The following is a 227,587-nucleotide window of genomic DNA, read 5'->3' as shown; positions in this document are numbered from 1 at the left end:
CTACCTCGACCTCCCGCAGCGCGGTCTGCGGGCGGTCATCGAGCGCTCCTTCGACGAGGACGCGCTGCGGATCGACCAGGGCCGCTCCCCGGAGGACGGCGGACGGCGTCCCCAGGTCGCCCGCGCGATCGTGGGGCGCCCGGACGTGGTCGGCATCGACTTCGCCCTCGCCTGCGTTCAATGGAGCCTGTCCGACACCCTCCGCCTCGACACCGGGCACATCCGGCCGCACGACCCGCTCAAGGTGCTGGACGCCGCCGAGCTCAGGCAGGTGGCGGAGCAGGCCGCCGGCGCGGGCGATGGGCTGTCGCGTAACCCGCACGGCCTGTACACCGTCATCGCCGCCATGCTCCGCCATCCCTCGCGTCCGGTCTCGGTGCTCATCCCGGGCGGCGGCCGGACACCAGGCGACGTGGAGGCCTATCTGCGCGGGCTGCGGCACACGGCCATGATGCTGCTCGCCCGGGCCGGCACCCCCTGGCGGCCGTCCTTCTCCACCTTCGAACCGCCCACCGGGCGGGCCACGGGATCCATGCCGCACCTGGTCTTCCGGGACATCGACCAGGTCGGGAGCGCGTCGGCCCCGGTCGAGACGCGCCAGGAGACCAAGGTCGCCCCGTACGACGCGGACCCCGGCGGTGGTCCGGAGGTGGACCTGTACGACCGGCTGGGCCTGTGCCTGGCCAGGGCGTACGCCGAGAGGGGCAAAGAGTGGGTCACCGCGGTCCTGAAGCCGATCGCCCAGCGCGTCTCCTCGTTCGACCAGCGGCTGAACGCCGTGCTGGATGACGAGAACCTCGCCGATTTCCTTCCCCGGTCGCCGGCGATGCCCAGGCCCGCGCACCGGGCCGACGACCTGCCGCCCGGTCCGGTGGAGCGCGTCGCGCCCGGCCACCCGGGCGGCACTCCGCCCGTACCGGTGCGCCACATCCCGCCCGCATCCGTACGCGAGACCGCGCCGTCCTCGCCGACGAGCGCGGCGAGGTCCGGGCCCGCCGTTCCGCTCACCGGCCCGCCTCCGCCGGCGACGGCTCCCGACGCGCGACGGCCGGTGCCGCAGGAGGTGCGCGCGGCCCTGGCCCAGCTCTACGGCCACTTGCACACCCGGCGTGGCAGGGACGACTTCTTCGAGGTCCTGGAGCTGATCAGCGCGCAGGCCGAGCACGGGATCACCCTGTCCACGAGGGACTCCGACGACGCGATCGACCGCCTGGTGCAGCACCGCTGGTACGTCCCGGAGCTGGAGGAGCGGTACGCCGCGCAGGCCGCGAGGCGGCTGTCCAGGCTGATGTTCCCGCTGTTCGCGGACCGACTCGATGACGCCGAGTTCCGAACCTGGCTGCACCAGGGGGTCGCCGATCCTACGACACCGGCGACGTGGGCCCGCGCGATCACGTCGCTGTACGCCGAGCTGGGGAACCATCCGGGCGCCGACGTGCTCGGTGCCGTGCTCCCCGCCGCGCTGATCGCGCGGTCGCGCGCGGACGAGCGTACATCGACGGACGGTTGGCCGCCCCGCGAATCGGCCCGGTCCGGGCAGGAGGAGGACACCGGCCGGTCATGGTTCAGCGCCTGGGCGCTCTCCCCCGTACCCGTCCCGGCCTTCGTGCTGGGCGCCGTCGCGGTCGTCGTCATCGTCCTGCTCGTCCTCGTCAGGGGCTGAGCCGTGGAGCCACGCAACGAGCGCAGGCTGGTCCTGGCGGTGCGAATCCACGAGTTCGACGCGCGCACGGTCCGGATGCAGGACCAGATGCGGCAGGGGATGGCCGAGGTTCTGGACCGGGCGGCCGCCCATTCCGGCCTGGACCGGGCGTCGTGGAGTCTCGTCCCGGGCGACGGCGGTGAGCTGGCCATCCTGCCGCCGGCCGAGCCCGAGGTGCGCGTCGCCGACTCCTTCGTGCGGCGGCTGGCCGCCGGCCTCATCGAGTACGACCGCCTCGTCGCGACCGAGGCGCGGCTCCGGCTGCGACTGGCGATCCACTTCGGCCCGGCGAACGTCGAGAAGCACGGCTTCTCCGGGCGCGCCCCGAGGGTCGCCCGGCGGCTGTGCGACAGCGTCGCGGCGGGACGCGTGCTGGCCGAGACGGCCGCCCACCTGGTGGTGGTCGTCTCCGCGCAGATCTTCGAGGACACGATCGCCGAGCAGCTCACCTCGCTGGAGGCCGACCATCTCCGGAAGGTCGACGTGCGCGGCGAGAGCGCGTGGGTCTGGGCGCCGGACCACCGGCTGGACGGCATCGACCTCGAACGCGACGAGCCGGGTGAGCGCGCCGATCCGAGCGGGCGCGAAGAGCGGAGCGGGCGGAGGCACCCGGACGGGGCCGGGCCGGTCCCCGGGGCGTTCCACGGGGCCCACGTCGAGATCCACGGCAACGGTTACCTCGCCGCCCGTGACATGGAGATCCACTACGACGGAGGGTCGGAATGAGCGAGGACAAGATCCCCCGGGAGCAGGAGAAGCTCGGCGACACCGGCTCCGACAAGCCCCAGGACGGTGACCAGGGGCTCGGCGAGCGCAGCCCGAAGGACCTCGGTCGGGAGTTCTCCGCACGGGCCGGGCGCCCCGGCACCGCGCAGGAGCGGCTCGGCACCGAGAACGACGCGATCTCCAGCTTCACCGGCGCCCACGTCGAGGGCGAGCACGTCGCCGGCGGCGACATGAACATCGTCTACCAGACCGTCCCCGACGCCAAGGAGACGGTTCGCTTCGCACAGATTCCGCGGGCCGCGCTCGACGAGGTCGTCGAGCTGTTCGTGCGGCCCGCCGGCTACGCCGCGCTGGCGGAGGCCGTGGCGAGCCGGCGCCTGCTCTTCCTGCGCGCCGACGCCGACCGCGGCAAGTTCATGACGGCCAAGCACCTGCTTCTCGGCTGCGCGGGCGTCTACCGGCTGCACCCGCGTACGAGGCTCGGCGCCCTCACCGGCAAGGCGCTCGAGAAGGACTGCGGATACGTCCTGGTCGACCTGCCGTCCTCGGCGGCGCGGGAGCTCACCGCGTACGACCTGACGAACCTGTACGGGCTCCTGGAGAAGCGGAACGCCCGGCTGATCGTGACCGTCCCCACCGGACGCCGCTTCCGGGACGCCGAGGTCACCGCCGCCGTCACGGACCTGGGCGAGGTCGCCGACCGGATGGAGGTGCTGCTGCGGCACCTGGAACGCCGCCTCGGCGACCAGGCCACCGACGACATCACCGACGACCAGGCGTTCATGGCGCTGGCCGGCGAGGAGCTGGCCAAGAATCCCTCGTGCGCCCATGCCGCGCTGCTCGCCGGGTACGCCTCCGACGCCTACGAGAACAAGGAGCCGCTCGCCGACACGGTGCGCGACCGGCTCGGGGCGCTCGGCGAGGCGGCGTTCACGAGGTGGGCCGAAGGCCTGCCCGACCTGCCCACCCAGAGCATGGCACTGGCCGTCGCGGTGCTCGCCGGCGAGGCGTACGAGACGGTCTCGGCCGCGGCCGACCTGCTGCAGCGTCGGCCGGAGGCGAAGAAGCCGCTGCCGAGCACGGAGGCGGCCCGCGGCACCGGCCCGTACGTCGCCCGGAAGAACGCCCGGCTGCGGGAACTGCGCGCGCACGTCGTGCCGTCCACCATCCGGAGCAGGCACGGCGGCACACTCGTGGACGTCGTACGGTTCCGCGATCCGGACTTCCAGGAGAAGTACCTGCGGTACTTCTGGGACGAGTACGACGACGCGCGGCCGACACTGCTGGCGTGGCTGCGCCGCTGCGCCCGCCACGAGCTCGAGTCGGTGCGGGTCCGTACGGCGGTGGCCACGGGAGTGCTCGCCGCCCAGTCCTTCGACCACGTGTGCTCGCTGGTGATCGAACCCTGGGCGCGGTCGGACGACGCACGCCTGCGGGACGCCGCCGCGATCTCGCTGCGCAGCGCGGCGACGACCAAGCCGGCCCTGCTGCCGCCGATCCGGAACATGGTCCGCACGTGGTCGCTGGAGGAGTCGCCGCGGCTACGGGCCACGGCGGCGCGGTCGTGGCGGATCGAGCGCGACGGGGGCGGCGCCGACGCGGCCCTCCGGCTCCTGGAGGAGCTCAGCACCTCCGATGACCTGCACGTGATCGACGCGATCTGCGACAGCGTCAGCGAGATGTGGCAGATCGAGGCCGAGCGCGTCGACGCGGCGGCGATGCTGCTGCGCTGGCTGCGGAATCCGGCGCGCAAGGAGACGGCGCGGCTGGCGTTCCTGCTCGCCGCGGCCGACCTGGTGCGCCGGGAGGGCGACGTGACCTGGCCCGCGCTGCTCTACCTCAGCGCGACGGACCCCCTACGGCACCGGCAGATCGCCGCGCTCTGGCAGGACGCGTTGACCGCGCCCTGGCTGCACCCGGCCGCCAAGGAGATCCTCGCCGAATGGGCCCGCACCGCGGAGAAGGAGCGCCTGGTGCGCATGTCGTTCGCCCGGCTCATGGCCTCCGCCGCAGAGGGGCGCAGCGCTTCGATCATCGTCCACGAGGCCGCCAAGTGGGCCTCCGGCGCAGGCGGTGCGGCGACCACCTCGGCCGCGGTCCGCGAAGCAGTCAGCACAGGAAGGCGTTGACCCGTGAACCAGCCGATTCCCGACCAGCCCGTGCCGTTCCCGGCCGGTCTCCCCCAACCCGGCCACGGCGCTCCGGGCCCCGCCCAGGCCGACCTCCCCCCGGGCGCGCCGCCTCAGCCCGCCCCACCGCCCTCGGGGCCGCCGGTACCCCTGCCCCCGCCTCAGCCCGTCGAGCCGGCGGACAACTGGGGCCAGTTGCCGCCGCCGCCCGTACCGCTGATCCTCAGCGAGCAGCGGGTCGGCGCCGGCGGCGGAGCGGTCGTCCGGCCCGGCCGGGCGCTGCTGTTCTCCCACCGTGACGGCCGGATCGTGCAGTTCCCCAAGGCGCCCAGGCTGGCGGCCCTGCGAAGGTTCTACTGGCAGTACGAGGTCGACGTGTCCGACCACTACTCCGTCTTCTACCTGCTGATCCCCAGTAGGTCGAAGGCGGCGAAGTTCCGGCTGACCGTCCAGGCCGGGTGGCGGGTCATCGACCCGGCCCGAATCGTCAGCTCCCGGGTCACGGACGGCAACGCGATCGTGGCCTCCCGCATCACCGACGCGTTGCTGCCCATCTGCCGCAGCTATGCCATCGAGGACGACGCGCGGCTCGAGCGGAACCTGGCCGAGACCCTGGGCGGCGAGCGCCCGCACCGGTATCCGGAGGGCATCGCGCTGTTCCGCTTCTCCGCGCAGGTCGACCACGACCGTAAGTCCGCCGGGCGCATCGAGGACTGGGTGGACGCCTCGCACCAGGCGGAGCTGAGACGGGACGGCATGGACCGGCTGCGCGGACACGTCAGGACCCCGGTCGACCTGTATCTGCTGCAGCTCCAGCAGAACCCCGACCAGGTGCACCAGGTCATCGCCGACATCCAGAAGAACCGGGAGATGAGCGCCCAGGCCCGGCTCGACCTCTTCAACAAGATGGTGGAGAACGACCTCATCCAGGAGGCCGACCTCGAGTCGTTCCGCCGGCAGATCGTCGCGCCGATCGGCGAGATCGTCACCTCCAGCGACACGATCTTCGGCCCGCAGGACCTGGGGCAGTCGGCGCCGCCGGCCATCGTCCCCCCGCAGCACACCGACGGGAACCCGCCGGACGAGGAGGAGGACGTCATGCCCGGCCAGGTCATCGGCGGATCGGTGGACGGCGTGACCGAATGGCGACCGCTGCCCTGGCGGCGGAACGACGGGGAACAGGACGGCGCCTGATGCCCTGGCCCTTCCGAAAGGACACCGGGACGGCCGCCGCGGCGGTGATGGAGTTCCCCACGCCGCTCGGCGGCGTCCCGGGAGCCGCCCGCCTGCCCTGGCGGCTGCCGGACGAGCCCTCCCTGTCCGGGATAGCCGCCGACGCGGCGAGCGTCGGCGGCCTGACCGTACGAGCCGCGTCGCTGGTCGGCCCGGGCCACCGGTGCGAGGAACCGGCGACGCCCCGACAGGACGCCTACCGGCTGGGCCGGGACACCGCCAAGCGCCACCTGATCGTGGCGATCGCCGACGGGATGTCCGACAGCCGCCGCGCCCACCTGGGCGCCAACGTCGCGGCCACCGCGATCGTCGGCCGAATCCGCGCCGACCTCGACCGCGACGCGCCCCTCGTGGCCTCCGAGATCTTCCTCGACGCGGCCCGGCAGATGGCCGGGGCCGCCGAGCGCGACGGCGTGACCGAACACGACGTGCGGGCGGCGGCGCTGGCCGCCGTGATACCGGTCCACGCCGGCGAGTCCGGTCGGCGCGCGGTCTGGCTGGCCGCGCTGGCCGACGTCAGCGGGTGGCTCCGGCAGCCCGGCGGCTGGACGCGGCTGACCGGCGTGGCCAAGGCGGCGCTCGACGCCGGGCGGCTGGAGGAGTTCCTGCCGTTCCACCCCGACCAGGTCCAGGACGCCACCATCGCTCTGGGACCGGACTCGGTACTGGCCCTGACCACCGACGGGGTCGGTGACGTGCTGGCTCCCGGCGAGGCGCTCGCACCCTGGTTCGCGGACCGCTGGCGGCAGCCGCCGCACATCGCCGCGTTCCTCGAGGACGTCGGCTTCGAGGCGGCCGGGCGGCTCGACGACCGCACCGCCGTCGTGGTCTGGTGCGCGCCATGAGGGCGTGGTCCGAGAGCCCGTACGAACGGGTCACCCCGCTGCGGGAGGTCACGGCGCGCGGCACCGTCCTCGCCACGGAGAACGGCGAGTCGGAGGTCCTCTACGAGATCGCCGACCAGCCCGGCTGGATCGTCAAGCGCTACCGGCCCGGCTTCCCCCGCGATCCCGTCGACGTGCTCGACCGGCTGATCGCGCTGCCCTCCGGGATGCCACCGACCGACCTGGCGCTGGTCGACTCCAGCACCTCCTGGCCGGTCTCCCGGGTCGTGGACGGAGACCGGACCGTCGGCGTCATCCTCGCCAGGGCGCCGGCCGCGTTCTCGGTGCCGATACGGCTGATCTCCGGGACGACCCAGGCACGGCTGCTCGAGGTCGACCAGCTCGTGCAGACGGATCCGGACTTCTTCACCCGGCGCGGTTGGGAACCGCCGACCGTCACCGAACGACTCGCCGTGGCGCGCGGGCTCGCGGCCGTGGGCGCGGTCTTCGAGCGGCACGACGTCGTCTACGGCGACTGGTCGTACGCGAACGCGTTCTGGACGCGCGGCGACGGGCGGGTCTTCGTGATCGACGTGGACTCGTGCGGCATCGCCGACCGGCCGTGGGCCGAGTCCAAGTCCTGGGACGATCCGAGCTTCGCGCCCGGCACCCGGCTGACCACCCTGACCGACCGGTACAAGCTCGCCGTCCTGGTGCTCCGGTGTCTCTCCGGCGTCCGGGGCATGGACTTCCAGGCCGCCCACGCCGCGCTGCCGCCGCCGATCCGCGGTGGACCGTTGGGTACGGCGTTGCGGACGGCCCTGACCGCCGATCCGGAGCGACGCCCGGCGATGTCGGAGCTGCTCGCCCTGCTCGACTCCGCGGTCACCGACCTGCCCGGCACAGCCTCCGCCCGGTCCAGCACGACGTCCGATCGGTCCAGCGCGCCCCCGGATCGACCCGGACCGCGCACTGCCGACCGGTCCGGGGCGCGCGTCGCCGACCGGCGCCCGGATGCCGTACGGGCACCCTCTTCCCGGTCGGGGTCCCCCGAACCGTCGAGTCCGGCGGTCCTGAAGGCCCGCGCGTCCGATGCGACGGATCCGGCGGCCCCGGAGCGCGTGGTGTCGCTGATCGTCATGCTCTGCTTCGTGCTCCTGGCGGTACTCGCCGTCGCGGGCCTCGTCACCCTGTTCGTCCCCTGAGACCTGGAGTCAGCGTGAACGTTCCCGACGGCACGAGCGAACCCACCGGCCCCCGCCCGGACACCCGTTCACAGGGATTGCCGACCTACCTCGTGCTCGACGTGTCCAAGTCGATGAAGGTCCACGAACAGTTGCTGAACGAGACCCTCGTGCACATTCTCAACACGCTGTACGAGGCCCCGCGGATCTCCGAGTTCGTCCAGCTGTCGATCGTCACGTTCGCGACCCGGCCGCACCTGGTGCTGGGGATGACGGAGATCTCCAAGCTGACGGGCCTGCCGAAGGTCGAGTGCCGAGGCTCCACCTACTTCGCGCCGCTCTTCGAGCTGCTGCACGACCAGATCGAGCTGGACCTGCCACGGCTGATCGCACGCGGCGTACGCCCGCTGCGGCCGGTGGTCTTCCTCCTGACCGACGGCGCGCCGGCCGATTGTCCGCCCGAACGCTGGGAGAACGCCTTCGAAGCGCTCACCGACCGGAGCTGGCGGCCCCATCCGCATGTGATCACGTACGGGTTCGGGGAGGCGGTCGAAACGGTGCTCAAGCGGATCGCGACCGCCGCGGCGTTCATCGCCGATCCGCATCAGGGCACCGATACGACCGCCCTCACGGCGGCGTTGAGCAACATGCTCAACTCGCTGGTCGCCACCGCTCAGGCGCAGACGCTGCAGGTGCCGCAAGAGGTGAGCGGGTACCGGTCGCTGCCCCTCGACTACATCGAATACTGAGGCCGATCGCGGATCAGCGGGAGGTGTGGGGTGAGCGGCCTCTGTCTGACCGTGAGCGTCGACGACCGACATCGCTGGGGGATACCCGAACGGATCCTCCTCCGGTCCGTTCTGAACCAGGCCGTCGAGATCGCCTGCCGGCGCAGCGGGTTCGCCGGCCGGGCCGGCCACCGCCTCCACACCGTGGACGGCATCTGCCAGGTGCTCCCCGGCGATCCCGACGCGGGCTGGGTGGCGAGCGTGCCCGCCCTGCTGCGCGAGTTCACCGCGGCGATCGCGAACGCGGGCCGGCAGGTGACGGCGGACCCGCCGGTTCGGCCCCGGCTCGTCCTCAGTAGTGCTCCGGTGCTGCCGCCCGGGCTCGCTGGACGGGCCGTCGCCGAGGGACTTCGGCTGGCGACGAGCGAGCGGGTGGGCGCGGTGCTGCATGCTCTTCCCGACACGGATCCGGCCGTCGTCCTGTCGAACGGCTGCTACCGGGAGACGGTGGAACGGAACATGTCGCCCCTGCGCGCGGAGGAGTTCCTCCGGATCGACATGGGTCCGGGCTTCCCGTCGACCGCCTGGCTGCACGCCCCGAACGCGCCGCGGCGATCCGCGGCCGAGCAGGCGGCCGGACGGGCGGTCTCCCCTGCGGACGGCCTCCTCGTCCGCGCCCGTCGGCAGGTCGAGGCCGGCGATCCCGGCCGGGCGGTGCCCGCCCTGGAGAAGGCACTGCGGCTGCCCGAGGGGCTGGACGGCGGGCACAGCGAGAGTGCGCTCCTCCTGCTCGGCGACTGCCGGCTGCACCTGGGCGACCTGGAGGCGGCGGCACAGACCTGGCTGTTCCTGCTGCTGCGGCATCCGCTGAACCTGACGGCCTGGCACCGGCTGGGCCGGGTCGCGGCGCGCCAGGGCCGGACGCGCCTCGCCATGGCCTACCTCGGCGAGGGACTGCGGCTGCTCCAGGCGGATCCCCGCCTTTCCCCGGCGCCCGACCGGGCCGCCTGCGGCCTGTTACTGGATCTGGCGCGTCTCGAAGAGGCACTCGGGAACCCGGCGGCCGCGGACGAACGTCTCAATCAGGCGGCCGACGCGGATCCGTCGAATCCGTCACCGCTGGTGTCCCTCGCCTATCAGGCCGCCAGGTACGGAGACACGGACGCCGCTCGCCGGCTGTTCGACACGGCGATCGCCCGTGTCCCACCAACGGCCAGAAAGGAGTTTCTTAAGCAACAGTCAGCAAATATCACGGAAGAAGCGGATGGCAGCGCCATAATGGAACTGCTGCTGGAAAACGACCTCGATCCAGCAGTGGATCATTCGATGCCCGGCACCGGCCACCCTTCATCAGCGTTATCCGGGGAACCCTCTTATGGCACACGAACTGTGGCCGAAAGCGTCCTACCTCGCCGCCCTGACGAAGCCGACCCGGGATGAGTTGCTCCAGCTCGGCCGGGCGCGGACGTACGGGCCCGGGGAGAACCTGTTCCTCCAGGGCGACCCGGGAGGGGTCGTCTTCATCCTTCTGACCGGCCGGGTCAACGTGATCGCCAACGTGGAGAACGGAACCGAGTCGCTGCTCGCCATCCGTCATCCCGGCGACGTGCTCGGCGAGATGGCGGTCTTCGGCGAGATGCCGCGCACCGCCACCGTCACCGCCCGGCTCCGGAGCACCGCGCTCCTGATCTCCGGCGATCAGTTCAAGCGCTTCGTGGCGACCCATCCCGACGCGGGATTCGCCCTCACGGCCACGACCTCGGGCCGGCTCCGCCAGGCCAACATCTATCGCGCGGACGCCGCCGGATACGAAGTCGAGCAGCGCATCGCGCGCACTCTGCTGTACCAGGCGCAACGCTCGGCACGGAAGGCCGGTGAACACTGGTCGGTGGATCTGATGCAGGCCGAGTTGGCCATGCTCATCGGCGCGAAGGAGGGAACCGTCCAAAAGGCGTTCCGGAATATGAAGGATCTGGTGAGCAGCCGGCGCGGCCGCGTCTTGATCCACAATATCGAGAAACTGGCCGAGCTCGCCGAGATCGAGCCGCCCAATCAGTTACTGGGCGAAGGATGACCGTCCTTCGTTCCGAATCGACGTCGGGCCGCCCGCAGTTCGCCTCGCGCGCGCGAGGCGAGCGAGTCGCCCGGACTCGCACCAATGATCATTTCCGCCTGCTCCACCCGCGCCATCAAGTGCTCGGCGTCTCCGGGTGCATCGCGCTCCGCCAGCACGGCGACCAGGCGAAGCAGCGACTCGACGCGCTCCCCTCGGGTGAGGCCGATCCGGTCGACGACCTGGACCAAGGCGATGACCGCGGCGTCCCGCCCCGCCGCGTCGGTCGCGAGGTCGGCCCGGGCCAGAGCGGCGGCGGCGGTCAGCCGCGCCGCCTGGGGGTGGTTCGTGGCCGCCGCCTCCGCCGCGGCGATCACCATCTCGCATCCTCGGCGCAGGTCACCGGCGCGGCCGAGGAGTTCCCCCCGCAGCCGCCACGACCTGCCCAGCAGATGGAGCACGCGCGGCGTCCACGGATCCGCCGCCGACAGCCGGTTGAGTTCGGACTCCAGGGTCACGATCGCTCGATCGACGAGGACCGGATTCCGTTCCAGCCGGGCCCGGGCCAGTGTGACCCGCACCCGTTGGATGCGAAAAGGGCCTCCTGCCACGCCGGCGGGTGTTCCGTCCCCGTCCAGCATCCGCTCAGCGATCTCCAGGCAGTCGTCCGCCGTCGCCAGGTCGGTCCGGTCACCCGTCGTCTCGGCACAGCGCGCCAGCCCGATTCCGGCGACCGCCAGCACCACCGGGTACAGCGGATGTCCGGCGCCGAGGACGGCCGCCACCTCGCGCAGCCCGCGCGGGACGGCGGGATCGGCGAGCCCGGCCGGATCTGCTCCGCCGGGCCGCTCGGTGTGCCCGCTTCGATCCGCGGACGCCACGGGGTCGACCGGATCCCCGCCTCCGCCCGAACCGACCGGATCCCCGAGCCCGGCCGGGTCGGCCGGGTCGGCGGGACCGGCCGCGTAGGTGGCGCGCATGGTCAGTGCGACGCCCCGTACGGCCGCGGCGAGCACCGGGCGCACCGGGTCGGCCTTCGTCTGCACCGACTCGATCACCTCGTCGAGGTGCCCGGCCGGCGATCCGGCGACGAACAGCCCGAACAGCGTCCAGGCGATGGACACCAGTAACTCCGCGCGGAGCGGATGGTCGCCGCCGACCGTACGCAGCGCGCGGACGAGCGCGACCTCGGCCTCTCCGCCGGTGATCCTGCCGCGCTCGGCGAGCAGCCCGTGGGCCAGTCCCAGTCCCGCCATGGCCGTCGCACGCGCCGGGTCGCCGGGGCGCAGTGCCTCGTACTCCCGGAGCAGCGCAGCGCGATCGGGATCCCGCCCCCTGAGCCGCCACTCTCGCAGCCGCTCCAGGACGCCGTCCGCGGACGGCGCCACGGAATCCGTTCGCCCGGCCGTACCGGAGGTGGTGGCCGCCGACGCGACCGGCTCGGCGGACGAGGCCGTCCGGGCGGGCGCGCCCTCGGCGACGTCCGGCGCGCCCGCCCGGTCCGGCGCCGGCCGCTCGGGGGTGAAGCAGCGGATCGCGGCCAGCCACCGGCCCGCCCGCAGCGACTCCTCGGTCGACAGTTCCCCGGACGCCGCCGAACGGGCCAACTGGTGCATCGCCTCGTCGAGGTCCCGCCGGCCGTCCGCGCCGGACAGCCGCGCCGCGATCCGCAGCACCGTACCCAGGTCGTGCACGGCGTCCGGGGACGTGGGTACGCCGAGCGCCCTGGTCACCAGCAGTTGCCCGAGCAGGAGCCGCCGGCGGCCCGCCGCGTCGTCGGGGCCCAGGCCGACCCGCAGGTCGTGGATGAGCCGGTCGACCTCCGCGTCCGCCTCGGCCGTATCCGTACGGGCGGGAGGCGGCGGCAGGGATTCGAAGCGCATGGGTTCCTCTCCGGGCGTCGGTGCCCGGCCCGCAAGCCCCCGGGTCGCGGGCCGGACGTCCCCATCGTCGCCGCGTGCGCCGTTCCGCTGCCCGCACCAGTACGGGTGGCCCGCTTTCGTTACGCCGAACAATGTCCTTCCAACGACGATGAGCTGGGGGTTCTCATGGCGCTTCCCCGACGGGCGCTCTGCGGAGCGGTCGACATCAAGGGCTGGAGCGGGCGTCCGGTGCCCGAGCAGATCAGGGCTCAGCACAGTCTGGTGACCGTGGTTCACGAGGCCTGCCGGGAGGCGGGTCTCCCCGAGGAGATCGTGCAGAGCAGCGGGGACGGAGTCCTGATCATGCCGCCCAGCGACATCGACGAGACGACCGTGCTCCCCGACCTGGTGCGTGGCATGACCACGGCGCTGCGGCAGGAGAACCGGATGCTGAGCGACGCGGCCCGGATCCGGGTACGGCTGGCGCTGACGAACGGGATCGTCGCCACCGGACCCGCCGGGTTCAGCGGGCCCGCGGTGATCGAATGCTTCCGGCTGCTGGACAGCCCGCCGGCCAAGGCCGCCCTCGTCGACTTCCCGCGAGCCGAGCTGGCCTTGATCGTTTCGGACTACCTCTACCAGGACGTCATCCGCCACGGCTTCGCCGACCTGCGTCCCGAGGACTTCTCGAACGTGCAGAGCACGCTTCCCGAGAAGAGCTTCACGGCGAACGCCTGGGTGTGGGTGTCGGACCGCACGGACGGCCGCCGGGCACCGACGACCGCGCCGGCCGAGCCCGAGGGGACGCGGCCCGCCCTGCCGCACGAGGTCGCCGAGGCCCGGACTCTGGCCGCCACGGGTCATGCCAGAGACGCCCTGCGGCTGCTGAGCGCGTTCCAGCCCGCGGACGAGACCGAGGTCCTGGCCCTGTTGGACGTCAGAGCGGACGCGTACCTCGCGCTGGGCCGACCCGAAGGGGCGGTGAAGGACCTGGAGGAGATCCTCCGCGTGCGCAAGGAGCCGTCGCCGACCGCGCTGCTGCGACTCGCCCGGGCCTACGCGCAGGCGGGTGACGCCGAGATGGCCAGGCAGACCTTCGGTTATCTGCTCGACCACGACCCGATGGCGTTCGAGGCCCACCTGGAGCTCGGCCGCCTCGAACGACAGGCCGACCGCTACGCCGTCGCCAAGGATCACCTCACCGAAGCGGCCCGGCTCCTGGAACCCCAAGGCCCCCTGGCCGTACTGATCGAGGAACTCCTCGAACTCCCGCTGCCCGAGCGATGACGTATACGAATTCAGGATTCACCTTGGCCTGATCCCGAACACGCGAAACCGCGCGGCCGGGCCCGGCGGCGTGACCCGCATGCGGGTCCACAGCCCCACAGAGTCAGGACTCGGCAGGGGGTTCGGTGGAACGCTCGATCCTCAGGTCGCGGCCCGCGACGTAGGCGTCTCGGCCGGCGTGGACGTTCTGGATCGCCGTTCCCGCCGCCTGGTAGGCACGCGCCCAGCCCGCGAGCTCCCCCGCGAACTCCTCGTCGCGCTCCCCGTACCAGGTCAGGGCCTCGGCGAACGCGCGGACGCGGGGGGCGTCCGGCGTCGCGCACGCCTGTTCCAGGGCGTCGAGCGACCGCGCGTCCCCGTGGAACACCGAACGAACGCGGGCGCGGACACGGGTCACGATGTCCCGTGCCGCGTCCTCCGCGAGGCCCTGAATCCCGCCCGTGGCCGCCATCAGCGCCACGGCCTCGGAGATCTCCACCAGGTCCATCCCAGACCACCACCCGTCCCCTGCCCCGCGCCGGAAAGTCCTCCGGAGACGAGCGTACGGCGCACCCCGTGCCGATGTACGTCCGCGCGCGAACCGCAGATGCGAGCGGCTCGCGCGCGGAGGTCGTGCGTCAGTTGTCGATCTCGGCCGGCCGGCGGTCGGCCACCGTGTCGGGGGCCGCCTGCCCAGGACCGGCGGCGCGGGCGGCCGGGATGGCGGCGGCGACGAGCGCGGCCACGAGGGCGACGCAACCACCGATCGCCAGGCCGCCACGGAACCCGTGACTACCACCTCAGCCGATACGCCGCCTGCCTCGTCGCGATTAACGGCGACCCGAACAAGCTCGGCGCTGGGCTCAGGTCGGTACGCCGACTCGAATTGCGAACGCGCGCAGGCCAGGAAGGGCTCCGCGCCGATCGGCGCGGAGCAGATCGACGGTCATGCGGCGGACAGGCGGCCGGTAGCGGACCTCGGCAGGTGCGGCACGTTCGGCGGCCCGCAGCGCGCGGTAGCAGGCTTCGATCTTCCCCCATTGATGGCAGGCGCGGGCGACGTCGACCCAGTACCGGCCCCTGCGCTCGGCAGTGGGAATCGCAGCGGGGTTCAGGGTCTTGGCATGGGCGATCGCGGTGCCGTTGTCGCCCAGCACCTGAGCGATGCTGACCTGATACAGAGCGACGTTGGTCGGCCCGAAGGCGGTATGGCGATGGTTCGCATCGCGGCCGAGCCTGGTCGCGGCGGTCTTGGCCGTACCGATCAGGTCGTGGGCTTCGGCCCGGTCGCCGTCGACGGCGGCGGTGTAGGCCGCGGTCTGCAGCAAGGTCCCGTACATCGACAGCTGTTCGGGGGTGACGTCGCGTCCTGGAGCGATGTCTTCGGCGGTGTCGATGAGCAGGGCGCGGGCGCGGCTCGGCCGGCCGGTGCGGCGCATGACCGTGGCGACGCTGCGGCGGGCATCAGCGAGGGTGAGCGCGTCACCGGAGGCTTCGGCGGCCTGGGCCGCGCGGTCCGCAGTCGCCCAAGCCAGTTGGTCGTCATTCAGCTTGACCATGAAGCCGGAGGCGACGATGTAGGCGTCGGCGAGTAGCGCGTCGGCGGCCAGGCGCTCCTCGTCGTCGGCGTGATCGCGGGTGGCGGTCGCGCTGGCGATCAATCGCGGGAGCTCGGTCGTGAGCTGGTCATAGCGGGCCGCCTGGAACAGCGCCCGGGCCCGGCCGGTCGCGGTGCGCAGCGTCGACAGGGGAACCGGTTCGGTGCCGTCGAGTCCGTGACCGTACAGGAGGTTCTCCAGGCCGCCGGTCGGGTCCGCGGTCCGGGATGCTCGGGCCGTGCCGGGCAAGCCGAGCACGCCGACGGCTGCCAGGCCGACGGCACCGGTAAGGAGCTCACGACGTCGCACCGGGTCGTCACCGTCCTCCCATGGGGCATCGGCGACCACAGTAGGCGCATAGGCATCGCAGGTCACGCTTTCGCTGGTATCAGGCAGCAGACCGAATGCCTGCGGGGGCAAGGCCAGGGCGGTGGCGAAGCGGTGTAACACCGTGGTGTCGGTCAGCGGCGCCAGGCCCCGCTCGTACGGGAGACCTGCGAGGCCGAGTATCCGGTCCGGCGGCCGAGCTCGGCGAGAGTCAGGCCTTGGGCGTGTCGAGTGCTCCGCACGATCGCGCCGGTATCACGGCGGCCATGTGGGTTCATCGGCTGCTCCGCGCGCATAGTCCCCGGGCCACGGTAACCGCGACGAACATCATCAGCCAGACCCGTTTGCACGGCACGCAAACCGTTGCCGTGATCTGCAAGAACACCTCCCGCGTCGCTCTGCCAGGGCGTGTCATGGACCCACACCCCCCGATCACGAGGGAGATCCTCATGGCGACCACAGCCCCGAACCAGACCGTCGAGAAGTCCGGCACCAAGCGGGACCCGCGGTCCTTTGTCACCTCGGAGGTCTGGGACCGGCAGATCGCGCTCCTCGTTCGCGACCACCCCTTCGACAAGATCATGGCCGAGCGCCTGTTCGGCCAGGCCATCGCCTACCTCATCACCGCGATCGAGAAGTTCGGCCAGCACCTGGAGGTCGGGTGCGGCGAGCTGGTCGACACCGCGGTGCACGCCTTCATCCTCGACACCGTCAACTACCGGCAGTTCTGCCACAAGTACTTCGACGGGAAGTTCCTCGAGCACGTCCCGGAGATCAACCGTAAGTACGACGGCTCGGTCGAGCGCACCGCCCACGTCATCGCGAACAACGGCTTCGAGGTCGACTGGCCGCTCTGGGAGGCCGACTTCAGCAAGTGCACGCCCTGCTACCCGGGCAGCGACTGCCACTGACTCAACCCCGCGCGGATAGGGCCGAAGCCGGAAGGCTCCGGCCCTTCCCGCATTGATGAACGAGTCGCGAAACCCCGGTCGGCGGTCAGGGAGAGCCGCTACCGTGGCGCGGGTCCTCGTCACCGATGTCACAGGGCTCCCATGGTCACCATCAACGACTGCGCCGGCTACTGGGACCGCTACGCCGCCGGCGTCACCACGCAAGACCCCGAAGAAGCACTGAAGTATGCGTTCGGCTGGACCCAGTACGAAGGGCACGGCCCCGGCGACGAACTGCTTGGCGACCCGGCCACCGCGTTGGAACTCGGCTCCGGCCGTGGCAACGCCGTCGCGGCCCTGGCCACCAAAGGCGTCGACGCGACCGGTATCGACATCTCATCCATCCAGCGCGAACAGGCAGAACGCCGCTGGGGTCACCTGCCCGATGCCCACTACACCCACGGCGACGTCGTCGACTACCTCACCGGTACCGACCGGCGATGGGACGCGATCTACTCGATCTGGGGCGCCGTCTGGTTCACCGACCCCGAACGGCTGTTTCCCCTCATCCGTGATCGACTGACGCCGCGTGGCCGTTTCGTTTTCTCCCACGCGCCGGCCGTACCGGGCAGCTACGGCGTCCAGGGCATTTACGCGGCTGGATTCACCGGCCGCCAGGTCTGGGCGTACCGCTGGGCGTACGAACCCGGCGGCTGGGCGGAGATTCTGCGCCGACACGGCTTCGGCGGCGTCCGCGCCTGGGTCGAGCCCGCACCTGATCCGGACCACGTCGGTACCCTCATCGTCGAGGCCGAACCGTCGTGACGAGCGTACGGCGCACCCCGTGCCGATGTACGTCCGCGCGCGAACCGCAGATGCGAGCGGGTCGCGCGCGGAGGTCGTGCGTCAGTTGTCGATCTCGGCCGGGCGGCGGTCGGCCACCGTGTCGGGGGCCGCCTGCCCAGGACCGGCGGGGCGGGCGGCCGGGATGGCGGCGGCGACGAGCGCGGCCACGAGGGCGACGCAACCACCGATCGCCAGGCCGCCACGGAACCCGTTCTCGGAGGTGAAGGTGTAGCCGCCCATGGTGACGGTCAGCTGGGAGAGGACCACGCCCATCACGGCGGCGCCGACCGAGGTGCCCAGTGACCGCATGAGGGTGTTGAAGCCGTTGGCCGCGGCGGTCTCGTTGAGCGGGACCGAGCTCATGATCAGGGCGGGCATCGCGCCGTACGCGAGGCCCACACCGCTGTTGATGATCATCATGGCGAGCATGAGGCTCCAGGCCGAGCCCATCAGCAGCAGCGACACGCCGTACCCGATGGCCAGCACGAGGACGCCGCTGATCAGGGTGAACTTGGGGCCACGGGCGTTCGTGAGCTTCCCGCCCAGCGGGGACACGATCATCATCATGATGCCGCCGGGCGCCAGCCACAGACCGGCCGCGAGCATCGACTGGCCCAGACCGTAGCCGGTGGCCTTCGGGAACTGCAGCAACTGCGGCACGACCAGCATCGAGGCGTACATGCCGAAGCCGACGAAGATCGAGGCCAGGTTCGTGAGCAGGACCCGGGGGCGGGCCGTCGTGCGCAGGTCGACGAGCGGCTCCCGGCTGCGCACCTCCCACACCCCCCAGGCGAGCAGGACCACGACGGCGGCGGCGAACAGGCCGAGCGTGGTGCCGGACGTCCAGCCCCAGTCGGCGCCCTTGGAGACCGCCAGCAGCAGGCAGACCAGCCCGATGCCGAGTCCGATGGCGCCGGGGGCGTCGAAGTGCTGGCCCTTGGCGCCGGCCGGCACGTTCGGGATCAGGAACCAGATCAGGACCGCGACGAGCGCGGCCAGCGCGGCCGAGGCCCAGAACAGCACGCGCCAGCTGGTGTACTCGGCGACGGCCGCGGCGATCGGCAGGCCCAGACCGCCGCCGATCCCCATGGACGCGCTGACCAGCGCGATGGAGGAGCTGAGCTTCTCGCGCGGGACCACGTCGCGGAGCAGCGCGATGCCGAGCGGCACCATGCCCATGCCCATGCCCTGCAGGCCGCGCCCGACGATCATCGGGACGACCGAGGAGGACAGCGCGCACACCACCGAGCCCGCGATCAGCGGCACCGCGCACACCAGGAGCATCGGGCGCTTGCCCACCAGGTCGCCCAGGCGACCGAAGACCGGCACGCAGACGGCCCCCGCCAGCAGGGTGACGGTGATCACCCATGCGGCGTTCGAGGAGGTGGTGTGCAGGATCTTCGGCAGGTCCTGGATGAGCGGCGTGACCAGCGTCTGCATGATCGCTGCCGTGATGCCGGCCAGGGCCAGCGTGGTGACCACGCCGCCCGCGTGGGCCGCGTGGTCCGTGGAATCGACCGCGGGGCGGCCCGCGGGCTGGGAGGCGTCCAAAGAGGGGCTCCTGGGAGTTCGGTCGTCGTCGATATGTGCATCATGCACATCGCTTGCATGATACACATCATGTGTATGACGCAAGTCACTGTGAGAGGATGGTTACGGGCCGCTCTCCGGAGGTGGCGCGCCGAGCGGCCGGAACATGGACCAGGAGGCGGAGGCAGATGAGCAGGCCCACATACGACGTCGAGTACGAGCAGATGCTGCTCAGCCGGCACGGGCTCCGCCAGCACCGCGCCGGCGCGCTGGACCGCAGCGCCTACGTCCTGCTCAGCCGCATCCGTGTGCAGGGGCCGATGTCGATCAGCGAGCTGAGCGACGCCTTCGGGCTCGACTTCTCGACGCTGCAACGACAGACCACCGCGGCCATGCGCGCCGGTCTGGTGGAACGCATCCCCGACCCCGAAGGCGGCATGGCCCGCAAGTTCCGCATCACCGACAAGGGCGAGCAGATGCTCAACGAGGAGCGCGAGAGTCTCGTCGGCGGCCTGGACAAGGTCATGTCCGACTGGTCGGACGAGGACATCGCCGCCTTCGCCGCGTACCTCCGCCGCTTCAACACCGGCATCGAACGCCTCAGCGGCCGCCCCTGGCCCCGCCCCTGAACCGGGCTCGCCGAGGAAATGCCGGACCGGCCGCCGGGAGTCCGGCGGCCGGTCCGTTCACCGCATGAGTCAGCCGACGCGGCCGAGGCGGACGCCCACCTGCGCGTCCTTGCCGCCCACTCCGAGGGTCGAGGCCCCGATGGTCGCCGAGCCCGTTCCGGTGACACCGTTCGCGGTGCCCTTCAGCAGGCTCACCGCGCCGTCGGTGCCGTTCTCCTTGGGCGCGCCGGCGATCAGGTCGGCGTAGCCGTCGGTGTTGACGTTCAGCATGGTGACCGTCCAGCCGAACGCGTCGTTCTTCTCCGCGGCGCCGGGCACGCCGGGGAAGCTCTGCGACACGGCCTGAGCGCCGGTGCCGGTGAGCCCGGACGCGGAGCCGTACAGCACGACCGCCTCGCCGGCGTGCGCCTGGGAGCTGACGGTGCGGTACGGCACGCCGACCGCGAGGTCGTACTTGCCGTCCTTGTTCACGTCACCCGCCGACAGCGAGTAGCCGAACCGGTCGCCGGCCACCGCCGCGCCCGGCACGCCCGACGTGTCCTGTGTGATCGTCTTGCCGGTCGTCAGGCCGACGTTCGCGTCGCCGCTGAAGACGGTGACGTGACCGCCCTTGCCGCCGCTCTCGTCGGCGCCGCCCGTGGCGATGTCCGCGTAGCCGTCGCCGTCGAAGTCGGCCACGGCGAGGCTGTCCACCCGGGTGGTGGCCGAGCCGAGGACCGAGGCGTCCGTCGGCGTGAAGTTCCACACGTCGAAGCCGGACGTCGGGGCGGCGGTGGCGATCCAGCCGAGGACCAGGTCGGCCTTGTTGTCGCCGTTGACGTCGCCGATGGCCGGGATCAGCGCGGTGAAGCTGCGCGCCGCCGCCGCGGAGACGGCGCTCGTCTTCCTCACCTGAACCCGGTGCGGCCGGCCGGCCGGACCGAAGCGCTGCGCCTTGACCTGCGCGGTCGTCGGGGCGGAGCTGTAGGTCCAGAAGTAGCCGTCGCCGGGCGTCGTGTCGACCCAGTCGGTGTAGCCGTCGCCGTCGAGGTCGCCCGCCGCCAGCGCGTACCCGAAGCGGTGATTCGCGCCGGCGTACCCCGACGGCTCGGAGATCGCGTCCGAGCCCGAGCCGGTCAGCCCGGACTTCGAGCCCCAGAGGATCGTCTCCGAGCCGGCGTTCGCGCCCGCGGAGGTGTCCTCGTCGGGCGCGCCGACGAGGAGGTCGGCGTAGCCGTCGTGGTCGAAGTCCAGCGACGTGACCGAGTAGCCGAAGTGGTCGCCGGCCTCGGCGGCGCCGGGCACTCCGCTGCTGTTCTGGCTGAAGACCTGCTTCTTGCCCGTGTTCAGACCGGACGAGGAGCCGTACACGATGGTGACGAAGCCGGCGCCGGCGTGGCCGCTGACCGTGCCGTACGGGTTGCCGAGCGCGAGATCGGGATAGCCGTCGCCGTTGAAATCGTACGGCCGGACGACCTTGAGGGGCGCTGCCGCCCTGGGGAGGGGAGACGCGTGGGCGACGCCGGCCAGCCCGGCTCCGATCGCCGTGATGGCGGACACCGCCAGGGCACGCGTGACACCAGTTCTCAAAGAGCCTCCTAAGAACCGCCGCGCCGGAGGAAACGCGCGACAGAGAAGGGACGCTTTGAGTTAAGAACCGGTTTACCTTGTGGCGTACGCGACTAGTGGCCGTACTGCGGGTAGCCGTAGCCGACGACGGAGTCCTCGCTGCGGGTGCGGATCTTCACGGCGTCGTCGGTGTTGCCCTCGACGGTCTGGATCGTGCCGTCGTGATCGTCCTTGATGACGAGGCCGACGTGGTCGATGCTGCCGATGTCCTTGCCGCCGTTCCAGGAGAAGAACACGACGGCTCCGGGCTTGGGAACGTCGCCCCAGCGGCCCTGCTCCTTGAACCACCTGGCGTGCGCGGGAGTGAAGGCGTCACCGCCGATGCCCTTGACGCCCGCCTTGACGCCGACCCACGTGACGAACATGTCGCACCAGGACGCATTGGCGTAGTCGCCGATCGACCCGCCGTCGCGCTCCACCCCGGCCTTGGCGTACGGCGAGGCCATGAACCACTGGTTGAACTTGCTGCTGCCGGCGGCGTCCTCGGTGGTGCCGACCTGGGACAGCGCGACCTTCAGCGCGTCGTCGGCGGTGGCCGACCTGTGCAGGCGGAGGCCGATCAGGACCGCCGCGAGCAGAATGATCACGGCCATGGCGACCGCCGCGACGCCTGCGAGAGGGTTGACGAGACGTCCTCGGAAGGGGATGCGTCCGCATCGAGGGGCTGGGGACACGGGAGACTCCTTGCGGCTTCCACCTCAGGCGACACGCTTCGTCCGTCCGCGGGCGCCTTGGCCGACAATGGCGCGCCGCATCCGGCGCACCAAAACGCATATTGCAAGGTAGCAAGCGTGCCCGCGATAACGGTGTCCCGTGTTTCGCCCCATGGCAAAGAGAAAAAAGAGCACTGTTTTATCTCATGTGACTCCTGAGGCCGGGCCGGCCATGGAACCGGGCACTGAGCCGCGCCTCATCCCGTGCGCGGCCGGCCGGCCTCCGGGGCGTTGAGCCGGGACAGGAGCGCGTTGTACGCCTGGAGGGCCGCGTCGTCCTCGTCGACGTCCGCGCTGGTCCGCAAGCGGGCGCGGTCGGCCTCGCCCGTACCGGGCGCGGCCTCGTCCCCGGTGGCGGCGAGGGTGGCCTGCCGGACGGACTCGAAGAACCGGCCCGCCTTGGCCGCCTCCGGGGACCGGTCGAACAGCCAGCGGAGCATCACGATGATCGTCATGACGAACATCAGGCCGTCGCCGCCGATCCACATGGCCGCGCCGCCACCGTGGATGTCGGCGAGCGGGCCCGGTCCCCAGGAGGGGTGCATCCGGGCGTACGCGGGGAAGGGCGGTTCGGTCGCCTGCAACAGGACGATGCCGACGATCGTGTCGGCCGACATGCCCATGAACAGGGCGAACAGCCGCAGCGGGTAGGACAGCTCGCGGGGCGGCGCGTCCTGGGTCAGCAGCTGGGAGAAGTAGAGGTACCCGCCGCCGACGTACAGCACGTGCTCGAGCGCCATCAGGGCCGGGGAGCCCATCATCGCGTCCATGAACCCCGACAGGTGCACGCCGAACAGCACGCCCGCGTAGACGACGAGGCCGGTGAGCGGTGAGGTCAGGAACGCCGCGGCCTTCGACTCGCGGATCCGCTCGACGCGCTCGTGGGCGCGGCCACGGGTGGCCGCCCGCAGCAGGCTCAGCGGGTGCCCCAGGCACAGCAGCCACGGCACGACCATGATCAGCATGAGGTGCTGGATCATGTGCACCCAGAACAGTCCCCCGTCGCCGTACACGGCGGGACTGCCCATGAGGGCGGCGACGGCCACGGCCAGGCCGGCGGCGAACGCCGCGGTACGGGCGACGGGCCACGTCCTGCCGTTCCGCCGCGCCGCGAGGATCCCGGCGAGATAGAGGAGCAGGGCCACCGCCACGAGTGCGGCGGTTACCGGCGCGAACCGCCAGCTGGTCAGGGCTCGCGCCCATGTGAGGGGCGCCAGCATGTCGTGCATGCCGTGCATGTCGTGCATCAGAGTGACTCCATGAGGTCCTGGCCGAGGTGGCGCCCCGGCCGGCAGCCGCGCGGGACCGCGAACAGGGCGCTGGAGGTGTGCCGGATGAACCGGCTGAGGTCGTCGGCGAGCGCGAGGCGCTGCTGGATCCGGGTGAAGCCCGAGCCGGGGTCGGACTGGAACGCCATGAACAGGAGGCCCGCGTCCGGACGCCCGTCCGGCAGCACACCGTCGAAGTAGGAGAACCCCTTGCGCAGGATGACGGCGCCCTCGTTCGACTCCGGAGCCGCCTGCCGTACGTGGGCGCCGGGCCCGATGACGAGCCCGCCGTCGGGGTGCTGCGCGGCCAGGTCGAGCGGCGTGAACTCCGACCCGCCCGACAGGGGTGCCCCGGTGTCCTTCCGCCGCCCGACGATCTGCTCCTGCCGGCTCCGGGAGAGCGTGTCCCACTCGTCGAGCAGCATGCGGATGCGGCGGAAGACCAGGTAGGTGCCGCCGCGCATCCACGCCGGATCGCCGGCCGGCCCCACGACGATGTTCCGGTCGAACCCGGCGTCGCCCGGCCGGGGGTTCCCGCTGCCGTCGAGCTGGCCCATGAGGTTGCGGGGGGTGGCGTCCCGGCCGGTCACCGCGCCGTCGCTCGTGCTGAACCCGCTCATCTGCCAGCGGACGTGCGCGGCCCCCCGTGCCAGCCGGGTGAAGGTCCGCAGGGCGTGCGCGACGACGATCGCGTCGTCGGCGGTGAAGAGGACGCCGAGGTCACCGCCGCTGCGTCCCTCGTCGATCTCGTCCCGGGGGAACGACGGCAGCGGGGCGAGCGCGGCGGGCACCGGCGCGCCGAGGTGGCGAAGCAGGGACGCGCCGAACCCGACCGTGACGGTCAGCGAGGCGGGTCCGTAGCCGGTCGTCATCGCGTCGTCGCCGGGAGCCGGCCGGCCGGCGGTCAGCCGCCTCGCCGCGTCGGTCCACGCCCGCAGCAAGGAGGTCAGGCCGGCCGCGCGCACCTTCGGCTCGACGTCGAAGGCGGCGAACCAGCCGTGCGCCGCGTACGGGGCGAGGACGCCGGCCTGGTGGTCGCCGTCGAACGGGATCCGGCGCTCGCCCCGTTCCCGGGCGGACTCCCCCGCGACCGCCGAGGCGGCGCCGGCGCCCGCGGTGGCCGCGGCGGCGGCGCCGACCAGCGAGGTCACCGCGAGCAGCCGGCGCCGGCTCACCGTACGGTCCGCGCCGGCGTTCCCCGGCCGGTCGGGAGAGCCCGTCACCGCGCCGCCTCCGGGCCGTGGCCCATCGGCTCGACCGGAGCCTCGACGGTGATCGACGAGGACCGGCGGAACCGCAGCGTGAGCCGTACGTGATCGCCCTCCCGCAGCGTCCGCACCGGGTGCTCGAGCATCACGTGGTACCCGCCGGGCGCGAACGTCAGGCGTCCGTGGGCGGGGACGGGCACCCGGTCGACCATCCGCATCATGTGCCCGGTGCTCTGGTGCATCATCGCCTCGGCGGAGACGTCCGCGGTGACGCCGGTGAGCTCGTCGCCCGTGTCCCCGGAGTCGGTGACGGTGAAGTACGCGGCGGCGACGTCCGGCGAGGCGGGCCGGGGCACGTACGCGCCGGTGACCTTCAGCCGGGGCCCGCCGGCCCCGGACGAGCAGGCGGCCACCGTGACGGCCGTCAGCAGCAGGGCCGCCGCGGCGCGCGGACGGGCGGTCACGCCCCGCCGCCCTGGGTGGTCGCGGCCGGCATGCGGGCCAGCAGCTTGGTCAGGTCCGCGGCGAAGTCACGGGAGGACACGCCCGCCGTCCAGACGACGTGGGCGAGGTGGTCGGTCCCGAACGGCAGCACCTCCGCGCCGTGACCGACCTCGTAGTCCGCGCCGGTCCGCTTCGGCTGTTCGATGGCGATCCCCACCGACTTCGCCGCCGCCTGGATCTTGGCGTAGTCGCCGGTCAGGCCGATGAAGGACGAGTTGAAGGAGGCCAGCCAGGACCGCAGCACCTTCGGGGTGTCCCGCCACGGGTCCGTGCTGATGAACACGACGGCGATGCGGGCCTGCTGCGCGGGGGTGAGGAGCCGCAGCGCGCCGGCGAGGTCGGCCATCGTGGTCGGGCACACGTCGGGGCAGTGGGTGTAGCCGAAGTACACCAAGGTCAGCTTGCCCTTGGTGGCCTCCTTCAGATTCACGGGCGCCCCGGAGACGCCGGTGAGGGTCACGTCGGGCTCGCGCAGCGCGGTGCCGAGCGTCGCGGCGTGCAGGTCGGAGGCGGGCGTGGAGATCCGGACCGGCGGTGACGACCGGTCGCCCGACTCCCCGGCGCACCCGGTGGCCGCCGAGGCCAGGACGAGGGACGCGGCGATCAGCCGGGAGGGACGGGCGAAGCGCCGGGTACGGGCGTGGGCGCGGCGCGGTCGCGTACCGCGCCGCGTGAAGGCAGAAAACGGCATGACAGGTCCTCAGGAAGGGCAGACGAGATCGGCTCTCAGACCACGGCGGACCCGGAACGCCGCTCAGGCGTCCGGATCGGCGGGTTAGATCCCCGGCCTCGGCCGATGTCGGCTGCGCGTTCCGCCTCCGAGCGATCTCCAGGCCGGCGTCAACCCGCCGCGGTCACAGCGAGACGGGTGGGTTCACGACGCTCGGACGCGGGCGGACCCCGGCGCACCACGGTGTGACGCAGGGCGCCGATCTGCGGCCGCGGGCCCGTTCGAGAGCCGCCGCCGGCCTGCGCTCCGCCGGGCCGCGGGGTGATCGAGACGCCCAGGAGCAGGGCGAGCACCCGCAGGGCGGGGGCGAGCAGCAGCCGGGTCACCGCGGTGAGCGCGCGCCACGCGGCCCGCTCACCGGCCGACAGCCAGACCGCGACCAGTACACCGGCCAAGAGGTGCGCGATCAGCATTCCCCAGCCGCCGTGAGCCGTGGCCGGATGGCCGGGTCCGGGAGCGAGGTGGTGCATGCCCGGCATGTGCGTCCGCGCGGTGTCCCGCTCCACGGCGGGTCCGGCCGAGACCGCGCTGAACCACAGGTGCAGGCCGCCCTGGACGACCTCGACCGCGAGCAGGAGCCACCACACCGATCGCCGCCGGTCGGCCAGGAGGAACCCGACGCCGGTCAGCGCCGCGAAGGCGCCTGGGCCGGCGTACGCGGGCAGCGGCCGCGGATGCATCACGCCGTGCGCCGCCACGGACAGCATGACGCACACCGCGGCGAAGACCCCGGCGCGCATCAGACGGAACCATGCTGGAGGGCGCACGACTTCACAATAACTACAAGCCGTAGTACATCGACCGCGCCCTCGGCCGTCCGCCCGGCCTTTGGCATGGTGGGGGTATGGGCAGCCCCAGTTCGCCGGGGGTGCCGTCGCGACGACTACCCCCTCGGCCGGAAAGCGCCGCGGTGGCCCGACGATTCGTACGGTCGGCGCTGCAGGGTGTCGCGCCGGATCTGGTGGACACCGCGCAACTGCTGGTCAGCGAGCTGGTGACCAACGTGGTCATGCACGCGCGGACCGAGATCGAGGTGCGGGCCCAGAGCATCGCGGGCCGGGTCCAGGTGTGGGTCAGCGATCACCGGCCGAGCCGCGGGCTGGTGCCGCACCAGCGCCATTCGTACGCCGGCACCGGATGGGGCCTGGCACTGGTCGAGAGCCTGGCCTCCAGTCACGGCGTGCAGATCGGAGAGGACCGCAAGACGGTCTGGTTCGAGCTGTGGCCCGAGACCCCGCCACCACCGAGCTCCGGATGGGACACCACGTCGTGCTCCGGCCCGACGGTGACCGTGCGGCTGATCGACCTGCCGTACGCGCTGTACTCGGCGGGGCGGCAGCACCGGGACGCGCTCCTGCGCGAGCTGCTGCTCATGAGCTCCGCCGGAGATCGGATCGGGATGCCCGTACGGCCGGAGGACCTTCTCGCCGCGCACGACATGAGCAACGCGATCAGTGCGGGCATGGGCGCCGCGATGGGCAGGAGGTTCTCCGACGCCGACACGATCTCCCTCCTCGTGGCGATCCCGGCGGACTCCGCCGGGGATCTGGCCGCCTTGCGCCGAGTGCTCGAGATCGCCGACGGCGCGGCCCAGCAGGAGAGCCTGCTCACGCTCCCGGCTCTTCCGCAGATCCGCGCCTTCCGGCGGTGGCTGCTCGATCAGATCGCCGACCAGGTCGCGGGTGAGCACCCCACCGCGTGGACGCTGGCCCCCGGCACGCCGAGCGCCAGGCCTCTCGAGCTGGCTCCGTGGGACGTGAGCGACCTGCAGACCAGCGCCGTCCCGACGATCGCGGCCGACGACGGGAACCGGATCATCGCGGTCAACGGTCCCGCGGCGGACCTGCTGGGCTGGCAGGCGGACGACCTCGTCGGGCGGCGGATCACCGCGCTGATCCCCGAGCACCTGCGGGAGCGCCATATCCGGGCGTTCAGTTCGCTGCTGCTCACCGGCCAGCCCCGCGTCCTGGGCCATTCCATACCGCTTCCGGCGCTGCACCACGACGGCCGGCTGATCCCCGTCCGCGTCAACATCCAGACCCAGGAGGCGGTCGACGGCCGCACCGTGTTCGTCGCCCAGCTCACCCCGAGGACGGCCGTACCGGCCGCGCCACGCGCTCGGAGGGAACACCGGCACACGGCGCGACCGGAGTTCGGCGCACGGTACGTGTCGGCCGGTCCGAAGCGGGCGGACCGAACAGGCGATGACGAGACGGGCAGAGCGGCGATGGAGCGCCTGTCCCTGCTGGCCGACACCGGAAGCGCGCTGACCAGCACCCTGAATCTCAAGGAGGGGCTGCTCCGGGTGTGCGAGGTCCTGGCTCAGCGGCTGGCCGACTGGTGCGTGGTGGACCTGCTGGCCGAGCACGGCCACGTGGACCGCGTGTGCGTCGTCCACCACGACCCCACGGTGCTGGCCTCCGGGGTGTACATGGGCCGCCTCCCGCCGGTGTCCGAAGCCTCGCGGGGCCCCCTCCCCCGGGTGCTGCGCGGCGCGGGTCCGCTGCTGCTCACCGACTTCCCCCCGCCGAGCCGGGCGGCGAGTCCCCTGGACGCCCGCAAACTGGAGCTGTTCGAGCAACTGGGCGGGAACAGCGCCATCATCGCGCCGCTGCGGGCCCGCCGGGAGGTCCTCGGGGCCCTGACCGTGGTCCGTACCGATGCCGAGCACCCCTTCACCGAAGCGGACCTCCCCCTGATCTCCGACCTGGTCCGCGGCATCGCGCTGGGCGTGGACAACGCTCGCCTGTACCAGGAGACCCGGCACACCGCCGAACGCCTCCAGCGCTCTTTGCTGCCGGACCTGCCGCGCATCGAGCACCTTCAGCTGGCCGCCCGCTACGCGCCCTCCACCACCACCGCTCAGGTCGGCGGGGACTGGTACGACGCGTTCGTCCTGCCGGGCGGCGACACCGTGCTGGTGATCGGCGACGTCACCGGCCACGACCTGCGGTCGGCCGTCGCCATGAGCGCGCTGCGGAACATGCTCCGCGGTATCGCCGTCGACCGCCGGCAACCGCCCGGGGACGTTCTGCGCCGCCTGGATCTGGCGAGTCAGACCCTGTACCGGCGGGCCACCGCCACCTGCATCTACGCCCTGGTCAAGGGACCCGCAGGCGGCCCGTGGCACCTGCACCACGCGTCCGCCGGGCACCTGCCGCCGCTGCTGACCACCGCCGACGGCGACACCCGCTACCTCGAGGAAGGCGCCGGGCTACTGATCGGCATGGATCCCGACCTGCCGCGCCCATCCGCATGCGATCCGCTGCCGGCCCACTCCACCCTGCTGCTGTTCACCGACGGCCTGATCGAACGCCGCGGACAGTCCCTTGACGACTCTCTGGCCGTGCTCCGGCAGCACACCGCCGCGCTGGCGCGCGCCCCCCTCGACGTCTTCTGCGACGACCTGCTCCTCGGACTCGGCGCCCACGGCGCCGACGACGTCGCCCTGCTCGCCGTCCGCACCGTCCCACCGGCCTGACCCGCCGCCGCGCACCTCATCGGGCCGCCTCCGCGTCCACGACGACGACCAGCTTGCCGCGGGTATGGGAGCCCGCCAGGTCCCGGTAGGCGCGCACCGCGCCGCTCAGCGGATACGCGCGGGTCACCGGGTCGGGCAGCGTGCCGTCGAGGGCGTGTTCGGCGAGCGTGGCCAACGTGTCGGGCTTCAGGTTGGTGGTGCCCATCACCGTGGTCACCGCCGGGTGGCTCGGCGTGCCCGGCGTGGTGCTGAGCAGACGCCCGCCGGGACGCAGCGCCCTGGTCGCCGCGACCACGTCCTCCCCCTTCAGCGCCAGGTTCACCACCGCGTCCACACCCTGGGGATGACGGCGCAGGACCTCCTCGACCAGATCCGTCCGCAGGTGATCGACCACCTCCGCGGCGCCCATGCCCCGCACGTACTCGCGATCGCCCGTGGTTCCGGTGGCGATCACCGTGGACCGCCGGGCCAGCAGCGGAACGACGACGCTGCCGATACCGCCCGGCGCGCCGATCACCAGGACCGTCTCGTCCGGCTGGAACCGGCCGAGCTCGAGCACCGCGAGGCCGGTCATGCCCGTGCTCGGCAGGGCGGCCGCCACGGTCGGGCTCAGCTTCGGCGGCCGCTTCGCCAGGTACGGGCCGGCCTGGAGGACCGCGTATTCGGCCATCGTTCCGGAGGCGGCGGCGGGGATCCCCACGCCCGAGGCGAATGACGGGGGCGCGCCGAACCCGAACACCTCGTCGCCCACCTCGAACCCCTCCGTGCCCGGCCCGAGACCGGTCACGGTGCCGGCGACGTCGGTGCCCGGCACGAACGGGAAGTCGAGCGGGACCATCTCCCGGATCGTTCCCGCGGTCATCAGCAGGTCGGCCGGGTTGAGCGAGGCGGCCGTCACCCGGACCTGGAGTTGTCCGGGACCGGGTTCGGGAGTCGGCAGGTCTTCGATGGCGAAGGAGTCGGGAGCGCCGTACGCGCGAACGACCAGGGCTTTCATGACCATCCCTTTCAGTGAGACACTTTGTCTTGGAACACACATGCTGTCTGGGACGGCGCCGAGTGACCAGTCTCAGCCTCGTTGTTCTGTCTCATGCTGGACAAGGAGCCGAAAATGTCTCAGGAGAACGTCCGGGTCCGGCGCACGCGCACCCTGCTCCGGCAGGCGCTGGTCGAACTCATCGAGGAGCGCGGGTTCGACCGGATAACGGTCGGGCAGATCACCGAACGGGCGATGGTGAGCAGGGCGGCCTTCTACCGCAACTACCGCGACAAGTACCAGCTCGTGGAGCAGATCTTCGAGGAGGCCCTGGCCGAGTTGCTCGGCACCGTGGCCGACGGCCCGGACACGCCGGTTCTCGAGCGGTGGACCGGGTTCTTCGAGCACTTCGATCGTTACCATCGCCTCTACGGCGCACTGCTGGGCGGGAACGGCAGCAGTTGGTTCGCCGCCCGGATGCGGTCCGCCCTCGCCGACATGGCCGCCGAGCACCTGCCGCAGGCTCCCGGCGACCTGATCCCCACGCTCCTGGCGGGGATGCACCTCCAGGCCATCACCTGGTGGCTGGGCACCGGCCGGTCGATACCGGCCCGCGAGATCGCCGTCCGGACGGCGAAGCTCGCCTCCGCCCTCATCACCGAGGCCAACGCCCACGAGGGAGTGGCCCGGATCTCGGATTGACGGCGGGCGGCGGTAGAAGTCGCCGGAGAGTCATTCGTCGTCCACACGAACGCGTCCGCCGGGCGCCGTGAGACCGGAGTGAGCGATGCCGCACGAGAACGCCCGGCGAAACGCCGTCATCTTCCATGGGACGGGGGCCCGTCCCGAGGTCTGCTGGTATCCCTGGCTCGGCCGGCGGCTGACCGAACGCGGGTACGCCGTCGAGATACCGCACTACCCGGGCCTCAACGTGGAGCCGATCGCCGCCTTCCTGCCGAAGGTGCTGGCGAACCACAAGTTCGACGAGCACACGGTGCTCATCGGGCACTCGGGAGGCGCCGCACTGCTCCTCGCGCTCCTGGAGCGCATCGACGTGACGGTGGCGCAGGCGTTCCTCGTCGCCGGATACTCCACGAAGCCCAACACCGGCGAGGAGCCCGTCCTCCAGGAGACCTACGACTGGGCCGCGATCAAGGCCCACGTCCGCGACCCGTACTTCATCAACTCCCGCGTCGACCCCTATGGCTGCGACGACCGGCAGGGCCGGGCGATGTTCGACCGGCTCGGCGGTACGCAGATCGTCCGCGACGACGGGCACTTCGGCGACCACGACCAGCCGTACGACACCTTCGAACTGCTCGACCGGCTCATCGGCTGAGAACGCTCAGTTCAGGCCGTCCAGGAGCAGGTCGAGGGCGTCGAAGACGGCGATGGCGAGTGCCCGCAGCCCGGCGCGGGCGCCGTCCGCGGGCTCCAGGGCCGCGGTGAGGGCGTGGCCGAGCACCTGATCGGCGGCCTCACGCTCGCCCGCGTCCTGCACGTCCACGGCATCCCGGCCACCGTCTACGAGGCGGAGCCCACCCCGACGGCGCGCGCCCAGGGCGGGATGCTCGACATCCGCGATCACAACGGCCAACCGGCTCTTCAGGCGGCGGACCTGATCGAGGAGTTCCGCGGCCTCGTCCTGGAGGGCCGCCAGGCGGCACGGGCCCTCGCCCCGGACGGAACCGTTCTGCTCGACGAACCCGACGACGGCACGGGTGGACGCCCCGAGGTGATGCGCGGCGAGCTGCGCCGGATGCTCCTCGACTCGCTCCCGGCCGGGGCCGTCCGGTGGGGCCACAAGGTCAGCGGCGCTCGCGCCCTCGGCGACGGCCGCCACGAGGTGACCTTCGCCGACGGCACCTCCGTCGTCACGAGCCTGCTGGTCGGCGCGGACGGCGCGTGGTCACGGGTCCGGCCGCTGCTCTCCGACGCCACCCCCGAGTACGTCGGCATGTCGTTCATCGAGACCTACCTGTTCGACGCCGACACCCGGCACGCGGCCACCGCCAAAGCCGTCGGCGTCGGGGCGATGTACGCGCTCGCGCCGGGGAAGGCGATCCAGGCTCACCGGGAGACCGGCGGGACCCTCCACGCCTACGTGGCGCTCCGCAAACCACAGGACTGGTTCGCCGGCATCGATTTCACCGATTCACCCGCAGCCACCGCACGGATCGCGCAGGAGTTCGACGGCTGGGCGACGGAGCTCACCGTACTGATCACCGACTGCGACATCGCACCGGTCCTGCGCCCCCTCAACACCCTGCCCGCCGCGCACCGGTGGGATCGGGTGCCGGGGGTGACCCTGCTCGGCGACGCCGCCCACCTCATGCCCCCGTCCGGCGAAGGCGCCAACCTGGCCATGTACGACGGCGCGGAACTCGGCAAGGCCATCGCCGCGCACCCCGATGACATCGAGGCCGCGCTCGCCGAGTACGAGCAGGCCCTGTTCCCCCGCAGCGCCGCGGAGGCCGCCGACGCCGCCCACCTCCACGAGCTCATGTTCGGCGACAACGCCCCGCACGGCCTGCTCGAATTCTTCGCGGGCGGTGAGCAGGCCTAGGACCCCGAGGGGCGTCGCCGGAATACCCGCCGCCCCACCGCATCCGCCGGCGCCACGGCAAAAGGTTCAGGGCCGTCAGACCTGGTGGTCCGACGGCCCTGTTCGACCGGTTCATGGTCAGGCCTTGTTGAAGGTGTTCCTGGCCCAGAGGTAGGAGACGGCCGCGATGCCGACGCACCAGGCGGTGGCGATGGCGGCGCTGTTGCCGATCGGGGTGCCCAGCAGGAGGCCGCGGATCGTCTCCATGATCGGGGTGAAGGGCTGGTATTCGGCGAACCAGCGCAGGACGGTGGGCATGGAGTCGGTGGGGACGAAGCCGCTGCCGAGAAAGGGCAGCACGATCAGGGGCATCGGGGCGTTGCTGGCGGCCTCGGGAGTCGAGGACTTCAGGCCGAGTGCGACCGCCAGCCAGGTGATGGCCAGGACGAACAGGGTGAGCAGGCCGGCGGCGGCGACCCATTCGATGGCGGTGGCGTTGGGGCGGAAGCCGATCGCGAGGGCGATGCCGATCAGGACGGCCATGCCGAGGAGTTGCTGGATGACGCTGCCGACCACGTGGCCGGTCAGCACGGAGGCGCGGGAGATCCGCATGGTGCGGAAGCGGGCGATGATGCCTTCGGTCATGTCGGTGGCGACCATGACGGCGGTTCCGGTGGCGGCGGTGGCGGCGGCCATGAGCAGGATGCCGGGGAGGACGTAGTTGACGTAGACGTCGCGGCCGCCGCCGAGCCCCTTGCCGAGGGTGCCGCCGAAGACGTAGACGAACAGCAGCAGCAGGATGACGGGCGTGATGATCAGCTGGATGGTCATGGAGGGGTAGCGGATCAGGCGTTTGAGCTGGCGGCGGACCATGGTGGACGAGTCGCGGGCGGCGAGGGCGAGGGTGCTCATCGGACGGTCTCTTTCTGCTGGCTGGTGAGGGTGAGGAAGACGTCGTCGAGGTCGGGGGTGTGCACCGACATTTCGGCGACGTCGATGGAGCGTTCGTCCAGGAGGGTGAGCAGTTCGCGGACGGCGCGGACGCTGCCGTCGCTGGGGACCTGCAGGGTGAGCGCCTCGGGGGCGGCGACTCCGGCCTCGATGAGGTGACGGGCCGCCTCGAGCAGGTGCGTCTCGGCGAACGTGAGCTCGATGTGGCCGCCGGGGATGAGCCGTTTGAGTTCTTCGGCGGTGCCTTCGGCGATCAGACGTCCGTGGTCGAGCAGGGCGATGCGGTCGGCGAGCTCGTCGGCCTCCTCCAGGTACTGGGTGGTGAGGAAGATCGTGACGCCGCTCGCCACCAGTTCGCGGACGATGCCCCACATGGAGCGGCGGCTGCGGGGGTCCAGGCCGGTGGTGGGCTCGTCCAGGAAGATCAGGCGCGGTTCGCCGACCAGGGTCATCGCCAGATCCAGCCGGCGCTGCATCCCGCCGGAGTAGGTGCCGGCGGGCTTGCGCGCGGCCTCGACGAGATCGAAGCGCTCCAGCAACTCCTTGGCCTTCTGCTTGCCGTCCCTGCGGGACAGGTGCTTCAGGTCGGCCATGAGGAGCAGGTTCTCCTCGCCTGTCAGCAGCTTGTCGACCGCGGAGTACTGCCCGGTCACCCCGATCGCGCCGCGCACGTCGTCGGCCTGACGGTCCAGGTCGTACCCGGCGACCTGAACGGTGCCGCCGTCCGCGCGGATCAGGGTGGACAGGATCTGCACGGTGGTGGTCTTGCCGGCGCCGTTCGGGCCGAGCAGAGAGAAGATCGTTCCCTCGGGGACGGTCAGGTCGACGCCGTCGAGCACGACCTTCTCACCGTTCTTGTCGCGGTAGGACTTACGCAGCCCGGTCGCCGCGATGGCCAGATTCGTCACGGTTCTGCTCCTTTAGAGGTTGTGGGTCAGAGGCTGCGGGCGGTGATGTCGCCGTTGGAGGTGGTCGCGGTGATGGTCAGGTCGGCGGTGCCGTCGTTCTTGAGGGCGTTGGTGATCCGGCCGTGGGAGGTGCCGGCGTCCAGGGACGCGGAGACGCCGGCGGCGGCGCCGACCGAGATGTCACCGGACTGGGTGGTCAGCGCGACCTTTCCGCCCGTGGCCTCGGCGATCCGGATGTCGCCCCGTGCGGTGCTGATCTCGGCGGGACCGCCCAGCCGGCCGACCTCGACGTCGCCGTCGACCGCGGTGAGCCGGAGGCTCGCCGCCTCGTCGATCTTGATCTGGCGGTAGGCGCCGTCGAAGACGACGTCACCGAGGCGGCCGACGCCGCGCAGCTCGCAACTGGCGGTCTTGGCCTCGATCCCGGAGCCGGCGGGCAGCTGGACGGTGACGTCGATGGATCCGGACGGGCCGAAGTAGTCGTTCTTGGCCGGGACCTCGATCCGCAGGACGCCGTCGGCGTAGGCGACCGTGGTCTGCTCCGCTGCCTTCACATCGCGGCCCTTGGAGGCGTTCGCGGGCAGGACCTCGACCGTGGTGTCGGCCCGGTCGGTGGCGATGAACTGAACGCGTCCGGCGGGGATGTTCAGGACGGCGGCGATCGGGGCGGGGGTGTCGAACTTCTGCATCGTTCTCTCCTTGCGGCTCGTTGTTTCGAACAACGCAAACGCTACGTTGCTTTCCATATTTCTTCAACAAGCCCGTTGCGAGTTAGCAGCATTGGCGCAGCTCATCGCCATGAAATCGTTGCAACAGATCTGAATCTAACGCAACATTGAGGAGGGCGCTCGTTGCGATGGGTTGCCTGTGAACGCTATGGTGGGGGGCCTCAGGGAGCGCCAAGGAGGTCGCGATGCCGGGAGGCCGGCTCACTCAGCAGGACCGCCAGCAGATCGCATCGGGGCTGGCGGACGGGCTCGCCTATGCGGAGATAGCCAGACGCCTCGACCGTCCGACCTCGACGATCACGCGTGAGGTGATGCGGAACGGCGGCCCCACCGGCTACCGCGCCGAGTTGGCCCACCGCGCCACCGAACGCCGTGCCCACCGGCGCAGGGCGGCCTCCTCCCGAGGGGCGGAGGCGCGCCCGCAGCCACACGGACGCGACGCCGAGGCAGTGCGTGAGTACGAAGAAACGCTCACCACCGTCTTCATGGCGTCAGGCACGCCCAAGATGATGGCCCGGGTGATGGCCTGCCTCTGCACCGACGACGCGGGCAGCCTCACCGCGTCCGAGCTCGTCCAGCGCCTTCAGGTCAGCCCGGCGTCCATCTCCAAGGCGATCACGTTCCTGGAGAGCCAGGGCATGGTCCGCCGGGCACGCGACGAGCGCCGCCGGGAGCGCTACGTCGTCGACGACGACGTCTGGTACCAATCGATGATCGCCAGCGCCCGTGGCACCGCCCTGGTCGCCGAGACCGCGCGACAGGGCGTCGGCGTCCTCGGCCCCGGCACCCCGGCCGCCGCCCGCCTCGAGAACATCGCCCGCTTCCTCGACTTCATCACCGAGAGCATCACCCGCGCCGCGAACCAGGCCCGCGAGGTGCTCTACACCAAACCCGAACCGACCTCGAGCGACACCTCGCCCCGCTGACTGTGCCGTGGGTCGCACGCGGGTGTGCTGATCGGCGCGGGTCAGTCGGCCAGGGCGGCCCAGGTCTTGGGACCCACCTCGCCGTCGGCCGACAGGTGCGCGCCCTTCTGGAAGGCGGTGACCGCGGCGGCCGTCGCCGGGCCGTAGTAGGAGTCGACGGTCACCGGGTGCTTGTGCGCGCCGAGCCGCTGCTGGATCCACTTGACGTGCGCGTCGTGCATCATCGCGCCCGCGACGTACCGGTAGATCACGCCGGGGTACCGGCTCGGGTCGGAGGCGGCCAGGCCCGGCTTCACGAAGCCGTACACGTCGCTCCAGTGCCTCGTGCGGGTGGCGACCTGGTCGTTTCCGGTGTTGCCCTCGATCGACTCGAATGTCGTACGCCCCGAGTCCAGCCACGTGACGAAGAACCCGACGTGCTCCGGCTCGCCACTGCGGTTGAAATCGAAGGTGACCGGGTCGCCCCTGGCGATCAGCTTCCGGTCGGTGTGCCATTTCGACCCCACGCGGCTTTTCAGGCTCGGCACGTAAGCGATCTTTCCGCCCAGCAGGTGCAGCGCGCCGAAGTGATTGAAGCACCAGCACACGAAGATCAGGCACCAGGACGCGGCGGTGTTGTCGCCGTAGTACCACTGCGTGAAGTCGTTGACGTTCTCACGGACGCGGCCTCGTGCCGTGCCGCGCAGGGTCATCGCGTACGCGACCAACTGCTCGCCCGTCGGCGCCGCGGCGGCGCTGTGCACCGTGATGGGCGCCGCCGGATCGACGTAGATCCGGCCGTCGTCGGGCGGGTCCGGGAGGCGCGGGGCGGCGGCGTCGCTCGGGCCGGGTGCCGGAATCGGCTCGCCGGGGGGCGGCGGGGTGAATGCGTCGGGCATGAATTACCTCCTCGATGGCCGGAACTCGGATCGGTGGAAGCCCCCGGACGATCACCGTCCCGTCCGCGTTACCCGTCCTCAGCCGGGCCATGCGACGTCAGTACGCAAAGGGCATTAATCGCGGCGCAAGCGACTATCCCCTGCAAACGGTGTTTCTCGCCCCAGCGTCCCGCCGGCATCGGTCGCCTCGCAGGCGAACGGCGAAATCGGACTAAAACCGGTTTCACTTCACGTAACGACCACGCCACTCGCGTCGAATAGGCGCGCCCAAAACGGCCGAACCAGGCCAGAACGGTTTTCCGCCACCACGCAGGCAAGTGACGGTGACGACTCTCGCCGACCGCTACCTGCGCTGGGGGCGCAGCGTCAGGGTGTGCGCGGCCTCGCGGCGTACGGTGTCCGGAGCGGACCGCATCGGGATCGTGTCGCCGTGCGCCCACAGCCGCGCCTGGTCCCAGTAATGGTCCGCGAAGGCGTGGCCGGACGCGCCGGTGAGGTTGATCCAGCGAGAGCGGTCCAGGTCGGCGAGGTCGGCGATCATGCGCATCGACGGCACCCAGTCGACCTGGTACCCCTCCTGCGGATTCCAGCCGGTCGCGTCGACGAGCGAGTCGCCGCCGGACAGCTTCAACGGCCCCCGGTTGAACAGCCACTCGATCGGCCCGATGCCGGAGGTGCCGAACGTCTGGTTGGTGATCGTGAGCGTGTGCAGGTCGCCCCAGCGCCACTTCTTCGGGTCGTCGCCGAGGCGGTCGCGCAGCTCGTGGTCGGCGTCCTTCACCGCGAGGCGGAGCATGTCGTCGCGGGTCTCCCTGGCCGGCGTGCGCACGTCGTCCCACCAGGGGTCGTCCGGGCGATTCAGGAGGTTCCGCAGCACCTCGAACCAGCGGTCGCCGCCGTCGGGGCGGGCGCCGTCGGGCAGTTCGTCGTTGAACGTCCGCAGCAGGAGGTGGCGGTAGACCGCGTTGTAGAAGGCCGCCGGTGCCGAGCCGGCGGGCTGGGTGAAGTCCCAGCCGCGCAGCAGCGCCACGGCGGGCCCGGAGCCGACGCGCAGCAGGTGCGGCACCAGCGTCGGCGCGAAGCCGTTGCGGTCGTCCAACTGGATCCGCCCCATCGTCGCCGCGTCAATCTTCGGCGCCCGCTGGACCAGCTCGGCGATGCGGGCCGCGCGGTAGCCGTACGCCCAGTCGCGGGTCAGCATCCTCGGGTAGCCGGGCCCGACGGCCGCGTTGTTGGCGGTGACGATGTAGCCCTGCGGCGGGTCGTACGTACGGGGCAGGTCGTCGAACGGGATGTAGCCCGTCCACTCCTCCTTGCCGGTCCAGCCCTGCGCGGGCCAGCGCCCGTCGCCGCTCGACCGGATCGGGATGCGGCCGGGCGCCTGGTAGCCGATGTGCCCGTCGACGTCGGCGTACACGAGGTTCTGCGCGGGCACCTCGAAGAGCCGGGCCGCGTCGCGGAACCGCTGCCAGTCGCCGGCGGTGTCCAGCGACACGATGGCGTCGGCGGTCCGGCCCGGGTCGAGCGCGGTCCACCGCAGCGCGACCGCCGTGCCGTTCCCGGCCGTGCGGACCGTGTCCATCACGTCGGACAGCAGCGGCCCGTGCCGTGTCGCCCGTACGGTGAGGGTGACGGGCTTGCCGCCGGCCACCTTGATCTGTTCGGTCCGGACGGTGAGGGGCTCCTGACGCCCCTTGTACTCGTACGTCGCGCCGGTGACCCGTTCCAGGAACAGGTCGGTGACGTCCGGGCCGAGGTTCGTGAAGCCCCAGGCGATCCGGGCGTTGTGCCCGATGATCACTCCGGGGACGCCGGAGAACGTGAACCCGGTGACGTCGAAGGGGCAGGCGGCCGACGGGGTGCGGCAGTGCAGTCCGGCCTGGTACCAGAGCGACGGCATCTGCGGCGCGAGGTGCGGGTCGTTGGCGAGCAGCGGCCTGCCGGTGTTCGTCCGCGCGCCCGACACGACCCAGGAGTTGGAGCCCAGGCCCGGGGCGCCGTTGCCGAGCATGGTCGGCATGGCGTGGATGGCGGCGGCGACGCGGGTCAGCGCCGGCGACAGCGCGCGGGCCCGCGGCGCCGGGCCCGTACGCCCGCCGGAGTTTCCGTCACCGGGGACGATCACCGGGTTCCGGTCGTACGGATAGTCGGGGTACAGCTGGTCGACGCGAGCGGGGGACACCTTGGTCGCGGCGATCGCGCGGCCCAGCTCCTCGTCCATGTTGCTGCGCAGGTCCCAGGCCATCGCCTTCAACCAGGACAGCGAGTCGACGGCGGTCCACGGCTCGGGGTGGTAGCCGCCGCGCTGCAGGCCCAGCACCGAGTACTCCAGGCTCTGCGTGGCGGTGTTCCGGTGCCCGGCCAGCCAGGCGTTCACGCCCTGGGCGTACGCGTCGAGGTAACGCCGGGTGTCGGGCCGCAGCAGCGGCAGCTCCTGCTCGGCGACCCGCCGCCAGCCGAGCGTACGGACGACCTTGTCGGTGTCGAGGGTGGTCTTGCCGAACAGTTCCGACAGCCGTCCGGCCGTGATGTGCCGCCGGAAGTCCATCTCCCAGAACCGGTCCTGCGCGTGCACGTACCCCTGCGCCCGCATCAGGTCCTCGGCGTTGTCGGCGTAGATCTGCGGAACGCCCCACCGATCCCGGAACACGGTGACGTCCGCGCCCAGGCCGGGGACGGTGACGCGCCCGCCGACCTGCGGGTACGACCGCCGGACCGTCCACCACCCGTACAGCGTGAGCACGAGCGCGAGGGCCAGGAGCACGGCCAGGATGCGGACCGCCCAGCGGGCCGGACGCGGCAGCCGGGCAAGCGGCGCAAAACGGGCCATTGACCTTCCTCACGCCAGAACCGGGATGATCGCGTCAGTAAACCATCCGGGCATGCCGGCCGCCCACGCCCCGAACCAGCGGATTCGGCGCGCGGGCGGCGGGTGGGACGGGTTTCCGGCTACTGGGCGTACTCGGGGTAGCCGTAGCCGACGACGGAGTCCTTGCTGCGGGTCCGGACCTTCACGGCGTCGTCGGTGTTGCCCTCGACGGTCTGGATCGTTCCATCGCCGTTGTCCTTGATGACCAGGCCGACGTGGTCGATGCTGTCGATGTCCTTGCCGCCGTTCCAGGAGAAGAACACGACCGCTCCCGGCTTCGGCACACTGCCCCAGCGACCCTGGTCGTGGAACCACTGGGCGTGCGCGGGAGTGAAGGCGTCACCGCCGAGTCCCTTGATTCCCGCCTGGGCGCCGACCCAGGTGACGAACATGTCGCACCAGGACGCGTCGGCGTAGTCGCTGATCGACCCGCCGTCGCGCGCGACTCCGATCTTCGCGTACGGCGAGGCCATGAACCACTGGTTGAACTTGCTGCCGCCGGCGGCGTTCTCGGTGGTGCCGACCTGGGACAGGGCGACCTTCAGCGCCTCGGCCGCGGTCGGCACCTGCTGCCGGCCCTTGTCCGAGCCCTGGGGATCGGCGTCCAGCCCTCTGCCGGTAACCTGTGTCACCTGACGTCCCTGGGTGGACGGCGCACCCACGGGCGCGCGACCGGCCTGCGCGGGGAGCGAGGACGCCTCGGCCGGGTCGGCGGCGAAGATGAACGCGGCCAGACCGGCCGCCGCGATGCCCGACAGGGCTGCGGTGATGCGTGCTCCGGATCGTTCGAGTCGAGGGGCAGCGGACACGGGGGTACTCCTTGCTTCCATGCCGCTTACCGGGTTAGCTGACGGGTTCGGGCGTGGAAGCTGCCCTACGGCACGAGCGGAGTGCCGATTCACCCCAGTAATACATTTGGGTCCCCGGTTCCACAGTGGTGTGGATTCAGCGGATCGCCCGAATTCGGGCGGCTTATACAAGAGACTGCCGGGCGGTCGCCATCGCGATGGCGGTGGATGGGGTCAGGGGATGGGCGCGGGCAAGGTTCTACTCCTTACTTCCAGACGCCTACCGGGTTAGCTGACGGGTTCGAGCGTGGAAGTCGCCCTACGGCACGGGGGATGTGCCGATTCACCCCGATGATGCGGTGGGTCCCCGGCTCCGTGAGGTCACGGACTCGGCGTTGCCGCTCTCGCGTACGCACTCCGCGGAGCGCTCGGCGGTAGCAGCGCGATTTGGATATGAACCGGCCGGGTCGGGCCCCGCTCGGGCAGGCGTCTTGTGAACGCCCTATCGCCTGGGTCGGCAGGCCGGCCGTGGCCGACGGATATGCGGGCGACGCGTGGGGAGCGCCGCGAGAGTTATTGGAACATAGCAGGACAAAACACTCACTTAAAGATGAGTTTACGTGATGTGGGTCACTTGCCGCACGCAATACCAGAGGTCGGGACTGCGAGCTGTATACGCCCGTGATTGCAGTGGCCATTGTTATTGATGTGACTGGTGTTACTCGTTTCGAGGGACCATCGCCTCTGGCCCGCACCGGTGTCCCGGTGAATCGTGGAAGCGAGGGGGAAGAGCCATGGCCTTCATTCACCGATTCGACGATGACTGCCCGCGCGAGGAAGAGGTCGAGATACAGGCCGGACCGGTCCGGCTGGCCGGCACCCTGGTCGTCCCCGAACCACCGCTCGGGTTCGTCATGTTCGCCCACGGCAGTGGCAGCAGCCGCCGGAGCCCACGCAACCGCTTCGTGGCCACCGCGTTGAACCAGGTGGGGCTCGGGACGTTGCTGTTCGATCTGCTCACCGCGGCAGAGGAGGCCGACCGCGCCAACGTGTTCGACATCGAGCTGCTGGCCCGGCGCCTGATCGACACCACCGCCTGGCTGTGCGCCCGCCCCGAGGCGAGCGGGCGGCGCGTCGGCTACTTCGGCGCCAGCACCGGAGCGGCCGCCGCGCTGTGGGCCGCCGCCGAGCCCCGGTCGGACGTCGCCGCGGTCGTCTCCCGTGGCGGCCGGCCCGACCTCGCCGCACCCCGCCTCCGGCAGGTGACCGCACCCACGCTGCTGATCGTCGGAGGCCGGGACGAGGTCGTAATCGAGCTGAACCGCCAGGCCCAGGCCCTCATGCGCTGCGAGATCCGGCTCGAGATCGTTCCGGGCGCCACCCATCTGTTCGAGGAGCCCGGTGCCCTCGAGGCGGTCGCGGAGTTGGCACGGGAGTGGTTCCTCGACCACCTCGCGCCGATCGGGCAACGCCCGCGAGGGGCCTGAACGGGCCTCACCACCCCCGGCGGCCGCCCATTCGCTGCGAGATCCTGCAGATCCTGTGCTTCTTCCGGCAGAAGGCCACTTGAGTATTGGTCCGTCCGCTCACGTTGGTATTCGACACCTGCTGCAGGCCGCGATTGACGGTGGGGCTGAGCACGGTCGTGTAGTTCTTGTTGAACTTCCCATTCCCGACGTGCATGGCGACGCGCACCCATTTGCCATGGCCGTCGCCTCGGGGCAGGGCGCCCATCCGCTCGAGCCGCCCGATCGCCACCTGGCTCGCGCGCGCCTGCGGCGGCGCGAGCACCCAGGAAACGCCGCATATGAGGACGGCGAGTGCGAGGGCGCGCCCGTTTCCGGACGGCCGGGCAATGGACCTCTCATCACGGCGACGAACCATTCGTGGAACACCTGGCTTCTCGCGCCCTTCGCTGGGCGCGGCTCGGTGGACATCCGGGACGTCGGCTTCTATACCCCGCGCACGACATGATCCCGTCACCGGCCCCCGACGCGGTCAGAACATTACCCGCCCTTTCACCGCCCATGCCGCAGCGATCCGGCGTGCGGGCATCGGCAAGAGGACGCTAAGCGGCCTTCAAATCTTTCTCATCCCGACAATGAACCGTTGACTTCCGAAGTCACTGTGATGTCATCTGAAATCGGGACATACATCTAAATGTTCTCAAATGACGCGCGTGGCTGCCGAATCGTCGCGCGCGAGCCGTACCGAAGGAGGTATCTTCCATGGGTATTTCGCGCCGGATGGGAGTAGCGATCTCTGGCCTGGCCTTCGCGGGAGCAACGGTCGCGACGCTCGGCGCAGCCGGGCCGGCAAGCGCGCAGACGGCGACGATCACCCCGCAGCACTCCGTCACCGCGAGTTACTCCCGCGTCACTCGGCACCGGCACGGGCGCGCGTTCCTGCGACACAGGCGCGCACACCTGCGGTACGGGCGCGCGCCCCTGCGGCGCTGGCGGACGACGAGCGGCACGACGAGTAGTTACTCGTACTCCTACTACAAGCGCACGTCCTACTGGTACTGGTGGGGCGGGTGCGGCTGCTGCTGCTAGCGAGGTGAACGGCGGAACGGCAGTGCTACCGGTCTGATTCCTCGTGACGGCCCGCCCCGGGCTCCCCCGGGGCGGGCCGTGCCGGACGTGTCATCGCGGCCGGTTCGGTTACTCCTGAGGCCGCCCCGCCCCGGCGCATGACCCCCTGGGCGGTGGTAGGGCTAGAGGTACCTTCGAAGTACCGCCGGCAGGATCGATCCGTCACCTGCCCCGTACGTAACGTGACCGCCATGAGCGATCATCGTTTCGGTAACCGCAGGCGTCTCACCACCATCGTCGCGCTGACCTGCCTCGGCATCCTCGGCGCCGCCGCCGCGCCGAGCGGCGCGCTCGCCGCGCGCACCGGCCGGACCGGAGGCGTCGTCCAGCAGCGGCTGAACCACCTCGTACGCGACGACGGATTCCCCGCCGCCCGAACTACACGTCCCTCTTCGCGAACGGCTTCCTGCCCTACCAGCACCGCTACTTCGAGCCCCGTGAACTGCTCGACCTGGCTCTCGCCAAGAAGGCGGACTTCCCTCCGGCACGAAGTGGGAGTACAGCAACACCAACTACGTCGTCGCCGGGCTGCTGGTCGAGAAGATCACCGGGCGCCCGATGGCCGAGCAGATCACCGATCGCGTCATCACGCGCATCGGCCTACGGCACACCGACTTCCCGGGCGTCGGCGACCAGACGATCCGCCGGCCCCACCCGGAGGGGTACGCCAAGGACGATCCGAAGGCGCCGCTCACCGACGTGACCGAGTCGGATCCGTCCATGGGCTGGGCGGCCGGCCAGCTGATCTCCACCCCGAGCGACGTGGACCGCTTCTTCACCGCGCTCCTCGCCGGTCGGCTGCTCGCGCCGGCACAGCTCAAGGAGATGCGCACGACCGTCGCCGCGCCGGAGATGGGGAAGGGCGTCCGATACGGGCTCGGCCTCATGAGCACACCGCTGAGCTGCGGTGGCGTCGCCTGGGGCCACGGGGGCGACATCCCCGGGTACTCCACGAGCAACGCCGCCACCGAGGACGGCCGCGCCGTCACCATCGCCGTCACCGAGCTGCCCACGGACCTGGCCCAGATCGGCCACCTGAACGCGGCCGTCGACGCCGCCCTGTGCGAGTAGCAGGCGGCATTCGCCTGTGGGCCGGTGGTAGGAAGCCTCTGAGGAACTCGCGAGGAGGGTCACTGATGATCGAGACGTCGTACCTCACGGTGGACGGCCTGAACGCCTACCTGGCGCGCCCGGAGGGTGGTTCCGCCGCCGGCATGCTCCTGCTTCCCATGCTCACAGGGATCGGCGAGCAGGTCCGGGAGTTCGCCGACGACCTCGCCCGGGCCGGCGTGACCGCGCTGAGCTGGGACCCGTGGCACGGGGTGAGCAGCGACAACACTCCGATCGGTGAGCTGCGGGCGCAGATGGACCGGCTCGACGACGAGGTCGTGCTGACGGAACAGCGGCGGCTGCTCGACCATCTGCTGGGCGAACTCGGTTGCGGCAGGGCCGGCGTGATCGGCTGGTGCCTGGGCGGCCGGTTCGCCCTGATCCTCGGCGGCCGCGACGAGCGGCTCGCCAACGTGGTCGCCTACCACCCGACCGTCCCGGGCACTCCGGCCCCGAACCACACCGTCGACGCGGTCGAGCACACCGCCCGGATCAAGGCGCCGGTCATGATGCTCTATCCGGGCGCGGACGCCCTGGTTCCCCTCCGCAGCTTCCAGCGCCTGCAGTCCGCCCTGCAGTCGCGCGAATCCGGCGCGAGCATCGTGCACGTCTACCCGAACGCCGCGCACGGGTTCAGCGCCCGCAGTCGCCGAGACGATCCGATCAACGCCGAGGCGTTCGACATCTCCTGGCCCCAGGTGCTCGACTTCGTCCGGGTGACCACGGCCGGGTGACCGGCACCGGCTGACCGGCACTGGGTGATCACGGCCGAGTGAACACGGCCGGGTGACGGAGCGCCTGGACGCCCGGGGCGGCGCCCTACTGTTCCCGTCTCGCCGGTCCCGCCGTGTCCAGGGCGACGCCGGCCTGGTCGGCGAGGGTGACGGCGACCAGACGGGCCTGAAGCGACGGTCGCTCCCCCGGCACGGGACTCAGCATGAACCGGCCCTGGAAGTGACCGTTGCCGAAGGCCCGCAGCTCGACGTCCGCCTCCGGCCAGCCACGCCGTTCCACCTCCCAGCGCCGGCGGCCGACGATCAGGCCGCCGTCCTGCTCCAGCCGCGGCGGATGGCCGAGCAGCGAGCCGTACTCGAACCGGCACGCACGCAGGTGCAGCAGGTCGCCGAGCTCTCTCCGGACGTGGTCGACGACCGCGTCGGCGGAGGTCGCCCCCTGCGCCAGCCGGGCGGTGTCATGGATCCGGGCGAGGTAGCCGGCGTCCGTGACGGTGATCACCTTGAGGCGCCGGGCGCGGGCGGCAAGTTGGGAGACCGCGAGGCCGACCGCCAGCAGCAGCACCGCGGTCTGGACGTCGGCGGCCCGGTGGATGAGGAGACTCTGGTAGGGCGGGGTGAGGAAGAAGTCGAACCACACGGCGGCCGACAGGGCGGCGAGCGCGCCGGCCGGCCGGTTGCCGAGGGCGGCGACCGCCACGACGACCACCACCAGGATCAGGGCCAGGTTGGTCCTCGACACGCCGGTACGGAACGGCAGCAGGACGAGCGCGACCAGCAGCGGACCGGCCAGCGCGGCCGCCACGGCGATGACGTCGCGATACCGGTGTCCGATCATGCCGCACCTCCCGCCTGTCCGGACGCCTTGGGCGGCGACCCGCGCGCTGGGCGGAAGCCGGTCGCGCCCGAGGCTGCGACGGCGTGGACCGGCGCGCCGATCGTCCCCTAACGAGGAGTACCCGCGGGCCGCCACCGACTACCGGCCCCGCAGGCGAGGCAGGGCCTCCGCGCCGTCGCTCCGCCCGGGAACCTCGCCGCCGAGGAGAACACTCCGGCCCGCATATCGCTCATTATTAGGTTATCCGCGCCGGAAAACCGCGCCGACAGTGGCGCTATTCACACGCTCGGTAATTGCTCTGTATCGTATTACTCACGTCATTAGTTGATAGTTCACCTAATGGCGGCCTCGTCGGCGTCGAGTGCCGAATGGCCGGCCGGAGGCGTGCCCCAGGCGACCGGCAGCCGGTCCACGCCGTACACCGCCGAGCGCTCACGGGTCGGCACCTCGGCCGCCGGGACGGCGAGGCACAGGTCGGGGAAGCGGTCGAACAGCGTGGTCAGCGCGATGCGCAGCTCGGCCCGCGCGAGGTGCTGCCCGAGGCACTGGTGGATGCCGTGGCCGAACGCGAGGTGCCCGGTGGCGGATCGCCCCAGGTCGAGGTCGTCCGGATGGGGGAAGCGCTCGGGGTCCCGGTTCGCGACCGGCAGCGCGAGCACGACCGTCTCACCGGCCGCGATGACCTGGCCGTCGATCTCGACGTCGGCGAGCGCGGTGCGTCGTACGTCGAACTGCAGGATCGACAGGTAGCGCAGCAGCTCCTCGACCGCACGCTCGGCGACGTCGGCGTCCTGGCTCAGTCGGGCACGCTGGGTATCGTCCGTGAGCAGCACGAACGTCCCGAGGGCGAGCATGCTCGACGTCGGCAGGTGCCCGGTGGCCAGCAGCACCATGCCGAGGTTGGTGAGCTCCTCGTCGGTCAGGTCGCCGGTTGCGGCGGCGTGCGCCAGCAGCCCTTCCTCGTCCGGACCGCCCGCGCCCGTGCGCAGCCGCGCGATGAGGCCGCGCACCGTCCCGGTGATCGACATCACCGCCTCGACGGCCCGCTCCGGGGTGGAGTCCAGGTCGTTCATCACCGCGGTCGCCGCCTGGATCGCGTGGCGGTCCTCCGCCGGCACGCCCAGGAGTTCGCAGATGACCAGGGCCGGGACCGGCACGGCGAACGACGTGACGAGATCGACGGGCGACCCGCCGGCCGCCATCGCGTCGAGGGCCTGTTCGGTGTACCGCCGGATCGCCGGGGTCAGCTCCGCGACGCGCCGCGGACCGAAGTGGCGGCTGAGCAGGCGGCGGTACCGCGTGTGCTCGGGCGGGTCCATGTGCGGGAAGATGCCCGGCTCGGCGGGGGCCGGCCGCTCGTGCGCGCGTTCGCGGCCCACCGGCTGATGGAGCAGCTCACGCCTGGTGCTGAAGCGCGGATCGGCGAGGACGGCCCGGGTCACGGCGTATCCGGTGGCCACCCAGCCGAGGTGCCCGTCCGGGTAGGCCAGCCGGCTGAGCGGGGGGCGTCGCCGCAGCTCGGCGGGCGGGTCGAAGGGGGTGGGCCGATCGGTCTCCAGCGGACGGGCCGTCCGGCCATCGGTCATCCGACCACCTCCCGGCCGGCTCCGGGCAGTCGTCGGCCCGGAGCATGATCATCAGCGCCGCTGATTATGCATGACAAGTCCGAAAAAACACACCACTAGTCATTTCCGGACCGTCCGATTAGCATCGGCGCTGACCGAACGGATCACATCTTCTAACACGTCGGGCGAACGGGCCGTCGCAAATATCGCAGGTCCGTGATCGGTGACCCGGCGTCTCCTTCCTCACGCTCACTGTCATCCCCATAGAGGTGTCAATGGCGGTTCGGCATGCTCACGTCGCGGTCGTCGGCGGTGGACCGGTGGGGCTCATGCTCGCCTGCGAGGTGGCCCTCCACGACGTGCCGGTGGTCGTGCTCGAACGACTGCCCGAGATCGAATGGCGCCCCAAGGCCGAGGGGATCACCGGCCGGGCCGTCGACATCATGGACCGCCGCGGCCTGATGCTCGGGGTGACCGAGACCCCCACGGCGCCGCCGACGGCCGAGCAGCAGGCCCGCGTCGCCGCAGGTGAGCGACGGCCGGACAGCCTGCTGCCCAAGGAGTTCCCCGGCGCGCGGCACTTCGCCAGCATGTTCCTGCTCCGCCCCGAGTCGCCGGACCTGCTGGTGCCGCAGCAGTTGCTGGAGGAGGACCTGGCGCGGCGCGCGACGGAGCTGGGCGTCGAGGTACGGCGCGGTCACACGGTCACCGGGTTCACCCAGGACGACGACGGCGTACGTCTCGAGGTCGACGGTCCGGACGGACCGTACGAGCTGGCGGCGGAGTGGCTGGCCGGCTGCGACGGCGGCCGCAGCACGATCCGCAAGCTGTCCGGGATCGCGTTCCCGGGCACGGACGGGGTCACGACCGGGTACCGCGCCTTCGCCGACATCGACGACCCCGACTTCCACCTGCCCGGCTGGTTCCGCAAGGACCGCGGGCTCCTGGTGTACGAGGAGGGGCCGCCCCGATTCATCACGCTGGAGTTCGACGGACCACCGGTGAACCGGGACGCGCCGATCACGCTGGAGGAGTTCCAGGGCTCGCTGCGCCGGATCAGCGGCACCAAGGTGACGGTCACCGGGATCACGAAGATCACCCGGTTCACCGACAACGCGCGGCAGGCGGAGACCTACCGCAGCGGGCGGGTGCTGCTGGTGGGCGACGCGGCGCACGTCCACTCGCATTGGAGCGGTCCAGGGCTGCGGCTCGGGCTGGGCGACGCCGTCAACGTCGGCTGGAAACTCGCCGCCGTCGCGCGCGGCTGGTGCGACGAGGACCTGCTCGACACCTACACCTCCGAGCGGCATCCGATCGGCGCGCAGACGCTGGAGATCCAACGGGCCTCGATCGCGCTGATGCGGCCCGGCCCGCACGTCGACGCGCTGCGCCGCCTACTCCGGGAGCTGCTGCTGCGCGACGAGGCGAACCGGCAGCTCACCGCCCTGGTCGACGACCTGCACATCTCCTACGACATGGGCGACCCGGCCGCCGCGAGTCCGCTGGTCGGCCGGTACAGCCCCGATCTGCGCCTGCGGGGCGCCGACGGGACGGTACGGGTCGCGGAGCTGCAGCGGAACGGCCGGGCGCTGCTGCTCGACCTGCGCTCCGACCAGGAACTGCGCGCCCTCGCCGAACCCTGGTCCGACCGGGTCGACGTGGTGACCGCCGAATGCGCCGAGCCTCCGGCGGACGCCCTGCTGATCCGCCCGGACGGCTTCGTCGCCTGGAGCACCCCCGCCGACCCGGCGACGCTGCCGGGCACCCTCGCCCGATGGTTCGGCCCGCCCGCCACGGTCGCCTGACGCGCGCCCCGAACCCCTGACAGAGACAGCCGCCGCCCCTGATCGGAGGCCGGAGTGAGCGATTCCAGGCTGACCACACTGCCCGCGTCGACCTCGGTCGCCAAGGCGATCGAGGTGGTCGACCGTGACGGAGCAGTGATCATCGAGGACTTCCTGGACGCAGAGACGCTCCGCGGGCTGTGGGCCGACCTCGGACCGGCCCTCGAACGCCAGGCGGACGGCGACGGGCGGCTCGTGGGCGAGAAGACCCGCATCCTCCCCGGCCTGGTCCGCCGGACCCGGCACTCGGCGACCGTCATGCGGCAGCCGCACTTCCTCGGCCTCGCGCGGCACTTCCTGCAGCGCCCGGTCAAGGCGTGGCTCGGCGAGCAGCGGGTCGAGTTCGTCCCGACGATCCAGCTCGGCATCTCCCGGGCGATCCAGACCTCGCCCGGCGTACCGATCCAGGCGCTGCACCGGGACGACACCGCCCACCTGCGCACCCACCCGGGCCCGGAGAGCCGGGTGCAGGTCATGGTGGCCGCGAGCGAGTTCACCGCGCGCACGGGCGCGACCCGGGTGATCCCCGGCAGCCACCGCTGGAACGACGAGCGGGCGCCCCGCGACGACGAGGCGGTGCCCGCCGAGATGCGGGCCGGCTCCGCGCTGCTGTGGCTCGGCAGCACCTACCACGGGGCCGGGGTGAACACCTCCGACGCGCCCCGGACCGGCCTGTCGTACGCCTACGACCTCGGCAACCTCCGTCAGGAGGAGAACCAGTACCTGTCCGTGCCGCTGGACCTGGTCCGCGGCTACCCCGAGGACATCCAGCGGCTCCTCGGCTACGAGGCGTGCCCGCCGATGTGCGGGCTCTACGAGCTGAGCGATCCGATGCTGCTGCTCCGCGACGGGGCGGCGGCCCCCGCCTCGGCGCCCGATCCCCGGTGAGGCCCGGCGGTCTCCGCACCCACTCCGCCCGTGCCGCGGCGGACCCGCGCGCTGAAGGAGGGACAGATGCGCACACCCGACACGTACCTGCGCAGCATCGGCGTCCATCTGCCACCGGTCGTCACCATCGAGACGGCCGTCGCCGAGGGCCGCTACCCGGCCGACGAGGTGGAGTACTTCCGGCTCGGCGGGGCCGCGGTGGCCGGTGACGTGCCGGCCCCGGAACTGGCGCTGCGCGCCGCCCGCCACGCGTTCGAGCGCTCCGGCGGGCTCTCCCCGCGCGACCTGGACCTCATGCTGTACTCCGACGTCTGGCACCAGGGGCCGGAGGGCTGGGAGCCGCAGTACTACCTGCAGCAGCACCTGGTGGGCGGCGACGTCCTCGCCGTGGAGATGCGGCACGGGTGCTGCGGGATGTTCAGCGCGCTGCAGCTCACCGCCGGGTACCTGCGGCCGGACGGCGGCACCGCGCTGCTGGTCGGCGCCGACAACCACGGCACCCCGCTGGTCGACCGGTGGCGGATGATCGAGGGCACCGTGATGGGCGACGCCGGGTGCGCGCTGCTGGTCACGACCGAGGGCGGGTTCGCCGAGCTGCGGTCGGTGAACGTGGTCGTGCTGCCGGAGGCCGAGGCGGTCAACGACGGCGGCGTGCCGATGTTCCCGCCGGACGCGACCGTGGGACGGCCGCTGGACTTCGCCGCGCGCAACCGGGAGTTCCGCAAGCGGCTGATCGGCGGGAACGGCGCCGACGTCATGCTCGCGATCCAGAAGACGCTGCTGGAGCTGGTCGACCGGACCCTCCAGGAGGCGGACGTCACGCTCGACGAGGTGGCGCGCGTGGCCTTCCCCCACGGGCGCTGGGACGACCTCGAGCACCGGGGCGTCAACTGGCTCGGGCTCACGCTGGCCGACACCACCTGGGACTACGGGGCCCGGATCGGGCACCTGGGGGTCGGCGACCAGTTCGTGGCACTCGACCACCTCCTGGCGACCGGGGCGCTGGCCGCCGGCGACCACGTGCTGCTCGTCGGGCTCGGCGCCGGAACCACCATGGCCTGCGCCGTGCTGCGGATCCTCGACATCCCGCCGGAGTACCGGTCCGGCGAGACGGCCTGAACGCCGGACGACGGCACCGGCGAGGCGGCCTGAGCACCGGAAGACCACACCGAGACGACGGGGGATGACGGGGAGGCGGCATGGAGACGGCGGACATGTACATCAGCGGGGTCGGGTCGTACGTCCCCGCGACGGTGAGCGTCGACGACGCCGTGGCGGCGGGCCGGTACACCGCCGAGGAGGTCGAGCTGCACGGGCTCGCCTCGGTCGCGGTGGCCGGCGACGTCCCGGCGCCGGAGATGGCGCTGCGCGCGGCGCGGAGCGCGGTGGCCCGCAGCGGGCGGTCCCCAACCGACCTCGACCTGCTGCTGTACACCTCCACCTGGCACCAGGGCCCGGAGGGCTGGCCGCCGCAGGCGTACGTGCAACGCCATCTCGTCGGCGACGGGGTGCTGGCCACCCAGCTCAAGCAGGGCTGCAACGGCATGCTCACCGCCTTCGAACTGGCCGCCTGCCACCTGCGGGCGGTGCCCGGCCGCCGGGCCGCGCTGCTGGTCGCCGCCGACAACTACGGCACCCCGCTGGTGGACCGGTGGCGGATGCTGCCCGGGGCGGTCGCCGGGGACGCGGGCAGCGCCGTGGTGCTCGACACCGAGCCGGGGTTCGCCCGGCTGGCGTCGGTGTGCTCGGTGTCGGTGTCGCAGGCCGAGGAGATGCACCGCTGCGCCGAGCCGCTGTTCCCGCCCGGCATCCTCGGGGGCCGTACGGTCGACTTCGCCGCGCACAACGACGAGTTCCGCAGGCGAGCCGTGGTCGAGGGCGACGGCACGCGCGTGCTGGTCACGCTCGACGAGCGGATGGCCGAGGTGATCGACCAGGCGCTGGCGGAGGCCGGCATCAAACCGGACGACGTGACACGGGTGTCGTGCATGAACACCTCCCGGGAGATCGCCGACCAGGTCTGTGAGATGCGGCTGGGCGTGCCCGCGTCCCGCTCTGCCTGGGAGTTCGGCCGGACCATCGGCCACTGCGGGGCCAGCGACCAGGTCCTCGCGCTGGAGCACCTGGTCCGCACCGGCGGCCTGGGCCCCGGCGACCACCTGCTGATGTTCGGCTTCGGACCCGGCGTGACCATCTCGGCCGCCGTCGTGGAGGTACTCGAGTCGCCCGTCTGGGCGCGGACACGGGGAGGCGATGCCTGATGGACCGACCGGTCGAGGCGATCGCGGTGATCGGGATCGGCTGCCGTCTGCCCGGCGGCGCCGGCTCGCCGGACGCGTACTGGGAACTGCTGCGCGAGGGACGGGACGCCAGCGGGCCCGCGCCCGCGGACCGCTGGCAGGACTACGCCGACCGCGGCCCGTCGTACGCGGCGGCGGTCCGCCGCACCGTCCCGCGCGGCAGTTTCCTGGAGGGGGCCGCGGACTTCGACGCGGAGTTCTTCGGGCTCTCGCCGCGTGAGGCGGAGCTGATGGACCCGCAGCAGCGGCTCGTGATGGAGACCGCGTGGGAGGCCCTCGAACACGCGGGCGTGTCGCCGGACGCGCTGGCCGGCACGGACGCGGGCGTGTACGTCGGCGTCTGCACCGGCGACTACGGGCACCGGCTGCTGGAGGACCTGCCCGACATCGAGGCGTGGACCGGGATCGGCGCGGCCACGTGCGCGGTGGCCAACCGCGTGTCGTACGCCCTGGACCTGCGCGGCCCGAGCCTGGCGGTGGACACCGCGTGCTCGGCGTCGCTGGTCGCGGTGCACCTGGCCGTGCAGGCGCTGCGCGCCGGGGAGACGGACGTGGCGCTGGCCGGTGGGGTCAACCTCATCCTGTCCCCCGGCGAGACGCTCACCCTGGACGCCGCGGGCACGCTCGCGCCGGACGGGCGCAGCAAGTCCTTCGACGCCGCCGCCGACGGCTACGGACGCGGTGAGGGCGCGGCCGTGGTGGTGCTCAAACGGCTCTCCGACGCCATGGCGGACGGGGACCGGATCCTCGCCGTCGTCCGCGGCAGCGCGGTCAACCAGGACGGCCGCACCGTCGGCATCATGGCGCCGTGCGGCCAGGCACAGGAGCACGTCATGCGCCGGGCGCTGCGACAGGCGGGCATCGAGCCGGGCACGGTCGGCTACGTGGAGGCGCACGGCACCGGCACCGCGGTCGGCGACCCCCTGGAAGCCGCCGCGCTGGGCGCCGTGTACGGGGCCGGCCGCCCGGCGGACCGGCCGTGCCTGATCGGCTCGGCCAAGTCGAACATCGGCCACCTCGAGGGCGCCGCCGGCATCGCCGGCCTGGTCAAGGCCGTCCTGGCCCTGGAGCGCGGCGAGCTCCCGCCGAGCCGGCTCGACACGCCCACCCCGGCCGTCGACTGGGCCGGCGCCGGGTTGCGCGTGGTCGGCGCGCCGACACCGTGGCCGGACTCCGCGCACCCGCGCCGGGCCGCGGTCTCCGCCTTCGGCTACGGCGGGACCGTCGCCCACGTGGTCCTCGAAGAGGCGCCACCGGCCTCGCCGGCCGACGAGGGGACGGCGGGCCGGCTGTTCCCGGTGTCCGCCGCGTCGCGGACGGCGCTGCGGCAGGCCGCCGGAAGGCTGGCCGACGCCGCCGGTGACCGCCCGGCGGCCGGTGTCGGGCACACGCTCGCGCTGCGCCGGGCGCACCTGGCGGAACGCGCGGTGGTCGCGGCGGACGACGCCGCCGCGCTGACCGGCGGGCTGCGCGCCCTGGCCGCCGGCACCCCGCACGCCGCCGTCACCACCGGGCGGGTGCTCACCGACCCCGGTCCCGGGCCCGTGTTCGTGTTCTCCGGCCACGGCTCGCAGTGGGCCGGCATGGGCCGGGAGCTGCTGGCGACCGAACCGGCGTTCGCCGCGGTGATCGACGAGCTGGAGCCGGTGTTCGCCGCCGAGATCGGCTTCTCCCCACGGGAGGTGCTGACGGACGGTGGGCTCACCGAGGTCGACCGGGTCCAGACCATGATCTTCGCGATGCAGCTCGGACTGGTCGAGCTGTGGCGCGGGTACGGCGTGCGCCCGCACGCGGTGATCGGCCACTCCGTCGGCGAGATCGCCGCGGCCGTGACGGCCGGGGCGCTGAGCCGCCTGGACGGCGCCCGGCTGATCTGCCGGCGGTCCCGGCTGCTGCGGCGGGTCGCCGGTCGCGGCGCGATGGCCATGGTGCAGCTTCCGTTCGCCGACGCGGCCGCGCGGCTGGCGGGCCGCGCCGACGTCGTCGCCGCGATCGCGTCCTCCCCCGGTTCGACGGTCGTCTCCGGCGAGCCGGACGCCGTGGCCGAGGTGCTCTCCGGCTGGCTCGAGGAGGGCACCCCGGGACGCCGGGTCGCCTCGGACGTGGCGTTCCACGGGCCGCAGATGGACCCGCTGCTGGCCGAGCTGACCGCCGCCGCGGCCGACCTGACGCCCCGAGTCCCGGACCTGCGGGTCTACTCGACGGCGCTGGACGACCCGCGTGCGGCACCGGGCTTCGACGGCGCGTACTGGGCGACCAACCTGCGCCGGCCGGTGCGCCTGGCCGACGCGGTGAGCGCGGCGGCCGCCGACGGCTACCGGGCGTTCGTGGAGATCTCCCCGCACCCGGTGGTCACCCACTCCGTACTGGAGACGCTGAGCGTGACCGGGCACGAGGACGTCTTCGTCGGCGCGTCGCTGCGCCGGAACCGCCCGGCCCGCGACACCCTCCTGACGGGCGTGGCCGCCGCGCACTGCGCCGGCCTGGACGTCGACTGGCGGCGACTGCAGCCGGCCGGCGGGCCCGTCGCACTCCCCACCTACCCGTGGCAGCACCGCAGGCACTGGCGCGCGCCGTCGGCTCCCGACGCCGGCGGCCGGGGCCACGACCCGGACGCGCACACGCTGCTCGGCGACGGCGTCGAACCGGCGGGGACCGACGTCCGGCTCTGGCGAACCGCCCTGGACGACCACACCCGGCCCTACCCCGGCAGCCACGCCATCGAGGGCGTGGAGATCGTGCCGGCCGCGGTGCTGGCGGTGACGTTCTTCGCCGCCTCGGGCGGCCAGGCGCTCGGCGAGGTGACGATGTCCGCACCGCTGCTGACCGCCGACCGCCGCGAGGTCCAGGTCGTACGGCAGGGCGCGGAGTTGCGGCTGGCCGCCCGCACGGCCGGCGAACCGGACGCCCCCTGGCAGCTGATCGTCTCCGCCACAGGCACCGCCACCGCTACGGCTACGGCTACGGCTACGGACAACGCCACGGCCGCCGCCGAACCGGGAGACGGGCCGACCCCGCCGGATCGGCCGCTCGCCCCGGCCGATCCGAGCTCGGTGACGCAGCGGCTCGCCGCCGTCGGCGTACCCGGCACCGGGTTCGACTGGACCGTCGAGGAACTCCTGCGCGGCGACGGCGTACTGCGCGCCCGCGTCCGGTGCGGGCCGTCCGACACCTGGGCGCCCGTCCTGGACGCGGCGATGTCGGTGGCGCCGAGCGCGTTCCCCGGCGACCCGCTGTTGCGGATGGTGACGCACGTCGACCGGCTCGTCGCGGTCGGGAAGCCGCCGGACACGGTGCACATCGAGGTCTGGCTCGACCCGGATCGCGCCGACACGGTGCAGGTACGGATGACCGACCCCGCCGGCGCCGTCGTCGGCCGGCTGGACGGGCTGCGGTACCCGGTGATCGACGCGCCGGCCGCACGGGAGAACGGCGCCGACGGGGCGGGACCGGCCGAGTCGTTCGCCGAGCTGGGACCAGAGGATCTGCGCGCCTTCCTGATCCAGGAGGTCGGCGCGCAGATCGCCAAGGAGATGCGGCTCGACCCCGCCGACCTGTCGCCGCACCGCCCACTGGTCGAACAGGGCCTGGACTCGGTGCTGACGGTCGTCGTCCGCCGCCGGCTGGAGAAGCGGTTCCGCTGCTCGCTGCCGACCACCCTGCTGTGGCGGCAGCCGACCATCGTCGCGGTCTCCGACTACATCGCCGGGCTGGTGTCCGCCCCGAACGGGAGCGCCGATGCGGGGTGAGCGAACGGTCGCCGGCCCGGCCGAACGAGCCGACGTGACCCGGGCCGAACGGGCCGATGCGGCGCGGGCCGAACGGGCCGATGCGGCGGGCGCCGACGCGGCGCGGATCGCGCGGCTCTCGACCCGTTGCCGGCTCGTCCTGCTGGAGATGATCCACCGGGCGGGATCCGGGCACGCCGGATCGTCGCTGTCCTGTACGGACATCATCGGCGTGCTGAAGTTCGACCAGATGGACCGGCGCGCGGACCGGTCGACGGGCGACGTGTTCGTCCTGTCGAAGGGCCACGCGGCACCGGCGTGGTACGCAGCGCTGATCGTCGACGGCGACCTGCCCGCCGAGGAGGTCGGCACGCTGCGGGCCCTGGACAGCCGGTTGCAGGGGCACCCGGACCGTACGCGGCTCGGGCTGGTGGACGTCAGCACCGGCGCGCTCGGCCAGGGCCTGTCGGTGGCGGTCGGCCGGGCGCTGGCCCGGCGGCTGCACGGCCGGGACTCCACCGTGTACTGCCTGCTCGGCGACGGCGAGTGCCAGGAGGGCCAGGTGTGGGAGGCGTTCCTGTACGCCGGCGCGCACCGGGTGCCCGGCCTAGTGGCGATCATCGACCACAACGGCGGCCAGAGTGACGGCGCGGTCGCCGACATCCTGCCGTTGTACTCGCTGCCGGAGAAGCTGCGCGCGTTCGGCTGGCACGTCGACGAGGTGGACGGCCACGACCACGGCGCGCTGCGCGACGTGCTCCGCCGGCGCGACCGCGACCGGCCCTCGGTGATCATCGCGCACACCCGCAAGGGCCGACTCGGCCCCGACCGCGTCCTGCTCCGCGGCAGCCACAGCGACCTTCCGTCGGCGGCGGAGTACGCGGCCGCGGTCGACTACCTGGAAACCCTCCTGGAGCAGGACCTATGACCGAGCGAAGCGGGGGAGCCAAAGGGCACAGCACGTCGACACGGGACTGGTTCGGGACCGCGCTGGTCGAGATCGCCCGTGAGTACGACCACGTCGTGGTGGTGAACTGCGACCTCGCCAAGGCCACCCGGACGCTGCCGTTCAAGGAGGAGTTCCCGGACCGGTTCTTCGAGTGCGGCATCGCGGAGGCCAACGCCATCGGCGTGGCCGCGGGGCTGGCGCAGGAGGGGTTCCGGCCGTTCGTCGCGAGCTTCGGCCACTTCCTGACCGGGAAGTTCCTGGAGATCTTCCAGACGGTCGGGCTCAACGACGCGGGCGTCGTCCTGGTCGGCACCCACGCCGGGCTGGCGATCGGGCGGGACGGCCCGACCCAGATGGGGCTGCGGGACCTGGCGCTGATGCGCACCCTGCCGAACGTCGGCGTGTTCCAGCCCGCCGACGGCGTCGAGACCTGGCAGATGACGGCCCACCTGGCGACCGACCGGCGCCCGAGCTACCTGCGGCTGTGCCGGCAGTCGCTGCCGGAGGTGCACGCCGACGGGTACCGGTTCCGGTTCGGGATCCCGCACGTGGTCCGCGCGGGCGCCGACGTGGTCGTCTTCGCGATGGGCGGCACGGTGCCGGTCGCGGTCGAGGCGGCCGGCCGGCTCGCCGCGCGCGGGATCGCGCCGACCGTGGTGAACGTGTCGTCGCTGCCGGTGGATCGGGCGACGGTCGAGCGCCTCGTCGGCGGGCACCGGCAGGTGCTCGTCGTCGAGGACCACTACGCCGTGGGCGGGCTCGCCGACGAGCTGGGCCGGATCGTGCTGGGCCTCCCCGACCAGCCCCGCTATGACGTACTGGCCGTACCCGACTACGGGCAGGCCGGCCCGCCCGAGGACCTCTACCGCCGGTACCGCCTGGACGCGCCGGGGATCGCGGACCGTGTCGCCGCGCTCCTCCAGGACGCTCCGCGGTGAGGCCGCCCGAGACAGCCGCCGACCCGAGGATGGCGACCGGATTGAGACTGATCGTCTGCAGCAACAGCGCGCCGCGGTGGCAGGACGGCGTGGGGCTGCTGCCCCGCTCCCCCGGCGGCCTGGTCCCGCTGCTGGCCACGCTGCTGGGCGAGCACGGCGGCGACTGGGTCTGCACGATGCCCGCCGACGGCCCGCCCGGCCCGGAGCCCGTCGAGGTGACGCGGCTGCCCGGCGACGTGACGCTGCACCGGCTGCGCCTGCCCCCGGCGACGGTCGAACAGCACTACGAGACGATCGGCGTGCGCCTGCTGCTGTGGCTGTTCCACTACCTGCTCGACACCGCGCGGCAGCCGGGCGGGCGGCTCGCGGAGGCGTGGTCGGCGTACGAAGCGGTCAACCGGGCGTACGCCGACCGGGTGGCGGCGCTGCTGACGGGGTCGGCGGAGGAGTTCGTGCTGGTCAACGACCATCACCTGTTCCTCGTACCGGAGATGCTCGGGCGGCGCGCGGAACGCCGGGGCCGGATCGCGTTCTTCCAGGGCCTGCCCTGGTGCGAGCCCGACTACTTCGGCGTGCTCCCCGCGTACATCCGCGACCGCGTCCTCACGAGCCTGCTGTGCGCGGACGTGATCGGTTTCCACTGCACCCGGTGGGCGCGGGCCTTCCTGGCCTGCTGCGCGCGGTTCCTGCCCGGCTGCGCGGTCGACGACGACGGCGCGACGTTCGACGGGCACCGGACGCGGGTGACCGTCGCGCCGTTCCCGCTGGACGTCGCGATGGTGGAGCGGCTGCGCGACGAGCCCGCCACCGCCAGCTGGCGGGCGCGGCTCGACCGGGACGCCGGCGGCCGACGGATGATCGTCCGCGCCGACCGCATCGACCTGTGGAAGAACCTGCCGCGCGGCTTCGCCGCGTACCGGAGCGTGCTCGAGCGCGAACCCGGGCTGGCCCGGGACTGGTGGTTCTGCGCGGTGGCCACCCCGCCGGGCCGCCCCACCGAACGCACCCGCGACCTCCAGCGCGAGTGCGAGGACCTCGTCGCCGACCTCAACGAGCGGTTCGGCGCGCCCGGCCGGCCGGCGGTCTCGCTGGTCTACCCGGACCTGGCGACCACGCGGAACTGCGTGGTGGCGGCCCTGTCGGGGGCCGACCTCACGCTGGTGAACCCGACGTTCGACGGCATGAACCTGGTGGCCAAGGAGGCCCTCTACCTCGGCGAACGCGGGCGGCTGCTGCTGTCGGTCAACGCGGGCGCCTACGAACGACTCGCCGAGCACGTGACGCCGGTGCACCCGTTCGACGTCGAGGCCACCGCCTCGGCGCTGCGGGACGCGATGACGCGCGGTACGGACCCGGCGGGGCGGGCGGCGGCACGACGGCTGCTGCGCGACCAGGACGCGACCGACTGGCTGAAGCGGATGATGGGAGTGGAACGGTGAAGACGACCGAGGTCACCACGCGATACGGACGAATCGGCCGGCTGGCGGACCAGGCGGCCGCCGGCGCCTACCTGTTCGCGGAGCACACGATCGAGCCCGGACAGGCCACCCCCTTCCGGACCCATGCCCGCGACCACCGGACGTTCGTCGTCATCCAGGGCCGGGTCAGGCTGGAGACCGCGCGCGCCCGCGGCACCGAGTCGGCGACGTACGAATACCTGGACGGCTGGCACGCCCTCCCGGGCTGCGTCTACCGGATCGCGAACACCGATGTGGAACCGGCGATCCTCATCGAGGCCGGGTCCGTACTGGGCGAGACGGAGGAGGCGACCGGGCCGGCGTTCCCGGACGCGGTGGCCCGTCCCTGTCCGGACGTCTCGGACTACACGGTGGACAAGCCCTGGGGCAGTGAGGTCTGGTACACCCAGAACCTCCCCGACCTCCCGTACGCGCTGAAGCGCATCCGGATGACCGAGGGGCACCAGTCGTCGCTGCAGTCCCACCAGCAGAAGCTGGAGACGAACTACGTCATCGAGGGAGAGGCCACGGTGCTGAGCGGAGCGATGGCCCCGGCGGACCTGACCGCGGTGATCGACATCGGCTCCCTCACGACGACCGTCCACGGTCCACGATCCGGCTGGACCAACCCACCGGGCGAGCTGCACCGGGTGATCGCGCGGACCGACTACACCTCCATCGAGATCTCCACCCCCGAGCTGGACGACGTCATCCGGTGGCAGGACGACGCCGGGCGCGGCCACGGCCGGATCGACGCCGAGCACGCGGGCGGCCGGTCATGAGCCTCGCCGAGACGATCGAGCTGTACCTCACCGAGAAGCGCCGGATCCTCGACGCCTTCCCCGTCGCGGTGCTGGAACGCGCCGCCGAGATGCTGTTCGCGACCTACGACCGGGGCGGCACCGTCTACGCCATGGCCAACGGCGGGAACGCCGGCACCCTCGACCACTTCTACTGCGATTTCAAGCATCATCCGTTCGTGACGGAGGACAAGACCCGGCCGCTCCCGGCCGACGTCAGGCGCCTGTCCTTCGTCAACCTGTGCGGGTCGGCCGCCGAGCTGACCGGACTCGTCAACGACATCGGCTTCGAGGACATGTTCGCCGCGGCCCTGGCCCCCGTCGTCACCGCGAACGACCTGGTGATGGCCTACTCCGGCAGCGGGAACTCCGCGAACGTGACCAAGGCCCTCGAGGTGGCGGCCGCCGCGGGGGCCGGGACATTCGCCATGACCAAGGGCGACGGCGGCCGGTGCAGAGAACTCGCCGAGGTGTGCCTGGTCGTGCCCGGCACGTCCCGGTTCCCCGGCCAGGTCGGCAAGAACGACAACAACTTCCACTTCGAGGACCTGATGCTGTCGATCAACCACATCCTCGTCGGCCTCCTCAAGGAGCGCGTCGCAGCCCGCCACCCGGCGGACTAGCCTTATCCCCGCCCGGGGCTGTGCCGAGCAATGTACGTGCGACGTCTTCCAGTGATCCGAGCAGCGGGTTGGGGTCGTCAGCGCGCGTGACGAGCACGACCTCGCAGGGGTCGATGTCGATGACAGGCACCAGGGCGATGTCCTCGCGCACAGCGGCGCGTCGATCGCCGGCAGGGAAGATCGCGACACAGTGGCCGGTCGCGATGAGTTCGAGCTTGTCCTCGTAGCTGTCGTCGACCGTGGGCGGGGGTGGTGCCGGGCGGTCGCCGACCGGCTTGGGCGTGCTCCAGACAACCGGGGTGCTGACGCAGGCCACCAGTTCCTCGTCCGACAGAGCCCGCAGGCTGACAGCTTTCTCGTTCGCCAGATGATGACTCGCCGACGTGACGAGCACCCGCGACTCCTCATGGAGCTTGGTCACCCGGAAGCCGTCCGTGGGGAAGGATAGGGGCCTGTACGCCACGAGGGCGTCGACCCGCTCTTCGGCGAGGGCGCGGGTGTCCCGCCAGTCGAGGTGTCGGGTGCGGACCTGGCCGTCAGGGTGCCGGCGGCGCAGTTCCTGCACACAGGCGGTAATGACCAGTCCTTCGGCGTAGCCGATGGTGACGGTACGGGGCTGGACGGCGGCTCTGGCCGTGCGAGCGGCTTGCTCGGCCCCTTGGAGCAGTATCCGGGCCTTGGGAAGGAATGCCTGACCGGCGTCGGTGAGGCTACTGCCCTGCGGCGAGCGATCGAAGAGCCGGACGCCGAGCTGAGCCTCCAGTCGCTGGATCTGGCGGCTCAGCGACGGCTGCGCCAGGTGCAGCCTGGTGGCGGCCCGGCCGAAGTTGCCGTACTCCGCCACGACCGTGAAATAGCGCACGAGCCGCAGATCAACGTCCATTCGCCCAGGGTACGTCGCGCGCCGTCATACGCCTGGGACATGACGGCATACGGAACAGGCCTTGGACAGGGCGTGCGGGCGGGTATTTGGCTTAAGGGCATGACCACTTATGACGGCAAGAAGATCGTGATCACAGGTGGAAGCAGCGGTATCGGCCTGACCACGGCGCGGTTGTTCGCGGACGGTGGGGCGCATGTACTGATCACCGGCCGCACCCGATCCACGCTGGACGCCGCGCTGGAGCAGTTGGGGGACAAGGCGGTCGCCGTCCGCAGCGACGCCGCGTCGATGAAGGACATCAAGGCGCTGGCCGGCACGGTCCGGGAGCGGTTCGGCGCGGTGGACGCGCTGTTCGTCAACGCCGGTGTCACTGCGTCCGCGCCGGTCGACTCGACGACGGAGGAGATGTACGACGCGCTGTTCGACATCAACGCCAAGGGGCCGTACTTCACGGTGCAGGCGTTGGCGCCGCTGTTGCGCGAGGGAAGCGGCGTGGTCCTCACCACGTCGGTGGTGAACGTCCGGGGCCTCGACGCGCTCAGTGTCTACTCGGCGAGCAAGGCAGCCCTGCGGTCGATGACGCGCACCCTGGCCCGCGAGCTGCTGCCGCGCAAGGTGCGCGTCAACGCCGTGAGCCCCGGCCCGATCGACTCGGGCATCCTGGACCGCTCCTTGCCGGCCGACGTCGTCGAGACGATGAAGGACACCTACCGGAGCACCAACCCGATGCAGCGGCTGGGGGCACCCGAGGAAGTGGCCGCGGCGGTGGCGTACTTGGCGTTCGGTGCGACCTTCTCGACGGGAACGGAGTTCCCTGTCGACGGAGGGGCTTCGCAACTCTAGGTTCTCTGACCGCATAGGTTCGCCGGTTCATCCGGGCTGCGGCGGCGAGAGCGGGCGGGTGGTGGCCGTCTGGACGCCTGGTCGCACTCCGGCGTCCGCTCGACCAGTGGCAGGATGCTTGCGACAGCCGTCATCCACGCCACTGGGCGGGCGGTCGAAGGAGGGCCCGATGAGCCGGAGGAACCACCACATCGCCGTGCTCGTGCTCGAGGGCGCGAAGCCGCTCGACGTCGGCATCCCGGCGCAGGTGTTCTCCAACCGGCCGAACATGCCGTACGAGGTGCGGGTCTGCGGCGCGGCGCCGGGCCTGGTGACCGGCGGCGACGGCCTCTCCTATCACGTGGCCGAGGGTCTCGAGGCCCTGGAGCACGCCGACACCGTCTTCATCCCCGGCTACCGGGAACCGGCGACCACGGAACCGCCGGCGGCGGTCGTCGGCGCGCTGCTGGCCGCCCACGAGCGCGGGACCCGGCTCGCGGCCATCTCGACCGGGGCGTTCGCGCTGGCGGCGACGGGCCTGCTCAATGGCAAGCGGGCGACGACCCACTGGCACTACACGAAGGCCCTCGCCGAGAGGCATCCGCTCGTGCGGGTGGACGAAAACGTGCTGTTCGTGGACGAGGGCGACGTGCTCACGTCGGCGGGCGCGGCGTCCGGCATCGACCTGTGCCTGCACCTGGTGCGCCGCGACCACGGCGTCGCGCGCTCCAACCACGTGGCGAGACGGCTGGTGGCCGCGCCGTACCGCAGCGGGGGGCAGGCGCAGTACGTTCCCCGGAGCCTGCCCGAGCCGCTCGGCGACCTGTTCGCGAGCACGCGCGAGTGGGCCCTGGCGCACCTCGCCGAACCGCTGACCCTCGAAGCGCTCGCCCGCAACGCGCGGGTGTCGGCGCGCACCTTCTCACGGCGGTTCGTCGAGGACACCGGCTACACGCCCATGCAGTGGGTGCTCCGGGCGCGTGTGGACCTGGCACGGGAACTGCTCGAACGCACCGACCTGGGCGTCGAGGAGATCGCCGATCGCGTCGGGCTCGGCACCGGGGCGAACCTCCGCCTGCACTTCCAGCGCATCCTGGGCACCTCCCCGACGGAGTACCGCCACACCTTCTCGGCCTGAGCTCAGGACGAGTTGGCGTGATCCTTGCGGTCAGTGGCGAAAGACGTGGCGTGATCCTTGCGCACGTTGTCTTTCAGGCCACTGTCAGCCTCGCGCTCAGGTGCCGACCATGGGGACGGGACGAAAGGAGCCTTCATGACCCGCATCGCCGTCAACGGATTCGGCCGCATCGGGCGCAGCACACTCCGCGCCCTACTGGAGCGTGGAAGCGACCTCGAAGTGGTGGCCGTCAACGACCTCACCGCCCCCGAGACCCTCGCGCACCTGCTCAAGTACGACAGCACGCTCGGCCGACTCGGCCGCCCCGTCGAGGTCGACGGGACCGACCTCGTGGTCGACGGCCGCCGCATCACGGTGCTCTCCGAACGCGAACCCGCCGACCTGCCCTGGGCCGACCTCGGCGTCGACATCGTGCTCGAGTCCACCGGCCGCTTCACCAAGGCGGATGCCGCCCGCGCCCACCTCCGCGCCGGCGCCAGGCGCGTGCTGGTGAGCGCCCCCGCCGATGGCGCCGACGTCACGCTCGCGTACGGCGTGAACACCGATGTCTACGTCCCCGGCGAGCATGTGATCATCTCGAGCGCCTCCTGCACCACGAACGCGCTGGCGCCGCTGGCCTCCGTGCTGGACGACCTGGCCGGCATCGAGCACGGCTTCATGACCACGGTGCACGCCTACACCCAGGAACAGAACCTGCAGGACGGCCCCCACCGCGACCTGCGCCGCGCCCGCGCCGCCGGCGTGAACATCGCGCCCACCACCACCGGCGCCGCCAAGGCCATCGGCCGGGTCCTGCCGAACCTCGACGGCAAGCTGTCGGGCGACTCGATCCGCGTTCCGGTCCCGGTCGGCTCGATCGTGGAGCTGAACACCACGGTCTCCCGCGAGGTCACCCGCGACGAGGTGCTCGCCGCCTACCGCGCCGCCGCCGACGGCACGCTGAAGGGCATCCTCGAGTACGCCGACGAGCCACTGGTCTCCAGCGACATCGCCGGTCAGCCGGCGTCGTCCATCTTCGACGCCGCCCTCACCCGCGTCGACGGCAGGCACGTCAAGGTGGTGGCCTGGTACGACAACGAGTGGGGCTTCTCCAACCGCGTCGTCGACACGCTCGAACTGCTCGCCCGCGACTGACCGCAACGCGGTGCGCTCACCGCCGGCCGGAGCACGTGCCCCGGCCGGCGGTGAGCGCACGTCAGGGGTGGAGGGACGGACCCTTGAGCCCCCGTACGTCGGCGAGGCGGGGCATTTCGTCTTGTCCGGTCAGCGCTCGGTGTCGTCGGTGACGTGCCGCAGGTACCGGTCTGGCCGGGACATGAACCGCTTCCAGTGGTCGACGAGCTCCAGCTCGTCCCATGTGGTGTGGCGGAGGCCGTGGTCGCCGAGTTCGATGATGTCGGCGCCGGGCGTGGCGGCCAGGACCGGGGAATGGGTAGCGCAGATGATCTGCCCGCCGATCGCCGCCAGGTGATCCATCAGGGACACCAGGCGCAGGCAGGACATGAACGACAGAGCCGCCTCGGGCTCGTCCATCAGGTACAGGCCGGGGTCGTTGAACATCGCCTCGAGCACGGTGAAGAACCCTTCACCGTGACTCTGCTCGGTCAGGTCCTCCTCCCAGAAGCCGTACATGCCGGAAACGGACTGCCCGAGGTTGAACAGCGTTTCCGCGCGGAAAAAATAGCCGCGACGAGCCCGCCGCGGCCCGCGGACCAGCCTGGATCCCTCCGGGGTGAGGTCGACGTCGAGGACCTCACCGAGCGGCGTGAGCTCCCCTACGCTGGCGTACTTCGTGCCGGCCTTGCCACCCTGAGAGGGGATCTTGCAGGCGTCGGCGATGGCTTCGATGATCGTGGATTTGCCGGTGCCGTTCTCCCCGACGAGGAACGTGAGCGGCCGGCGGAAGTCCAGCCCGTGATCCAGCGCCGCGACGGCGGGAATCGTGTGCGGCCACCGCGTACGGTCGATCGGCTGACACAGCTCGATGTGCAACGTCGCTGTCCTGGCCTCCGGCTACGCCCTCCAGGGAGAGATCGAAGAAGCGTGTGCGAAGGGCCGAGAAGCAGTCGACCGTGCCGTCATGCTGCACTCGGCACGGGCCGTCACCTACATCCGGAATCTTCTGCTCGATCTGGCCGAGCAGCGGGACACCGGGGAGTGCCGCGAGTTCACCCAATACGCCCGGTTGCAGCTGCCCGCTCTGCCGCAGCGTGCATCACACCGATGATCGTCGCTGCGCCCATAATCTCGCCCCGAGCGATCATTTCCTGCGCCTCGCTGATAGGCACCCAGCGGACTTCCTCGGCCTCGTCGAGTTCCGGCTCGCCGACGTGGTCGGCGCCGTATGCGACGTAGATGTCTTGCGGGGCATCAGCGGAGCCGACCATCGGCTGGTACGACAGCAGGAACTTGACACTGCGGGGACGCCAGCCGGTTTCCTCCTCGGCTTCCCGGGCCGCCGCAGCCGCGCCGTCCTCACCCGGATCGACGTAACCCCCGGGGGCCTCCCAATCCCACTGGTCGACGATGAAGCGATGCCGCCAGATCAAGAGAATGCTCTCGCCGGTCTCATCGAGCACGATCGTCATCGCGCACCGCCGCATGCGGAATACGTACTGCTCGAACCTGGCCCCGTCCGGTAGCTCCACGCTGGCGATCGAAAGACGAATGTGCGGGTTTTCGTCGACCAGGCGCTCGCCGTGGATTGTCCAGCGGGTCCGCTCGGAGGAAGGCTCGGTCACAGGGCGACGCTACCCGGCGGTCTGCCCAAGCAGCCACCTACGGCGGCCGTAGCGATCAGCACGCCTCTTCGCACGCGATGTTGACGAGTTGGCCGCGCGGTTCGTCGAGACGCTCGAACTGCTCGCCCGCGGCTGACCACAACGCGGTGCGCGCCCGTCAGGGGTGGAGGGACAGGCCCTTGAGGATCTTGTCGACGGCGTTCTTCGGGCCGTGCAGCGCCAGGCCCACGAGGGGCAGGTCGTCGGCGGCGCGTTCCCGTACGACGGCGCGGTTGTCCTCGTCGTGGCCGGTCTTGAACATGTCCTCCGTGTAGACGCCGACGCGGAGGTCGCGGGCGAGCGCGCGGTCGTGGACGCGGGCGAGACCCTCCGCGTCGGCGGCGTAGACGAGCACCGGCTGCCGGAAGGTCGGCAGGTAGGCGTTGCCGGAACCGTCCTCGTACGGCTCGCCGATCAGCTCGGGGAAGCCGGCGGCCACCCCGCCCGCCAGGAACGCGGTGACGTTGAGCCGCTGCCAGGCCGCGAGGTCGTCCCGTACGACGAGGCCGATCTTGGTGTCGAAACGCATGGCCCTCAGGATGGCGTACGGGCTCGCGACCCGTCTTGAACGCTCGTGCGGCGGCCGGGCCAGAATCGGGGTATGACGCGCGACTGGTCCCGCTACTGGCACTCGGCCGACGAGCCGCTGGAGGCCATGCACGCGCACTTCGTACGGCACGTCTACCACCGGCACAGTCACGAGGGTTACTCCTTCGGAGTCACCGACGAGGGCGCCCAGGCGTTCTCCTGCCGGGGCGGGGCGCACACGAGCGCGGCCGGGATGGTGATGGCCTTCAACCCGGAGGATCCGCACGACGGCCGAGCCGCCGACGAGCTCGGCTTCACCTACCGGATGGTGCACATCGGCCCCGAGCTGGTCACCGGCGTGCTCGCCGACGTCACCGGCGGACGATCCGGTCTGCCGCTGTTCCGTGAGCCGGTCGTCGACGACGCGGTCCTCGCGCGGAACCTGCGGGCCCTGCACTCCGCGCTGCTCGGCGGGGCGAGCGCCCTGCGACGCGACGAACTGCTGACCGCGACGGTCGCCTCGGTCGTACGGCGGGCGGCCGCGTCCGGTGGCCGGCCCGCCGCCGCACCGACCGGCGCGGCCCTCATCGCCGAACGCGCCCGTGCGCGGCTGCACGACGCCTACCTGGAGGATCTCACCGCCGATGAGCTGGCCGCCGCGGCCGGGCACACCCGGTTCGGGGTCTACCGGGCGTTCCGGGCGGTGTACGGGATGGCGCCCAGCGACTACCAGCGGCAGCTACGGCTCCGGGAGGCGCGGCGGCTGATCGCGCTCGGCCGGCCGCTCGCCGACGTCGCGGCGCACACCGGCTTCGCCGACCAGAGCCACCTGACCCGCTGGTTCGTCCGCTGGTACGGCATCACCCCCGGCCGCTACCGCCGAGCCGCCCGACCGACGCCCGCCTGACCGAGCCCCGGCCCCGACCGCCGCCGGGCCGATGACCATAAGTGTCTGGCCGATAGCGGTCGGCGACATTCGCGTACGACGGCGGTAAGGGAAGGCTGCCGCGCGTGGGGGGTGTCCCGCCGGAAAGGCCGACCATACGATCCGTATCGGATCGATCACCTAAAGTGAAGGTCCGAGCGAGGTCAATTCTCCGTCCCAGCGCACTGTCGCGCGCGGAAAAAGGGAGGTCTCGGTTTGACGTCATCCTCGTGGCAGGAGCCGGTGTCCACCGACGAGACTGCGGAAGAGCAGTACCAGCGGAGCCTCAGCACCGCGGCGGCGCGGAACCTTACGACGACGACCAAGACCCCGCCGCAGATGCAGGCGATCAGCTCGCGCTGGCTGCTGCGGGTCCTGCCGTGGGTCGAGGTGTCCGGTGGTCACTACCGGGTCAACCGGCGGCTGACCTACAAGGTGGGCGGCGGCCGGGTCGCCGTCACGGGCAGCGAGAACCGCGCCCAGATCCTCCCGCCCAGCCTGCGGGAGATCCCGCTGCTGGGCGGGTTCGCGGACGAGGAGGTGCTGGCGGAGCTGGCCGGCCGGTTCATGCTGCGGGAGGCGGCGGCCGGTGAGACGCTCGTCGAGCGCGGCCAGCCCGGCGATCGGCTGTTCGTGGTCGCGCACGGAAAGGTGGACCGGCTGGCCACGGGGCCGTTCGACACGCCGGCCTCGCATGCCCCGGTCGGTGACGGCGGCTACCTCTTCCCCGGCGCGCTGACGGACCCGGACTTCACGTGGGACCACACGGTCGTCGCCATGACGACGTGCTCGCTGCTGGTGCTCTCCCGCCAGGACTTCCAGGCCATGCTCGACCGGTCCGAGGCACTGGCCGCGCACGTCGAGCGGTACCAGGCGGCGCTGCGAGCGCCGCAGAACCGTAAGGGCGAGGCGGAGATCGCGCTGCTCTCCGGCCACGCGGGCGAGCAGGACGTTCCGACGACGTACGCCGACTACGAGCTCGCCCCGCGCGAGTACGAGCTGGGTGTCGCCCAGACCGTGCTGAAGGTGCACACCCGGGTCACCGACCTGTTCAACGAGCCGATGAACCAGTTGGAGCAGCAGCTCCGGCTGACCGTCGAGGCCCTGCGTGAACGGCAGGAACACGAGATGGTCAACAACCGGGACTTCGGGCTGCTGCACAACGTCGACTACTCCCAGCGGATGCAGACCCGATCGGGTCCCCCCACCCCCGACGACCTGGACGAGCTGCTGTCCCGCCGCCGCAGCACCCGGTTCTTCCTGGCCCATCCGAAGGCGATCGCCGCGTTCCTGCGCGAGTGCAGCCGACGCGGGCTCTACCCTGACCCCGTCGACTGGGAGGGCAGCCGGATCCCGGGCTGGCGGGGCATTCCGATCTTCACCTGCAACAAGATCCCGGTCGTCGACGGGCACACCTCCTCCATCCTGGCCATGCGCACCGGAGAGGACGACCAGGGCGTGGTCGGCCTGCGCCAGACGGGGATTCCGGACGAGTACGAGCCGGGGCTGAACGTCCGCTTCATGGGCATCGACGAGAAGGCCATCACGTCGTACCTGGTCAGCACCTACTTCTCGGCCGCGGTGCTGGTACCGGACGCGCTCGGCGTGCTGGAGAACGTCGAGGTCGCGGCGCCGGGCTCGTGAGCCGGACGGTCACCGCCGCCGGCCCGTACGTCCGAGATCTCCCAGGAGCGCACGTGTCACACGACCTGCCGATCCGCCCGACCGGGCTCGGCACGTCCGCAGCCCAGCTGGCGGGCGCGCTTCGGTCGGCGGTCCGCGAGGTGCCACCTCTCCTCGTGGATCCGCCGAGCACCGCGGAGGGAGCCGCGGCTCCGCCCGCCGAGCCGCCGGAGCGGTCCGCGCTCCCCTGCCCGGGCGAGGGTGTCCGGGGCGTCGTACCGGGATACGCCGAACGGCAGTGGGGCGACGGCTCGTACCCGCCGCTGTACTGCCCGGAGACGGTCCGCGTCGACGAGGCCCTCGGACACCTGGTGAACGAGGCCCTCGTCGCCTGGGCCGAGGAGACGGGCATCTACGCCGATCGGCTGGACGCGTTCCGCAGCACCGGGTTCGGCCGGCTCGCCATGCTCGCCCATCCCGACACCGACGACCCCGACCGGCTCCTGCTCGCCGCGCAGCTCAACGCCGCGTGGTGGGCGTCCGACGACTACTACGCCGACGAGAGCGAGCTGGGGGCCACTCCGATCGAGCTGCCCCCACGTCTGGCACTGGTGATGTCGGCCATGGACCCGCCGCCGCCCGCGGGCGAGTTCACCGGTCCGCTGGAGGAGGCGGTCCAGGCCGATCCGGTGCTGGTGGCGCTGGCCTCGGCCGCCGCCCACCTGCGCCGGCACGCCACTCCGGACCAGGTCATGCGGATCTGCACCACGACGTTCCAGATGTACGTGAGCTGGACGGCGTACGCGGCCTGGCGCTACGGCGGCGGGCTCCCGCCCGCCTGGCGGTACCTCGCCGCCCGGCAGCACGACAGTTTCTACACGTCCATGACGTTGATCGACGTCGTCGGCGGTTACCGGCTTCCGGCCGAGCTGTTCTACGCGCCGGAGGTGCACCGTGCCGTGATGCAGGCGGGCACGGCCGCCGTCATCGTCAACGACCTGCACTCGGTCGCCAGGGAGGCGGCGGACGACCAGTCGGACAACCTCGTCCTGCTGGTCGCCGCCGAGGAGAAGTGCTCACTGCGCGAGGCGATCGAAACCTGCGTCCGCCTGCACAACGGATTCGTCCGGGACTTTCAGTCCGCGCAGGAGCGGCTCGCCGCCGTGCCGTCGGTCGAGCTGCAACGGTTCCTGCGCGGCGCGCAGGCATGGATGGGTGGCGGCTTCGAATGGCACAGCACGAGTAGCCGCTACCGCTGATCCGGCCGCGTGATCCGGGAACCGCTGCCCCGGATCACGCGGCCACTCCGGGCCGGCGAGCCACCGGCGCGCCGGCCCGGCACCCCCCGACCATGAGTAATGAGGAGGCCGGCATGACGTCCGTCCACGACCCCGCCCTCGACGACTCCGCAGTCGTCGCCAGCCCCTACCAGCGCGCGGTCGCCGAGTACTGGAACGCCGAACGCAACCCGGTCAACCTGCGGCTGGGCGAGGTGGACGGCATCTACCACCACCACTACGGGATCGGCGACGTGGACTGGTCGGTGCTGCAGAGCCCGCCGGAGGTCCGTGAGGAGCGGGTCGTCGAGGAACTGCACCGCCTGGAGTCCGCCCAGGCCGACTTCCTCCTCGACCACCTCGGCACCGTCGGGCCCGAGGACCGGGTGCTGGACGCCGGCTGCGGGCGAGGCGGATCCAGCCTGGTGGCCGCGGCACGGTTCGGGTGCCGGGTCGACGGCATCTCGATCTCCCAGGCGCAGGTCGACTTCGCGAACGAGCAGGCGAAGCGGCGCGGGGTCGACGGCTCGGTGCGGTTCCACCTGCGCAACATGCTCGACACCGGCTTCCCCACCGGCGCGTTCCAGGCGATCTGGAACAACGAGTCCACGATGTACGTCGAGCTCGGCTCGCTGTTCGCCGAGCACTCCCGGCTGCTCCGGCGCGGCGGCCGGTACGTCACCATCACCGGCTGCTACAACGACGCGTACGGGCTGCCGTCCCGGGCCGTCAGCCAGATCAACGCGCACTACATCTGCGACATCCACCCGCGCAGCACCTATTTCAAGGAGATGGCCGCGAACCGCCTCGTCCCGGTCAGCGTGGTCGACCTCACCGCCGCGACCGTCCCATACTGGCGGCTGCGCGCCCGGTCCAGCCTGGTCACCGGCATCGAGAACGCGTTCCTCGACGCCTACACCGGCGGCAGCTTCCAGTACCTGCTGATCGCCGCCGACCGCGTCTGAGACGACTCCCCGGTCATCGGGTGAGGAGGTCGCGGAGGGCCTTGGCGATGTCCTCCGGGGCCTCCTCGGCCATGAAGTGGCCGCAGGTCACCGTCGCGTGGTGCAGGTCGGACGCCCAGGCGCCCCAGACCGCGGCGGCGTCGTAGCCGAGGGCGGCGCCCCAGTCCTGCTGCAGCACGGCCACCGGCATCGTCAGGCGGCGGCCGGCGGCGCGGTCGGCCTGGTCGTGTTCGACGTCGATGCCGGCGGAGGCGCGGTAGTCGGCCACGATGGAGGGCACCGCGTCCCGGCAGGCCGCCAGGTACGCGGCGCGGACCTCGGCGGGGATCGCCTCCGGGTCATTGGCCCAGAGGTCGAGGAAGTGACCGAAGAACGCGTCCGGGCTCCCGGCGATCAGTTGCTCGGGCAGGCCGGGCGGCTGGGCCATCAGGTACAGGTGGAAGCCGACGGCGGCGGTGACGCCGTGCATCACGTCCCACATGTCCAGGGTCGGCAGCACGTCCAGGCACGCCAGGTGGGTGATCGTCTCGGGGTGGTCCAGGCCGGCGCGGAAGGCGACCAGCGCGCCGCGGTCGTGCCCGGCCAGCGCGAACCGCTCGTGCCCCAGCGCGCGGGCCAGGGCGATGGTGTCGGCGGCCATCGTCCGCTTGGAGTACGTGTCGCCGTCGGTCTCGGCGGGCTTGTCGCTGGCGCCGTAGCCGCGCAGGTCGGGGCAGATGACCGTGTGGTCGGCGGCGAGGTCGGCGGCGACGTGCCGCCACATCAGGTGGGTCTGCGGGAAACCGTGCAGCAGCACGATCGCGGGTCCCGACCCGCCGACGGCCGTGTTCAGGGACACGCCGTCGGCGACGGGCACGCGCGCGTACTCGAATCCGGGAATGGCAGGCGCCATGGTCTTCTCCTCAGGGTCGGATGCGGCTCAGAGTCGGATGCGTCTCAGGCTCGGATGCCTCCAGCCTGCCGGGCACGGATGAGCATCCGATGAGCGCGCTAACGTGGCGAGGAGGAAGGAGGCCGGGGGTTGCGCGTCGTGTTCGGGGTGCTGGGGCCGGTCACGGCCTGGGGTTCCGCCGGGGACGCGATCGACCTGAAGGGGCCACGGCACCGGGCGGTGCTGGCCCGGCTGATCACGGCCCGCGGCCGCGTCGTCCCCGTCACCCGGCTGGCCGACGACCTGTGGGCGGATGACCCGCCCGCCGACGCCGTCGGCGCGGTCCGTACGTTCGTGGCCGCCCTGCGCCGTGCGGTGGAGCCGGACCGGCCGCCGCGCGCCCCGGCCCGGCTACTCGTCACCGAGGGCCCGGGCTACGCGCTGCGCGCCGACCCGGACGCGGTGGACGCCTGGCGGTTCGAGCGGGCGGTCGCCGCCGCCGCGACGCTGCCGCCCGGGGACGCGCTCCCCCGGCTGGACGAGGCGCTGGGGTGGTGGCGCGGCCCCGCCTACGCGGAGTTCGCCGACGAGCCGTGGGCCCATGCGGAGCGTTCCCGCCTCGCGGAGCTGCGACTGCACGCGCTGGAGCGCCGGGCGGAGGCGCGGCTGGACCTGGGGCGGGCCGCCGAGGCGGTACCGGATCTGGACGCACACGTGGCCGAGCACCCCTGGCGGGAGCACGCCTGGCGGCTGCTGGCCCTGGCGCTGTACCGCACCGGTCGGCAGGGTGACGCGCTCGCGGTGCTGCGCCGGGCGCGCACGCTGCTCGTCGAGGACCTGGGGCTGGACCCCGGTCCGGCCCTGCGCGACCTGGAGGCGGACATCCTCGCCCACGCCGCCCGCCTCGATCCGGCGCCGGGCGGTACGGCGGGGCGGGTCTGGGCGGAGACGGCCGCCGCGTACGACCGCGCCGTGCCGTCCGGGGCACGGGCCCGGCTGGAGTCGACGGTCGGCCTGCTGCGCGACCTGGCGATGACCGGGGGAAGCGGGCTGGCGGAGGCCCGCCGGCATCGCGTGGCGGCGATCGAGGCGGCCGAGGAACTGGGCGACGCGGAGCTGACCGCGCGGGTGATCGGCGCGTACGACGTCCCCGCGATCTGGACGCGGGTCGACGACCCCGGGCAGGCCGCCCGGGTGGTCGCGGCGGCCGAGCGGACCCTGGCCGCCCTGCCGCGCAGCGGGCAGGACGCGGCACGCGCCCGGCTGCTGGCCACCGTCGCCCTCGAGTCGCGCGGCACCCGCGCGGAGCGCGGTCCCGAGGCCGCCCGGCAGGCGGAGCAGCTGGCCCGGGGCCTGGACGACCCGACGCTGCTGGCGTTCGCCCTGAACGCCGTGTTCATGCAGAGCTTCGAGCGGGCCGGTCTGGCGCCGCGCCGCGACGCGATCGGCGCCGAACTGGTGGCGTTGTCCGCCCGGCACGGCCTGCCGACGTTCGGGATCCTCGGTCATCTCATCCGCGTCCAGGCCCGGAGCACCCTCGCGGACTTCGCCGGCGCGGACGAGCACGCGGCGGCGGCCGGCCGCCTGGCCGAACGCCACGAGCGGCCGCTCGTGGACGTCTTCACCCGGTGGTACGCCGCGCTGCGGCTGGCCGAGACCGGTTCGGCAGCCGAGACCGAGGCTGCCGTCGAGACCGAGACGGCGGCCGAGACCCGTTCTGCCGTCGAGACCGGGGCGGCGGCCGAGGCCGAGGCGGCGTACCGGGACGCCGCGACCTGCCTGCCCGACTCGGGCATGCCGGGGCTGGAGCGGGGCCTGCTGCCGCTCGCGCTGCTGTGCCTGCGCGTACGGCACGGCCTGCCCGCCCGGCCTGACGAGCCGGCCGACTGGGGGCCGTACGAGCCCTGGGCCCGGCCCTTGCTGCTCCTGGCCGAGGACCGTCGCGAGGCGGCCGCCGCCGCGCTGCGCGAGGTCCCGGACCCGCCGCGCGACCTGCTGCTGGAGGCCCTGTGGTGCCTGACCGCCCGGGCGGCCGTCGCCCTGGACGACCGGCCGGCGATGGAGCGGGCGTACGCCGCGCTGTCTCCGGCGGCGGCGGAACTGGCCGGGGCGGGCAGCGGCCTGCTCACGGTCGGCCCGGTCGCCCGCCACCTGGCCGACCTCGCCGACGCGCTGCGCCGGCGCTGTTCTTGAAACTCGGACTTCGCTGGAAGTGCCGGGAATCCCAGGTTCACCCGCCGTAAGGTCGAGGATCGCAGGGCCGATCTGGGATCGACGCACTCGGGAGCCAGGGCTCAGGCGTCGGCCGACGATGCGCCGGTCACCGCGCTCTGGTCGGCGATCCGGCGCCGGGCGGGGATGCGCTTGCCGAGCGTGATGAAGAACAGGATCAGGCCCCACGGTCAGCAGGATGTGCCCCAACCCAAGCCGACGATCATGTACAGGTGGGGCTGAAGTGATCGATTCGCGCGCGCTCAGGGCCTGACGGATTCCCAGGCCGGGCTGGACATGAAGTAGGTGTCGTAGAGCTCCTGCACGTCCAGGAGGCTCTCGGGCGGCACCTTCCCGTAGGCGATGCGCTCCAGGTGACGGAAGTACTCGAACCGTTCGACGCCGGGCGTGATGACGATGAGGATGTCGGCGTTCTCGCCGGGGGCGGCGGCGAAGGCGTGCGGCGCACCGGGCGGCACGACCACCAGGTCGCCGCGTTCGGCGGTCACGACCTGCTCCCCGGACAGCAGTTGCGCGGTGCCGTCCAGCATGTAGAACAGCTCGGCGGACTGGTCGTGGCGGTGCGGTTTGGCGCCGTCCGCGCCGTCGTTCAGGGTGACCCGTTGGGTGGACAGCGCGCCACCGGTCGAGCTGCTGTCGGCCAGCAGCCGAATGGTGGTGGGGGCGCGGCCGATCACCTCGGCCTCGGCGGAACGGACGATGACGGCGTCGTTGAAGTCCGGCGTGATCATAGACATGGATCGACTCCTGTGCGTTGTGAGTTCGGGGATCTCAGACGGCGAACATGAGGGCGGCGCTGATGAGACACCCCATGGCGGTGGCGAAGTGGATCCCGAACGCGACCGCCTTGGTGCCGCCGTGGCGCAGGACGATGAGGGTGTCGCCGAGCGGGAGGATCGCGGCGATCAGCATGTACCAGCCGACGGCGTGCGCGCTGGAGAACGCGAGCAGGGCCGCGCCGAGGATGCCGTAGGTGAAGTCGCGCAGTCCCTTGATGGTCAGGTACGCCGGGTCACCGTTCTCCCTGGCCGGCACGCCGTACCCGGTGGCGGCGGCCTGGGGCGCCAGCAGGAATCGCAGCCCGATGATGAGCACGAGGACGACGAGGGCGATGGCGAGCCCGTAGGCGATGGGCGTGAGCATGACACTCTCCGATTGCTAGCAGCGCTAGGAACGAGATCGACACTAGCAGATCAGCGACACCTTGGCTAGCACTGCTAGAATCAGTGTCATGTCGATCCAGGCGCGCCGAGAGCGCGAGCGGGCAGAGCGGGAACGGTTGATCGTCACGGCGGCTCGGGAACTGGCCGAGTCCGAAGGCTGGGACGCGGTGACCACGCGCCGGCTGGCCGCCGAGATCGAGTACAGCCAGCCGGTCCTCTACAGCCACTTCAAGGGCAAGGACGCCATCATGGCCGCCGTCGCCATCGAAGGCTGCGCCGACATGGCCGCCGAACTCCGAGCGGCCCGTACGTCGGCCGCCGACCCGCGACAGGCACTCGCCGCGGTCGGAGCGGCCTTCGCCGCCTTCGCCGACCGACACCCCGCGCTGTTCGACGCCATGTTCGTGCACGCCGTCGACCTGCCGTTCGCCACCCCCGAGGCGCCGCCCGCCCTCCAAGAGGCGTTCGGCGAGCTGCGCGAGGCCGTCCGGCCCTTCGCCCACGACGACAACCTCGGAACGCTCACCGAGACCTTCTGGAGCGGCCTGCACGGCCTCATGACCCTCATGCACAGCGGCCGCATGCGCCGCGAGGACCACGAGAAGCGCATGGCCCTCCTCATCGACCGCTTCGCCCGCTGATCCGGGCGGACCCCGCCGACACGCCGACTGCCGGCGCGCCCAGATCTCGGCGGCGGAGCCGGCCGGTCCGTTGCGGCCGTCAGCCTGACATCCCCTGCCGTCGTCAGCCGGCGGGGAACAGGCGGGTGCGCCAGGACGCCAGTTCGGTGGCGGCGGCGGCGCGCTGGGCCGCCGTCACCGCCGTACCGCTCGCCGTGTTCACGACCAGGGCGAAGTGCACCCCGGCAGGCGCGGTGAGGACCAGCCGGTGGGCGGTGGTCGAGCCGGTCTCGTCGCCCGCCTTGACCGCTCCGGAGGAGGGGACACCGGTGAGGGTGCCGAGGTCGCTCACGACGGTGGTGCTCGCCGGGGCGAACGACCGGGGCAGGTGCAGCTCGGTGGTGGTGCCACCGGCCGTACCGCGCCAGACCAGCACGCCGTACTGGCGGTCCTTCACCAGGGCGGCGACGTTCGGCAGCGATGAGGGAACGGTCAGCCAGGCCTGCTGTCGCCCGGTGCCGTCCGGGGCCAGGTCCTCGTACGCGAAGGCGAGCGCGTCACCGGCCACGGCGGAGGGGTACAGCCGGTCCAGGAGACGTGCGTCGAGCCGGAGACCGACGTTCCCGGCCGTGTCGGTGGTGACGACGGAGAAGTCCTCGCCGTTCCACCCGTCCCCGGCGGTCTGTACCTTGTCGGGGTTGCCGTTCATGAGCTCGTGGTGGTTCCCGCTGTAGACGTCCCAGTGCCACTGGGTCCCCGACAGGACGGGGCCAGCGCTCGCGGCGGAGTCCCACCAGTTCTTGCCGGCCACGCCGTAGTCCATGGCCTGGTACATCGCGCGGACCATCCACGGCGTGCGGTCGCTGCCCGTCCCGGACAGCTTGTTGCCGAACTCCGACACCATTGGCGCGGTCCGCAGGTCCGTCGCCCGCTGCCGGATCTCGTTCATCGCGGCGTCGTACGTCCCGTCGCCGGCCGGGGTCGGGTCCACGGTGATCCGGGCCCCGTCGTAATAGTGGGTGTTGAACGCCAGCCGGGTGCCGAGCGGGCCGGCCGACGACAGGCCGCCCTCCTCGAAGAACCCGGTGTTCCAGAAGACCAGCGGTTCGACGAAGGCGGTCTTGGCGGCCCATCCCGCGTCGTCCATGGCCGTACGGAACCGCTGGTAGAAGGGCAGCAGGTAGGTCTTCTCCCAGTCCAGGCCGGTCTGTCCGTCCAGACCGCCGTCGAAGGGCTCGTTGAACGGGTCGAACCCGACGATGCTCTGGAACGCCTGCGCCGGCAGTTTCTGCCGCAGGTACGTCATGGTCGCGGCGGCCTGGCCGAGGAAGGCGTCCTGCACGCCGACCTGCCCGCTCGCCGTGGTCAGCGTCCGGTCGTGCCAGAAGTCATGGGCGGCCTGGCGTACGGCGGCGTTGGTCTGCATGTTCTGCCCCCACAGCAGGCAGATCCCGCACGACTCCTTCGGGTAGTTCCCCGCCTTGATCACCCAGTCGGGCGCGCCGTCGCCGGTGTACCAGCTGCCGCTGTTGAACAGGTGGGAGGAGTACAGGTCCTGGTGGTAGTCGAGCAGGACGCGGAACCCGCGGTCGGTGAAGGCCGTGATCTGCTGGATCGCCCGGTCGAGGTAGGAGTAGTCGATCCGGTCGGGGGCGGGCTGCACGCCCTCCCAGCTGATCAGGAAGCGGACGGCGTTCGCACCGGTCAGGTCCCGCATCGCCTGCGCCGACCGGGCCGCGTCGGCCGTGCCGCGGAACGGCAGCAGGCCGTTCTCCTGCAGCTTGGCGCCGCCGGAGACGTTGAAGCCGCGCAGTGTCACCTGGCGCCCGTCGCCGTCGCGGAACACCCGGTTCTGTCCTGCGGGCGAGACCACAACGGCCGGGCTCCCGTCCGCCCTGGCCCGCGGGGCTCCGGGAACGGCGACGGCGGCGGCCACGGCGAGCGCCACGGCCAGGGCTCTCCCGGTGCGAACGGACGCGAAGGACAGCCTCGGCATGGCGCGGCCTTCCTGGCAGGCGGGCCTTTCACTGTCCATCAGATGTCGCGCTCCGGCAATGGTTCTTGGTACCTTCTCTCGCTCGAATCGCTCAGACAGCCCCACAGTCGCATGAATGGGATAAAAACGATGAGGACTCGTAACTTCGCGATCGCCATGCTGTGCACCGGCATCGCGCTGGCAGGATGCTCGGGCGGGTCCGACGACAAGAAGTCCGCGTCGGCGCCGCCTCACACGGCCAAAGCCGCCGCGGCGCCGAAACTACCGGCCGGGTACCGGAAGATCGGCGGCCCGGACAACGGCTTCACCGCCGGTGTGCCGAAGAGCTGGAAACCGCTGAACCTGAACGCGCTGTCGAAGGCCCGCGCGGCGCTGGAGAAGAGCGGCACCTCCCCGGCCGCCGCCCAGCAGATGATCAAGACCCTGAAGGCGAACAACGCCGTCCTCGTGATCGACCCGAAGTCGGCGCAGACCGCCGGATTCGCCGCCAACCTCAACGGCTTCTGCCAGACCGCGACCGCCGCCTCCGCGGCGCAGGTGAAGGCACAGCTGCAGCAGATCGGTGGTCAGAACATCGTCTCCAAGAACGTCACCGTCGGCGGCCAGTCCGGGCTCAGGACGACGTACGACCGGAAGGTGGGCGCCGCCTCGACGGTGGGCATGCAGTACCAGGTCACGGGCGACAGCGGGAAGGTCTGCTTCATCACGATGACCGCCAAGAGGGGGACGAAGGTGCCGTTCAACGCGATCGGCGCGACCATTCACGCCCTCTGACCGAGCGCGTTCGCCGCCCGGCGAGCGCTCGTCAGGGCTCGCCGAACTCGTCGAGGACGGCGGCGGTGTGCTCGCCGAGGGCCGGGACCGCCCCCATGCGCGGCTCGCGCCCGGCCACGGTCACCGGCGGGAGGAGGGCGTTCAGGGGTCCCACGGGAGACCCGACCTGCCGCCACCGGTCCCGCGCCGCGAGCTGCGGATGCCCGGCGAACTCCTCCATCGACCGCAGCCGCGCGTTGGCGATCCCGGCCTCGTCGAGACGGCGGATCGCCTCGTCGGCGGTCGCGTCGGCGAACGCGTCCTCGATGAGGGCGGTCAACTCCGCGCGGTGCTCGACGCGGAGCGAGTTGCGGGCGAAGCGCTCGTCCCGCGCGAGTTCGGGCCGGCGCAGGACGTGCTCGCACAGCGCGGCCCACTCGCGTTCGTTCTGCAGCCCGATGAAGACCTGGTGCCCGTCCCCCGTGCGGTGCGGTCCGTACGGCGCGATCGTCGCGTGCTCCGCGCCCGTACGGCCCGGCGGCGTACCGCCGTACGCCGCGTAGTAGTACGGGTATCCCATCCACTCGCCCAGCGCCTCGAGCATGGCGACCGACAGGTCCGTGCCCCGCCCGGTGCGCTCCCGCTCGTACAGGGCGGTGAGGATGCCGCTGTAGGCGTACATCCCGGCGGCGATGTCGGCGACGGAGATGCCGACCTTCGCCGGCTCCTCGGGTGTTCCCGTCACGGACAGGACGCCGGCCTCGCACTGGACGAGCAGGTCGTACGCCTTCTTCGCGCGGTACGGGCCGGCGTCGCCGTAGCCGGAGATGCCGCAGGTGATCAGTCGGGGGTTGCGGCTGCGCAGCTCGCCGGGGATCAGGCCGAGGCGCTCGGCGGCGCCGGGGGCGAGGTTCTGGACGAGGACGTCCGCCCGGTCGACGATCCGGTGCAGGGTCGCTCGTCCCGCCGGGTCCTTGACGTCGAGGACCACCGACTCCTTGCCGCGGTTCAGCCAGACGAAGTGGCTCGACATCCCGCATACGGTCTCGTCGTACCCACGGGCGAAGTCCCCGGCGCCGGGGCGTTCGATCTTGATGACGCGCGCCCCGAGGTCGGCGAGCTGCCGGGTGGCGAAGGGCGCGGCGACGGCCTGCTCGAGCGCGACCACGGTGACCCCGCGCAACGGCAGCGCCTCCATCTCGGTCACTCCTGCACCGGCGGGAGGGAGTCCTCGGGAGGACGCGGAACCGGCGGGTGCGGCGCGTGGTCGCGCTTGTAGACCAGCAGCGTGCGCTTGAACGAGCAGACGACGACGCCGTTCTGGTTGAAGCCCTCGGTGGCCACGGTGACGACGCCGACGTTCGGCCGGGAGCGGGACTCGCGGAGCGCGATGACCTTCGACCGCGAGTAGAGCGTGTCGCCCTCGAAGACGGGGGCCGGGAGCCGTACGTCGTCCCAGCCGAGGTTCGCCATGACGTTCTGCGAGACGTCGGTGACGGACTGGCCGGTGATGAGGGCGAGGGTGAACGTCGAGTCGACGAGCGGCCGCCCGAACTCGGTCCGCGCGGCGTAGTGGTGGTCGACGTGCACCATCGCGGTGTTCTGCGTGAGCAGGGTGAACCACATGTTGTCGGTCGTCGTCACCGTCCGGCCGAGCGGGTGGTAGTACACGTCGCCGAGCGTGAAGTCCTCGTAGTAGCGGCCACGCCACGTCATACGCCAAGTCTAGGTGGCGGCCGAAGGCGAAGATCGTACGATATGCGAGGCACTGTCCTTGATCGGAAGCGGGCGCAGCAGATGGTCGATTTCTCGCAGGGTCTCCCTCCGGCGTTCCTGAGCACCACCAACGCGTCGTTCCGGGAGTTGCTGGCGGAGGTCGCACCCGACGCGCTGCCCACCGGCACCGTCCGGGAGTCGGCCGCCGGGCTCGACCTGCCGCACGGGACCACGGTGCTGGCGCTGACCTTCGAGGGCGGCGTGCTGATGGCCGGTGACCGCCGGGCCACCATGGGCAACCTCATCGCGCAGCGCGACCTGGAGAAGGTGAACTACGCCGACGAGTACTCCGTGGTCGCCTTCGCCGGCACGGTCGGCCTGGCGATCGAGATGGTCCGTCTCTTCCAGTTCGAGCTGGCGCACTACGAGAAGATCGAGGGCCGGCGGCTGTCGCTCGACGGCAAGGCCCGCCGGCTGGCCGCGCTCGTCCAGGGCAACCTCGGCGCGGCCATGCAGGGGCTGGTGGTCGTGCCCCTCTTCGCGGGTTACGACCTCGACCGGGGAGCCGGCCGGATCTACTCCTTCGACGTCGCCGGCGGCCCGTACGAGATGAAGGACTTCCACGTCGACGGCTCCGGCTCGCCGTACGCGCGGGGCGCGCTGAAGAAGCTGTACCGGCGCGGGATGTCCCAGGAGGACGCCCTCGTCGCGGCGGTCCAGGCGCTGTACGACGCGGCGGACGACGACTCGGCCACCGGCGGCCCGGACCTGACCCGCCGCATCTTCCCGACCGTCGCGGTCGTCACCGACGACGGGTATCGCCACCTGCCCGAGGAGGAGGTCCGCTCGGTCGCCGAGGCGGTCGTCGCCGCCCGGCACGACTCCCCGGGCGGCCCGATCGCGCCCCTGCGCTGAGAGCAGGAGCCTGCACCTGGCAGAGGTACCCTCAGCGGAGCGCTGGTCGCCCGTTTCCGCCGGCCGCAGTCTGGCGGGATGACGACGGAGACTCATCGGAGCGCCGCGCGGCTGGGGCCGCGCGGCCGGCTCATCCTCATCACGCTGTGCGGCGCGACGTTCATGACCGGGCTGGACTATTCGATCATCACGGTGGCGCTGCCGGAGATCGGCCGGGATCTGGGCTTTTCCAGCGCGTCGGCGCTGCAGTGGGTTGCCACCGCGTGCCTGCTGCCGACGGCCGCGCTGATGCCGCTGTTCGGGCGGGCGTCCGACATGATCGGCAGGCGCCGGCTGTTCATCGTCGGTGTGGTGACCTTCACCGTGTTCTCGCTGCTGGCCGGGTCGGCGCCCGGCCCGGGGCTGCTGGTCGCGGCGCGCGTCGGGCAGGGCGTCGCGGCGGCCATGATCGGCCCGACGGCGCTGGCGCTGATGACCGCCGCGTTCCCCGAGGGGCCGCGGCGCACCAGGGCCCTCGGGGTCAACGGCGCCCTGCTGTCGCTGGGGTTCGTCATCGGGACGATCGGCGGCGGGCTGATCACCAGCGGGCTGAACTGGCGCTGGACCATGCTCATGCTGTTCGGCATCGGCCTGCTGGTCCTGCTCGGCGCGATCACCGTGATTCGTGAGCCGGCCGGCCGCGGCCGGACCAGGCTGGACGTCCCCGGCGCGATCCTGGCGAGCGGCGGACTGTTCGCCCTGGTCTACGGCATCTCCACCGGTGGCCGGGCGGGCTGGGGCAGCGCGCCGACCCTTGGGACGCTGCTGGCCGCCGCGGCCCTCCTCGGTGCGTTCCTGGTCGTCGAGGCCCGGCACGCGGCCCCGCTCATCCCCCTGCGCCTCCTGCGCCGTACGACCGTGAAGTGGGGCATGACGGTCGCCCTCGTCACCTTCGGGATGTGCGGGGGTGCGACCCTGCTGCTCAGCATCTACATGCAGGACGTCCTGGGGTACTCGCCGCTGGAGACCGGACTCGGCTTCCTCGGCGAGGGCGTCGCGGCACTGCTCGCCGGAACCCTCGCGGCCCGGCTGATCGGCGCACGGGGCACGGTGACGACCATCGTGACCGGCCTGGCCGTGCAGGCGCTGGGCACCGCCGCGATGGTGTTCCTGCCCGCTCAGGGCGGCCCGGTCCTCCTGCTGGCCACCTCGGCCACGATGGGCTTCGGGCACGTCCTGACGGTGGTGTCCGCCATCACGACGATCACTTCCGGGCTGGACGAGGCCGACCAGGGCGTCGCCGGCAGCCTGGCCCAGATGCCCACCTTCATCGGCGCCGTGGGCGTGGCCGGGCTCACCGCGATCGTCGCCGCCCGTACGGAGGCGCTTGCCCCGACCACCACCGAGGCGCTGGCCACTCTGGGCGGACTGCACACCGCCTTCCTGGTGGCCGGTGGGGTCGCGCTGCTCGGCGCCGTCGCCGGCGGAGTTCTGCTCCGCCGGGCGAACACCGGCCGAGCGGCCGAGCGCGCCACCGGCGGGCCGGCCGAGCGTTCCCTGGCCGCCTGACCGTCCCCCTGGACGGGTCGGTGCCCCGGCCCGGTGCGGACGATGCCGTGCCGGGCCGGGGCGCGTCGCGGTCTACCCGGCGGTGGCGGTGACCAGTTCGGCGAGCCGCCGCAAGCGTTCCTCCGACGGCGATCCCGCCTCGGCCTGGAAGATCGTGACCCCCTGGCCCTCGTCGTCGGGGGTCCGCAGGAGTTCGGCGGTGAGGGTCATGACGCCCACGTCCGGGTGCCGGTACTCACGCGAGATGGACGCGCAGTTGCTCACCGGGTGCTCGGTCCACATGGCGCGGAACTCCGGGCTGAGCGTCAGCAGTTCCTCGATCAGCGCGGTCAGCCCCTCATCCCCGGGGAACCTGCTCAGCGACCCTTCGAGATAGGCGATGTCGTCGCGTGCCTTCTGCTCCCAGTCGACGTACAGCCCCCGGGAGAAGGCCGGCTCGAGGAAGTCGACGCGGACGAAGTTCGGCTTCTCGGCGCCGTCGAAGGCCCAGTGCGGAGCCAGCAGGGCGTGCGCCGACCGGTTCCAGGCCAGGATGTCGCCCCGCCTGCCCACCGCGATGGCGGGCGCCTCGGTGAACGAGTCCACCATCAGCCTGATGCCGGGGCGCAGTTTCTCCGGCCGTACCTTCTCCCGGGTCCGCGCGACCCGCGCCAGCCGGTGCAGGTGGGCCACCTCGTCGTCGTCCAGCCGCAGGACGCGGGCGACGGCGTCCAGGACCTCGTCGGAGACGTTCGGGCTCTGCCCCTGCTCCAGCCGCGTGTAGTAGCCGACACTGACCCCGGCCAGCGGCGCCAGCTCCTCCCTGCGCAACCCGGCCACCCGCCGATGCCTGACCCCCGCGCTCAACCCCACGTCCTCGGGCCGGAGCCGGGCCCGGCGGGACCGAAGAAACTCACCGAGAGCAGAACCGGGATACATGCCCAGAAGACTGCCAGGTCGAGGTGGTCGCGCAAAGCCGCCGACGGGATCAGGGGTGCTGGAAGGTCACCTCCGGGTTCGCCGGTGAGGATCCGTCGAGCAGGGGTTGCCGGATTCCTTTGAGATGCAGGTCGAAGAAGGCGCCGACGTAGGTTCGGGTGATCTCTTCCGCGCGCTGCGGGGAGATCCCGGCTCCGGGCCTTCCCACCCACGCGGACAGGATGGGCAGGTCGGTGAAGGTGCCGTGGTCGGAGCCGGCGACGGTCAGCCAGCGTTTCCAGCCGTTCAGGCTGCTCCACGCCTGCCCCCAGGTGTCGTCGATGCCCGGGGCCTCGTGCTCGGCGCCGAACATCAGGAAGGGCCGGTGGGCCAGACCGTCGGCCGGGACCGGCGCGTAGAACGTGCCGTCCATGTTCACCCCGGCGTGGACCCGGTGGTCGGTGGCCATGGTCGTGGCGGTGGCGTCGCCACCGATCGAGTGCCCGGCCATGCCGATGTGCCCGGGGTCGATCAGGCGGGCGTAGCGCCATGCCGAGTGCCGGGCGGTCAGCCGGTCGAGCACGAAGGAGATGTCCGCGGCCCGGCTCCGGGCGATGGCCGGAGGGCCGCCCGCGGGGGGCTTGTCGCAGATGGCGCAGGCGAGGGTACGCCCGTCGGGGAAGGTCGTGCCGGAGTTCTCGTAGGTGTGGTCGACCAGCGCGACGACGTAGCCGCGGCCGGCCAGCTCCTCGGCGAGACCGGTGAGGGTGGCGCGCGGGAACGTGAGCCCGGGCGAGAGCACCACCAGGGGGAACCTGCCGGGTGCCGGGCGCGCGGCGGTGTGCGCCCAGGTGCGGGTGCCGCTGAGCAGGGCGGGTGGGACGTCGACGCCCGGAGCCTTCTCCTGAAGGAACAGCCGGGCCTCGTCGACGGTCATGTACGAGGCCGGGCCCCCGGTGCCGGGCCGGGCGGGATAGTACATCAACACCATCAGCTGTCGTGGTCCCGACGTCGGCACCCAGGGATCGGTGCGGTGCCGATCGACGAGGTGCAGGATGTCGCGGCCGACCGCGTACGGGCCCGTCGGGCGGGGCAGTGCCGGCGCCTCGGACGTGCGCGGAGCGGCGGAGCGCGCGACGCGCGCGGCCGCGACCTGCTGGGCCGGCGAAACGGCGCATGCCGCCGTCGCCGTCGTGAGGCCCAGCAGGGCGGCGATCAGGCCGGGCGCGCGGGTCCGGCCGCGCCGGCCCGTCGTCCGGTACGCATCGGTGTTTCGTGGCTTCATCGGGTTCCTTACGTGGTGAGGGCGCGCGTCACCGGTGGCACGGGGAGTCCGGTGCCACTGGACGTACGCGGGAGGGTGGGTGCCGCAGCGCGCCGGGCGATGCGGCGAACGGCGTCGGATCAGCCGATCCGGCGGCGGACCAGCCGGACGGTGACCAGGCCCAGCAGGAGGATGAGCAGGCCCATCCAGCCGGTCTCGATGAACTGGAACGTCCAGAACCGGCCGGCGGGGTGGTAGGTGGTCACGATGGTGTAGTGCCGGGCCAGGAGCCAGTCCCGGTACGAGGACGAAGGCTGAGGGTCGCCCGACATCGGGAGCTGCGCCAGATACTTCGTGTACAGGATGTGGCTGTCGGAGGTGTCGAGCAGGTGCCCGCTCGGATCCACGTACGCCCTGCCGATCACCCAGTCGCGCGGGCCGGTTCGGCCGGCCGTGACGAGTGGTGTCATGTAGTACCGGCGAAGCTTGAAGACGAGCGCCATGATGAGGCCGGACGAGCCGAGGAAGACCACTCCGACCGCGACCAGGGTGCGGCGGGTCAGCACGCCGACGAACACCCCGGCCGTGAACGCCAGCAGCGTCTGGACCGGAAAGACGATCCCGCCGAGCTCGAAGCCGAGGTAGTCGTTGAAGCCGAACCGCATGACGTGGTCCAGGGGCGCGTTGTACCAGGTGTACAGGGCCCCGTAGGCCTCCGCCACCGCGGCCAGCGCGACGGCGATCAGGAACAGCTTCGTCAGCAGCCAGCGGGTGCGCCCGGCCCCCTGGGTCCAGGCGAACCGGTAGGTGCCCGTCTCCAGTTCCCGCGCGATCAGCGGCCCCCCGAAGAACGCGCCGAACGCCGCGGGGAGCAGCAGCAGGAACAGGAACGGCAGTGGCTGCGGGTACCAGTCGAACAGCTCCATGCGGAGCTGCTCGCAGCGGCCGCCGGCGAAGGAGGCGCATCCGCCCAGCCCGAGCCGGTGGTAGGTCGAACGGGCCTGCAGGCCCCCGGCCACCATCAGCACGGCGAAGGCGGCCAGCATCCCCAGCAGACCGTAGAGGGCGAACCGGTGCTGGCGCCAGGTGACCCATACGAGGCCGAAACGTGGCAGCGGCCTGCGGCGAGCCGGGAGCGGGGAAGCGGTCGTCATCGGGAGCCCACCTGTTCGCCGCGCACGGGTCTCGGGCCGTCGAACACCGAGGCCGAAGGCTCGCGCATGTAGGCCAGCACCAGTTCCTCCAGACCCACCGGCTGCCGCTGCCAGCCCGGCGGCGCGGCGACCGGATCGGTGCCGCGGATCAGCAGGTGCGCGTGCGCGAAGGCACGCCGGTCCCGGACGACCGGGAAGCGCTCGGCGACGGCATCGGCCTGATCGGCCGGCCCGGTCAGCACGTGATGCCCGGCGACCAGATCCTCGGCCTCGCCGGACACCTGAACGCGGCCGCCGTGCACGACGACCACGTAGTCGCAGACCCGCTCCAGTTCCGCGACCACGTGCGAGGAGAACACCACCGAGACGCCGTCCTCCGCCACGGCCGCCATCAGCGCCGCCGTGAAGTCGTGCCGCGCCACCGGGTCCAGCGCGGCCAACGGCTCGTCCAGGATCAGCAGCTCCGGGCGTTTGGCGAGAGCCAGGGTGAGCGCCACCTGGGACCGCTGACCGCCCGACAGCGCGCCGACCTTCTTCGCCTGCGGAATGCCCAGCTCCGCCAGTCGGTCACGAGCGCGCTCGCCGTCCCAGCGCCGGTTCAGGTTGCGTCCCACCCGCAGCATGTCGGCGACGGACAGGTTGCGGTAGAGCGCCGCCTCCTGGGCCACGAAGGCGACGGCGTCCAGTGCGGCGTCCGACCCCGCGGCCCTGCCACCCGCCACCCGCACCTGTCCCGTCGTCGGCGTGGCCAGCCCGACCGCCAGGCTCAGCAGCGTCGTCTTCCCCGCGCCGTTCGGGCCGACCAGCCCGACCACGTGCCCGGCCGGGATCGCCAGTGAGCAGTCTCGCAGCGCCCACGTACGGCCGTAGCGCTTGCCGAGTCCGGACGCCTCGATCGCGGTGCTCACGCGACCACTCCCGCGCGGCCGCCGTCTTCCTCGTCCGTCCGGCCTTCACTGCTCTGCCGCAGCTCGTGCAAGGCCGCCGTGAACAGGGCGCTCATCCCGGCCTCGTCGAGCCCGGCCTCGCTCGCGGTGCGCATCCACGCGAGCATGCTCTTCTGCAGGGCCGCCTGTTCGCGCAGGCCCACCCGGTCCAGGGTGCTCTCGACGAACGTGCCGAGTCCCCGCCGTCCGGCCACCAGACCACGGTGCTCCAGTTCCCGGTAGGCCTTCAGCACCGTGTTCGGGTTGATGGCCAGCCCGGCGACGACGTCCTTGACCCTCGGCAGCTGATCGCCCTGTTGGAGATATCCCAGCCGCAGCGCCTGCTCCACCTGGTGGACCAGTTGGAGATAGGTCGGCACCCCCGAGCCCGGATCGAGCCGGAACTCGATCGGCGACGGCGAGGAGTCTTTATCTACATCCATAGTTATTGAGTTAAACGGCTTTGATCCCTCCCTGTCAACCACCCTGCCGGGTCGTCATCGGCTCAGGATGCTCAGCCAATCGCGCAGCAGCGCCGCTTCGGCGGCTCTGAATCCGGCGTCTACGACGGGGTCGGCGCCGCGGCCATCACCGACGGCGGCCAGCAGCGCCTGTGCCCGGTCGGCGATCGTCGTTCGAACGTCGGCCGCCGGTTCGGTACTGATGATCGAGTCGATGACGGTGTCACGCAGCCCGGTGAGCGGGGTCGGGTCGCGCTCGTCCTCGGGCTGCGCCAGCAGCAGCAGCACGGCGCCGGTCGTCGACGCCTCAATGGCACGGGCGGCCGTCTCGACCGGAACGCGGAGCCGGCCCTGCTCGCGGGCCCGCTCGAGTAGACGGCGCAGAATCTCGCCGTTCTCCTGGGCGGCGGCCGGGCGGCGACCCGGGCGCAGGTTGCCGTACATCAGGGCGTAGAACGCGGGATTGCGCAGCCCGAACTCGACGTGGATGTTCCAGCCGCGCCGGATGTCCTCGATCGCGTCCTCGCTCGGTTCCAGTCCCCGCTTCTCGGCCAGGTAGCTCTCGAACACATAGCTGCCGAGGGCGTCGAGCAGGCCGTCCTTGTCCCCGAACAGGCGATACAACGCGGGTGTCTGCACCCCGGCGGCGGTCGCGACCGCCCGCGTCGAGATGCCGGCCGGGCCGTGCTCGGTCAACAGCCTGGCCGCCGCCTCCAGGATCACCTCCTGCTGCTGGTCGCGTCGTTCCACACCCGTCTCGGATGAGCCAAGGTCGCTGCGCATATGTCGATGGTAACAAGATTCTGTTGCCATTGACACTGACATCGATACGCGTTTAACGTTGACGACGTCACCAGCTGCGTGACTCGTCATCGATCGCTAGGAGATCTCATGGCCCCATCCATCTCGACCGTCCGACTCGGCTCCGACGGCCCCGTCGTCGGCGCGCAAGGGCTGGGCTGCATGGGGATGAGCGAGTTCTACGGCGACACCGACGACGACTCGGCCCGCCAGACCCTCGACGCCGCCCTGTCCGCCGGTGTCACCTTGTTCGACACCGCCGACATGTACGGCCAGGGCGACAACGAGCGTTTCCTCGCACCATTCGTCCGCGCCCACCGAGACGACATCGTCATCGCCACCAAGTTCGGCAGCGTCCGCGCCGCCGACGGGTCGATGTCGATCAGCAACGACCCCGCCTACATCCGCCGTGCCGTCGACGCCAGCCTGACGCGGCTGGGCATCGAGGTCATCGACCTCTACTACATGCACCGCCGCGACCCGGCCGTCGCGCTGGCCGACTCCATCGGAACGATGGCCGACCTCGTCCAGGCCGGCAAGGTCCGCCACCTCGGCCTGTCCGAGGTCACCGGCGACGAGCTGCGCGAAGCCCACGCCCACAACCCGATCAGCACGGTGCAATCGGAGTGGTCGCTGTTCACCCGCGACATCGAACGCGGCCTCGTACCCGCCGCCGCCGAACTCGGCGTCGGCGTGGTCGCCTACTCCCCCCTCGGTCGCGGCTTCCTCACCGGCGCCCTGCCGAGCGAGTTCACCGCCGGCGACGTTCGCTCCCGATTCCCCCGCTTCACCGGCGAGAACGCCCAGCGCAACACGGCACTCCTGCACCCCATCACCACGATCGCCGCCGGCCGCGGCGCCACCCCCGCACAGGTCGCGTTGGCCTGGCTGCACCAGCGACGCGCCGTCCACGACCTCACCGTCGTGCCGATCCCCGGGACCCGGCGCCCGAACCGCCTGCAAGAGAACCTCGCCGCACTCGAACTCACCCTCACCGCCGACGAACTCGCGCGGCTCGAACCCATCGCCGCCCAGGTCACCGGCGACCGGTACCCCGACATGACCGAGACATCCAACGCCCGCGAAACCTGACCGACCAACCACACCCACCACCCACCACGAAGACCGAGAAACGGAACAACGATCATGTCCAGCATCACCGTCGGCATCGCCTACACCTCCGGCTACGGCCACACCCGCGAACTGGCGGACGCCGTCGCCCAGGGAGCCGCATCAGTACCCGGCACACTCGTCGAAATGATCGACGTCGCCGCCATCACCGACGACGACTGGCGCACCCTCGACCGGTGCGACGCGATCATCTTCGGCAGCCCGACCTACATGGGCAGCGCCTCCGGCGCCTTCCACGCCTTCGCCGAAGCCACCTCCGGCCGATGGATGACCCGCGCCTGGCAGGACAAAATCGCCGCCGGATTCACCAACTCCGGCTCCATGAGCGGCGACAAACTGCACACCCTGCAGTACTTCTCGATGCTCGCCGCCCAACACGGCATGCACTGGATCAGCCTCGGCCTGCTGCCCGGCTGGAACACCACCACCGCCAGCGAACACGACCACAACCGACTCGGGTTCTACCTCGGCGCCGGCGCCCAGACCTGGAACGACCAAGGCCCCGAAGCCGTCCACGGCGCCGACCTGTCCACCGCCCACCACCTCGGCCGGCGAGTGGCCACCCACACCGGCCGGTTCGCCGACACCCTCGACCTCGCCGACATCCCCGGCGCCACCGCCGGCTGACCTCACGGGCCTCCGCTCGTCAGGACGTGAGGTCGAGGACGAACCGGTACCTGACGTCGCCGGCGGCCAGCCGGTCCAGTGCCGCGTCGACCTCGGCGACGGGCAGTACCTCGACGGTCGCGGTCACGTCGTGGGCGGCGCAGAAGTCGAGCATCTCCCGGGTGTCGGTGATGCCGCCGCTGCCCGCGCCCGCCAGCCGTTTGCGCCCGAACCGCAGGGTCTGAGGTGTGAAGGACAGCTCCGGCACGATGCCGAGCGTGCACAGGGTCCGATCGAAGCGGAGCGCCGTCAGATTGGGCGAGAGGTCGTGCGCGCGGGGCACGGTGTCGAGGATGAAGTCGAATCTCCCGCGCTGCCTGGCCATGGCCTCGGCGTCGGTCGACACCACCAAGTCGTCGGCGCCGAGGTCCAGCATGTCCTTCGCCTTGCCGGGGGAGGTGGTGAAGCCCACGACCTCGGCGCCGAGCGCCTTGGCCAGCTTCACGGCCAGGTGCCCGAGCCCGCCGAGGCCGATGACGCCGACCGTCTGCCCCGGGCCGACCTGCCACCGCCTGAGCGGCACCCAGGTGGTGATCCCCGCACACATCAGCGGCGCGGTCCCGGCCGGGTCGAGCCCCTCGGGACGCCGGTGAACGAACGCCTGGTCGGCCACGTACTCGTCGCTGAACCCGCCCTGGGTGAGGGACCCGTCGTGCCGGTCGCGCCCCCCGTAGGTCAGGGTCGGGAACTCCGCGCAGAACTCCTGATCACCGTTGCGGCAGGCCTCGCACACTCCGCACGAATCGACGATGTTCCCCACACAGACCGGATCGCCGACCCGGAAGCCGGTGACCGCACCGCCGACGGCCACGCGGCGGCGTCTGACGCGGTCGCCAACTTCCGGGCCCGGATCGGAACCGAGCGGGACGACCCTGAGCTGACGGAGCTCATCGGCGAACTCTCGCTGCGCAGCCAGGAGTTCCGGGAACTGTGGGCCCGTCACGACGTCCGCACCACCACGGCGGGCGCGAAGAGCTTCCGGCACCCGGAGCTGGGCGTGATCAGCCTCCGCTTCCACGCGATGCCGCTGGAGGACGGCCAGGTGCTCACCGTCCTCCATGCCCGGCCGGGCTCACCGGACGAGCAGTCCCTGGCCCTGCTCACCACGATGACCGCGACCCGACGCCGCGGTCACTGACGCCGTCGTGGGGTCAGCCGGCGGAGTGCAGGGCGCTGCCGGCTAGCCACCGGTTCCAGGAGGTCGTCCAGTACTTCCAGTCGCCGTCGTAGGGCTCGTCGGCGAATGGGCGGGTCGTGCCGGTCACGTCGACGATGTCGCCGCGCTGGGAGATGTCGTAGAAGTATTTGGCGCCTTCGGGGGTCGTGCGGACGCAGCCGTGGCTTTCGTTCTGCACGCCGAGGTACTGGTATTCACCGACGCTCTGGTGCACGTACTCCCCGCCCACGGTGATCCGCACCGCCAGGTGGACCTTCTCCTGGTAGTCATCGCAGCCGGGCCGGCCGTGACACGTCGCCGTCATGGTCACGACCTGGGCCTTCTCCCTCGTGAGATGGATCCCGTTGGTCGTGATGGTGGAGCGCAGGTCGCCCTTCCCGGTGCTGATCGGGAATTTGTGGACCGTGCCGTCGTGGTTCACGGTCATGTAGTGGGTCTTGGCGTTCGCCACGGTGACGTTGGAGTCGCCGATGCTGAAGGACCGGGAGACGTCACGGACTCCGTAGGTGTCGCGGGCGGCCCGCACACCGGCCAGGTGCGCGGTGAAGGAGATCTTCTGGTGGGCGTGCCAGTACTTCCTGGTCCGGTACACCACCCGCCGGTCCGTGACCCAGCTCCAGGCGCCTTCGTCGCCCTTGCCGCTCTTGACCTCCAACGCCTTCTCGACATTCGCCCGGTTGGCGACCGGGCCGGTGAAATCGACGATGATCGGCATCCCGACACCGACCTTCTCCCCCGGCATCGGCGTCACGTCCGCGATCCCGAGGGTCTGCTTGGCCGTGGCCGTACGGAACACACCGGTGACCGTGGTGACCTTGCCCCTTTGGTTCTTCGCCGTGGCGGTCACCTTGTAGGACGTGCCGGGCTTCAAAGTCCAGGTGGATTTCCAGGAGGTGCGGTCGGCGTTGAACGCGCCGGCGACGCCGGTGACCGTCTCCAGCGTGCCGCCGGACACGGTGACCGTGACGCCCTGGTCCGGGCGGACGCCGTTGCCCGCGGCACTGATCCGCACCGTCGCGTCCGGCGCGGCGGTGCCATTACGGCCGTTGGTGTCGGCCGCGCCGACCGAACAACCCGCCACGGCGACCAAGGCCACCGCCGCGGCCAGATGAGTGAGCTTCATTCGAGGGGACTCCAGGATGTCCTACGGATTCCGGCGGAAGGTCGGGCGGTCGACGTCAGGCACGCCGGTACCTGACCTCGCTGTCCGTCAGATGCCTGGAGAGGTGTTCGGGTTCGCGGAAAACCCGGCATTCCGGCCGCGTGATCGAAACGTCACCTCGCACGCGCGCAGCGGTGCGTCACCAGGCGACGGGCAACGCGTGCAGTCCGAAGAGACCGGCGTCGTAGGCGAAGGGGAGTTCGTCCAGCGGAGTCGCCAGGCGCAGCGTCGGTATCCGGGCCAGGAGGGTGCCGTAGGCGATCTCCAGCTCGGCGCGGGCGAGGTTGTGGCCGACGCACTGGTGCACCCCGTGGCCGAAGGCGAGGTGGTGGTGCGCGGACCGGCGGATGTCGAACTCGTCGGGATCCTCGAACGCCCGCTCGTCGCGGTTGGCGGACGCGGCGAGCACCGTCAGGCGGTCACCGGCGCGGATCCGCACCCCGCCGATCTCGAGGTCGTCCGCCGCCGCCCGGTCGAAGCTCACCCAGTCCTGCACCGAGTGGAACCGCAACAGCTCATCGGTCGCGCCCGGCAGCAGACCCGGATCGGCGCGCAACGCCGCGAGCTGCTCCGGATGCGCCAGCAGCGTCACCGCGCCCAGCGCGATCGTGTTCGCCGGTGACTCGTAGCCCGCGAGCAGCAGCAGGAAGCCGACGTTGATCAGAGCGTCGACGGTCAGCTCCCCGGTCGGCAGGTACCGGGCGGCCAGCCGCCCGATGAGGCCGTCCTGCGGCTCGCGCGCGGCGCGGCCGATGAGTTCGCGCAGGTGGTCGCGGAGGTCGCGGGACGCCTGGGGCGCCCGCGCGTCGATGTCCATCACGCTCAGCATCCGGAGCCGGGACTCGAAGAACCTGTGGTCGCCGGCCGGGACGCCGAGGAGCTCACAGATGACGCGCGCCGGGACCGGGCGCGCGAACGACTCGACGAGGTCGGCGGGCGACCCGGTCGCCAGCATCTCGTCGATCGCCGTGTCGACGATCCGCTGGATGCGCGGCCGCATGGCGGCCACCGGGCGGGCGCCCAGCTCCGACAGCAGCATCCGCCGGTACCGGCCGTGCTCCGGCGGGTCCATGTCGACGAAGAAGCCGTCGTCGGGGCGGTCGTCATCGGGTCCACGCGGCCGCTCGGGGCGGCCGGTGTTCGAGCTGATCCCCGGGTGGCTGAGGATCTGCCGCGCCTCGGCGTGGCGGGTGACCGCCCAGACCGGCGCGCCGTTCGGCAGGGTCGCGCGGACGATCGGCGCGCTCGCGCGCATCCGCGCGTACTCCGCCGGCGGAGCGAACGGGCAGGTCCGCGCCATCGGGAAGGTCGGGGTCGCGGTCTCGTCGTGCTCGGCAGTGCTCATCGCGGTCCCCCTCGGCGCCCGCCTCAGCATGCAACCGCGATGTGGATCATGTCCAGCGCGCGACCTCGAACCTTGGGGCGACGCGCCGGGCACTTCATTTTCGCGCGTGAGCCGCTGGGAACATCTATAGTCCAACGCATGTCGGAGGATCGGGAAGCCTGGGACACCCTGCTCGAAGCCGGATTCCTGCACGCGCTGCGCGAGGCCCACACGGAGGCGACGCTGGCCGTGTTCGGCGCGATGAGCCGGGCCGCCGGGTTCAAGGAGCGGTCGTTCGGCACCGGCGCCTTCGACGTGCTGGAGACCCAGCTCGACCGGGTGTTCCACCTGGGCGACTTCGCCCCGGACCCGGCCGAGGGCGACGAGGACCCGCTCGCGGCGATGGTGACCCGCCACGACCTCAACGGCTCGCCCGGCTGGCGGTACGGCCGCTACCGCATCCTGCTCAAGCGCCACCGGTTCGGCGCCGTCCGGGCCATCCGCTGGGACCGGGAGAGCTTCACCAAGCAGGTGGTCGCGCGCCAGGAGTTCCCCGACGACCCGCAGCTCAGCCTCGACTTCGGGCTCGGTCCCGTACACGACACGGACGACGTCGTGACGCTCGTGCTCGCGCACAGCGCGACCGAGGAGCCGCTGGAGATGGAGCTGTTCGTCGGCCGTCCCCGGCTGAACGCCGACGGCGGCCCGGCCTGGCACTGGCTCCGCCAGTTGACCGATGACACGCTCGGCGCCGATCGACGGCGTAGGCTCGTGCCCTCCACGCTGCCCCTGTGGGCCGACGACGAGGCCGATGTTCCGCTGCGGCTGCACGGTCGGCGCGCGGGCGGCGCAGAAACGAGCATCGAAACGGCACAGTGAACGACCACACCACCGACGGGCGTGCCGAGCAGGCCGCGCGGCGGCTAGCCGAGGCGCGGCTGCTGTTCGACGCCGACCGGCTGACCCTCGCGCGCCGGCTGCGCGGCATGCGCAAGAACCAGCTGGCCCAGGCCGTCGGCACCACGCCGACCGCCATCGGCCAGTACGAGGCCGGCGTGCACCGGCCGTCGGAGAAGACGCTGTCCCGGCTGGCGTTCGCGCTGGGCGTGCCGGTCGAGTTCTTCCGCGCCGGGCGCGGCCCCGTCTCCCTGGACACCGCGCACTTCCGCTCGCTGCGGTCCACGACGCAGATCGAACGCGACCAGGCCCTCGCCCACGGCCGGATCGCGGCGGACATCGTGACCGCCCTGGAAGAGCTCGTCGAGCTGCCGCGCGCGGAGCTGCCCGAACGGCCGGTGTCGCCGGAGGAGATCGCGGGACACGGGCCGGTGGAGGCCGCCCGGCTGGCGCGCGAGGCCATGGTCGGCGACGCGGGCCCCATCCCGCACCTCGTACGGCTGCTCGAGAAGCACGGCGTGATCGTGCTGATCCTGCCTCCGTCGACCGAGCGGGTCGACGCGTTCAGCATCGGCGCCCACCCGCGCCCGATGGTGATGTTCAATCCGGCCAAGGGCGACTACTGGCGCAACCGCTTCGACGGCGCGCACGAGCTCGGCCACCTCGTCATGCACGCCGACGCGGAGCCCGGCAGCAAGATCATCGAGGACCAGGCGCACCGGTTCGCCGCCGAGTTCCTGATGCCCGAGGCGGCCATCGCCGACCGGCTCCCGAGCGCCGCCGACTGGGCGTACCTCGCCGAGCTGAAGTCGAGCTGGGGCGTCAGCATCGCCGCCCTGCTCTACCGCGCGCGGACCCTCGGGATCATGAAGGAGAGCACGTACCGCAACGCGATGAGCGTGATGAGCGCCCGCGGCTGGCGGCGCAACGAGCCGGGCCCGGCCAAGCCCCTCGAACGCCCCACGATGCTCACCCGGGCCGTCGAGCTGGTCGCCGACTCCGGCACCGGCCGCGACGAGCTGGCCGACCGGGCCGGCGTCACCCGCGCCGACCTGGACCTGCTGGTCCCGAGCCGCCGCGTGCCCGCGGTCGGCTGACCCGAACCCCCCTTACAGGAGGCACGGTGTTCCGGCCGTTGATCCCCCTCATGGCGCTCGCCTGCGCCGCCGGCCTCACGGCCTGTAAGTCCACGGCCGAACCGAAGCCCCGGAGCGCGACCTCCTCCGTCCCGGCCGGGCCGTCGCGGCCCTGCGCGTCGGCGGCGGACTTCGTCAAGGCGATCGCCGCCGGCGGCTCGACCGGGATGCGGGTCGACGGGCGGATCACCTGCGACCACGGCTGGGCGGCCGCCTACATGAAGCAGAGCGCCGGGCTCACCGACCCGGTCTGGGCCGTGCTCCGCAGCACGGGCCGCCACTGGCGCCTGGTCACCTACGGCACCGACGGCCTGTGCGACAACCCCGCCATGCGCACCGCCCCGGCGTCGATCAAGAAGGCCCTCGGCCCGTACTGCTGACGCGACACGAGCCCCGGCCGGGCGGTGGAACTCAGCCGCAGACCGCGCGGTAGTAGTCGAGCCGCTCTTCCAGCACGTATCCGGCGAGGCCGTTCTTGGTCACCACCCCGTAGTAGCGGTACGGCCGGTCGGGGTTCCCCGGACCGTCGTCACGGGTGAACAGGTCGCCCGGCCACACGGTCCCGACCACGACGCCGTGCGCGTCCACGACGTTGCCCCGCTGGACGACCCGATACTGCGGGCGCTGCCGGCAGCCGCCCGGTCGCGCCGCCGAGTGAGTGGCCGACGGCCGATCGTCCCCGGTGACGGCCATGATGACGGCGACGGCCGCCGCGCCCGCGACCACCGCCGTGAGGGCGACCACCGCGAGCAGCCGGCCACGTCCGCGCCGGACGGGTCCGGCCGGGGCGGATTCCCCCTCCGCCGTACCGGCCTCCAGGGACCGCCGGTCGACGTCGGCCGACGTCGGAGAGTCGGAATCTCGGTCGCCGGCGCCCGCCGCGCGGGCGGCCAGCGCCGCCGCGCGCAGGTCCTCCAGGCGCGTCCGCTCGTCGGCGGAGGCGCCGGCGAGTTCGCAGAGCCGGTCCAGCACGTCCGCCGGGATCGGCGTCTGGGCGTTGAGGTACCGCGAGAGTGAGGAGTCCGAGACGTTGAGGTCCTTCCCGAGCCGGGCGAGCGTCGATCCGACGCGCTCGTACAGCAGGCGGATCTCCTCCGTGAACCGCCGGACCGGTTCTGGCAGCTCCGCCGGCAGCGGCTGAAGAGGCTTGCGGCGCTCCGCCACGTCGTCTCCTGTCCCGTTGTCGTCCCGTCCTCGACGATCGACCTGGTCAGCGACGCGGGATATCCCGCCCGTCCCGTCATCGGCCGATTCGTGGCGACCCCGCGCGTCCGGAGCGCAGGATCGATCTTGCCCGCTGTGGCAGGAGCAGTCGGGCGGAAGTCCGAGAACCCGCCGTCCGCTTGCGGACAGCGCATCCCCTTGGAGGAACACCGGGAATGGCTTCGAAGAAGACCCGGCGTCGTGGCGTCACCGTCGCGGCCGTCTCACTGGCGAGCGCGGCGCTGCTGATCGGTGGCGCCGGCGGCGCGGCGGCGGCCCAGGCCCCGACCAATCCGGCGCCGCTCAAGAAGAGCTGCACCCTGTGGTTCAACTACACGCCGCACCGCGCGATGGACAAGACCCCGGGACACTCCGTCACGGTGGCGAAGGGCAACGGCCGGACCGTCAACTACCGCTACAACTGGGACGCCCACTACGCGGTCGTCTCGACGTGGGGCTCGGGTGCGGTCTGGGGCTTCATGAACCGTTCCTGCCTCGGCAAGCCCGAGCACGCGGTCGGCGGACGGCTCACCGAGCACCTGTCCAGCGGCGTGGCCAAGCACACCCGGTACCTGTGCGGCCAGCAGACCCTGTACGTGCGGGACCACCAGCAGCGGGTCATCGGGCGGCTGTACCACGGCGACCGGTTCACGCAGTACGGCAAGACGCGGAAGATGAAGAAGGACAACGGCCGGATCGCGGTCGGGTACGCCTACGGGCAGGTCCACAAGGCCGGACGTGTCTACGCCAAGTACCTGTCCACGAAGCCCTGCCCGAGCGCCGCCACCGCTGCGCCCGCCACCGCCGCGACCGCGGCGCCGGCACCGGCACCGGCGTCCGCCGCCGCCTCCGGCGCGAACCTCCCGGCGTCGCGTGCGGTCGCGGCCAGTTGCCAGTACAAGGTGACCTGGCCGGTCGCCGGGGTGTACGAGCAGCCGAGCAACGCGTCGACGCTGCTGAAGGACAAGCGCGCCGGCAACGTCGTCGGCGGGTACTGCGACTGGACGTACTACAACACCACCGAAGGCAACACCTACCTGGCCGTGGCCACCGACAGCGCGGCGGACGGCATCGGCTGGATGCGGCGCGACGCGCTCGTGAAGCTCTGACCGAACCAGGCGCGCCGACACGCCGGGGCGGGACACGATGGTCCCGCCCCAGCGGTGTGCCTGGCGGGCCGACCCGCATCGGGCCGTAGCGCACCCGCGTCGCGTTTGCCGACGGTTCCGTTCCGTGTTGTCGGCTCCTCGGAGAGGCCCACAGACATTGCGCGTGTGGGCCTCTCCTGTTCCTACAGGTCACCGCCCGGAGGTTTCAGGCGTCTCGGAGAGAAGCCGACGGATCTTTCGGACGAGTCGGAGGCTGTTCACCGCGGTCTCCCACCCGAGGCCACCCGGGGTGATCTCAAGCTCGACCCGCCCTCTGCGACGGGCGATCGTGACGTGGGCGCAGAACAACCGATTGGAACCCCGGCCCACCAGCACCGTGTCGGTTGTGGCGGGCCGCGGCCTGGCAAGCGGCTTACGGCTTGTGCGCAGGCCCGGGAGTACGTTGTATCCCGGGCCCAGACGAGAGCGCAGGAGGTCGGCGAGCTCCTGTCCGGTGAGATCGGATCGGTTGATTGTGAGGGTGGACATGACAGTTCTCCAGTCGTGGCCTGGGCACATCCTTAACTGATACAAGAGAGTATCAACTGAGACGGAGATGTATCAATTGAAGGCGGCGGGGTACTCCGACGAACCGTCCTCCGAGCTGCGAGTCGATGCCCGGCGCAACCAGAAGCGGATCCTGCTGGCCGCGGCCCGTCTCCTGGCCGACGACCCGGCGGTGAGCATGCAGCGCATCGCGGACGAGGCGCACGTCGCCCGGCCGACGGTCTACCGCCGCTATCCGACTCGGGAGGCGTTGGTCGACGCGATCGCGCAGGAGGCGATCGGCGAGTTCGCCACTGCGCTGGATGAGGCAGATGCGGCCGGCGAAGACGCGGCGTCGACCCTCGGCCGCCTCGTCCGCGCGCTGGCGCGAATCGGCGCGGACTACCCCATCGTGCTGCAGAGCGTGCATGCCCACGACACCGCTTCCCTGGTCAACCGCATCGACGAGTTGATCGCCCGCGGCCAGGCGCAGGGCGTAGTGCGCGCCGACGTCACGTCAGACGTCCTGCGCCACACGTTGTTCGGAGCGCTTTCCGCAAGCCTGCGCCTCGCCCGCGACCCGTCCGCGAGAGGCCCGGCACCTGAGGAGATAGGCGCGCAGGTTGCTGCCATCATCGTCGATGGCCTGCGGTCCAAACCGGCCCCGAACAAGTAAGCCCAGAGCCTACGAAGCATGACTTCTCCGTGGTGCCGGCGGTGACCGTCGAGGGCACCCGCGAGATCCTCGGGCTGTGGGCCGGCGACGGCACTGCAGGAAGGGAACGCCAGAGCACTGTGCCCAGACTTTTCGTCGTTCCAGCGACCAAAATCTGGGGCGCTAGTTCCGAGCCCGGGATAGGAGGGCCGGCTCGGGCATATCTAGCTCGGGAGAATGGCCCAGACGCACTTGCCGGAGGTCGCCAGGCGGGGGGCCCACACCTCGGAGAGGGCCGCGATGATATGCATCCCGCGCCCGGACTCCTTCTCGAGGTCGATAGGGGCGACTCGGGGACGGTCAGGGGCGTCGTCCGCGAAAGTGGTTGCGGCGAAACAGTAATCTGCCCCGGATCCTTCGCTAGTGCGGTGACCACGAACGTTCGCCGGGTTCGACCTACCACCCCGACGCCTGCTTCGCCGTCGCTGTGGCCGAGCCTCGTACCGATCACGCGGTTTGTTCCGTCAACACTGACGGCAAGGCTCCGCGCGTCGGCGTGGGGACGATGCCAGCGGCCCGGGCGGCGCAGTCACTGTGTCCGATTCGTCGCTGGAAGCGCTGATGTTCGGTCGCTCGACCGCCGGGCTCGAGCGGCTCGGCCACCGGTGGCCTCACCGTGAGCAGCGAACCGACCGCTTGCAGGACCGAGGCACTCAAGGCCCCTGATCGCGGGCACTGGCCGCCACGACACCGCACCCGGTGAACGTAAGTGGTCACCGCGCCAGCCCCCTGCGCCTCCCGGATGACGGACAGGGGGAATTCCTGCGTTGGATGCCGACCGCGGCCAGGTTCCCTGGCTGAATTCCGGCGTGCCGACACGCCGGGGGCGGGCACTGGGGCCCGCGCCCGGCGCGTCGGCGGGTCGCGTCCGTGGGTCGGCCGCGGTTACTGGCGGGAGCCGATGACGTCGGCGGGGCGGGCGGCGAGGGCGAGGCGGGCGGGCAGGACCGTCGCGAGCAGCGCGAGCACGGCGGCAGTGCCGATGACGGCCAGGTACGTGACCGGCGGGACGTACGGCGCGGCGGACCCGATCATCCCGGCGCCGAAGGCCGCCAGGGTCACGAGGGTGACGGCCGTGCCGAGGACCACGGCCGTCGCGACGACCGTCAGGGTCTCCCAGCGGAGCATCCGCATGACCTGCCGGCGGGTGGTGCCGACCAGCCGCAGCAGGGCGAGTTCGCGGGCGCGGTCGGCGGTGGCCATGGCGAGGGTGTTCACGACCGCGATGGCGGTGAAGGCGATGATCAGGCCCATGGCGACGTAGTTCACCTCGGCCCCGGCGGCGGCCTTGCCCTCCGACAGCGTGGCCTGGTCGAGGACGGTGACGCCCGGGAAGGACCGGACGGCCGACCGCAGGGCCTCCGCCCGGGCCGGGCCGGCGACCAGCACCGTGTCGGCGCGAGGGTCGTCGACGTGCGCGGCGAGCAGGTCGTGGGCGACGGTCAGGTCACCGAAGCCGAGGCCGCGGCCGTACACCGCGACGACCCGAGGAGCGAACGGCGTGCCGTCGCCGAGCGTCATGCGGACCGTGCCGCCGACGCCCACGCCGAGCCGGTCGGCGGCGGTGCTGCTGACGGCGATGGTTCCCGCATCGAGCCCGTTCAGGGAGCCGGAACGCACGTCCAGGTTCATGGTGCGGGCGAGCCCGGCGGGCGTGACGCCCTGGACACCGTAGTTCTCCAGTCCGACGCGGACGGTGCTGTGCACGACCTCGGTGACCGTGGTGACGCCGTGTGTCCGGCGGAGCGCGGGGGCGGCCGCGGCGGGCACCTTGGGACCGAGGACGTTGTCGGCGATGGTGCCGGCGTCGGCCTGGGCGGTGGCGGCGTGCCCCATGGTCGTCTGGGCGAACAGGATCGTGCCGGTCAGGCCGATCATCAGCGTGAGCGGGGCGATGACCGAGCCGACGATGCGGGAACGGGTGCGCAGGTTCGCGGCGGCGAGGTGGCCGCCGATCGGCGAGAGCCGCAGCGGCGCGCCCCACAGGGCGGCGGCGGTACGGGCGACGACCGGGGCGAGGATGGCGACGGCGGTGGTCCAGACGATCGCGGTGAGCATGGTGACCGGGCTGGACGCCGCCTCGGTGTTCAGCGACGACAGGACGAGGGTCAGGACGACGCCGCCGGCGAGGAATGCCAGACCGGCCAGGATTCGGAGGGGCCCGGTGCGCGGGCCGCTCAGCGCGGCCTCGCCGAGGGCCTCCACGGGCCGGATCCGCGCCGACCGGCGGGCGGACAGGCGCGCCGCGGCCCAGGCCGCCACAACGGCGGCCAGCACGGCCGCGAACAGCGGGAACGGACTGAGCACCAGGTCCAGGGTCGGCGGCAGGGCGCCGAGGGCGCGGAACCGGTCGCGCAGCCACAGGCCCAGGAGCGGCCCGGCGGCCGCGCCGAGTGCGCCGGCGCCGACGCTGACGATGAGCGCCTCCCGGCCGATCATCTGGCGGATCTGGCGCGGCGTGGCGGCCACGGCGCGCAGCAGCGCGATCTCCCGCTGCCGCTGCTGGATGGACAGTGCGAACGTGCCGGCGACCACGAGGATCGCGACGAGCAGCGCCGTGCCGCCGAGCGCGCCGCCCATGCTGATCAGCTTGATCCGTGCCTTCTCCGCGTCCCAGAACTCGGTCCGGCCGCGGTCGCCGCCGGTGTGCACGGTCGCGGACGTGCCCCGGACGGCCGCAGCGACCCGCTCCGCGACCGCGGAGTCCCCCGAGGCCGGGAACACGCCGATCGCGCTGACCGAGCCCGGCCGCCCGGCGAGGCGTCGCGCCTCCTCGGTCGAGAAGAAGATCGCGGTCTGGTGCGGGAGCGCCTCGCGGGTCACGCCGACGACCCGGTACGCGCCGGTCGAGGCCGGCGAGGAGACCGGCACCCGCGAGCCGACGCGCAGGTGTGCGGTACGCGCGGTGGCGGCGTCGACGACGACCTCACCCTCCGCCGATGGCGCCCGGCCGGCCGTGAGGGTGAACGGGGTCAGCGCCGCCGACTCCCAGCCGTGCCCCCACGAGCTCCCCGGCGCGGCGCCCGGCACCTCGGCCGGGAACGTGACCTCGGTGACCACCGTGCGCACGCCCGGCACGGCACGGACCCGGTCCACCGTCGAGGCGGGCAGCCAGGCGCGCTCGGCGAGCGCCTTGGCCTTGTGCTTGACCTTGCCCTTCTTCACCTTGTCCTGGTGGACGTACTGGTCGCCGGTGACGAGGACGGGCGCGCCGGCGTACCGCTCGGGGGCGATCGTGCCGCGCAGCCCCGTCTCCAGGAGGATGCCGCAGGCGCAGACGAGGGCCGCCGCGCAGAACAGCGCGAGGAACGCCCCGGCGAACCCGGCCTTGCGGTGCCGCAGGGTGTTCAGGACCAGACCGATCATCGGTTCCACGCTCCCAGGCGGGTCATGCGGGCGGCGACCTTGTCGCTCGTCGGGGCGTCCATCGCGTCGGCGATGCGGCCGTCGGCGAGGAACAGCACGGTGTCGGCGTACGACGCGGCCACCGGGTCGTGGGTGACCATGACGACGGTCTGGCCCATCCCGTCGACCGTCTCGCGCAGCAGGGCGAGCACCTCCCGCGCGGTCATCGTGTCCAGCGCCCCGGTCGGCTCGTCCCCGAAGACGACCTCGGGCCGGGTCACGAGGGCGCGGGCGATCGCGACCCGCTGCTGCTGGCCGCCGGACAACTGGGCCGGCCGGTGGCCCACGCGCTCGGCCAGCCCGACGCGCGTGACGATCTCCTTCAGCCACCCGCGGTCCACGCGGGTCCGGGACAGCCGCAACGGGAGGGTGATGTTCTGCTCGACCGTCAGCGACGGCACGAGGTTGAACGCCTGGAACACGAACCCGACCTTCCGGCGGCGCAGCTCCGTCAGCCGCGTCTCGTTCATCCCGGACAGTTCGGTGTCGCCGAGCCGTACGGTGCCGGACGTCGGCGTGTCCAGCCCGGCGGCGCAGTGCAGGAACGTGCTCTTGCCCGAACCGGAGGGTCCCATCACGGCGGTGAACCGGCCGCGCGGAACGCCGGTCGTCACCTCGCGCAGCGCCGCCACCGCGCTCCTGCCCTTGCCGTACACCTTGCTCACGGCGTTCATCACCACGACGTCATCCATGCCGACAAGTCTCGTGAACTGCGGTTTCCCGGGCCAGAGACGTGCTCACGAGCCGACCATGACCTCGTCATGGTCCGGACCGTGACGAGGCCCCTGGTACACATGACCCGTGATCAGAGTGTTGCTGGCCGACGACCACCACGTGGTGCGCGGCGCCCTCGCCGCGCTGCTGTCGCTGGAGCCGGACCTGGAGGTGGTCGCCGAGGTCGACGCGGGCGACCAGGTGCTGCCCGCCGTGCTGCGCCACCGGCCGGACGTCGCGGTGCTCGACGTCGACATGCCCGGCGCCGACGGGCTGACCGCCGCGGCCGCCGTGCACGAGCGGCTTCCGGAGTGCCGGACGCTGATCCTCACGGGGCACGGCAAGCCGGGTCACCTGCGCCGGGCGCTCACCGCGCACGCGGGCGGGTTCCTGCTGAAGACCGCGCCGCCCGACGACCTGATCGCGGGGATCCGGAATGTCGCCGCCGGCCGCCGCGTACTGGACCCGAGTCTCGCGCTGACGGCCTGGGACCTCGCCGACAACCCGCTCACCCCACGCGAGACGGACGTGCTGCGGCTGGCCGCGGAGGGCGCCGAGGCGCCCGAGATCGCCCAGCGGCTGCACCTGTCGGCCGGCACCGTACGCAACTACCTGACCGCCGTCGTCGACAAGCTGAACGCCCGGAACCGCACCGACGCCGCCCGCATCGCCCAAGAGGCGGGCTGGATCTGACCCGGCCACGCGGGCGAACGGAGAGCTCGGATCTGCCCGCCACGCGGGCGAACGGAAAGCTCGGCCAACGGCCCGGCCGAACGCCGTCCCGACGTAGTTCGCCCCGGTTCGTGATCGCCGTCACCGAGCGTTCGGCACGCCGTCGACCACGGTGTCGGGGCGCAGCCGGGCCTGGAGGCGGAAGCCGCCGTCGCCGTCGGCGCGGGCGGTCAGGCTGCCGCCGACGGCGGCCAGCCGGGTCGTGAGGTTGCCGATCCCCGACCCCGGCGGTTCCCGCCGGGCCCGCGGGTCGAGACCGTCGTTTTCCACCGTGAGGGTCACGAGGCCCGCCTCGTTCGTCGTGACGACGGCGCAGTGCCGGGCGGCGCTGTGCCGCAGCACGTTGGTCACCGCCTCCCGCAGCACCGCGCTCAGCACCGTCGCCGACGGGGCGGGCAGCGGGCCGTGGCCGAGGTCGACCCGGGTCTCGACCCCCGCGGCGGTCAGCACGGAGCGCGCGGACTCGGCCTCGATCTCCAGCGACAACTCCGGCTCCCCGGCGCCGGAGGCGGCGCGCAGGTCCGCCCGGGCCCGCTCGGCCATGGCCACGACCTCGGTCAGCTCGGCGTCGGCGCGTGCCGGATCGGCGCCGGCCAGCCTCCGGGCCAGCTCGCACTTCAGCAGCATCGCCGCGAGGCTGTGCCCGAGCAGGTCGTGCAGGTCGCGGGCGGCGCGGAGGCGTTCCTGCACGGTCGCCGCCCGGGCCAGCTCCGCACCGGCCGCCCGCAGGTCGCGTACGAGACGGGCGAGGCGCACCAGGCCGTACACCACGAGGCCCGTGACCAGCACGCTCACCGTGTAGTTGACGATCCGCGCCGGGCCCTGCGACAGCGCGGCGGTCATCGCCCCGGTGGCCGCCATCGCCGCCGCCACGAGCGGCGCGCCGACCCGGATGGGGAGGGCGACGAGGAAGGTGCCCGCGAGGAAGCCGGCGGCGCCGAGCCAGGCGGCGCCGAACCAGACCACCGGCACGAGGCTGAGCAGCGTCTGCCCGGCCAGGACCGCGTACGGGTGCCGCGGCGGGGCGTCGGCGGTCCAGCGCAGTTGCAGGACCGCGAGGAGCGCCATCCCGAGCACGGCCACGGGCAGCCCCGCGCCCCAGGGGACGTGCAGGAGGCCCTTGACGCAGAAGCCCGCCACCACCACCGCGAGGAGGGTCACCGACAGGCCGTACGCCGTGGGGTCGGGCACGCTGACGGGGCGCGGGGTGGCCGCGATCGTCGCCTCGACGGTGAACCGGCCGTCCGCGCCGAGGCCCGTGGTGAGCGTGCCGCCGGCCGCCTCGACCCGCTCGGCGGCCGAGGCGAGGCCCTCCTCGCCGCGCGCCGCGGTGGGCGGGCCGTCGTTGCTCACCCGGAGCCGGACCTGCCCGTCCCGCTCGGCGGTCTCGATGACGCATCGGGTCGCCGTGCCCTGGCGTACGACCGCGGTGACGGCCTCGCGCAGCACGGTGGCCAGCAGCGCGCCCGCCGAGCCGAGCGGTTCCTCGTGGTCGGTACGGACCTCCGCCTCGATCCCGGCGGCCGCCAGCAGCGCCCGCGCCGCCGTGGCCTCGGGCGCGAGCGACCTGGAACGGAAGTCGGCGGCCGCCGCCCGCGCGTCGGCCAGCGAACGGCGGGCCACGCGGAGGACCTCGTCCAGCTCTGCGGGATCGTCGAGGGCGCGGCGGCTGCCCGCCGTGATCGCGTCCAGGCCGCGCCCGATTCCAGTGTTCAGCTCGGTGGCGATGCGGAGGCGCTCCTGCGCGACGGCCGCCATCGTCAGCGCCGGCCGGGCGGCGGCCAGGTCGGCGACCCGGTCGGCCAGCCGTACGAGGCCGTACACGACCAGCGCGCCGAGCACCGGGGTGATCGCGGCGTCGGTCGCGGCGGCCGCGTCCGGGAACCGCAGGACCGCGACGACCACCCCACCGGCGAGCACCGCGGCGGCGGGCAGCGCGTACGAGGCCAGCAGCAGCGGCCCGGCGGCGAACGCGAGGATCCCGACGGACGTACCGAACACGAGCACGTCGAGGCATGCCAGGAGCGCCTGGGCCGTCGCGAGCGCGACGCCGCGGAACCTCGCCGCGCCGGGCAGCACCCAGGCGAGCAGCGACACGAACAGGAGCACGGTGACGACCACCGTGCCGACGGCGCGCGGGGCGTCGCCCGTCCGGAACGGCGCGGCCAGGACGTACACGCCGGCGAAGGCGGCGAGGACGACCGTGACGATCAACCGGGCCAGGCGCGGGCCGAGCACGGGCCTGGCGTACGACGAACGCTGGAGGGTCATGGGAGGAAACGGGAGGAGCCGGGTCAGGCTCGTTGCGCTCGCCGGTTCAGGCGTCCGTGCACGAGCCGCGGGTGGAGATGGTCGATCTCGACGCGCCGGCCCTCGGTCACGCAGTAGACGCGGAACCCGCCCGGGCGGCCCTCGGCCTCGGCCTCCCGGTCGATCTCGCCGGAGTCCGTCTTCGCCCGGAACCAGTCGCCCAGGGCGTACTCGTCGGCGAAGCGCGGCGACTCGGCGCGACGCCCCGCGCGATCGATGTAAAGGACCTGGTAGCCACAGCCGGCCGGCGGGTAGCTCACGTCGTTCCCCTTCCGCCGCACGAGCCGCAGTCCTGCTGCGCGCTGTTCTTGCCGGTGCCCCTGCAGACCGGGCAGGTCCTGCCGGTCGGGGGTGCGCTGTGCTTGCCCATCGTGGCACCGTTCCCCTCATACGTCATCCGCGGCCCCCGCCGCGGTCCGCCAGTCTTTCATCTTCCGATCACCTGGGAAATCCGGTTTCCGGAGCTCAGCGCGGTGCGCCGTCCTCGGCGAGCCAGGCCATGGGGTCCCTGCCGACGACCACGGTGCTCGTGAGCGTGCCGATCTCGGCGATCGTGATGGTGATCTCGTCGCCGCCCGCCAGGGTGAACGGCAGCTCGGGGACCAGGCAGGTTCCGGTGGCGAGGATGGCGCCGTCCGGGAACGCGTCCGCGCGGAACAGGTACCCGACCAGGTCGTCGAGCCTGCGGTGCAGTTGCCCGGTGCTCGCCCGGCCCGCCCACGCCACGTCGCCGTCGCGCCGGATCGTGAGCTCGATGTCCAGGGCGTACGGGTCGGGGACCTCCCAGGCCGGCCGTACGGCGGGGCCGGCCGCGCACCCGCCGAGGTAGGTCTTGGCCTGCGGCAGGTACAGCGGGTTCTCGCCCTCGATGGTGCGGGAGCTCATGTCGTTCACGACGGTGTACCCGACGATCTCGGCGTGCCGGTTGAGCACCAGGCCGAGTTCGGGTTCGGGCACGTCGATCGCGGAGTCGGCGCGGATCGCGACGTGCTCGCCGGCTCCGGTCACCCGCCAGGCCGCGGACTTGAAGAACAGCTCCGGGCGCTCGGCGTCGTACACCTGCTCGTACACGTCGGCCGACCGCTCGCTCTCGGTCATCCGCGCCTCGCGGGAACGCCGGTAGGTGACGCCGGCCGCCCAGACCTCCATCCGCCCGTCCGCCGGCGGCAGCACCCGTACGGCGGTGACGTCGTGCCGGGAGCCGTCCGCCGCGAGGCAACGGTCCCGCAGCTCCGCGGCGGGCAGCCGGAGCAGCTCGCCGAGGCTCCCGGTCAGCTCGGTGACGGTCGACCCGTCGGTGACCCCCACCAGCGGGCGGTCACCGGCGGTCGGCACGAAACGGACAATGTGCACGTCGTCCCTCGCTTCACGTCGATACGCCTGCAACGTAGGCGGCCGGGGGTGGTGCGGTCCAGCCTGGTCCTGCCGGACCCAGGCTGCGCAGAGCCCTGGGTCGCCCTGCGCCCGGCGACCAGAGTGGTGCGTGCCGGGAGATCCGGCACACCGGGCGAAGGCCCGGATCCCACTTCTCGAGGAGCACGCCGGCATGACCAGCAGTCACCTTCCCACCCTCCCGCTCGGCCGGACCGGCATGGACATCACCCGCGTGGGCTTCGGCTCGTGGGCCGTGTCGGGCTCGGGCTGGACCTTCAGCTGGGGCGCCACGGACGACGCCGAGTCGGTCGCCGCGATCCGGCACGCGCTGGACGCGGGCGTCAACTGGATCGACACCGCCGCCGTGTACGGGCTCGGCCACTCCGAGGAACTGGTCGGCAAGGCGATCGCCGACCTGCCCGAGGCCGACCGCCCGTACATCTTCACCAAGGCCGGCCTCGTCTGGAACCCGGACGACCCGTCGGCCGCGCCCCGGCGGATCATGAAGCCGGCCAGCGTACGGCGCGAGGTCGAGGAATCGCTGCGGCGCCTGAACGTCGAGCGCATCGACCTGTACCAGGTGCACTGGCCCGACACCGGCGAGTCGCTGGAGTACGCCGGCGACGGCAGCGGCGCCGTCTCCCCCAACGCGACGCCGCTGGAGGAGTACTGGCAGGTGATGGCCGACCTGAAGGCCGAGGGCAAGGTCCGCGCCATCGGCCTGTCCAACCACTCGGTCGAGCAGTTGGCGGCCGCCGAGCGGGTCGCGCACGTGGACGCGATCCAGCCGCCGTTCTCGGCGATCAACCGGTCCGCAGCCGCGGAGATCGCCTGGGCGGCCGGGCACGGCACCGGTGTGATCGTCTACTCGCCGCTCCAGTCCGGCCTGCTCACCGGCGCCTTCTCCGCCGAGCGGGTCGCGAACCTGCCCGCCGACGACTGGCGCGCCGCCCACGCGGACTTCACGACCGGTCTGACCGCGAACCTCCAGGTCGCCGACGCGCTGCGGCCGATCGCGGAGCGGCACGGGGTCACCGTCGCGGAGGTCGCCATCGCCTGGACGCTGGCCTGGCCGGGCATCACGGGCGCGATCGTCGGCGCCCGCAAGGCCGCCCAGGTCGACGGGTGGATCGGCGCCGGCTCGGTGGAGCTCACACCCGCCGACCTGGCCGAGGTCGCGGCCGCGATCAACGCCTCCGGCGCCGGGACCGGCCCGGTACGCCCCTGACGCTCAGGTCACGGCGTGGCCACATCGGCCTGCGGTTCCTGGTGGTCCCCCGGCCTTCGGCCGCCGGCTACGGCGTGCCCACCAAGGAGGACGGCGACCCGGCGTACCTGAGCCTCCAGAGCCCCTTCCGGCCGACCGGGCCCCACCTGGCAGGATGACGTCCTGGAACCGTTGCGCGGGGACTTGTCGGGAGTGAGGCGTGATACGGGTACTTCTGGCCGAGGACATGCATCTCATCCGCGGCGCCCTGATCGCGCTGTTGGCGCTGGAGCGCGACATCGAGGTGGTGGCCGAGGTGTCAACGGGCGACGCCGTGCTCCCCGCCGCGCTCGAGCACCGGCCCGATGTCGCGGTGCTGGACGTCGAGATGCCGGGCATCGACGGGCTCACGGCGGCCACGGCGCTCGCCGACCGGCTGCCGGGCTGCCGCACGCTCATCCTCACGGCGCTCGGCCACCCGGAGACCCTGCGCCGGGCCCTGACGGCCCAGGTGCGGGGCTTCATGCTGAAGGACTCCCCGCCCACCGAGCTGGCCGGCGCGATCCGCCGGGTGGCCGCCGGGGAGCTCGTGATCGATCAACAGCTGGCCGCGGCGGCGATCACGGCCCGGCCGAACCCGCTGACGGAGCGGGAGGTGGGGGTGCTGCGGCTGGCCGCGGAGGGCGCGGAGCTCTCCGAGATCGCCGCGCGGCTCCACCTGACCAAGGGCACCGTGCGCAACTACCTAGGGGCGATCGTCACCAAGCTGGACGCCCGCAACCGCATCGACGCGGTCCGCATCGCGACCGAGGCCGGCTGGCTGTAGTACCAGGAGCTCGTACTCCTCCCCCGGACGCGGCCCGGCCGTGAGCCGGCCGCCCAGCGCGGCCACGCGTTCGGTGAGGTTGCCGACGCCCTGCCCGGCCGTCCCCGCCGTGGTTTCGGGGACGCCGTCGTTGGTGACGCGCAGCCGGGCCGTGCCGTCGGCGGCCGTCACCTCCACGGAGCAGGTCCGGGCCCGGCTGTGCCGGAGGACATTGGTGACGGCCTCGCGCAGCACGGTCGCCAGCAGGGCGTCGACCGCTCCGGGAAGGCCGTCGGCGGAGACGTCGACGCGTACCGCGATCCCGGCGGCGGTGAGCACGTCACGCGCCGAGACGAGCTCCGCGTGGAGGGACATCCGCGGATCGTCGCCCGGGATGGCGCGCAGGTCGCCCAGCGCCCGCCGGGCGATCAGGGGGATGTCGGCGAGTTCGCGTTCGGCCCGGAGCGGGTCCCGCGCCGCCAGCTCGGCCTTGACGATGATGGCGGACAGACCGTATCCGAGCAGGTCGTGCACGTCCCTGGCGATCCGCCGCCGCTCGCGCGCCAGCGCCATCGCGGCGAGCGCCAGGCGCGCCTCCCGGATCTCGTGGACGAGCCCGGTGAGCAGGGCGAGCCCGTAGAAGATCGATGCGATGATCACCATGTCGACCGTCAGGGAGGCGGCCTCTCCCAGGGGAACGGACCGGACGAGCAGGATGACGGGAACGCTCACGGCGACGGCCCCCGAAAGCGCCCACGCCAGGCGTCCGCCGACGATGATCAGAATCGAGCCGACGGCGAAGCCGACCATCCGGGGGTCGGGACCGCCGGGCAGCAGGAGCGGCAGGCAGGCGAGCGCGGTCTGCGCGGAGAGCGTCCAGCCGGCGTGCCGGGGCCGTACGCCGGGCGGGCGCGGCAGGCAGTGGTACACGGACAGCCCGATGATGACGACGAGGGCCGTCAGCTCGGCCGCGAGCAGGAGGGCGGGCGGCGACGCGTCGACCAGGGAGACCGCGCCCACCGCCAGGTACTCGAGGTGCGCGACGACGACGATCGGCAGGGCCAGGCGCGGCGTCAGGTCGGCGGGCGGCGGATCGACCGGGGCGGCGGGCGTCGCCCGGACGCGCGCAGCGCTCTCCCGGGCGAGGGTCAGGATCCGCTCGACCTGCCCCCGGGCGGCGAGACCGGCGATCTCCGAGAGGGTCGCGCCGAGGGCGGCGTCCAGGTCACGGGAGAACCGCTCGCGTTCGCCCGCGACCGACTCCGCGGCCAGTTCGCCGCGGGCGGCACGGAGTTCGGCGCGCAGGTCACTGAGCCGGGTGAGGCCGTAGACGGTGACCCCGACCGCCAAGGTGTTGCCCATGGCATTGACGCAGGTGTACACGTCTCCCAGGTTCAGCAGCCCGGCCGCGGCCACGACGGCGCCGAACAGCGCCCAGCGGATCCGCCCCGGGAGGATCAGCAGTACGGAGGCGGCGAGGAAGCCCGGCGGGCCCGCCCAGGGGAAGAGCAGGGCTTGGGCGGCCAGGCTCCACCGGCCCCGGAACCGTTTCGTCGCCGGCAGGCAGTGCAGGATCTGCAGCGCGAGCGTCAGGACCGCCGGAACGCTCGGTGTGATCAGCCACGGATCGACGGCCAGACCGACCAGGACGACGAGGATGATCACCACGCCATGATTTTAGTGATTTGTCCGGATCGTGTGTTCTACATGCCAGGTCGGGGTGACCGGCACTGGTGGCGTACGCGCCCGTTCGGAGATCGTCGATGTCATGAACAGAGCGCCTCTCGGAACCGCCCGCACCGCAATCGCGACCTCTCGCATCGCACGTGGTACCGCCCGCGCCGCGGTCGGCACCGCCTGCGCCGCCGCCCTGGCGCTCGCCGCCGTGCCGTCCGCTCACGCGACCGCGCCGACGCGTGGCGAGGTCGTCTCCACGACCCGCATCGCGAGCATGTCGAAGGCACGAACCACGGAATACCTCGCGAAGATGAACTTCGGCTCGCCGAAGCCCAAGTACGGGGTCGAGGTGTACAGCGTCGTGTACCGGACCGTCGCCGTGAACGGCCGGCCGACGACCGCCAGCGGCCTGGTCGTCCTCCCGCGTGGCAAGGACCGCCGGCTGCGGACCGTCGTGTACGAACACGGCACCAACCCGACGAAGAAGGCCGCGGCGACGGTGAACGCGGGCAGTTACGACCGCGCCGGGTCGATCCTGTTCGCCGGGGCCGGGTTCGGCACCGTCGCGCCGGACTACCTAGGGCTGGGACTCGGTCCCGGCCGCCACCCGTACATGGACCACGCCTCGGAGACGAGCGCCTCCCTCGACATGCTGCGCGCGGCGGAGAAGGTCGCCGCCCGGCACGGGCGCACCCTGGACCGGCGCGTGCGGGTCACCGGCTTCTCCCAGGGGGGCGCGGCCGCGATGGCCCTGGGCCGCGCCCTGCAGGCCAAGGGACGGCTGGCCGCGCTCGCGCCGGTCAGCGGCCCGTACGACGTCGAGCACGCCGAGGTCCCCGAAGGGCTGCACGGGACGTCACTCGACCCCCGAGAGGTCACCTTCTACCTCGGGTACTGGCTGACGTCGATGAACCGGCTGCACCACATCTACGCCTCTCCGTCCGAGGCCTTCCAGCAGCCGTACAGCGCGACGGTCGAGACGCTCTTCGACGGCGACCACACCCCGGCGGAGATCGTCACCGGCCTGCCGGCCACGCCTCAGGAACTCCTCACGCCCGCGTTCATCAAGAGGTTCGACCACCCGACGGGCGGCCTGGCCCGGGCGCTCCGGCAGAACGACGACACCTGCAGGAACTGGACGCCGCGCGTGCCCGTCCGCGTGTACGCCGCGCGCGGGGACAAGGACGTGACCATCCGCAACGCCCAGAACTGCGTCCGGGCCCTGCGCGCCCACGGCGTGGCCGCGCCGCTCATCGACGTCGGCGACACCGACCACAACGGATCGGCGTTCCGGTCGATCCCACAGATCGTGACCTGGTTCTCGTCGCTGTAGCCGAACCGTCATCGGCGTCCGCCGGAGCCCATGCCGCCCGGCACATCTCGATGGAGTGAGAATGTTCAAGAAGATCGTCGCAATGCTGTTCGCCGGCGCGCTGATCGTCGGGTCCGCGGTCCCCGCGGGGGCGGCGACGGGCCACTCCGGCGGGCGGACACGGCGGTACTCGCCCACGCTGCGCGACGTCGGCGCGGTGGTGGACGCGATCGTGCCCGCTCAACTGGCCAAGGACCGGATCCCCGGCGCCGCGGTCGTCGTGGTGGCGGGCGGGCGGCCGGTGTTCGCCAAGGGGTACGGCGTCGCCGACGTCGCCACCCGCAGCCCCGTGGACGCCGAGCGCACCGGCTTCTTGATGGGGTCGATGGCCAAGCTGTTCACCGCGACCGCCGCGCTGCAACTGGTCGACCAAGGGCGGCTCGACCTGCACACCGACGTCAACCGGTACCTCAAGAGCTTCAAGATCCGCGACACCTACCCCGGTCGGCCCGTCACCCTGGAGAACCTCCTCACCCACACCGCCGGCTTCGACGACGACATCGTCGGCAAGGCCAGGGCGAACCCCACCGGCCTCGCACCCCTCGGCCGGGCCCTGGCAGACGGGCAGCCGGCGCGGGTACGCCCGCCGGGCACCGCCGTCTCCTACGACAACTACGGAACGGCCCTGGCCGGGTACCTCGTCGAGGTCGCGTCCGGGGAGCCCTTCGCGCGGTACGTCGACGAGCACGTCCTGCGGCCACTGGGCATGACCGCCACGACGTTCGCCGAGCCGCACCCGGCCGCGGTCGACGCCACCCTGGCGCGCGGCTACCGGCCCACCGGCTCCGGCTACACCGTCCAGAAGGGCCAGTACGGTTCGTGGTCGCCGACCGGCGCCGGGGCGGTCTCGACCCCCGCCGACATGGGCCGGTTCATGCTCGCCCAGCTGAAGAACGACCCCCGGCTCGGCCAGGACGTCGCCCAGCGGATGCAGCAGCGGCACTTCAGGCAGGATCCGCGCGTCCCCGGCATGGGCTACATGTTCGAGGAGCGCCCGCGCGACGGCCGGCGGCTCCTGTTCAAGGACGGCGACGTGCCGGGCTTCCACGACCAGATGGCGCTGCTCCCCGACGAGGGGATCGGCATCTACGTCGCCTTCAACGGCGACGGCACGGACGCGGCCGCCGGCTGGGACGGCGTCAGCCTCATCGACCGTATCGTCGACCGGTACCTCCCCGGCAGCCCGGCCGCGCCCGGATCCGTACGGACCGGCGACGTCTCCCGGTACGCCGGGACGTACCGGTCGGTCCGCACCAGCCACAGCGCCCTGACGAAGGTCTCCACCCTCGTCTCGCCGGTGTCCGTCGCGGCCGACGGCGCCGGGACCCTGACCACCACCGGGCTGACCCCGGACCCGGCCAAGGAGACCCAGCACTGGACGCAGGTCGGGCCGGGACTGTTCCAGGAGCGGGGCGGCCAGGACCTGATCGCCTTCGACGGCAAGGGCATCCTGTCCGCGTCGGCGACGCCCGCCGAGGCGTACGAGAAGCTGGAGTGGGCCGACTCCCCGGCGCTCTACCTGCCGATGTTCGGTGCGGGCGCCCTGGTGCTCCTGCTCTGCTTCCTCGGCGTCCCGGTGGCCGCGCTCGTACGGCGCCTGCGCCGCCGCCCCGCCCGCTCCCGCGCCTCTCGCGCCGCCTGGCTGGCCGCCTGGGTCACCGGCGCGCTCGGCACGGCGTTCCTGGCCGGGTTCGCGTCACTGATGACCGACTCCAACGCGCTCCAGGAGAAGATCATGCTGGGCTCGCCGTCCCTGACCGCCCTGCCGGTCGTCCTGGCGGTGGCGTTCGTCCCGGCCACCGGTGTCCTCGTCGGCACGGTGGCGGCCTGGTGGAAGGGCTGGTGGGGCTGGAGCGGCCGGCTCTCGTACACCCTGATCGCCCTGGCCGGGGTGGCGTTCCTGAAGGTCGCGCTCACGTACAACCTCGTCGCCCTGCCGTTCGCCTGACCGACGCCCCGCGCGGTCCAGCGCCGACCGGCAGGCGAAAGTCGTACGGCGCTGCTACTACTGACCGGGTGAACGCTTCGGCATGGGAGATCAGGCCCTTCGCGGGCCTCAGCGGGTTCGGGGTGGACGTCCGGTTCGGCGCGCGGCGCGCCGAGATCGCCGCCGACTTCGCGGAGCGGTTCGGCGACGACCTCGGCGAGGTCCGGCCCTTCCGCAAGGCCGCCTGGGACGTCGGGATCTGCGACCACTACCTCGCGGGCGACCTCATCGCCTTCTACGACGATCGGGACCGGCTGTACTTCCTCGAGCCGGGCTCCCGCGCACCGGTCGGCTTCGACGGGATCGCGCTCACCGGCCGCCCGTACGACGACGTCGTCGCGGAGCTGACCGCCCATGGCCTCGAGGTGGTCGGCGACGACGAGGGGCACCGGGTGCCCGAGGCCGGCTTCGCCCTGACCCGGAACGGAGACGACGAGGTCGGCTCGGTGGGCGTGTTCGCCGGCGATCCCGGCGACGAGCCCGATATGTCCGACGAACCCGACGTCGCGCCCATCACGAAGCACCGGCTGGTCTCCGGCCAGGGCACCGAGACGGTACGGCTCGGGCAGTCGCGCCCGGAGCTCCGCGCCCTGCTCGGCCCCGCCCTGCAGAGCGTCCCGCCCTACGGCGGCACGGCGCAGGACTGGTACTTCGACCACGGCCTGATCCTCACCTTCGACGAGGACTCCCGGCTCACCACGCTGGTGATCAGCTTCATCGGCGTGTCGGGCACCGCCTGGTTCGAGGACGTACAGCTCCTCGGCCGCCGCTACGCCGACGTCACCGCGGACCTGGCGGCCAAAGGTGTACAGGTCGATCCGGAGGTGCTCGGCGGCCGGGTGCCCGAGCACGGCTTCTCCCTGTCGCTGCTCGGCCTGCAGAACCCGGCCATGCCGATCGCCGCCGTCGTCTTCCGCGCGGACCCGTCGAGCGGCTGAGGGCCCCCGAAGCCGGGCCCTCGCCGCGATGGCCGGTCGGCGGTGGCCACCACCTCACGCGTCGCGCAGCCGGAACAGCAGACCGCCGGTGAGGAGCCCGGCACCGGCCCAGGCGGCGAGCACGCCCAGACCCGCCCATGGGCCGATGGGAAGGCTCGACAGGTGGACGGTCGACTGCACGGCGAGCCCCGCGTTCATCGGCGAGATCCGCCAGAGGAACCTGCTCCAGTCCCGGTCGGTGATCAGATACGGCAGCACCGACAGGACGTACAGCAGGCCGAACACCAGACCGATGGCCGTCGCCGAGTCGCGCACGGCGGTGGCGATGCCGAGGGCGAGCAGGGCGATCAGCACGAGGTACAGGACGGAGCCGGCCGCCGCCCGGAGCGTCGGCCCGTCGGCCAGGGACAGGGGCGGGTACCCGTGTGCGGCGGTGAACCCGTTGCCGGGCAGGATGAGCCGTGCCGCGAGCACGGATCCGAGGACGGCGACCGTCCCCGCGGCCGAGGTGAGGGCGGTGACCATCGTCGCCTTGGCCGCCAGGACGGCGGTGCGGCGCGGCATCGCGGTCAGCGTGGTGCGGATCATGCCGGTGCCGTACTCCCCGCCGGCCGAGAGTACGGCCAGGATGACGACGATCGCCTGGCCCGCCTGTACCCCGGACAGTCCGACCTTCGGCGCGTCGTACCGGCACCCTGTCGACGGGCACGACACGGTCGCGGTCGCGGCGGCGCTCACCGCGACGGTCAGCGCGACGACGGCGGCCAGCAGCCAGCCGGCGCTCGGCAGGGTCCGCAGTTTCGTCCACTCCGCGCGCAACTCCCGTTTTACGAAGGTCACGCGTCCCTCCGGCGCAGTACGAGGACGGCGAGGCCGAGGGCGAGGGCGGCGTATCCGCAGGAGACGGCGAAGCCGGCCCACGGCGCTAGGGGGTAGTAGCCGGCCTGCGGTGAGTAGAACGCGGTGACCTGTGGGTACGCCGGGATGCTCTGCTCGATCGCGAACCCGGCGGCCGGGGTCACCCGGAGCAGCCACCGCGACGCCTCGACGGGCAGGACCGAGGTGGTCGCGAGGATGCGGGGCAGGATGACCAGCGCGATCGCACCGGTGATCGCCACGGCGCTGCGCCGGAACACGGTACCGAGCGCGAGGGCGAGGACGGCGGCGACGGCGAGCAGTGCGGCGGTGCCCGCCACGACGCGCAGTTCGGTGAGCGAGCCGACCGGCAGGATGTAGTTGCCGTTGGCGCGCAGGATGTGCGTGCCGAGCGGGACCGTGACGCCGGCGGCGGCCAGCCCGGCCACGAACGTCACCGCGGCGATCACGACGGCCTTCGCCGTCAGCGTGCGGCCACGCCGGGGACCGGCGAGCAGAGTGGTACGGATCAGCCCTCGCCGGTACTCCGCGGTGACGAACACCACCGCGACCACGATCACGACGATCAGTCCGGCGAGCAGCCCGGAGAGGGTCTTCTCGACGGTCTGGCCGTCGGTGCGGGGTGCGATGTCGCCGACGCCGGTCACGGTGAAGGTGCCACCGGCCTGGACGGCTCCGCCCGGATGGTGGATCGCTCCGTCGGGTTCCTTCGCCGCCCCGATGTCGTCGTGGCGCCACGAGCCGTCGGACGTTCCGCCCTGGAGGCCGACGTGGTCGAAGATCGCGGTGGCCTGGGCGAAGCGCGACGCCGCGACGGCCCCGCCCAGATCGGCCTGGGTCACCGTCAGGTCGCCGGGCGAGGCGGCGAACAGCCCGACGCGCACGGTGGACGGCAGCCCGGCCAGACGCGCCGTGCCGACCTTCACCCAGCGCGTGCCGTCGGCCGACTCATAGCCGGTCAGTTCGTCGCCCGCGCGGGTGAGCCGCAGCCAGCGCGGGGCCGCCTTCGAGACACCGCTCCGGCTGCCGGCCGTGTCGTGGGTGAAGTCGTGCTGCATCCGCACCCCGTGCCCGCCGGTGACCATCAGCGCCGCGTAGGCCGCGCCCTGCCGGGTGCCGTCCTTGATCATCACGCCGGCCTTCGCCCACGGCTCGACCTTGGAGGCGACCCGCCGGACGCCGGGGGTGGCGTCCGGCAGCCGGACCTGACCGGTCATGGAGCTCACGCGGACGGTGATGGAGCCGTCTCCGTCCAGCGCCCGGTGAACGAAGTAGAACTTGTCGTCGACCGCCTCGCCGTCCGGGCCGATCGGCACGGCGGGGCAGACGTCGTCCGGTCCGCCGCAGGAGGAGTGGCTGCCGGACGCGGAGAAGAGCCCGAGGCCCACGGTGACCAGCGCCGCGACCGCTATGCCGAGCACCCAGCCCCGGACCGTGCGGAACTTGGTCCACTCCGCGTACGAGAGCCGCGCGAAGCTCCGCGCGAAGGTCATCGGACCGCCTCCCGGCCCGCGACGGCCTGGAACTCGACCGCGTCGCGGGTCAGCTCCATGTACGCCTCTTCGAGCGTCGCGCGCTGGGTCACGACCTCGGAGAACGGCACCGAGTTCGCGGTGAGGACCGCCACGATCCGCTCGCCCGGCAGCCCGGAGGCCGTGAGCGAGTCGCGCTCGGTGACGGTCACGGCGGCACCCGCGTGCGTCAGGGCCCGCGTCGCCCGCTCCGGCACCGGGGTGCGCACGGTGACGCGACCGCGCGAGGCGGCGGCGATCAGTTCCGCGACACCGGTGTCCGCGATGACCCGTCCTCGCCCCACCACGATGAGGTGGTCGGCGGTCCCCTGCAACTCGCTCATCAGGTGGCTGGACACCAGCACCGCGCGGCCCTCGGCGGCCAGCGACCGCAGGAAGCCGCGGATCCAGACGATCCCCTCGGGGTCGAGGCCGTTGACCGGCTCGTCGAGCATGAGCACCGGCGGATCGCCGAGCAACGCGGCGGCGATCCCGAGCCGCTGCCGCATGCCGAGCGAGAAGCCGCCCGCCTTCCGCCGAGCCGCTGACCGCAGGCCCACCTGCCCGATCACCTCGTCGACCCGCCGGGCGCCCAGGCCCTGGGAGCGGGCCAGCCACAGCAGGTGCCCGCGGGCGGACCGGCTCGGTTGCAGCGCGGCGGCGTCCAGCAGCGCCCCGACGTGGCGAAGGGGCTCGCGCAGGCTCCGGTACGGCCGGCCGCCGATCAGCGCCGTGCCCTCGTCCGCCGCGTCCAGGCCCAGGACCACCCGCATGGTGGTCGACTTCCCCGCGCCGTTGGGCCCGACGAAACCGGTGACCCGCCCCGGCCGTACCGTGAACGACATCCCGTCCAGCGCCAGAGTCGGCCCGAACCGTTTACGCAGCCCGTTCACTTCGATGGTCGCTTCCCCACGCACCGTCCCGTCCTTTCCCTCGGTCGGGACAGACCCTGGACCGGACGCCGTAACGGGGGCCGAACGGGCGCTGTTATTCCGCTGTTAGGCCCGGCCCGGCATGCTGTTCCCGGTGCGGGAACGGATGTCGGGGAGGACACCATGAGGATGCGGATCCGCACCGTACGGGCGCGGTTCACCGCCCTGTACGGCGTCGTCTTCTTCCTGTCCGGAGCGGTGCTGTTGGCGATCGCCGGGGGCGTGGCCCTGAGCCCGACGCGGGTCTCCACGGTGGCGCCCGGTCCGGAGCCGGCTCCTCCCGGAAGCGCGCTGACCCAGGCCCAGGCGCAGATCGCCTGGCTGCAGCGGCAACTGACCGAGCAGCAGGCGGCCCACACCCGGCAACTGCTGGCGGGGGCGGCCGTCGCGCTGGCCGTCATGGCGGTCGTGTCGATCGTGCTGGGGCGTGTCATCGCAGGTCACGTGCTGCGCCCGCTGCGGACCATCACCGCGGCGACCCGGCGGATCACCGCCGACAACCTGCACGAGCGGCTGGCCGTCCCCGGCCCCGCCGACGAGGTCAAGGATCTCGCCGACACCATCGACGAGCTGCTGGAACGCCTGGAGGACTCCTTCGCGGCCCAGCGGCGGTTCGTCGCGGACGCGTCCCACGAGCTGCGCACCCCGCTGACGACGATGCGGGCCGCGCTCGACGTGGCGATGGCCAAGCCGGAGCCCGCGCCGCCGCGGACCGTCGTCCTCGCCGACCGGCTGCGGACCGAACTCGACGAGATCGACCGGCTCCTGGAGGGACTCCTCGCGCTCGCCCGGGCGCAGCACGGCGAACTCCCCGACCGTACGACGGTGTCGCTCGCCGGTCTGGTGTCCGAATCGGTGGCCGCCCGGGCCCCCGACATCGCCGCCAGGGGCCTGACCGTCCACGAGGCCCTCGGCGGCGACCTGCCCGTACGGGGCAGCAGGGCGCTGCTGGGCCGCATGGTCGAGAACATCATCGACAACGCGATCCGCCACAACCACGATCGAGGCTGGATCCGCGTCGCCACCGCGGACGACGGCGGAACGGGGCACCTGGTCGTCGAGACCGGCGGTGAGATCCTCGACCCGCGGCAGGTCGCGGGGCTGGCCCGGCCGTTCCGCCGGCTCGGCGCCGACCGGACGGGTACGGGCGACGGCACCGGGCTCGGCCTGTCGATCGTCGCGGCCGTCGCGACCGCGCACGGTGGCGCGTTGGACCTGCGCGCCCGCCCGGACGGCGGCCTGCGCGTCGCCGTCTCGCTGCCGCTCGCCATCGCGGTCCCGGCATGAGGGTCCTGGTGGTCGAGGACGCCCGGTCCCTCGCCGAGGTCCTGGTCGAGGGGCTGCGCGACCAGGGCATGGCCGTGGACGCCGCCCACGACGGGCTGGAGGCCGCCGCCAAGCTCGACCGCAACGCCTACGACGTCGTCGTCCTCGACCGTGACCTGCCCGGCATCCACGGCGACACGATCTGCCAGATGATCACCGAGGACGACGACCGTCCCATGGTCCTGATGCTGACCGCGGCCGGGGCGCCCGGCGACCGCGTCAGCGGGCTGAGCCTGGGGGCCGACGACTACCTCGCCAAGCCGTTCCACTTTCCCGAACTCGTCCTGCGGGTCCGGGCCCTCGCGCGCCGCCGGCCCGCCGCGCGGGCCCGTACGCTGCGCGCCGCGGGGATCGAGCTGGACCCGATGCGGCGCACCGTCACCCGAGACGGCCGCCACCTCGACCTGTCCGTCAAGGAGTTCGGGGTCCTCGAGGCGCTCCTGCGCGCGGCGCCCGCGTTCCTCAGCGCCGAGGACCTGCTCGAACAGGTGTGGGACGAGCACGCCGACCCGTTCACCAACACGGTCACGGTGACCATCGGCCGGCTGCGCCGGAAGCTGGGCGGCCCGCCCGCCATCGCCACCACCCCGGGCGTGGGCTACCGCGTCGTCGGGGCGGCCCCGGACGCCCGGTCCGGCTGAGCGGAACCGCCAACGCGATCGAAGGTCCCGGCTGGCTGAACGGCGCCGCGGCCTGCCGGAGGCAGGACACCGACGCGTCGTACGCGTGCCGGATCCGCGGGTCGGCGTGGTCGCCGTGCAGGAAGAACTCGGCGTTGCGGTAGTAGTTCGACGCGCGCAGGAGGCGTCGCGGCACTGACCCGGTGACCACCGGCCAGCGCCGCCTCTCCCTCGGCGGAGCGCGAAGGGGCCGAGGAGACGCAGGTCACGTCCTGCGGCTGTCACAGCCTCGCCGCGGTAGGTGTCTCACGGGCGTAACAGCCGACAGCGACGCCCAGGGACCGCCCTGGAACGCCGCCAACGCAGGAAGAACGGAACGTCGCCATGAGCAAGGTCTGGTTCGTCACCGGTTCGTCGCGCGGCTTGGGCCGCAACTTCGTCGAGGCCGCCCTGTCCCGCGGTGACAAGGTGGCCGCGGCCGCCCGGAACACCGGAAGCCTCGATGAGCTGGTCGCCGCCTACGGCGACGCGGTGCTCCCGCTCGAGCTGGACGTGACCGACAGGGCCGCCGCCTTCGCGGGCGTGAAGCGGGCCATGGAGCACTTCGGCCGGCTCGACGTCATCGTCAACAACGCCGGCTACGCCCAGATCGGCGCGATCGAGGAGCTGACCGAGCAGGAGCTGCGCGACCAGTTGGAGACCAACCTGTTCGGTGCGGTGTGGGTCGTGCAGGCCGCGCTGCCCTACCTGCGCGAGCAGGGCTCGGGGCACATCATTCAGTTGTCTTCGGCCGCCGGCCTCATCGCGATGCCGCTCGGCGGCGCGTACCACGCCTCCAAGTGGGCGCTGGAGGGCCTGAACGAAGCCCTCGCCGGCGAGGTCGCCGACTTCGGCATCAAGGTGACCGTGATCGAGCCCGGCGGGTTCGCCACCCGGTCCGGCAAGAACCCCGACCCCCTCGCCAACGGTCACATGGCCGAGCTCAACCCGGCCTACGACGGTCTCCGCCGACGCCTCGCCGCGGTGGCGGGCAGGCAGCCCGCCGGCGACCCGGCCGCCGCGGCCCGGACGCTCCTCAAGATCGCCGACTCCGACGACCCGCCCCTGCGGGTGCTGTTCGGGCAGGGGTTCTACCCGATGATCCAGCGAGCCTACGCCGACCGGCTCAAGACGTGGGCCGACGGACAGGACCTTTCGGCCGAGGCGCACGGCGACCTCGACCACGAAGGTCGGTGACCCCGACCCCCGGGAAGGGCCCCGGCGCGCCGGGGCCCTCGACACGTGCGACCCGGGGTCATCGCGGGTGCACCCGGTCAGATGCGGGGGCCGAGGAAGCATCCGTCGGTCTCGGTCGGGCCGACCGTCACGGTGTTGACGGTGATTATCTTGCGCTCATGGGTGGTCATGGCCGGGCGTTCCGAGGGGCCCGGCCTTGGGTAGGCGAGCCAGGTGGTCAGCCGCGCGCGGGCGCCGGGCCGTGCGGCCGGCCGGCGGGCGCCGGGTAGTCCTTGAGGTCGATGTTGGTGGCGAACCTGTCGGTCATCCACAGCATCGACTTGAGCAGGAGGCTGCGCTTGAACATCTGGTTGCGCATCCTGATCCGGCCCTGGGTCGGCGGGGCGAGGAACGGCCCGGCGTTCCCCTTGCGCGAGATCTTGGCGTAGCCGCGGAACTCCTCCTCGTACCGGCGGAACCCCACCCGGTGGTCGCCGCCGGCCGCCGCCAGCTCCCCGGCCAGGACGTACGCGCCGACGATGGCCAGGCCGGTGCCGAAGCCGCCGAGGGTGTTGCCGTACGCGGCGTCGCCGAGCAGCACGACCCGTCCCTTGGCGTAGTGGTCGATCTCGACCCTGCTGATCGAGTCGAGGTAGAACTCCGGGGCGCCGGACGCCGCGGCGATGATCTCGGGCACCCTCCACCGCGCGCCCTCGTAGGCGCGGGCGAGGAGCCGTTTCTGCTGGTCGGTGTCCCAGCGGTCGTACTGCAACTGCTCGGAGGCGAAGACGAAGAACGCCCGCGCCTTGTTCCCCCACAGCGACACCATGCGGCCCGGCTCGTTGTACATCACGCTCTGCGCCGGGGCGCCCGGCGCGCTGGCGTCGGCGAGCGCGTAGTAGTGGCCGAGGAAGCGCACGTAGTCCTCCTCGGGGCCGAAGGCCAGGCGGCGGACGTTGGAGTGGATGCCGTCCGCGCCGACCACCAGGTCGAAGGTGCGGGGCGCGCCGCGCTCGAAGGTGACGTGGACGCCGGAGGCCGTCTCGGTCAGCGAGGTGATCGAGTCGCCGAAGACGTACTCGCACCGCGCCGCGGTCCGCTCGTACAGGAGGGCGGCCACGTCGCCGCGGCCGATCTCGATCTCACCGCCGGTGAACTCGCCGGGCATGACCGCCTGCGGCCGGCCGTCCGCGTCGATGAAGGTGGTGTCGTGCCCGCCGGTCTGGCGGCGGCGCACCTCGTCGAGGATGCCCATGCGCGCCAGGACCTTCATGTGGGTCTCGCCCTTGAAGTCGACGGCCTGTCCGCCGGGGCGCAGCGCGGGCGCCTTCTCGACGATCGTGACGGTGCAGCCGTAGCGCTCCAGCCAGTAGGCGAGGGCGGGGCCGGCGATGCTCGCGCCGGAGATGAGGACTGTCGTGTTCTTCATGTCCCCGACTCTCGCGGGGCCCGTTGACAGCCCGTCCGCTATCCGCTGACAGTCTCGTCCACGACTGTCAGCGCCTCCGCGCGGGACATCGCGGCGCCGCGCGCGAACGCCGCCGCGAACGCGTCCGCGCCGATGAGGTCGCGGGCGTGGGCGGCGGCCAGGTCGGCGTCCCGGTCGCGGGCGACGGTCGTTCCGCGCAGCGCGACGGCCGCGCCGAGCAGGACCGCGGCGTGTTCGCCCGCGCCGTCCCGTACGGAGAGGCCGGCCAGGCCGGTCACGGCGTCGGCGAGGTCGACGGCGATCGGAGACTCGCGCGCGGCCGCGGCGGCGCGCCGGTGCCAGGTCCGCGCCGCGTCCTCGTCGCCCTCGGCCTCGGCGAGCCGGCCCAGCGCGGTGTACGCCCACGGCTGGGTCGCCTCGATGCCGAAGCCGGCGCTCCCGGCCACGCGAAGGGCCTCGTCGAGGTGGCTGCGGGCCTCGGTGAGCTCGCCGCGGAACCGCGCGATCTCCGCCCGGCCGAGGTGCACCGCCGCGGGCGCGTCCGCCCGGCCGGCCCGGCGGGACAGCTCCTCCGCGCGATCGAGGTCGGTGATGGCGGCGGGCAGGTCGCCCTCCCGGGTGAGCCCCTCGGCGCGGTGGACGAGCACGTCGACGACCTCCTCGTCGGCGCCCAGCTCGTCGAACAGCGCGATCGCCTCCTGCCAGAGGTCGCGGGCGCGGGCCCACTCGCCGCGGCGGGCCGCGATCACGGCCAGCCAGTCCAGCGCCTGCGCGGTCCCCCACCGTTCGCCGAGCGAGCGGAAGCGGCCCAGCGCGTCCTCGAGCCCGCGTTCGCCCTCGGCCGGGTCGCCGCCGAGCACCGTGATCAGGGCGAGGCTGAACCCGCCCAGCGCCTGGTTCCAGGGGTCGCCGCCGAGCACGCGCTCGTTCGCGCCGGACGGTCCGGGCGGGCCGGCGGTCATCCCCCACATGATCGCGGTGAACGGATACCGCAGCGGCCGGTCCCAGGACCGGACGATCGACTCGGCCCGTTTCCAGTGCTCCGGGTCGATCCGCGGCACGGCCTGCACGACGCAGGCGACGTACTCCTCCTCGAATCCCTCGACCGGCGTCTCGAGAAGCTCGGCGGCCAGCTTGCGCGTCTCGCCCCGCCGTCCGCTCAGCCAGCCGTACGCCCCGAGGGCGGCGACCAGCCGGAGGGCCGTCTCCCGATCGTGGCGTACGGACCAGCGCAGGGCGGCCATCAGGTTCTCGTGGTCGGCGGAGAGCCGGGCCAGCCAGTCGAGCTGCTCGGCGCGGCGCAGGTGAGGGTCGGCCCGCTCGGCCAGGCCCAGGAAGTGACGGGCGTGGGCGGCCCGGGTCCGCTGCCGTTCGTCGGTCTCGGCCAGGCGCTCGGCGCAGAACAGGCCGATCGTCTCGAACATCCGGTAGCGGACGCCGTCCGGCTCGACGAACGACTTGTCCACCAGGTCGGCCAGGGTGTCCCCGGCGTCGTCGCCGCATACCGCCTCGACGGCGTCCGGTGACGCGCCGCCCGAGAAGACGGAGAAGCGCCGGGCCACCGCCCGCTCGTCCGGCGTGAGCAGGTCCCAGCTCCACTCGACCACGGCGCGCAGCGTCTGGTGCCGGGCCGCCGCGGTGCGGTCGCCGCGCGACAGCAGCCGGAACCGGTCGTCCTCGGTGAGGCGGCGGGCGATCTCGTCGACGGGGAACGTACGCAACCGGGCCGCCGCGAGCTCGACGGCGAGCGGCAGCCCGTCGAGCGCCGCGCAGATCCGCGCGACCGCCTCCGCGTTGTCCGGCCCGACCGCGAAGCCGGGCCGGACGGCCGCCGCCCGGTCGGCGAACAGCCGGACGGCCGGGTAGTCCGGCACGTCGGCGGGCGCGGCCTCGGCCGGCGGGACGTCCAGGGGCCCGAGCGGCACGAGCGTCTCACCGGTGATCCCGAGGGGCTCCCGGCTCGTCGCCAGGACCCTCAGGCGCGGGCACTCGCCCAGCGACCGGCGAGCCAGCGCGGCGGCGCCGGTGACGGCCTGCTCGCAGTTGTCGAGCACCAGCAGCAGCTCCCGGTCCCCGATCGCCGCGACCAGGCGCCCGACCGGGTCCGGTGCCTCCAGCGACTGCAGGCCCGTCTCGCGCAGGCCGAGCGCGCCGAGGACCGCGTGCGGCACCTGATCGTCGTCCTCCACCGGCGAAAGGTCCGCGAAGACGACCTCGGCCCCGTCGCGGGCCGTCGCCTCGATCGCCAGCCGGGTCTTGCCGGCGCCGCCGGGTCCGATGATGGTGATCAGCCGTGCGCCGCGCAGCGCGCCGAGCCGCGTGAGCTCGCGGTCGCGGCCGACGAAGCTCGTGAGCTGGGCCGTCGGCCGCCGGCGCGGCACCGGGTCCGGCTGCTGCGCGCGCAGGACGGCGAGCTGGATCGCCGACAGCTCCGGGGAGGGGTCGACGCCGAGCTGTTCGGCGAGCAGGTGCCGGGTCTCCTCGAAGACCGCCAGGGCCTCGGCGGGCCGCCCCGCCGCGTGCAGGGCGCGCATCAGCTGCCCGCGGAGCCGTTCCCGCAGGGGATGCTCGGCGACCAGCCGCCGCAGCTCGGCGACCGGTGCGCGGTCGGGCAGCGCGAGCTGGGCCTCGATGAGGTCCTCCGCCGTGGCGAGCCGCAACTCCTCCAGCCGGGCCCGGTCGGCGTCCGCGTGGGGCAGGTCGGCCAGGGCCGGGCCGCGCCACAGATCGAGCGCGCGGCGGAGGACCGCGGCGGCGTCCGCGAACGCGCCCGCGTTCAGGAGTCCGCGTCCGTCGCGGGCCAGCCGCTCGAAACGGTGCGCGTCCACGTCGTCGGGGTCGATCGTCAGCCGGTAGCCGGTCCCGTCGAACTCCAGCGTCCCCGGCGGCAGGTGACGCCGCAGCCGGGACACCTGCGCCTGGACCGCGTTGACGGCGCCGGCCGGGGGCTCGTCGCCGTACTGGCCGTCGACCAGCCGGTCCATGCCGACCACCCGGCCCGCGTGCAGGAGGAGCAGCACCAACAGCGCGCGCGGGCGGGGCCCGCCGACGGGGATCGCCGCACCGTCGGCGGACCGTACCTCCAAGGGACCCAGGATGCCGAACCGCATGCCGTCGATTGTCCCGGTCGGCCAGGAGTGCCGGGTACCCCGCGATCGTGAACGGCGTTCGCGGGGTGGCGCCCCTCAGGCCTCATGGTCCTCAATGGTCATGCCCTCGCATCACCGATGAATGGCCGAATCCCCCGACAAACTCACCAATCCGTCGATACCCGGTTAGCGGAGCGTTGTCGCGATTTACGCTGACGTCATGGGGAGGGGGCCGGTCGATGATCACGGGGATGTCTTTTTTGGCACCCGGAGAAACGGAGATGCCATGGCTTTACTTTTCTGCCGCCAGAAAACAGCACAGTAGGTCATAGTGGATACGCGAACCGTGGGGGTGGAAGAGGAATTCATCCTCGTCGACCCGAACAGTGGGAGGCCCCGTGCCGCCGCCGACGCCGTACTCCGGCGCGGGTCGCACGGCGGTGAGGGACTGCTGCAGCACGAGCTGCAGAGCGAACAGCTCGAGACGGGCACCCGCCCGTGCTCGTCCATGACCGAACTCGCCGACCAGATCCGCGACCAACGCCACGTCGCGGCCGCGGCCGCCCGTAATCAGGGGGTGGCGATCGCCGCGCTCGGAACCTCGCCGCTGCCGGTACGGCCGACGGTCACGCCCGAGGAGCGCTACGTGCGGATGGCCGGGGAGTACGCCCTCACCGCCGCCGAGCACCTGATCTGCGGGTGCCACGTCCACGTCGCGGTGGAGTCCGCCGATGAGGGCGTCGCCGTGCTCGACCGGATCCGTCCCTGGCTCCCGGCCCTGCTGGCGCTGAGCGCGAACTCCCCGTTCTGGCAGGGCACGGACAGCGGGTACGCCAGCTACCGCCGGCAGGTCATGGGGCGCTGGCCGTCGTCCGGCCCGACCGAGCTGTTCGGCACGGCGGCGCACTACCGGGCGGCCGTCGAGGAGATGCTGGACACCGGCGCGATCCTCGACGAGGGGATGGTCTACTTCGACGCCCGGCTGTCCCGCCGCTACCCGACGGTCGAGATCCGGGTCGCCGACGTCTGCCTCCTGATGGACGACACCCTGCTGGTGGCCGCCCTGGTCGGCGCGCTGGTGGAGACGGCCGCGCGGGCCTGGCAGGCCGGTGAGCCGGCGCCGCCGGTGCGCACGTCCCAGCTGAAACTCGCCACCTGGCGGGCGGCCCGGTCCGGTCTCCGGCACGACCTGGTGCACCCGCTCACCGGCCGTCCGGCACCGGCCGAGTCCGTCGTACGGGCGCTGGTCGAGCACACCGCGCCGGTCCTGGCGGAGACCGGTGACCTCATCACCGTCGAAGGTCTCCTGCTCGGCGTGCTCAAACGGGGCAACGGCGCCGAGCAGCAGTGGGACGTCCACCAGCGGACCGGCGACCTGTCCGAGGTGGTCGCCTACGCCGTCACCCGGACGTTGGAGTCCTGACAACGCTCGAGTCCTGAGAACGCCGGAGTCCTGAGAACGTCTCTCAACGGAGGTGATCACCGAGGAAGGCGAGCTGATCCGGCAGGTGCCGCAGCCAGAACGCGCCGTCGTGGCACCCGCCGCTCATCCCCCCTTCGGGGCGCAGCCGCTTCCGGAACCGGCGCACCATCGGCGCGAACGGGTCGCTGATGCCGCAGTCCACTCGCGTCGGCACTCCCGTCAGCCGGCCGAGCCCGGCGAACACGTCACCCCGCGCGAAGTCGGCGGCGTCGTCGAAGGCCCGGTGGTTCGTCCGGCGGGCGTTGTCGTAGGAGGGGAAGATCGCCGGTGAGGAGGCGACGGCGGCGGCCATACGGGGGGCGCCGACCGTCTCGGCCAGCAGGAGCGCGCCGTAGCCGCCCATCGACCAGCCGATCACCCCGAACCGGTCCGTCGAGGCGCCCTGACGGCCCAGCCGGGGCAGCAGTTCCTCGGTGATCATGCCGAGCGGGTCATCGCCGCTCTTCCTCCGGTGCCAGTACGTGTCGGGGCCGCCGTCCACCGTGACGAGCGCGAACGGCGCGACCGCGCGGGTGCGCACGACGTCGGTCAGGTACCGGTCGAGCCGGAGGCCGTTCGCGGCCGACGCCGCGGAGCCGCCGTTGCCGTGCAGGGCGACCACGACCGGCAGGCGCCACAGCGACCGGACGCCGGCGGGGAGCACGACGACGGCCGTGACGTCGGTCCCGCGCCGGCGGGAACGGAAGGTCTGCGGCTGGACGATGCCCGGTGTGCGCGGCGAGGCCGGCAGGGACCCGCAGCGCCCGATGGCCCGGTCGAAGGACACCTTCCCCGGCAGCACGTCCTCCTCGACGAGGATCGCGCCGACCCCTCCCGTGACGGCCACCGCGCCGAGCCCGGCGCCGCCGAACAGGAAGGCACGTCTGGACACCATGCGAACCGCCTCTCGCCGTCGCTTCAGCAGAAGAGACGTTCGCCGGCGGCCCGGGGTTCACCCGGAGGGCGGCCCCTCAGTCCCGGGGGCGCGGGGTGCCGTCGGGGTTGGTGTCCGGTGCGTGTTCGTCGGCCGGGCCCGCATCGCGGGTGCCGCCGGAGCCCGTGTCCGAGCCGCGGTCGCCGGTCAGGCCCGCCTCGCGGGAGGCCGTGCCGGGCCGGGTCTCGACGCCGGACAGCGGATCGCCCTGCCGGGTGCCCTCGGCCTCGGTGTCGTACCCCTCCCCCGCGCTCATCGTGCCGGGGACCACGCGCTCCTGCGGCTGACTCTCATGGCCGGAGTGCGCGCCCACGCCGCGGTCGGGCTCCGGCGGGCGGTCTTTGCCGGTGTCGCTCACGATCACTCGCCTCCTTCTGGGTCTTTACCTGCACCCCTTCGCCGCGCTGCGTGTACCCGCACGAACCAGGCGGAAACACCCAGTGACGATCTCGGACGGCGTCCGGCGACCTCAGGCGGCGCCCGCCGTCCGGGCGGCATGGGCGTGGGCGTGCACGTCACCGGCGTCGGGCACGGCGACGCGCACCGCGTGCTCCACCTCGGCGTTGATCCCGTCGGCGTCCAGGAGGCTGAGGCCGTCGTCGAGGCGGGTCTCGACCTCGACGGCGAGGGTTCGGCCCATCCAGCGCGCCCGGACCTCGGCCGCGCCGACACTCGGGACCCCGGCGGCGGCCGTCCGCGCGGCCTCCAGGTGGTCGGGGTCGACGCCGTCCATCAGGCGGTGCACGAGGTCGCGGGTGACCTCTACGCCGACGTGACAGATGAACAGCGTGACGGCCAGCCCGGCCACGGGGTCGCCCCAGCGGTACCCGGCGGCCACGAGCGCGAGGCCGATCAGCGCGCCCAGCGAGGAGATCGCGTCGAGCCAGGAGTGCTTGGCGTCGGCGATCATCGTCGCCGACCGGATCCGGCGGCCGACCCGCAGCTTGTACCGGGCGACGAGCTGGTTTCCGACGATGCCGAGCGCCGCGCCGACCATGCCCAGCCCGGCGTCGGTCGTCGCCGCGCCGCCGACCAGCTTGTGGTAGCTCTCGTACCCGGCGAACAGCGCGCTCGCCCAGATCACGAGCGCCACCCCCAGCCCGGCCAGGTCCTCCGCCCGCTCGTAGCCGTACGGGTAACGGGCCGTCGCGGGCCGCCGGGAGATCCAGAAGCCGAGGAAGACCACCGCCGACGTCGACACGTCGGACAGGTTGTGCAGGCCGTCGCCGAGCAGCGCGACCGAGCCGGTGACCAGAGCCAGGACGATCTCGATGAGGGCGGTCACCGACAGACCGGCCGCCGACACGGCCATGGCCCGATTGGCCGCTCTACGAACATGGGACACGGCGTTGACGGACACAGGACCCCGACCGGGCCGATCGACGCCGACCTCGCCAAGAGCGTCGCGGAGACCATGCAGGCGCTGGCCACCCCCAGCCGGCTGCGCATCCTCAGCCGCCTCCGGGAGGGCCCATGCTCCGTCGGCGAGCTCGCCGACTCCATCGACATGGAGCGCTCCGCCGTCTCCCACCAGCTCCGCTACCTGCGCCACCTCGGCCTGGTCGCCGGCGACCGCCACGGCCGCAGCATCGTCTACCAGCTCTACGACAACCACGTCGCCACGCTGCTGGACGAGGCGATCAGCCACATCGAGCACCGGCGCCTCGGCGTCCCCGACCTCCCCCGGCGCGGCGCCGCCACCGCCTGACGGGGCCGCCGCGCCGGAGAAGGTCAGAGCCGGACGGGGACGTTGCTCCGGAAAACTGCGGCAGGGGCAACCGGACGCCGCCTCGTTCCCGCGCTCGGCCTGGCTGGCCGCCGCCCGCCGCGCGCTGAACGCCGCGCCGAACGAGGCGTTCGGCCCCGGCGACCCGCGCGGCCGTACGGAACTGCGCCACGCGCTGGCGGAGTACCTGACGCGCGCCCGCGGCGTCCGTACGACGCCGGTGCGGCGTCCGGCGGCCTCGGCCCGGCCGGATCAGGCGGCCGCCGACAGCCGGGCGGCCAGGAGGGCCCGTCCTTCGACGATCAGCCGGTCCACCTCCGCGGCGTCGTACCACTCGCCGTACGGGTGGCCGGCGACGGCCAGCTCGTGGAGGTGGATGAGCGAGCCGACCTTCCGGGATAGCCGGTGACAGGCCCACTTCACCGACGTCTCCGCGTTCGCCTGCTCCAGCGCGGCCGGGGCGTCGGCGATCTCCTCGACGATGAAGTCGCGGTTCGGCGCGAGCCCGGGATCGGTCAGGATGCGCCCGACCGGCACGACGGCCGCCGCCTCGTCCCCCGCGAGGCGGCAGATCCGCGCCTCCAGCGCGTCCATCGTGACGACCGGCGACCAGACGTTGTAGTTCGGCGACGCGCCCGGCACCGGCACGGCGGAGGTCACCGACCGCAGGATCTCGAGCGACTCGGCCTCCCGCTCCAGCGCCCAGAGATACCTCGTCAGGTCGGCCTGGTCGTACAGATCCTTCATCCGGGTATGCGACCACCGCCGCGTCAGGGACGTCTTGACCTTGGCGACGTAGCGGTTGGTCTCACCGGCGGGAGAGGCCGCGGGCGGCGGCGTCACGGGCGTAGCGCTCCTGGGCATGCCCCGCATTCTGGCCCGCCCCGCCGACACATGGCGGAAAAGAGCTTCTCCTCCGGGGTGCCGCGGTCGTACGCTGCCGCCATGAGACGACGACATTGATCTTCAACTGAGTCGAGACTCACGCGCAGGCTGTACGCCTACGCGTTCCTTGAGGACTTCGTCCTGCTGTACCCGGTCTACGCCGTGCTGTTCGCAAAGGCCGGGATGTCCGCCGCCGCGATCTCGTCGCTGTTCGTCATCTGGTCGGTGACCTCCTTCGCGCTGGAGGTCCCCACGGGGGTATGGGCGGACCTCTTCTCCCGCAGGTCGCTGCTCACGATCGCGCCGCTCCTCACCGGCACGGGCTTCGCGCTGTGGACGTTCGTCCCGTCGTACCTCGCGTTCGCGCTCGGCTTCGTGCTCTGGGGCGCGGGCGGCGCACTGCGCTCGGGCGCCCTGCAGGCCCTGGTGTACGAGGAGCTGACACGGTCCGGCGCGTCGGACGCCTATCCACGCGTCATCGGCCGGACCCACGCCATGGGCATGCTGGCGGTGTCGGCCGCGACCGGTCTGGCCGGACCGGTCCTGGCCGTCGGCGGATACCCCGCCGTGGGCGTCGCGAGCGTGGCCGCTTGCCTGCTCTGCGCGGCGGCCGCCCGCACGCTGCCCGACTCGCGGGGCCGCGCCGAGCGAGGTCCGGCGTACCGGCGGGTGGTGCGGGACGGCCTCGCCGAGGTCCGCCGCGCGCCGTCGGTCCGCCGGTCGCTGCTCATCGTCTCGGTGCTGATGGGCGTCGCCGGCGCCCTCGACGAGTACGTTCCCCTCCTCGCCCGGTCGACCGGCGCTCCCGCATCCGTCGCGCCGCTGCTCGTCCTGCTGGTCACGACCGGGATGACGGCGGGCGGCTGGCTCGCCGGGCGCGGCACGCGATGGACCGCCCCGGTCCTCGCCCTCGCCGCCGGATGCCTCGCCCTCGGCGCGGCGAGCGGCCGGACGGCGGGGATGGCGCCCGTCGCCCTCGCCTTCTGCGCCTTCGAGTGGGCGATGAGCAACGCCGACGCGCGGCTGCAGGACCAGATCGGCGACGAGTCCCGGGCGACCGTCACCTCGCTGGCCGGCTTCGGATCGGAGGTCGTCGCGGTGCTGACCTACTCCGCCTACGCTCTCGGCTCCGCCTGGGCGGGCCCCGGCCCGCTCTTCGCCCTCGCCGCCGTCCCTTTGCTGCTCGTCGCGGTGGTGCCCGCCGCGAACCGACCGGAACCCGAACAGGTCGCGGAACGATGACGATCCACTCGCTGCGACCAACGGCCTTGCGCGCGGTACGGCACTGATGCAAGGTCGGTAACGCACTCCGGCGGATCGGAGGCCGGGGCGGCGGGAGGGGGAGTACGGGGTGGGAGGCGAGTATCGCGCCGGAGATGTCATCGACGGCCGATTCGTCCTCAAGGAACAGCTCGCCTCGGGCGGCATGGGCAGGGTCTGGCGTGCCCACCATCGACACCTGGAGATCGACGTCGCGCTGAAGCAGCTCATTCTGCCCGCGACCGACGCCGCCGAGATCCCCGAGGAGCTGTCGGCGCGCGCCCGCCGGGAGGGCCGTACGCTCGCCCGGCTGCCCCCGCATCCGGGCATCGTGTCCGTACGCGACCTGATCACCGTGGACGGCCTCCCCTGGCTGGTGATGGACCTCATCGAGGGAAGCTCGCTCAAAGAGACCGTCCACTGGGACGGCCCGCTCACCGAGGAGCGCACCGCCGCGCTCGCCGAACAACTGCTGACGGCCCTCAGGTTCGTGCACGACCACGGCGTACTGCACCGGGATCTCAAGCCGGGCAACATCCTGATCGACTCGGCCGGCGACGCGACGCTGGTCGACTTCGGCATCGCCGTGCACGCGGACGACACGACCCTCACCCAGAGCGGCGCGCTGATCGGAACCCCCGGCTACCTCGATCCGGAACGCCTGCGCGGGCAGCCCCCGACCGAGGCGTCGGACCTGTTCTGCCTGGCCGCCACCCTCTATTTCGCGCTCAAGGGACGCGCGCCGTTCCGCCGCGACAATCCGGGGGCGACGGTCCACGCCGCGCTCTATGAACGCCCGCTGTTCGAACCGGCTTCGGGGACGCTGGCCGAGCTCATCGAAGACCTCCTGGCGCCCGCGGCGGCCGACCGCCCCTCGGCGGAGGAGGCCCTGGACCGCCTCCACGCCATGCGAACGACGGTCCCGGCCCAGGACCCCGCGACCAAGGTCGAATCCGGCGAGGCAACGGACGTCGGGCCATCCCAGCAGGCCTCGGCCGGCGTATCGGCCGCCTCGTCGGAGCTTCCCGCCGATACCCGCGAGGACCGCGTGCCGGTGACGGGGAACGCCGGATCGGCGGACGTCCCTGAGCCACGGCGGTGGTGGCCTTCCCTGGTCCGCTCGGCGCTGGGTCTGCTGGCGTTCCTCCTGCCGTTGTCCCTGGGAATGGGTGCCGCCCATCCCGCTGCGGACGGGTCCTACCTCACCGGAGCATTCCTGCTCCCCCTGGGCATCGCGGCCATCGTGGCCATCGCCGGAATGAGGGTCACCCGCTGCGCGGGAGTGGTCGCGCTCCCGCTGTTCACCGAGGCGATCGTGCTCGTGGTCGGCCTTCCGGTCGGATTGCTCTTGGGAGCGCTCGCCGGAGACTTCTTCGCGGGAGCCGTCCTCGGCGGCGCGGCCTTCGGCGCGCTCGGCGTCAACATCGGAGGAAGCGTTCTCAAGGAGGACCTCGAGTCGTGGGGCATCGCCACGGGCTCGACTCTCTTCATCGTCGCCGTGTGGATCGCGGTGGCCGAGACGGCCGGGTACCTGACCCAGCACTGGGCCGTCCACAGCACCGTCGGCTTCCTCAACACCTGGGCCGGCGGACTCGTCCACCTCCTCGGCTGACACCTCCGTAACGCCTTACCGGCTCCCCGGCACCCAGGGTCAGCCGATCGAACGATCAGGTGAGTCGAGCCAGAACCGCTGGTCTCCGCCGGCCGTGACAGTGATACCGAGACGTTCGAGGCCGGGACGTCCGGCGCGCAGCCAACCCAGGTAGGCGGCTTCTGCCTCATCCCACAGCCGCCGTGGACCGTACTGCTCGACCTCGAACCGTGCCGCACCCGGTCTGTAGTCGACGGCCGCCCACGATTCGGCGCGGGGGCCGCTCTCCAGCAACCAGTGAACGATGAGACCGTCCGGATCGGGAGCCCAGCTCAGGGCATCCACGTTCCGCAGGTGCGCGGACAGCCACACCCCGACGGCCCCTCCGTTGACGGCGGCGATCGTGTGGGGGTCCAGCCGGGTCGTGGAGATCTCACCGTCGAGGTCGCTTTCCCAAGGCCACTCGGTCCGGACGACACGCTGCGCGCGCATGCGCATGTACCAACCTTCTTCGACGAACCGGCCGATGGCGATGCCGTCGTCGAGGACGTCCAGGCGGGTGATGAGGCCGGTCCCGAACTCGGCGGCGAGGGGAAGCACGATGACGCCGCCTGGCCGGGTCTGTTCGATCCATGCGCGGGGAACCGCCCGGACCCCGCAGGTGACGTGGACTCGATCGAACGGGGCGCCGTCCGACCACCCTGCCGCACCGTCGCCGACGACCATGCGGGGGGACAATCCGACCCGGTCCAGGGTTGCGGCGGCGGTCGCGGCCAGGGCGGGGTCGACTTCGATCGATGTCACATTGGCCTCGCCGAGGCGTGCGGCGAGCAGGCCCGCCGTCCACCCCGTTCCCGTTCCGACCTCTAGCACCCGGTGATGGGCGCGAAGGTCGAGAGCACTCAGGCAGGCGAAGACCATGCTGGGCGCCGAACAGGAGCAGGTGTGCTCCGTCGCACGCTGAGCGGTCTCCGCGGTCAGTGGCGTGTCACCGTAATCGATCTGCGTGACGATGGGGCTGTCATCCGCCACCGCTGCAGCCCAGGCCTCGGGATCGGCCCGCTTGTCGATCCATCGATCAGGGCTCGCCAACGCGGCGCCGGGGATGAAGAAGCGACGAGGCGCACGCTTCAATGCGGCCCGCCACTCTGCATCGGGAGCGAAAGGGGCCAGCGCCTCGACATCGTCCACACCGTGTGGAGAACCGATACTCGATCGAGGAGCACCCCGGCGGTCTGACCCGCATGCGTCATGCCCGTCGGCTCGCATGCCCTGACGGTAACCCCGGGCGGTGCTCATCGACCCGGTCTTTCGTCGGCCGGAACCGGCTCCGCGGCGAAGACCGCGCGGATCGTCTTGCCGTCGGGCCTCGGCAGAACACTCAAGTCGCAGAGTTCCTCGGCGATCCACAGCCCGAAGCGTCCGCCGCTGCCAGGACGCCCCCAGGCCGGTAGGTTCTGGCAGCCGTCAGCGACCTCGATGACGAGCGCGTTCTCGTACGTGACGGTCAGTGTGACCGGCGGCGAGGCGTGGACCAGCGCATTCGTGACGAGTTCGGAGACCACGAGCGTCGCCTCGGCTGGCCCGACAGCAGATCTTGTCCAGGAACAACCCACCGAAGCTGCACATCATCCTGGACCAGGGGATCCTCGAGCGCCCTATCGGACATCCCAAAACAATGCGCGGGCAACTCCTCCGGCTGGTCGAAGCCTCTGACGCACCACACGTCGGCGTACAGATCCTCCCCAAAGATGTAGGAGCAACATCCGGTCTGGAAGGCCCCTTCTCAATCCTTTCGCTACCAGAACCGATCCCGGACGTCGGCTACACAGAGGGCGTCGGTGGAGCCGTTTACTTGGAGAGCGTCGAAGATGTCCGTCGCTGTACTCTCAGATTCGGCATGCTGATCGATCAGGCCCTGTCCCCGAGTAAGTCCGTGGACCTGCTCGCTTCTGCAGCCGCCCAGTTCGGCTGATCGTGGAGGGAGACGCGGATGCGCGCCGCATCGCTCAACCGCACCGAATGGCGAACGAGCAGTTACTCCGGAGGAGGGGGTACGGGCGGCGGAAACTGCGTCGAGGTATGCACGACCTCACCTGCCGATGAGTCGAGCGAATGACCGCTTCCGGATTTCCGTGGCCGTCGCTGCGTGAGGTGTGCGGGCCCGGCCGGATCGGGTGATCCTGGGCCGGGCCGCGATTCGCCTGCCGGTCAGTTGGCCATTCCGGCGAACTGGCCGGGCTGGTAGGAGCCGCCGGGGTTGCGCACGATCACGTTGAGCCGGTTGTTCGCGTTGATCATGGCGATCAGCGAGACCAGGGCGGCGATCTGGTCGTCGTCGTAGTGCTCGCGCACCTTGGCCCAGGTCTCATCCGACACGCCAGGGTGGGCGTCGGCGATCCGGGTGCCCTCCTCGGTGAGCGCCAGCGCCGCGCGCTCGGCCTCGGTGAACACCGTCGACTCGCGCCAGGCGGCGACCAGGTTCAGCCGGGTCGAGTCCTCTCCGGCGGCAGCGGCGTCCTTGGTGTGGTAATCGACGCAGAAGCCGCAGCCGTTGATCTGGCTGGCGCGCAGCATCACCAGGTTCTGGGTGGCCTCGGGCAGCGTCGACTGGACGATCGCCAAGGAGACGTTGTAGATCCGCTTGGCGATCTTGGCGCCGAGCTCATTGGTCATCAGGTCGAAACGGGGTTCCATGACGTGGTCCTCACTCTCGGGGGTGGGCACCGCGCGGATGGTTCGCGCGGCGTCGTACGAAGCGGCCATGCCGGCTCTTCTGATCAGCCGAGGCGGCCGGGCTGGTAGTCGCCGCCGCGCTGGCCGACGATGACGCCCATGCGGTTGGTGGCGTTGATGAGGGCGATCAGCATCACCAGATCCGCGAGCTGGTCCTCGTCGTGGTGCTCGACGGCGTTCGCCCAGGCCTCGTCGGTGACGCCGCCGGCCGCGTCGGCGATGCGGGTCCCCTGCTCGGTCAGTTCCAGGGCGGCGCGCTCGGCCTCGGTGAACACCGTGGACTCGCGCCAGGCCGCGACCAGATTGACGCGGGTCGCGTCTTCTCCGGCGTGCGCGGCGTTCTTGCTCCACACGTCGGTGGCGTAACCGTCGCCGTTGATCTGGCTGGCGCGCAGCAGCACCAGCTTCTGGGTCGCGGCGGGCAGCGTCGACTCCTGGAGGATCGTCTTGCTCGCCGAGCCGAAGTGCCCGGCGGCCTTGGCCGCGGTCGCGGTCGGGTTTCCGAAGAGATTCAAACGAGCGGTCATCGTGCACTCCTTGCTGTTGCATCCGGTCGAACAGGAGATGCCGGCGGCCCGACCTCTGTGACGGTGACGTGCGTCACACAGTCGGCCTACCGGACGGGTCAAGGACGTGGCCGTCGGGTTACGCGCCGACGGATGCGACCTGCGGGCCGAACCAGTCGGTGAGCGCGTCGGACAGGCCGGCGGAATCGGCCGACCCGTTGTCGGGAGACGCCCAGGCGACGTAGCCGTCAGGGCGATCTGGAGGCCGTTGGGGTGAGGGCGTTCTCAATCGAACGATGCACAACACCACAGGTCAATGCTCTGGTGCGAAGGGGTACGGCCGCGCGCCGGGTTGTGGGTTGCGGAGACCGGCGTCGGCCGGACCGTCCCGGTAGTCGCACATGAGCGGCAGAGGCAAGACGAAACCGAGAGACACCGAACGTCGGCTGCCCGCCGACAACTACCAGGAGACGATCATGACTCTTCTTGGCCAGACTCTCCCGGGATACACCCACGAGAGCGTCCTCAAAGGCATCGAAGACGGCGCGGACTGGGCCGACCCGACCATGGACCCGACCACGATCGACTGGGCGGAGCGCCGGGCCCGCGCCGCGATCTCGTTCGACGTGGAAGACGGGCGACCCGTCGCCCCGGTTAAGACCGGCATTCGTTACGGCCGGAACGAGCTCGGGCACTGGGGGGAGGCGTTGGCCGCCGACGCGGTGGTGTTCGTGTTCCTCAAGGACGGTCGCCGCTTCCGCAAGGGCGGCCGCCGCTTCCTCAGGGACGTCCGCCGCTTCGTCAAGAGCGGTCGCCGCTTCCTCAAGGACGTCCGCCGCTTCCTCAGGGACGTCCGCCGCTTCCTCATGGGCGGCCGCCGCCTGATCCTCATGGTGGAACGCGCCGACGGCCACGGCTGGGCGGTGCCCGGCGGCTTCGTCGATCCCGGCGAGGTCGACCGCAAGGCCTACCGCGAGGCCGCGGCACGCGAACTGAACGAGGAGACGGGGCTGACGCTTCCCGGCGCCTCGTGGACCGAGATGAAGCCGCGCTACGTGCCCGACCCCCGCGCATCTGACGAGGCGTGGATGGTCACCGTGCCGTGCGTGGCGGACCTGGATGTCGACCAGCTTCCCTCGGTGAAGGGCCAGGACGACGCCAAGCACGCCGTCTGGGTGCCCGCCGACAGCTACGACGAGCTCGTCGAGTACCTCGACCGCGTCCACAGCGGCAAGGTGTTCGCCGCGCACGTCGACATGCTGCGCTCGCTTCTGTAAGGGCGAACGCCCACTCGATCGGCCCTCCGCACCGCAATGGTGCGGAGGGCCGATTCTGTTCGGCGGAGGTGCGGATTCGGGCTGTGAGCCCGTCGGCGCCTCGGCGAGGTCCTCCCGCTCCGGCCCGCCGCCCCCGAGCGTGCCCAACCGCCGGGTAGCGAGAGCGTCCGCGTATGTGGCCGGGCCACGGCGAGCTCAGTGAGCTCGCCGTGGCCCGGTTCGCTTTCTCCCTGATGCACGGCCGCGAGGACTCCTGTTCAAGGGCCCGTGGTGCTCAGCCTGTCGGCTGAGCCGGATCGGCCGCCTCGCCGGCCGATCCGGCCTGCCCGTCGCAGAACACCTCGGTGACGAGCCTCTGCGTCGCCTGCTGGAACGCCGTCGCCAGGGACAGCGCTGCGTCGTCCACGTAGTTCAGCGCGGCGGTCAGGGTCTTGCTGCCGTCGGGGGTGCTGTACATCAGCGCCGCGTGGCCCGCGGCACCGCCGTTGTGGGTGATGACGGTGTCGAACTTTGAATCCGCCAGGGGCGGGAGTTGACGCCGAATGCCCGGCCGACTCCGGCGGCGTTCGGGAATCGCTGAACGTCTACGGCGCCGGCGCTCCTCAGCGGCTGCTGGTCAGAGGCTGCGGGCGGAGATGTCGCCGTTGGAGGTGGTGGCGGTGATGTCCAGGTCGGTGTTGCCGTCGTTCTTCAGCGCGTTGGTGACGCGGCCGTAGCTGGTGCCGGCGTCCAGGGCGGCGGAGACTCCGGCGGCGGCGGCGACCGTGATGTCGCCGGACTGGGTGGCGAGCGTGACCTTGCCGCCGGTGGCCTCGGCGATGGTGATGTCGCCCCGTGTGGTGGTGATGTCGGCGGGGCCGCCCAGGCGGCCGACCTCGACGTCGCCGTCGACCGCGGTCAGGCGCAGGCTCGCGGTCTCATCCAGCTTGATCTGGTGGTACGCGCCGTCGAAGGCGACGTCACCCAGCCGGCCGACACCGCGCAGCTCGCAGGCGGCGGTCTTGGCCTCGACGCGGGAACCGGCGGGCAGTTGGACGGTGACCTCGATCGACCCGGAGGAGCCGAAGTACTGGTTCTTCACCGGGGTCTCGATCCGCAGGACACCGTCGGCGAACTCGACCATCGTCTGCTCCGCCGCCTTGACGTCCCGGCCCTTGGAGGGGTTGGCGGGCAGGACCTCGACCCTGGTGTCGGCCCGATCCGCGGCGATGAGCTGAACGCGCCCGGCGGGGATGTCCAGGACGGCGGTGACCGGGGCGGGGGTGGCGAACTCCTGCATGATGCTCTCCTTGCGACTCGTCGTTTCCAACACCACAAACGCTACGTTGCTTTCTAGATTCCTTCAACTGATCCGTTGCGAGCTAACTACATCTATGCAGCTCACAGCCCTTAAATCGTTGCAACGAGTAGAGATCTAACGCAACATCTAGGACGTTCCCGTTGCGTTGAATGCGGGTGAACGCTATGCGGGAGTGCGGAGGGGGCACCGTTCTTGTGCCCCGGATCTCGGTCGCTCCCGCGACGGAGATCCGGGGCGCTGCCGGCCGTGCGCCAACACTGGCGTATACCCCCCTCCCGTATGCTATGGTCACCGACATGCCCTACCGGGGGTGGGTATAGGTTGAAGGCTGACCGGAAATCCGGTCACGAACGGCGTACAGCGTGTGAGGAGAACGAGATGACGACCACCGAGTACAAGGTCAAGGGCATGACGTGCGGCCACTGCGTCTCCGCCGTGACGGAGGAGGTCAGCGCCATCGAGGGCGTCACCGACGTCAAGGTCGATCTGGCCTCGGGCCTGGTCACCGTCTCCAGCGCCGCCCCGCTCGAGGACAAGGCGGTGCGGGACGCGGTGGACGAGGCCGGCTACGAAGTCGTCGATTCCTGAGTCTCGGCCGGAGGAGGAAACAGCGATGAACGTCCCGGCCAGGCTCGGGATCTTCGGTCTCGGGCTGGCGGTGGTGTTCGGCGCGGCGATGGGGACCGGTCGGCTGACCGGCCCCGTCGGGGCCGAGGCGAAACCGAGCGCCGCACACGGCGGCATGAAGGAGAGCAGCGGTATGGAACACGGTGGAGCGGGTCACGGCGGTCACGGGAGCATGCCACCGGGCGGGCTGCTGGTGTCGGACCGGGGTTACACCCTCACCACGGTGCCCGCCGCGACGGGCACGTTCGCCTTCCGGATCGTCGGGCCGAACGGGCGGGCGGTGACGGCGTTCGACACGCAGCACGACAAGCGGATGCACCTCATCGTCGTCCGTCGTGACCTGTCCGGTTTCCGGCACGTGCACCCGACGATGGACGCGGACGGCACCTGGCAGGTCGCCTCCCCGCTGAGCGGGCCGGGCACGTACCGCGCGTTCGCCGATTTCAAGCCCACCGGCGCCGATCCGCTGACTCTCGGCATCGACGAGACCGTCGCGGGCGACGCCGCGCCGCGGCCGCTGCCCGCCCCGGCCACCACCGCGACCGTCGACGGTTACACCGTGACGCTGGCGGGGACACTGGTCGCGGGCCGGTCGAGTCGGCTCGACATGACGATCAGCCGGGACGGCCGGCCGGTCACCGATCTGCAGCCCTACCTGGCCGCGTACGGGCATCTGGTGGCGCTGCGGCAGGGCGACCTGGCCTACCTCCACGTCCACCCGGACGGCGAGCCGGGCGATGGAAAGACCAGGCCCGGGCCGGTCATCACCTTCTTCGCCGAAGCACCGTCCGTCGGCACCTACCGTCTCTACCTGGACTTCCAGCACGAGGGCACGGTGCACACCGCCGAGTTCACCGTCACGGCGGGCGCGAGCGACACGACCTCCGGCGATCACCAGCACTAGAACGCGACCATCCCGGACAAGGAGGGGTGATGAGCAGCACCACGAGCACGGCACCCGAACGAGTCGAACTGGCGATCGGCGGGATGACCTGTGCCTCGTGCGCGAACCGCGTCGAGAAGCGCCTCAACAAGCTCGACGGTGTCACCGCGACCGTCAACTACGCCACCGAGAAGGCCAGCGTCAGCTTCGGCCCGGATCTCACCACCGAGGACCTGATCGCCCAGGTGGAGAAGGCCGGTTACACCGCGAGTCTCCCCGTCGCGGCGGAGCCGGCCGAGGAGGAGCCGAGCGAGGACGCCCCGGTACGGGCACTGCGCGACCGGCTCGTCATCAGCGCCGTGCTGGCCGTCCCGGTGATCCTGCTGGCGATGGTCCCGGCGCTGCAGTTCCGGTACTGGCAGTGGGCGTCGCTGACCCTCGCGGCCCCGGTGCTGGTGTGGGGCGCGCTGCCGTTCCACCGCGCGGCGTACAAGAATCTGAAGCTCGGCACGGCGACGATGGACACGCTCGTGTCGCTGGGCACGATCGCGGCGTTCGGCTGGTCGCTGTACGCGCTGTTCTTCGGTGACGCCGGCGAGCCCGGCATGCGGCACCCGTTCACCTTCACGATCGAGCGCTCCTCCGGCGCGGGCAACATCTACCTGGAGGTCGCCGCCGGGGTGACGGTGTTCATCCTGGCCGGACGCTACTTCGAGGCCCGGTCGAAGCGCCGCGCCGGTGCCGCCCTGCGGGCACTGCTGGAGATGGGCGCCAAGGATGTCGCCGTCCTGCGCGGCGACCGCGAGGAACGGATCCCGGTCGAGCAGCTCAAGACCGGCGACCGGTTCGTCGTACGGCCCGGCGAGAAGATCGCCACGGACGGCGTCGTGGTCGAGGGCGGCTCCGCGGTGGACATGAGCATGCTCACCGGCGAGTCCGTGCCCGTCGAGGTCGGGTCCGGCGACGCGGTCGTCGGCGCCACCGTGAACGCGGGCGGCCGGCTCGTCGTCGAGGCGACCAAGGTCGGCTCCGACACGCAGCTCGCGCAGATGGCGCGGCTGGTGGAGGACGCGCAGAACGGCAAAGCGCAGGTTCAGCGCCTGGCCGACCGGATCGCCGGGATCTTCGTGCCGATCGTCATCACCCTCGCCGTGGCCACCCTCGGGTTCTGGCTCGGCACCGGCGGCAGCGTCGCGGCCGCCTTCACCGCCGCGGTCGCGGTCCTCATCATCGCCTGCCCGTGCGCGCTCGGCCTGGCCACGCCGACCGCCCTCCTCGTCGGTACGGGGCGCGGCGCCCAGCTCGGCATCCTGATCAAAGGGCCCGAGGTGCTGGAGTCGACCCGGCGGATCGACACGATCGTGCTGGACAAGACCGGCACCGTCACCACCGGCAAGATGACGCTGACCGACGTGGTGACCGCCGAGGGCCAGGACGCCGACGAGGTGCTGCGGCTGGCCGGCGCGCTGGAGGACTCCTCCGAGCACCCGATCGCCCAGGCGATCGCCAAGGGCGCCGTGCAGCGGGTCGGCGCGCTGCCCCGGCCGGAGGACTTCGCGAACGTCGAGGGCCTCGGAGTCCAGGGCGTCGTGGACGGCCACGCGGTCCTGGTCGGCCGTACGCGACTGCTGGCCGAGTGGTCCCAGCACCTGCCCGCCGACCTCGAACGCGCCAAGGCCGCGGCCGAGGCCACCGGCAAGACCGCCGTCGCGGTCGGCTGGGACGGCGAGGCGCGCGCGGTCCTGGTCGTCGCGGACGCGATCAAGGACACCAGCGCCGAGGCGATCACCCGGCTGCGCGGGCTCGGCCTGACGCCGATCCTGCTGACCGGCGACAACGAGGCGGCGGCCCGCGCGGTCGCGGCCGAGGCCGGCATCGACGAGGTGATCGCGGAGGTCCTGCCCGCCGACAAGGTCGACGTCGTCAAGCGGCTGCAGGGCGAGGGTAAGGTCGTGGCGATGGTCGGGGACGGTGTCAACGACGCGGCGGCCCTGGCGCAGGCGGATCTGGGCCTGGCCATGGGCACCGGTACCGACGTGGCCATCGAGGCCGCCGACCTCACGCTGGTGCGCGGCGACCTGCGCGCCGCGGCGGACGCCATCCGGCTGTCCCGCCGGACGCTGGGCACGATCAAGGGCAACCTCTTCTGGGCCTTCGCCTACAACGTGGCCGCCCTGCCGCTGGCCGCCGCCGGCCTGCTCAACCCGATGCTGGCCGGTGCCGCGATGGCGTTCTCCAGCGTGTTCGTGGTCAGCAACAGCCTGCGGCTGCGCCGCTTCGAGGCGGCGCGCTGAGATGCGGGCGAGGAGTCTGAGCGGCAGGCCGCACCGGTCCGGGGTTCCGGCGCCGGGCGGTCTGCTGCTCCTGGCTCTGACGCTGTTCGGCCTGTTCGCGATGCACGGGTTGCAGGCGACGTCCGGTCCGACGGACACGCACGCGGCCGCCGTCGTCATGACCATGCCCGGGGCGGATCACCCGGACGCCGAGGCCGGGCATCACCCCGCCTCGGCGCCGTCGCACGCCCCTTCCGGCCGTCACGACCATCCCGGCGGCCAGATGTGCCTGGCCCTGCTGGTGCTGGCCACGCTGCTCGTCCTGGCCGCCGTCTTCGTCGGGCGCCGCGACGCGTCCGGCGTACCGGGCCATCGGTACGGACGAGGACACGAGTCCCAGGGCCGGGCCCCGCCCCGACCGTCCATCTTCCAGCTCTCCGTACTCCGGCTGTGACAGGCGTCCGGGTCCTCGACGACCCGCACGCCCACTCAGCACGCCCGGATACGGAAGGTAGAAGATCGATGAAGCGCGTCCGCTCTCTGGTGATCGTCCCGGTCGCCGCCCTCACCCTCGCCGCGTGCGGCGGCAACGGCGACGACTCCGGTCACCCCTCCATGAACGGTCACTCCATGGGCCCCGGCATGAGCATGAGCTCGGCCCCGGCCGGACATGACGCGCAGGACGTGATGTTCGCGCAGATGATGATCCCGCACCACCGGCAGGCGGTCACCATGGCGCGGCAGGCCGCCACGAAGGCGTCCTCGCCCGAGGTCAAGGGGCTCGCCGCCCGGATCGAGAACGCCCAGCAGCCGGAGATCGACAAGATGACCGGCTGGCTTAAGGGCTGGGGAGCCGCCATGCCCTCGCCCGGCGGCATGCACATGGGCGAGGGGATGATGTCCGAGCAGGACATGAAGAAGCTCGACTCACTGTCCGGCGCGGCCTTCGACAAGGCGTTCCTGGAGATGATGATCGAGCATCACCAGGGCGCCGTCGCCATGGCCCGGACCGAGCGGGCCCAGGGCTCGAACGCCGACGCCAAGACCCTCGCCGGCTCGATCATCGGCTCGCAGAGCGCCGAGATCGCCACGATGCGGAACCTGCTCAAGGACAGGTGATCGCCGGGGGGCGGCCGATCACGGTCGGCCGCCCCCGATCCGCCCGTGTTCCGCGTGTCCTCGGTGGGGCACCACCGTTCGGTGATGGAGGGAAGGGAATGAGCGCGATCGGTCACGCGCTGGCGATCACCGGGTCGATGACCTGGGAGATCCTGTGGGCGCTGATCCTGGGGTTCCTGCTGTCCGCGATCGTTCAGGCGGTGGTGCGCCGCGCGACGATCGTACGGCTGCTCGGCGACGGGCGGCCTCGTACGCTCGCGACGGCCACCGGGCTGGGCGTGGCGTCGTCGTCGTGCTCGTACGCGGCGGTCGCGCTGGCGCGCTCGCTGTTCGTCAAGGGCGCGAGCTTCATCGCGGCGATGACGTTCGAGATCGCCTCGACCAACCTGGTGGTCGAGCTCGGCATCATCCTGGCGCTGCTGGTGGGCTGGCGGTTCACCGCGGCGGAGTTCATCGGCGGGCCGATCATGATCGTGGTCCTCGCGGTGCTGTTCCGGCTGTTCCTCCGCGAACGGCTGCTCCGCGCCGCCCGCGAGCAGGCGGAGCGCGGCGTCGCGGGCGCGATGGAGGGCCACGCGGCGATGGACATGTCCGTCCAGCGGCCGGGGTCGTTCCGGCGCCGGCTGCTGTCCGGGGAGGGCTTCACGTCGGTGGCGCACGTGTTCGTCATGGAGTGGGCGGCGATCCTGCGGGACCTGGTCATCGGCCTGCTGATCGCCGGGGCGATCGCCGCGTGGGTGCCCGACTCGTTCTGGCGGCACTTCTTCCTCGTCGGCCATCCGCTCGCCGCGAAACTGTGGGGGCCGCTGGTCGGCCCGCTCGTCGCGGTGGTCAGCTTCGTCTGCTCGATCGGCAACGTCCCGCTGGCCGCGGTGCTGTGGAAGGGCGGGATCAGCTTCGGCGGCGTGGTCGCCTTCATCTTCGCCGACCTGATCATCCTGCCGATCATCCTGATCTACCGGAAGTACTACGGCACCCGGATGGCGCTGTTCGTCACCGGGACCTTCTACGCGGCGATGGTCCTCGCCGGCTACCTGGTCGAACTGCTCTTCGGGGTCACCGGCCTGATCCCGGAGAAGCGGCACGCGGTGGTGATGGAGCAGGGCGTCTCCTGGAACTACACCACCTGGCTGAACATCGCCTTCCTCGCCCTGGCCGCGGTCCTGCTGGTCCGGTTCGTCCGTACGGGCGGGGTCCCGATGCTGAAGATGATGGGCGGCTCTCCCGAGGCCGAAAACCACCACTAAGGGACCCCAACCCCACTTCCGGCCAATTTTGCATAAACCTGACATTCGACCTCCTTCGTGATCCATCATGATCACCCAGTGATGAGCACTTGGGAGGTCTTCATGTTGAGGCGTACAGTCGTCGCGGCGACAGCGATGGTCGCTTTCGCCGCGCCGGCTCTCACCGGGCACGTACGAGAGGCTCGCGCCGCCGACGTCGGCAGGGCCGAAGTCGTACCGGTCCAGATCACCGGTGCTCCCGCGAAGCGGTTCAACCTCGTGGTCCTCGGCGACGGCTACACCGACGCCGACATGCCGAAGTACCGGCAGGACGTCGACCAGGAGATCAGCACGCTGTTCGCGTTCGAGCCGTTCAAGTCCTACCGCAGCTACATCAACGTCTACCGGGTCGAGATCGTTTCGGGCGAGTCGGGGGTGAGCTGCGACCCCGATCTGAACGCGCCCAGGCGGACCACGCCGCTGAGCATGAAGTTCTGGAGCGGCTGCTCGTCCACCGGCATCCAGCGCCTGCTGGTGATGGACAATGCCGCGGCCCAGAAGTACGCGAACATGGTCACCGGGACCAGTGCCGCCAACCGGCAGATCGTGGCCCTGGCGAACAGCGGCACGTACGGCGGCGCGGGCGGGACGTACGCCACGGCGTCGGGCAGCAACGCCATGTCGTCGCTGATCATGCCGCACGAGATCGGGCATTCGCTCGGCGGCCTGCAGGACGAGTACAACTACTACCAGCGAGGCGTTCCCGGCGGGGCCTACACCGACGGCGAGCCGAACTCGATCCACCACACGCTCCTCACCGAGGAGCAGATGCGCCTGCAGAAGGCGAAGTGGTACCGCTGGCTGGGCGAGCAGAGCACGTCGGGCGGGCCCATCGGCCGCTACGAGGGCGGGATGTACGACACCACGGGCGTCTGGCGGCCCAGCGCGCACTCGATGATGAAGACCCTCGGATACGCCTATGACCAGGTCGAGCGCGAGAGGATGACCCAGGCGATCTCCGCCAAGCTCAACCTGATCCAGGACAACACCCCGACCACGGCCCCCATCGGCGCCGACCGCGTGGTCTGGCTCGAGACGCTGCACCCCGTCGACCACACGCTCGACATCACCTGGACCCTGGACGGCAAGAAGGTGGCGGGCGGCCGGGACCAGCACAACCTCGACCTGTCGCGGCTACCGATCAAGCCGGGCACGCACACCCTGACCGCCAAGGTCGTCGACGGGACCGCCTTCGTCCGCGACCCGGCCGTCCGCGACTCCGCCGCCCTCACCCAGACCCGTACCTGGACGATCGACACGACCGTGCCGAACCCCACGGAGACCACCACGGCGGGCTTCACCGAGTCGACGCCGACCGGCGCCGCCGTCGGCGCGAACGACGTGATCTACGCCGAGACGACGCACCCCGCGACGTCCGTGCCCGCCGTCCGCTGGAGCCTCGACGGCAAGAAGGTGGCGACCCCGGGCAACGACCGCGACCTCGACCTGGGCCGGCTCCACATCGCCTCCGGAACGCACACGGTCACCGCCCGTGCGGTCGACCCGGCCACCGGCGCCACGTCCGAGACCCTCACCTGGGCGGTCGACGCGCAGCGCCCGACCGTCTCCGCGGTGTTCTCCACACCGGCCGCCAAGCAGGGCAAGGAGTACGTCTTCGACAATGAGTTCACCATGAAGCTGAGCCCGTCCGATGACGCCGCCGGCGCCACGCTGGCCGAGTTCCAGGTCGACGGGGACGGCTGGTTCCGCTACTTCGGCTGGCCGACCGACTCGACCGCACCGTTCCGGTTCACGCCGCTGGGGACCAAGGTCGACGACCTCATCTACGGCAAACTCGGTACGCCCGCTCGCGCGGTGGCCTGGGAGAACGTGCCGCCCGGTTACGGCCACCACACGATCGAGTACCGCGCCATCGACGCGGCCGGGAACGTCGGAAAGACCAGGAAGGTCGACGTGATCCTCCGCGACACCCGCTGAGCGAGAACCGCTCAGCAGAACCGGCCGAGCATGATCGGCCGAGCCCGTCCGGGCCCCGACGCCGGGGCCCGGAACGGCCCGGCCCGGGACTGGCGGGCCGTCGTCATGGCCGCCGTCCTGGCCATGGCGGCGGCGCACGCGGCTGGAGCGCCGCCGCCGCACCTGCTCGTCGGCGCCGCGCTTGACACTCCGACCTGAGCACGCCAATTCCGGAATCGCGCCGGTTATGACTGAATACCAGGCATTCCGTCGGGACTTTGCCGGGAGCGCGGGCTGAGCGACCCGCCGTTGGTCTGACGCGCCACCGGCCCCGGCATTCACGGGGTATTGCATTCGCCCGCATAACCATGCTCGGCGTCCAGGTGGGGCGGCGCCTGCGGCTGCCCGCTCGTTCGCCGACGCCTACCTCGCCACGACGCCCGGCGGCATCAACGCGGTCCTCGCGACGTCGGTCGCGGCAACGCCGACGTCGGGCTGATCTCGAGCGTGCAGAGCCTGCGGCTGTTCGCCGTCGTCTCGCTCGCGCCGGCCCTGGTCCGCCTCACCTTCGTACGGAGCGGCCGCCGGTCCGGATCCGCCACGGCGGAAGCGGCGGAGCCCCGGTCCCTGGCGGGACGATCCTGCGCGGTTCCGACGCGATATGCCCGATTCGTGATCTACCGTCACTCTCGCGGAAAGTAAGAACCGTCGCCGTAAAACGTTAACGAAACGTTGATTGGCAGAGGACGCCTGATCACCCCTAAACTACGGAAAGCCCGGCTGCCCCCGGCTTCACACGAAGCACAGCCGTCCGCCGAATCCCCCTGGGACCCGGGAACCATCAGTTGTCGAGGCGCGTCCGGAGCCGAATGAGGTTCCGGCCGGGCGGCTCCGGCCCGAGCCCGACGCGCTGCCCCGGTAGGCGGCAAGGAGAGGAGTAGGACTCTGTGGCGCCCTCCAACCTGATGACCTCCACGCGCGCCACCGGCCGGTCGCGGTTCCGCCGATCGCTCCGGATCTGCGCTGCGGCCTCGCTGGCGATCACCGTTTCGCTGACGACGGCCGGCACTGCCGACGCCACCCCGAAACCGTCGGCCGCCGCCGCGAAGAAGGAGCTGGCCCAGCTCAACACCAAGGTCGACAAGATCGTTGACCAGTGCAACAAGGCCAAGACCGAGCTCGAGGCGGCCAAGAAGCGGCTGAATGTCCTCAACGCACAGAAGAAGGCCGAGCAGTCCACGTACAACCAGTTGCACGCGCGTGTCGTACAGCTCGTTGCGAACCAGTACAAGACCGGCCAGTCCGACCCGGCCACCGCCGTTTTGGCCTCGAAGAATCCCGACCAGGCCCTCGACCAGATGTCGACGTTCACGCACCTGGCCAGCAACCGAGGCCAGGAGCTGACCGCGTTCCTCGCCTCGACCCAGCGCCTCCGGCGTGACCTGGCCGCCGTCCAGGCCACCGTGCAGGACGTCGCACAGAAGGCGGCCAAGCTCAAGGCGCAGAGGACGGCCGTCGACAAGGCCATCGCCAAACAGAAGGCCCTCCTCAAGAAGGCCGGCGAGCCCACAAGTGCTCCGAAGGGCAATGTGGGCGGGACGTACACCGGTCCGGCGTCCGGCTCAGCGCGCGCGGCCCTGAACTACGCCTACGCGCAGCTCGGGAAGCCGTATGTCTCCGGTGGCACCGGTCCCAATGGCTATGACTGCTCCGGGCTGACGATGATGTCCTGGCGTGCGGCCGGAGTGAGCATCCCTCGCGTCGTCCCCGACCAGTACAACGCGACCCACCACGTCGCGCAGAGCGACATCCAGCCCGGCGATCTCATCTTCTTCAGCGGCCTGGGGCACGTCGGAATGATCGTCGACAGCGGCCACTTCATCCACGCTCCCCGCACCGGCGAGAACGTCATGATCAGCTCCATCGCCGGCTACTGGCAGGGGCAGATCGTCGGCTTCGGCCGTCCCTGACGACGCCGACGCGCGGTGAGCCGGGGGGCGGCTCACCGCGCGGTTCGGTGCGGTTCGGGTGATCAGTGCCGGCCGGACACCGCCCGGTGGTACTGCTGCCAGACCTCCTTGTCGGTCACGGCCCGGTTGAGGAACATCAGGCCGTCGAGCCGGCAGTCACAGGCGTTCTTCTCGGCGGTGTTCTGGGGGAAGCTTCCGCCGATCTTGATGCCGCGCGAGTCGGCCGACGAGGTGACGTGCGTGCCCGGCGTCCCGACCTCCCAGGGGTCGCCGGCCGTCGTGTAGAAACCGTCCAGCGGCTTGCCGTTCTTGTACAGCTTCATCGTGCCGTGGTCGTAGTCGTACGACGCCGCCAGGAACACCCACTCGCCGATCGGCAGGATGCTCTGCCAGTCCTCGCTCGCGGCGAACGTCTGCGACTTGCCGCCGTCGATGCGGCGGCCGAGGGCGACGACGCGCATCGTCCCCGACACGTCGATCACTTCGAGCAGCGCTCGTACGTCATGGCCTTGCGAGTCGCCGCTGAGCAGGCCCGCCAGCCCGACCGCGTTGTAGTAGTCAGACGGGCTCGCCGTCTCGGAGTTGGGCGCCGGGTTCGGGCCGGTCATCTTGAACCAGCCCATGATCGAGGCTTCCTTGGCGCCGCTGAAGGCGTGCAGGGACGGCACGCCGGTCGCCGAGTAGACCCCGGCCTTCCAGTCGTCGTTGCCCTTGGTCGCCGGGTTGACCTGCTTCGTCTGGATCGAGTAGCCGCCGCCCGGGAACGCGCTGTCCCGTACGCGCATGGCGGCCCCGCCGTTGATCAGGTTGATGGTCGTGCCGGAGAACCCGCGGTCGCGTTCCTGCGCGGGGTGGCCCGGCACGGGATGCTCGAAGTCGTAGTACGAGACCAGGTTGGGTCGCAGGCTCGGCAGCACCTTCGACAGGGCCTGGTCGTGACCCCGCGCCGCGCCGGAGTCCGCCTGGGCCGCGGTCGCGGCGAGCGGCCCGCAGACCAGGGCCGCGACGGCGACCGCCGCCAGGCGCCGGGACCGTACGGCCGCGCTGAGATGTCTCATCGTTCCCTCCACGTGCTTCTGGGGGTCCCGGCGGCCACCGTCAGGGGGGGTAACGGTGACCGCCGGGAGTGCGGCGGGGCCCGGGCCGCCGCCCGGCCGCCGGACCGGCGGGCGGCGGCCCGGACCCACGATCAGTCGCCGACCGCCGTGCCGGTGACCTTGAAGTTGCGGACCCGGCCGGTGTTGTCGAACGACCCGAACCCGACCCGGCCGGACGCGAGGGTCTTGTCGACCGCCGTCATCCGCGGGTCCTTGGAGTGGTCGAGGTACACCGCGATCTCACCGGTGTCCACGTGCCGGATCACGGTCACGTGATGCCACTTCATGTCGGTGATCGACGGTTCGGCGCCGCGCGAGCGCAGGGGGTCCCACTGGTCCTCGATCCGCAGCCGGTCGGCGTTGTTGACCAGGAAGATCCCGTTGTGCGGGTAGATCGAATTGTCCTGCGACAGATGCGCGTAGTAGAACTGCGTGTCCGACTGATAGCCGAACACGATGATCACATCGCGGTTGGTGACGTCCGTCGGGGTGTCGATCCGCACGTCGGCGTCGATCCGCTCGGTGCCGAACTTCGGCCCCTTGCTGAGCACCGCGTACTCGAACGGGCGACGCGGGCCGGGCCGCTGCGTGCCGGCCTCGGCCAGGATCACCTGGTTCCCTTCGAACTTCCACTTCGACGGGGTGACCGGCGCCCAGTTCTTCGCGCCCGCCGTGCCGCCCACGTGGGTGTGGCCGACCGAACCCGCGGCGAAGTGCCGGGTGCCGACGACCTTCCAGATCTTGCCGTTCGCCTTGGAGAGCAGGTAGAGCTCGCCCTTGCTGTCGCGGCCGAAGCGCAGGTCGACGCGCTTGTCGCCGGCGAACTGCTGCATCGTCAGCCGGTTGCCGTTCGTGTCGAACGTCTGGAGCTGGTGGATCGCCGCCCGCGGGGCGCCGCGGCGCATCTGGCTCTGCTCGGTGTAGTAGACGGCGCCGTCGACCAGATCACCGAAGACGTACTTGCCGTACAGCTCGGGCAGCTTGTGGCCGCGGTAGACGTACCCGCCGGAGATCGCCTTGCCGATGTCGCTGCTGCAGTTCCAACCGGCCGGCGGGTCGTGGTCGTAGGCGGCCACCGGGTAGTCATAGCCGTACTTCGCGTCGTCCTCGGGCAGCGTGTACAGGTCGCAGCGGTCGTTCTTCACGAAGGTGTACGGGCCCTCGCGGTTCGGCCAGCCGGCGTTGTCACCGGCGCGGATGTCCCAGACACCCTCGATGGCGTGCTCACCGATGTGGCCGAGGAACAGCTGGTGGCTGCCGCCGGTGTCCCAGCTGAAGCGGTGCGGGTCGCGGAAGCCGAGGGCGAAGATCTCGCCGAGCGCGCCCGCCTTGCCGACGAACGGGTTGTCGGCCGGGATGCCGTACTTGCCGTTCGCGCTGTTGTTCCCGTGCGGGTCGATCCGCAGGAGCTTGCCCTGCGGGACCGCGAGGTTCTGCGGGTCGTCGTTGCCGGCGGCCTGGCCCTGTCCGCCGTCACCAGCGGCGATGTAGAGCTTGGCGTAGTCCTTGTCGCCCCGCTTGGCGTTCGGGTTGAAACCCATCTCCTGGATACCGTGGATCTGCCCGCCGAAGCCGAGCCGGAGGATCTCCCGGTGCGTGCCGTGGAAGGTGTCCGCCTTCGGATCGTCGGCGGTCCACTCGTCGATGACACCGTGGTAGATGGTGCCCGCCTGCGGCGTCAGGTCGGGGACCTTGGTGGTGCTGGAGGCCAGCTCGGTGTGGATCGTGTAGAACTTCCCGTTCGTCCGGAAGTCCGGGTCGAAGGCGACGATGCCGAAGCCCTGGCCGAGGCCGCGCCCGGAGAAGAAGTACGGCTCGAACTGCGCCTTGACGTCGAGGTAGACGTGCGGCTGTCCGTTCCGGACGACGTACAGGTTGCCGTTCAGGTCCGGCACGTACATGCGGCCGGAGCCGTCCGGCACCTCACCGATGTAGTTGATCCGGTCCCAGCGCATGAGGCGGGTGTCGACGGGCGCGGGAACGGGGTCGGACTTGGGGAACTGCGCGTACTCCTGGAGGACGAGCCCCAGGTCGGAGGTGATCGGTCGTTCGGGAATCGGGTCGGTGACGGGAGTTTCGTCGGCGAGCGCGGCCTGCTGGGGCACCGAGAACAGAGCCGCGAGTAGAGCGACGGTCGTCAGAAGGCACCATCTGAACTTCGTCATTCTGCCACCCATGGGGTCGATAGGCGGAAAGCGCTTTCTGCAAACGCTTTCCCGAACGTAGGTGAGGGCGGTCACAGGGTCAAGAGAGGGATTCGGTGGCCTCCTTCGGGGGTGTGGTCGGCGGAGGATGCGCTCGCGCGCTCCAGACAGGTCGGATCAGGTCACGTGCTCGGCGAAGCGGGCGAGGCACAGCGCCAGCGCCTCCGCCCCCGGCATCGCCCAGAGGTCGTCGTTGAAGATCTCGACTTCGATCGGCCCCGTGTAGCCGGCCTCGTCCACGGCCGTACGGAACCGGCGCAGCTCGACGCAGCCGTCACCGAGCATCCCGCGCCCGGTCAGGACCCCCTTGGGAAGGGGAGTCGTCCAGTCGGCCACCTGGAACAGCGCGATCCGGTCCTCGGCCCCGGCCCGCGCGATGGCGGCGTACGCGCCCGGGTCCCACCACAGGTGGTAGGTGTCGACCATGACGCCGACCTGCGCGGCGGGGTGCGGCTCGGCCAGGTCGAGCGCCTGGTCGAGCGTCGAGACCACGCAGCGGTCGGAGCAGTACATCGGGTGCAGCGGCTCTAGCGCGAGCCGCACCCCGCGCTCCCCCGCGTACGGGGCCAGCTCGGCGAGCGCGTCGGCCACCCGCCGCCGCGCGCCGTCGAGGTCGCGCGAGTTCTCGGGCAGCCCGCCGCTGACCAGCGCGAGCGACGGCGCGCCCAGCTCGGCGGCCTCCTCGATGGCCCGCCGGTTCTCCGCGATCGCGTCGGGGAGCTGGAAGAACCCGCCCCGGCACAGCGACGTGACGGTCAGCCCGGCGTCGCGGACCAGCTTCGCCGTACGGGCCAGGCCGTACTCGGCGACCGGTTCGCGCCACAGCCCCACGCCGGTGACCCCGGCGGCGACGCATCCCGCGACCAGCTCCGGCAACGGCCAGTACCGCGTCGTCCACTGGTTCAGGCTGAAGCGTGCGAGGCCCGTGGTCATGCGCCCTCCTTCGTCGGGTGAGTGACCCAGGGTGCTGTGCCACCGATTCGCTCGCTCCGCTCACTCATGCGCCCTCCTTCGTCGGGGGAGTGACCCAGGGTGCTGTGCTCCCGATTCGCTCGCTCCGCTCGCTCATGAGGTCACCCCCTGGACGGTCAGCCACGCGCGCATGCGGGCCGCCGCGAGGTCCGGGTCGGGCAGCAGGCCGGCCTGGTCGGCCAGCGTGAACAGCCGGACCAGGTGCGGGACGGATCGGGCGCTCTCCAGGCCGCCGACCATGCGGAAGTGCGCCTGGTGCCCGGCCAGCCAGGCGAGGAACACGACGCCCGTCTTGTAGTAGTACGTCGGGGCGGCGAAGATGTGCCGGGCCAGCGGCACGGTCGGGGCGAAGACCCGCTCGTACGCCTCCGGGTCCCCGGCGTCGAGCGCGCCGAGGGCGGCCGCCGCGGCGGGCGCGATCGGGTCGAAGATGCCGAGCAGCGCGTCGCTGTGCCCGTGGCCGTCGCCGCGGATCAGCTCCGGGTAGTTGAAGTCGTCGCCGGTGTAGAGCCGCACGCCCGCGGGCAGGCGGCGGCGCAGCGCGACCTCCCGGCCGGCGTCCAGCAGCGACACCTTGATCCCGTCGACCTCGGCCGCGTGCTCGGCGATGATCGCCAGCACGCTCTCGGCGGCGGCGTCCAGGTCGGCCGAGCCCCAGTAGCCCTCCAGGGCCGGGTCGAACATCGGGCCGAGCCAGTGCAGCACGGCCGGCCGCGCGACCTGGCCGAGCAGGCGGCCGTACACCTCGGCGTAGTCGTCGGGGCCCGTGGCCGAGGCGGCGAGCTGGCGGCTGGCCATGATGACGGGCGTCCCGCCGGCCGCCTCGATCCCGCCGAGCTGCTCCTCGTACGCCGCGACGATCCGGTCCAGGGGGGCCGGGCCGGGCGGGAGCTGGTCGGTGCCCGCGCCGCAGACGATGCGTCCGCCGCAGGCCCGCGCCTCCGCGCCGCTGCGCGCGATGAGTTCGCGCGTCGTCGGCCAGTCGAGGCCCATGCCGCGCTGCGCGGTGTCCATCGCCTCCGCGACGCCCAGTCCGTACGACCACAGGTGCCGTCGGAACGCCAGAGTCGACTCCCAGTCGACGGCCTCCGGGTCGGCGAGCGGGTCGACCACGACATGCGCGGCGGCGTACGCGACGCGCGACGTGGCGGGCGCCGCCGGCGGCGGGTAGGCGCGCGGCTCGCCCAGCGTGTACGGGACGAGCGAGCCGCCCTCGGGCAGGTCGATCTTCACTTGGCGAGCTCCGGGACCTCGATGCGGCGGCCCTCCTTCCAGGAGCGCAGGCCCAGCTCGGCGAGCTGGACGCCCCGCGCGCCCGCGTAGAAGTCCCACGGGAACGCGCCGTCGTCGGCGACGTGCCGCAGGAACAGCTCCCACTGCGCCTTGAACCCGTTGTCGAACTCGGCGTTGTCCGGCACCTCCTGCCACTGGGCGCGGAAGTCCTCCGTGGCGGGCAGGTCCGGGTTCCAGACCGGCTTGGGCGTCATCGACCGATGCTGCACCCGGCAGCGGCGCAGGCCGGCGACCGCGCTGCCCTCGGTGCCGTCCACCTGGAACTCCACCAGCTCGTCGCGGAACACCCGCGTCGTCCAGGAGGAGTTGATCTGCGCGATGACACCGCCCTCGAGCTCGAAGATCCCGTACGCCGCGTCGTCCGCCGTCGCGGCGTACGGCTTGCCGTTCTCGTCGACCCGTTCGGGGATGTGGATCGCGCCGAGCGCCTGCACCGAGCGGACCGGCGCGATGACGTTGTCGAGGACGTACCGCCAGTGGCAGAACATGTCGGCGATGATCCCGCCGCCGTCCTCCACCCGGTAGTTCCAGCTCGGGCGCTGCGCCTCCTGCCAGTCGCCCTCGAACACCCAGTAGCCGAACTCCCCGCGCACCGACAGGATCCGCCCGAAGAAGCCGCCGTCGACCAGCCGCTTGAGCTTGAGCAGACCCGGCAGGAAGAGCTTGTCCTGTACGACGCCGTGCCGGATGCCCGCCTCGTCGGCGAGCCGGGCCAGCTCGAGCGCCTCCTCGACGTCCTCGGCGAGCGGCTTCTCGGTGTAGACGTGCTTGCCCGCCTCGATCGCCGCCCGGACCCCCGGAGCACGGGCGCTCGTGATCTGGGTGTCGAAGTAGACCTCGACGCCGGGCCGGGCGAGGGCCTCGCCGAGGTCGGTGGACCACTCCGTCAGCCCGTGCCGCTCGGCGATGGCGCGCAGCTTGGCCTCGCTGCGGCCGACCAGGATCGGTTCCGGCCACAGCACGGTGCCGTCGGCGGTGGTCAGGCCGCCCTGGTCGCGGATCGCCAGAATCGAGCGGACGAGGTGCTGGCGGTACCCCATCCGGCCGGTCACGCCGTTCAGGACGATCCCGATGGACCTGCGTGCCATCCCTGTGTGTTCCTCTCTACCGGTTCGAGCCGACGCCTCTACGGGTCTCGTTCGGTCGACGGCTCTGCGGGTTCGGTCGACGGCTGTACGGGTCAGTCCGCGGCCGAGGCCGCGCCGAGCAGGTCGCGGATCCGGCCGGTGGCGCGGGCGAACTCCGGGCGGGCCATGGTCGCGGCGTAGTCCCGCTCGTCCGGCAGGTCGACGTCGATGATCTCGGCGATCGTGCCGGGCCGGTCGGTCATCACGACGATCCGGTTGGCGAGGTAGGCCGCCTCCGCGATCGAGTGCGTGACCAGCAGGACGGTCGTACGCGTCTCCCGCCAGATGCGGTTCAGCTCGATGTTCAGCTGCTCACGGGTGAGCGCGTCGAGCGCGCCGAACGGCTCGTCCATCAGCAGGACCGGCGGCTCGTGCAGCAGCGCCCGGCACAGCGCCACCCGCTGCTGCATGCCACCGGACAGCTCGTGCGGGTACGCGTCCTCGAACCCGGTCAGCCCGGTCATCGCGATGAGCTCCGCGGTGCGCTCGCGGGCCCGGGCGGCGGGCATCCGGCGCATCTCCGCCTGGAGCAGGATGTTGCGCCGGGCGCTGCGCCACTCCAGCAGCGCGGCGCGCTGGAAGACGTACCCTATGTCGTGGCGCGGGCCGGTGACCGACTCGCCGCGGAGCCGTACGCCGCCGGAGGACGGCTTGAGCAGCCCCGCGACCAGCTTGAGCAGCGTCGACTTTCCGCAGCCCGACGGGCCGACGATGGCCACGAACTCGCCCGCGGCCACGTCGAGCGACACGTCCCGCAGCGCCGTGACGTCCTTCTTCTTCGTACGGAACCGTACGGCCACGTCCTCCAGCCGGACGTTCCCGCCCTGGCTCGTTTCCTGTTCTGCCACTCGTCCTCGTTCCCGTGTGCTCCCGGGCCCGGCCATCGTCGTCACCCTTCGGTCAGCCCTGCGGCGCGGCGGAGGAGGCCCAGTACGCCGACGGCGCCTGGGCCTTGCTGATCAGGCCGCTCTGTGTGAAGACGCTGATGGTCTGCTGCCAGTCGGCGTCGGTGTTGATGCCCGGGGCCTTGCCCTGGGTGGCGGCGGTGTGCAGAAGGCTCATCGTCGTCTTGAACTGGTCGGCCAGCACCGTCGGCGACGGGAGCTGCTGGGACGCGCCCTGCATGGCGGCGACGGCGTTCGCCGGGTCCTTCTCGGCCGCCGCCCACGCCTCGCTGGTGGCCGCGGACATGCGCTTGACCAGGTCCGCGCTGCTCTTGAGCTTGCGGTCGCCGACGAGCAGGCCGTTGGAGTAGTAGTTCAGCCCGAAGTCGGCGAACTTGAGGTAGGACACCTGCTTGCCGGCCTTGGCGGCCATCGTCGGGCCCTGGTCATTCGCGTAACCGATGAGGCCGTCCGTCTTGCCGGAGATGACCGCGGCCATCTTGCCCGCCGGGTCGGTGTTCTGCAGCTGGACGTCCGACTCGCTGAGGCCGTTCTTCTTGAGGAACGCCGGGAACGTCCGGGATGGCGCGTCACCCGCGGTGGCCGCGATGCGCTTGCCCTTCAGGTCGGCCGGCGTCTTGATCGCCTTTTCGGAGAAGAACTGCACGGCCGCTGGCGTGGTCTGCATGTAGACGCCGATGCTCTTGACGGGCAGTCCCTGGCTCACCCCCGCCAGCAGCGCCGGCGTGTCCGCCCAGCCGAAGTCGGTCTGGCCCGCGCCGGTCGCCTGCACCGTCTTCTGCGAGCCCTGGCCCGCCTTGATCTCCAGGTCGATGCCGTGCTTCTCGAAGATGCCCTGCTTCTTGCCGTAGTAGAACGGCGCGTGCTCGCCGTAGGGGTACCAGTTGAGGGTCAGCGTGACCTTGTCCAGCTTCTTGCCCGAGGCGCTGCTGGTCTTGTCACCCCCTCCCCCGCACGCGGCGGTGATCGCCACGATCGGGACCAGAGTGAGGACGAGGCTGCGCAGTTTCATGTCGTCTCCGTCGGTAGATCAGGTACGCGTCAGGTCGGCGGGACGGGCGGCGGTCGGGGAGCCGGGGGGCGTCCGTCAGTAGGTGGTGGTCACGGCGGCGCCGCGACGGCTGGCGTGCCAGGGCAGCAGAAGCTTCTCGGCGAACTCCACGAGCACGAACAGGACGACGCCGATCAGGGACATCACCAGCAGACCGGCGAAGAGCATGGGGGTGTCGAGGTTGCCGTTGGCCTGCTGGATGACGTACCCGAGGCCTTCGTTGGCCCCGACGAACTCGCCGACGACGGCACCCGTGACGGCGAGCGTCACGGCGACCTTCAGGCCGGAGAACAGGTGCGGCAGCGAGGCGGGGAAACGGATCTTGGAGAACGTCTGCAGCGGTCCGGCGCCCATCGTCGCCGACAACTGGACCATCTCCGGGTCCACCGCCTTCAGGCCGGTGACCATCGAGATGACGACCGGGAAGAAGGCGATGAGCACGGCCACGACGACCTTGGGCGCGAGGCCGAAACCGAGCCAGACGACGAGCAGCGGCGCGATCGCGACCTTCGGGATGACCTGCGCGAACAGCAGCACTGGATAGAGCGTCCGCTCGACCGCCGAGGAGTACACCATGATCACAGCGGCGAGGACGCCCACGATGGTCGCGATGACGAAGCCCAGCAGCGTCTCGTACGTCGTGACCCAGGTGTGGTGCCAGATGTAGCCCGCCTTGTCGCTCATGACCTGCAGCGTCTTGGTCGGCGACGGCACCAGGTAGGCCTCGATCAGCTTCGCCGCGGTGATCGCCCACCAGGCGACCAGGCAGGCGAGGAGCAGCGCGACCGGCCGCCAGGACCGCACGACCGCGTCGCGGACCCGCTCGCCGGCCCCGGGTCTGTCACGCTCGGCGACTCCGGCCACCGGAACACTGGGTGTGGTGCTCTGACTCACCATGAGCTCCTCCGTGCTCGGACCCCGCGCTCGGGCTCTCAGAAAGCGCATTCTGAAAGCGCTTTCTGCTACCGTAGGGACGGCGTACGGTGCGGTCAAGAGGTGATTTCAGCCGTCCGGGTCGCACGCTCACGGCATGCTGGAGCCAGGAGGGTGAAAAATGGGGGAACACCGACCGGACCGGCCGACCAGACGCACGCGAGTGAAGACCGACGCACCGGAGGACGACGGGAGCCCGACGGGCGTACACATCACGCTGCAGGACGTCGCCCGCCGGGCCGAGGTCTCCCTCGCGACCGCCTCCCGCGTGCTCAACGGCACCACCCAGGTCCGCGCCGACCTGAAGGAGCGCGTGCTCGCCGCCGCGTCCGAGCTCGCCTACGCGCCGAACGCGCACGCCCAGGCGCTCGCCCGCGCCTCCAGCCAGGCCATCGGCCTGATCTGCCACGACGTCAGCGACCCGTACTTCGCGGCGATCGCCCGCGGCGTGACCCGCGCCGCCGCCGAGCACGGACTGCTCGTCATGCTGGCCAGCACGTTCCGCGACCCCGCCCGGGAGGTCGACTACGTCGCGATGCTCCGAGCCCAGCGGGCCCGGGCGATCCTGCTGGTCGGGTCCGGGTTCGAGGACCGCGCGTGGGAGCGCTCGATGGGGGCCGAGCTCGACCCGTACGTTCGGGCCGGCGGCCGCGTCGCCGTCCTCAGCCGCCACCGCAGCCTGCGCGTCGACACCGTGCAGCCGGAGAACCGCGAGGGCGCCGCCGCCCTCGCCCGTACGCTGCTCGGCCTCGGCCATCGCGACTTCGCGGTGCTCACCGGGCCGCACACGCTCACGACCGTCGCCGACCGGCTCGGCGGCTTCCGCGACGCCCTGGCCGAGGCCGGCGTGCCGCTACCCGACGACCGCGTCATCGAGGAGTCCTTCACCCGCGACGGCGGATACGCCGCCGCGACCGAGCTGATCCGCCGCGGCCTGACGGCGACCTGCGTGTTCGCCCTCACCGACGTGATGGCGATCGGCGCGCTGTCCGCCTTCCGCTACCACGGCGTGGACGTGCCGGGCCAGGTCTCGCTGGCCGGCTTCGACGACATCCCGATCGTCCGTGACCTCGTCCCGCCCCTGACCACGGTCGCCCTCCCCCTGGAGGAGATGGGCGAGCGCGTCATGAACCTCGCCATCCGCGAGCCCGCCCGCCGCAGCCGCGTCGAGCGCATCCCCGGCGAAGTCGTCCTCCGCGCCACCACCGCCACCCCCCGCAAACCGTCCTGAACGAGCCGGTCGCCGGGCTTCGATGGACCGGCTCGGCAAAGCGGCGGCCCGGACACCACGCCTGAATAGGTGTTTCCGCGCCGGCCACTCGTCCGCGGTGTACGGCGCCTGTTCCTATTCTCCGAACCGGGTGGTATGGCATGCGCCGTTTTTCGGCGTGTAGCCGAATTCCTGCTCGCAGCCTGGAGGCCCCTCGATGCGCGGTCGGCCAGGCCGGACGCCCGGGAGAACCGGGAGGCTTACCGGGTTCGACGTCGTCCAAGGGCGCGGGCGTGTTCGGGCAGGCGGCGCAGGACACCGGCGTGGCCGGGCAGGGAGTGGCCGGCGTCATCGGTCAGGGGTCCGCGTTCGGCGTCGTCTCCGAAGGGGATGGGCTGGTCACCGGGGGCAACCTCTACGACGACGGCGGCGTGAGCGGGGTCTGCGCCGTCGCCTCCGGTGCGACGTCCGCCGACTGCACGTTCACCATCCCCTTCATCGACACCGCCGCCAAGCCCGTCGTCGTGGTGACCCCGCAGGGCAACCCCGGCGGCGCCTACTGGGTGCAGAACGCCTCGGCCACCGGCTTCACGCTGAAGCTCGCCGCGTCCGCGCCCGCGTCGGTGGACTTCGGCTACCACGTGGTGGGGCTGTACACGCAGGCGGCCGCGGCGCGGCACCTGCCGTCGTCCGCCGCCCGGCCGAACGTGCGACGGGCCCAGCGCTGACGCCGGCAGCCGGGCGGCGGCGACGCCTGCGGATCGCTCGGTGAAGGCGGGGATCGGGAGGCGGTTTAGAGGGATTCCTCCCGGTCCCCGGCGACGGTCACCGAGCATTCGGAGCACCTCTTCGGCGCGCTATCGTCACTCCGTGACCCACGGTTCCGGGCAGGAAGATGAGCCGTCGGAAGTCGACGGCTCGGCGGCTCACTCGGATCGGGCGCACGACACTTCGCCCGGCGCCGGCTGGTCGACCCGGCGCCTCGTGTTCCTGTTCGCCGCGCTGTCGTCGGCCCTCGTCCTCTTGGTCGCCGCACTCGGGTCCGTCCTGTGGCGGCAGGCCTCGGCCAGGCCGTCGCGGCCGACGGGACGACCGCAGGCCGCCGCGCCGACCGATTCGCCGGCTGACTCCTTCGCCACGTCTCTCGTCCTGGAGAAGGTGTCGGTCAGCATCCTGCGCATCGTCGGCTCGGCGCCCAAGTGCCGCCGGCCCATCGCGGGCACCGGTTTCGTGTACGCGCCCGAACACGTCCTCACCACGGCGCACAACGTCGCCGGGGTCCGAGGCGGACTCGACACGATCGGTGAGGACGGAGTACGGCACCGGGCCATCGTGACCCTGTACGACCCGCGCCGTGACCTCGCCGTTCTCGACGTTCCCGGCCTGGACGCTCCAGCCCTGGACTTCTTCCAGCCGATCGGCTTTCACGACGAGCTCGCAGTGGTCGCCGGCTACGTACGGAACGGCACCGCGCTGTCGGCCGAACACGCCCGCATCCGCGCCGAGCTCCGTGCGCAGGGTCCGGACCTCTACGGCAACGGCCGGGTCACGCGCGGTGTCTACGCGATCGACGCGGCGGTTCCCCAAGGGGTCCCGGGTGCTCCGCTCCTCGCTACGGACGGCGATGTCTACGGCATGGTGTTCGCCGCGAACATGGCGGATTCCATGGCCGGGTACGCGCTGACCGCGGAGGAGCTGGAATCTTCCGCGCGGACGGCCCGGACCCGTACGCGCCCGGTCTCGGCCGGCGCGTGCGTCGGCTGACGGCTCGAGCGGCCGGGTGACGCGGTCGGGGCGGGACAAGGGGCTGCTCTAACCTTCGCGTCGGCGCGACTCGGACGTCCGGGGGTACTGGGGCCGCCTGATCACGAGAGGTGGAAGGCGAACAGGCTCTGCTCGTAGCGAGCGATGAGATATTCCCTCATCTGCGATACCTGCCAGGGTTGCGCCTTGTTCTCCGTTTTGGCGGGAAAATTCCATACCTGTTTTCCCGAGTGGGCGTCCCAGCCGTACAGACCTCCCCTGCCCCCGGTCTCGTCCACCACCGAGGTGATGAGGAGGTCGTCGGTCACCGACGCGAGGGACGACGACGCGGGCAGGCGGCCGGTCACCGGCGTCGACCGGCCGGTCCGCAGGTCCACTCGGTGGACGACGTCGGCGTCGAGGTAGTAGGCGGCGTTCTTGAGAGGTTGCGGAGATGCGTCCTGAGAGGTCGTCTGGCACGCCCACAGGAGGTGCCCGGTGGCCATGTCGATGAGCCGGATGTGATTGCTCCCGGAGAGGAGCAGGGATCCGCCGAGCACCTGCAGAGACGGAAAGCGGTAGCCCTCACCCTTGGTCGCGATCAGCGATCCGGGGATCTTCCAGGCGGTCGCGCCGTCGCTGAGGCGGACCGCGACGAGGTCGCGGCCTTCGTCATGGCAGAAGAAGCGGTCGGCGGAGTCTCCCCACGTGTTCCAGTCACTCGTGGTCAGGTCGCCGCTGAGAACCCACCGCTGCCGTCCTGACGCGGGGTCCAAGCAGCGGATCCTCGTCGGGATGACGCCGCTCTGGTAGATCACATACCCTTCGCCGCCTCCGTAGACCATGCCAGCGCCGTCTTTGGAGTCTGTGAAGGACCACCGTACGGCTCCTTGCCGAGAGTCGACGGCGAAGAGCCGGTATGGCTCGAAAGTCCACAGATAAACCGTGGAGCCCGCTGCCTGGAGGAAATAGTCGTCATCCTTCGCCGGCCGTAGCCTCGCCGGGACGTCGTACGACCAGCGTTCGGCGCCGGACACGGCGTCCAGGGCGCGGATCCGGCTGCCGACGTTCATGAGGCAGTTGCCGGCCCGCTCGTCGATCACGGGAGAGCCGACATAAGGTCCGCCGGTGTCGGTCCATCTCCTCCGGCCGGTCGCCACGTCGAATGCGATGAGGGTGTCCCTGTTCCCGTAGTGCACGATCCCGCCCAGGGTGGTGTCGCTGAGCCGCGCGACGTCGGCGGCCGGCAGGGTCGTGCGCCACAGCGGTCGAGGCAACCTGGGTCCGGTGTTCCTTCGGAAGGCCCACAGCGCGCCGCCCGTGACGGCGGTGGCGGCGCCGAGACCCGCGCCCGCGGCGAGCAGCCGGCGCCGGGTCAGGGGCCCGGGTGGCGCGGGGAGCTCGTCGACGAGGGTCGCCTCGCGCCGCCGTACGTCCTGGGCCATCGGCTCCGGCAGCCAGGCCCGCGACCGTGCCGGCGTGCTCAGCAGCTCCGGAAGTCGCTCCACCGGGGGACGCCGAGCGGGGTCCTTGTCGAGGCAGCGGGCGAGCAGCCCGGCCAGTCCCGCCGGGACGCCGTCAAGGCGTGGCCGCTCGTGCACCGTCCGGAACAGCAGGACGGGCGCCGGACCGGTGCCGAAGGGAGGCTGTGCCGTGGCCGCGAAGACGAGCACCGCTCCGAGTGAGAACACGTCGCCGGCCGGGGCCGCGGGCCGGCCCTCGACCTGTTCGGGCGGCATGTAGCCGGCCGAGCCGACGACCTGACCGGTCGCCGTCAGCGACGCGCCGCCGAGGGCCCGGCTGATGCCGAAGTCGATGACGCGAGGCCCGTCGGCGGAGAGAAGGACGTTGGACGGCTTGAGATCCCGGTGGACGACGCCCGCCTCGTGCACGGCCCGCAGGGCCTCGGCCAGGCCCGCGCCCAGTACCCGCAGGGCGCCCTCGGGCATCGGTCCGTGGAGCTCGATCGCCTCCTGCAGGGACGGCCCGGAGACGTACTCGGTGGCCAGCCACGGGCTGGGGCCCTCGGGGTCGGCGTCGACGACCGACGCCGTGAAGACGCCGCCGACCGCGCGTGCGGCCGCCACCTCGGCGCGGAACCGCGCGCGGAACGCGGGGTCGCCGGCGAGAGCGGCCCGTACGACCTTGACCGCGACGGGCCGGCCGCCGCGCGAGACGGCCAGGTAAACCTGGCCCATGCCCCCGCCGCCGAGTCTGCGGATGATCCGGTACGGTCCGACCTCGACGGGGTCATCGTTCCGGAGCGTCGTCACCGGCCGCCTCCCTCATAGGCGTACAGGGCCGTGCCGTCGGTCGCGTAGACCCGGCCGCCGATGACCGCGACGTGCCACTGCACGCCGGGAGCGGCCTGGTAGGCCCATCGGGGATCACCGTCGGCGGTGGCGACCACCAGGAACCCGCTGGGAGCGGTGACCTTGTCGCCGCCGGTGACTCCCACGGCGGCGTCGAAGGGCGCGGCGGCGACCTCGGTGGAAGCGGAGATTCGGAGGTGAGAATTGGCACTGCCTGCCCAGAGCGGCGCAGGGCTCGGCGTCTGCCAGCGGAGACCACCCGTTCCGCGATCGACGCCGGCGACCGTGTCTCCCACGGCCGCGACCACCGTGGCGCCGGTGACGACGGCGTCAGTGGCGAAGACACCGGGCAGCGCCGTCCACGCACGGGTGCCGGTGGAAGGGTCGATCGCCAGGAGGCCGTTCGCGGCGACGTACAGCCTGTCTCCGGTCAGGGCCAGCGCGGCCTCATCCGACCCGTACGCCGCCACGTTGATCCGCCATCGTCGCATGCCGGTGGCCAGGTCCAGGGCGGACAGCCGGCCGGCGTCCGCGATGTAACAGCGCGCCTGGTCGGCGGCCATGTTCAGCCGATCACCGGGGCTGTCGGCCCCCTGTCGCCACAGCACCCGTCCGGTCCCGCTGTCGACGGCGGCCACGGCTCCGTACTCCGAGCGCCCCGGACGCGCCCCCGTCGGCACCACGACGATTCCACCGGCTCCGGAGACGGCACTGCCGTTGACGTCGGCGTCGGCGTCGGGCAGGTCACGGCGAAGGATGCGTCGTCCGGTGACGACGTCCAGCTCCACCAGGATGGTCTCCTCGGCGAGCGACCCGGGGTCGACGATGGCATATGCCGTTGATCCGGCCACGTTCGTCCACCGGCCGCGGCCGCCGCCGGTGAGCGCCGTGACCTTTCGAGTCCATCGGAGCCGCCCGGCGGCGGGATCGACACCGTGCAGTACGGCCTGGTCGCCCCACACGAGCAGGCCGCCGGCCACCAGCAACGTCAGCGTCTGACGATCGAACGCGCCGCCCGGCCGGGGAAGGGTCCAGACCGGCGCGGGGGCCGCGGCGAACGTACGGCGCGGGGCCGGTCGGCGGCGGGACTTGTGACCGCCGGTCGGCCAGGCGAGGGCCGTCGTCGCACCGCCGGCGACGACGAGCCCGCCCGCCACGCCGGCGGCCAGGCTAAGGAAGCGTCGCCGGTCCGGAGACGGCGGTCCCGTGAGCGTCCGCGCCGTCGTGGCGGTCGCGTCCGAAGGAGCCACCGGCGGCGCGGTCGCGGAGAGGGCCGCCGCCTCGGCCACGCGTCGATCCTGGTCCGCGCGCAGCGCCGACAGGGCCAGGGCGGCCGGATCGGCCGGCGCCAGAGCGGTGAGCACCGCTTCGGGCGTCGGCCGCGCCGCGGGGTCCCTGGCGAGGCACTCGGCGAGGACGCCCCGCAGGCCGCCGGGCACACCGGTCAGGTCCGGCTCGCCGTACACGACCCGGTAGAGCACCTCCTGGGCGCCGCCCGCCCCGAACGGCCCGGCTCCGGCCGCGGCGAAGACCAGGACCCCCGCCAGCGAGAACACGTCGCTCGCCGGTCCGATCGGGCCGTCTGAGGTGACCTGCTCGGGGGACATGTACGCCGGCGTGCCGACCAGACCGCCCGTCCTGGTCAGCTGCGTGCCGTCCAGCGCCTTGCTGATCCCGAAGTCGATGACGCGGGGCCCGTCCGCGGCGAGCAGGACGTTCGCCGGTTTCAGGTCGCGGTGGACCAGCCCGGCGCCGTGGACGGCGAGGAGCGCCTCCGCCAGCCCGGCCCCCAGCGCCCGTACGGCCGGCTCGGGCAGCGGTCCGTGGTCGCGGACGGCGTCCCCGAGCGATGGACCCGGGATGTACGCGGTGGCCAGCCAGGGCAGCGGACCGTCGGCGTCCGCGTCGACGACCGGGGCGGTGAAGAAGCCGTTGACCGCGCGGGCCGCCTCGACCTCGCGCCGGAACCGCCGCCGGAAGCCCGGGTCGTCGGCGAACTCCTCCCGTACGACCTTGACGGCGACCAGCCGGCCGCCCTCGGACCGGCACAGGTGGACGCGTCCCATGCCGCCCGCGCCCAGCTCCGCCAGCACGGCGTACGGGCCGATCCGGCGAGGGTCATCGGCCGCCGGCACCCGCACCACCCATACCTCCCGAAAACAACACGAGGCGCGATAATGCCACTCTGCCGCCGACCATTCCAGGCGGGCCGCCCGAAGATCCGCGCACCGGCTCGACGGCGAAATCGGGGTTTCGTACGCGAAGGAGACGACGTGAGCTACCCACCGGCACGTTACGAGGGCGAGAACGGCGAGATCAGCGCCACCTACCGGCCGGCCGGCCACGAGCCGGAGGTGACCTACTCGTCCGGCAACACGGTGCACTATCTGGCCACCGGCGAGTCGACGGGCGGGCTGTTCGGCCTGTACCGCTGGGTGATGGGTCCGAAGCCCAGCGGCCCGGACAAGCACTTCCACCGGTCGATCTCCGAGTCGTTCTACATCCTCAGTGGAACGGTCCGCATCTACAACGGCGAACGCTGGATCGACACGGTCCCCGGCGACTTCGTCCATGTCCCGGCCGGCGGCATCCACGCCTTCCGCAACGAGTCGGGAGAGCCGGCCTCGATGCTGCTGCACTTCTCCCCCGGCGCCCCGCGCGAGGGGTACTTCGAGGGCCTCGCGGAGGGGCTGGGCAAGCTGAGCGACGAGGAGCGCCTCGAGTTCTTCCTGCGCCACGACAACCACTGGCTCTGACGTACGGACGCGTCCGTGAGGTGTACGCGGCGGGCGGCGCGTACACCTCACGGCTCGCGGGTCAGGCGGCCTGAAGCGGTGCGGTGGGGAAGGGCACGCCGGTGAGGTGCCGGCTGAGCTCCTGCAGGCGGGTGCGGGCGGCGCTGTCGTAGGCCTGGTGGTGGGCGCGAGCGGGGCGGGTCCGGTTGAAGTAGGTGCCGGTCACCTCGGCCACGGCGGAGTCGGTGACCAGGCGGGCGGTGTTGGTGACGCCTTCCTCCAGGGTGCTCTGCACGGTGAACAGGTGAGTGACGATCTTGGTGGGCATGTAGGAGGCGGGGTGGAGGGCGTTGACCGTGACGCCGTGGTCGCGCAGTAGTTCGGCGTGGTCGAAGGTGAGCATGATCTGGGCGAGTTTGGCCTGGCAGTAGGCCTGCACGCCGTCCCAGTGGCGCTCCAGCAGCACGTCGTCGAAGTCCAGGGGCGACTGCCCGGCGGAGCTGACGTTGACGATCCTGGCGGGGGCCGGGCGCGTGGTGGTCGAACGCGTGGCGGCGGTGCGGGCCAGGAGCGGGGTGAGCAGGCAGCTGAGCATGTAGGTGGCCAGGTAGTCGACCTGGAAGGTCAGCTCCAGACCGTCGGCGCTGCGCTGGGGGGCCGTCTCGACGCCGATCCCGGCGTTGTTGACCAGTACGTCCAGCCGATCGCGGCCGGCCAGGCGGTCGGCCAGGGCGCGGATCTGGTCGATGGAGGCGAAGTCGGCCTGTTCGAAGGTGAGCCGGTCGTTGCCGGTCCGGTCGTGGAGTTCGGTCAGCAGCGCCTTGCCCTTGGCCGGGTTGCGGCCGTGCAGGATCAGGGTGGCGCCCTGGGCGGCCAGGCGGTGGGCCAGCGCGCGGCCGAGGCCGTCGGTGGCGCCGGTGATCAGGATGGTCTGGTCGTGCAGTTCGTTCGTGGTCACGGGGTTCGGCCTCGCAGTTCGGTCGTGAGAAGAGAGGTGGTGTGGGGAAGGCACGGCGGGAAGGTCAGTGGTGGGCCGGGGCGGGGGTGGCTGCCGGGGCCGTCGGGCGGGTGGGGCGCGGGCGCCGCGAGGCGGCGTGCGCACCGGCGGCCAGGGCCAGCGGAGCCAGCGCCAGGGCCGGGAGCCAGCGGCCGCCCAGGGCGGGCAGCAGGCCGCTGCCGAGCAGGCTGCCCAGGCTCATGCCCAGGTACAGGGCCGAGGCGTTCAGGGCCAGCAGGATGCCGCGCTGCTCCGGCAGCAACTCCACCAGACGGGCCTGCTGCGGGGCCATGAACAGGGTGTTGAAGAAGGCCCAGAAGGCGAACACCGCGACACCGGCCGCGGGCAGGGCGGGCACGCCGGCCAGCGCCAGGAAGGTGATGGTCAGCCCGGCCAGCGCCAGTGCGATGGTGCGGCCGCCGCCCAGACGGGTGTAGACGCGGGCCCCGGCGGCGTTGCCGACCATTCCCAGGGCGCCGAAGACCAGCAGCGTCAACGACACCAGGCCGGGACCGGCGCCGAACCGGGTGGCCAGGTAGGCCCCGGCGACCCCGTAGACGGTGAACTGGGCGGTCAGCACGAGCAGCGTGGTGGCGATCATCGATGCGGCTCCGGGGGTGCGCAGCACCCCGGCGAAGGCCCGCGGGGTGGGGGCCGGGCCGGCCGCCACCGACGGCAGCAGCACCGCCAGCAGCCCGCCCGCCACCAGGGTCAGCGCCACCACCGCGGCCATCGTGGCCCGCCAGCCGATCGCGGTGCCCGCGGCCGAGGCCAGCGGCACGCCCAGCACGGTGGCGGCGGTCATCCCGCCGAACACCACCGCGAGCGCGCGGGGGCGCTGCTCGGCCGGCACGATCATCGAGCCGGTGGCCGAGGCGGCCGGTCCGAAGATCGCCGCACCCAGGCCGGCGGCCACCCGGGCGGCGGCCAGGGCCCCGAAGGTGGGGGCCGCCGCGCTGGCGATGCCGCCGATCGTCATCAGCGCCAGGCCCAGCAGCAGTACCCGGCGGCGGTCCAGGCGGCCCAGGGCGATCGTCGCGATCGGGGCGGCCAGGGCGAACACCAGGGAGAAGACGGTGACCAGGGTGCCGACGGTGGCGGCCGACACCCGCAGGTCGGCGGCGATCGGGCCGCTGAGACCGACCACCGCCAGTGAGGCGGTGCCCAGCGCGAAGTAACCCAGGGCCAGCGACAGGAGCGCGGGGGTGGAGGAACGGGGGTGCACGGCCCCTCCTTTTTCAATACGAGACGTTGCGTATGAGATTTAAATACGGACCGGTGCGTATGTCAAATAGACTGCGGGCCATGACCGGACGACCCCGCGACCCCGCCGTCGACGACGCCATCCGCCAGGCCGCCCTGGACCTGATCACCGAGCAGGGCTACCGGGGGATGAGCATGGAGGGCATCGCGGCCCGCAGCGGCGTGTCCAAGCAGGCGGTCTACCGCCGCTACCCGGGCAAGGGCGAGGTGATCCTGGACGTGCTGGCCGTCTACGCCCGCACCCGGCTGCCCACGCCCGACACCGGAGACCTGCGCGAGGACCTGTTGACCCTGCTGGAGGAGACCTTCGCCGCCCAGCGCGGCGCGCCCGGCGCACTCAACCAGGCCCTGGCCGCCGAGGCGCTGCAGGCCCCGGCCTTCGCCCAGCGCGTGAGCAGCGAACTGATCGCGGCGCGCCGCGACGCCGTCCGCCAGATCCTCGGCCGGGCGCGGGACCGGGGACAGGTCGCCCACCCCGACGACGAGGTGCTCATCGACCTGGTCTTCGGCCCGATGTGGTACGCGCTGCTGTTCGACGCCGGCAAGCTCACCGACGCCTACGCCGCCGCGCTCACCGACGCCGTCATCACAGCGGCCACCCACGCGCCCTGACCGCGACGCGTCTCGCCCACAATCCCTGGCGAGGTCATGCCGGAAGGCGACGTACCGAAGTTCCAAGGCCGGGCGAGCCGGATCCGTCCTGCGGGGGAGGGCGGAATATGGCTCGTACCGGCGATCCCCCGGCGGACGGAAATCCCGAGGATTACCTCATCGGCTAAAGCACCTCGGGAGTCATCGTGCACACCACCAAGATTTCTTTTGTCGCGGCACCGGCGCTGATGGGCGCGTACGGAGTGGCCCGGCTCATCGACCACCAGAGCCGCTTCGGCTGGACGCTCGGCCACGTGCTCATGCTCGCCGGCCTGATGCTGTTCGGCTGGGTCCTGCTCGGGCTGCGCAGGCTCACTCCGGGCCGGACGGGCACGGCGTTCGCCGGGATAGGCCTGATCGGGCTCGCCGCCACGATCGCGCAGATCGGCATCGACATCGTCGTGGGCCTGCTGGCCCGCGACGAAGCGGACAAGCAGCACATGTTCCACCAGATCCAGGATGTCCCCGGCGTGTTGCCGGTCGTCTACACCGTCGTGCCGATCCTGTTCTACGTGGGCATGCTCGGGCTGACCGTTCTGGCGGCCGTCGTACGGCCGCGCCCGGTCGCCTGGTGGACACCCACCCTGATCGCGCTCGGCACGGTCGCCGCGGCGGCGAACCTGGACTACATCCCCGTCGCCGGCCTCCTGTACGTCCTCGCCCTCGCCCCGCTGGCCTTCCGCCCCACCCGCCGTACCGCCCACACTCTCGCGTGACCAGCCGGAACCTTTCCCTCTGGGATGATGGCCAAGTGACCGTCCCCGAGCCGAAGCCCTGGTGGGACCGCGTTCCCGTCGGAGCCCGGCCGTACGTCGCCGACGCGGGAGTCGCCTTCCTGGTGCTCGCGGTCCTGTACATGCCCCTACTGATCCCCCGGCCGGAACAGCCCGGTCCGTTCTCGCCCTGGGCGTGGGTGCTCATGACGGGCGCGTCGCTGCCGCTGATCTTCCGGCGGCGGTTCCCCATCCTGTGCCTGCTCGCCATCTACGTCTCGCTCATCGGGTACAACACCCTGGATCGGGCGGCGTCGGAGCCGGTCGCCTGGGGCATGCTGGTGGCGCTCTACTCGATCGCCTGGGTCGGACGGCGATCGCAGCGGACCCTCGCGATCGTGCTGGTCGCAGTGACCAGCCTCATATCCGTGAAGAGCCCCACCACCGCCCTGATCGGGTTGCTGACCGGCACCGGCGCACTGGTCCTCGGCACGATCGCGCAGCGCCGGGAACAGCACCTCCGGGACCTCGCCTACCGCGCCGGGCGGCTCGAACGCGATCGCGAGGCCGAGGCCGCCCGGGCGGTCGCGACCGAACGAGCCCGCATCGCGCGGGACATGCACGACGTGCTGGCCCACGCGGTCAGCCTGATGATCGTGCAGGCCGAGGCCGGGCCGGTGGCCGTCCGCAGGATGCCGGACCGTGCGGAGAAGTCGTTCGACGCGATCGCCTCCGCCGGCCGGGACGCGATGACGCAACTCCGCCGTACGCTCGGCATCCTCAAGGAGGAGCAGGACACCGGCGTACGGGCCCCGCAGCCGACCGTCGCGGCCATCCCCTCTCTGGTGGCTCAGGTCGAGGAGACGGGGCTGGCGGCGTCCTACTCGGTGTCCGGCGAGCCGGGCCGGCTGACGGCGGACGCCGAGGTGGCGGCCTTCCGGATCGTCCAGGAGGCGCTCACCAATACGCTCAAGCACGCGGCCGCCACCAAAGTGGCGGTCACCCTGGCCTGGGGAGACTCCCTCATGATCACCGTTCGGGACGACGGGACCGGTGCCGGAACGCTCGGCGGCTCCGGCAACGGGCTGATCGGAATCCGGGAACGCGCCACGGCCTGCGGCGGCGCGGCGTCCGCATCCGGCGGCGCCGGCGGCTTCACCGTCACGGCGACCCTGCCGATGGTGGCCTCGTGAGCATCGGCGTCGTCATCGCCGACGACCAGGAACTGGTGCGCAGCGGCTTCGCGATGATCCTGGAGTCACAACCCGACATCACCGTGCTGGCCGAGGCGTCCGACGGCGCGGAGGCCGTCGCCGCGGTGACCGAACACCGGCCGGACGTCGTGCTGCTCGACATCCGCATGCCGGGCATGGACGGCATCGAGGCGGCCCGGGAGATCTGCGCCCGCACCTCCAGCCGGGCGCTGATGCTGACGACGTTCGACCAGGACGACTACGTGTACGACGCGCTGTACGCGGGGGCGAGCGGCTTCCTGCTCAAGGACGTACGCCGCGACGATCTCGTCCACGCCGTACGGGTGGTGGCGACGGGCGAGTCGCTGCTCGCGCCCACGGTGACGCGCCGGCTGATCTCCGACCTGACCGCGCGCCGGCCGCGGGCGGCCGTCTCCCCGACCGGCCTGGACGCGCTCACGGGCCGGGAGCGGGAGACGCTGGTGCTGCTCGGCCGGGGCCTGTCCAACGCCGAGATCGCCACCGCCCTGGTGCTCAGCGAGCACACGGTGAAGACCCACGTCAGCAACGTGCTGAGCAAACTCGGCCTGCGCGACCGCGTGCAGGCGGTCATCGCCGCCTACGAGTCCGGCCTGATCTCCCCCGGCACCCCCTGACCGCGCCGACGCGGCGACGACCGACCCGGGGGCCCACGCCATCGTACGGTCACGCGGAAGAGGACGGGATTCTTCGCACTTGGCGCGAATTGGGACTGGCTTTGCGCGGTCGAGGTCCTCCCCCGGGCAGGGCTGTACGTGAACGAGGCCGTTTCGCGAGGGGAGCGGGTCATGCTTCGGGAAGCGGAAGAAGGTCACGGGCGCGCGGCCGGAAGCCCTCGGCTCTTCGAGGCGACCGAAGACGGTTACGCCACCTTCGCCCGGGGACCGGCGATCCTGCGCGAACCGGTGCTGAACAAAGGGACCGCGTTCACCGTCGAGGAGCGCGACGAACTGGGGCTGCACGGCCTGCTGCCCCCGGTGGTCGAGACGATCGACCGGCAGGCCGGCCGGGTGTACGCGCAGTACCGGGCACAGGCGACGGACCTGCTGAGGAACGTCTACCTGGAGGCCCTGCGCGACCGCAATGAGGTCCTGTACTACCGGCTGCTGTCGGACCATCTGCGGGAGATGCTCCCGATCGTCTATGACCCCACGGTCGCCCAGGCCATCAAGAACTACAGCGAGCAGTACCGGCGGCCCAGGGGCGTCTACCTGTCCATCGACGACGTGCCCGGTATCGGGCGCGCCTTCGCCAACCTCGGCCTGGACTCCGACGGCGTCGATCTGGTGGTGGCCTCCGATGCCGAGCAGATCCTGGGCATCGGCGACTGGGGCGTGGGCGGCGGAGCCGGCATCGCGGCCGGCAAGCTCGCCGTCTACACCGCCGCGGCCGGGATCGACCCGACCCGCGCCGTCCCGGTGGCGCTCGACGTCGGCACCGACAACACCGAGTTGCTGAACGACCCCGGATACGTCGGCAACCGGCACGCGCGGGTCCGTGGGCAGCGCTACGACGACTTCATCGACGCGTACGTGACCACGATGACCCGGATGTTCCCCGTCGCCATGCTGCACTGGGAGGACTTCGGTCCCTCGAACGCCCGGCGGATCCTGGAGAAGTACACCGACCGGATCCCCACCTTCAACGACGACATGCAGGGCACCGGCGCCATCGTGCTGGCCGCGATGCTGGGCGCCGTACGCGTGTCCGAGACGCCGATGCGCGACCAGCGGATCGCCGTCTTCGGGGCCGGGACCGCGGGGACCGGGATCGCCGACCAGCTACGGGCCGCGATGGTCCGGGCCGGGTTGAGCGAGGAGGAGGCCACCCGCCGGATCTGGCCGGTCGACAAGCAGGGCCTGCTCACCGACGACATGACCGACCTGCGGGACTTCCAGGTGCCGTACGCGCGCCCCGCCGCCGAGGTCGTCGACTGGCAGAAGGACGCCGACGGCATCAGGCTGCTCGAGGTGGTCCGGCAGGTGAACCCCACCATGCTGCTGGGGACCTCGACGGCGCACGGCGCGTTCACCGAGCAGGTGGTATGCGCGATGGCCGCCCACGTGGACCGGCCGATCATCTTCCCGATCTCCAACCCGACCGAGCGGATCGAGGCGATGCCCGCCGACCTGCTGCGCTGGACCGACGGCCGGGCCCTGGTCGCCACGGGCATCCCGGTGAATCCGATCACCTACCGCCGCGTCACCTACGCGATCGCCCAGGCCAACAACGCCCTGCTGTACCCGGGCCTCGGCCTGGGGGCGATCGTGTCCCGTGCCCGGCGGATCAGCGACGGCATGCTCCAGGCCGCGGCCGAGGCCGTCGGCGGCATGGTCGACGTGGCCACGCCGGGCGCGTCGCTGCTCCCTCAGGTCGACGACCTGCGCGAGGTCTCGGCGACCGTCGCGGTCGCCGTCGCCGAACGGGCCGCCCGTGAGAACCTCGCCCGCGCCGACCTCAAAGACCCGGCCCGGCAGGTCCGCGACGCGATGTGGCAGCCGGTCTACCGGCCGGTCAGAGGGCGAAGGCCATGACGACCGGCGAGACACCCGTGGTCAAGGACCTGCCCATCGGGCTGACCGGCTCCGGTACCCGCACCGAGACCGACTCGATCGGCGAGATCGAGGTGCCCGCCGACCACTACTGGGGCGCGCAGACGCAACGATCGCTCGTACATTTCGCCATCGGCGACGACCGGATGCCGAAGGAGATCTACCACGCCTACGGCTACATCAAGAAGGCCGCCGCGATCGTCAACGGACAGGCCGGTCGGCTCCCCCGGTGGAAGGCCGAGCTGATCGCCCGTGTCGCCGACGAGGTGATCCACGGCGAGCTCGACGAGGAGTTCCCCCTCTACGTCTGGCAGACCGGATCGGGCACCCAGTCGAACATGAACGTCAATGAGGTGATCTCCAACCGGGCGATCCAACTGCTGGGCGGGCGGCTGGGCGGCAAGGATCCCATCCATCCGAACGACCACGTCAACATGGGCCAGTCCTCCAATGACACCTTCATCACCGCCATGCACATCGCCGCCGTCCAGATGATCGAGACCAGGCTGCTGCCCGCACTGGACCGGCTGCGGGACGCGGTGCACGCGAAGAGCCTCCAGTGGGAGCACGTGGTGAAGATCGGCCGTACCCACCTGGAGGACGCCACCCCGCTCACGGTCGGCCAGGAGTGGTCGGGCTACGCCGCCCAGCTCACCGACGCCATCGACCACCTCCGGCAGGTCGAACGTGAGCTGGGCCGGCTGGCGATCGGCGGCACCGCGGTCGGCACCGGCCTGAACGCATCGCCCGGCTTCGGCGACGAGGTCGCCGCCCGGATCGCCGACCTGACCGGCCGACGCTTCACCCGCGCGCCCAACGCATTCGCCGCCCAGGCGTCCTGTGACGTCCTCGTACGCGTGTCGGCCGCCATCCGCGCGCTGGTCGCGCCCCTGTTCAAGTTCGCGAACGACCTGCGCTGGCTGGCGTCCGGACCGCGGACCGGCCTGCACGAGCTCATCCTGCCCGCGAACGAGCCGGGGTCGTCGATCATGCCGGGCAAGGTCAACCCGACCCAGGCCGAGGCGATGCTGATGGTCGCCGTACAGGTGATCGGCGACGACACCGCCGTCTCGATCGCCGGGGGCGAAGGAAACTTCGAGCTCAACGCCTTCCGCCCGGTGATCATCTACAACGTCCTGCACTCGGTGCGGATCCTCGCGGACATGATCGAGCATTTCCGCGTCTACCTCGTCGAGGGCGCCAGGCTCAACACCCACCGGCTCACCGAGAACCTGGAACGCTCGATCATGATGGTCACCGCGCTCAGCCCGATCATCGGCTACGACAGGGCGGCCCGGATCGCCCACCGCGCCCTGGACGAAGGGCTGCCCCTGAAACAGGCCGCGCTGGAATGCGGGGTCAGTGCGGAACTGTACGACCGAGTCGTCGTACCGGAGGAACTCACCAGACCTGGAGTCGCCCACACCACCGATGCGGGCTGACCGGCCCGCGGTTCGCCTCGTTGGATGATGGCTGGCAGGCTGTGTCGGCATGGACGATGAGCGCGACACCGCCCTGGCACAGGCCGTACGGCTCCGGGAGGACGGACAGGCCGCGCGGGCCCGCGAGCGGCTGCTGGACCTCGCGGAGCGGTACCCGGAGGACGCCGAGATCGCCTATCAGACGGCGTGGGCGCACGACGTGCTCGGGCTGGAGGCCGAGGCGGTCCCCTTCTACGAGCGGGCGTTGACCGGCTCGGGACTCTCGGCGGACGACCGGCACGGCGCCTTCCTCGGCCTCGGCAGCACGTATCGCGTGCTCGGCCGGTACGACCGGGCGCGGGCGACTCTCCGCCGCGGGCTGGAGGAGTTCTCCGGCGACGCGGCGCTGACCGCCTTCCTCGCCATGACCTCGTACAACCTCGGTGAGTCCCGCGACGCGGTGGCGGGACTGCTCAAGGCCCTGGCCGCCACCAGCGGTGATCCACGCGTGCAGGGCTACCGCCGGGCGATCGAGTACTACGCCGACCACCTCGACGAAACCGCGTGACGTGGACGCTTCAGTCGATCGTCGGATTCCGCGCTGAAACCGGGTGTACGGCGGCAACGTCTATATAGTTCGTCGTGACCGCTCCGGAGAGAGCGAGGGTCCGTGGACGAGATCGAGCTCAAGTACAGCCTCAGGCAGTCGGAGGAACCCGAGCTCCGCGACCGGCTCACCCGAACGTCGCGCTTCGGTTCGTTCACCGCCACGCCGGCCGGCGAAGGCACCCACCGCGACACCTACCTCGACCGGAACGGGCGGCTGCAGCGGCTCGGCTGGTCGCTGCGAATCCGCGAGCGCCCGGACGGCACCCGGATCACGCTGAAGATCCCGCGTGCCGACCCGCGCGCCGCCGCGGCGATCGAACGCGAAGAGATCGAGAACACCTCGACCGCGGACGTCGACGAGGTGTTCAAGGACATCGTCGCGCGGCTGCGCGCCGCCGAGGTGTCGGCCGACGGGGCGGAGGTCGCCGACGTTCTCCCCCATGGCCTGTTCGGGGCGCTGTCCTTGCTGGGAATGTCCCCGCTGTTCACCGTGCACACCAACCGTGCGACGTGGCGGCTGAGCGACGGCGGCCGGCACGTCGCGGATCTGGTCATGGACACGTCGCGCTACAAGGTCCATGAGGGCGAAGAGCTGCTCGAACACCAGGTGGAGATCGAGCTGGCGGACCCGGCGGCGGAACACGCGCTGCACGCGATCGCCACGGACGAGCACGGCCTGCCGCCGACGCGCACGACGAAGTTCCAGCGCGGCCTGGAGTTCCGCGGCGCGACGCGGCTCAAGGAGAAGATCGAGGCCAAGCTCGACCTCCCGGAGCCGGCGGACCACGAAACGCTCGTCAGGACGCTGCGCGACGACCCGGACGTGATCTCCGGTTACCGAATCCTCGGGCAGGGAGTCGAGCGGCACATCACCGACACCTATTACGACACGGGCGCCTTAGACCTGGCCAAGGCCCAGTGCTACCTGCGGATCCGCGAGGAGAACGGCGAACGGAAGCTCTACTTCCGGCGCCTGTCGACGGTCGCCGACAGTCGTCTCCCGACGCAGGAGGAGATCATCGGGGTCGACTCCGCGAACGACTTCTCCGCGAGCTGGAAGACGATCGTGAACCCGTTGGCGCGTCTGCTCCGGCACTCATCCGCCGGCGACGCGACGGACCTGACGACCGGCCTCCGCCAGCTCGGCCTGACGCAGACCCTGAGAGCCGACATCGTCCGGCAGGCGTGGGTGGTCAGGTCGTCGGACGACGGTCCCGACTCCAACCGCTACGTCGCCAAGATCAAGGTGGACGATGTCGCCTTCCAGGACACCACGGGCAGGCGACAACGGCACTCGGAGATCGAGATCACCGGCCTCGAGGACGAGGGGGCCGCCACGGAGTACGCGGACGACGACGGGTTCTACATCTTCATGTACCGCTTCCGGCAGCTCTGCGCCCGGCGGATCTTCAAGAACCACCAGCGGCCGGATCTGCACATCGGCACGAAGTACCACGCGGGCCTCCGGCTGTTCGGCCGCATCGACCGGTCACTCGCCGCCTTCCCTCGGGGAGACGTACTCGTGCGCCAGGATCCGAACTGGTCGGACCTCGAGCCTGAGGCGCGTTCCGGGCTGCTGCGGACGGCCTTGTTCGTCGCGCTGTCCGCTCTGGGGCTGACCTCGCTCAGCGGGGCGGCGTCGGGACGGTGGCAGTGGGCCACGCTGGGCGCCGGCGTCGTCCTCCTCGTGGCCGCATGCCTCGTCCTGGTCCGGGACGACAGCGCCCTGGTCAGCCGGCGCACCCGGCAGCGACTGGTGGTGGGAGTCTCGATGATCGGAGCCGTCATCGTCGCGGTCGGCGTCGGCTCCAGCACCGCCGCCGACCTGATCGGCCTCATCGGCTTTCCGCTGACCGTACTCGGCCTGCTCACCCTGAACAGCCGCGAAGACCCCGCGTCCTGACGCGCCGCTCGTCATCGACGAGACGGTCACGGCCACCGTGGCAGGAGCTCGAACCAGACCGCCTTCCCGTGGGCGGTCGGATGCCAGCCGGCGTCGGTGGAGAGCGCGCCGACGATGAGGAGGCCGCGCCCACTCGTGGCCTCCAGTCCCGGATCCCTCGTGGCCGGCGGTTCGCCGGACGGGTCGTGGACCTCGACCCGCAGCCGTTCGCCGTCCCGGACCAGGACGAGCCGTAGCGTCGAGCCCGGCATCGCCGCGGCGTAGCGGACCGCGTTCGTGACGAGTTCGCAGCCGAGCAGCTCGGCCGTGTCGGCGGCGTCCGGAATCCCCCACGCGAGAGAGACCGCCGTCAGAAAACGGCGCGCAGGCGTCGCCGATTCGGGGCGTATCGGAAGCCGAATCTCCCCGAGCAGCACCCCGTGAATCTCCCCGCGTTCCCAAGCGATACGACGTTCTTCTGCTATGCGATGCATGACCGGCACCGCCCCTCTCGGTCATTTGATTCCGCCGATTCGCCACCATCCTGGCCATGAACAACTACGCTGTGCGCAGGCGTGGATACCCAGCACGGAATGCCTTTCACTTCGTGAATTCACCCCGCACTGAGGTGAGGGCCCGTGAACCCCCCGGAAAGCAGCACAGAAAGGGACATAGATGCGCAGTCCAACGCTGATCGCGCTCGGTTCCGAACTACGCCGCCACCGACTCGCCGCCGACAACATGACGCAGGGCCAGCTCGCCAAGCTGATCAACTACTCGGAGGGAATGATCAGCAACGTCGAGACCGCCCAGAAGGTCCCCCGCCGCGACTTCGTCGAGCGCTGCGACAAGGCCCTCAAGACCGGCGGCGCCCTCCTCGTCCTCCACGGCCTCCTCAAACACGAGACCCACCCCGTCGAGTCCTTCGCCCGCTACGCCGAAGCCGAGCGCGAAGCCGCCTGCATCCGCATGTGGGAACTCGTCGTCATCCCGGGGATCTTCCAGACACCCGAATACGCTCGGGCGCTTCTTTCGGCGGGCCGTCCAACCGCCAAACCGGAGATCATCGACGACCTCGTCGCCGCACGGATCGAGCGTCAGGAGATCCTGCACCGGGACACGCCCCCCGTTCTCTGGGTAGTGCTCGACGAGATGGTCCTGAGACGTCGAATCGGAACGAAGGAGGAGCACCGCGCCCAACTCGATCACCTGCTCGAGATGGCCGCGCGGCCCGGCACCACCATCCAAGTCATTCCGTTCGGAACCGGCGCACACGCTGGACTAACGTCCAGCTTCAGGATTCTGAGCTTCGACGACTCTGCGGACATCGCCTACAGTGAAGATCCGGCCACCGGAAATTTCCACGAGAGGCCAGACCTCGTGAAGGCGATGTCGCAGACGTACGAAGCCCTGCGCGCTGTCGCATTGCCGGTGGTCGCGTCCCTGGATCTCATCCGGCAAATCCGGGAGGAACTGTGAAGCCCCAAGCCTCCAACTGGCGCAAGTCCAGCCGCTCCGGCGCCAACGGCGGTGAGTGCGTCGAGGTTGCCGTCCTCGTAGCGCTCCGTCCCTGACCGGGACCTTTCTCCTCGCTGCGTCGCTTTGCCGGTGTCCGCTTCCTTGGACCTCATCCGGCAGATCCGGGAGGAACTATGAACCTCGAGAGTCTCGACTGGCGTAAGTCGCGCCGCTCGGGAGCGAACGGTGGCGCCTGCGTCGAGGTCGCCGTCGTCACCGCGCGCCCCTGACAGCGAGCCACCCACCCCAAGCGGCCGAGGCAACGGCCGGCGCGTTCGCACGCGAAGGCCGGCTTTGCCGTGGGAATGGCCACCGTGTCGCAGCCACGCGAAGACGACCGTCTGCCTACCCGTGACTGTGCCGTCGACATTGCCGCCTTGCCGTCGTTACGGACGGCACGATGCCGAGTTCGTCTGCATTCGCGAGGCAACGACGACGGCAAGGTCGGCCCCACCGGGCGAGCCAAATACTCGCCATTCATCCGGATGGGCTCGGCGCGGCCCCGTGTCTTCGGTCAGGAGCGCGCTCGGTCGGTGGTCGCGGGGAGGAGGCGGCGCCGTACGGACTCGAGTTTGCGGGGGTCGGTCACCGTGTGGAGATTTCGGATGCGGGCCTCGTCGATGTCCAGGACGGAGACGCCCAGCAGGGCGTCGGCTCGTACGAAGAGCAGGGCGGGAGCGGCGTTGGCCTCGGTGATTAGCGTCCGTGGCGCGAAGCGGGCGAGGGCCGTTCCGGCCAGCCGGCCGACCTCGTCCCGGCCGCGTACCGTGCGCCGGGAAGACGGGCCGACGTCCACCCACGCGGTGACGTCGGCCGCCAGCAGTTCCTCCAGGGCGAGCAGGTCACCGGACCGGGCCGCGGTGAGGAACCGCTCGGCGAGGCGTCGCGCATGCTCATCCGGGGCGGCGAACCGGGTACGCCCGTCGCCGATCCGACGGCGGGCGCGGCTGTGGAGCTGGCGGCAGTTCCCCTCGGACGTCGACACCAGGGCGGCGATGTCCTCGTACGGGTAGCCGAACGCCTCGCGCAGGACGAAGACGGCGCGTTCGACCGGGGTCAGGCGTTCGAGGAGGACGAGCAGCGCGAACGACACGGACTCGCGCTGCTCGGCCGTCTCCAGCGGGCCGAGGTCCCCGTGCCCGGTGAGGACCGGTTCCGGCAACCAGGGCCCCGTTCGTTCGTGCCGGACGCGGGCCGAGGTCAGGTGGTTGAGGCAGAGGTTGGTGACGACCTTGGTCAGCCAGGTGCCGGGAGCCTCGATGACCCGCTGGTCGGCGGCGTGCCAGCGCAGGAACGCCTCTTGGACGACGTCCTCCGCGTCGGCCGCCGAGCCCAGAAGCCGGTACGCGAGCCCGAACAACCGGCCGCGCTCGCCGCCGAAGAAATCCCCGATCGTTGTCACAGAACGCCCCTCTGTCTTGTCTCCACTGGCGCCGACACCCAGCGGACCGACCAGAGGGAGTGAGATGACAAAGGCCGAGATCGTTCACCGATTCTACGAGGACATGCTCAACCAGCGGCGTCCGGAACTGGCCGAGGAGCTCATCACGCCGGACATGACCACCCACGACCCGGACGCGCCGCGCGGCCCGGCGGCCGTACGGCGGGTGGACGCGTTCATGCGGGCCGGGTTCTCGGACCTGCATTACCAGGTCGAGGACGTGATCAGCGAGGGCGACCGGGCCGCCGTGCGCTGGACGCTGACCGGTACCCACGACGGCGACTTCTTCGGGAACCCGCCGACCGGCCGGAGGATCGAGACCACCGGCAATGTGATCTTCGGTTTCGAGGGTGACCGGATCAACGAGATCTGGGCGGTGGTCGACGTGAACCGGCTGCAGCGGCAGATCGGGGCGGCCCGTACCTCCTGAGCAGGTGCCGCCTCCGAACGGGTCGCCGTTCGGAGGCGGCCGCCCCGAGGTCAGCCGCCGACGCCCCCGTCCGGGCCCGAATGAGGGCCGCCCGGCACCCGGACGCAGGCGGGCACCGTCCCGGCCTTCTTCACCATGGGGACGAGGACGCTCGCCGAGGCGGGGTCCTTCGTGTTCTGGAACCAGACGTCGAGGACCACCATCTCCCCGTGCTTCAGCTTGTCCGGGTAGATGCGCGTGCCCACCTCTCCCCTCATGTCCTCGTCGGCGTGCGGGTCGACGCCGGGATCGTCCCCGAAGACCCCGGTGTCCGGCTTGTCCGACATCCAGAAGTCGCCGTCGAACTCACGCCCCTCGCACTGGGTGCCGAAGGGCAGGAAGTCCACCTTCGCCGTGACGCCGAAGGCTCGCAGCTTCTGTTCGACCCGTTCGGGATGGGTGAACTCCACCAGGCGGACCACGATGGAGCCGTCCGGGACGCGCTCGACGGCGTTCGCCCGCGCGCTCCTGTCCTCGGTGAGGGCGGGTACCGCGATCACCGTTCCGGCCGCGACGGCGACGGCTCCGGCGGCCAGGACGAGGCGGCGTCCCGCCCGTCGCCGCGGCCGGCGCCGGGACTCCTCGGTCGGCCGGTTGGCCGCCACGACGTGCTTGAGCTCCGCGAGGAGCCGATCTTCGAAGGTCTGCATGGTGATCACTCCTCTGCGTAGGCCATGGCGGGACTCTGGGCGGAGACGGCGTCCCTCAAAACTTTGCGGGCCCGGTGCAACCGGACTCGGGCGGTGACCGGGCGGATGCCGAGCGCGGCGGCCGCCTCGGTGACCGTCAGCCCGTCGACGGCGATCAGTTCCAGCAGTGCCCGGACCCCGCCCGGCAGGTCGGCGAGGGCCTCGTACGTACGGCGCCCGGCGCTCTCGGCGTCGATGCGCTCCACCAATCGGTCGATGTCGTCCGAGTCGAGCAACCGCCGCCCCGCGATCCGCCCGTTGGCGCGTTGTTCCCGGCCCGTCCGGCGCCGGTCGGCGGCCAGGACGTTCCGCGCGACGCCGAAGAGCCAGGCGATCTCGTTGCCGCGACTCGGCCGGTAGGTGTGCGCGGAGTCGATCACGGCCATGAACACCTCGGCGGTCAGGTCCGCGGCGGTGTGCGGGTCGTCCACTCTCCGCGCCACGAACCTGTTCACCGTCTCGACGTGGCGCCGGTAGAACGCCTCGAACGCTTCGGGATCGTGTCTGATGTGGGAGAGGCCGGTCTCGGGTTCGGCCATGCGCTGTCTCCTTTCGGAAGTTCACCCGCTCTTGGACCGTCGGCCGTGCGGCGTTACCGACGGAACCCGGTTCCGGAGTTCGGGGAAAAGCGGGTGAAGCGCACTCCGCGCACGGCCGGAACACCGGCTACAAGAGACAGGAGCCGTATGACTGTGACGACCCGACAGGGCGTGGGCGACGCCGCTGTGATCGAGCAGTCTTGGCAAGAGCCCGGGGCCTTCGCCGCGCTCTACGAGCGGCACGCCCCCCACATCAGCCGGTACGTCGCCCGGCGGCTGGGTGACGACATGGCGGACGATGTGACCGCCGAGACGTTTTACCGGGCGTTCGAGAAACGCCGACATTACGACCTCGGACGGCCGGACGCCAGACCGTGGCTGTACGGGATCGCCGCCAATGTGATGGCCCAGTACCACCGCAAGGAGACGCGGATGCTGCGGGCGTTCGCCCGCAGCGGCGCGGACCCCGTGGTGCAGACGTACGGCGGTCAACTGGACACCGCCGACGACCGGGTCATGGCGACCGGGATGCACCAGTCGCTCGCGACGGCCCTGGCCGGTCTCAGCCGAGCCCATCGAGAGGTTCTGCTGCTGATCGCCTGGGCCGACCTGTCCTACGAGGAGACGGCCCAGGCGCTGGGCGTCTCCGTGGGGACGGTGCGATCCCGGCTGCATCGGGCTCGAAAGAAGATCCGCGCCGCGCTCGGCGACGGAAACCCCATGCTCGTTTCGGATGAAGGCTGAGGCACCGACCGTGAACGAACTCGACCTGATGCGCACGATGCGCACCGACGCCCCGATCCCCTCGCAGCAGCGGCTGGACACCGGCCAGAAGCGGCTCCTCGCGATGATCGACGGCTCGTCCGAGGCACCGCGTCCCGTACGGGCGGGCCGGCGCTTCGGGCGCACGTGGGGCGTGCTGCTCGCCGGTGGACTGGCCACCGCCGCCGCCGGCGCGGTCGTGGCCACACAGGTGGGCGGCTCCCCGGTGACGGTGCAGGGCTCCCCCGCCGCGGTGTCGGCCAGGTACGACAACCCGCTGGTGGAGCGCGCGACCTTCGGCTGGCTGCCCGCCGGCCTGCACGCGAACGGCTACGTGGCCGACCACCAGCACGAGAACTTCTTCCAGGTCACCGCGCAGCAGAGGGGGAAGAGCGGGGGCATCGTGACCCTCACCGCCTACGGGCGCGGCAAGGAGCCGTTCCTGGGGTACCTCCCTGGAGGCGTCCCGGCCAAGCGGATCGCCGCCGCACCGGTCAACGGCCACTCCGCCTACTGGATCTTCAAGCCGGACCCGTCCGGGCAGTCGGAGTTCAAGCTGCGCTGGCAGCAGGCCCCGAACCGCTGGGCCGAACTCGAGGGCAACGGGCTGCCGGGGAACAGCGCCGAGCTGACGAAGACGGCGCACCGGATCGCCGAGTCCGCGAAGTTCGGCGGCACCCGGCCGATCGCGATGCCCCTGCACGTCGGCGGCGTGCCCGGCGGGCTGACGCCGAACCGCACGGTGCTGAACAACGGCGCGTACGGTGAGGTCGGCGCCACGCTGGACTTCATCGTCGACGGCCCGTCGTCCAATCTCCTCATCGGCGTCACCAAGTCGGACGGCGCGATCGGCACCGGCGTCGCCTACGGGCCCGGCAGGCCCATCCGAGGGCTTCCTCGTCCCAACACGAAGCTGGACGGGCACCCCGCCTACGTCGCGCCGAGCCTCGTGTACGCCTACGGGGTGGACGGCTTCAACGTCCAGATCAACGCGTCCGGCACGGTCCTGGCGAAACTCAACAAGACCGGCGGAGTCACCGGCCTGTTCCACCGCCTGACGGTGAAGGGCCTCGACCCCGCGAACTGGACCCCGAACCCGGTCAACTGACCTGGTCTCAGGTGCCGGTGCCCCCGGAACCGGGCGGTACCGGCACCTGGAGTCGACGAGCGCCTCCAGGCCGACGCCCACGCGGAAAAGCAGAAGCGGCCCCTCACACGAGAAGCCACTTCAGATTCGGGGACGCCAGGGGCACTCTTACGCCCTTGACGCGGATCGGTGACGACGGTCGGCGACGATGCCGTGCAGCACGATGAGCGCCCAGCCGAAGCCGACGATCGCGGTGATGCGGGGGCTGTGCACGTGGCCGACGATGATCTGCACGTTGCCGACGACGATGTCCATGGGGCCGACGAGGACCATGATGCCGGCGATGAGGCCCACGATGCCGGCGCCGACCATGGTGACGCGGAAGGCGACGTCCGCGACGGCGAGACCGAAGTCCACGGCAGCCGCCGAGCACCGGTGCATCGCCTCCACCGCAGCCGCCGAGTAGCGGTTCATCGCCGTCGGGGCCTGGGCACGCGTGGTGGGGTTCATGGGGCTCTCCTCTGTGACTACACCATGTGATCGGCTCTTACCGTCACGACTGATGACTGTCCAGAGAGTCGGAGCGTCGGCCACCCTCGAGGTCCCTGACGCGCTCGCCGGACGCCTCATCGGCACACCTGCGATCCGGCGGACCGGGCCGCCCATCACCTGTGACGTGAATCACTTCCGTGGTTGTCACGCGGCGGTGGGCCGGCCCGTCTGGTTGCCGTACGTGACGCATCCCGGCGCGGGCCGCCGGACGGATCATGGAGTGATCATGCGAGTTCTCATCGCGGGCGCCACCGGAGTGATCGGTGACCGGATGGTTCCCCTGCTGACCGCCGTGGGGCACGAGGTGCTGGGTCTGGCCCGGCCGGGCAGCGACACTACGGCGCTGGAGGCGGCGGGTGCGCGGGTGGTGGCCGCCGACGCGCTGGACCGGGGCCGGTCGCGCCGGGCGATCCGGCAGGCGGCGCCCGACGTGGTGGTGAACATGCTCACCGCCATCCCGGCCGAGATCGACCCCAGGCACCTGGCGCGTGATTTCGCGGTGACCAACCGGCTGCGCGCCGAGGGCACCCGTAACCTGATCGAGGCGGCCCCCGACGCGCGGATCATCAGCCAGGGCCTGGCCTACGGCTACCAGCCGGGCGATGGCCCGGCCGACGAGGACGCGCCCCTGTGGCGGACCGGTACGCCGAAGCAGTTCGCGCCCGTGCTGGACGCCCTGAAGGAGCTGGAACGCCTGACCACCCGGTCGGGTGGGCTCGTGCTGCGGCTGGGCCACCTTTACGGGCCCGGCTCCATCTACGCCGCGGACGGATCGTTCGTCCGGCAGGTACGGGCCGGGAAGGTGCCGCTCGTCGGCGGCGGGAACGCGGTGTTCTCCTTTACCCACGCCGACGACGTGGCGACCGCCGTCGCGGCCGCGCTGGACAAGCCCGACGTCACCGGCGTACTCAACATCGTCGACGACGAGCCCGTGCCGCTGCGCCGATGGCTGCCGGCACTGGCCGCTCTCCTGGGTGCTCCGGCGCCGAAGAAGGCACCTGCCGCCCTGGCCCGGCCGGCGGTCGGGGGCTGGGGGGTGGCGTTCATGAATCGACTGCGCGGTGCCGCCAACACCCGGGCCCGGCTGCGGCTGGACTGGCGTCCCCGCTACGCGTCGGTGACCGAAGGGTTCGCCGCCGAGCTGAGCGGCGGGCCGGCGCAGGCCGCATGAGCCGCGATCCGGTACCCGCGTGAGCGTCGATCCGAAGGACATCCTGTGCTGAAGGCTCTACTGAAGGCGCTGCTCGCCGCGCTGACCGCCGGCGCGCCGGTGACCGCGACCACAACCCCCGCCCTGGCCGGTGCACCGATGACCGCGACCACGACCATGGCCCGTGCCGACGTCGTCTGCGACGACGGGTGCCAGGCCGCGTGGGCGCGGCAGCGCGCCGACGCCCTGCCCCGTACCGCGTTCTATGACCCGCCGAGCCCGCTGCGCCGGGCACCGGCCGGGACCCCGATTCGGCGGCAGCCCGCGACCGGTTACTCCGTGCCCGCCGGGACCCGCGTCACCCGTCTGCTCTACCACTCCCGTACGGCCGGTGGCCGGGACGTGGCCGCGTCCGCCGTCGTGCTGACCCCGGCCGGCGCCACACCACCCGGTGGCCGGCCGGTCGTCGTGGACGCCCACGGCACCAGCGGTATGGCCCGTGACTGTGCCCCGTCCCTGATGCGGGACCTCTACCACGGCGACCAGATGGCCCGTTTCCTGGCCAGGGGCTACGCCGTCGTCGCACCCGACTATGCCGGGCTGGGCACCGACGGCGCGCACGCGCTCGGCGACAGCACCGCGGCCGCCGGCGATGTCGTGTACGCGCTGCGGGCCGCCCGCCGAACCGTGCCGGGGTTGTCGCGCGCCTGGGTGGTATGGGGACACTCGCAGGGCGGTGCCGCGGCACTCGCCGTCGCCGAACGCCAGACGCGGCACCCCGTGGACGGCTACCGCGGCGCCGTGGTGACCTCCCCCGCCGCGCTCCTGAACGAGATCGCCGAACACGCCGCCACCCGGCCGGGGCTGGGGGCCTTCATCGCCCTGATCGTTGCCGGCGCGCATGTCGCCGACCCGGCGATCGACCCCCGCCGCCTGCTCACCTCCGAAGCGCTCGGCCGCCTGGAGATCACCCGTTCCGGGTGCCTGGGCGTGGTGAGCGCCGTCTTCGGCGACCTGACCGGGCCGGATCTCGTGCGTCCCGGCTACCTGGCCGATCCGCGTTTCGCCCGCTTCCTGAAGGAGAACAGCACCGGCACCCGGCCCGTGGCCGGTCCCGTCCTGCTGCTGCAGGGCCAGGCCGACAGCGTCATACCCGCGTGGATGACCGACGAGGTGGCTCGAGCGCTCCGCCACAATGGGGCCGCGGTCGACTACCGCACCTACCCCGGCCTGGAGCACGACACCTACCCCGGCCGGACCGTCGGCATCGACGACGGCGCCATGCCCGACATCCTCGCCTGGATCGCCGACCGGTTCACCGGCGGAACGGGCGCCCCGAAGTGAACGTCGGGGGACTCTTGATCGGCGGGCGGCCACCCGAGGGCAGGGAGCGCAGCGTGGACGAGATCTTCGAGGAACACCGCCGGCTTCTTCTCGGCCTGGGATACCGGCTGCTGGGCAGCATGTGGGATGCCGAGGACGTGGTCCAGGAGGCCTACCTGCGCTGGATGAACACCGACCGGCCGCGGATCCGTGAGCCGCGCTCGTTCCTGGTGACGGTCGTGACCCGCCTCGCGCTCGACCAGCTCCGTTCGGCGCGGGTGACCCGTGCGGCCTACACCGGGCCATGGCTGCCCGAACCGGTCGACGGCCAGGCGTTCGGGCCGCTGGAGACCGCCGAGCTGCGCGACACCCTCTCCTACGCGACGTTGCACATGATGGAGCGGCTGTCGCCGCCCGAGCGCGCGGTGTTCGTGCTCCGGGCGGCCTTCGACCTCCCCTATGAGCGGATCGCCGAGATCCTCGACAGTTCCGTGGCGACCTGCCGGCAGTGGCACCACCGCGCGGTCCGGCACCTCGCCCGGGACGACGGACCATTCACTCCCACGCCGTCCGACCACGCCGAACTGCTCACCCGGTTCCTGGCCGCGGCGCGGGACGGCGACATGGCCGCCCTGACCGAATTGCTGGCCGAGGACGCGGTCGCCTACAACGACGGCGGCGGCAAGGTCCGCGCCGCCCTGCGTCCGATCACCGGACGCGGCGACGTGCTGGCGTTCGTGGCCGGGCTGATGTCCCGGTACCCGCTGCAGGAAGCCCACCTGACGCAGGCCAACGGCGAACCCGCCATCTGGACCGTGATCGGCGGGCAGCGGCAGCTCGTCACCTTCGACATCCGCGACGGGCGCATCCACGCCGTCTACGGCGTCCTCAACCCCGACAAGCTCTCCCACTTCCGGCAGAACGAGAACCCGGAGAACCACCGCGCCGACCTGGACTGATCATCGCCGTTCGCGCCGGCGGAGTCGGCGGCGACCGCCTCAGCCGGCCGCCGCCGGTGACGCGGAGGAAGCGGTACCCCACTCGCGGACGAAGTGCTCCGTGCCGGTATCGCGACCGCGCTGCCCGCCTGAGCACACCGCCGGGCGAATAGCTACTCACTCTGACGGCCATCCGCCGCCGAGACCGAGCCGCGCACGGTGTACCACGGTCACGAGTCGCGGTAGTTCAACCGATCCTGCCACTTCCGCAGTTCTTCCGGCCAGCCTTCACCACGCGCTACGGATACAGCGAGTTCCGCGATCGCACGCTGCGGGTCGACAGTGTCGAACAGCTCCCATCCCCCGGAGCGTGACAGCCGCCAGAGGGTGGGACTGGAACCGCTGTCGACACCGCCCTTCCACGCCTTCTCTGCGAGGGTGAGCGCCGCTCGGGGCGCTCTGATCATCACGTGGCAGCACATCTGGTTGTAGGCGTTCGTCAGTGGTTGCGGATACCCCATGTTCGCCGCGGCCTGCAGATTCCGCAGAGCTTCTTGAGGATCTACCGGGATGAGACAGAAGCCGAGATTGTTGCGCATCGCCGGATCCTTCGGCTTCCACTGCACGCCGAACTCGAAGACGGCCGCCGCCTCACGGTAACGAGTCTGTTTCAGCAGGCTGAGCGCGTGCCTAGTCATTTCTGCCAGGAGAGAGTGGTCCGAGTCAGCACCGTCCCCCTTGCCCGGGACGGACCTCCGTGCGATCTCTTCGGAGATCTCCGCCTTGGAAGCCTTCCGGTCGGACATCAGCCCCTCGGGGCAGGGCGGAACGATCTCGCCGGTCAGCCATCGAAACGCATAGTGCAGCGAACTGGTCTGCCAATCGGCATAGAAGGTGCTCGAGAAGTGATCGACCGCCCACCGATACTGTTCGCGTAGGTCGCGAGTCAGCGGAGAAGAGGCAGATGTCGGCGCGGGGATGATCGTGCCGGCCGGAGGAGGTGCCAGCATGGCGATATCGCCCAAAGTCGCGGTTGCGACCCAGTTGAGCATCCGGGGCACCGTCGGCGCCAAATCGCGCTCGAGGTAACCACGCAGCTCGGAAAACGTTAAATTACCGGACTTAAGCGTCAGTGGCGACAGCTCAAGCGCTGAACTCCACTGATGGAGGTTCACTCCGTCGAGACTTACGTCGTGGCCGAACGCCTGTCCGATGACCAGACCGACGATCAGCGGGCCCACGATCTCCTCGCACATCCCGTAGCGAACGAGTGACGATGAGTCCAGACCGCGGCTGGAGAGTTCACGGGCCGCCCCCAAGAACGCCTCACGGCGAGCCTGAGGCGTGGACTGGCGGAACACCGGTGCCCTGCGCAGAATCCCCCGCAGGGCGGTGACCAGGCTCACCGTGCGCCACTTTGGCCAGGGCTGGCATGAAACGTCCCTTAGGTAACTCTCGGTCGCATCGAAGGGCTTTCCCGTATCCAAACCGACCTGCCACCTCTGGAAATACCGGTCGCGTAATTTAACTTGGTAGGTGTGATGCCAACCATGATTGCGGGTAGTATCCTACCCATGATCCTGCTAGCAAGGTGGGCTCCATGTCCGATTTGATCTTCCAGCCGACCGATCTTGCGAGCAAGCGGACCGAGTTCCTTGACGCTGCCCGCAGAGGGGAGGCGAGGCTTCGCGACAAGGATGGAACCAGCCTCGTCATGCTTCCGGAAAGCAAGCTTCGACTCCTCGAGACACTCACCAAGTGGGGAGGGGCGTACATGCGACTTGCGAGCCTGCTTCGCAGGCCCGAGCTTCCCCGCGCCAGCGAGTTGGGCGATCTGGCATGGCTTCGATCGTTCGGCCGTGAGGATCTTCAGGAGTTCACAGACGAACTTCATGACTCCCTCGTCGCAGCCGAAGCAGATGGCGACACCGCAGTGCTCGACGAGTGCGTCAACGCGTGGCGCATCACCGCTCGACAACTAGAGGATCCCCTGCGGCGTTCCGTCCTGCTCGGAGCACACGACCCCGAAAACTACGTAGAGGTCAGCCCGCCAGATGACGCCCCCTAGCGCCTACGATCCCTACCGGCCGGCTCGCCGTCCCGGAGGCGGCCCGGATCAGGCTCCTCAATACCGGGTTCTGGTGCATCGTCGATTCCTCGGCCACTACCAGGAACTGACCGAGCGGGTCGGGATCAAACAGGCCCAGCAATTCTGGGATCATGTTTCCCAAAGACCCGGCCAGCCTGACCCGATCGCCCAGACCACTGTTCTGAAAGGTGCCGCTGGCCGACCGAAGGCTCCAGGGTGGTCTCGAACCATCCATTACGAGCTCACGAGCTCAGCCCGTATCGACTATCAGTACTGTGACAAATACAAAGCGTCTTCTGACGGTGACCCTCACCCTGTTGTCGTTATCCTCACGATCAACTACAGCAGCCACTGATGGGCAGGATTTATCTGTCAGGTCAACGAAACGAGCGAAGGACAGCCCATGACTACTGGGACCATTGATCGCCTTGTTGACTCTCTTGAGGCCGGCGTCCTGGACGTGACCTCATTCATGATGGCTGTGGAAGAGCAGGCGGGCAGCATGGAACCGGTCCATGCATCACAACGCCTAGAGCGGTGACTCTGCCTGACCGCTCGGTCACGTGTCGGTTCGGATCCTCCGGCGGCCAGAGCCGGCGACGAGCGTCTCCGGGCCGACCACCCGCGCAAAAGCAGAAGCGGCCCCTCACCCGAGAAGCCGCTTTGGATTAGGAAGACACCAGGGGCGCCTTCACACCCCTGACGTCAGTCAGCCACGACGATCGCCATAGACGACGCCGTGGACGGCACTGAGCGCGATGGCCACGATGCCGCAGCCGATGAGTACGGCGCCGTGGAGGGCGTCCACGGCGCCGGTGACGATGTCCGCTGTACCGACGACGACGCCGATGACGCCGAAGGTCATTCCGGCGGAGCGGAAGACGGTGCCGAAGAGGTGGGCACGCGTGGTGGGATTCATGGGACTCTCCTCTGAGACAACACCATGTGATCGGCCCTTGCCGTCACACCCGGTCACTGTCCAGCGAGTCGGCCCGTCGACCACCGAAACCAGGCCGCGCAGGACCTTCGGCCGTGATCTCCGTCGTCATGGCGTACGAGATCCGGGGCGGTCGTCGGCGGCGGTGACGCGGAGGAAGCGGGTGCCCCACTCGCGGACGACGTCGGTGAGCTCAGGTGGGCCGACGATCTCGAAGTCGGCGCCGACCGCGCCGATCAGCATCGCCGGCCACTCCAGCCCGTCGACGGTCATCAGCAGCTGGCAGCGGTCCTCGCCGAGCTCCTCGACCGTGCCCCAGCGCGAGACGACGGCGCGGACCTTCGCCGCCGGGGCGTGCAGGAGCACCTCCACGTCGTACGCCGCCGGCATGGTGCTGATGGCCGCCCGTACGAAGTCCGCGGCGTCCTCGGCGGGCAGGTCGCGGGGGCGGAACCGCTCGCCGGTGCTGCCCGGGTCGGCCAGGCGGTCGAGCCGGAAGCTGCGCCAGTCGTGGCGGGTCAGGTCGTACGCGACGAGGTACCAGCGGCGGCCGAGGGAGACGAGCCGGTGCGGCTCGACGTGGCGGGCGGTCAGCTCGCCGTCCCGCGCCCGGTAGGAGAACCGCAGGCGTTCCTCGTCGCGGCAGGCCTGGGCGACGGCGGTCAGCGCGTCGGCGTCGATGGTCGGGCCGGCGCCCCAGGCGGCGGGGACGGTGACCGTACGGAGCGCGTCGATGCGGCGGCGCAGGCGGGGCGGCATGACCTGGATGACCTTGGTCAGCGCCCGTACCGCCGACTCCTCGATCCCGGCGACGGCACCCTGCGCGGCCATCCGCAGGCCGATGGCGAGGGCGACGGCCTCTTCATCGTCGACGACGAGCGGAGGCAGCGCGGCGCCGGGCGCGAGTTGGTAGCCGCCGTCCACGCCGCGGTGCGCGACGACCGGATAGCCCAGCTCGCGGAGCCGGTCGATGTCGCGGCGAAGCGTACGCGCGGAGACGCCGAGGCGATCGGAGAGCTCGGGGCCGGGCCAGTACCGGTGGGTCTGCAGGAGGGACAGCAGCCGGAGCGTGCGTGAGCTGGTGTTCGCCATGTCTCCAGGGTCCTGGTCATTGAGGTCAGGAAGTGGCCGCTATCGAGCCTAACGTCGTGTCCATCGACCTCGTTCACAGGAGATGGTCTTGACCGAAATTCTCGAATCCCCCGTCTCGGCCGACGAGCGGACCGCCGCGCCGTACCGGTGGCGATGGCTCGCCTTCTCGGCCGTCCTGGCCTCGAGCGTGATGGACCTGCTGGACAGCACGGTGATCAACACGGCGGCGCCGGCGATCCGGACGAGCCTCGGCGGCTCGTACGCGACGCTGCAGTGGATGGCGGCCGGCTACACCATGGCGCTCGCCGTGATGCTGCTGATCGGCGGGCGACTCGGCGACATGTACGGCCGCAAACGGATGCTGCTGATCGGCGTCGCGGGCTTCACGGTCGCGTCGGTGGCCTGCGCGACCGCCGTCTCCCCGACCATGCTGATCGTCTCGCGGGTGCTGCAGGGCGCGTTCGGGGCGGTGATGCTGCCGCAGGGATTCGGGCTGATCCGCGACCTGTTCCCGCCCTCGGAGATGAAGCAGGCGTGGACCGCGTTCGGCCCGGTCATGGGCCTGTCGGCGGTGCTCGGCCCGGTCATCGGCGGAACGCTCATCCACGCCGACCTGTTCGGCACCGGCTGGCGGATGATCTTTCTGGTCAACGTGCCGATCGGCGCGTTCGCGCTGACCGTCGCGGCGAGGTTCCTGCCGGCCGCGCCGCCCGCCGTGCGCTCGGCGCGGCTCGACCTGCCCGGTGTCGCGCTAGCCGCGTCCGGCATCTTCATGCTGATCTTCCCGCTGGTCCAGGGGCGCGAGCTGGGCTGGCCGGTCTGGAGCGAGGTGCTCCTCGTCGCCTCCGTCCCGGTGCTCGCGCTGTTCGCCGCGTACCAGGTGCGCCGCAGGCGGGCCGGAGCGACGCCGCTGATCGAGACCGGGGTGTTCGCCCGCCGCTCGTACGCCTCCGGGGTGCTGTTCGCGATCGCCTTCACCTGCGCGATGGGCGGCACGATGCTCACGCTGGGCGTCTTCATGCAGGTCGGACTCGGGTACAGCCCGCTGCGCGCCGGCCTCACGACGGCGCCCTGGGCGTTCGGCGCGATGATCGGGTCGGCGATCAGCGGCATGCTGATGGTCAAGCTGGGTCGCCGGCTCCTGCACCTCGGGCTGACCGGCATGGGCGCGGGGCTCGCCGTCCTCTACGCCGTCTTCGAGTACGCCGGGCCCGGCCTCACCAGCCTCGACTTCGTCGTCCCGCTGCTGATCGGCGGGGCCGGGATGGGCATGATCTTCGTGCCGATGTTCGACATCATCCTCGGCGAGGTCACCGACCACGAGGTCGGCTCGGCGTCCAGCACCCTGCAGGCGATCCAGCAGCTCGGCATGTCGCTCGGCGTCGCGGTGATCGGCACGGTGTTCTTCGGGCTCCTCGGCGCGCAGGCGCACCACAACTTCGACGCGACGGCCGCGCCCCGGCTCCGCGTCGAGCTGACCCGCGCCGGCGTGCCCGCCCCGGCCCAGGCCGGGATCGTCTCCGGTGTCCGGGCGTGCGTCCAGGACCGGGAGGCCGAGAAGGATCCGGACGTCGTCCCCGCGAGCTGCCGCGCCGCCGGGCCCGCGTCACCCGCGGTCGTCAAGGCCCTCACGACGGCCGGTCTGGACACCCACCGGCGGGACTCGCTCGACGCCGCGAAGACCACCGCGCTGGTCACCATCGGGCTGATCGTGCTGGCGTTCGGACTCGGGTTCCTGCTCCCGAAGACGGCCCGCGCGGAGGCCGCACCCGCCTGACGCCACCACGCGAACGCCCCCGGCCGGTCCGGCCGGGGGCGCAGGCGTCTCAGGCGAGCCAGCCGTCGCCGAAGTCCTCGCAGGCGTTGACGAGGGCCTCCTCCGAACGGGCGCGGATCGTGATCCAGGACCGCTCGTCCTCCCGTACGAGCACGTCCAGGCCCGCGAACCAGCGCGTGCCGGGCAGTTGCCCCGACGGGTACTCCGGGAGGGGAAGACGGGCGTAGCGCTCGAGCGCCTCGAGGTCGTCCTCGTCGGCCTCGCGGTAGTCGGCGAGCTCCTCCGCGGCGTGCAGCGACTCCGACAGCACGAGCTCGACGCAGGCCAGCGAGAACGTGTCGAGCCACGGCTCCCAGTCCTCGGCGTCCTCGTCCTCCAGGTCGGGCCGGACGCACACGGCGGGGTCCGGGCCGTCGAGCCGGACGCCCCAGCACGCGGCGCCCTGGTTCTCGTCGCGGAAGACCAGCAGGCCGTCGATGACGTGGAGCTGCTTCGGCTCGAGCAGCTCGTCCTGGTTGGCCGTCAGGTCCATGCGCCGGCCGAACAGCGCGTACGCCTCGCGCACCGCGGCGGGCAGCGTGATCCCGAGCCGGGCCTCGACGGCGTCCAGGGCGGCGTCGTCCCAGCCGTCCGCGTCCGTGAGCGGTGTCGCCCACGCCGCCGCGAACCCCTGGATGAACCGCCACGCGCCGGCGCGATCCTCGACACCGGCCAGCTCCGCACGCACATCGAACGCATCGATCATGCCGCGCACCGTACCCGAGCGATACGGCACCGGCAGGGCGAAGAGATGACGATCCGGTCGCGATGGCGAAGATCATGATTCGGCGCGTCCGAGCGCAACCCGGCCCCGGTCTTCGGGAGAGAGGGGGTGTCAGCAGGAACGGAGAGTGACGCATGAAGGGACACAGCGGCCCATGGCCACGATCAGAGCGGTGAGCCTGCCGCAGGAGGAACCCGACGATCCGGCACTCGTCGCGGCCTCCCTGGAGAACCCCGAGTCGTTCGGCGAGCTGTTCCGCCGCCACGCGCCACGACTCCACGCCTACGCCAAACGGCGCCTCGGGCCCACCCTGGCCGACGACGTCGTGTCGGAGACGTTCGCCATCGCGTTCCGGCGCCGGGAGAGCTTCGACGGACGCTCGGAGTTCAGCGCGTGGCTGTGGGGCATCGCCAGCAAGCTCATCTCCCGGCACCATCGGCAGGAGACCCGCATGTACCGGGCGTTCGCCCGGACCGGGGTGGACCCCGCCGAGGACGGCGTGACCGAGTCGGCCGACGACCGCATGGCGGCCGCGGCGCTCGGCCCGCACCTGGCGAAGGCCCTCGCCGCGCTCGGCGCCCAGGACCGGAACGCCCTCTTGCTGCTGGCCTGGGGCGAGCTGTCGTACGCCGAGATCGCGGCGACGTTGGACCTGCCCCTCGGCACCGTCAAGGCCAAGATCCACCGAGCTCGGAAGAAGCTGCGCAAGGCCCTCCCGGAGGAGAAGAACGATGGATGAGATCGACGCTCTGCGGCAGATGCGCCCGGCGCTGGCTCAGGAGGAGAACCCGGACCGCCTCGCGCTGCGCACCAACTGGCGCTCCGCCCCCGCGCCGCGTTCGCGGGCCCGTCGCCGGCTCGCGGTGCCGTTGCTGGGCGTGGCCGCGGCCGGGACGGTGGCCGCGGGGTCCGTGGCCGTCCTCTCCGGCCACTCGGACCCGCGTCCTCCCGGCCGTTCGATCCCGCTCCGTACGGGCGGCGACGGCAACGTCCTGCTGGCCGCCGCGACCAGTGCGGAGAAGGCGGCGCCGAGCCGCGAGTACTGGCACACCAGGCGCATCGACGGAACGATCTTCGCGGTCGGCAGGACCAGGGCCGCGCACTACAAGATCGAGTCGCGGCAGCAGTACGACAGCTGGATCGGGCGCGACGGCAAGGAACTCCGGAACTACACCGACCTGCCCGCCCGCCCGTGGACCGCCCAGGACAAGGCGAAGTGGCAGCGGGCGGGATCCCCGATGACGGTCAACGTTCCGAGCGGCGAACCCGGGGTGATGGGGACGCTGTTCCTGAACACGAAGTCCCCCGTGGGGGCGCCGCACCCGCGGCCGATGAAGGGCGACGAGGTTCGACGGTTCTACGGCATGACGTCCGCGCAGATCGCCAAGCTGCCGGCCGAGCCGAAGGCGCTGGAGAAGACGCTGCTCGGCCTGCGCGGCAACTGGCACGCGTACTCGTCGACGGCCGGGAAGGAGCCGCTGGGGGCCCTGCGGGGCGAGGAGCGCGTCCGCGCGCTGAGCGACGTGGCCGGCGACCTGCTGGCCGACGCCCCCACCCCACCGAAGGTACGGGCGGCGGCGTTCCGGATGCTCGCCACGCTGCCCGGCGTCCAGGCGGGCGGCAGGACGACCGACCCCCTGGGCCGTACCGGAACGGTGATCTCCCTGCCGGTGGAGACGACGGTCCCCCTCGGCATCTACACGGCACCCAAGCAGCTCGGCACCTACCAACGTCAGTGGATCATCGACCCCGGCACCGGCACCCTGCTGGCCATGCGCGACGTCGTGGCGACGCCGCCGCACGGCAGCCGGAGACTCCCCCCGGGCGACGACGGCAGGCCCCGCGCACTGCGGGTCCAGGACATGCCCGACCGGTTCCACCGGCCCGGTGAGGTGTCCTCGTACGAGGTGTACGCGGTCGCGGAGTGGACGAACTCGAGGTCGGACGCGCCCGCTCCCCGGTGAGTGATCCGGAGGGGACCCGGCAGCCGGGTCCCCTCCGGGATACCCGCCTCACCTGGAGTGATCACGTGTTCTCGGCCCCGCGCAGCGGGAAGCCCGCTTCTCATGAACCACGCTGAGGCTCCCGTACTCGACGCGCTCGCCGCCTATCACCGACGCGAATACGTGCCGTTCACCCCGCCCGGCCACAAGCAGGGGCGGGGGATCGATCCGAGGGTGCGCGCGGTGGTCGGCGAGACGCGGTGTTCCGCTCCGACGTGCTGGCGATCTCCGGGCTGGACGACCGGACGTCCTCGAACGGCGTGCTCCAGCGTTCCCAGGACCTCATGGCCGACGCGGTCGGGGCCGATCACGCGTTCTTCTCCACCTGTGGCAGCTCCCTGTCGGTCAAGAGCGCCATGCTGTCGGTGGCCGGGCCGCACGAGAAGCTCCTCGTCGGCCGCGACGCCCACAAGTCGGTGATCTCCGGCCTGATCCTGGCCGGCATCCACCCGATCTGGGTCTGGCCGCAGTGGGACCCGGAGCTGCACCTGGCCCACCCGCCGTCGGCGGAGGGCTTCGCCCGGCGCTTCGCCGAGCACCCGGACGCGCGCGGCGCGCTCGTCACCAGCCCCACCCCGTACGGGACGTCGGGCGACCTGCGGGCCATCACGGAGGTGTGCCATCGGCACGGCCGGCCGCTGATCGTCGACGAGGCGTGGGGCGCGCACCTGCCGTTCCACCCCGATCTGCCGACCTGGGCGATGGACGCGGGCGCCGACGTATGCGTCACCAGCGTGCACAAGATGGGCGGCGGCCTCGAGCAGAGCTCGGTCTTCCATCTCCAAGGGGACATGGTCGACCCGAACGTCCTGTCCGCCCGAGAGGATCTGCTCGGCACCACCAGCCCCAACGTCCTCGTCTACGCCGCCCTCGACGGCTGGCGGCGGCAGATGGTCGAGCAGGGACGGGAGCTGCTGAAGGACGCCGTCGACCTGGTCACGGACGTCCGCGCGGAGATCGAGCGGATCGACGGCCTGCACGTGCACGGCGACGAGTTCCTCGGGCCGCGCCGCGCCGCCGAGCGCGACCCGCTCCAGGTGATCATCGACATCACCGAGCTCGGCACGACCGGGTACCGCGCGGCCGACTGGCTGCGGGAGCACCACTTCATCAACCTGCACCTGTCGGACCACCGGCGGATCAGCGCCCAGTTCACCTACGCCGACGACCAGGAGACCGAGCGGACGCTGACCACGGCGCTGCGCGACCTCGTCTCCCACGTCGAGCGCGGGGACGACGCGCTGCGCGCCGCGGCGACCGTGGCGGTCCCCGACCCGGAGGATCTCCAGCTCGAACAGGTCCTCCTCCCCCGCGACGCGTTCTTCGGCCGCGTCGAGCAGGTCCCGGCCGACCAGGCCGTCGGCCGGATCGCCGCCGAGATGATGACGCCGTACCCGCCGGGCATCCCGGCCGTCCTGCCCGGCGAACGCCTGAACGAGCCCGTCGTCGACTACCTGCGCACGGGAGTGGCCGCCGGGATGGTCGTGCCGGACGTCGCCGACAGCGAGGTGAAGAGCTTCCGCGTCGTGGCCGAGTAGCAGGTCATGAGGGGTCGAACGGCCCGAAGCGGGTATGGGATCGCTTCACAGGACGGACCTGGCGAACCTCGACCTAGGGGACGGGGACGCCGAGTCGATCGGCAGCGAACCGAACGGAGGTGAGCTGACATGACGACCTCATTGCACGGCCCCGGCACTCGGCGGACGACCGTGTCCGGGAACACCTCGCTGGGCCGCCTCGTCAGCGACACGACCGCCGACCTGCAGAAGCTGATGCGGCAGGAGGTCGCCCTGGCGAAGGCGGAGATCCGCCAGGAGGCGATGAAGGCCGGGAAGGCCGCCGGGCTCTTCGGCGGGGCGGGCTTCGCGGGTTACATGGTGATGGTGATCGGATCGCTGACGGCGATCTTCGCTCTGGCCCACGTGGTGGACATCGCCTGGGCGGCGCTGATCATCACGGGTATCTGGGCCGTGGCGGGAGCCGTCATGGCCGCCCTGGGCCGCCAGCGGATGCGGCGCGTGTCACCGCCGCACCGGACCGTCGAGACCCTCAAGGAGGACGCCCAGTTGATGCGGCGCAGCGCGAGCCACGCGAAGGCGATCGCCGTCGAGCCGATCTCGTCCGAGCCCGCCGAACTGGTCGTACCGCACACCGAGCACAGCCGGTGGTGAGCGTCGTCGGAAGGAGACCCCATATGTCGGCGGCCCGACCGCGCGCGGCCGGGCCGTCCGAGGTGACGAGTGGAAAGGCTAGGAGAGCTCCCAGCTCGCGATCTCGGCGTCGCTCAGCGGGAGGACGCACCAGATGGCGTCCTGCAGGGTCGGGCAGATCAGCGCGACCTTGTCGACTCCCGTGATGCGGAACGGGCGCTCGACGCAGGGCATGAGGTCGAAGTACGCGACCGGGACGCCCCGCTCGCGGGAGAGCTTCTCGGCCGCGACCACGGCGTTCAGTCCGGCCGCGGAGAAGAACGGCACCCCGCTCATGTCCACCAGCAGCGGCCGGTCGGCCGATGCGACGAGCTCCAGCAGACGCCCCCGGAACGTACGCCCGGTGAAGGCATCGACCTCACCACGCGGCATGGCGAGGGTGTAGTCCTCGCACTCCATCGCGAACATGTCCAGGGCAACGTCCATGGGACCTCCAGTCCGGAACACCGTGGGGCACCCGTGACCATCACAGCATCGCGCGATTACTGATCGTTTCCAAGAGGGTGACGGATACCATGCACGGCGTGGCGCGTTAATGGACCACCATGCCCGTTTCGCGAGTGCGCAAACGTGCCGTACGGCGGGACATCGGCATGTCACCGCCCGGCAACTCCGCGGGAAGCCGCCCAGCTCTCGATAATCTCCAACAGCGCGATAGTCGAGAAAATTCCGGATTCGCCTAACAGCGAGAAAAGCCGTGGTCAGGGCGCGTCTCGCGAACGAAGGATCCCGGCCTCCGGCCGGTCGCCCGGAGGTGGCGGACGCGTCGGCCGAAGGTCGTACGAGCGGGCGCCGCGAGGTCCTCCCGGCGGCCGACGCCCGCCGACCCGGGAATCGGAATGATCATTGACGCCCTCGATCCCCCGTGTAGTGGAGTTTCGATGAAGCGTTCGTCCGTCACCGTGGCCACAGCCGGCTGCTGACCTACGACGGGGACGGGCACACCGCGCTCTACAACTCCTCCTGAGCCCGCACGCACGAGGTCGACTACCTGCTCACCGGCCAGGCGCCCGCGGCCGGCACGGTCTGCCGCGCCTGAGCGTCGCCGGTCACGCCGAGTATCCGGATCGACAGCGAAAATGATTTTCGTTTCCGCTACGATCGGCAGCACAAGACCCGGTCGCGCCCCGTGCTCACGCGGCGACGCCGAGCGACACGAGAGGCGATAGACCGGCTGCACCGGGAGGAACCCATGAAGGTCGCGTTCGTCGGCAAGGGCGGCAGCGGCAAGACGACCTTGTCGTCCCTGTTCGTCCGTCACCTGGCGGCGGAGGGGGCGCCCGTCGTGGCGGTCGACGCCGACATCAACCAGCACCTCGGCGTCGCGCTGGGCCTGTCCGAGCAGGCCGCCGCCGCGATCCCGGCGATGGGCGCGCGCCTGCCCGAGATCAAGGACCACCTCCGGGGGACCAACCCGCGGATCTCCTCGGCGGCGGCGATGGTGAAGACCACGCCGCCGGGCCGCGGGTCGCGGCTGCTCCGGATCGGCGGCGACGACCCGATCCACTCCCGGCTCTCGGTCGAGGCCGCCGGCGCGACGCTGATGGCGACCGGGCCCTTCACCGAGGAGGACCTGGGCGTCTCCTGCTACCACTCCAAGACCGGGGCGGTCGAGCTGTACCTCAACCACCTGGTCGACGGGCGCGGCGAGTACGCCGTCGTCGACTGCACGGCCGGGGCGGAGTCGTTCGCCTCCGGGATGTTCACGCGCTTCGACCTGACCTTCCTGGTCGCCGAGCCGACCAGGAAGGGGGTCGCGGTCTACCGCCAGTGGACCGAGTACGCCGCCGACTACGACGTGGCGCTGAAGGTCATCGGCAACAAGGTGCACGGCCCCGACGACGTCGCCTTCCTGCGCGAGCACGTCGGCGCGGACCTGCTGTGCTGCGTCGGCCAGTCCGGCGCCGTACGCGCGATGGAGCAAGGACGTCCGTTCCACCTCGGCGACCTGGAGGAGCACGACCGGGCGGCGCTCGCCACCATCCGGGCGGCGGTCGACGCCCGCGCGAAGGACTGGCCGAAGTTCACCCGCCAGGCGATCGAGTTCCACCTCAAGAACGCCCTCGCCTGGGCGAACGCCGCCACCGGCCAGGACCTCGCCACCCAGATCGACCCCGACTTCACCCTCGCCTCCGAAACGGCCCTCACCACGACGGCGTTCCAGTAGGAGCACCCGAAGTTCCCACCAGACTTTGGAAGTGAAGTGTGAATACAGGTACGATGCGAAGCATGAAGGTAGGTGTGAGCCTCCCGGACGAGGATGTCGCGTTCATCGACGAGTACGCCGCGCAGACCGGGGCGAAGTCCAGGTCCGCCGTGCTCCACGAGGCCATCGGGCTGCTTCGGTCGTCGACTCTTGAAGACGCTTATGCGGCTGCTTGGCAGGAGCCGGACTACAACCGCGAAACCGAGTTGTGGGACCGGACCTCCGCAGACGGCATAGCCGATGCGTCGAGGTGACGTCTACCTCGTCGATCTCGAACCGGCGCAGGGATCCGAGGCGAACAAGCTCCGACCCGCGGTGATCGTCAGCAACGACGCCGCCAATCGAGCCGCAGAACGCACCGGCCGTGGGGTGATCACCGTCGTGCCGGTGACGTCCAATGTTGCACGAATTTACCCGTTTCAGGTCCTCCTTTCCGCATCGGACTGTGGGCTAAGGACCGACTCGAAGGCCCAGGCCGAGCAGGTGCGCTCGATCGCCCCGGGCCGATTGCGACAACACGTCGGCACTGTCCCGCTGCCCACGCTCAGGCTGCTCGACACCGCCCTCCGTCGTCACCTGGATCTTTGACTCGCGGGTGGCGGCGACCATCCGTCCACGATCGATCTCACGATCCCCTCGGCTTTCTCACCGGAGCCGAGGGGATCGTTTCTTGTCCGGCGGCGTTGTCGGTGTGACGCGCCTGCGGCGTCGCGGCGTCTGGGGAGTAGAAGACGAACGGACGACGCCGAGGAAGGCCCGATGGCCAAAGACCCGAACGGTTTCCAGGAGTTCGCCGCCACCCGCAGTGCCTCGCTCTTTCGCACCGCCTGCCTGCTGTGCGACGACTGGCACCTGGCCGAGGACCTGGTGCAGACCACGCTGGGCAAGCTCTACGCGTCATGGCGGCGCGTGCAACGCGCCGAGAACCCGGCGGCCTACGCCCGCAAGGTACTGCTGCGGACCTACCTTTCTCACACCCGAAAACGCAGCAACGGGGAGACGCCGAGAGAGCGGCTGCCGGACACCGCGGCCGCCGACTCCGATCAGGCACTTCGCCTGACGCTGTTGAACGGGCTCGCGCGGCTTTCCGCGCAGGACCGCGCCGTGCTGGTGCTCCGCTACTGGGAGGACCAGAGCGTCGAGGAGGTCGCGGCCCTTCTCCGGCTGAGTTCCGGTGCCGTACGAAACCGGAGCATGCGGGCCCTCGCCAGGCTCCGCGAAGCGCTCGGCGACGAACTCGACGTGCTCATCCGGTGACGGGGCCATGGCACGGGCGTATCGCAGGAACGATCCACTCGAAGGACCAAGGGGAGAACACGTGATGGATGTCGAGGAGCGACGGCTGGCCCAGGCCATGCACCGAGTGGCGGGAGGCATCGAGCCGGAGGTGAGCGCCCTGGTCGACGGGGGCGTACGGCGTGGCCGCCGGATGCGGTTCCGGCACCGCGCCCGCAACGCGGCGGCGGTCGCCGCGGTGACCGCCGCCGCCGTCACCGCCGGGGTCCTGACCCTCGGTTCGGGCGGCACCACCACGACGCAGGCGCCGGCAGTGCGCCTGGCGAGCGCGTCGGAGGTGCTCGGCAAGGCCGCCCGGGCCGCGGAGACCCGCCCGCAGCCGATCCCCCGCATGAACCAGTGGCTGTACGAGAAGATGCTGGAGTACGGCATCGGCACCGACGCCGGCACGCAGCATGTGGTCAGGGAGGACTGGGCACGGTTCGACGGTGCGAAGACCGCCGAACTGCAGAACGGAAAACTCGTCTACTTCTCCTCTAAGGTCCCCGTTTCGCGGTACGGCCAGAAGAAGTACCGGGCGCTCGCGTCGCTTCCGACGGACCCCAACGCGCTGCGCACGAAGATCTACAAGGATGTCGACGCGGAGAACCGCAGCGACTGGCGCTACCCGACGCGTGACGGGGAGGCCTTCGGAACCGCGGCGCAGTGGATCTGGAGCACCCCGGTCGGCATGGGGCCCAAGACCCAGGCCGCCCTGTATCGCGTCATCGCCACAATCCCCGGCGTCACGGTGCAAAAGGTCGAGGACGGCGCCGGCCGTCCCGCCATCGCGGTGACACACGGCTACGGCGAACAGTTCCTCCTCGACCCGACCACGTATCAGATGGTCGGGCAGCGGACCGTCAACAACGGCCACAACGCGCCGATCTCGAAGATCAACGGTGTGGACCCCAAGTGGAAGGGGCTCCCCGTGGGGGCCGTCACGAAGTCCCTCACCCGGCTCACCGTGAAGGTCGTCGATCGCGCAGGGCAGCGGTGAGGTCGGAATGAAGGCACGTATCAACCGGTCGGCCGCGGTCGCCGGCGCGTTGGCGGCCCTGGTCGGTGCGGCACCCGCCGCATCAGCGGCCTCGACTCCTGTCACGACCAAGGCCGCCTCCACCTGGCAGCGGTACGACGTGCCGGTGCGGGGACGCGCGAACGTCGTGAGCGTCGCGGCGACCGGCAGGGACAGCGCGTGGGCCGGGGGCTTCCAGGTCGGCGACGGGACCGGCCTCGCTTCCCGCGACCACGTCGGTCCGGCGGACTCCGAGGACGTGGCACACGTCCGGTCGACGGCCGATGACTGTTACGAGGCGACGGCCTTTCCCTCACTGATGCTGCGCTGGGACGGGCGCACGTGGCGGCAGGCGCCGGTGCCCGACCTCGGCCGGATAGAACACGTCAGCGCCTCGGGCCCGGAGGACGCGTGGGCCTCCGCGGACTGCGGCCTTCTTCACTGGGACGGCCGCGGCTGGAGCACCGTACCGTTCGCCCCGACAGGCGCCCAGCAGACCGCCACCGGAGCCGTCAAGGCGGTCGGGCCGGACGAGGCGTGGATGGTCGGCGGGACGTACGACAACCAGACCGGGGTCGAGCACGGCATCGTCCAGCGCTGGGACGGCGACCAGTGGCACGACGTCCCACTGCCCGGCCTCGGCGATCATTTCGCTCTCAAGGGGGTGGACGCCCGAGGATCGAACGACGTGTGGGTCGCGGGCACCGACTACACCGACGACGATCAGCGCCCGGAGCGGCTTCTCCTCCTGCACTGGGACGGCGGCTCCTGGAAGCGGCTGCCCGAACCCGCCACCGACGAGTGGACGAAACGGGTCCAGACCGTTCGCGTCCTGAGCACCGGTGACGTATGGGTGGGCGGCTGGACCAAGTCCACGTTCAGCGGAGACGCGATCCGCAATCCGCTCCTCATGCACTGGAACGGCCGCGCGTGGGCCAGCACACCCACCCCTGCCGGACCCGGTGAGGTGGCCGACCTCTCTGCCGACCTCTCGGCCGACCGCCGACGGCTGACGGCCGTCGGCGACACCTTCTCCCCCGGCGTCTCGGAGTACGCGATGTCCGTGCTGCGGTGGACCGGCGAGCGCTGGACCGCCGACGGGGTACCGGCCACGGGCACCGCGTCACTCTTCGGAGCGGCCGCCGTCCCCGGTGGCGGGACATGGGTCACCGGTGCCGTCGGCGACGCCGACACCATGCGCCCGCTCATCGCCCGTCGAGGCTGATACGGAGAGGTGGGGCCCCGCGTCGCTCGTTGCCCGCGGCGTGGGGCCCCTGAAACATTTCCGCGATGGTCGTCGCCGAGAAGTTACTCGGCGCGACCAGGCTTTACCCCTGGTTGTGCGTCACAGGGTGTTGCCCCAGAACCACATGGACATAGCGTGACTAGACAGATCCGAAATGGAGCGTGCACATGACTGTGACACCACCCATGGAACGGGTCGGTCAGGCGTTCGCAAGGCGTGAGACGGCCGGTCGGATGCTCGCCGAGGACTGCGAGCGAGTGGCGCGGGCCTGCCAGGACATGGCGGTCCGCTTTCATCGTGGCGGCAAGCTCATCGCGTTCGGCAACGGCGGGGCGGGCACGGACGCGGCGCACGTCGCCGTGGAGTTCATGCACCCCGTGATCGTGGGCAAGCGGGCGCTGCCCGCCCTCGCGGTCAGCAACGACGCGGCGGCCATCACGGGGGTGGCCCGCCACGAGGGCTTCTGCGAGGTCTTCGCCCACCAGGTGCGCCAGTGGGGCACGCCGGTGGACATCGTCCTGGGGATCTCCGCCGACGGGCAGTGCGTGGACGTCCTTCGCGGCCTGCAGGCAGGCCATGAGCTGGGGCTGCTCACGGTCGCGCTGACCGGCGGGGACGGCGGCATGCTGGCCGGCAGCCCGGCGGTCGACCACCTGCTGACCGCGCAGAGCGACGACCCGGCGGTCGTCAAGGAGATCCACGTGACGACGTACCACATCCTGTGGGAGCTCGTTCACGTGTTCTTCGAGCAGCCCGGCCTGCTCGGCCCGGAGGTGATCGGGTGACCGAGCGCGGCCCGTGTTCGGAGGAGGTATGCGTCACCTGCTCCGACGAGGCCGTGCCCGTCACGGTGGTGCGCTTGCTCGAGGACGGCCTCGCGGTCGCGGACGTCGGCGGCGGCGCGCATGAGGAGGTCAGCGTCGCGCTGGTCGACGCGGCCGTCGGCGACACGATCCTGGTCCACGCGAAAGAGGCCATCGCGGTGGTCACACGCGCGGAGGCCGGCAGAGGCGCACCTCCGACGAAGGAGGGTCCATGACCGGGAGTGAGCCACCGGAGGGGATGCAGGAGCTGTACCCCTTCCTGTACGCGGGAGAGTCCGAGCTGGAGAACGTCCTGGCGGAGGTCGGCCGGTCGACCGCGGAGAAGGCGAACGAGATCGTCGCCCTGCGGCGGGAGGTCGCCGAGCGGTCGGGGGTGCTGCTCGCCGAGTGCGCCGAGGCGATGGCCAAGCGGTTCGCCATGGGCGGCCGGCTGTTCACGTTCGGCAACGGGGGCAGCAGCACCGACGCCCAGGAGGTCGCCGAGGCGTTCTCGTATCCGCCGCGCGGGCGGGCCCTGCCCGCGCTGTGCCTGACCAATGACGTGGCGGTGCTGACCGCGCTGTCCAACGACGTGAGCTTCGAGGTGGTGTTCGCTCGCCAGCTCGCCGCGCTGGGCGGCACGGGCGACATCGCGCTGGGCCTGTCGACGAGCGGCGGGTCGCCGAACGTCATCCGGGCGGTCGAGGAGGCGGCGCGGCGCGGCATGCTGACGATCGCGCTGGCCGGTTACCAGGGGGGCAGGCTGGCCGAGCTGGAGTCCCTCGACTACCTGTTCGTGATCCCGTCGTCGTCCGTGCACCGCATCCAGGAGGCGCAGACGACCGTCTACCACGTCCTGTGGGAGCTGACGCAGCACGCCCTCGGGGCGCTCTCAGTCCAGGAGGCGACGACATGACGGCGCCGACCGCACCACCGACGGCCGAACCCGAGGCGACGGAGGAACCGGTCGTCCACATCCTGTGGATCAACGCGGGGCTGAGCTGCGACGGCGACTCGGTCGCCCTGACCGCCGCGACGCAGCCCAGCATCGAGGACATCGTGCTCGGCGCGCTGCCCGGGCTGCCCAAGGTCGCCGTGCACTGGCCGCTGATCGACTTCGAGTGCGGGCCGATGCAGGGGGCCGACACGTTCATCGAGTGGTTCTTCAAGGCCGAGCGCGGTGAGCTCGAGCCGTTCGTCCTGGTCGTCGAGGGGTCCATCCCGAACGAGTCGATCAAGCTGGACGGCTACTGGTGCGGCTTCGGCAACAACCCGGAGACCGGCCAGCCGATGACCACCAGCGAGTGGCTGGACCGGCTGGCGCCGAAGGCGACGGCCCTCCTCGCCGCGGGCACCTGCGCGACGTACGGCGGCATCCACGCCATGGCCGGGAATCCGACCGGTGCGATGGGCGTGGCCGACTACCTCGGCTGGGACTGGAAGTCGAAGGCCGGTCTGCCGATCGTGAACGTGCCGGGCTGCCCGGTCCACCCGGACAACCTGGCGGAGACCATCACGTACCTGTTGTACCAGGTCGCCGGGCAGGCGCCGATGATCCCGCTCGACGAGATGCTCCGCCCGACCTGGCTGTTCGGCCAGACCGTCCACGAGGGCTGTGACCGCGCCGGGTACTACGAGCAGGGCCAGTTCACCACCGAGTACGGCTCGCCGAAGTGCCTGGTCAAGATCGGCTGCTGGGGCCCGGTCGTGAAGTGCAACGTGCCCAAGCGCGGCTGGATCAACGGCGTCGGCGGCTGCCCGAACGTCGGCGGCATCTGCATCGCCTGCACGATGCCCGGCTTCCCGGACAAGTTCATGCCGTTCATGGACGAGCCGCCCGGCGCCAGGGTCTCCTCGGGGACCAGCAGCCTGTACGGGAAGGCCATCCGCAGGCTGCGAAAGATCACTCTCGACACCGTCGACAAGGAGCCGAGGTGGCGGCAGAAGGGCCGCGCCCTGCTCACCGGTTACGAGCCGCCCTGGAGGTGATCCCATGACCACCGCACCGCAGCGCGCGAAGCCCGCCGAGCAGCGGGAGCGCAACCTCGTCGAGATGGCGTGGGACCCGATCACCCGCATCGTCGGGAGCCTCGGCATCTACGCCAAGGTCGACTTCGCCAACCGGGAGGTCGCCGAGTGCTACAGCACCTCGTCGATCTTCCGGGGCTACAGCATCTTCATGAAGGGCAAGGACCCGCGCGACGCGCACTTCATCACGAGCCGGATCTGCGGGATCTGCGGCGACAACCACGCCACCTGCTCGGTGTACGCGCAGAACATGGCCTACGACGTGCGCCCGCCGGCCCTCGGCGAGTGGATCATCAACCTCGGCGAGGCCGCCGAGTACATGTTCGACCACAACATCTTCCAGGAGAACCTGGTCGGGGTCGACTACTGCGAGAAGATGATCCGCGAGACCAACCCGGGCGTGCTGGCCCAGGCCGAACGCACCGAGGCTCCGCACGCCGGCGAGCACGGCTACCGCACGATCGCCGACATCATGCGCTCGCTGAACCCTCTCGAAGGGGACTTCTACCGCGAGGCCCTGGCCGTGAGCCGTACGACGCGGGAGATGTTCTGCCTGATGGAGGGCAGGCACGTCCACCCGTCCACGCTGTATCCGGGCGGCGTCGGCACGGTCGCGACGATCCAGCTGTTCACCGACTACCTCACCCGGCTCACCAAGTACGTGGAGTTCATGAAGCGGGTCGTTCCCATGCACGACGACCTGTTCGACTTCATCTACGACGCGATGCCCGGCTATCAGGAGGTGGGCCGGCGGCGGGTGCTGCTCGGCTGCTGGGGGAGCCTGAACGACCCGGAGCACTGCGACTTCCGGTACGAGAACATGTCCGACTGGGGCCGGCGGATGTTCGTCACCCCGGGCGTGATCGTCGACGGGAGCCTGATCACCAACGACCTGGTCGACATCAACCTCGGCATCCGGATCCTGCTCGGCAGCTCGTACTACGACGACTGGGCGGACCAGGAGCCGTTCGTGCGGACCGACCCGCTCGGCAACCCGGTGGACATCAGGCACCCGTGGAACCAGCACACGATCCCGAAGCCGCAGAAGCGCGATTTCAAGAACAAGTACAGCTGGGTGATGTCGCCGCGCTGGTTCGACGGGGAGAACCTGCTGGCGCTCGACACCGGCGGCGGGCCGCTCGCGCGGCTCTGGTCGACGGCGCTGTCCGGGCTGCTGGACATCGGCTACGTCAGGTCGACCGGCCACAGCGTGGTGATCAACCTGCCGAAGACGGCGACGCTGCCGGAGACGACGTTCGAGTGGCGGATCCCGCAGTGGAACGGCGAACCGCTGTCCAACGCGATCGAGCGCAACCGGGCCCGCACCTACTTCCAGGCGTACTCCGCCGCGTGTGCGCTGTACTTCTGCGAGCAGGCCATGAACGAGGTCCGGCAGGGGCACACGCAGACCTGGTCGCCGTTCACCGTGCCGGACGAGGCGATCAGCTGCGGCTTCACCGAGGCCGTCCGCGGCGTCCTGTCCCACCACATGGTGATCAGGGACGGCAAGATCGCCAACTACCACCCGTACCCGCCGACGCCGTGGAACGCCAGCGTCCGCGACTCCTACGGGACGCCGGGACCGTACGAGGACGCGGTGCAGAACACCCCGATCTTCGAGGAGAACCCACCGGAGACGTTCAAGGGCATCGACATCATGCGGACCGTCCGCAGCTTCGACCCGTGCCTGCCCTGCGGCGTGCACATGTACCTCGGCAAGGGCAAGGAGCTGCGCACACTGCACAGTCCACACGCCTTCGGTCCGTTGTGACCGGAGCCGGCAGGTCGCGGAGAGGGGGGCCGACATGCCGGGCACGTACGACGTCCGCGCGACGGGCGACCGGGTGGACGCGCTGCTGGCCGAGCTCGGCCGGCTCGGCGACGCCGCGACCGCGGCGAAGGTCGAGGAGCTGCTGCGCTCCGTGGTCGGCCTGTACGGCGCCGGGCTCGAACGCGTCATGGAGATCGTCACCGAGACGGACGCGGCCGAGACACTGCGCCGGCTCGCCTCGGACGAGCTCGTCTCCGGCCTGCTGGTCCTCCACGACCTGCACCCGCTGACGGCGGAGGAGCGGGTCCGCGCCGCGCTGGACCAGGTGCGCCCGTACCTCGGCCTGCACGACGGCGGTGTGGAGCTGCTCGGCGTCGACGCGGAGGGCGTCGTACGGCTGCGGCTGGAGGGGACGTGCCACGGCTGCCCGTCCTCGCGGGTCACCGTGACCCAGGCCATCGAGCGCGCCATCGCCGGCGCGGCCCCGGAGGTCTCGCGCGTCGACGTCGAGGGCCTGGTCCCCGAGCCGGAGCCCGGGCCCCGGCTGCTCCAGATCGGCCCCCGGCCCCGTACGCCGCCCGGTCCCTGCCCGGTGCCGGAGGAGGCGGTCCGGTGACCTGGGGCGGACTCCGCCGGTTCCGCGAGCCTCCGGCCGCGGACGTGGAGCGCTGCGAGTTGTGCGCCGAGCCCTTCGGCGACGGGCACGGCCACGTCGTGAACCTGGAGTCCCGCGCGCTGCTGTGCACGTGCTCGCCCTGCCACCTGCTGTTCACCCAGGACGGAGCGGGCCGGGGGCGGTTCCGCTCGGTGCCCGACCGTTACCTCCACACCCGGGACTTCCGGATGTCGGCCGCCGACTGGGACGAGCTCCAGATCCCCGTCCGCATGGCCTTCTTCTTCCACAACTCCACGCTCGGCCGGAACGTCGCCTTCTACCCGAGCCCCGGCGGCGCCACCGAGTCGCAGCTCCCCCTCGGCACCTGGGATCGCGTGCTCGCCGCCAACCCGGCGCTCGCCGGCGTACGGCCCGACGTCGAGGCCCTGCTGGTCGACCGGGCCGCCGAGGACCGGTTCGCCTGCTACCTCGTGCCGATCGACGCCTGCTACGAGCTGGTCGGGATCGTACGGCTGCACTGGCGCGGCTTCGCCGGCGGCCAGGAGGCGTGGGAGGCGATCGAGGACTACTTCGCCGCGCTTCGTGGTCGCGCCCGTGAGGTCCTCCCGGAGGAGGCGGGCGATGGATGATCCGCGGTTCCCCTGCGCCCCGGAATTCGCGTGCGTGGGCGCGCAGGCGGACCCGTACGCCGCCGTCCCGACGCTCGTCCTGCGGCTGCGCATCACCGACGACACGCCCGGCGGCGTACACGCCATCGCGCTGCGCTGCCAGATCCGGATCGAGCCCGCGCGGCGGCAGTACACGACGGGCGAGGCGGAGCTGCTCGGCGACCTGTTCGGCCCCGTCGCCCGCTGGCGCGACACGGTCCGGGCGATGCAGCTCGCCACCCTCTCCGTCACGGTTCCGCCGTTCACCGGGAGCACCGACGTCGACGTGCCGGTGCCCTGCGGGTACGACCTCGAGGTCGCCGCGGGCAAGTACTTCGCCTCGCTGGAGGACGGGGAGATCCCGCTGCTGCTGCTGTTCAGCGGCACCGTGTTCTGCCGGACGGAGCACGGTTTCGAGGTCACGCCGGTGCCCTGGGACCGCGAGGCGCGCTACCGGCTGCCCGTGGCGCTGTGGCGCGAGGTGATGGACCTGTACTTCCCCGGCACCGGCTGGCTGCGGCTGCGCCGGGACACCCTGCGGGGTCTCCTGCGCTACAAGTCCGCCCGCGCGCTGGCGACCTGGGACGAGACCGTCGAACGGCTGCTCGAGGAGGCCGGAGACCGATGAGGCGACACGAACCCGCCGACACGCCGCCCCACCCGGCGATGGACCGGGCCCGGCAGGTCGCCGACGCGATCCTCTACGAGGGCTACCTGCTGTACCCGTACCGCGCCTCGGCCACCAAGAACCGCGTGCGCTGGCAGTTCGGCGTGCTCGTGCCGCCCGGTTACCCGGCGACCGCCGAACCGTCGGCGAGCGTGACCGAGTGCCTGCTGACCGCCGACCCGGAGGCCGAACTCCGGGTGCTGCTCCGCTTTCTCCACCTGCGGACCCGGACCGTCGAGGAGGCGGTGGGCGGCCGGTTCCAGCCGGTGACGGGTCTCACCGTCGGCGACGCCACGTACCTGACCTACGAGGACGCGGCGGAACGCGAGGCGGAGGTCGTGCTCCGCCTCGGGGACGTCATCGGCGTCGAACGGACCATCGTGATCGGCGTGTGCGGGGAGCGGGCGACGGAGCCGATCACGGACGCGCGGGGAGAGCAGCGCGGTCACGTCGTCCTGGACCACCTGTCCCTGCGCGCCGCCCTGCGGGTCCGGGCCGAGCGGCTGCCCGGACCGTACGGACTGACCCGGCTCCGCGTCACGGTCGCGAACACGCACGGCTGGGCGGACGCGAGCGCGCCGCGCGAGCAGGCGCTGCGGCGTTCACTGCTCGCCACCCACCTCATCATCGGACTGAGCGGCGGCGACTTCATCTCACTGATCGATCCGCCCGAGTGGGCGGCCCCGGCCGCGGCGGGCTGCCGGAACCGGCACACCTGGCCGGTGCTCGCGGGCGAGCCGGGCGAGCACGACGTCGTGCTGTCCGCGCCGATCATCCTGTACGACCATCCGGCGATCGCGCCGGAGAGCCCAGGGCCGCTGTTCGACTCGACCGAGATCGACGAGCTGCTCAGCCTGCGCACCCTCACCCTCACCGACCGGGAACGGGCGGAGGCGCGGGCGACCGACCCGCGCGCCGCCGAGCTGATCGAACGCGTCGGCGGCCTCCCGCCGGAGCTGATGGAGCGGCTGCACGGCGCCATCCGGCAGGTCACCCGGCCCGAGGCCGCCCCGTCCGAGGGGCAACCGCCCTGGTGGAACCCCGGGGCGGACCGGAGCGTGGCGCCGGAGACCGACAGCGTGGTCGTCTCCGGTGTCCGCGTCGCCCGGGGCAGCCGCGTACGGCTCCGGCCGGGCCGGCGGCGGGCGGACGCGCACGACATGTTCCTGGCGGGGCGCGCGGCCCTGGTCGAGGCCGTCTTCGAGGACGTCGACGGCGTCCGGTACCTCGCGGTGACGCTCGAGGACGACCCCGGCGCCGACCTGGCGCGTGCGCAGGGCAGGTTCCGCTACTTCGCCCCGGACGAGGTGGAGCCCCTGCCCGGCGACGCCGAACCGGGAGATGCCGGACCGGGAGGCGCCGGACCGGGAGGCGGCTCATGACGATCCTGGTCGCGGGCTGCGGCAACATCTTCCTCGGGGACGACGGGTTCGGCAGCGTGGTCGCCCGCCGGCTCACCGGCATGGTCCTGCCCGAGGGCGTGACGGTCACCGACTTCGGCATCGGCGGCATCCACCTCGCGTACGAGCTGACCGGCGGATACGCCGCCACGATCCTGATCGACGCGGTGCCCCGCGGCGGCCCGCCCGGCACGCTCTACGTGCTGCGGCCCGCCCCCGGCGACGTCGCGGACGGCTCCGTCGACGCGCACGACATGACGCCTGAGGCCGTGCTGGCCCTGGCCGCGACGCTGGACGGCACGACCGGACAAGTCCTCCTCGTCGGCTGCGAGCCCGCCGACACCTCCCCCGGCATGGATCTGAGCCCCCCGGTGGCCGATGCGGTCGCCCCGGCCGCCGACCTCGTCCTCGACCTGATCCACGAAGAACTGGTCTCCGACGTGGAGCCCTCGACCGGAAGGAGGGGTGATCAGTGATGAAACGCCTGCTTCTCGGCACCGCGGTGGCGGGAGCGCTGACCGGGCTGACGTTCCTGTTCGTCCAGTCGCTGCCCGACATCAAGCGCTACCTGAAGATCCGGCGAATGTGAGGAGCCCACATGCATGAATTCGGAATCGCTGAGGCGGTCCTGGCGGCCGTGGAGCGGCGCGCGGACGGCCGTCCGGTGCGGCGGGCGCGCGTACGGGCGGGGGTCCTGCTGCGGATCAGCCCGGACGCCCTCGACCAGGCGTTCGCGCTGGCCGCCGACGGGACGGTGGCGGACGGCGCGCACGTGGAGCTGATCGTGGACCCGGTCCGGCTGACCTGCGGCCGGTGCGACCGGACCACGACGTCGGACGGCCTCGTGGCGGTGTGCCCCGCGTGCGGCGGGACCGACCTGGCGATCGAGGGCGGCGACGAGCTCGTCCTCGAGTCAATCGAGTTGGTGGAGGCGGCACATGTGCCTGGGAATTCCCGGCGAGATCGTGCAGATCCTTCCGGATCGGCCTGACCTCGCCAAGGTGGACGTGAGCGGCGTCCGGCGCGCGATCAACATCGGCCTGCTGGACGGCGAGCACCTCGCGCCCGGCGACTGGATCCTCATCCACGTCGGCTTCGCGTTGTCGAAGATCGACGAGGAGGAGGCGAAGGCGGCGCTGGCCTTCCTCGAGGGAATCGGCCAGGCGTACGCCGATGAGATGGCCGCCCTGCGCGACTCGACGATCGAGAAGGGGTGAGCCCCGATGCGCTTCGTGGACGAGTACCGCGACGCGGAGAAGGCGCAGGCCCTGGCCGCGAAGATCGCCTCGCTGTGCGAGCCGGGCCGGCGCTACAAGTTCATGGAGGTGTGCGGCGGCCACACGCACACCATCTACAAGCACGGCTTGGAGGACTACCTGCCCGAGACGATCACGCTGGTGCACGGGCCGGGCTGCCCGGTCTGCGTGATCCCGATGGGCCGGGTGGACGACGCGATCCACATCGCCGAGCAGCCTGACGTGATCATGACCTCGTTCGGCGACATGATGCGGGTGCCGGGCGGCCGCGGTTCGTTCTTCGAGTCGATGGCGGAGGGCTCCGACATCCGCATGGTCTACAGCCCGCTGGACGCCCTCAAGGTCGCCCGGCAGAACCCGGACCGGCGGGTCGTCTTCATGGCCATCGGCTTCGAGACCACCGCGCCGTCGACCGCGATGACCGTGCTGCGCGCCAAGGCCGAGGGGATCGAGAACTTCTCGATCTTCTGCAACCACGTGACGATCATCCCGGCGATCAAGGCGATCCTCGACTCGCCCGACCTGCGCCTGGACGGGTTCATCGGGCCGGGCCACGTCTCGACGATCATCGGCTGCCGGCCGTACGAGTTCATCGCCCGCGACTACGGCAAACCGCTGGTCACGTCCGGGTTCGAGCCGCTGGACGTGCTCCAGTCGATCTACATGATCCTGCTGCAGCTCGCCGAGGGCCGCAGCGAGGTGGAGAACCAGTACTCCCGCGTCGTCCCGTACGACGGCAACCGCCGGGCGCTCATGGCGATCAACGAGGTCATGGAGCTGCGCCCGTACTTCGAGTGGCGTGGCCTGGGCTTCATCTCGCACTCCGCGCTGCGGGTGCGGGAACGGTACGCCGCCTTCGACGCCGAGCGGATCTTCGAGATCCCGGGCAGCCGGGTGGCCGACCCGAAGGCCTGCCAGTGCGGCGAGGTGCTCAAGGGCGTCCTCAAGCCGTGGGAGTGCAAGGTCTTCGGCACCGCGTGCACGCCGGAGACGCCGATCGGCACCTGCATGGTGTCGTCCGAGGGCGCCTGCGCGGCGTACTACAACTACGGCCGGTTCGCCCGCGAGCGGGTGAAGGAGGCGACGACGCGATGAACGACGAGCGGCCGGGAGCGGCCGCACGCGACGAGCGACCGGGCGCGGCCGTACGGGACGAGCGGCCACGGGCGGGGCCCGTACGGGAGGTCCCCGGGGACCGGGAGGCGCAGGTCCTCGAGCGGATCGAGCGGGCCCGGCACCGGAAGGCGCGCGTCCGGGAGGAGTACATCAACCTCAGCCACGGCGCCGGCGGCAAGGCCACGCACAACCTGATCGAGGCGGTGTTCATGGAGGCGTTCCGCAACCCGCTGCTGGAGCCTCTCGAGGACGGCGCGACCGTGAACGGGCTCGCCTTCAGCACCGACTCGTTCGTGGTGACGCCGCTGTTCTTCCCCGGCGGCAACATCGGCGACCTGGCCGTCAACGGCACGGTGAACGACCTGGCGATGTGCGGGGCCCGGCCGCGGCACCTGTCCGCCGGGTTCATCCTCGAAGAGGGCTTCCCGATCGCCGACCTGCGGCGCATCGCCGAGTCGATGGCGACGGCGGCCGAGCGGGCGGGCGTCAACATCGTCACCGGCGACACCAAGGTCGTGCAGCGCGGCAAGGGCGACGGCTGCTACATCAACACGACCGGCATCGGCGTGCTCGACCGTGACGCGACGCTGAGCGTGTCCGCGGCCCGGCCCGGCGACGTCGTGATCGTCTCCGGCCCCATCGGCGAGCACGGCATCACGATCATGCTGGCGCGGGGTGAGCTCGACATCGAGGCCGACCTGACCTCCGACACCGCGCCGCTCAGCGAGCTCACCGGGCCGCTGCTGGACGCCTGCCCCGACGGGCGGGTCCGGTTCCTGCGCGACGCGACCCGAGGCGGCGTCGCGACCATCCTCAACGAGATGGCCGAGGCGTCCAAGGTCTCCGTCGTGCTGGAGGAGAACGCCATCCCGGTCCGCACCGCCGTGCGCGGAGCGTGCGAGCTGCTCGGCATCGACCCGCTGTACGTCGCCTGCGAGGGCCGGATGGTCGCCGTCGTGGCCGAGCCGGCCGCCGACGCGGCGCTCGCCGCCCTGCGCTCCCACCCGCTCGGCGCGGAGGCCGCCGTGATCGGCCGGGTCGGAGCGGACCCGCCGGGGCTGGTCCTGCTGCGGACGGCGTTCGGCGGCACCCGCATCGTCGATGTGCTGGTCGGTGATCCGCTGCCCCGGATCTGCTGACCGTGATGGGAGAAGGGGGGTTCCCCGGTGAAGGAGTCAGAGGGCGCCGACCGCCCGGGCCGGTTCCCCGAGGACGAAGAGCAGCACGGCTCCGCGCCCGACGTCGGCACCGCGAGCGAGGAGACGAGGCAGGCCGGTGACAAGGCCTTCCAGACGCCTCCGCCCGAGCCGCAGTGGCCGGGCCGCGTCCCATCCGAGGAGGAGGAAGAGGGCGTCCCGTCGACCGACATGGACGCGCGGAGCCCGCTGGGCGTCGGCACGAGCGAGAGCGCGCGGGCGGAGGAGATGGCCTCCGGGCGGAACGCCGAACCCGCCGAGGGTGCCGACCGCCCGGCCGGTAAGGCGACGGCCGAGCACGGCACCGGCGTGGGCGCGCACGAGACGGCCGAGGAGGAGAGCCCGCAGCTGCCGCCCGGCGACCAGGCCGGCTGAGGTTCTCACCTGCCGGAAGACCCGGCGATCCCTCTCGTGACCTGAAACGTAGGGTTATCGCGAGAGGAGTGGTGACATGCGCGAGGTTGTGGTCTGTGCACCGGTTCGTACGCCGGTGGGGCGGTTCGGCGGGGCGTTGAAGGACGTCAGCGCGCAGGAGCTCGCGGTGACGGTGATCCGCGCGCTGGTGGAGCGGACCGGCGTCGACCCCCAGGAGATCGGCGACGTCATCCTCGGCAACTGCAACCCGAACGGCGAGGCGCCCGCCATCGGCCGCGTCGCCGCCCTGGACGCGGGTCTGCCGGTCGAGGTCGCCGGCGTGCAGGTGGACCGGCGGTGCGGATCCGGGCTGCAGGCCATCGTCAACGCGGTGATGCAGGTCGCGACCGGCGTGAGCGACATGGTCATCGCCGGCGGCACGGAGAGCATGAGCGGCGTCGAGTACTACGCCACCGACCTGCGCTGGGGCCGTCCCGGCCCGGAGATCAAGCTGACCGACCGGCTGGCCCGCGCCCGTGTCACGGCGGGCGGGGAGCAGTATCCCGTGCCGGGCGGCATGCTGGAGACCGCCGAGAACGTCCGCGAACGCTACGGGATCGGCCGTACGGAGCAGGACGAGCTGGCGCTGCGCTCCCACGAGCGGGCGGTGCGCGCGCAGGACAAGGGGCTGTTCGCCGACGAGATCGTGCCCGTGGAGGTCCGCGACCGTAAGGGCGTGCAGGTCGTCGACCGGGATGAGCACCCCCGCGCCGACACGACCCTCGACCGGCTCGCCACGCTGAAGCCGGTCATGCGCGTCGACGGCGCGACCGTCACGGCGGGCAACTCCAGCGGCCAGAACGACGGCGCCGCCGTCTGCCTCGTCACGACGCGGGAGCGGGCCACCGCGCTCGGCCTGACCCCCCAGGCCCGGCTGGTCTCCTGGGCCGTCGCCGGCGTGCCCCCGCACCTGATGGGGCTGGGCCCCGTGCCCGCGACCGAGAAGGCCCTCGGCCGCGCCGGGCTGAGCCTCGACGACATGGACCTGATCGAGCTGAACGAGGCCTTCGCAGCGCAGGTGCTCGGCGTCCTGCGCGAGTGGGACCTGGACGAGGCCGACCTCGAGAAGCTGAACGTCAACGGCTCGGGCATCTCCCTCGGCCACCCGGTCGGCGCGACCGGCGCCCGCATCCTCGCCACCCTGCTGTACGAACTGCGCCGCCGCGACGCCCGCTACGGCCTGGAGACCATGTGCATCGGCGGCGGCCAGGGCCTCGCCGCCGTCTTCGAACGCATCGCCTAACGGATCTCGCAGCGCTTGATCAGCTCGTACAACGGCCAACGGGGTGCGGCCTCTGCGCACAAGGCCGCACCCCGCTCTGTGCCTCCAGCACCGCACGCGTGAGGTCATCCGCATCGGCCGCCTCCACCAGCCGCCATCCGCCCGAAATTCGCACCAACGCCCACCAGGACCGGGTGCACCAGCCGAACCAGAACACCAGGCCCGGGAACCGTCGCGAGATCACCCACGCAGGATCCGGGTCCATGACGAGACGCTGTGGGATCGGGTGTGACGCGCCCACAAGTGGTGACCCGGTCATGCCGGGCCGTCCCCGGCACGCGCCTTGAGGTAGTCGGCGATACGGCCGGCCGCTCCGACCACGTCCTCGGCGGTGTGCCTGTCGTAGTCGTCGCGGCGCCACACGAACGCCCCATCGACCACCTCGACCGACACCCGCGACGCCGTCAGAGTTAAGCGCACCGTCACCGCCGGCCGCGCATCGCTCATCTCGACCCGGATCCCGCGCTTGGCCAGCTCCCGGCATAGATAAACCAGCCGGTCCACCTTCTGAGCATGGTTCAGTCCGGCGGGGATCTCCTCCTGCGATGCTTCTTGAGCTGTCATGGAGTCGATGGAACTCCGCGAGGCGGTGTGGACGGCAGATGACATCCGATGGCATGTGGTGGGAGGTACGGCATGCCCGCAGCGATAACGATCACAGGCACCCGCACGACGGAACACCGGCCGCTCGGAGAGTACGACGCGGTATTCGCTGAGTACCTTGCGCCATTCGCCGACGGGGCGACGCACTTCTACATCGGAGGTGCCATCGGCATTGATTCCCTTGCCCTTCTCTGGCTTGCGACCAAGGCAAGATCGAAGATCACTGTGGTGACTCCCGGCACGCTCGCCGATCAGCCCTTTGAAGCGCGCCAGGCGATAGCGACTGCGCAGGACAAGGGACGGCTCAGCGAGTTGATCGAACTACGACACCCGGGTCATCCATCGACCGAGGCTTACCACTTTCGGAATCGTTGGATGGTGGACCGCAGTGAGTTCGTGATCGCCTTTCCACGCAACGTGGATCAGACGAGGGGAACCTGGTATACGGCGAACTACGCCGCTGAACAGAGGAAGCCTCACCTCATTGTGCCTGTGTAACCCAGTTATGTGTTGTACTGATTCCGTGATGCCAGAAGAGAAGATGCGAGCAGCCCAGCGCTTGCGCGTCTTGCGTGTGGGCAGGGGCTGGTCTCTGCTGGACGAGGCTCGCGCGTTCCTCGGCCTGCTTACTCGGCGGTGGCGCACAGGTCCACGATCTCGGTGTACGTGCCCGTGGCCACGATGACGGAGCCGCCATCGGGGGTCGACCACACCGCCAGCTTGAGGGGCCGAAACGCCCTTGACGCCGAAGCTGTCCAGCGCTTCGCGCACGCAGTTCCGCATGTACTCGCGTGCTCCCGCGTCCGCCTTGTATGCCTCCAGCACGTCGAGCGGGATCGGGGCGCTCGCCTTGAGCTCGACCTTCATGGTGGCGTAGGTGACCTCGATCTCGAGCATTGGCTGTCTCCTGATTGGATGAGGACGACGTGGCTTACCGCGCCGTCTTTGATCTGGTTTAGTCCCTTACGCCGGAAACCGTCCGGAGCGCGAAGGAGCGCGCAAGTTGGTCAGTGGAGGCGGTGGCGGTCGATGAGTTGCTTGACGATGACGTTGCGCTGGATCTCGTTGGTGCCCTCGCCGACGATCATGAGCGGGGCATCGCGGAAGTAGCGTTCGACGTCGAACTCCGCCGAGTAGCCCGCCGCGCCGCCTTCCGCAGCAGATCCGGCTCACCCGCCCGGCGCCCGTGCTGATGTCTTTGGCTGGCCGCTGACCTCGCCACTTCCCTGCGGTGGTCAGCGTCCTCCATAACGAGAAGAAGAGGCCCCGGGGAGCTGAGAGTGCTCCCCGGGGCCTTGGTCTGCTTGTCAGAGCGCCAGGTGGCCGAGGCTACCGGAGCGTCAGCTGGCTACGCTCAGCCCCGCGCCCCCCTCACCTGCTCCTTGATCTCGGCGACGGTCTGTCCTGCGTTGACCGTCGTGATCGTGTGGCTGTTGCCGTTGCCGCCGGCCTGGACATCGACCTGCCCAGACTCCTGCGCTGCGTACCAGAGAACCGACGCGTTCGCATCATCGTCACCCGGCTGGTCGAAGCGCTTCGCGTTACCGGACATTTCAGGTTCCTCTCGGTTGTCTCGTCGGGTGGCGTCCGTGCTGCCACCCCTATGAACGATCGTTCCAGGAGCACCGTCGGCGTCAACAGCGACTCGTAATCGGTTGAGAAGGTCAGGGGAGGCGGTGGCGGTCGATGAGTTGCTTGACGATGACGTTGCGCTGGATCTCGTTGGTGCCCTCGCCGACGATCATGAGCGGGGCGTCGCGGAAGTAGCGCTCGACGTCGAATTCCGTCGAGTAGCCGGCCGCGCCGTGGATGCGGACGGCGTCGAGGGCGATGCGCATCGCGGCCTCCGACGCGTACAGCTTGGCCATGCCGGCCTCGAGGTCGCAGCGTTCGCCGCCGTCCAGGCGGTCGGCGGCGTCGAGCGTGAGCAACTGCGCGGCCCGCAGCCGGGTCGCCATGTCGGCCAGGTAGTTGCCGATCGACTGGTGCTGCCAGATCGGCCGGCCGAACGCCTCGCGCTCCTGGGCGTACCGCAGGGAGTCCTCCAGCGCGGCGCGTCCGACGCCGAGCGCCCGTGCGGCCACCTGGATGCGGCCGACCTCCAGGCCCCGCATCATCTGCGCGAATCCGCTGCCCTCCACGCCACCGAGCACGGCGTCGAGGGGCGCGCGGTGGTCGTCGAAGGCCAGCTCACAGCTCTCGACGCCCTTGTACCCGAGCTTGGGCAGGTCGCGGGAGACGGTCAGGCCGGGTCCGGGTTCGACGAGCAGGATGCTGATGCCGCGGTGTCGTGGCGTCGCCTCGGGGTCGGTCTTGCAGAGCAGGGCGATGAGGCCCGCCCGGCGCGCGTTGGTGATCCAGATCTTCGCGCCGTTGACGACGTAGTGATCGCCGTCCCGCCGGGCGGTGGTCGTGATCGCCTGGAGGTCGGAGCCGCCGGACGGCTCGGTGAGCGCCATCGTGGCCCGCAGCTCACCGGTCGCCATGCGGGGCAGGTAGCGGCGCTTCTGCTCCTCGGTGCCGAAGACGCCGATCAGGTGCGAGACGACCGTGTGACCGCCGAAGGCCCCGGCCAGGCTCATCCAGCCGCGGGCCAGCTCCTCGGTGACGAGGACGTAGCACCGCTTGGAAACGGCGACCTCGCCGTACGGTTCGGGCACGGCCAGCCCGAAGACGCCCAGCTCCTTCATCCGCTCGATGAGGCGCTCGGGATAGGTGTTCGCGTGCTCGAGGTCGCGGACGACCGGGCGTACCTCCCGGTCGACGAAGTCGGCGACGACCTCGACGATGGCGCGTTCTTCCTCGGTCAGCTCGGGCACGGTCATGCCTCCTCGGTCTCCCACCGTAGCGGCGTGCGAGCATGACGGCGGAAGTCGCCCGAGTCGAGGAGGATCCGTGGGGCTGCTGGAGGGACGGAGCGCCGTGATCACCGGCGCGGCACAGGGCATCGGGCTGGCCACGGCGCGGGTGTTCGCCGCGAACGGCGCGCGCGTGATGATCGGCGATCGTGACCTGGACGCCGCGCGGGCGGCGGCCAAGGAGGTCGGCGGGGTCGCCGTGGCGTGCGACGTCACCTCGGCCGCCGAGGTGTCGGCGCTGGTCGATCGGTGCGTGACGGAGCACGGCGGGCTGGACGTCATGGTGAACAACGCGGGCATCACCCGGGATGCCACCATGCGCAAGATGACGGAGGAGGACTTCGGCGCCGTGATCGACGTCCACCTCAAGGGCACCTGGCACGGCACCCGCGCCGCCTCGCTCGTCATGCGGGAGCAGCGCCGGGGTGCGATCGTGAACGTCTCCTCGATCTCCGGGAAGGTCGGGATGGCCGGCCAGACCAACTACAGCGCCGCCAAGGCGGGCATCGTCGGCATGACCAAGGCCGCCGCCAAGGAGCTCGCCTACCTGGGCGTACGCGTCAACGCGGTCCAGCCCGGGCTGATCAGGACGGCGATGACGGAGGCGATGCGCGAGGACGTCTGGGCGGGAAAGATGCGGGAGATCCCGATGGGGCGGGCGGGAGAGCCCGAGGAGGTGGCGAACGTCGTGCTGTTCCTCGCCTCGGACCTGTCGAGCTACATGACGGGCGCCGTCCTGGAGATCGCCGGGGGACGGTTCATGTGACCTCCAGGGAGTGCAAAGCCGTTTTGACGGTGACTCTGCGTTAACGACCATTCAGATGGCTAGACTCTTGTTTGCGCGTAGCCGCAGCTTCTGCCGTGGTCTGGCCGGTCAGGAGCCGCTGGGAGGCTCCGATGAACGCCCTGAACTCCGATCGAGTCGGGTCTCGACCGCACAGGCCGCGCCTGCCGGCCGAGCTGACCAGTTTCGTGGGACGTCGGCACGAGGTGGCCGAGGTCAAACGACTCCTGTCGGTCTCCCGGCTCGTCACGCTGACCGGGGTCGGCGGGGTCGGCAAGACCCGGCTGGCCCTCCGCGTGGGCATGCTGATTCACCGGTCCTTCCCCGACGGTGTGTGGCTGGTCGAGCTCGCCGAGCTGAACAACCGGAACCTGATGCCCGCGGTGTGCGACGCTCTGCGGATCGATGACGTCTCGACCCGGCCCGCCCTCGAGGTGCTGATCGACCACATCCGCGACGCCCATGGCCTGTTGGTCCTGGACAACTGCGAACACCTGCTCCCGGAGTCCGCGTCGCTGGCCGAGACCTTGCTGCACGAGTGCCCTCGCCTGCGGATCCTCGCCACCAGCCGCCAGGCCCTCGGCATCGCCAGCGAACAGACCCTGTCGGTGCCCAGCCTCCCGGTGACCGGCCGCACCCTGACGAGCCCCGACACCGGCGTCGTCGCCGGCGACGCCGTCCGGCTGTTCGCCGAACGCGCCGAGGCGGTCGTGCCCGGCTTCATCGTCACCGAGGACAACCGCGAGACGGTCGAACAGATCTGCCGCCGGCTCGACGCGCTGCCGCTCGCGATCGAGTTGGCGGCGGTACGGCTGCGGGCCCTGTCGGTCACCCAGCTCCTGGCCCGCCTGGACGACCGGTTCCGGCTGCTCACCTCCGGATCGCGCACCGTCCTGCCCCGCCACCAGACCCTGCGCGCCCTGATCGACTGGAGCTACGGCCTGTGCACCGAACCCGAACGCCTCCTGTGGGAACGCGTCTCGGTCTTCTCCGGCGGCCTGGACCTCGAAGCCGCCGAATCCGTCTGCGCCGGCGACGGCATCGCCCGCCAAGACGTCCTCGACCTCGTCATCGGACTCGTCGACAAATCAGTACTGGTCCGCGAGGAACACGCCGGAACCGTCCGCTACCGCCTCCTGGAGACCATCCGCCAGTACGGCCACGAACGCCTCATCGCCTCCGACGGCGAGGCCCGCGTCCAACGACGCCACCGCGACTACTACCGCGACCTTGTGGCCCGGGCGGACCGCGAGTGGTTCGGCCCCGACCAGGTCGCCTGGCTCACCCGCCTGCGGACCGAACATCCCAACCTGCGTGCGGCCCTGGAGTACTCCTTCGCCACACCGGGCCAGAGCGCCGTCGGCCTGGAGATGTCCGCCCGCCTGCGTCATCACTGGGTCGTCAACTACTACCTCACCGAGGGACGCGACTGGCTGGATCGCGGACTCGCCGCGGTGAGGGAGCCGACCGCCGAGCGGGCCGGAGCGCTGTGGGCCGACGCCTGGATGGCCGTCATGCAGGGGCAGAGCGGCCAGGCCATGAGCATGCTGCACGAGGCCAGGACCATCGCCGATCGTCTCGGGTCCCGATCCGTCAAGGCGTACGTCGCGCTGTGCTGCGGGATGATCGCGATGTACGCGGGAGACGCCGACTCGGCGATCCGGTACTACGAGGACGGCGTGGCCGCGCACCGGGCGACCGGGGACCGCGAAGGTCTGGCGCTGGGGCTGATCTGGCTCTCCCTCGCCTGCTCCTTCCGTGGCGATTCCAAGTCCGCCATGGCATACGGGGAGGAGGGGCTGGCCGTCTGTGAGGCGAGCGGCGAGCGCTGGCACAGGGCGTACGTGACCATGGCGCTGGGCGTCGAGAGCCGGCGGCAGGGCGACCTGCGACGCGCGGCGGAGCTGGAGAGGCGCAGCCTGCGGTTCCACCGAGAGCTCGACGACCCGCTGGGGATGGGGGTCGACTTCGAGGTCCTCGCCTGGATCGCCGCCGCCGAAGAGGACCACGAGCGGGCCGCCCGGCTGCTGGGCATCCTGCGGACGACCTGGCGGCTGATCGGCGCACCGCCGTCCGGGTACGGCCACCTGGCGGGCTGTCACGACGAGTGCGTCTCCCGTGTGCGGACGGCCCTGGGCGACCGCGCCTTCGCGGCGGCCTGTGAGGAGGGCGCCGTGATGCCGTTCGGCAAGGCCCTCACCTACGCACTGGGCGAGCGGCTCGCCACGACCGCCGGTCTTGACGGCTCGCTGCTCACCCGCCGCGAGGAGGAGATCGCCCACCTGGTCACGGAGGGCATGAGCAACCGGGACATCGCGGCCAAGTTGGTGATCGCCCAGCGCACCGCCGAGGGCCACGTCGAGCACATCCTGAACAAGCTGGGTTTCAACTCCCGTGCCCAGATCGCGGCCTGGATGGGACAACGGAAAACCTCGAACTGAGACGCCCGAGAAGGCTGGGCAGCGTCCTGGCGACCGGGTCATCCGTCCCGCTGGCGGGCGGATCCGGGGGTCGGGCAGCGTCCTGGCGACCGGGTCATCCGTCCCGCTGGCGGGCGGATCCGGGGGTCGGGCAGCGTCCTGGCGACCGGGTCATCCGTCCCGCTGGCGG

The 227,587-nt window shown here is 71.5% G+C and carries 217 protein-coding genes, 1 pseudogene and 2 riboswitches (1 of these 220 cut by a window edge); of the genes and pseudogenes, 129 read left to right on the top strand and 89 right to left on the bottom strand.

The features are described 5' to 3' along the window. The 9 genes in view from AB0L00_RS18310 to AB0L00_RS18270 are tightly spaced (at most 30 nt apart) and all read left to right on the top strand, a layout consistent with a single transcriptional unit that may run on beyond the window. Positions 1–1,663, top strand: the 3' portion of a protein-coding gene (locus AB0L00_RS18310) for a hypothetical protein (RefSeq protein WP_364435155.1). It extends 179 nt beyond the left edge of the window; 1,663 of the gene's 1,842 nt are visible here — the last part of the coding sequence; the start codon falls outside the window, past its left edge; it ends in the stop codon at positions 1,661–1,663. 3 nt (positions 1,664–1,666) lie between these two features. Then, on the top strand, positions 1,667–2,428 hold the full coding sequence (locus AB0L00_RS18305) for a hypothetical protein (RefSeq protein WP_364435152.1): 762 nt from the start codon (positions 1,667–1,669) through the stop codon (positions 2,426–2,428). Then, positions 2,425–4,557, top strand: a complete 2,133-nt coding sequence (locus tag AB0L00_RS18300; protein ID WP_364435149.1) for a hypothetical protein — start codon at positions 2,425–2,427, stop codon at positions 4,555–4,557. The genes AB0L00_RS18305 and AB0L00_RS18300 overlap by 4 nt, the downstream gene beginning before the upstream one ends. 3 nt (positions 4,558–4,560) lie before the next feature. Next, a complete protein-coding gene (locus AB0L00_RS18295) occupies positions 4,561–5,751 on the top strand; it encodes a hypothetical protein (RefSeq protein WP_364435147.1) in 1,191 nt (396 codons plus the stop codon). Then, positions 5,751–6,635 (top strand): protein phosphatase 2C domain-containing protein, encoded by an 885-nt coding sequence (locus tag AB0L00_RS18290; RefSeq protein WP_364435144.1) that lies wholly within the window; start codon positions 5,751–5,753, stop codon positions 6,633–6,635. Before AB0L00_RS18295 ends, AB0L00_RS18290 begins: the two co-directional genes overlap by 1 nt. After that, positions 6,632–7,819: a hypothetical protein gene (locus tag AB0L00_RS18285; protein ID WP_364435142.1), complete on the top strand. Its 1,188-nt coding sequence runs from the start codon at positions 6,632–6,634 to the stop codon at positions 7,817–7,819. Before AB0L00_RS18290 ends, AB0L00_RS18285 begins: the two co-directional genes overlap by 4 nt. 14 nt (positions 7,820–7,833) lie before the next feature. Beyond that, positions 7,834–8,547, top strand: coding sequence for a hypothetical protein (locus tag AB0L00_RS18280; protein ID WP_364435138.1), 714 nt, complete (start codon positions 7,834–7,836; stop codon positions 8,545–8,547). 30 nt (positions 8,548–8,577) lie between these two features. Further along, positions 8,578–9,966 carry a tetratricopeptide repeat protein gene (locus tag AB0L00_RS18275; RefSeq protein ID WP_364435136.1) on the top strand — a complete coding sequence of 463 codons (1,389 nt, stop codon included), beginning with the start codon at positions 8,578–8,580 and terminating at the stop codon, positions 9,964–9,966. Further along, positions 9,902–10,600 carry a Crp/Fnr family transcriptional regulator gene (locus AB0L00_RS18270; RefSeq protein WP_364435133.1) on the top strand — a complete coding sequence of 233 codons (699 nt, stop codon included), beginning with the start codon at positions 9,902–9,904 and terminating at the stop codon, positions 10,598–10,600. The genes AB0L00_RS18275 and AB0L00_RS18270 overlap by 65 nt, the downstream gene beginning before the upstream one ends. Here AB0L00_RS18270 and AB0L00_RS18265 read toward each other — a convergent pair. Further along, on the bottom strand, positions 10,579–12,462 hold the full coding sequence (locus AB0L00_RS18265; RefSeq protein ID WP_364435131.1) for a hypothetical protein: 1,884 nt from the start codon (positions 12,460–12,462) through the stop codon (positions 10,579–10,581). The two genes, AB0L00_RS18270 and AB0L00_RS18265, sit on opposite strands and share 22 nt — an antisense overlap. A gap of 165 nt (positions 12,463–12,627) precedes the next feature. Here AB0L00_RS18265 and AB0L00_RS18260 point away from each other — a divergent pair, with 165 nt between their 5' ends. After that, on the top strand, positions 12,628–13,728 hold the full coding sequence (locus tag AB0L00_RS18260; protein WP_364435128.1) for a tetratricopeptide repeat protein: 1,101 nt from the start codon (positions 12,628–12,630) through the stop codon (positions 13,726–13,728). A 103-nt stretch (positions 13,729–13,831) separates the two neighbouring features. On the opposite strand, the gene AB0L00_RS18255 is transcribed toward AB0L00_RS18260, so the two are convergent. Next, complete coding sequence (locus AB0L00_RS18255; protein ID WP_364435125.1) at positions 13,832–14,215, bottom strand: hypothetical protein; 384 nt, start codon at positions 14,213–14,215, stop codon at positions 13,832–13,834. Between the two features lie 355 nt (positions 14,216–14,570). Further along, on the bottom strand, positions 14,571–15,755 hold the full coding sequence (locus tag AB0L00_RS18250; RefSeq protein WP_364435123.1) for a hypothetical protein: 1,185 nt from the start codon (positions 15,753–15,755) through the stop codon (positions 14,571–14,573). Positions 15,756–16,081: 326 nt separating this feature from the next. Between AB0L00_RS18250 and AB0L00_RS18245 the strand changes: the two genes are divergently transcribed. Together AB0L00_RS18245 and AB0L00_RS18240 are read left to right on the top strand one after the other, a co-directional pair. Then, on the top strand, positions 16,082–16,543 hold the full coding sequence (locus tag AB0L00_RS18245) for a hypothetical protein (protein ID WP_364435121.1): 462 nt from the start codon (positions 16,082–16,084) through the stop codon (positions 16,541–16,543). 141 nt (positions 16,544–16,684) lie between these two features. Next, the gene (locus tag AB0L00_RS18240) at positions 16,685–17,347 is read left to right on the top strand and encodes a class I SAM-dependent methyltransferase (protein WP_364435118.1); all 663 of its coding nucleotides are present in this window, start codon (positions 16,685–16,687) and stop codon (positions 17,345–17,347) included. Positions 17,348–17,428: 81 nt separating this feature from the next. On the opposite strand, the gene AB0L00_RS18235 is transcribed toward AB0L00_RS18240, so the two are convergent. Further along, on the bottom strand, positions 17,429–18,919 hold the full coding sequence (locus AB0L00_RS18235) for an MFS transporter (RefSeq protein WP_364435116.1): 1,491 nt from the start codon (positions 18,917–18,919) through the stop codon (positions 17,429–17,431). Positions 18,920–19,086: 167 nt separating this feature from the next. Here AB0L00_RS18235 and AB0L00_RS18230 point away from each other — a divergent pair, with 167 nt between their 5' ends. Continuing rightward, complete coding sequence (locus tag AB0L00_RS18230) at positions 19,087–19,527, top strand: MarR family transcriptional regulator (RefSeq protein ID WP_364435113.1); 441 nt, start codon at positions 19,087–19,089, stop codon at positions 19,525–19,527. A gap of 69 nt (positions 19,528–19,596) precedes the next feature. Here the strand turns inward: AB0L00_RS18230 and AB0L00_RS18225 are convergent, their stop codons facing one another. From AB0L00_RS18225 to AB0L00_RS18195, 7 genes are all read right to left on the bottom strand, one after another. Beyond that, positions 19,597–21,096, bottom strand: a complete 1,500-nt coding sequence (locus AB0L00_RS18225) for a hypothetical protein (protein ID WP_364435111.1) — start codon at positions 21,094–21,096, stop codon at positions 19,597–19,599. Between the two features lie 92 nt (positions 21,097–21,188). Then, a complete protein-coding gene (locus AB0L00_RS18220; RefSeq protein WP_364435109.1) occupies positions 21,189–21,728 on the bottom strand; it encodes a CHAP domain-containing protein in 540 nt (179 codons plus the stop codon). Between the two features lie 317 nt (positions 21,729–22,045). After that, positions 22,046–23,095, bottom strand: a complete 1,050-nt coding sequence (locus tag AB0L00_RS18215) for a cytochrome c oxidase assembly protein (RefSeq protein ID WP_364435107.1) — start codon at positions 23,093–23,095, stop codon at positions 22,046–22,048. After that, complete coding sequence (locus AB0L00_RS18210) at positions 23,095–24,339, bottom strand: Dyp-type peroxidase (RefSeq protein ID WP_364435105.1); 1,245 nt, start codon at positions 24,337–24,339, stop codon at positions 23,095–23,097. Before AB0L00_RS18210 ends, AB0L00_RS18215 begins: the two co-directional genes overlap by 1 nt. Continuing rightward, positions 24,336–24,788, bottom strand: a complete 453-nt coding sequence (locus AB0L00_RS18205) for a copper chaperone PCu(A)C (RefSeq protein ID WP_364435102.1) — start codon at positions 24,786–24,788, stop codon at positions 24,336–24,338. Before AB0L00_RS18205 ends, AB0L00_RS18210 begins: the two co-directional genes overlap by 4 nt. Then, positions 24,785–25,519, bottom strand: a complete 735-nt coding sequence (locus AB0L00_RS18200) for an SCO family protein (protein ID WP_364435099.1) — start codon at positions 25,517–25,519, stop codon at positions 24,785–24,787. Before AB0L00_RS18200 ends, AB0L00_RS18205 begins: the two co-directional genes overlap by 4 nt. 149 nt (positions 25,520–25,668) lie before the next feature. Continuing rightward, positions 25,669–26,325 (bottom strand): hypothetical protein, encoded by a 657-nt coding sequence (locus tag AB0L00_RS18195; RefSeq protein ID WP_364435096.1) that lies wholly within the window; start codon positions 26,323–26,325, stop codon positions 25,669–25,671. A gap of 77 nt (positions 26,326–26,402) precedes the next feature. Between AB0L00_RS18195 and AB0L00_RS18190 the strand changes: the two genes are divergently transcribed. After that, positions 26,403–29,039 carry a SpoIIE family protein phosphatase gene (locus tag AB0L00_RS18190; protein ID WP_364435093.1) on the top strand — a complete coding sequence of 879 codons (2,637 nt, stop codon included), beginning with the start codon at positions 26,403–26,405 and terminating at the stop codon, positions 29,037–29,039. Positions 29,040–29,055: 16 nt separating this feature from the next. Here the strand turns inward: AB0L00_RS18190 and AB0L00_RS18185 are convergent, their stop codons facing one another. Further along, positions 29,056–30,036: an NADP-dependent oxidoreductase gene (locus AB0L00_RS18185; protein ID WP_364435090.1), complete on the bottom strand. Its 981-nt coding sequence runs from the start codon at positions 30,034–30,036 to the stop codon at positions 29,056–29,058. Positions 30,037–30,150: 114 nt separating this feature from the next. Between AB0L00_RS18185 and AB0L00_RS18180 the strand changes: the two genes are divergently transcribed. The 3 genes from AB0L00_RS18180 (at position 30,151) to AB0L00_RS18170 (ending at position 32,581) form a co-directional block, all read left to right on the top strand. After that, the gene (locus AB0L00_RS18180) at positions 30,151–30,717 is read left to right on the top strand and encodes a TetR/AcrR family transcriptional regulator (RefSeq protein WP_364435087.1); all 567 of its coding nucleotides are present in this window, start codon (positions 30,151–30,153) and stop codon (positions 30,715–30,717) included. Between the two features lie 85 nt (positions 30,718–30,802). Beyond that, a complete protein-coding gene (locus AB0L00_RS18175; RefSeq protein WP_364435084.1) occupies positions 30,803–31,354 on the top strand; it encodes an alpha/beta hydrolase in 552 nt (183 codons plus the stop codon). A gap of 114 nt (positions 31,355–31,468) precedes the next feature. Further along, positions 31,469–32,581, top strand: coding sequence for an NAD(P)/FAD-dependent oxidoreductase (locus AB0L00_RS18170; protein WP_364435081.1), 1,113 nt, complete (start codon positions 31,469–31,471; stop codon positions 32,579–32,581). A gap of 117 nt (positions 32,582–32,698) precedes the next feature. Here AB0L00_RS18170 and AB0L00_RS18165 read toward each other — a convergent pair whose 3' ends face one another. From AB0L00_RS18165 to AB0L00_RS18155, 3 genes are read right to left on the bottom strand one after another with little or no spacing between them, the layout of a single operon-like run. Beyond that, a complete protein-coding gene (locus AB0L00_RS18165) occupies positions 32,699–33,472 on the bottom strand; it encodes an ABC transporter permease (RefSeq protein WP_364435078.1) in 774 nt (257 codons plus the stop codon). Beyond that, positions 33,469–34,419: an ATP-binding cassette domain-containing protein gene (locus AB0L00_RS18160; protein WP_364435075.1), complete on the bottom strand. Its 951-nt coding sequence runs from the start codon at positions 34,417–34,419 to the stop codon at positions 33,469–33,471. The genes AB0L00_RS18165 and AB0L00_RS18160 overlap by 4 nt, the downstream gene beginning before the upstream one ends. Positions 34,420–34,445: 26 nt before the next feature. Next, the gene (locus AB0L00_RS18155) at positions 34,446–35,108 is read right to left on the bottom strand and encodes a DUF4097 family beta strand repeat-containing protein (protein ID WP_364435073.1); all 663 of its coding nucleotides are present in this window, start codon (positions 35,106–35,108) and stop codon (positions 34,446–34,448) included. Between the two features lie 224 nt (positions 35,109–35,332). Here AB0L00_RS18155 and AB0L00_RS18150 point away from each other — a divergent pair, with 224 nt between their 5' ends. Then, on the top strand, positions 35,333–36,073 hold the full coding sequence (locus AB0L00_RS18150) for a helix-turn-helix domain-containing protein (RefSeq protein ID WP_364435070.1): 741 nt from the start codon (positions 35,333–35,335) through the stop codon (positions 36,071–36,073). Between the two features lie 41 nt (positions 36,074–36,114). On the opposite strand, the gene AB0L00_RS18145 is transcribed toward AB0L00_RS18150, so the two are convergent. The 3 genes from AB0L00_RS18145 to AB0L00_RS18135 form a co-directional block, all read right to left on the bottom strand. After that, a complete protein-coding gene (locus AB0L00_RS18145; protein WP_364435068.1) occupies positions 36,115–36,951 on the bottom strand; it encodes a peptidoglycan-binding domain-containing protein in 837 nt (278 codons plus the stop codon). Between the two features lie 343 nt (positions 36,952–37,294). Then, positions 37,295–39,781 carry a penicillin acylase family protein gene (locus tag AB0L00_RS18140; RefSeq protein ID WP_364435065.1) on the bottom strand — a complete coding sequence of 829 codons (2,487 nt, stop codon included), beginning with the start codon at positions 39,779–39,781 and terminating at the stop codon, positions 37,295–37,297. A gap of 119 nt (positions 39,782–39,900) precedes the next feature. Next, entirely contained in the window at positions 39,901–40,629 is a 729-nt protein-coding gene (locus AB0L00_RS18135) for a CHAP domain-containing protein (protein ID WP_364435063.1), read from the bottom strand. A gap of 8 nt (positions 40,630–40,637) precedes the next feature. Then, a riboswitch (cyclic di-AMP (ydaO/yuaA leader) is annotated at positions 40,638–40,781 on the bottom strand. Positions 40,782–40,868: 87 nt separating this feature from the next. Next, positions 40,869–41,013, bottom strand: a riboswitch (cyclic di-AMP (ydaO/yuaA leader). 389 nt (positions 41,014–41,402) lie between these two features. On the opposite strand from AB0L00_RS18135, the gene AB0L00_RS18130 reads away from it, so the two are divergent. After that, complete coding sequence (locus AB0L00_RS18130; RefSeq protein WP_364435060.1) at positions 41,403–42,095, top strand: dienelactone hydrolase family protein; 693 nt, start codon at positions 41,403–41,405, stop codon at positions 42,093–42,095. Between the two features lie 7 nt (positions 42,096–42,102). On the opposite strand, the gene AB0L00_RS18125 is transcribed toward AB0L00_RS18130, so the two are convergent. Further along, a complete protein-coding gene (locus AB0L00_RS18125) occupies positions 42,103–42,492 on the bottom strand; it encodes a hypothetical protein (protein WP_364435057.1) in 390 nt (129 codons plus the stop codon). A 344-nt stretch (positions 42,493–42,836) separates the two neighbouring features. Between AB0L00_RS18125 and AB0L00_RS18120 the strand changes: the two genes are divergently transcribed. From AB0L00_RS18120 to AB0L00_RS18110, 3 genes are all read left to right on the top strand, one after another. Further along, entirely contained in the window at positions 42,837–43,163 is a 327-nt protein-coding gene (locus tag AB0L00_RS18120) for a hypothetical protein (RefSeq protein WP_364435054.1), read from the top strand. Between the two features lie 567 nt (positions 43,164–43,730). Continuing rightward, complete coding sequence (locus AB0L00_RS18115; protein ID WP_364435433.1) at positions 43,731–44,273, top strand: serine hydrolase domain-containing protein; 543 nt, start codon at positions 43,731–43,733, stop codon at positions 44,271–44,273. A 65-nt stretch (positions 44,274–44,338) separates the two neighbouring features. Then, complete coding sequence (locus AB0L00_RS18110) at positions 44,339–45,046, top strand: dienelactone hydrolase family protein (protein WP_364435051.1); 708 nt, start codon at positions 44,339–44,341, stop codon at positions 45,044–45,046. An 85-nt stretch (positions 45,047–45,131) separates the two neighbouring features. Here AB0L00_RS18110 and AB0L00_RS18105 read toward each other — a convergent pair whose 3' ends face one another. Both AB0L00_RS18105 and AB0L00_RS18100 read right to left on the bottom strand, forming a co-directional pair. Further along, positions 45,132–45,884 carry a DUF4118 domain-containing protein gene (locus tag AB0L00_RS18105; RefSeq protein WP_364435048.1) on the bottom strand — a complete coding sequence of 251 codons (753 nt, stop codon included), beginning with the start codon at positions 45,882–45,884 and terminating at the stop codon, positions 45,132–45,134. Between the two features lie 332 nt (positions 45,885–46,216). After that, positions 46,217–47,470 carry a cytochrome P450 gene (locus AB0L00_RS18100; protein WP_364435046.1) on the bottom strand — a complete coding sequence of 418 codons (1,254 nt, stop codon included), beginning with the start codon at positions 47,468–47,470 and terminating at the stop codon, positions 46,217–46,219. A gap of 254 nt (positions 47,471–47,724) precedes the next feature. On the opposite strand from AB0L00_RS18100, the gene AB0L00_RS18095 reads away from it, so the two are divergent. The 10 genes from AB0L00_RS18095 to AB0L00_RS18050 all read left to right on the top strand — a co-directional run bounded on the left by AB0L00_RS18095 (position 47,725) and on the right by AB0L00_RS18050 (position 60,976). Continuing rightward, positions 47,725–49,254: an FAD-dependent monooxygenase gene (locus AB0L00_RS18095; RefSeq protein ID WP_364435044.1), complete on the top strand. Its 1,530-nt coding sequence runs from the start codon at positions 47,725–47,727 to the stop codon at positions 49,252–49,254. 54 nt (positions 49,255–49,308) lie between these two features. Continuing rightward, positions 49,309–50,181: a phytanoyl-CoA dioxygenase family protein gene (locus tag AB0L00_RS18090; RefSeq protein WP_364435041.1), complete on the top strand. Its 873-nt coding sequence runs from the start codon at positions 49,309–49,311 to the stop codon at positions 50,179–50,181. Positions 50,182–50,247: 66 nt separating this feature from the next. After that, positions 50,248–51,300 (top strand): ketoacyl-ACP synthase III family protein, encoded by a 1,053-nt coding sequence (locus AB0L00_RS18085; protein ID WP_364435038.1) that lies wholly within the window; start codon positions 50,248–50,250, stop codon positions 51,298–51,300. Between the two features lie 80 nt (positions 51,301–51,380). Next, on the top strand, positions 51,381–52,442 hold the full coding sequence (locus AB0L00_RS18080; protein ID WP_364435035.1) for a ketoacyl-ACP synthase III family protein: 1,062 nt from the start codon (positions 51,381–51,383) through the stop codon (positions 52,440–52,442). Then, on the top strand, positions 52,442–56,230 hold the full coding sequence (locus tag AB0L00_RS18075) for a beta-ketoacyl synthase N-terminal-like domain-containing protein (protein ID WP_364435033.1): 3,789 nt from the start codon (positions 52,442–52,444) through the stop codon (positions 56,228–56,230). Before AB0L00_RS18080 ends, AB0L00_RS18075 begins: the two co-directional genes overlap by 1 nt. Beyond that, positions 56,220–57,137 (top strand): transketolase, encoded by a 918-nt coding sequence (locus AB0L00_RS18070; RefSeq protein ID WP_364435030.1) that lies wholly within the window; start codon positions 56,220–56,222, stop codon positions 57,135–57,137. Before AB0L00_RS18075 ends, AB0L00_RS18070 begins: the two co-directional genes overlap by 11 nt. Next, positions 57,134–58,096, top strand: a complete 963-nt coding sequence (locus AB0L00_RS18065; RefSeq protein ID WP_364435027.1) for a transketolase C-terminal domain-containing protein — start codon at positions 57,134–57,136, stop codon at positions 58,094–58,096. The genes AB0L00_RS18070 and AB0L00_RS18065 overlap by 4 nt, the downstream gene beginning before the upstream one ends. Positions 58,097–58,137: 41 nt before the next feature. After that, complete coding sequence (locus AB0L00_RS18060) at positions 58,138–59,535, top strand: trehalose-6-phosphate synthase (RefSeq protein WP_364435024.1); 1,398 nt, start codon at positions 58,138–58,140, stop codon at positions 59,533–59,535. Further along, a complete protein-coding gene (locus AB0L00_RS18055) occupies positions 59,532–60,335 on the top strand; it encodes a hypothetical protein (RefSeq protein ID WP_364435021.1) in 804 nt (267 codons plus the stop codon). Before AB0L00_RS18060 ends, AB0L00_RS18055 begins: the two co-directional genes overlap by 4 nt. Continuing rightward, positions 60,332–60,976: an SIS domain-containing protein gene (locus AB0L00_RS18050; protein ID WP_364435019.1), complete on the top strand. Its 645-nt coding sequence runs from the start codon at positions 60,332–60,334 to the stop codon at positions 60,974–60,976. Before AB0L00_RS18055 ends, AB0L00_RS18050 begins: the two co-directional genes overlap by 4 nt. On the opposite strand, the gene AB0L00_RS18045 is transcribed toward AB0L00_RS18050, so the two are convergent. Continuing rightward, positions 60,939–61,859 carry a LysR family transcriptional regulator gene (locus AB0L00_RS18045; protein WP_364435016.1) on the bottom strand — a complete coding sequence of 307 codons (921 nt, stop codon included), beginning with the start codon at positions 61,857–61,859 and terminating at the stop codon, positions 60,939–60,941. The two genes, AB0L00_RS18050 and AB0L00_RS18045, sit on opposite strands and share 38 nt — an antisense overlap. A 99-nt stretch (positions 61,860–61,958) precedes the next feature. On the opposite strand from AB0L00_RS18045, the gene AB0L00_RS18040 reads away from it, so the two are divergent. The 3 genes from AB0L00_RS18040 to gap all read left to right on the top strand — a co-directional run bounded on the left by AB0L00_RS18040 (position 61,959) and on the right by gap (position 64,953). Continuing rightward, on the top strand, positions 61,959–62,702 hold the full coding sequence (locus AB0L00_RS18040) for an SDR family oxidoreductase (protein WP_364435013.1): 744 nt from the start codon (positions 61,959–61,961) through the stop codon (positions 62,700–62,702). A gap of 169 nt (positions 62,703–62,871) precedes the next feature. Beyond that, positions 62,872–63,819, top strand: coding sequence for a DJ-1/PfpI family protein (locus AB0L00_RS18035; protein ID WP_364435010.1), 948 nt, complete (start codon positions 62,872–62,874; stop codon positions 63,817–63,819). A gap of 135 nt (positions 63,820–63,954) precedes the next feature. Beyond that, entirely contained in the window at positions 63,955–64,953 is a 999-nt protein-coding gene (gap, locus tag AB0L00_RS18030; protein ID WP_364435008.1) for a type I glyceraldehyde-3-phosphate dehydrogenase, read from the top strand. 129 nt (positions 64,954–65,082) lie between these two features. Here the strand turns inward: gap and AB0L00_RS18025 are convergent, their stop codons facing one another. The 3 genes from AB0L00_RS18025 to AB0L00_RS18015 all read right to left on the bottom strand — a co-directional run bounded on the left by AB0L00_RS18025 (position 65,083) and on the right by AB0L00_RS18015 (position 67,128). Continuing rightward, a complete protein-coding gene (locus AB0L00_RS18025) occupies positions 65,083–65,811 on the bottom strand; it encodes an AAA family ATPase (RefSeq protein WP_364435005.1) in 729 nt (242 codons plus the stop codon). Between the two features lie 176 nt (positions 65,812–65,987). Beyond that, complete coding sequence (locus AB0L00_RS18020; protein WP_364435002.1) at positions 65,988–66,560, bottom strand: NUDIX hydrolase; 573 nt, start codon at positions 66,558–66,560, stop codon at positions 65,988–65,990. Between the two features lie 157 nt (positions 66,561–66,717). Further along, positions 66,718–67,128 (bottom strand): DUF2000 family protein, encoded by a 411-nt coding sequence (locus AB0L00_RS18015; protein WP_364434999.1) that lies wholly within the window; start codon positions 67,126–67,128, stop codon positions 66,718–66,720. Positions 67,129–67,200: 72 nt separating this feature from the next. Here AB0L00_RS18015 and AB0L00_RS18010 point away from each other — a divergent pair, with 72 nt between their 5' ends. From AB0L00_RS18010 to AB0L00_RS17995, 4 genes are all read left to right on the top strand, one after another. After that, positions 67,201–68,034, top strand: a complete 834-nt coding sequence (locus AB0L00_RS18010) for an AraC family transcriptional regulator (RefSeq protein WP_364434996.1) — start codon at positions 67,201–67,203, stop codon at positions 68,032–68,034. Between the two features lie 234 nt (positions 68,035–68,268). Next, positions 68,269–69,696, top strand: coding sequence for a family 2B encapsulin nanocompartment shell protein (locus tag AB0L00_RS18005; RefSeq protein ID WP_364434993.1), 1,428 nt, complete (start codon positions 68,269–68,271; stop codon positions 69,694–69,696). Positions 69,697–69,749: 53 nt separating this feature from the next. After that, positions 69,750–70,934 carry a family 2 encapsulin nanocompartment cargo protein terpene cyclase gene (locus AB0L00_RS18000; RefSeq protein ID WP_364434990.1) on the top strand — a complete coding sequence of 395 codons (1,185 nt, stop codon included), beginning with the start codon at positions 69,750–69,752 and terminating at the stop codon, positions 70,932–70,934. A 113-nt stretch (positions 70,935–71,047) separates the two neighbouring features. Further along, entirely contained in the window at positions 71,048–71,917 is an 870-nt protein-coding gene (locus AB0L00_RS17995) for a geranyl diphosphate 2-C-methyltransferase (RefSeq protein ID WP_345351140.1), read from the top strand. A 13-nt stretch (positions 71,918–71,930) separates the two neighbouring features. On the opposite strand, the gene AB0L00_RS17990 is transcribed toward AB0L00_RS17995, so the two are convergent. Beyond that, positions 71,931–72,809, bottom strand: coding sequence for an alpha/beta hydrolase (locus AB0L00_RS17990; protein WP_364434986.1), 879 nt, complete (start codon positions 72,807–72,809; stop codon positions 71,931–71,933). 129 nt (positions 72,810–72,938) lie between these two features. Between AB0L00_RS17990 and AB0L00_RS17985 the strand changes: the two genes are divergently transcribed. After that, complete coding sequence (locus tag AB0L00_RS17985; protein WP_364434983.1) at positions 72,939–74,981, top strand: AfsR/SARP family transcriptional regulator; 2,043 nt, start codon at positions 72,939–72,941, stop codon at positions 74,979–74,981. 281 nt (positions 74,982–75,262) lie between these two features. Here the strand turns inward: AB0L00_RS17985 and AB0L00_RS17980 are convergent, their stop codons facing one another. Then, positions 75,263–75,757, bottom strand: a complete 495-nt coding sequence (locus AB0L00_RS17980) for a cupin domain-containing protein (protein WP_364434980.1) — start codon at positions 75,755–75,757, stop codon at positions 75,263–75,265. A 34-nt stretch (positions 75,758–75,791) separates the two neighbouring features. Beyond that, a complete protein-coding gene (locus tag AB0L00_RS17975) occupies positions 75,792–76,163 on the bottom strand; it encodes a DUF4267 domain-containing protein (protein ID WP_364434977.1) in 372 nt (123 codons plus the stop codon). 88 nt (positions 76,164–76,251) lie between these two features. Here AB0L00_RS17975 and AB0L00_RS17970 point away from each other — a divergent pair, with 88 nt between their 5' ends. Next, positions 76,252–76,824 (top strand): TetR/AcrR family transcriptional regulator, encoded by a 573-nt coding sequence (locus AB0L00_RS17970; RefSeq protein WP_364434975.1) that lies wholly within the window; start codon positions 76,252–76,254, stop codon positions 76,822–76,824. A gap of 103 nt (positions 76,825–76,927) precedes the next feature. Here the strand turns inward: AB0L00_RS17970 and AB0L00_RS17965 are convergent, their stop codons facing one another. Then, entirely contained in the window at positions 76,928–78,799 is a 1,872-nt protein-coding gene (locus tag AB0L00_RS17965) for a cellulase family glycosylhydrolase (protein WP_364434972.1), read from the bottom strand. 129 nt (positions 78,800–78,928) lie between these two features. On the opposite strand from AB0L00_RS17965, the gene AB0L00_RS17960 reads away from it, so the two are divergent. Beyond that, positions 78,929–79,573, top strand: coding sequence for a hypothetical protein (locus AB0L00_RS17960; protein ID WP_364434970.1), 645 nt, complete (start codon positions 78,929–78,931; stop codon positions 79,571–79,573). Positions 79,574–79,604: 31 nt separating this feature from the next. Here the strand turns inward: AB0L00_RS17960 and AB0L00_RS17955 are convergent, their stop codons facing one another. Continuing rightward, the gene (locus AB0L00_RS17955; protein ID WP_364435430.1) at positions 79,605–80,750 is read right to left on the bottom strand and encodes a CaiB/BaiF CoA-transferase family protein; all 1,146 of its coding nucleotides are present in this window, start codon (positions 80,748–80,750) and stop codon (positions 79,605–79,607) included. Positions 80,751–80,755: 5 nt separating this feature from the next. After that, a complete protein-coding gene (locus tag AB0L00_RS17950) occupies positions 80,756–81,268 on the bottom strand; it encodes a MaoC family dehydratase (RefSeq protein ID WP_345351110.1) in 513 nt (170 codons plus the stop codon). Between the two features lie 81 nt (positions 81,269–81,349). Here AB0L00_RS17950 and prcB point away from each other — a divergent pair, with 81 nt between their 5' ends. Further along, on the top strand, positions 81,350–82,183 hold the full coding sequence (gene prcB / locus AB0L00_RS17945) for a proteasome subunit beta (protein WP_364435427.1): 834 nt from the start codon (positions 81,350–81,352) through the stop codon (positions 82,181–82,183). Between the two features lie 78 nt (positions 82,184–82,261). After that, on the top strand, positions 82,262–83,731 hold the full coding sequence (locus AB0L00_RS17940; protein ID WP_364434967.1) for an MFS transporter: 1,470 nt from the start codon (positions 82,262–82,264) through the stop codon (positions 83,729–83,731). 72 nt (positions 83,732–83,803) lie between these two features. Here AB0L00_RS17940 and AB0L00_RS17935 read toward each other — a convergent pair whose 3' ends face one another. From AB0L00_RS17935 to AB0L00_RS17910, 6 genes are all read right to left on the bottom strand, one after another. Next, positions 83,804–84,649 (bottom strand): helix-turn-helix transcriptional regulator, encoded by an 846-nt coding sequence (locus AB0L00_RS17935; RefSeq protein WP_364434964.1) that lies wholly within the window; start codon positions 84,647–84,649, stop codon positions 83,804–83,806. A gap of 49 nt (positions 84,650–84,698) precedes the next feature. After that, entirely contained in the window at positions 84,699–85,913 is a 1,215-nt protein-coding gene (locus AB0L00_RS17930; protein ID WP_364434961.1) for an alpha/beta hydrolase, read from the bottom strand. Positions 85,914–86,032: 119 nt separating this feature from the next. Beyond that, positions 86,033–87,046: a hypothetical protein gene (locus AB0L00_RS17925; protein ID WP_364434958.1), complete on the bottom strand. Its 1,014-nt coding sequence runs from the start codon at positions 87,044–87,046 to the stop codon at positions 86,033–86,035. Further along, the gene (locus AB0L00_RS17920; RefSeq protein ID WP_364434956.1) at positions 87,043–87,954 is read right to left on the bottom strand and encodes an ABC transporter ATP-binding protein; all 912 of its coding nucleotides are present in this window, start codon (positions 87,952–87,954) and stop codon (positions 87,043–87,045) included. The genes AB0L00_RS17925 and AB0L00_RS17920 overlap by 4 nt, the downstream gene beginning before the upstream one ends. After that, positions 87,951–88,415, bottom strand: coding sequence for a GntR family transcriptional regulator (locus tag AB0L00_RS17915; RefSeq protein WP_364434954.1), 465 nt, complete (start codon positions 88,413–88,415; stop codon positions 87,951–87,953). Before AB0L00_RS17915 ends, AB0L00_RS17920 begins: the two co-directional genes overlap by 4 nt. A gap of 54 nt (positions 88,416–88,469) precedes the next feature. Continuing rightward, positions 88,470–89,216, bottom strand: a complete 747-nt coding sequence (locus AB0L00_RS17910) for a TetR/AcrR family transcriptional regulator (RefSeq protein ID WP_364434951.1) — start codon at positions 89,214–89,216, stop codon at positions 88,470–88,472. A 108-nt stretch (positions 89,217–89,324) separates the two neighbouring features. Between AB0L00_RS17910 and AB0L00_RS17905 the strand changes: the two genes are divergently transcribed. Together AB0L00_RS17905 and AB0L00_RS17900 are read left to right on the top strand one after the other, a co-directional pair. Continuing rightward, positions 89,325–90,326, top strand: coding sequence for an aldo/keto reductase (locus AB0L00_RS17905; protein WP_364434948.1), 1,002 nt, complete (start codon positions 89,325–89,327; stop codon positions 90,324–90,326). 54 nt (positions 90,327–90,380) lie between these two features. Next, the gene (locus AB0L00_RS17900; RefSeq protein WP_364434945.1) at positions 90,381–90,992 is read left to right on the top strand and encodes a flavodoxin family protein; all 612 of its coding nucleotides are present in this window, start codon (positions 90,381–90,383) and stop codon (positions 90,990–90,992) included. 19 nt (positions 90,993–91,011) lie between these two features. Here AB0L00_RS17900 and AB0L00_RS17895 read toward each other — a convergent pair whose 3' ends face one another. After that, entirely contained in the window at positions 91,012–91,791 is a 780-nt protein-coding gene (locus tag AB0L00_RS17895; RefSeq protein ID WP_364434942.1) for a zinc-binding dehydrogenase, read from the bottom strand. Here AB0L00_RS17895 and AB0L00_RS17890 point away from each other — a divergent pair. Then, positions 91,684–92,169 (top strand): hypothetical protein, encoded by a 486-nt coding sequence (locus tag AB0L00_RS17890; protein WP_364434940.1) that lies wholly within the window; start codon positions 91,684–91,686, stop codon positions 92,167–92,169. The two genes, AB0L00_RS17895 and AB0L00_RS17890, sit on opposite strands and share 108 nt — an antisense overlap. Positions 92,170–92,182: 13 nt before the next feature. Here the strand turns inward: AB0L00_RS17890 and AB0L00_RS17885 are convergent, their stop codons facing one another. Together AB0L00_RS17885 and AB0L00_RS17880 are read right to left on the bottom strand one after the other, a co-directional pair. After that, positions 92,183–93,331 carry an Ig-like domain-containing protein gene (locus tag AB0L00_RS17885; protein ID WP_364434937.1) on the bottom strand — a complete coding sequence of 383 codons (1,149 nt, stop codon included), beginning with the start codon at positions 93,329–93,331 and terminating at the stop codon, positions 92,183–92,185. Between the two features lie 178 nt (positions 93,332–93,509). Further along, on the bottom strand, positions 93,510–94,715 hold the full coding sequence (locus AB0L00_RS17880; RefSeq protein WP_364434934.1) for a cytochrome P450: 1,206 nt from the start codon (positions 94,713–94,715) through the stop codon (positions 93,510–93,512). Between the two features lie 138 nt (positions 94,716–94,853). Between AB0L00_RS17880 and AB0L00_RS17875 the strand changes: the two genes are divergently transcribed. Genes AB0L00_RS17875 through AB0L00_RS17865 form a run of 3 tightly spaced genes read left to right on the top strand, consistent with a single transcriptional unit; the run spans position 94,854 to position 97,107 of the window. Continuing rightward, entirely contained in the window at positions 94,854–95,573 is a 720-nt protein-coding gene (locus AB0L00_RS17875) for a hypothetical protein (protein ID WP_364434932.1), read from the top strand. Then, on the top strand, positions 95,570–96,688 hold the full coding sequence (locus AB0L00_RS17870; RefSeq protein WP_364434929.1) for an ImmA/IrrE family metallo-endopeptidase: 1,119 nt from the start codon (positions 95,570–95,572) through the stop codon (positions 96,686–96,688). The genes AB0L00_RS17875 and AB0L00_RS17870 overlap by 4 nt, the downstream gene beginning before the upstream one ends. Before the next feature lie 26 nt (positions 96,689–96,714). Then, the gene (locus tag AB0L00_RS17865) at positions 96,715–97,107 is read left to right on the top strand and encodes a hypothetical protein (RefSeq protein ID WP_364434926.1); all 393 of its coding nucleotides are present in this window, start codon (positions 96,715–96,717) and stop codon (positions 97,105–97,107) included. A gap of 31 nt (positions 97,108–97,138) precedes the next feature. Here the strand turns inward: AB0L00_RS17865 and AB0L00_RS17860 are convergent, their stop codons facing one another. Further along, positions 97,139–97,891, bottom strand: coding sequence for a helix-turn-helix transcriptional regulator (locus AB0L00_RS17860; protein ID WP_364434923.1), 753 nt, complete (start codon positions 97,889–97,891; stop codon positions 97,139–97,141). Positions 97,892–98,106: 215 nt separating this feature from the next. Between AB0L00_RS17860 and AB0L00_RS17855 the strand changes: the two genes are divergently transcribed. Beyond that, positions 98,107–99,039, top strand: a complete 933-nt coding sequence (locus AB0L00_RS17855; RefSeq protein WP_364434920.1) for a hypothetical protein — start codon at positions 98,107–98,109, stop codon at positions 99,037–99,039. 595 nt (positions 99,040–99,634) lie between these two features. Then, positions 99,635–100,240 (top strand): TetR/AcrR family transcriptional regulator, encoded by a 606-nt coding sequence (locus tag AB0L00_RS17850; protein ID WP_364434917.1) that lies wholly within the window; start codon positions 99,635–99,637, stop codon positions 100,238–100,240. Positions 100,241–101,164: 924 nt separating this feature from the next. Here the strand turns inward: AB0L00_RS17850 and AB0L00_RS17845 are convergent. Continuing rightward, on the bottom strand, positions 101,165–103,645 hold the full coding sequence (locus AB0L00_RS17845) for an FtsX-like permease family protein (protein WP_364434914.1): 2,481 nt from the start codon (positions 103,643–103,645) through the stop codon (positions 101,165–101,167). Then, positions 103,642–104,376 carry an ABC transporter ATP-binding protein gene (locus tag AB0L00_RS17840; protein ID WP_345351047.1) on the bottom strand — a complete coding sequence of 245 codons (735 nt, stop codon included), beginning with the start codon at positions 104,374–104,376 and terminating at the stop codon, positions 103,642–103,644. The genes AB0L00_RS17845 and AB0L00_RS17840 overlap by 4 nt, the downstream gene beginning before the upstream one ends. Before the next feature lie 109 nt (positions 104,377–104,485). Between AB0L00_RS17840 and AB0L00_RS17835 the strand changes: the two genes are divergently transcribed. Then, complete coding sequence (locus AB0L00_RS17835) at positions 104,486–105,091, top strand: response regulator transcription factor (protein WP_364434910.1); 606 nt, start codon at positions 104,486–104,488, stop codon at positions 105,089–105,091. A gap of 120 nt (positions 105,092–105,211) precedes the next feature. Here the strand turns inward: AB0L00_RS17835 and AB0L00_RS17830 are convergent, their stop codons facing one another. From AB0L00_RS17830 to AB0L00_RS17820, 3 genes are all read right to left on the bottom strand, one after another. Next, positions 105,212–107,401 (bottom strand): histidine kinase, encoded by a 2,190-nt coding sequence (locus AB0L00_RS17830; RefSeq protein ID WP_364434907.1) that lies wholly within the window; start codon positions 107,399–107,401, stop codon positions 105,212–105,214. A 23-nt stretch (positions 107,402–107,424) separates the two neighbouring features. Continuing rightward, positions 107,425–107,700: a hypothetical protein gene (locus AB0L00_RS17825; RefSeq protein WP_364434904.1), complete on the bottom strand. Its 276-nt coding sequence runs from the start codon at positions 107,698–107,700 to the stop codon at positions 107,425–107,427. A 205-nt stretch (positions 107,701–107,905) separates the two neighbouring features. Beyond that, positions 107,906–108,793, bottom strand: coding sequence for a fumarylacetoacetate hydrolase family protein (locus tag AB0L00_RS17820; RefSeq protein WP_364434901.1), 888 nt, complete (start codon positions 108,791–108,793; stop codon positions 107,906–107,908). A 193-nt stretch (positions 108,794–108,986) separates the two neighbouring features. Here AB0L00_RS17820 and AB0L00_RS17815 point away from each other — a divergent pair, with 193 nt between their 5' ends. Together AB0L00_RS17815 and AB0L00_RS17810 are read left to right on the top strand one after the other, a co-directional pair. Continuing rightward, positions 108,987–110,042, top strand: a complete 1,056-nt coding sequence (locus AB0L00_RS17815) for an aldo/keto reductase (protein WP_364434898.1) — start codon at positions 108,987–108,989, stop codon at positions 110,040–110,042. Between the two features lie 199 nt (positions 110,043–110,241). Then, complete coding sequence (locus AB0L00_RS17810; protein ID WP_364434895.1) at positions 110,242–110,847, top strand: response regulator transcription factor; 606 nt, start codon at positions 110,242–110,244, stop codon at positions 110,845–110,847. On the opposite strand, the gene AB0L00_RS17805 is transcribed toward AB0L00_RS17810, so the two are convergent. Next, positions 110,767–112,494 (bottom strand): histidine kinase, encoded by a 1,728-nt coding sequence (locus AB0L00_RS17805; protein ID WP_364434892.1) that lies wholly within the window; start codon positions 112,492–112,494, stop codon positions 110,767–110,769. The genes AB0L00_RS17810 and AB0L00_RS17805 overlap by 81 nt on opposite strands. Before the next feature lie 100 nt (positions 112,495–112,594). Here AB0L00_RS17805 and AB0L00_RS17800 point away from each other — a divergent pair, with 100 nt between their 5' ends. From AB0L00_RS17800 to AB0L00_RS17790, 3 genes are all read left to right on the top strand, one after another. Then, complete coding sequence (locus tag AB0L00_RS17800) at positions 112,595–113,836, top strand: hypothetical protein (protein ID WP_364434889.1); 1,242 nt, start codon at positions 112,595–112,597, stop codon at positions 113,834–113,836. A 61-nt stretch (positions 113,837–113,897) separates the two neighbouring features. Continuing rightward, on the top strand, positions 113,898–115,823 hold the full coding sequence (locus AB0L00_RS17795; protein ID WP_364434886.1) for a serine hydrolase domain-containing protein: 1,926 nt from the start codon (positions 113,898–113,900) through the stop codon (positions 115,821–115,823). 68 nt (positions 115,824–115,891) lie between these two features. Continuing rightward, the gene (locus tag AB0L00_RS17790; RefSeq protein ID WP_364434883.1) at positions 115,892–116,800 is read left to right on the top strand and encodes a hypothetical protein; all 909 of its coding nucleotides are present in this window, start codon (positions 115,892–115,894) and stop codon (positions 116,798–116,800) included. 54 nt (positions 116,801–116,854) lie between these two features. Here the strand turns inward: AB0L00_RS17790 and AB0L00_RS17785 are convergent, their stop codons facing one another. Genes AB0L00_RS17785 through AB0L00_RS17775 form a run of 3 tightly spaced genes read right to left on the bottom strand, consistent with a single transcriptional unit; the run spans position 116,855 to position 120,032 of the window. After that, positions 116,855–117,640 carry an ABC transporter permease gene (locus tag AB0L00_RS17785; protein ID WP_364434880.1) on the bottom strand — a complete coding sequence of 262 codons (786 nt, stop codon included), beginning with the start codon at positions 117,638–117,640 and terminating at the stop codon, positions 116,855–116,857. Continuing rightward, a complete protein-coding gene (locus tag AB0L00_RS17780; RefSeq protein ID WP_364434877.1) occupies positions 117,637–119,169 on the bottom strand; it encodes an ABC transporter permease subunit in 1,533 nt (510 codons plus the stop codon). Before AB0L00_RS17780 ends, AB0L00_RS17785 begins: the two co-directional genes overlap by 4 nt. Next, positions 119,166–120,032 (bottom strand): ATP-binding cassette domain-containing protein, encoded by an 867-nt coding sequence (locus AB0L00_RS17775; protein WP_364435424.1) that lies wholly within the window; start codon positions 120,030–120,032, stop codon positions 119,166–119,168. Before AB0L00_RS17775 ends, AB0L00_RS17780 begins: the two co-directional genes overlap by 4 nt. A 210-nt stretch (positions 120,033–120,242) precedes the next feature. Between AB0L00_RS17775 and AB0L00_RS17770 the strand changes: the two genes are divergently transcribed. The 3 genes from AB0L00_RS17770 to AB0L00_RS17760 all read left to right on the top strand — a co-directional run bounded on the left by AB0L00_RS17770 (position 120,243) and on the right by AB0L00_RS17760 (position 123,301). Then, positions 120,243–121,406, top strand: a complete 1,164-nt coding sequence (locus AB0L00_RS17770) for a HAMP domain-containing sensor histidine kinase (RefSeq protein ID WP_364434874.1) — start codon at positions 120,243–120,245, stop codon at positions 121,404–121,406. After that, positions 121,403–122,086, top strand: a complete 684-nt coding sequence (locus tag AB0L00_RS17765) for a response regulator transcription factor (protein WP_364434871.1) — start codon at positions 121,403–121,405, stop codon at positions 122,084–122,086. The genes AB0L00_RS17770 and AB0L00_RS17765 overlap by 4 nt, the downstream gene beginning before the upstream one ends. 363 nt (positions 122,087–122,449) lie before the next feature. Further along, on the top strand, positions 122,450–123,301 hold the full coding sequence (locus AB0L00_RS17760; protein ID WP_364434869.1) for an SDR family NAD(P)-dependent oxidoreductase: 852 nt from the start codon (positions 122,450–122,452) through the stop codon (positions 123,299–123,301). A gap of 217 nt (positions 123,302–123,518) precedes the next feature. Here the strand turns inward: AB0L00_RS17760 and AB0L00_RS17755 are convergent, their stop codons facing one another. Beyond that, on the bottom strand, positions 123,519–124,709 hold the full coding sequence (locus tag AB0L00_RS17755; RefSeq protein ID WP_364434867.1) for an FAD-dependent monooxygenase: 1,191 nt from the start codon (positions 124,707–124,709) through the stop codon (positions 123,519–123,521). A gap of 38 nt (positions 124,710–124,747) precedes the next feature. Continuing rightward, positions 124,748–127,819, bottom strand: coding sequence for a BTAD domain-containing putative transcriptional regulator (locus AB0L00_RS17750; protein ID WP_364434865.1), 3,072 nt, complete (start codon positions 127,817–127,819; stop codon positions 124,748–124,750). Between the two features lie 310 nt (positions 127,820–128,129). Here AB0L00_RS17750 and AB0L00_RS17745 point away from each other — a divergent pair, with 310 nt between their 5' ends. Then, positions 128,130–129,221, top strand: a complete 1,092-nt coding sequence (locus AB0L00_RS17745; RefSeq protein ID WP_364434863.1) for a glutamate--cysteine ligase — start codon at positions 128,130–128,132, stop codon at positions 129,219–129,221. A 43-nt stretch (positions 129,222–129,264) separates the two neighbouring features. On the opposite strand, the gene AB0L00_RS17740 is transcribed toward AB0L00_RS17745, so the two are convergent. From AB0L00_RS17740 to AB0L00_RS17730, 3 genes are all read right to left on the bottom strand, one after another. Beyond that, on the bottom strand, positions 129,265–130,155 hold the full coding sequence (locus AB0L00_RS17740) for an alpha/beta hydrolase-fold protein (RefSeq protein ID WP_364434860.1): 891 nt from the start codon (positions 130,153–130,155) through the stop codon (positions 129,265–129,267). A gap of 76 nt (positions 130,156–130,231) precedes the next feature. Next, positions 130,232–130,552, bottom strand: coding sequence for a hypothetical protein (locus AB0L00_RS17735; protein WP_364434857.1), 321 nt, complete (start codon positions 130,550–130,552; stop codon positions 130,232–130,234). A 111-nt stretch (positions 130,553–130,663) separates the two neighbouring features. Next, positions 130,664–131,506, bottom strand: coding sequence for a cation diffusion facilitator family transporter (locus AB0L00_RS17730; RefSeq protein ID WP_364434854.1), 843 nt, complete (start codon positions 131,504–131,506; stop codon positions 130,664–130,666). A 24-nt stretch (positions 131,507–131,530) separates the two neighbouring features. On the opposite strand from AB0L00_RS17730, the gene AB0L00_RS17725 reads away from it, so the two are divergent. Beyond that, positions 131,531–131,902, top strand: coding sequence for a metalloregulator ArsR/SmtB family transcription factor (locus tag AB0L00_RS17725; protein WP_364434851.1), 372 nt, complete (start codon positions 131,531–131,533; stop codon positions 131,900–131,902). 270 nt (positions 131,903–132,172) lie between these two features. Here AB0L00_RS17725 and AB0L00_RS17720 read toward each other — a convergent pair whose 3' ends face one another. Then, a complete protein-coding gene (locus AB0L00_RS17720) occupies positions 132,173–132,784 on the bottom strand; it encodes a hypothetical protein (protein ID WP_364434848.1) in 612 nt (203 codons plus the stop codon). Positions 132,785–132,913: 129 nt separating this feature from the next. Between AB0L00_RS17720 and AB0L00_RS17715 the strand changes: the two genes are divergently transcribed. After that, the gene (locus AB0L00_RS17715; protein ID WP_364435421.1) at positions 132,914–134,047 is read left to right on the top strand and encodes an MFS transporter; all 1,134 of its coding nucleotides are present in this window, start codon (positions 132,914–132,916) and stop codon (positions 134,045–134,047) included. A gap of 109 nt (positions 134,048–134,156) precedes the next feature. Next, a complete protein-coding gene (locus AB0L00_RS17710; RefSeq protein ID WP_364434845.1) occupies positions 134,157–135,677 on the top strand; it encodes a serine/threonine-protein kinase in 1,521 nt (506 codons plus the stop codon). A gap of 39 nt (positions 135,678–135,716) precedes the next feature. On the opposite strand, the gene AB0L00_RS17705 is transcribed toward AB0L00_RS17710, so the two are convergent. Both AB0L00_RS17705 and AB0L00_RS17700 read right to left on the bottom strand, forming a co-directional pair. Continuing rightward, entirely contained in the window at positions 135,717–136,925 is a 1,209-nt protein-coding gene (locus AB0L00_RS17705; protein WP_364434842.1) for a methyltransferase domain-containing protein, read from the bottom strand. 26 nt (positions 136,926–136,951) lie between these two features. After that, positions 136,952–137,221, bottom strand: a complete 270-nt coding sequence (locus tag AB0L00_RS17700; RefSeq protein WP_364434839.1) for an ATP-binding protein — start codon at positions 137,219–137,221, stop codon at positions 136,952–136,954. Positions 137,222–137,253: 32 nt separating this feature from the next. On the opposite strand from AB0L00_RS17700, the gene AB0L00_RS17695 reads away from it, so the two are divergent. Then, positions 137,254–137,631, top strand: coding sequence for a DUF5753 domain-containing protein (locus tag AB0L00_RS17695; RefSeq protein WP_364434836.1), 378 nt, complete (start codon positions 137,254–137,256; stop codon positions 137,629–137,631). An 18-nt stretch (positions 137,632–137,649) separates the two neighbouring features. Continuing rightward, on the top strand, positions 137,650–137,775 hold the full coding sequence (locus AB0L00_RS17690; protein ID WP_364434833.1) for a DUF397 domain-containing protein: 126 nt from the start codon (positions 137,650–137,652) through the stop codon (positions 137,773–137,775). Between the two features lie 92 nt (positions 137,776–137,867). On the opposite strand, the gene AB0L00_RS17685 is transcribed toward AB0L00_RS17690, so the two are convergent. From AB0L00_RS17685 to AB0L00_RS17675, 3 genes are all read right to left on the bottom strand, one after another. Next, entirely contained in the window at positions 137,868–138,332 is a 465-nt protein-coding gene (locus AB0L00_RS17685; protein ID WP_364435418.1) for a carboxymuconolactone decarboxylase family protein, read from the bottom strand. A gap of 104 nt (positions 138,333–138,436) precedes the next feature. Beyond that, positions 138,437–138,919, bottom strand: a complete 483-nt coding sequence (locus AB0L00_RS17680; protein WP_364434830.1) for a carboxymuconolactone decarboxylase family protein — start codon at positions 138,917–138,919, stop codon at positions 138,437–138,439. Between the two features lie 118 nt (positions 138,920–139,037). Continuing rightward, positions 139,038–139,205 carry a hypothetical protein gene (locus AB0L00_RS17675; RefSeq protein WP_364435415.1) on the bottom strand — a complete coding sequence of 56 codons (168 nt, stop codon included), beginning with the start codon at positions 139,203–139,205 and terminating at the stop codon, positions 139,038–139,040. A 169-nt stretch (positions 139,206–139,374) separates the two neighbouring features. Here AB0L00_RS17675 and AB0L00_RS17670 point away from each other — a divergent pair, with 169 nt between their 5' ends. Next, positions 139,375–140,175, top strand: a complete 801-nt coding sequence (locus AB0L00_RS17670; RefSeq protein WP_364434827.1) for an NUDIX domain-containing protein — start codon at positions 139,375–139,377, stop codon at positions 140,173–140,175. 274 nt (positions 140,176–140,449) lie between these two features. Here AB0L00_RS17670 and AB0L00_RS17665 read toward each other — a convergent pair whose 3' ends face one another. Next, positions 140,450–140,632: a hypothetical protein gene (locus AB0L00_RS17665; protein ID WP_364434824.1), complete on the bottom strand. Its 183-nt coding sequence runs from the start codon at positions 140,630–140,632 to the stop codon at positions 140,450–140,452. A 159-nt stretch (positions 140,633–140,791) separates the two neighbouring features. Then, the gene (locus AB0L00_RS17660; RefSeq protein WP_364434821.1) at positions 140,792–141,454 is read right to left on the bottom strand and encodes a DUF4097 family beta strand repeat-containing protein; all 663 of its coding nucleotides are present in this window, start codon (positions 141,452–141,454) and stop codon (positions 140,792–140,794) included. Positions 141,455–141,853: 399 nt separating this feature from the next. On the opposite strand from AB0L00_RS17660, the gene AB0L00_RS17655 reads away from it, so the two are divergent. The 9 genes from AB0L00_RS17655 to AB0L00_RS17615 all read left to right on the top strand — a co-directional run bounded on the left by AB0L00_RS17655 (position 141,854) and on the right by AB0L00_RS17615 (position 151,550). After that, positions 141,854–142,063 (top strand): cation transporter, encoded by a 210-nt coding sequence (locus AB0L00_RS17655; protein WP_364434818.1) that lies wholly within the window; start codon positions 141,854–141,856, stop codon positions 142,061–142,063. A 25-nt stretch (positions 142,064–142,088) separates the two neighbouring features. Continuing rightward, positions 142,089–143,006, top strand: a complete 918-nt coding sequence (locus AB0L00_RS17650) for a hypothetical protein (RefSeq protein ID WP_364434815.1) — start codon at positions 142,089–142,091, stop codon at positions 143,004–143,006. Positions 143,007–143,035: 29 nt separating this feature from the next. Then, positions 143,036–145,279 (top strand): heavy metal translocating P-type ATPase, encoded by a 2,244-nt coding sequence (locus AB0L00_RS17645; protein ID WP_364434812.1) that lies wholly within the window; start codon positions 143,036–143,038, stop codon positions 145,277–145,279. Between the two features lies 1 nt (position 145,280). Then, positions 145,281–145,712: a DUF6153 family protein gene (locus tag AB0L00_RS17640; RefSeq protein WP_364434809.1), complete on the top strand. Its 432-nt coding sequence runs from the start codon at positions 145,281–145,283 to the stop codon at positions 145,710–145,712. A gap of 68 nt (positions 145,713–145,780) precedes the next feature. Then, on the top strand, positions 145,781–146,377 hold the full coding sequence (locus AB0L00_RS17635) for a DUF305 domain-containing protein (RefSeq protein WP_364434806.1): 597 nt from the start codon (positions 145,781–145,783) through the stop codon (positions 146,375–146,377). A gap of 98 nt (positions 146,378–146,475) precedes the next feature. Further along, positions 146,476–147,624 carry a permease gene (locus AB0L00_RS17630; protein ID WP_364434803.1) on the top strand — a complete coding sequence of 383 codons (1,149 nt, stop codon included), beginning with the start codon at positions 146,476–146,478 and terminating at the stop codon, positions 147,622–147,624. A 102-nt stretch (positions 147,625–147,726) separates the two neighbouring features. Next, on the top strand, positions 147,727–149,601 hold the full coding sequence (locus AB0L00_RS17625; protein WP_364434800.1) for a M64 family metallopeptidase: 1,875 nt from the start codon (positions 147,727–147,729) through the stop codon (positions 149,599–149,601). Between the two features lie 30 nt (positions 149,602–149,631). Further along, complete coding sequence (locus AB0L00_RS17620; RefSeq protein WP_364434798.1) at positions 149,632–149,799, top strand: hypothetical protein; 168 nt, start codon at positions 149,632–149,634, stop codon at positions 149,797–149,799. Between the two features lie 728 nt (positions 149,800–150,527). Continuing rightward, complete coding sequence (locus AB0L00_RS17615) at positions 150,528–151,550, top strand: NlpC/P60 family protein (protein ID WP_364434795.1); 1,023 nt, start codon at positions 150,528–150,530, stop codon at positions 151,548–151,550. A gap of 62 nt (positions 151,551–151,612) precedes the next feature. Here AB0L00_RS17615 and AB0L00_RS17610 read toward each other — a convergent pair whose 3' ends face one another. The 8 genes from AB0L00_RS17610 to AB0L00_RS17575 all read right to left on the bottom strand — a co-directional run bounded on the left by AB0L00_RS17610 (position 151,613) and on the right by AB0L00_RS17575 (position 161,096). Continuing rightward, positions 151,613–152,608, bottom strand: a complete 996-nt coding sequence (locus tag AB0L00_RS17610; protein WP_364434792.1) for a hypothetical protein — start codon at positions 152,606–152,608, stop codon at positions 151,613–151,615. A gap of 131 nt (positions 152,609–152,739) precedes the next feature. Next, the gene (locus tag AB0L00_RS17605; protein WP_364434789.1) at positions 152,740–154,812 is read right to left on the bottom strand and encodes a PQQ-dependent sugar dehydrogenase; all 2,073 of its coding nucleotides are present in this window, start codon (positions 154,810–154,812) and stop codon (positions 152,740–152,742) included. Positions 154,813–154,968: 156 nt separating this feature from the next. Further along, the gene (locus AB0L00_RS17600; RefSeq protein ID WP_364434786.1) at positions 154,969–155,784 is read right to left on the bottom strand and encodes a sugar phosphate isomerase/epimerase family protein; all 816 of its coding nucleotides are present in this window, start codon (positions 155,782–155,784) and stop codon (positions 154,969–154,971) included. Positions 155,785–155,916: 132 nt separating this feature from the next. Then, positions 155,917–157,056: a dihydrodipicolinate synthase family protein gene (locus tag AB0L00_RS17595; RefSeq protein ID WP_364434783.1), complete on the bottom strand. Its 1,140-nt coding sequence runs from the start codon at positions 157,054–157,056 to the stop codon at positions 155,917–155,919. Next, positions 157,053–158,204, bottom strand: coding sequence for a Gfo/Idh/MocA family oxidoreductase (locus AB0L00_RS17590; protein ID WP_364434780.1), 1,152 nt, complete (start codon positions 158,202–158,204; stop codon positions 157,053–157,055). Before AB0L00_RS17590 ends, AB0L00_RS17595 begins: the two co-directional genes overlap by 4 nt. 92 nt (positions 158,205–158,296) lie before the next feature. Beyond that, positions 158,297–159,091, bottom strand: a complete 795-nt coding sequence (locus AB0L00_RS17585; protein WP_364434777.1) for an ABC transporter ATP-binding protein — start codon at positions 159,089–159,091, stop codon at positions 158,297–158,299. Positions 159,092–159,143: 52 nt separating this feature from the next. After that, positions 159,144–160,160: an ABC transporter substrate-binding protein gene (locus AB0L00_RS17580; RefSeq protein ID WP_364434774.1), complete on the bottom strand. Its 1,017-nt coding sequence runs from the start codon at positions 160,158–160,160 to the stop codon at positions 159,144–159,146. Positions 160,161–160,235: 75 nt separating this feature from the next. After that, positions 160,236–161,096, bottom strand: coding sequence for an ABC transporter permease (locus tag AB0L00_RS17575; protein ID WP_364434771.1), 861 nt, complete (start codon positions 161,094–161,096; stop codon positions 160,236–160,238). 199 nt (positions 161,097–161,295) lie between these two features. Between AB0L00_RS17575 and AB0L00_RS17570 the strand changes: the two genes are divergently transcribed. The 3 genes from AB0L00_RS17570 (at position 161,296) to AB0L00_RS17560 (ending at position 164,106) form a co-directional block, all read left to right on the top strand. Next, positions 161,296–162,363, top strand: a complete 1,068-nt coding sequence (locus tag AB0L00_RS17570) for a LacI family DNA-binding transcriptional regulator (RefSeq protein ID WP_364434768.1) — start codon at positions 161,296–161,298, stop codon at positions 162,361–162,363. Positions 162,364–162,635: 272 nt separating this feature from the next. Continuing rightward, positions 162,636–163,070 carry a hypothetical protein gene (locus AB0L00_RS17565; RefSeq protein ID WP_364434765.1) on the top strand — a complete coding sequence of 145 codons (435 nt, stop codon included), beginning with the start codon at positions 162,636–162,638 and terminating at the stop codon, positions 163,068–163,070. Between the two features lie 142 nt (positions 163,071–163,212). Continuing rightward, on the top strand, positions 163,213–164,106 hold the full coding sequence (locus AB0L00_RS17560; RefSeq protein ID WP_364434762.1) for a serine protease: 894 nt from the start codon (positions 163,213–163,215) through the stop codon (positions 164,104–164,106). 101 nt (positions 164,107–164,207) lie between these two features. On the opposite strand, the gene AB0L00_RS17555 is transcribed toward AB0L00_RS17560, so the two are convergent. Both AB0L00_RS17555 and AB0L00_RS17550 read right to left on the bottom strand, forming a co-directional pair. Next, positions 164,208–166,358, bottom strand: coding sequence for a PQQ-binding-like beta-propeller repeat protein (locus AB0L00_RS17555; RefSeq protein ID WP_364434759.1), 2,151 nt, complete (start codon positions 166,356–166,358; stop codon positions 164,208–164,210). Continuing rightward, the gene (locus AB0L00_RS17550) at positions 166,355–168,541 is read right to left on the bottom strand and encodes a PQQ-binding-like beta-propeller repeat protein (RefSeq protein WP_364434756.1); all 2,187 of its coding nucleotides are present in this window, start codon (positions 168,539–168,541) and stop codon (positions 166,355–166,357) included. The genes AB0L00_RS17555 and AB0L00_RS17550 overlap by 4 nt, the downstream gene beginning before the upstream one ends. 129 nt (positions 168,542–168,670) lie before the next feature. Here AB0L00_RS17550 and AB0L00_RS17545 point away from each other — a divergent pair, with 129 nt between their 5' ends. Beyond that, a complete protein-coding gene (locus tag AB0L00_RS17545; RefSeq protein ID WP_364434753.1) occupies positions 168,671–169,153 on the top strand; it encodes a cupin domain-containing protein in 483 nt (160 codons plus the stop codon). A 61-nt stretch (positions 169,154–169,214) separates the two neighbouring features. On the opposite strand, the gene AB0L00_RS17540 is transcribed toward AB0L00_RS17545, so the two are convergent. Beyond that, positions 169,215–170,090, bottom strand: coding sequence for an SDR family NAD(P)-dependent oxidoreductase (locus tag AB0L00_RS17540; RefSeq protein WP_364434750.1), 876 nt, complete (start codon positions 170,088–170,090; stop codon positions 169,215–169,217). Between the two features lie 64 nt (positions 170,091–170,154). Continuing rightward, entirely contained in the window at positions 170,155–171,354 is a 1,200-nt protein-coding gene (locus AB0L00_RS17535) for an MFS transporter (protein ID WP_364434748.1), read from the bottom strand. Between the two features lie 80 nt (positions 171,355–171,434). Here AB0L00_RS17535 and AB0L00_RS17530 point away from each other — a divergent pair, with 80 nt between their 5' ends. From AB0L00_RS17530 to AB0L00_RS17495, 8 genes are all read left to right on the top strand, one after another. Beyond that, positions 171,435–172,004 (top strand): TetR/AcrR family transcriptional regulator, encoded by a 570-nt coding sequence (locus AB0L00_RS17530; protein ID WP_364434746.1) that lies wholly within the window; start codon positions 171,435–171,437, stop codon positions 172,002–172,004. Between the two features lie 185 nt (positions 172,005–172,189). Next, positions 172,190–172,759, top strand: coding sequence for a hypothetical protein (locus AB0L00_RS17525; RefSeq protein WP_364434743.1), 570 nt, complete (start codon positions 172,190–172,192; stop codon positions 172,757–172,759). Positions 172,760–172,794: 35 nt separating this feature from the next. Continuing rightward, entirely contained in the window at positions 172,795–173,949 is a 1,155-nt protein-coding gene (locus AB0L00_RS17520; RefSeq protein WP_364434741.1) for a sensor histidine kinase, read from the top strand. Then, the gene (locus AB0L00_RS17515; protein WP_345350879.1) at positions 173,946–174,605 is read left to right on the top strand and encodes a response regulator transcription factor; all 660 of its coding nucleotides are present in this window, start codon (positions 173,946–173,948) and stop codon (positions 174,603–174,605) included. The genes AB0L00_RS17520 and AB0L00_RS17515 overlap by 4 nt, the downstream gene beginning before the upstream one ends. A gap of 171 nt (positions 174,606–174,776) precedes the next feature. After that, positions 174,777–176,522: an NAD-dependent malic enzyme gene (locus tag AB0L00_RS17510; RefSeq protein ID WP_364434737.1), complete on the top strand. Its 1,746-nt coding sequence runs from the start codon at positions 174,777–174,779 to the stop codon at positions 176,520–176,522. Further along, a complete protein-coding gene (fumC, locus tag AB0L00_RS17505) occupies positions 176,519–177,982 on the top strand; it encodes a class II fumarate hydratase (RefSeq protein ID WP_364434733.1) in 1,464 nt (487 codons plus the stop codon). The genes AB0L00_RS17510 and fumC overlap by 4 nt, the downstream gene beginning before the upstream one ends. Before the next feature lie 49 nt (positions 177,983–178,031). Next, positions 178,032–178,529: a tetratricopeptide repeat protein gene (locus AB0L00_RS17500; RefSeq protein ID WP_364434731.1), complete on the top strand. Its 498-nt coding sequence runs from the start codon at positions 178,032–178,034 to the stop codon at positions 178,527–178,529. A 102-nt stretch (positions 178,530–178,631) separates the two neighbouring features. After that, the gene (locus AB0L00_RS17495; protein ID WP_364434728.1) at positions 178,632–180,473 is read left to right on the top strand and encodes a CYTH domain-containing protein; all 1,842 of its coding nucleotides are present in this window, start codon (positions 178,632–178,634) and stop codon (positions 180,471–180,473) included. A gap of 26 nt (positions 180,474–180,499) precedes the next feature. Here the strand turns inward: AB0L00_RS17495 and AB0L00_RS17490 are convergent, their stop codons facing one another. Continuing rightward, positions 180,500–180,889 (bottom strand): ATP-binding protein, encoded by a 390-nt coding sequence (locus tag AB0L00_RS17490; RefSeq protein WP_364434725.1) that lies wholly within the window; start codon positions 180,887–180,889, stop codon positions 180,500–180,502. A gap of 238 nt (positions 180,890–181,127) precedes the next feature. Here AB0L00_RS17490 and AB0L00_RS17485 point away from each other — a divergent pair, with 238 nt between their 5' ends. From AB0L00_RS17485 to AB0L00_RS17475, 3 genes are all read left to right on the top strand, one after another. After that, entirely contained in the window at positions 181,128–181,931 is an 804-nt protein-coding gene (locus tag AB0L00_RS17485) for a helix-turn-helix transcriptional regulator (RefSeq protein ID WP_364434722.1), read from the top strand. Next, positions 181,928–182,026: a DUF397 domain-containing protein gene (locus tag AB0L00_RS17480; protein ID WP_364434719.1), complete on the top strand. Its 99-nt coding sequence runs from the start codon at positions 181,928–181,930 to the stop codon at positions 182,024–182,026. The genes AB0L00_RS17485 and AB0L00_RS17480 overlap by 4 nt, the downstream gene beginning before the upstream one ends. Before the next feature lie 78 nt (positions 182,027–182,104). After that, entirely contained in the window at positions 182,105–182,200 is a 96-nt protein-coding gene (locus tag AB0L00_RS17475; protein WP_364434716.1) for a DUF397 domain-containing protein, read from the top strand. A gap of 284 nt (positions 182,201–182,484) precedes the next feature. On the opposite strand, the gene AB0L00_RS17470 is transcribed toward AB0L00_RS17475, so the two are convergent. After that, entirely contained in the window at positions 182,485–183,372 is an 888-nt protein-coding gene (locus tag AB0L00_RS17470) for a sigma-70 family RNA polymerase sigma factor (RefSeq protein WP_364434713.1), read from the bottom strand. A gap of 64 nt (positions 183,373–183,436) precedes the next feature. On the opposite strand from AB0L00_RS17470, the gene AB0L00_RS17465 reads away from it, so the two are divergent. After that, on the top strand, positions 183,437–183,841 hold the full coding sequence (locus AB0L00_RS17465; protein ID WP_364434710.1) for an ester cyclase: 405 nt from the start codon (positions 183,437–183,439) through the stop codon (positions 183,839–183,841). Between the two features lie 50 nt (positions 183,842–183,891). Here AB0L00_RS17465 and AB0L00_RS17460 read toward each other — a convergent pair whose 3' ends face one another. Further along, positions 183,892–184,530, bottom strand: coding sequence for a hypothetical protein (locus AB0L00_RS17460; protein ID WP_364434707.1), 639 nt, complete (start codon positions 184,528–184,530; stop codon positions 183,892–183,894). 5 nt (positions 184,531–184,535) lie between these two features. Next, positions 184,536–185,108: an RNA polymerase sigma factor gene (locus AB0L00_RS17455; protein ID WP_364434704.1), complete on the bottom strand. Its 573-nt coding sequence runs from the start codon at positions 185,106–185,108 to the stop codon at positions 184,536–184,538. 147 nt (positions 185,109–185,255) lie between these two features. Between AB0L00_RS17455 and AB0L00_RS17450 the strand changes: the two genes are divergently transcribed. Together AB0L00_RS17450 and AB0L00_RS17445 are read left to right on the top strand one after the other, a co-directional pair. Next, a complete protein-coding gene (locus AB0L00_RS17450; RefSeq protein WP_364434701.1) occupies positions 185,256–185,852 on the top strand; it encodes an RNA polymerase sigma factor in 597 nt (198 codons plus the stop codon). Further along, entirely contained in the window at positions 185,842–186,978 is a 1,137-nt protein-coding gene (locus AB0L00_RS17445) for a hypothetical protein (RefSeq protein WP_364434698.1), read from the top strand. The genes AB0L00_RS17450 and AB0L00_RS17445 overlap by 11 nt, the downstream gene beginning before the upstream one ends. Positions 186,979–187,125: 147 nt before the next feature. Here AB0L00_RS17445 and AB0L00_RS17440 read toward each other — a convergent pair whose 3' ends face one another. Beyond that, entirely contained in the window at positions 187,126–187,467 is a 342-nt protein-coding gene (locus AB0L00_RS17440) for a hypothetical protein (RefSeq protein WP_364434695.1), read from the bottom strand. 268 nt (positions 187,468–187,735) lie between these two features. Between AB0L00_RS17440 and AB0L00_RS17435 the strand changes: the two genes are divergently transcribed. From AB0L00_RS17435 to sigJ, 3 genes are read left to right on the top strand one after another with little or no spacing between them, the layout of a single operon-like run. Beyond that, a complete protein-coding gene (locus AB0L00_RS17435; RefSeq protein WP_364434692.1) occupies positions 187,736–188,680 on the top strand; it encodes an NAD(P)-dependent oxidoreductase in 945 nt (314 codons plus the stop codon). Between the two features lie 45 nt (positions 188,681–188,725). Further along, positions 188,726–190,003, top strand: coding sequence for an alpha/beta fold hydrolase (locus tag AB0L00_RS17430; protein WP_364434689.1), 1,278 nt, complete (start codon positions 188,726–188,728; stop codon positions 190,001–190,003). Between the two features lie 53 nt (positions 190,004–190,056). After that, the gene (sigJ, locus tag AB0L00_RS17425; protein ID WP_364434686.1) at positions 190,057–190,941 is read left to right on the top strand and encodes an RNA polymerase sigma factor SigJ; all 885 of its coding nucleotides are present in this window, start codon (positions 190,057–190,059) and stop codon (positions 190,939–190,941) included. 209 nt (positions 190,942–191,150) lie between these two features. Here sigJ and AB0L00_RS17420 read toward each other — a convergent pair whose 3' ends face one another. Further along, entirely contained in the window at positions 191,151–192,326 is a 1,176-nt protein-coding gene (locus tag AB0L00_RS17420) for a hypothetical protein (RefSeq protein ID WP_364434682.1), read from the bottom strand. 194 nt (positions 192,327–192,520) lie between these two features. On the opposite strand from AB0L00_RS17420, the gene AB0L00_RS17415 reads away from it, so the two are divergent. Next, positions 192,521–192,988 carry a hypothetical protein gene (locus AB0L00_RS17415; RefSeq protein ID WP_364434679.1) on the top strand — a complete coding sequence of 156 codons (468 nt, stop codon included), beginning with the start codon at positions 192,521–192,523 and terminating at the stop codon, positions 192,986–192,988. Positions 192,989–193,718: 730 nt separating this feature from the next. On the opposite strand, the gene AB0L00_RS17410 is transcribed toward AB0L00_RS17415, so the two are convergent. Both AB0L00_RS17410 and AB0L00_RS17405 read right to left on the bottom strand, forming a co-directional pair. Then, complete coding sequence (locus tag AB0L00_RS17410) at positions 193,719–193,928, bottom strand: hypothetical protein (protein WP_364434676.1); 210 nt, start codon at positions 193,926–193,928, stop codon at positions 193,719–193,721. A gap of 126 nt (positions 193,929–194,054) precedes the next feature. Beyond that, a complete protein-coding gene (locus AB0L00_RS17405; RefSeq protein ID WP_364434673.1) occupies positions 194,055–195,038 on the bottom strand; it encodes a YafY family protein in 984 nt (327 codons plus the stop codon). A gap of 88 nt (positions 195,039–195,126) precedes the next feature. Between AB0L00_RS17405 and AB0L00_RS17400 the strand changes: the two genes are divergently transcribed. Next, positions 195,127–196,815, top strand: coding sequence for a DHA2 family efflux MFS transporter permease subunit (locus AB0L00_RS17400; protein ID WP_364434670.1), 1,689 nt, complete (start codon positions 195,127–195,129; stop codon positions 196,813–196,815). Positions 196,816–196,864: 49 nt separating this feature from the next. Here AB0L00_RS17400 and AB0L00_RS17395 read toward each other — a convergent pair whose 3' ends face one another. Further along, positions 196,865–197,560 (bottom strand): hypothetical protein, encoded by a 696-nt coding sequence (locus AB0L00_RS17395; protein WP_364434667.1) that lies wholly within the window; start codon positions 197,558–197,560, stop codon positions 196,865–196,867. A gap of 172 nt (positions 197,561–197,732) precedes the next feature. On the opposite strand from AB0L00_RS17395, the gene AB0L00_RS17390 reads away from it, so the two are divergent. From AB0L00_RS17390 to AB0L00_RS17375, 4 genes are all read left to right on the top strand, one after another. Next, positions 197,733–198,317 carry an RNA polymerase sigma factor gene (locus tag AB0L00_RS17390; RefSeq protein WP_364434664.1) on the top strand — a complete coding sequence of 195 codons (585 nt, stop codon included), beginning with the start codon at positions 197,733–197,735 and terminating at the stop codon, positions 198,315–198,317. Next, positions 198,310–199,542 carry a CU044_5270 family protein gene (locus AB0L00_RS17385; RefSeq protein ID WP_364434661.1) on the top strand — a complete coding sequence of 411 codons (1,233 nt, stop codon included), beginning with the start codon at positions 198,310–198,312 and terminating at the stop codon, positions 199,540–199,542. The genes AB0L00_RS17390 and AB0L00_RS17385 overlap by 8 nt, the downstream gene beginning before the upstream one ends. Positions 199,543–199,781: 239 nt before the next feature. Further along, entirely contained in the window at positions 199,782–201,119 is a 1,338-nt protein-coding gene (locus tag AB0L00_RS17380) for an ornithine decarboxylase (protein WP_364434658.1), read from the top strand. A 129-nt stretch (positions 201,120–201,248) separates the two neighbouring features. Then, complete coding sequence (locus AB0L00_RS17375; RefSeq protein ID WP_364434655.1) at positions 201,249–201,752, top strand: phage holin family protein; 504 nt, start codon at positions 201,249–201,251, stop codon at positions 201,750–201,752. Positions 201,753–201,830: 78 nt separating this feature from the next. Here the strand turns inward: AB0L00_RS17375 and AB0L00_RS17370 are convergent, their stop codons facing one another. After that, complete coding sequence (locus AB0L00_RS17370; protein WP_364434652.1) at positions 201,831–202,217, bottom strand: STAS domain-containing protein; 387 nt, start codon at positions 202,215–202,217, stop codon at positions 201,831–201,833. Between the two features lie 766 nt (positions 202,218–202,983). Between AB0L00_RS17370 and AB0L00_RS17365 the strand changes: the two genes are divergently transcribed. From AB0L00_RS17365 to AB0L00_RS17260, 22 genes are all read left to right on the top strand, one after another. Further along, a complete protein-coding gene (locus AB0L00_RS17365; RefSeq protein WP_364434649.1) occupies positions 202,984–203,958 on the top strand; it encodes an ATP-binding protein in 975 nt (324 codons plus the stop codon). 62 nt (positions 203,959–204,020) lie between these two features. Next, positions 204,021–204,251, top strand: a complete 231-nt coding sequence (locus AB0L00_RS17360) for a ribbon-helix-helix domain-containing protein (protein WP_364434646.1) — start codon at positions 204,021–204,023, stop codon at positions 204,249–204,251. Continuing rightward, positions 204,238–204,585 carry a type II toxin-antitoxin system PemK/MazF family toxin gene (locus AB0L00_RS17355; protein ID WP_364434643.1) on the top strand — a complete coding sequence of 116 codons (348 nt, stop codon included), beginning with the start codon at positions 204,238–204,240 and terminating at the stop codon, positions 204,583–204,585. The genes AB0L00_RS17360 and AB0L00_RS17355 overlap by 14 nt, the downstream gene beginning before the upstream one ends. 171 nt (positions 204,586–204,756) lie before the next feature. After that, positions 204,757–205,254: a SigE family RNA polymerase sigma factor gene (locus AB0L00_RS17350; RefSeq protein WP_364434640.1), complete on the top strand. Its 498-nt coding sequence runs from the start codon at positions 204,757–204,759 to the stop codon at positions 205,252–205,254. A gap of 64 nt (positions 205,255–205,318) precedes the next feature. Continuing rightward, on the top strand, positions 205,319–206,272 hold the full coding sequence (locus AB0L00_RS17345; protein WP_364435412.1) for a CU044_5270 family protein: 954 nt from the start codon (positions 205,319–205,321) through the stop codon (positions 206,270–206,272). 7 nt (positions 206,273–206,279) lie between these two features. Next, positions 206,280–207,515, top strand: coding sequence for a hypothetical protein (locus AB0L00_RS17340; RefSeq protein WP_364434637.1), 1,236 nt, complete (start codon positions 206,280–206,282; stop codon positions 207,513–207,515). A gap of 188 nt (positions 207,516–207,703) precedes the next feature. Then, a complete protein-coding gene (locus AB0L00_RS17335) occupies positions 207,704–208,321 on the top strand; it encodes an SIS domain-containing protein (RefSeq protein ID WP_364434634.1) in 618 nt (205 codons plus the stop codon). After that, positions 208,318–208,575: a HypC/HybG/HupF family hydrogenase formation chaperone gene (locus AB0L00_RS17330; protein ID WP_364434631.1), complete on the top strand. Its 258-nt coding sequence runs from the start codon at positions 208,318–208,320 to the stop codon at positions 208,573–208,575. Before AB0L00_RS17335 ends, AB0L00_RS17330 begins: the two co-directional genes overlap by 4 nt. Next, entirely contained in the window at positions 208,572–209,255 is a 684-nt protein-coding gene (locus tag AB0L00_RS17325) for an SIS domain-containing protein (protein ID WP_364434628.1), read from the top strand. Before AB0L00_RS17330 ends, AB0L00_RS17325 begins: the two co-directional genes overlap by 4 nt. Continuing rightward, complete coding sequence (locus tag AB0L00_RS17320) at positions 209,252–210,328, top strand: hydrogenase expression protein HypE (protein ID WP_364434625.1); 1,077 nt, start codon at positions 209,252–209,254, stop codon at positions 210,326–210,328. The genes AB0L00_RS17325 and AB0L00_RS17320 overlap by 4 nt, the downstream gene beginning before the upstream one ends. A 4-nt stretch (positions 210,329–210,332) precedes the next feature. Further along, positions 210,333–212,138: a nickel-dependent hydrogenase large subunit gene (locus AB0L00_RS17315; protein WP_364434622.1), complete on the top strand. Its 1,806-nt coding sequence runs from the start codon at positions 210,333–210,335 to the stop codon at positions 212,136–212,138. A 34-nt stretch (positions 212,139–212,172) separates the two neighbouring features. Next, complete coding sequence (locus tag AB0L00_RS17310; RefSeq protein ID WP_364434619.1) at positions 212,173–212,754, top strand: NifU family protein; 582 nt, start codon at positions 212,173–212,175, stop codon at positions 212,752–212,754. Next, positions 212,751–213,383 (top strand): DUF5947 family protein, encoded by a 633-nt coding sequence (locus AB0L00_RS17305; RefSeq protein ID WP_345350781.1) that lies wholly within the window; start codon positions 212,751–212,753, stop codon positions 213,381–213,383. Before AB0L00_RS17310 ends, AB0L00_RS17305 begins: the two co-directional genes overlap by 4 nt. Then, a complete protein-coding gene (locus tag AB0L00_RS17300) occupies positions 213,376–214,029 on the top strand; it encodes a DUF6084 family protein (protein ID WP_364434615.1) in 654 nt (217 codons plus the stop codon). Before AB0L00_RS17305 ends, AB0L00_RS17300 begins: the two co-directional genes overlap by 8 nt. Beyond that, positions 214,026–215,450: a hypothetical protein gene (locus AB0L00_RS17295; RefSeq protein WP_364434612.1), complete on the top strand. Its 1,425-nt coding sequence runs from the start codon at positions 214,026–214,028 to the stop codon at positions 215,448–215,450. The genes AB0L00_RS17300 and AB0L00_RS17295 overlap by 4 nt, the downstream gene beginning before the upstream one ends. Continuing rightward, entirely contained in the window at positions 215,447–215,944 is a 498-nt protein-coding gene (locus AB0L00_RS17290; RefSeq protein WP_364434609.1) for a hydrogenase maturation protease, read from the top strand. Before AB0L00_RS17295 ends, AB0L00_RS17290 begins: the two co-directional genes overlap by 4 nt. 122 nt (positions 215,945–216,066) lie before the next feature. Further along, positions 216,067–216,459 (top strand): hydrogenase maturation nickel metallochaperone HypA, encoded by a 393-nt coding sequence (locus tag AB0L00_RS17285; protein ID WP_345350769.1) that lies wholly within the window; start codon positions 216,067–216,069, stop codon positions 216,457–216,459. Then, a complete protein-coding gene (locus AB0L00_RS17280) occupies positions 216,407–216,685 on the top strand; it encodes a HypC/HybG/HupF family hydrogenase formation chaperone (protein ID WP_345350766.1) in 279 nt (92 codons plus the stop codon). Before AB0L00_RS17285 ends, AB0L00_RS17280 begins: the two co-directional genes overlap by 53 nt. 6 nt (positions 216,686–216,691) lie before the next feature. Next, entirely contained in the window at positions 216,692–217,819 is a 1,128-nt protein-coding gene (hypD, locus tag AB0L00_RS17275; protein ID WP_364434605.1) for a hydrogenase formation protein HypD, read from the top strand. Further along, on the top strand, positions 217,816–218,979 hold the full coding sequence (hypE, locus tag AB0L00_RS17270; RefSeq protein WP_364434602.1) for a hydrogenase expression/formation protein HypE: 1,164 nt from the start codon (positions 217,816–217,818) through the stop codon (positions 218,977–218,979). Before hypD ends, hypE begins: the two co-directional genes overlap by 4 nt. A 27-nt stretch (positions 218,980–219,006) precedes the next feature. Further along, the gene (locus AB0L00_RS17265; RefSeq protein ID WP_364434599.1) at positions 219,007–219,411 is read left to right on the top strand and encodes a hypothetical protein; all 405 of its coding nucleotides are present in this window, start codon (positions 219,007–219,009) and stop codon (positions 219,409–219,411) included. 76 nt (positions 219,412–219,487) lie between these two features. After that, positions 219,488–220,693: an acetyl-CoA C-acetyltransferase gene (locus AB0L00_RS17260; protein ID WP_364434596.1), complete on the top strand. Its 1,206-nt coding sequence runs from the start codon at positions 219,488–219,490 to the stop codon at positions 220,691–220,693. Between the two features lie 294 nt (positions 220,694–220,987). Here AB0L00_RS17260 and AB0L00_RS17255 read toward each other — a convergent pair whose 3' ends face one another. After that, the gene (locus AB0L00_RS17255; RefSeq protein ID WP_364434594.1) at positions 220,988–221,296 is read right to left on the bottom strand and encodes a hypothetical protein; all 309 of its coding nucleotides are present in this window, start codon (positions 221,294–221,296) and stop codon (positions 220,988–220,990) included. A gap of 72 nt (positions 221,297–221,368) precedes the next feature. Between AB0L00_RS17255 and AB0L00_RS17250 the strand changes: the two genes are divergently transcribed. Then, the gene (locus AB0L00_RS17250) at positions 221,369–221,833 is read left to right on the top strand and encodes a hypothetical protein (protein ID WP_364434591.1); all 465 of its coding nucleotides are present in this window, start codon (positions 221,369–221,371) and stop codon (positions 221,831–221,833) included. Between the two features lie 509 nt (positions 221,834–222,342). On the opposite strand, the pseudogene AB0L00_RS17245 reads toward AB0L00_RS17250, so the two are convergent. From AB0L00_RS17245 to AB0L00_RS17235, 3 genes and pseudogenes are all read right to left on the bottom strand, one after another. Then, positions 222,343–222,474, bottom strand: a pseudogene (locus AB0L00_RS17245) (acyl-CoA dehydrogenase family protein); the annotation flags it as partial. Between the two features lie 215 nt (positions 222,475–222,689). Continuing rightward, positions 222,690–222,887 (bottom strand): hypothetical protein, encoded by a 198-nt coding sequence (locus AB0L00_RS17240; RefSeq protein ID WP_364434588.1) that lies wholly within the window; start codon positions 222,885–222,887, stop codon positions 222,690–222,692. A 112-nt stretch (positions 222,888–222,999) separates the two neighbouring features. Then, positions 223,000–224,160, bottom strand: coding sequence for an acyl-CoA dehydrogenase family protein (locus tag AB0L00_RS17235; RefSeq protein ID WP_364434585.1), 1,161 nt, complete (start codon positions 224,158–224,160; stop codon positions 223,000–223,002). Positions 224,161–224,230: 70 nt separating this feature from the next. Between AB0L00_RS17235 and fabG the strand changes: the two genes are divergently transcribed. Together fabG and AB0L00_RS17225 are read left to right on the top strand one after the other, a co-directional pair. Then, positions 224,231–224,959 (top strand): 3-oxoacyl-ACP reductase FabG, encoded by a 729-nt coding sequence (gene fabG / locus AB0L00_RS17230; RefSeq protein WP_364434582.1) that lies wholly within the window; start codon positions 224,231–224,233, stop codon positions 224,957–224,959. Positions 224,960–225,165: 206 nt separating this feature from the next. Beyond that, complete coding sequence (locus AB0L00_RS17225; RefSeq protein WP_364434579.1) at positions 225,166–227,418, top strand: LuxR C-terminal-related transcriptional regulator; 2,253 nt, start codon at positions 225,166–225,168, stop codon at positions 227,416–227,418. Positions 227,419–227,587: the final 169 nt, after the last annotated feature.

The sequence above is a fragment of the Actinoallomurus sp. NPDC052308 genome, from assembly GCF_040679195.1.
Classification (GTDB): Bacteria; Actinomycetota; Actinomycetes; order Streptosporangiales; family Streptosporangiaceae; genus Actinoallomurus; species Actinoallomurus liliacearum.
The sequence above is the reverse complement of the archived record's forward strand: the minus strand, read 5'-3'. Positions and strand labels throughout refer to the sequence as shown.

Coding starts and splice junctions, on each gene's coding strand:
- AB0L00_RS18300 (WP_364435149.1), top strand. CDS start 2,425: ATGAGCGAGGACAAGATCCCCCGGGAGCAGGAGAAGCTCGGCGACACC.
- AB0L00_RS18290 (WP_364435144.1), top strand. CDS start 5,751: ATGCCCTGGCCCTTCCGAAAGGACACCGGGACGGCCGCCGCGGCGGTG.
- AB0L00_RS18285 (WP_364435142.1), top strand. CDS start 6,632: ATGAGGGCGTGGTCCGAGAGCCCGTACGAACGGGTCACCCCGCTGCGG.
- AB0L00_RS18270 (WP_364435133.1), top strand. CDS start 9,902: ATGGCACACGAACTGTGGCCGAAAGCGTCCTACCTCGCCGCCCTGACG.
- AB0L00_RS18265 (WP_364435131.1), bottom strand. CDS start 12,462: ATGCGCTTCGAATCCCTGCCGCCGCCTCCCGCCCGTACGGATACGGCC.
- AB0L00_RS18260 (WP_364435128.1), top strand. CDS start 12,628: ATGGCGCTTCCCCGACGGGCGCTCTGCGGAGCGGTCGACATCAAGGGC.
- AB0L00_RS18255 (WP_364435125.1), bottom strand. CDS start 14,215: ATGGACCTGGTGGAGATCTCCGAGGCCGTGGCGCTGATGGCGGCCACG.
- AB0L00_RS18245 (WP_364435121.1), top strand. CDS start 16,082: ATGGCGACCACAGCCCCGAACCAGACCGTCGAGAAGTCCGGCACCAAG.
- AB0L00_RS18240 (WP_364435118.1), top strand. CDS start 16,685: ATGGTCACCATCAACGACTGCGCCGGCTACTGGGACCGCTACGCCGCC.
- AB0L00_RS18230 (WP_364435113.1), top strand. CDS start 19,087: ATGAGCAGGCCCACATACGACGTCGAGTACGAGCAGATGCTGCTCAGC.
- AB0L00_RS18220 (WP_364435109.1), bottom strand. CDS start 21,728: ATGGCCGTGATCATTCTGCTCGCGGCGGTCCTGATCGGCCTCCGCCTG.
- AB0L00_RS18215 (WP_364435107.1), bottom strand. CDS start 23,095: ATGCACGACATGCACGGCATGCACGACATGCTGGCGCCCCTCACATGG.
- AB0L00_RS18200 (WP_364435099.1), bottom strand. CDS start 25,519: ATGCCGTTTTCTGCCTTCACGCGGCGCGGTACGCGACCGCGCCGCGCC.
- AB0L00_RS18190 (WP_364435093.1), top strand. CDS start 26,403: ATGGGCAGCCCCAGTTCGCCGGGGGTGCCGTCGCGACGACTACCCCCT.
- AB0L00_RS18185 (WP_364435090.1), bottom strand. CDS start 30,036: ATGAAAGCCCTGGTCGTTCGCGCGTACGGCGCTCCCGACTCCTTCGCC.
- AB0L00_RS18180 (WP_364435087.1), top strand. CDS start 30,151: ATGTCTCAGGAGAACGTCCGGGTCCGGCGCACGCGCACCCTGCTCCGG.
- AB0L00_RS18175 (WP_364435084.1), top strand. CDS start 30,803: ATGCCGCACGAGAACGCCCGGCGAAACGCCGTCATCTTCCATGGGACG.
- AB0L00_RS18165 (WP_364435078.1), bottom strand. CDS start 33,472: ATGAGCACCCTCGCCCTCGCCGCCCGCGACTCGTCCACCATGGTCCGC.
- AB0L00_RS18155 (WP_364435073.1), bottom strand. CDS start 35,108: ATGCAGAAGTTCGACACCCCCGCCCCGATCGCCGCCGTCCTGAACATC.
- AB0L00_RS18150 (WP_364435070.1), top strand. CDS start 35,333: ATGCCGGGAGGCCGGCTCACTCAGCAGGACCGCCAGCAGATCGCATCG.
- AB0L00_RS18145 (WP_364435068.1), bottom strand. CDS start 36,951: ATGCCCGACGCATTCACCCCGCCGCCCCCCGGCGAGCCGATTCCGGCA.
- AB0L00_RS18140 (WP_364435065.1), bottom strand. CDS start 39,781: ATGGCCCGTTTTGCGCCGCTTGCCCGGCTGCCGCGTCCGGCCCGCTGG.
- AB0L00_RS18130 (WP_364435060.1), top strand. CDS start 41,403: ATGGCCTTCATTCACCGATTCGACGATGACTGCCCGCGCGAGGAAGAG.
- AB0L00_RS18125 (WP_364435057.1), bottom strand. CDS start 42,492: ATGGTTCGTCGCCGTGATGAGAGGTCCATTGCCCGGCCGTCCGGAAAC.
- AB0L00_RS18120 (WP_364435054.1), top strand. CDS start 42,837: ATGGGTATTTCGCGCCGGATGGGAGTAGCGATCTCTGGCCTGGCCTTC.
- AB0L00_RS18110 (WP_364435051.1), top strand. CDS start 44,339: ATGATCGAGACGTCGTACCTCACGGTGGACGGCCTGAACGCCTACCTG.
- AB0L00_RS18105 (WP_364435048.1), bottom strand. CDS start 45,884: ATGATCGGACACCGGTATCGCGACGTCATCGCCGTGGCGGCCGCGCTG.
- AB0L00_RS18100 (WP_364435046.1), bottom strand. CDS start 47,470: ATGACCGATGGCCGGACGGCCCGTCCGCTGGAGACCGATCGGCCCACC.
- AB0L00_RS18095 (WP_364435044.1), top strand. CDS start 47,725: ATGGCGGTTCGGCATGCTCACGTCGCGGTCGTCGGCGGTGGACCGGTG.
- AB0L00_RS18085 (WP_364435038.1), top strand. CDS start 50,248: ATGCGCACACCCGACACGTACCTGCGCAGCATCGGCGTCCATCTGCCA.
- AB0L00_RS18080 (WP_364435035.1), top strand. CDS start 51,381: ATGGAGACGGCGGACATGTACATCAGCGGGGTCGGGTCGTACGTCCCC.
- AB0L00_RS18075 (WP_364435033.1), top strand. CDS start 52,442: ATGGACCGACCGGTCGAGGCGATCGCGGTGATCGGGATCGGCTGCCGT.
- AB0L00_RS18070 (WP_364435030.1), top strand. CDS start 56,220: ATGCGGGGTGAGCGAACGGTCGCCGGCCCGGCCGAACGAGCCGACGTG.
- AB0L00_RS18065 (WP_364435027.1), top strand. CDS start 57,134: ATGACCGAGCGAAGCGGGGGAGCCAAAGGGCACAGCACGTCGACACGG.
- AB0L00_RS18050 (WP_364435019.1), top strand. CDS start 60,332: ATGAGCCTCGCCGAGACGATCGAGCTGTACCTCACCGAGAAGCGCCGG.
- AB0L00_RS18045 (WP_364435016.1), bottom strand. CDS start 61,859: ATGGACGTTGATCTGCGGCTCGTGCGCTATTTCACGGTCGTGGCGGAG.
- AB0L00_RS18040 (WP_364435013.1), top strand. CDS start 61,959: ATGACCACTTATGACGGCAAGAAGATCGTGATCACAGGTGGAAGCAGC.
- AB0L00_RS18035 (WP_364435010.1), top strand. CDS start 62,872: ATGAGCCGGAGGAACCACCACATCGCCGTGCTCGTGCTCGAGGGCGCG.
- gap (WP_364435008.1), top strand. CDS start 63,955: ATGACCCGCATCGCCGTCAACGGATTCGGCCGCATCGGGCGCAGCACA.
- AB0L00_RS18015 (WP_364434999.1), bottom strand. CDS start 67,128: ATGCGTTTCGACACCAAGATCGGCCTCGTCGTACGGGACGACCTCGCG.
- AB0L00_RS18010 (WP_364434996.1), top strand. CDS start 67,201: ATGACGCGCGACTGGTCCCGCTACTGGCACTCGGCCGACGAGCCGCTG.
- AB0L00_RS17995 (WP_345351140.1), top strand. CDS start 71,048: ATGACGTCCGTCCACGACCCCGCCCTCGACGACTCCGCAGTCGTCGCC.
- AB0L00_RS17990 (WP_364434986.1), bottom strand. CDS start 72,809: ATGGCGCCTGCCATTCCCGGATTCGAGTACGCGCGCGTGCCCGTCGCC.
- AB0L00_RS17980 (WP_364434980.1), bottom strand. CDS start 75,757: ATGTCTATGATCACGCCGGACTTCAACGACGCCGTCATCGTCCGTTCC.
- AB0L00_RS17975 (WP_364434977.1), bottom strand. CDS start 76,163: ATGCTCACGCCCATCGCCTACGGGCTCGCCATCGCCCTCGTCGTCCTC.
- AB0L00_RS17970 (WP_364434975.1), top strand. CDS start 76,252: ATGTCGATCCAGGCGCGCCGAGAGCGCGAGCGGGCAGAGCGGGAACGG.
- AB0L00_RS17965 (WP_364434972.1), bottom strand. CDS start 78,799: ATGCCGAGGCTGTCCTTCGCGTCCGTTCGCACCGGGAGAGCCCTGGCC.
- AB0L00_RS17960 (WP_364434970.1), top strand. CDS start 78,929: ATGAGGACTCGTAACTTCGCGATCGCCATGCTGTGCACCGGCATCGCG.
- AB0L00_RS17955 (WP_364435430.1), bottom strand. CDS start 80,750: ATGGAGGCGCTGCCGTTGCGCGGGGTCACCGTGGTCGCGCTCGAGCAG.
- AB0L00_RS17950 (WP_345351110.1), bottom strand. CDS start 81,268: ATGACGTGGCGTGGCCGCTACTACGAGGACTTCACGCTCGGCGACGTG.
- prcB (WP_364435427.1), top strand. CDS start 81,350: ATGGTCGATTTCTCGCAGGGTCTCCCTCCGGCGTTCCTGAGCACCACC.
- AB0L00_RS17940 (WP_364434967.1), top strand. CDS start 82,262: ATGACGACGGAGACTCATCGGAGCGCCGCGCGGCTGGGGCCGCGCGGC.
- AB0L00_RS17935 (WP_364434964.1), bottom strand. CDS start 84,649: ATGTATCCCGGTTCTGCTCTCGGTGAGTTTCTTCGGTCCCGCCGGGCC.
- AB0L00_RS17930 (WP_364434961.1), bottom strand. CDS start 85,913: ATGAAGCCACGAAACACCGATGCGTACCGGACGACGGGCCGGCGCGGC.
- AB0L00_RS17925 (WP_364434958.1), bottom strand. CDS start 87,046: ATGACGACCGCTTCCCCGCTCCCGGCTCGCCGCAGGCCGCTGCCACGT.
- AB0L00_RS17915 (WP_364434954.1), bottom strand. CDS start 88,415: ATGGATGTAGATAAAGACTCCTCGCCGTCGCCGATCGAGTTCCGGCTC.
- AB0L00_RS17910 (WP_364434951.1), bottom strand. CDS start 89,216: ATGCGCAGCGACCTTGGCTCATCCGAGACGGGTGTGGAACGACGCGAC.
- AB0L00_RS17905 (WP_364434948.1), top strand. CDS start 89,325: ATGGCCCCATCCATCTCGACCGTCCGACTCGGCTCCGACGGCCCCGTC.
- AB0L00_RS17900 (WP_364434945.1), top strand. CDS start 90,381: ATGTCCAGCATCACCGTCGGCATCGCCTACACCTCCGGCTACGGCCAC.
- AB0L00_RS17885 (WP_364434937.1), bottom strand. CDS start 93,331: ATGAAGCTCACTCATCTGGCCGCGGCGGTGGCCTTGGTCGCCGTGGCG.
- AB0L00_RS17880 (WP_364434934.1), bottom strand. CDS start 94,715: ATGAGCACTGCCGAGCACGACGAGACCGCGACCCCGACCTTCCCGATG.
- AB0L00_RS17875 (WP_364434932.1), top strand. CDS start 94,854: ATGTCGGAGGATCGGGAAGCCTGGGACACCCTGCTCGAAGCCGGATTC.
- AB0L00_RS17855 (WP_364434920.1), top strand. CDS start 98,107: ATGGCTTCGAAGAAGACCCGGCGTCGTGGCGTCACCGTCGCGGCCGTC.
- AB0L00_RS17850 (WP_364434917.1), top strand. CDS start 99,635: ATGTATCAATTGAAGGCGGCGGGGTACTCCGACGAACCGTCCTCCGAG.
- AB0L00_RS17845 (WP_364434914.1), bottom strand. CDS start 103,645: ATGATCGGTCTGGTCCTGAACACCCTGCGGCACCGCAAGGCCGGGTTC.
- AB0L00_RS17840 (WP_345351047.1), bottom strand. CDS start 104,376: ATGGATGACGTCGTGGTGATGAACGCCGTGAGCAAGGTGTACGGCAAG.
- AB0L00_RS17830 (WP_364434907.1), bottom strand. CDS start 107,401: ATGACCCTCCAGCGTTCGTCGTACGCCAGGCCCGTGCTCGGCCCGCGC.
- AB0L00_RS17815 (WP_364434898.1), top strand. CDS start 108,987: ATGACCAGCAGTCACCTTCCCACCCTCCCGCTCGGCCGGACCGGCATG.
- AB0L00_RS17800 (WP_364434889.1), top strand. CDS start 112,595: ATGAACAGAGCGCCTCTCGGAACCGCCCGCACCGCAATCGCGACCTCT.
- AB0L00_RS17795 (WP_364434886.1), top strand. CDS start 113,898: ATGTTCAAGAAGATCGTCGCAATGCTGTTCGCCGGCGCGCTGATCGTC.
- AB0L00_RS17780 (WP_364434877.1), bottom strand. CDS start 119,169: ATGACCTTCGCGCGGAGCTTCGCGCGGCTCTCGTACGCGGAGTGGACC.
- AB0L00_RS17775 (WP_364435424.1), bottom strand. CDS start 120,032: ATGTCGTTCACGGTACGGCCGGGGCGGGTCACCGGTTTCGTCGGGCCC.
- AB0L00_RS17770 (WP_364434874.1), top strand. CDS start 120,243: ATGAGGATGCGGATCCGCACCGTACGGGCGCGGTTCACCGCCCTGTAC.
- AB0L00_RS17765 (WP_364434871.1), top strand. CDS start 121,403: ATGAGGGTCCTGGTGGTCGAGGACGCCCGGTCCCTCGCCGAGGTCCTG.
- AB0L00_RS17760 (WP_364434869.1), top strand. CDS start 122,450: ATGAGCAAGGTCTGGTTCGTCACCGGTTCGTCGCGCGGCTTGGGCCGC.
- AB0L00_RS17755 (WP_364434867.1), bottom strand. CDS start 124,709: ATGAAGAACACGACAGTCCTCATCTCCGGCGCGAGCATCGCCGGCCCC.
- AB0L00_RS17750 (WP_364434865.1), bottom strand. CDS start 127,819: ATGCGGTTCGGCATCCTGGGTCCCTTGGAGGTACGGTCCGCCGACGGT.
- AB0L00_RS17740 (WP_364434860.1), bottom strand. CDS start 130,155: ATGGTGTCCAGACGTGCCTTCCTGTTCGGCGGCGCCGGGCTCGGCGCG.
- AB0L00_RS17730 (WP_364434854.1), bottom strand. CDS start 131,506: ATGGCCGTGTCGGCGGCCGGTCTGTCGGTGACCGCCCTCATCGAGATC.
- AB0L00_RS17725 (WP_364434851.1), top strand. CDS start 131,531: ATGGGACACGGCGTTGACGGACACAGGACCCCGACCGGGCCGATCGAC.
- AB0L00_RS17720 (WP_364434848.1), bottom strand. CDS start 132,784: ATGCCCAGGAGCGCTACGCCCGTGACGCCGCCGCCCGCGGCCTCTCCC.
- AB0L00_RS17705 (WP_364434842.1), bottom strand. CDS start 136,925: ATGCGAGCCGACGGGCATGACGCATGCGGGTCAGACCGCCGGGGTGCT.
- AB0L00_RS17690 (WP_364434833.1), top strand. CDS start 137,650: ATGCGCGCCGCATCGCTCAACCGCACCGAATGGCGAACGAGCAGTTAC.
- AB0L00_RS17685 (WP_364435418.1), bottom strand. CDS start 138,332: ATGACCAATGAGCTCGGCGCCAAGATCGCCAAGCGGATCTACAACGTC.
- AB0L00_RS17680 (WP_364434830.1), bottom strand. CDS start 138,919: ATGACCGCTCGTTTGAATCTCTTCGGAAACCCGACCGCGACCGCGGCC.
- AB0L00_RS17670 (WP_364434827.1), top strand. CDS start 139,375: ATGACTCTTCTTGGCCAGACTCTCCCGGGATACACCCACGAGAGCGTC.
- AB0L00_RS17665 (WP_364434824.1), bottom strand. CDS start 140,632: ATGTACAGCACCCCCGACGGCAGCAAGACCCTGACCGCCGCGCTGAAC.
- AB0L00_RS17660 (WP_364434821.1), bottom strand. CDS start 141,454: ATGCAGGAGTTCGCCACCCCCGCCCCGGTCACCGCCGTCCTGGACATC.
- AB0L00_RS17655 (WP_364434818.1), top strand. CDS start 141,854: ATGACGACCACCGAGTACAAGGTCAAGGGCATGACGTGCGGCCACTGC.
- AB0L00_RS17650 (WP_364434815.1), top strand. CDS start 142,089: ATGAACGTCCCGGCCAGGCTCGGGATCTTCGGTCTCGGGCTGGCGGTG.
- AB0L00_RS17645 (WP_364434812.1), top strand. CDS start 143,036: ATGAGCAGCACCACGAGCACGGCACCCGAACGAGTCGAACTGGCGATC.
- AB0L00_RS17640 (WP_364434809.1), top strand. CDS start 145,281: ATGCGGGCGAGGAGTCTGAGCGGCAGGCCGCACCGGTCCGGGGTTCCG.
- AB0L00_RS17635 (WP_364434806.1), top strand. CDS start 145,781: ATGAAGCGCGTCCGCTCTCTGGTGATCGTCCCGGTCGCCGCCCTCACC.
- AB0L00_RS17630 (WP_364434803.1), top strand. CDS start 146,476: ATGAGCGCGATCGGTCACGCGCTGGCGATCACCGGGTCGATGACCTGG.
- AB0L00_RS17625 (WP_364434800.1), top strand. CDS start 147,727: ATGTTGAGGCGTACAGTCGTCGCGGCGACAGCGATGGTCGCTTTCGCC.
- AB0L00_RS17620 (WP_364434798.1), top strand. CDS start 149,632: ATGATCGGCCGAGCCCGTCCGGGCCCCGACGCCGGGGCCCGGAACGGC.
- AB0L00_RS17610 (WP_364434792.1), bottom strand. CDS start 152,608: ATGAGACATCTCAGCGCGGCCGTACGGTCCCGGCGCCTGGCGGCGGTC.
- AB0L00_RS17605 (WP_364434789.1), bottom strand. CDS start 154,812: ATGACGAAGTTCAGATGGTGCCTTCTGACGACCGTCGCTCTACTCGCG.
- AB0L00_RS17600 (WP_364434786.1), bottom strand. CDS start 155,784: ATGACCACGGGCCTCGCACGCTTCAGCCTGAACCAGTGGACGACGCGG.
- AB0L00_RS17590 (WP_364434780.1), bottom strand. CDS start 158,204: ATGGCACGCAGGTCCATCGGGATCGTCCTGAACGGCGTGACCGGCCGG.
- AB0L00_RS17580 (WP_364434774.1), bottom strand. CDS start 160,160: ATGAAACTGCGCAGCCTCGTCCTCACTCTGGTCCCGATCGTGGCGATC.
- AB0L00_RS17575 (WP_364434771.1), bottom strand. CDS start 161,096: ATGGTGAGTCAGAGCACCACACCCAGTGTTCCGGTGGCCGGAGTCGCC.
- AB0L00_RS17530 (WP_364434746.1), top strand. CDS start 171,435: ATGACCGGACGACCCCGCGACCCCGCCGTCGACGACGCCATCCGCCAG.
- AB0L00_RS17510 (WP_364434737.1), top strand. CDS start 174,777: ATGCTTCGGGAAGCGGAAGAAGGTCACGGGCGCGCGGCCGGAAGCCCT.
- fumC (WP_364434733.1), top strand. CDS start 176,519: ATGACGACCGGCGAGACACCCGTGGTCAAGGACCTGCCCATCGGGCTG.
- AB0L00_RS17500 (WP_364434731.1), top strand. CDS start 178,032: ATGGACGATGAGCGCGACACCGCCCTGGCACAGGCCGTACGGCTCCGG.
- AB0L00_RS17485 (WP_364434722.1), top strand. CDS start 181,128: ATGCGCAGTCCAACGCTGATCGCGCTCGGTTCCGAACTACGCCGCCAC.
- AB0L00_RS17475 (WP_364434716.1), top strand. CDS start 182,105: ATGAACCTCGAGAGTCTCGACTGGCGTAAGTCGCGCCGCTCGGGAGCG.
- AB0L00_RS17465 (WP_364434710.1), top strand. CDS start 183,437: ATGACAAAGGCCGAGATCGTTCACCGATTCTACGAGGACATGCTCAAC.
- AB0L00_RS17460 (WP_364434707.1), bottom strand. CDS start 184,530: ATGCAGACCTTCGAAGATCGGCTCCTCGCGGAGCTCAAGCACGTCGTG.
- AB0L00_RS17455 (WP_364434704.1), bottom strand. CDS start 185,108: ATGGCCGAACCCGAGACCGGCCTCTCCCACATCAGACACGATCCCGAA.
- AB0L00_RS17450 (WP_364434701.1), top strand. CDS start 185,256: ATGACTGTGACGACCCGACAGGGCGTGGGCGACGCCGCTGTGATCGAG.
- AB0L00_RS17445 (WP_364434698.1), top strand. CDS start 185,842: ATGAAGGCTGAGGCACCGACCGTGAACGAACTCGACCTGATGCGCACG.
- AB0L00_RS17440 (WP_364434695.1), bottom strand. CDS start 187,467: ATGAACCCCACCACGCGTGCCCAGGCCCCGACGGCGATGAACCGCTAC.
- AB0L00_RS17435 (WP_364434692.1), top strand. CDS start 187,736: ATGCGAGTTCTCATCGCGGGCGCCACCGGAGTGATCGGTGACCGGATG.
- AB0L00_RS17415 (WP_364434679.1), top strand. CDS start 192,521: ATGTCCGATTTGATCTTCCAGCCGACCGATCTTGCGAGCAAGCGGACC.
- AB0L00_RS17410 (WP_364434676.1), bottom strand. CDS start 193,928: ATGAATCCCACCACGCGTGCCCACCTCTTCGGCACCGTCTTCCGCTCC.
- AB0L00_RS17405 (WP_364434673.1), bottom strand. CDS start 195,038: ATGGCGAACACCAGCTCACGCACGCTCCGGCTGCTGTCCCTCCTGCAG.
- AB0L00_RS17395 (WP_364434667.1), bottom strand. CDS start 197,560: ATGATCGATGCGTTCGATGTGCGTGCGGAGCTGGCCGGTGTCGAGGAT.
- AB0L00_RS17390 (WP_364434664.1), top strand. CDS start 197,733: ATGGCCACGATCAGAGCGGTGAGCCTGCCGCAGGAGGAACCCGACGAT.
- AB0L00_RS17385 (WP_364434661.1), top strand. CDS start 198,310: ATGGATGAGATCGACGCTCTGCGGCAGATGCGCCCGGCGCTGGCTCAG.
- AB0L00_RS17375 (WP_364434655.1), top strand. CDS start 201,249: ATGACGACCTCATTGCACGGCCCCGGCACTCGGCGGACGACCGTGTCC.
- AB0L00_RS17370 (WP_364434652.1), bottom strand. CDS start 202,217: ATGGACGTTGCCCTGGACATGTTCGCGATGGAGTGCGAGGACTACACC.
- AB0L00_RS17365 (WP_364434649.1), top strand. CDS start 202,984: ATGAAGGTCGCGTTCGTCGGCAAGGGCGGCAGCGGCAAGACGACCTTG.
- AB0L00_RS17360 (WP_364434646.1), top strand. CDS start 204,021: ATGAAGGTAGGTGTGAGCCTCCCGGACGAGGATGTCGCGTTCATCGAC.
- AB0L00_RS17355 (WP_364434643.1), top strand. CDS start 204,238: ATGCGTCGAGGTGACGTCTACCTCGTCGATCTCGAACCGGCGCAGGGA.
- AB0L00_RS17350 (WP_364434640.1), top strand. CDS start 204,757: ATGGCCAAAGACCCGAACGGTTTCCAGGAGTTCGCCGCCACCCGCAGT.
- AB0L00_RS17345 (WP_364435412.1), top strand. CDS start 205,319: ATGGATGTCGAGGAGCGACGGCTGGCCCAGGCCATGCACCGAGTGGCG.
- AB0L00_RS17340 (WP_364434637.1), top strand. CDS start 206,280: ATGAAGGCACGTATCAACCGGTCGGCCGCGGTCGCCGGCGCGTTGGCG.
- AB0L00_RS17335 (WP_364434634.1), top strand. CDS start 207,704: ATGACTGTGACACCACCCATGGAACGGGTCGGTCAGGCGTTCGCAAGG.
- AB0L00_RS17325 (WP_364434628.1), top strand. CDS start 208,572: ATGACCGGGAGTGAGCCACCGGAGGGGATGCAGGAGCTGTACCCCTTC.
- AB0L00_RS17320 (WP_364434625.1), top strand. CDS start 209,252: ATGACGGCGCCGACCGCACCACCGACGGCCGAACCCGAGGCGACGGAG.
- AB0L00_RS17315 (WP_364434622.1), top strand. CDS start 210,333: ATGACCACCGCACCGCAGCGCGCGAAGCCCGCCGAGCAGCGGGAGCGC.
- AB0L00_RS17310 (WP_364434619.1), top strand. CDS start 212,173: ATGCCGGGCACGTACGACGTCCGCGCGACGGGCGACCGGGTGGACGCG.
- AB0L00_RS17300 (WP_364434615.1), top strand. CDS start 213,376: ATGGATGATCCGCGGTTCCCCTGCGCCCCGGAATTCGCGTGCGTGGGC.
- AB0L00_RS17295 (WP_364434612.1), top strand. CDS start 214,026: ATGAGGCGACACGAACCCGCCGACACGCCGCCCCACCCGGCGATGGAC.
- AB0L00_RS17290 (WP_364434609.1), top strand. CDS start 215,447: ATGACGATCCTGGTCGCGGGCTGCGGCAACATCTTCCTCGGGGACGAC.
- AB0L00_RS17285 (WP_345350769.1), top strand. CDS start 216,067: ATGCATGAATTCGGAATCGCTGAGGCGGTCCTGGCGGCCGTGGAGCGG.
- AB0L00_RS17280 (WP_345350766.1), top strand. CDS start 216,407: ATGTGCCTGGGAATTCCCGGCGAGATCGTGCAGATCCTTCCGGATCGG.
- hypD (WP_364434605.1), top strand. CDS start 216,692: ATGCGCTTCGTGGACGAGTACCGCGACGCGGAGAAGGCGCAGGCCCTG.
- hypE (WP_364434602.1), top strand. CDS start 217,816: ATGAACGACGAGCGGCCGGGAGCGGCCGCACGCGACGAGCGACCGGGC.
- AB0L00_RS17260 (WP_364434596.1), top strand. CDS start 219,488: ATGCGCGAGGTTGTGGTCTGTGCACCGGTTCGTACGCCGGTGGGGCGG.
- AB0L00_RS17255 (WP_364434594.1), bottom strand. CDS start 221,296: ATGACAGCTCAAGAAGCATCGCAGGAGGAGATCCCCGCCGGACTGAAC.
- AB0L00_RS17250 (WP_364434591.1), top strand. CDS start 221,369: ATGCCCGCAGCGATAACGATCACAGGCACCCGCACGACGGAACACCGG.
- AB0L00_RS17240 (WP_364434588.1), bottom strand. CDS start 222,887: ATGTCCGGTAACGCGAAGCGCTTCGACCAGCCGGGTGACGATGATGCG.
- AB0L00_RS17235 (WP_364434585.1), bottom strand. CDS start 224,160: ATGACCGTGCCCGAGCTGACCGAGGAAGAACGCGCCATCGTCGAGGTC.